Origin of the sequence: Metabacillus rhizosphaerae (assembly GCF_037201795.1) — a bacterium.
Classification (GTDB): domain Bacteria; phylum Bacillota; class Bacilli; order Bacillales; family Bacillaceae; genus Metabacillus; species Metabacillus rhizosphaerae.
The window spans coordinates 2,774,728-3,005,413 of the sequence record NZ_CP147403.1 but is presented as its reverse complement, the minus strand read 5'-3'; the positions used below and the strand labels follow the sequence as shown (position 1 = coordinate 3,005,413).

General features: G+C 34.3%; 235 protein-coding genes, 1 other RNA gene, 6 pseudogenes and 1 riboswitch (2 of these 243 running past the window's edge). Of the genes and pseudogenes, 64 read left to right on the top strand and 178 right to left on the bottom strand.

Features of this window, described 5'->3' with window-relative positions; genetic code table 11:
- The 5 genes from pucD to WCV66_RS14765 form a co-directional block, all read right to left on the bottom strand.
- Positions 1–27 carry the 5' end (the start) of a xanthine dehydrogenase subunit D gene (gene pucD / locus WCV66_RS14785; protein ID WP_338785876.1) on the bottom strand. 2,262 nt of this gene lie to the left of the window's left edge, so 27 of the gene's 2,289 nt are visible here — the first part of the coding sequence; it begins with the start codon at positions 25–27; its stop codon lies beyond the left edge, outside the window.
- Between the two features lie 5 nt (positions 28–32).
- Positions 33–929, bottom strand: coding sequence for an FAD binding domain-containing protein (locus WCV66_RS14780; protein WP_338785875.1), 897 nt, complete (start codon positions 927–929; stop codon positions 33–35).
- Positions 930–1,028: 99 nt separating this feature from the next.
- Positions 1,029–1,655 (bottom strand): nucleotidyltransferase family protein, encoded by a 627-nt coding sequence (locus WCV66_RS14775; RefSeq protein WP_338785874.1) that lies wholly within the window; start codon positions 1,653–1,655, stop codon positions 1,029–1,031.
- Positions 1,652–2,665 carry an XdhC family protein gene (locus tag WCV66_RS14770; RefSeq protein ID WP_338785873.1) on the bottom strand — a complete coding sequence of 338 codons (1,014 nt, stop codon included), beginning with the start codon at positions 2,663–2,665 and terminating at the stop codon, positions 1,652–1,654. The genes WCV66_RS14775 and WCV66_RS14770 overlap by 4 nt, the downstream gene beginning before the upstream one ends.
- Before the next feature lie 30 nt (positions 2,666–2,695).
- Complete coding sequence (locus WCV66_RS14765; RefSeq protein ID WP_338785872.1) at positions 2,696–4,042, bottom strand: 5'-deoxyadenosine deaminase; 1,347 nt, start codon at positions 4,040–4,042, stop codon at positions 2,696–2,698.
- Positions 4,043–4,565: 523 nt separating this feature from the next.
- Between WCV66_RS14765 and WCV66_RS14760 the strand changes: the two are divergent.
- Positions 4,566–4,793: pseudogene (locus WCV66_RS14760) on the top strand (LysR family transcriptional regulator); the annotation flags it as partial.
- A 187-nt stretch (positions 4,794–4,980) separates the two neighbouring features.
- On the top strand, positions 4,981–6,744 hold the full coding sequence (locus WCV66_RS14755; RefSeq protein WP_338785870.1) for a Rieske (2Fe-2S) protein: 1,764 nt from the start codon (positions 4,981–4,983) through the stop codon (positions 6,742–6,744).
- Between the two features lie 329 nt (positions 6,745–7,073).
- Here the strand turns inward: WCV66_RS14755 and WCV66_RS14750 are convergent, their stop codons facing one another.
- The 5 genes from WCV66_RS14750 to WCV66_RS14730 form a co-directional block, all read right to left on the bottom strand.
- Positions 7,074–7,760: a DUF4405 domain-containing protein gene (locus WCV66_RS14750; protein ID WP_338785869.1), complete on the bottom strand. Its 687-nt coding sequence runs from the start codon at positions 7,758–7,760 to the stop codon at positions 7,074–7,076.
- An 87-nt stretch (positions 7,761–7,847) separates the two neighbouring features.
- A complete protein-coding gene (locus WCV66_RS14745) occupies positions 7,848–8,591 on the bottom strand; it encodes a cytochrome P460 family protein (RefSeq protein ID WP_338785868.1) in 744 nt (247 codons plus the stop codon).
- A gap of 708 nt (positions 8,592–9,299) precedes the next feature.
- Positions 9,300–9,740, bottom strand: a complete 441-nt coding sequence (locus WCV66_RS14740) for a hypothetical protein (RefSeq protein ID WP_338785867.1) — start codon at positions 9,738–9,740, stop codon at positions 9,300–9,302.
- A gap of 82 nt (positions 9,741–9,822) precedes the next feature.
- Entirely contained in the window at positions 9,823–11,166 is a 1,344-nt protein-coding gene (locus WCV66_RS14735) for an ATP-binding protein (protein ID WP_338785866.1), read from the bottom strand.
- Between the two features lie 6 nt (positions 11,167–11,172).
- The gene (locus WCV66_RS14730) at positions 11,173–11,880 is read right to left on the bottom strand and encodes a response regulator transcription factor (RefSeq protein ID WP_338789457.1); all 708 of its coding nucleotides are present in this window, start codon (positions 11,878–11,880) and stop codon (positions 11,173–11,175) included.
- Positions 11,881–12,281: 401 nt separating this feature from the next.
- Here WCV66_RS14730 and WCV66_RS14725 point away from each other — a divergent pair, with 401 nt between their 5' ends.
- Positions 12,282–13,190, top strand: coding sequence for a LysR family transcriptional regulator (locus tag WCV66_RS14725; protein ID WP_338785865.1), 909 nt, complete (start codon positions 12,282–12,284; stop codon positions 13,188–13,190).
- Between the two features lie 402 nt (positions 13,191–13,592).
- On the opposite strand, the gene WCV66_RS14720 is transcribed toward WCV66_RS14725, so the two are convergent.
- From WCV66_RS14720 to WCV66_RS14710, 3 genes are all read right to left on the bottom strand, one after another.
- Positions 13,593–14,300, bottom strand: a complete 708-nt coding sequence (locus WCV66_RS14720) for an SDR family oxidoreductase (protein ID WP_338785864.1) — start codon at positions 14,298–14,300, stop codon at positions 13,593–13,595.
- A 63-nt stretch (positions 14,301–14,363) separates the two neighbouring features.
- Positions 14,364–15,533 carry an MFS transporter gene (locus WCV66_RS14715; protein WP_338785863.1) on the bottom strand — a complete coding sequence of 390 codons (1,170 nt, stop codon included), beginning with the start codon at positions 15,531–15,533 and terminating at the stop codon, positions 14,364–14,366.
- Positions 15,534–15,644: 111 nt separating this feature from the next.
- On the bottom strand, positions 15,645–16,490 hold the full coding sequence (locus tag WCV66_RS14710; RefSeq protein WP_338785862.1) for an SDR family NAD(P)-dependent oxidoreductase: 846 nt from the start codon (positions 16,488–16,490) through the stop codon (positions 15,645–15,647).
- A gap of 231 nt (positions 16,491–16,721) precedes the next feature.
- Between WCV66_RS14710 and WCV66_RS26830 the strand changes: the two are divergent.
- A pseudogene (locus tag WCV66_RS26830) lies at positions 16,722–16,811 on the top strand (LysR family transcriptional regulator); the annotation flags it as partial.
- Positions 16,812–16,887: 76 nt separating this feature from the next.
- On the opposite strand, the gene WCV66_RS14705 reads toward WCV66_RS26830, so the two are convergent.
- From WCV66_RS14705 to WCV66_RS14675, 7 genes and pseudogenes are all read right to left on the bottom strand, one after another.
- Positions 16,888–17,046, bottom strand: a complete 159-nt coding sequence (locus WCV66_RS14705) for a PTS transporter subunit EIIB (protein ID WP_338785861.1) — start codon at positions 17,044–17,046, stop codon at positions 16,888–16,890.
- A 400-nt stretch (positions 17,047–17,446) separates the two neighbouring features.
- Positions 17,447–17,981: pseudogene (locus WCV66_RS14700) on the bottom strand (NAD(P)H-dependent oxidoreductase).
- Between the two features lie 31 nt (positions 17,982–18,012).
- Complete coding sequence (locus WCV66_RS14695; RefSeq protein WP_338785860.1) at positions 18,013–18,585, bottom strand: cyclophilin-like fold protein; 573 nt, start codon at positions 18,583–18,585, stop codon at positions 18,013–18,015.
- Between the two features lie 885 nt (positions 18,586–19,470).
- The gene (locus tag WCV66_RS14690; RefSeq protein WP_338785859.1) at positions 19,471–20,571 is read right to left on the bottom strand and encodes an alpha/beta hydrolase; all 1,101 of its coding nucleotides are present in this window, start codon (positions 20,569–20,571) and stop codon (positions 19,471–19,473) included.
- Between the two features lie 488 nt (positions 20,572–21,059).
- Positions 21,060–22,121 carry a LacI family DNA-binding transcriptional regulator gene (locus tag WCV66_RS14685; protein ID WP_338785858.1) on the bottom strand — a complete coding sequence of 354 codons (1,062 nt, stop codon included), beginning with the start codon at positions 22,119–22,121 and terminating at the stop codon, positions 21,060–21,062.
- A gap of 216 nt (positions 22,122–22,337) precedes the next feature.
- Entirely contained in the window at positions 22,338–23,159 is an 822-nt protein-coding gene (locus tag WCV66_RS14680; RefSeq protein ID WP_338789456.1) for a Cof-type HAD-IIB family hydrolase, read from the bottom strand.
- 88 nt (positions 23,160–23,247) lie between these two features.
- A complete protein-coding gene (locus WCV66_RS14675; protein WP_338785857.1) occupies positions 23,248–23,973 on the bottom strand; it encodes a YqcI/YcgG family protein in 726 nt (241 codons plus the stop codon).
- A gap of 241 nt (positions 23,974–24,214) precedes the next feature.
- On the opposite strand from WCV66_RS14675, the gene WCV66_RS14670 reads away from it, so the two are divergent.
- Entirely contained in the window at positions 24,215–25,048 is an 834-nt protein-coding gene (locus WCV66_RS14670) for a manganese catalase family protein (protein WP_338785856.1), read from the top strand.
- A 143-nt stretch (positions 25,049–25,191) separates the two neighbouring features.
- On the opposite strand, the gene WCV66_RS14665 is transcribed toward WCV66_RS14670, so the two are convergent.
- The 6 genes from WCV66_RS14665 to WCV66_RS14640 all read right to left on the bottom strand — a co-directional run bounded on the left by WCV66_RS14665 (position 25,192) and on the right by WCV66_RS14640 (position 34,071).
- A complete protein-coding gene (locus tag WCV66_RS14665; protein WP_066327459.1) occupies positions 25,192–26,130 on the bottom strand; it encodes a VanW family protein in 939 nt (312 codons plus the stop codon).
- Between the two features lie 386 nt (positions 26,131–26,516).
- Positions 26,517–27,587, bottom strand: coding sequence for a branched-chain amino acid aminotransferase (locus tag WCV66_RS14660; protein WP_338785855.1), 1,071 nt, complete (start codon positions 27,585–27,587; stop codon positions 26,517–26,519).
- A 623-nt stretch (positions 27,588–28,210) separates the two neighbouring features.
- Positions 28,211–29,968, bottom strand: coding sequence for a methyl-accepting chemotaxis protein (locus tag WCV66_RS14655; protein ID WP_338785854.1), 1,758 nt, complete (start codon positions 29,966–29,968; stop codon positions 28,211–28,213).
- Positions 29,969–30,150: 182 nt separating this feature from the next.
- A complete protein-coding gene (locus tag WCV66_RS14650) occupies positions 30,151–30,432 on the bottom strand; it encodes a heavy-metal-associated domain-containing protein (RefSeq protein ID WP_083964469.1) in 282 nt (93 codons plus the stop codon).
- Between the two features lie 272 nt (positions 30,433–30,704).
- Positions 30,705–32,753: a choice-of-anchor I family protein gene (locus tag WCV66_RS14645; protein ID WP_338785853.1), complete on the bottom strand. Its 2,049-nt coding sequence runs from the start codon at positions 32,751–32,753 to the stop codon at positions 30,705–30,707.
- Between the two features lie 148 nt (positions 32,754–32,901).
- The gene (locus tag WCV66_RS14640; protein WP_338785852.1) at positions 32,902–34,071 is read right to left on the bottom strand and encodes an LL-diaminopimelate aminotransferase; all 1,170 of its coding nucleotides are present in this window, start codon (positions 34,069–34,071) and stop codon (positions 32,902–32,904) included.
- A 312-nt stretch (positions 34,072–34,383) separates the two neighbouring features.
- Between WCV66_RS14640 and WCV66_RS26825 the strand changes: the two are divergent.
- Positions 34,384–34,650 (top strand): annotated as a pseudogene (locus WCV66_RS26825) (DUF3900 domain-containing protein); the annotation flags it as partial.
- A 114-nt stretch (positions 34,651–34,764) separates the two neighbouring features.
- On the opposite strand, the gene gerQ reads toward WCV66_RS26825, so the two are convergent.
- The 13 genes from gerQ to WCV66_RS14575 all read right to left on the bottom strand — a co-directional run bounded on the left by gerQ (position 34,765) and on the right by WCV66_RS14575 (position 48,233).
- The gene (gene gerQ / locus WCV66_RS14635; RefSeq protein WP_338785851.1) at positions 34,765–35,229 is read right to left on the bottom strand and encodes a spore coat protein GerQ; all 465 of its coding nucleotides are present in this window, start codon (positions 35,227–35,229) and stop codon (positions 34,765–34,767) included.
- 23 nt (positions 35,230–35,252) lie between these two features.
- Positions 35,253–35,633 (bottom strand): cell wall hydrolase, encoded by a 381-nt coding sequence (locus WCV66_RS14630; protein WP_413789669.1) that lies wholly within the window; start codon positions 35,631–35,633, stop codon positions 35,253–35,255.
- A 223-nt stretch (positions 35,634–35,856) separates the two neighbouring features.
- The gene (locus WCV66_RS14625) at positions 35,857–36,954 is read right to left on the bottom strand and encodes a DnaD domain protein (RefSeq protein WP_338785849.1); all 1,098 of its coding nucleotides are present in this window, start codon (positions 36,952–36,954) and stop codon (positions 35,857–35,859) included.
- Positions 36,955–37,304: 350 nt separating this feature from the next.
- A complete protein-coding gene (locus WCV66_RS14620) occupies positions 37,305–37,511 on the bottom strand; it encodes an EamA family transporter (RefSeq protein WP_338785848.1) in 207 nt (68 codons plus the stop codon).
- 187 nt (positions 37,512–37,698) lie between these two features.
- The gene (locus WCV66_RS14615) at positions 37,699–39,423 is read right to left on the bottom strand and encodes a hypothetical protein (RefSeq protein WP_338785847.1); all 1,725 of its coding nucleotides are present in this window, start codon (positions 39,421–39,423) and stop codon (positions 37,699–37,701) included.
- Between the two features lie 450 nt (positions 39,424–39,873).
- On the bottom strand, positions 39,874–40,404 hold the full coding sequence (locus tag WCV66_RS14610; protein WP_338785846.1) for a GrpB family protein: 531 nt from the start codon (positions 40,402–40,404) through the stop codon (positions 39,874–39,876).
- A gap of 347 nt (positions 40,405–40,751) precedes the next feature.
- Positions 40,752–41,384: a cell wall hydrolase gene (locus WCV66_RS14605; RefSeq protein WP_338785845.1), complete on the bottom strand. Its 633-nt coding sequence runs from the start codon at positions 41,382–41,384 to the stop codon at positions 40,752–40,754.
- Positions 41,385–41,639: 255 nt separating this feature from the next.
- Positions 41,640–42,251, bottom strand: coding sequence for a lysozyme inhibitor LprI family protein (locus WCV66_RS14600; protein WP_338785844.1), 612 nt, complete (start codon positions 42,249–42,251; stop codon positions 41,640–41,642).
- 66 nt (positions 42,252–42,317) lie between these two features.
- A complete protein-coding gene (gene asnB / locus WCV66_RS14595) occupies positions 42,318–44,222 on the bottom strand; it encodes an asparagine synthase (glutamine-hydrolyzing) (RefSeq protein ID WP_338785843.1) in 1,905 nt (634 codons plus the stop codon).
- A 45-nt stretch (positions 44,223–44,267) separates the two neighbouring features.
- On the bottom strand, positions 44,268–45,647 hold the full coding sequence (locus WCV66_RS14590; RefSeq protein ID WP_338785842.1) for a sensor histidine kinase: 1,380 nt from the start codon (positions 45,645–45,647) through the stop codon (positions 44,268–44,270).
- Positions 45,648–45,650: 3 nt separating this feature from the next.
- Positions 45,651–46,343, bottom strand: coding sequence for a response regulator transcription factor (locus WCV66_RS14585; RefSeq protein ID WP_338785841.1), 693 nt, complete (start codon positions 46,341–46,343; stop codon positions 45,651–45,653).
- A gap of 13 nt (positions 46,344–46,356) precedes the next feature.
- Positions 46,357–47,616, bottom strand: coding sequence for a VCBS repeat-containing protein (locus WCV66_RS14580; RefSeq protein ID WP_338785840.1), 1,260 nt, complete (start codon positions 47,614–47,616; stop codon positions 46,357–46,359).
- A gap of 395 nt (positions 47,617–48,011) precedes the next feature.
- Complete coding sequence (locus tag WCV66_RS14575) at positions 48,012–48,233, bottom strand: YdbC family protein (RefSeq protein ID WP_338785839.1); 222 nt, start codon at positions 48,231–48,233, stop codon at positions 48,012–48,014.
- Positions 48,234–48,815: 582 nt separating this feature from the next.
- On the opposite strand from WCV66_RS14575, the gene yyaC reads away from it, so the two are divergent.
- Positions 48,816–49,418 (top strand): spore protease YyaC, encoded by a 603-nt coding sequence (gene yyaC / locus WCV66_RS14570; protein WP_232328976.1) that lies wholly within the window; start codon positions 48,816–48,818, stop codon positions 49,416–49,418.
- Positions 49,419–49,528: 110 nt separating this feature from the next.
- On the opposite strand, the gene WCV66_RS14565 is transcribed toward yyaC, so the two are convergent.
- The 5 genes from WCV66_RS14565 to WCV66_RS14545 all read right to left on the bottom strand — a co-directional run bounded on the left by WCV66_RS14565 (position 49,529) and on the right by WCV66_RS14545 (position 58,756).
- The gene (locus WCV66_RS14565) at positions 49,529–50,191 is read right to left on the bottom strand and encodes a hypothetical protein (protein WP_338785837.1); all 663 of its coding nucleotides are present in this window, start codon (positions 50,189–50,191) and stop codon (positions 49,529–49,531) included.
- Positions 50,192–50,411: 220 nt separating this feature from the next.
- The gene (locus tag WCV66_RS14560; RefSeq protein ID WP_338785835.1) at positions 50,412–51,008 is read right to left on the bottom strand and encodes an NAD(P)H-dependent oxidoreductase; all 597 of its coding nucleotides are present in this window, start codon (positions 51,006–51,008) and stop codon (positions 50,412–50,414) included.
- Positions 51,009–51,456: 448 nt separating this feature from the next.
- Positions 51,457–52,434, bottom strand: coding sequence for a ring-cleaving dioxygenase (locus WCV66_RS14555; RefSeq protein WP_338785834.1), 978 nt, complete (start codon positions 52,432–52,434; stop codon positions 51,457–51,459).
- A gap of 497 nt (positions 52,435–52,931) precedes the next feature.
- A complete protein-coding gene (locus tag WCV66_RS14550) occupies positions 52,932–53,387 on the bottom strand; it encodes an SRPBCC family protein (RefSeq protein ID WP_338785833.1) in 456 nt (151 codons plus the stop codon).
- A gap of 206 nt (positions 53,388–53,593) precedes the next feature.
- Complete coding sequence (locus WCV66_RS14545) at positions 53,594–58,756, bottom strand: ATP-binding sensor histidine kinase (protein ID WP_338785832.1); 5,163 nt, start codon at positions 58,754–58,756, stop codon at positions 53,594–53,596.
- A gap of 125 nt (positions 58,757–58,881) precedes the next feature.
- Here WCV66_RS14545 and WCV66_RS14540 point away from each other — a divergent pair, with 125 nt between their 5' ends.
- Complete coding sequence (locus WCV66_RS14540) at positions 58,882–59,043, top strand: anti-repressor SinI family protein (RefSeq protein ID WP_083964473.1); 162 nt, start codon at positions 58,882–58,884, stop codon at positions 59,041–59,043.
- On the opposite strand, the gene WCV66_RS14535 is transcribed toward WCV66_RS14540, so the two are convergent.
- The 17 genes from WCV66_RS14535 to gltB all read right to left on the bottom strand — a co-directional run bounded on the left by WCV66_RS14535 (position 59,021) and on the right by gltB (position 87,601).
- Entirely contained in the window at positions 59,021–59,743 is a 723-nt protein-coding gene (locus tag WCV66_RS14535; protein ID WP_338785830.1) for a response regulator transcription factor, read from the bottom strand. The two genes, WCV66_RS14540 and WCV66_RS14535, sit on opposite strands and share 23 nt — an antisense overlap.
- Positions 59,744–60,270: 527 nt before the next feature.
- A complete protein-coding gene (locus WCV66_RS14530) occupies positions 60,271–60,681 on the bottom strand; it encodes a hypothetical protein (protein WP_338785828.1) in 411 nt (136 codons plus the stop codon).
- Positions 60,682–60,878: 197 nt separating this feature from the next.
- Complete coding sequence (locus WCV66_RS14525; RefSeq protein WP_338785827.1) at positions 60,879–62,510, bottom strand: PAS domain S-box protein; 1,632 nt, start codon at positions 62,508–62,510, stop codon at positions 60,879–60,881.
- Positions 62,511–62,729: 219 nt separating this feature from the next.
- A complete protein-coding gene (locus WCV66_RS14520) occupies positions 62,730–63,854 on the bottom strand; it encodes a rhamnogalacturonan acetylesterase (RefSeq protein WP_338789454.1) in 1,125 nt (374 codons plus the stop codon).
- A 116-nt stretch (positions 63,855–63,970) separates the two neighbouring features.
- Positions 63,971–66,088: a rhamnogalacturonan lyase gene (locus WCV66_RS14515; RefSeq protein WP_338789453.1), complete on the bottom strand. Its 2,118-nt coding sequence runs from the start codon at positions 66,086–66,088 to the stop codon at positions 63,971–63,973.
- Between the two features lie 499 nt (positions 66,089–66,587).
- Entirely contained in the window at positions 66,588–67,223 is a 636-nt protein-coding gene (locus WCV66_RS14510; protein ID WP_338785826.1) for a YesL family protein, read from the bottom strand.
- Positions 67,224–67,322: 99 nt separating this feature from the next.
- Positions 67,323–68,123 carry a polysaccharide deacetylase family protein gene (locus WCV66_RS14505; RefSeq protein WP_338785825.1) on the bottom strand — a complete coding sequence of 267 codons (801 nt, stop codon included), beginning with the start codon at positions 68,121–68,123 and terminating at the stop codon, positions 67,323–67,325.
- A gap of 25 nt (positions 68,124–68,148) precedes the next feature.
- Positions 68,149–68,859 carry a DUF1961 family protein gene (locus WCV66_RS14500; RefSeq protein WP_338789452.1) on the bottom strand — a complete coding sequence of 237 codons (711 nt, stop codon included), beginning with the start codon at positions 68,857–68,859 and terminating at the stop codon, positions 68,149–68,151.
- Between the two features lie 82 nt (positions 68,860–68,941).
- Positions 68,942–71,305 (bottom strand): helix-turn-helix domain-containing protein, encoded by a 2,364-nt coding sequence (locus WCV66_RS14495; protein WP_338785824.1) that lies wholly within the window; start codon positions 71,303–71,305, stop codon positions 68,942–68,944.
- 135 nt (positions 71,306–71,440) lie between these two features.
- A complete protein-coding gene (locus tag WCV66_RS14490) occupies positions 71,441–72,325 on the bottom strand; it encodes a carbohydrate ABC transporter permease (protein WP_066327751.1) in 885 nt (294 codons plus the stop codon).
- A 36-nt stretch (positions 72,326–72,361) separates the two neighbouring features.
- Complete coding sequence (locus WCV66_RS14485; RefSeq protein WP_066327753.1) at positions 72,362–73,288, bottom strand: ABC transporter permease; 927 nt, start codon at positions 73,286–73,288, stop codon at positions 72,362–72,364.
- 158 nt (positions 73,289–73,446) lie between these two features.
- Positions 73,447–74,970, bottom strand: coding sequence for an extracellular solute-binding protein (locus WCV66_RS14480; RefSeq protein ID WP_338785823.1), 1,524 nt, complete (start codon positions 74,968–74,970; stop codon positions 73,447–73,449).
- Between the two features lie 259 nt (positions 74,971–75,229).
- On the bottom strand, positions 75,230–77,839 hold the full coding sequence (locus WCV66_RS14475; RefSeq protein ID WP_338789451.1) for a hypothetical protein: 2,610 nt from the start codon (positions 77,837–77,839) through the stop codon (positions 75,230–75,232).
- Positions 77,840–78,104: 265 nt separating this feature from the next.
- A complete protein-coding gene (locus WCV66_RS14470; protein WP_338785822.1) occupies positions 78,105–79,304 on the bottom strand; it encodes an oligogalacturonate lyase family protein in 1,200 nt (399 codons plus the stop codon).
- Between the two features lie 15 nt (positions 79,305–79,319).
- Positions 79,320–81,308, bottom strand: coding sequence for a beta-galactosidase (locus WCV66_RS14465; RefSeq protein ID WP_338785821.1), 1,989 nt, complete (start codon positions 81,306–81,308; stop codon positions 79,320–79,322).
- A 227-nt stretch (positions 81,309–81,535) separates the two neighbouring features.
- A complete protein-coding gene (gene gltD, locus WCV66_RS14460; RefSeq protein ID WP_338785820.1) occupies positions 81,536–83,020 on the bottom strand; it encodes a glutamate synthase small subunit in 1,485 nt (494 codons plus the stop codon).
- Between the two features lie 15 nt (positions 83,021–83,035).
- Positions 83,036–87,601 (bottom strand): glutamate synthase large subunit, encoded by a 4,566-nt coding sequence (gltB, locus tag WCV66_RS14455; RefSeq protein ID WP_338785819.1) that lies wholly within the window; start codon positions 87,599–87,601, stop codon positions 83,036–83,038.
- Positions 87,602–87,773: 172 nt separating this feature from the next.
- Between gltB and WCV66_RS14450 the strand changes: the two genes are divergently transcribed.
- Complete coding sequence (locus tag WCV66_RS14450; RefSeq protein WP_338785818.1) at positions 87,774–88,676, top strand: LysR family transcriptional regulator; 903 nt, start codon at positions 87,774–87,776, stop codon at positions 88,674–88,676.
- A gap of 290 nt (positions 88,677–88,966) precedes the next feature.
- Positions 88,967–89,149 carry a hypothetical protein gene (locus WCV66_RS14445; RefSeq protein WP_066327605.1) on the top strand — a complete coding sequence of 61 codons (183 nt, stop codon included), beginning with the start codon at positions 88,967–88,969 and terminating at the stop codon, positions 89,147–89,149.
- Positions 89,150–89,298: 149 nt separating this feature from the next.
- On the opposite strand, the gene WCV66_RS14440 is transcribed toward WCV66_RS14445, so the two are convergent.
- Positions 89,299–90,093 carry a glycerophosphodiester phosphodiesterase gene (locus WCV66_RS14440; protein ID WP_338785817.1) on the bottom strand — a complete coding sequence of 265 codons (795 nt, stop codon included), beginning with the start codon at positions 90,091–90,093 and terminating at the stop codon, positions 89,299–89,301.
- A gap of 214 nt (positions 90,094–90,307) precedes the next feature.
- Between WCV66_RS14440 and WCV66_RS14435 the strand changes: the two genes are divergently transcribed.
- Complete coding sequence (locus tag WCV66_RS14435; protein WP_338785816.1) at positions 90,308–91,069, top strand: NADPH-dependent oxidoreductase; 762 nt, start codon at positions 90,308–90,310, stop codon at positions 91,067–91,069.
- A gap of 151 nt (positions 91,070–91,220) precedes the next feature.
- Positions 91,221–91,379, top strand: coding sequence for an anti-repressor SinI family protein (locus WCV66_RS14430; RefSeq protein WP_157094413.1), 159 nt, complete (start codon positions 91,221–91,223; stop codon positions 91,377–91,379).
- 70 nt (positions 91,380–91,449) lie between these two features.
- Here the strand turns inward: WCV66_RS14430 and WCV66_RS14425 are convergent, their stop codons facing one another.
- Positions 91,450–91,728, bottom strand: coding sequence for a hypothetical protein (locus WCV66_RS14425; RefSeq protein ID WP_338785815.1), 279 nt, complete (start codon positions 91,726–91,728; stop codon positions 91,450–91,452).
- A gap of 21 nt (positions 91,729–91,749) precedes the next feature.
- The gene (gene helD, locus WCV66_RS14420) at positions 91,750–94,095 is read right to left on the bottom strand and encodes an RNA polymerase recycling motor HelD (RefSeq protein WP_338785814.1); all 2,346 of its coding nucleotides are present in this window, start codon (positions 94,093–94,095) and stop codon (positions 91,750–91,752) included.
- Positions 94,096–94,339: 244 nt separating this feature from the next.
- On the opposite strand from helD, the gene WCV66_RS14415 reads away from it, so the two are divergent.
- Positions 94,340–95,884: a bifunctional metallophosphatase/5'-nucleotidase gene (locus WCV66_RS14415; RefSeq protein ID WP_338785813.1), complete on the top strand. Its 1,545-nt coding sequence runs from the start codon at positions 94,340–94,342 to the stop codon at positions 95,882–95,884.
- Between the two features lie 87 nt (positions 95,885–95,971).
- Here WCV66_RS14415 and WCV66_RS14410 read toward each other — a convergent pair whose 3' ends face one another.
- Positions 95,972–96,604: a hypothetical protein gene (locus WCV66_RS14410; RefSeq protein ID WP_066334024.1), complete on the bottom strand. Its 633-nt coding sequence runs from the start codon at positions 96,602–96,604 to the stop codon at positions 95,972–95,974.
- Positions 96,605–96,757: 153 nt separating this feature from the next.
- Here WCV66_RS14410 and WCV66_RS14405 point away from each other — a divergent pair, with 153 nt between their 5' ends.
- A complete protein-coding gene (locus tag WCV66_RS14405) occupies positions 96,758–97,540 on the top strand; it encodes a hypothetical protein (protein WP_338785812.1) in 783 nt (260 codons plus the stop codon).
- 195 nt (positions 97,541–97,735) lie between these two features.
- Entirely contained in the window at positions 97,736–97,927 is a 192-nt protein-coding gene (locus WCV66_RS14400; RefSeq protein WP_338785811.1) for a hypothetical protein, read from the top strand.
- Positions 97,928–98,233: 306 nt separating this feature from the next.
- Here WCV66_RS14400 and WCV66_RS14395 read toward each other — a convergent pair whose 3' ends face one another.
- From WCV66_RS14395 to WCV66_RS14385, 3 genes are all read right to left on the bottom strand, one after another.
- On the bottom strand, positions 98,234–98,794 hold the full coding sequence (locus WCV66_RS14395) for an AAA family ATPase (protein WP_338785810.1): 561 nt from the start codon (positions 98,792–98,794) through the stop codon (positions 98,234–98,236).
- Positions 98,795–99,032: 238 nt separating this feature from the next.
- On the bottom strand, positions 99,033–100,082 hold the full coding sequence (locus WCV66_RS14390) for an aldose epimerase family protein (protein ID WP_338785809.1): 1,050 nt from the start codon (positions 100,080–100,082) through the stop codon (positions 99,033–99,035).
- 122 nt (positions 100,083–100,204) lie between these two features.
- The gene (locus WCV66_RS14385) at positions 100,205–100,993 is read right to left on the bottom strand and encodes an alpha/beta hydrolase (RefSeq protein WP_338785808.1); all 789 of its coding nucleotides are present in this window, start codon (positions 100,991–100,993) and stop codon (positions 100,205–100,207) included.
- A gap of 422 nt (positions 100,994–101,415) precedes the next feature.
- On the opposite strand from WCV66_RS14385, the gene WCV66_RS14380 reads away from it, so the two are divergent.
- Together WCV66_RS14380 and WCV66_RS14375 are read left to right on the top strand one after the other, a co-directional pair.
- Positions 101,416–101,622: an alpha/beta-type small acid-soluble spore protein gene (locus WCV66_RS14380; protein WP_066334046.1), complete on the top strand. Its 207-nt coding sequence runs from the start codon at positions 101,416–101,418 to the stop codon at positions 101,620–101,622.
- 139 nt (positions 101,623–101,761) lie between these two features.
- Positions 101,762–101,944, top strand: coding sequence for a hypothetical protein (locus tag WCV66_RS14375; RefSeq protein ID WP_338785807.1), 183 nt, complete (start codon positions 101,762–101,764; stop codon positions 101,942–101,944).
- 116 nt (positions 101,945–102,060) lie between these two features.
- Here WCV66_RS14375 and WCV66_RS14370 read toward each other — a convergent pair whose 3' ends face one another.
- From WCV66_RS14370 to WCV66_RS14325, 10 genes are all read right to left on the bottom strand, one after another.
- On the bottom strand, positions 102,061–102,684 hold the full coding sequence (locus WCV66_RS14370) for a CAP domain-containing protein (protein ID WP_338785806.1): 624 nt from the start codon (positions 102,682–102,684) through the stop codon (positions 102,061–102,063).
- A gap of 132 nt (positions 102,685–102,816) precedes the next feature.
- Positions 102,817–102,969, bottom strand: a complete 153-nt coding sequence (locus WCV66_RS14365; protein WP_338785805.1) for a hypothetical protein — start codon at positions 102,967–102,969, stop codon at positions 102,817–102,819.
- Between the two features lie 5 nt (positions 102,970–102,974).
- Complete coding sequence (locus WCV66_RS14360) at positions 102,975–103,148, bottom strand: hypothetical protein (protein ID WP_338785804.1); 174 nt, start codon at positions 103,146–103,148, stop codon at positions 102,975–102,977.
- A gap of 14 nt (positions 103,149–103,162) precedes the next feature.
- Positions 103,163–103,924 (bottom strand): 2-amino-3,7-dideoxy-D-threo-hept-6-ulosonate synthase, encoded by a 762-nt coding sequence (locus WCV66_RS14355; RefSeq protein WP_066334055.1) that lies wholly within the window; start codon positions 103,922–103,924, stop codon positions 103,163–103,165.
- Positions 103,925–103,942: 18 nt separating this feature from the next.
- Positions 103,943–105,049: a 3-dehydroquinate synthase II gene (locus tag WCV66_RS14350; RefSeq protein ID WP_338785803.1), complete on the bottom strand. Its 1,107-nt coding sequence runs from the start codon at positions 105,047–105,049 to the stop codon at positions 103,943–103,945.
- A gap of 21 nt (positions 105,050–105,070) precedes the next feature.
- On the bottom strand, positions 105,071–106,324 hold the full coding sequence (locus tag WCV66_RS14345) for a phenylacetate--CoA ligase family protein (RefSeq protein ID WP_338785802.1): 1,254 nt from the start codon (positions 106,322–106,324) through the stop codon (positions 105,071–105,073).
- A 16-nt stretch (positions 106,325–106,340) separates the two neighbouring features.
- Positions 106,341–107,093: an amidohydrolase family protein gene (locus tag WCV66_RS14340; RefSeq protein WP_338785801.1), complete on the bottom strand. Its 753-nt coding sequence runs from the start codon at positions 107,091–107,093 to the stop codon at positions 106,341–106,343.
- Between the two features lie 11 nt (positions 107,094–107,104).
- Positions 107,105–108,439, bottom strand: coding sequence for a phenylacetate--CoA ligase family protein (locus WCV66_RS14335; protein ID WP_338785800.1), 1,335 nt, complete (start codon positions 108,437–108,439; stop codon positions 107,105–107,107).
- The gene (locus WCV66_RS14330; RefSeq protein WP_338785799.1) at positions 108,436–110,586 is read right to left on the bottom strand and encodes a hypothetical protein; all 2,151 of its coding nucleotides are present in this window, start codon (positions 110,584–110,586) and stop codon (positions 108,436–108,438) included. The genes WCV66_RS14335 and WCV66_RS14330 overlap by 4 nt, the downstream gene beginning before the upstream one ends.
- A gap of 2 nt (positions 110,587–110,588) precedes the next feature.
- Positions 110,589–111,155: a hypothetical protein gene (locus WCV66_RS14325; RefSeq protein ID WP_338785798.1), complete on the bottom strand. Its 567-nt coding sequence runs from the start codon at positions 111,153–111,155 to the stop codon at positions 110,589–110,591.
- Between the two features lie 321 nt (positions 111,156–111,476).
- Here WCV66_RS14325 and WCV66_RS14320 point away from each other — a divergent pair, with 321 nt between their 5' ends.
- The 4 genes from WCV66_RS14320 (at position 111,477) to WCV66_RS14305 (ending at position 114,412) form a co-directional block, all read left to right on the top strand.
- Positions 111,477–112,649: a DUF418 domain-containing protein gene (locus WCV66_RS14320; protein ID WP_338785797.1), complete on the top strand. Its 1,173-nt coding sequence runs from the start codon at positions 111,477–111,479 to the stop codon at positions 112,647–112,649.
- Positions 112,650–112,763: 114 nt separating this feature from the next.
- The gene (locus tag WCV66_RS14315; protein WP_338785796.1) at positions 112,764–112,943 is read left to right on the top strand and encodes an H-type small acid-soluble spore protein; all 180 of its coding nucleotides are present in this window, start codon (positions 112,764–112,766) and stop codon (positions 112,941–112,943) included.
- Between the two features lie 244 nt (positions 112,944–113,187).
- On the top strand, positions 113,188–113,397 hold the full coding sequence (locus tag WCV66_RS14310) for a cold-inducible protein YdjO-related protein (RefSeq protein WP_066334089.1): 210 nt from the start codon (positions 113,188–113,190) through the stop codon (positions 113,395–113,397).
- Positions 113,398–113,743: 346 nt separating this feature from the next.
- Positions 113,744–114,412 (top strand): serine/threonine protein kinase, encoded by a 669-nt coding sequence (locus WCV66_RS14305; RefSeq protein WP_185653486.1) that lies wholly within the window; start codon positions 113,744–113,746, stop codon positions 114,410–114,412.
- A gap of 225 nt (positions 114,413–114,637) precedes the next feature.
- Here WCV66_RS14305 and proC read toward each other — a convergent pair whose 3' ends face one another.
- Positions 114,638–115,441 carry a pyrroline-5-carboxylate reductase gene (proC, locus tag WCV66_RS14300; RefSeq protein ID WP_066334101.1) on the bottom strand — a complete coding sequence of 268 codons (804 nt, stop codon included), beginning with the start codon at positions 115,439–115,441 and terminating at the stop codon, positions 114,638–114,640.
- A 330-nt stretch (positions 115,442–115,771) separates the two neighbouring features.
- Positions 115,772–116,149, bottom strand: a complete 378-nt coding sequence (locus WCV66_RS14295) for a KGG domain-containing protein (protein WP_185653488.1) — start codon at positions 116,147–116,149, stop codon at positions 115,772–115,774.
- 254 nt (positions 116,150–116,403) lie between these two features.
- On the opposite strand from WCV66_RS14295, the gene WCV66_RS14290 reads away from it, so the two are divergent.
- Together WCV66_RS14290 and WCV66_RS14285 are read left to right on the top strand one after the other, a co-directional pair.
- Positions 116,404–116,847, top strand: coding sequence for a cupredoxin domain-containing protein (locus WCV66_RS14290; RefSeq protein WP_338785795.1), 444 nt, complete (start codon positions 116,404–116,406; stop codon positions 116,845–116,847).
- Between the two features lie 95 nt (positions 116,848–116,942).
- A complete protein-coding gene (locus WCV66_RS14285) occupies positions 116,943–117,092 on the top strand; it encodes a hypothetical protein (protein ID WP_157094416.1) in 150 nt (49 codons plus the stop codon).
- A 180-nt stretch (positions 117,093–117,272) separates the two neighbouring features.
- Here the strand turns inward: WCV66_RS14285 and WCV66_RS14280 are convergent, their stop codons facing one another.
- The 4 genes from WCV66_RS14280 to WCV66_RS14265 all read right to left on the bottom strand — a co-directional run bounded on the left by WCV66_RS14280 (position 117,273) and on the right by WCV66_RS14265 (position 120,427).
- Positions 117,273–118,460, bottom strand: a complete 1,188-nt coding sequence (locus WCV66_RS14280) for a DHH family phosphoesterase (RefSeq protein WP_338785794.1) — start codon at positions 118,458–118,460, stop codon at positions 117,273–117,275.
- Positions 118,461–118,726: 266 nt separating this feature from the next.
- Positions 118,727–119,236: a GNAT family N-acetyltransferase gene (locus WCV66_RS14275; RefSeq protein WP_185653492.1), complete on the bottom strand. Its 510-nt coding sequence runs from the start codon at positions 119,234–119,236 to the stop codon at positions 118,727–118,729.
- Between the two features lie 247 nt (positions 119,237–119,483).
- Complete coding sequence (locus WCV66_RS14270) at positions 119,484–120,014, bottom strand: helix-turn-helix domain-containing protein (protein ID WP_338785793.1); 531 nt, start codon at positions 120,012–120,014, stop codon at positions 119,484–119,486.
- A gap of 206 nt (positions 120,015–120,220) precedes the next feature.
- Positions 120,221–120,427: a DUF6501 family protein gene (locus tag WCV66_RS14265; protein WP_185653493.1), complete on the bottom strand. Its 207-nt coding sequence runs from the start codon at positions 120,425–120,427 to the stop codon at positions 120,221–120,223.
- 113 nt (positions 120,428–120,540) lie between these two features.
- On the opposite strand from WCV66_RS14265, the gene shc reads away from it, so the two are divergent.
- Both shc and WCV66_RS14255 read left to right on the top strand, forming a co-directional pair.
- Positions 120,541–122,433 (top strand): squalene--hopene cyclase, encoded by a 1,893-nt coding sequence (gene shc, locus WCV66_RS14260; protein WP_338785792.1) that lies wholly within the window; start codon positions 120,541–120,543, stop codon positions 122,431–122,433.
- 64 nt (positions 122,434–122,497) lie between these two features.
- Entirely contained in the window at positions 122,498–123,409 is a 912-nt protein-coding gene (locus tag WCV66_RS14255; RefSeq protein ID WP_413789587.1) for a superoxide dismutase, read from the top strand.
- Positions 123,410–123,618: 209 nt separating this feature from the next.
- On the opposite strand, the gene WCV66_RS14250 is transcribed toward WCV66_RS14255, so the two are convergent.
- The 7 genes from WCV66_RS14250 to cdaS all read right to left on the bottom strand — a co-directional run bounded on the left by WCV66_RS14250 (position 123,619) and on the right by cdaS (position 135,180).
- Entirely contained in the window at positions 123,619–124,965 is a 1,347-nt protein-coding gene (locus WCV66_RS14250; RefSeq protein ID WP_338785791.1) for a sodium-dependent transporter, read from the bottom strand.
- A 289-nt stretch (positions 124,966–125,254) separates the two neighbouring features.
- On the bottom strand, positions 125,255–126,508 hold the full coding sequence (gene odhB / locus WCV66_RS14245; RefSeq protein WP_066334126.1) for a 2-oxoglutarate dehydrogenase complex dihydrolipoyllysine-residue succinyltransferase: 1,254 nt from the start codon (positions 126,506–126,508) through the stop codon (positions 125,255–125,257).
- A 93-nt stretch (positions 126,509–126,601) separates the two neighbouring features.
- Complete coding sequence (gene sucA / locus WCV66_RS14240; RefSeq protein ID WP_338785790.1) at positions 126,602–129,463, bottom strand: 2-oxoglutarate dehydrogenase E1 component; 2,862 nt, start codon at positions 129,461–129,463, stop codon at positions 126,602–126,604.
- A 445-nt stretch (positions 129,464–129,908) separates the two neighbouring features.
- Entirely contained in the window at positions 129,909–131,828 is a 1,920-nt protein-coding gene (locus WCV66_RS14235) for a cobaltochelatase CobT-related protein (protein WP_338785789.1), read from the bottom strand.
- A gap of 10 nt (positions 131,829–131,838) precedes the next feature.
- Positions 131,839–132,726, bottom strand: coding sequence for an AAA family ATPase (locus WCV66_RS14230; protein ID WP_185653497.1), 888 nt, complete (start codon positions 132,724–132,726; stop codon positions 131,839–131,841).
- A 446-nt stretch (positions 132,727–133,172) separates the two neighbouring features.
- Complete coding sequence (locus WCV66_RS14225; protein ID WP_338785788.1) at positions 133,173–134,207, bottom strand: LysM peptidoglycan-binding domain-containing protein; 1,035 nt, start codon at positions 134,205–134,207, stop codon at positions 133,173–133,175.
- 349 nt (positions 134,208–134,556) lie between these two features.
- Positions 134,557–135,180, bottom strand: a complete 624-nt coding sequence (cdaS, locus tag WCV66_RS14220; RefSeq protein ID WP_232329029.1) for a sporulation-specific diadenylate cyclase CdaS — start codon at positions 135,178–135,180, stop codon at positions 134,557–134,559.
- A 323-nt stretch (positions 135,181–135,503) separates the two neighbouring features.
- On the opposite strand from cdaS, the gene WCV66_RS14215 reads away from it, so the two are divergent.
- On the top strand, positions 135,504–136,868 hold the full coding sequence (locus tag WCV66_RS14215) for an MATE family efflux transporter (RefSeq protein ID WP_338785787.1): 1,365 nt from the start codon (positions 135,504–135,506) through the stop codon (positions 136,866–136,868).
- Between the two features lie 56 nt (positions 136,869–136,924).
- Here WCV66_RS14215 and bshB2 read toward each other — a convergent pair whose 3' ends face one another.
- The 4 genes from bshB2 to rarD are packed head-to-tail and all read right to left on the bottom strand — an operon-like array spanning position 136,925 to position 139,246.
- A complete protein-coding gene (gene bshB2, locus WCV66_RS14210) occupies positions 136,925–137,599 on the bottom strand; it encodes a bacillithiol biosynthesis deacetylase BshB2 (protein ID WP_066332796.1) in 675 nt (224 codons plus the stop codon).
- A 42-nt stretch (positions 137,600–137,641) separates the two neighbouring features.
- Entirely contained in the window at positions 137,642–137,992 is a 351-nt protein-coding gene (locus tag WCV66_RS14205) for a YojF family protein (protein ID WP_066332792.1), read from the bottom strand.
- 22 nt (positions 137,993–138,014) lie between these two features.
- Entirely contained in the window at positions 138,015–138,278 is a 264-nt protein-coding gene (locus tag WCV66_RS14200; protein WP_066332789.1) for a hypothetical protein, read from the bottom strand.
- Between the two features lie 26 nt (positions 138,279–138,304).
- Positions 138,305–139,246: an EamA family transporter RarD gene (rarD, locus tag WCV66_RS14195; RefSeq protein WP_338785785.1), complete on the bottom strand. Its 942-nt coding sequence runs from the start codon at positions 139,244–139,246 to the stop codon at positions 138,305–138,307.
- A 143-nt stretch (positions 139,247–139,389) separates the two neighbouring features.
- On the opposite strand from rarD, the gene WCV66_RS14190 reads away from it, so the two are divergent.
- The gene (locus WCV66_RS14190) at positions 139,390–139,851 is read left to right on the top strand and encodes an Hsp20/alpha crystallin family protein (RefSeq protein WP_338785784.1); all 462 of its coding nucleotides are present in this window, start codon (positions 139,390–139,392) and stop codon (positions 139,849–139,851) included.
- Between the two features lie 205 nt (positions 139,852–140,056).
- Here WCV66_RS14190 and WCV66_RS14185 read toward each other — a convergent pair whose 3' ends face one another.
- From WCV66_RS14185 to WCV66_RS14175, 3 genes are all read right to left on the bottom strand, one after another.
- Complete coding sequence (locus WCV66_RS14185; protein WP_338785783.1) at positions 140,057–140,290, bottom strand: hypothetical protein; 234 nt, start codon at positions 140,288–140,290, stop codon at positions 140,057–140,059.
- A gap of 128 nt (positions 140,291–140,418) precedes the next feature.
- Positions 140,419–141,159 (bottom strand): SDR family oxidoreductase, encoded by a 741-nt coding sequence (locus tag WCV66_RS14180; protein WP_066332775.1) that lies wholly within the window; start codon positions 141,157–141,159, stop codon positions 140,419–140,421.
- A gap of 4 nt (positions 141,160–141,163) precedes the next feature.
- Complete coding sequence (locus WCV66_RS14175; RefSeq protein WP_066332772.1) at positions 141,164–141,484, bottom strand: winged helix-turn-helix transcriptional regulator; 321 nt, start codon at positions 141,482–141,484, stop codon at positions 141,164–141,166.
- Between the two features lie 143 nt (positions 141,485–141,627).
- Between WCV66_RS14175 and WCV66_RS14170 the strand changes: the two genes are divergently transcribed.
- On the top strand, positions 141,628–142,254 hold the full coding sequence (locus tag WCV66_RS14170) for a nitroreductase family protein (RefSeq protein WP_338785782.1): 627 nt from the start codon (positions 141,628–141,630) through the stop codon (positions 142,252–142,254).
- Between the two features lie 271 nt (positions 142,255–142,525).
- On the opposite strand, the gene WCV66_RS14165 is transcribed toward WCV66_RS14170, so the two are convergent.
- Positions 142,526–143,914 (bottom strand): S41 family peptidase, encoded by a 1,389-nt coding sequence (locus WCV66_RS14165; protein ID WP_338785781.1) that lies wholly within the window; start codon positions 143,912–143,914, stop codon positions 142,526–142,528.
- 295 nt (positions 143,915–144,209) lie between these two features.
- Between WCV66_RS14165 and WCV66_RS14160 the strand changes: the two genes are divergently transcribed.
- From WCV66_RS14160 to WCV66_RS14150, 3 genes are all read left to right on the top strand, one after another.
- Positions 144,210–144,482, top strand: a complete 273-nt coding sequence (locus WCV66_RS14160; protein WP_338785780.1) for a hypothetical protein — start codon at positions 144,210–144,212, stop codon at positions 144,480–144,482.
- 58 nt (positions 144,483–144,540) lie between these two features.
- The gene (locus WCV66_RS14155) at positions 144,541–145,254 is read left to right on the top strand and encodes a class I SAM-dependent methyltransferase (RefSeq protein WP_338785779.1); all 714 of its coding nucleotides are present in this window, start codon (positions 144,541–144,543) and stop codon (positions 145,252–145,254) included.
- A 94-nt stretch (positions 145,255–145,348) separates the two neighbouring features.
- Positions 145,349–145,603 carry a hypothetical protein gene (locus WCV66_RS14150; RefSeq protein ID WP_066332751.1) on the top strand — a complete coding sequence of 85 codons (255 nt, stop codon included), beginning with the start codon at positions 145,349–145,351 and terminating at the stop codon, positions 145,601–145,603.
- 125 nt (positions 145,604–145,728) lie between these two features.
- Here WCV66_RS14150 and WCV66_RS14145 read toward each other — a convergent pair whose 3' ends face one another.
- From WCV66_RS14145 to deoD, 3 genes are all read right to left on the bottom strand, one after another.
- Complete coding sequence (locus tag WCV66_RS14145; RefSeq protein ID WP_066332747.1) at positions 145,729–146,235, bottom strand: mismatch-specific DNA-glycosylase; 507 nt, start codon at positions 146,233–146,235, stop codon at positions 145,729–145,731.
- Positions 146,236–146,248: 13 nt separating this feature from the next.
- The gene (locus WCV66_RS14140; protein ID WP_338785778.1) at positions 146,249–147,085 is read right to left on the bottom strand and encodes a M15 family metallopeptidase; all 837 of its coding nucleotides are present in this window, start codon (positions 147,083–147,085) and stop codon (positions 146,249–146,251) included.
- A gap of 198 nt (positions 147,086–147,283) precedes the next feature.
- Positions 147,284–147,991 (bottom strand): purine-nucleoside phosphorylase, encoded by a 708-nt coding sequence (gene deoD, locus WCV66_RS14135; protein ID WP_066332740.1) that lies wholly within the window; start codon positions 147,989–147,991, stop codon positions 147,284–147,286.
- A 212-nt stretch (positions 147,992–148,203) separates the two neighbouring features.
- Between deoD and WCV66_RS14130 the strand changes: the two genes are divergently transcribed.
- The gene (locus WCV66_RS14130; protein WP_185653503.1) at positions 148,204–148,344 is read left to right on the top strand and encodes a hypothetical protein; all 141 of its coding nucleotides are present in this window, start codon (positions 148,204–148,206) and stop codon (positions 148,342–148,344) included.
- 5 nt (positions 148,345–148,349) lie between these two features.
- The gene (locus WCV66_RS14125; RefSeq protein WP_185653504.1) at positions 148,350–148,499 is read left to right on the top strand and encodes a hypothetical protein; all 150 of its coding nucleotides are present in this window, start codon (positions 148,350–148,352) and stop codon (positions 148,497–148,499) included.
- 42 nt (positions 148,500–148,541) lie between these two features.
- Here WCV66_RS14125 and WCV66_RS14120 read toward each other — a convergent pair whose 3' ends face one another.
- From WCV66_RS14120 to WCV66_RS14090, 7 genes are all read right to left on the bottom strand, one after another.
- Positions 148,542–148,853, bottom strand: coding sequence for a YodL domain-containing protein (locus WCV66_RS14120; protein ID WP_066332735.1), 312 nt, complete (start codon positions 148,851–148,853; stop codon positions 148,542–148,544).
- A 70-nt stretch (positions 148,854–148,923) separates the two neighbouring features.
- Entirely contained in the window at positions 148,924–149,550 is a 627-nt protein-coding gene (locus WCV66_RS14115) for a phosphatase PAP2 family protein (RefSeq protein ID WP_198165148.1), read from the bottom strand.
- 84 nt (positions 149,551–149,634) lie between these two features.
- Positions 149,635–150,144 carry an AAA family ATPase gene (locus WCV66_RS14110; protein ID WP_338785777.1) on the bottom strand — a complete coding sequence of 170 codons (510 nt, stop codon included), beginning with the start codon at positions 150,142–150,144 and terminating at the stop codon, positions 149,635–149,637.
- A 546-nt stretch (positions 150,145–150,690) separates the two neighbouring features.
- Positions 150,691–151,305, bottom strand: a complete 615-nt coding sequence (locus WCV66_RS14105; protein WP_066332725.1) for a PH domain-containing protein — start codon at positions 151,303–151,305, stop codon at positions 150,691–150,693.
- Between the two features lie 51 nt (positions 151,306–151,356).
- Positions 151,357–152,127 carry a sporulation protein gene (locus WCV66_RS14100; RefSeq protein WP_338785776.1) on the bottom strand — a complete coding sequence of 257 codons (771 nt, stop codon included), beginning with the start codon at positions 152,125–152,127 and terminating at the stop codon, positions 151,357–151,359.
- Positions 152,128–152,144: 17 nt separating this feature from the next.
- On the bottom strand, positions 152,145–152,939 hold the full coding sequence (locus WCV66_RS14095) for a serine/threonine protein kinase (RefSeq protein WP_185653507.1): 795 nt from the start codon (positions 152,937–152,939) through the stop codon (positions 152,145–152,147).
- Positions 152,940–153,119 (bottom strand): hypothetical protein, encoded by a 180-nt coding sequence (locus WCV66_RS14090; RefSeq protein ID WP_157094392.1) that lies wholly within the window; start codon positions 153,117–153,119, stop codon positions 152,940–152,942.
- A gap of 160 nt (positions 153,120–153,279) precedes the next feature.
- Between WCV66_RS14090 and WCV66_RS14085 the strand changes: the two genes are divergently transcribed.
- Positions 153,280–154,389 carry a DUF2515 family protein gene (locus tag WCV66_RS14085; RefSeq protein WP_338785775.1) on the top strand — a complete coding sequence of 370 codons (1,110 nt, stop codon included), beginning with the start codon at positions 153,280–153,282 and terminating at the stop codon, positions 154,387–154,389.
- Between the two features lie 186 nt (positions 154,390–154,575).
- On the opposite strand, the gene WCV66_RS14080 is transcribed toward WCV66_RS14085, so the two are convergent.
- On the bottom strand, positions 154,576–154,758 hold the full coding sequence (locus WCV66_RS14080) for a YozD family protein (protein ID WP_066332712.1): 183 nt from the start codon (positions 154,756–154,758) through the stop codon (positions 154,576–154,578).
- Positions 154,759–155,235: 477 nt separating this feature from the next.
- Between WCV66_RS14080 and WCV66_RS14075 the strand changes: the two genes are divergently transcribed.
- A complete protein-coding gene (locus WCV66_RS14075; protein WP_066332711.1) occupies positions 155,236–155,424 on the top strand; it encodes a hypothetical protein in 189 nt (62 codons plus the stop codon).
- Here WCV66_RS14075 and WCV66_RS14070 read toward each other — a convergent pair.
- The 5 genes from WCV66_RS14070 to msrB form a co-directional block, all read right to left on the bottom strand.
- Entirely contained in the window at positions 155,421–156,101 is a 681-nt protein-coding gene (locus WCV66_RS14070) for a hypothetical protein (RefSeq protein WP_066332709.1), read from the bottom strand. The genes WCV66_RS14075 and WCV66_RS14070 overlap by 4 nt on opposite strands.
- Positions 156,102–156,355: 254 nt before the next feature.
- Positions 156,356–156,583 carry a YozE family protein gene (locus WCV66_RS14065; protein WP_066332704.1) on the bottom strand — a complete coding sequence of 76 codons (228 nt, stop codon included), beginning with the start codon at positions 156,581–156,583 and terminating at the stop codon, positions 156,356–156,358.
- A 131-nt stretch (positions 156,584–156,714) separates the two neighbouring features.
- Positions 156,715–156,840 (bottom strand): YjcZ family sporulation protein, encoded by a 126-nt coding sequence (locus WCV66_RS14060; protein ID WP_066332700.1) that lies wholly within the window; start codon positions 156,838–156,840, stop codon positions 156,715–156,717.
- A 136-nt stretch (positions 156,841–156,976) separates the two neighbouring features.
- Positions 156,977–157,354 carry a VOC family protein gene (locus WCV66_RS14055; protein ID WP_066332695.1) on the bottom strand — a complete coding sequence of 126 codons (378 nt, stop codon included), beginning with the start codon at positions 157,352–157,354 and terminating at the stop codon, positions 156,977–156,979.
- 118 nt (positions 157,355–157,472) lie between these two features.
- Positions 157,473–158,429: a peptide-methionine (R)-S-oxide reductase MsrB gene (gene msrB, locus WCV66_RS14050; RefSeq protein WP_066332693.1), complete on the bottom strand. Its 957-nt coding sequence runs from the start codon at positions 158,427–158,429 to the stop codon at positions 157,473–157,475.
- 171 nt (positions 158,430–158,600) lie between these two features.
- On the opposite strand from msrB, the gene WCV66_RS14045 reads away from it, so the two are divergent.
- Positions 158,601–159,023, top strand: coding sequence for a MarR family winged helix-turn-helix transcriptional regulator (locus tag WCV66_RS14045; RefSeq protein ID WP_066332690.1), 423 nt, complete (start codon positions 158,601–158,603; stop codon positions 159,021–159,023).
- A 150-nt stretch (positions 159,024–159,173) separates the two neighbouring features.
- Positions 159,174–159,419 carry a DNA alkylation repair protein gene (locus tag WCV66_RS14040; RefSeq protein WP_066332687.1) on the top strand — a complete coding sequence of 82 codons (246 nt, stop codon included), beginning with the start codon at positions 159,174–159,176 and terminating at the stop codon, positions 159,417–159,419.
- Positions 159,420–159,580: 161 nt separating this feature from the next.
- Here WCV66_RS14040 and WCV66_RS14035 read toward each other — a convergent pair whose 3' ends face one another.
- Positions 159,581–160,387 carry an alpha/beta hydrolase gene (locus WCV66_RS14035; protein ID WP_338785774.1) on the bottom strand — a complete coding sequence of 269 codons (807 nt, stop codon included), beginning with the start codon at positions 160,385–160,387 and terminating at the stop codon, positions 159,581–159,583.
- 283 nt (positions 160,388–160,670) lie between these two features.
- Positions 160,671–160,802, bottom strand: a complete 132-nt coding sequence (locus tag WCV66_RS14030) for a hypothetical protein (RefSeq protein WP_260445616.1) — start codon at positions 160,800–160,802, stop codon at positions 160,671–160,673.
- Between the two features lie 322 nt (positions 160,803–161,124).
- On the opposite strand from WCV66_RS14030, the gene WCV66_RS14025 reads away from it, so the two are divergent.
- Complete coding sequence (locus WCV66_RS14025) at positions 161,125–161,325, top strand: hypothetical protein (RefSeq protein ID WP_338785772.1); 201 nt, start codon at positions 161,125–161,127, stop codon at positions 161,323–161,325.
- A 205-nt stretch (positions 161,326–161,530) separates the two neighbouring features.
- Here WCV66_RS14025 and ypmT read toward each other — a convergent pair whose 3' ends face one another.
- The 10 genes from ypmT to ilvA all read right to left on the bottom strand — a co-directional run bounded on the left by ypmT (position 161,531) and on the right by ilvA (position 170,532).
- A complete protein-coding gene (ypmT, locus tag WCV66_RS14020; RefSeq protein ID WP_066332674.1) occupies positions 161,531–161,725 on the bottom strand; it encodes a protein YpmT in 195 nt (64 codons plus the stop codon).
- Between the two features lie 101 nt (positions 161,726–161,826).
- Positions 161,827–162,948 carry a S1C family serine protease gene (locus WCV66_RS14015; protein WP_338785771.1) on the bottom strand — a complete coding sequence of 374 codons (1,122 nt, stop codon included), beginning with the start codon at positions 162,946–162,948 and terminating at the stop codon, positions 161,827–161,829.
- A gap of 3 nt (positions 162,949–162,951) precedes the next feature.
- Positions 162,952–164,100, bottom strand: a complete 1,149-nt coding sequence (locus tag WCV66_RS14010) for an FxLYD domain-containing protein (protein ID WP_338785770.1) — start codon at positions 164,098–164,100, stop codon at positions 162,952–162,954.
- 295 nt (positions 164,101–164,395) lie between these two features.
- Positions 164,396–164,977: a YpmS family protein gene (locus WCV66_RS14005; RefSeq protein ID WP_066332665.1), complete on the bottom strand. Its 582-nt coding sequence runs from the start codon at positions 164,975–164,977 to the stop codon at positions 164,396–164,398.
- Positions 164,978–164,984: 7 nt separating this feature from the next.
- Entirely contained in the window at positions 164,985–165,791 is an 807-nt protein-coding gene (locus tag WCV66_RS14000) for an SGNH/GDSL hydrolase family protein (RefSeq protein WP_066332663.1), read from the bottom strand.
- A 214-nt stretch (positions 165,792–166,005) separates the two neighbouring features.
- Positions 166,006–166,599 carry an SCO family protein gene (locus WCV66_RS13995; protein WP_338785769.1) on the bottom strand — a complete coding sequence of 198 codons (594 nt, stop codon included), beginning with the start codon at positions 166,597–166,599 and terminating at the stop codon, positions 166,006–166,008.
- A 99-nt stretch (positions 166,600–166,698) separates the two neighbouring features.
- A complete protein-coding gene (locus tag WCV66_RS13990) occupies positions 166,699–167,673 on the bottom strand; it encodes a nucleoside hydrolase (protein WP_338785768.1) in 975 nt (324 codons plus the stop codon).
- Between the two features lie 128 nt (positions 167,674–167,801).
- Positions 167,802–168,644, bottom strand: coding sequence for a DegV family protein (locus WCV66_RS13985; RefSeq protein WP_185653509.1), 843 nt, complete (start codon positions 168,642–168,644; stop codon positions 167,802–167,804).
- Between the two features lie 274 nt (positions 168,645–168,918).
- Positions 168,919–169,170 carry a DUF2535 family protein gene (locus WCV66_RS13980; RefSeq protein ID WP_066332648.1) on the bottom strand — a complete coding sequence of 84 codons (252 nt, stop codon included), beginning with the start codon at positions 169,168–169,170 and terminating at the stop codon, positions 168,919–168,921.
- A 93-nt stretch (positions 169,171–169,263) separates the two neighbouring features.
- Complete coding sequence (gene ilvA, locus WCV66_RS13975) at positions 169,264–170,532, bottom strand: threonine ammonia-lyase IlvA (protein WP_338785767.1); 1,269 nt, start codon at positions 170,530–170,532, stop codon at positions 169,264–169,266.
- 205 nt (positions 170,533–170,737) lie between these two features.
- Between ilvA and WCV66_RS13970 the strand changes: the two genes are divergently transcribed.
- The 3 genes from WCV66_RS13970 (at position 170,738) to trhA (ending at position 172,654) form a co-directional block, all read left to right on the top strand.
- The gene (locus WCV66_RS13970) at positions 170,738–171,373 is read left to right on the top strand and encodes a sigma-54 factor interaction domain-containing protein (RefSeq protein ID WP_338785766.1); all 636 of its coding nucleotides are present in this window, start codon (positions 170,738–170,740) and stop codon (positions 171,371–171,373) included.
- Between the two features lie 77 nt (positions 171,374–171,450).
- Positions 171,451–171,825 carry a hypothetical protein gene (locus WCV66_RS13965; RefSeq protein ID WP_338785765.1) on the top strand — a complete coding sequence of 125 codons (375 nt, stop codon included), beginning with the start codon at positions 171,451–171,453 and terminating at the stop codon, positions 171,823–171,825.
- Positions 171,826–172,012: 187 nt separating this feature from the next.
- Complete coding sequence (gene trhA, locus WCV66_RS13960) at positions 172,013–172,654, top strand: PAQR family membrane homeostasis protein TrhA (protein WP_066332634.1); 642 nt, start codon at positions 172,013–172,015, stop codon at positions 172,652–172,654.
- Positions 172,655–172,786: 132 nt separating this feature from the next.
- Here trhA and WCV66_RS13955 read toward each other — a convergent pair whose 3' ends face one another.
- The 9 genes from WCV66_RS13955 to WCV66_RS13915 form a co-directional block, all read right to left on the bottom strand.
- Positions 172,787–173,275: a dihydrofolate reductase gene (locus WCV66_RS13955; protein ID WP_066332631.1), complete on the bottom strand. Its 489-nt coding sequence runs from the start codon at positions 173,273–173,275 to the stop codon at positions 172,787–172,789.
- The gene (locus tag WCV66_RS13950) at positions 173,272–174,066 is read right to left on the bottom strand and encodes a thymidylate synthase (protein ID WP_066332627.1); all 795 of its coding nucleotides are present in this window, start codon (positions 174,064–174,066) and stop codon (positions 173,272–173,274) included. The genes WCV66_RS13955 and WCV66_RS13950 overlap by 4 nt, the downstream gene beginning before the upstream one ends.
- Before the next feature lie 44 nt (positions 174,067–174,110).
- Entirely contained in the window at positions 174,111–174,848 is a 738-nt protein-coding gene (locus WCV66_RS13945; protein ID WP_338785764.1) for an anthrax toxin lethal factor-related metalloendopeptidase, read from the bottom strand.
- 316 nt (positions 174,849–175,164) lie between these two features.
- The gene (locus tag WCV66_RS13940) at positions 175,165–175,764 is read right to left on the bottom strand and encodes a YpjP family protein (protein ID WP_066332617.1); all 600 of its coding nucleotides are present in this window, start codon (positions 175,762–175,764) and stop codon (positions 175,165–175,167) included.
- A 311-nt stretch (positions 175,765–176,075) separates the two neighbouring features.
- The gene (locus WCV66_RS13935) at positions 176,076–176,207 is read right to left on the bottom strand and encodes a YuzL family protein (RefSeq protein ID WP_083964617.1); all 132 of its coding nucleotides are present in this window, start codon (positions 176,205–176,207) and stop codon (positions 176,076–176,078) included.
- A 31-nt stretch (positions 176,208–176,238) separates the two neighbouring features.
- Positions 176,239–177,018: a class I SAM-dependent methyltransferase gene (locus WCV66_RS13930; RefSeq protein WP_338789449.1), complete on the bottom strand. Its 780-nt coding sequence runs from the start codon at positions 177,016–177,018 to the stop codon at positions 176,239–176,241.
- 142 nt (positions 177,019–177,160) lie between these two features.
- A complete protein-coding gene (locus WCV66_RS13925; protein WP_338789373.1) occupies positions 177,161–177,595 on the bottom strand; it encodes a BrxA/BrxB family bacilliredoxin in 435 nt (144 codons plus the stop codon).
- A 127-nt stretch (positions 177,596–177,722) separates the two neighbouring features.
- Entirely contained in the window at positions 177,723–178,847 is a 1,125-nt protein-coding gene (locus WCV66_RS13920; RefSeq protein WP_338789372.1) for a conserved virulence factor C family protein, read from the bottom strand.
- A gap of 253 nt (positions 178,848–179,100) precedes the next feature.
- A complete protein-coding gene (locus WCV66_RS13915) occupies positions 179,101–179,712 on the bottom strand; it encodes an HD domain-containing protein (RefSeq protein ID WP_338789371.1) in 612 nt (203 codons plus the stop codon).
- A gap of 132 nt (positions 179,713–179,844) precedes the next feature.
- On the opposite strand from WCV66_RS13915, the gene WCV66_RS13910 reads away from it, so the two are divergent.
- Positions 179,845–180,090 (top strand): hypothetical protein, encoded by a 246-nt coding sequence (locus tag WCV66_RS13910; protein ID WP_066332594.1) that lies wholly within the window; start codon positions 179,845–179,847, stop codon positions 180,088–180,090.
- A gap of 64 nt (positions 180,091–180,154) precedes the next feature.
- On the opposite strand, the gene WCV66_RS13905 is transcribed toward WCV66_RS13910, so the two are convergent.
- From WCV66_RS13905 to WCV66_RS13895, 3 genes are all read right to left on the bottom strand, one after another.
- Positions 180,155–180,646 carry a glutathione peroxidase gene (locus WCV66_RS13905; protein WP_338789370.1) on the bottom strand — a complete coding sequence of 164 codons (492 nt, stop codon included), beginning with the start codon at positions 180,644–180,646 and terminating at the stop codon, positions 180,155–180,157.
- A 40-nt stretch (positions 180,647–180,686) separates the two neighbouring features.
- A complete protein-coding gene (locus WCV66_RS13900) occupies positions 180,687–181,199 on the bottom strand; it encodes a hypothetical protein (protein ID WP_338789369.1) in 513 nt (170 codons plus the stop codon).
- A 123-nt stretch (positions 181,200–181,322) separates the two neighbouring features.
- Entirely contained in the window at positions 181,323–183,014 is a 1,692-nt protein-coding gene (locus tag WCV66_RS13895; protein ID WP_338789368.1) for a formate--tetrahydrofolate ligase, read from the bottom strand.
- Positions 183,015–183,289: 275 nt separating this feature from the next.
- On the opposite strand from WCV66_RS13895, the gene metA reads away from it, so the two are divergent.
- From metA to WCV66_RS13875, 4 genes are all read left to right on the top strand, one after another.
- Positions 183,290–184,198 (top strand): homoserine O-acetyltransferase MetA, encoded by a 909-nt coding sequence (gene metA / locus WCV66_RS13890; protein ID WP_338789367.1) that lies wholly within the window; start codon positions 183,290–183,292, stop codon positions 184,196–184,198.
- 327 nt (positions 184,199–184,525) lie between these two features.
- Positions 184,526–185,683 (top strand): diglucosyl diacylglycerol synthase, encoded by a 1,158-nt coding sequence (locus tag WCV66_RS13885; RefSeq protein WP_338789366.1) that lies wholly within the window; start codon positions 184,526–184,528, stop codon positions 185,681–185,683.
- A 50-nt stretch (positions 185,684–185,733) separates the two neighbouring features.
- Positions 185,734–186,729, top strand: coding sequence for a metal-dependent hydrolase (locus WCV66_RS13880; protein ID WP_338789364.1), 996 nt, complete (start codon positions 185,734–185,736; stop codon positions 186,727–186,729).
- A gap of 452 nt (positions 186,730–187,181) precedes the next feature.
- Entirely contained in the window at positions 187,182–187,334 is a 153-nt protein-coding gene (locus tag WCV66_RS13875) for a hypothetical protein (RefSeq protein WP_185653511.1), read from the top strand.
- 51 nt (positions 187,335–187,385) lie between these two features.
- Here the strand turns inward: WCV66_RS13875 and WCV66_RS13870 are convergent, their stop codons facing one another.
- Positions 187,386–187,652: a phosphocarrier protein HPr gene (locus tag WCV66_RS13870; protein ID WP_066332577.1), complete on the bottom strand. Its 267-nt coding sequence runs from the start codon at positions 187,650–187,652 to the stop codon at positions 187,386–187,388.
- A 154-nt stretch (positions 187,653–187,806) separates the two neighbouring features.
- On the bottom strand, positions 187,807–188,061 hold the full coding sequence (locus tag WCV66_RS13865; RefSeq protein WP_338789363.1) for a hypothetical protein: 255 nt from the start codon (positions 188,059–188,061) through the stop codon (positions 187,807–187,809).
- A 271-nt stretch (positions 188,062–188,332) separates the two neighbouring features.
- On the opposite strand from WCV66_RS13865, the gene cspD reads away from it, so the two are divergent.
- A complete protein-coding gene (cspD, locus tag WCV66_RS13860) occupies positions 188,333–188,533 on the top strand; it encodes a cold-shock protein CspD (protein ID WP_046590248.1) in 201 nt (66 codons plus the stop codon).
- A 139-nt stretch (positions 188,534–188,672) separates the two neighbouring features.
- Here cspD and WCV66_RS13855 read toward each other — a convergent pair whose 3' ends face one another.
- Positions 188,673–188,861 carry a hypothetical protein gene (locus tag WCV66_RS13855; RefSeq protein WP_066332557.1) on the bottom strand — a complete coding sequence of 63 codons (189 nt, stop codon included), beginning with the start codon at positions 188,859–188,861 and terminating at the stop codon, positions 188,673–188,675.
- A gap of 234 nt (positions 188,862–189,095) precedes the next feature.
- On the opposite strand from WCV66_RS13855, the gene WCV66_RS13850 reads away from it, so the two are divergent.
- The gene (locus WCV66_RS13850; RefSeq protein WP_066332803.1) at positions 189,096–189,326 is read left to right on the top strand and encodes a DUF2564 family protein; all 231 of its coding nucleotides are present in this window, start codon (positions 189,096–189,098) and stop codon (positions 189,324–189,326) included.
- 66 nt (positions 189,327–189,392) lie between these two features.
- On the opposite strand, the gene WCV66_RS13845 is transcribed toward WCV66_RS13850, so the two are convergent.
- Together WCV66_RS13845 and WCV66_RS13840 are read right to left on the bottom strand one after the other, a co-directional pair.
- Positions 189,393–189,569, bottom strand: a complete 177-nt coding sequence (locus WCV66_RS13845; protein WP_066332555.1) for a zinc-finger domain-containing protein — start codon at positions 189,567–189,569, stop codon at positions 189,393–189,395.
- Entirely contained in the window at positions 189,562–190,248 is a 687-nt protein-coding gene (locus tag WCV66_RS13840; RefSeq protein ID WP_311774020.1) for a reverse transcriptase-like protein, read from the bottom strand. The genes WCV66_RS13845 and WCV66_RS13840 overlap by 8 nt, the downstream gene beginning before the upstream one ends.
- 315 nt (positions 190,249–190,563) lie before the next feature.
- Here WCV66_RS13840 and WCV66_RS13835 point away from each other — a divergent pair, with 315 nt between their 5' ends.
- Both WCV66_RS13835 and WCV66_RS13830 read left to right on the top strand, forming a co-directional pair.
- Positions 190,564–190,953, top strand: a complete 390-nt coding sequence (locus WCV66_RS13835) for a reverse transcriptase-like protein (protein ID WP_066332549.1) — start codon at positions 190,564–190,566, stop codon at positions 190,951–190,953.
- A gap of 28 nt (positions 190,954–190,981) precedes the next feature.
- Positions 190,982–191,878, top strand: coding sequence for a DMT family transporter (locus WCV66_RS13830; protein WP_338789361.1), 897 nt, complete (start codon positions 190,982–190,984; stop codon positions 191,876–191,878).
- A gap of 20 nt (positions 191,879–191,898) precedes the next feature.
- Here the strand turns inward: WCV66_RS13830 and WCV66_RS13825 are convergent, their stop codons facing one another.
- On the bottom strand, positions 191,899–192,174 hold the full coding sequence (locus tag WCV66_RS13825) for a DUF6123 family protein (protein ID WP_338789359.1): 276 nt from the start codon (positions 192,172–192,174) through the stop codon (positions 191,899–191,901).
- 209 nt (positions 192,175–192,383) lie between these two features.
- Between WCV66_RS13825 and sspL the strand changes: the two genes are divergently transcribed.
- Positions 192,384–192,524: a small, acid-soluble spore protein L gene (gene sspL / locus WCV66_RS13820; RefSeq protein WP_066332541.1), complete on the top strand. Its 141-nt coding sequence runs from the start codon at positions 192,384–192,386 to the stop codon at positions 192,522–192,524.
- Positions 192,525–192,698: 174 nt separating this feature from the next.
- On the opposite strand, the gene WCV66_RS13815 is transcribed toward sspL, so the two are convergent.
- The 13 genes and pseudogenes from WCV66_RS13815 to WCV66_RS13760 form a co-directional block, all read right to left on the bottom strand.
- Positions 192,699–193,595, bottom strand: a complete 897-nt coding sequence (locus WCV66_RS13815; protein WP_338789358.1) for a 5'-3' exonuclease — start codon at positions 193,593–193,595, stop codon at positions 192,699–192,701.
- A gap of 132 nt (positions 193,596–193,727) precedes the next feature.
- Entirely contained in the window at positions 193,728–193,862 is a 135-nt protein-coding gene (locus WCV66_RS13810) for a hypothetical protein (protein ID WP_260445621.1), read from the bottom strand.
- Positions 193,863–193,961: 99 nt separating this feature from the next.
- Entirely contained in the window at positions 193,962–194,228 is a 267-nt protein-coding gene (locus WCV66_RS13805; protein ID WP_066332537.1) for a DUF2533 family protein, read from the bottom strand.
- Positions 194,221–194,409, bottom strand: coding sequence for a hypothetical protein (locus WCV66_RS13800; protein ID WP_066332534.1), 189 nt, complete (start codon positions 194,407–194,409; stop codon positions 194,221–194,223). Before WCV66_RS13800 ends, WCV66_RS13805 begins: the two co-directional genes overlap by 8 nt.
- A 1,059-nt stretch (positions 194,410–195,468) precedes the next feature.
- A pseudogene (locus WCV66_RS26820) lies at positions 195,469–196,215 on the bottom strand (dynamin family protein); the annotation flags it as partial.
- Between the two features lie 1,314 nt (positions 196,216–197,529).
- A pseudogene (locus tag WCV66_RS26815) lies at positions 197,530–197,895 on the bottom strand (dynamin family protein); the annotation flags it as partial.
- A 577-nt stretch (positions 197,896–198,472) separates the two neighbouring features.
- A complete protein-coding gene (locus WCV66_RS13790) occupies positions 198,473–199,021 on the bottom strand; it encodes an isoprenylcysteine carboxyl methyltransferase family protein (protein WP_066332528.1) in 549 nt (182 codons plus the stop codon).
- A 4-nt stretch (positions 199,022–199,025) separates the two neighbouring features.
- Positions 199,026–200,123, bottom strand: coding sequence for a type III polyketide synthase (locus tag WCV66_RS13785; RefSeq protein WP_338789356.1), 1,098 nt, complete (start codon positions 200,121–200,123; stop codon positions 199,026–199,028).
- A gap of 343 nt (positions 200,124–200,466) precedes the next feature.
- The gene (locus tag WCV66_RS13780) at positions 200,467–201,009 is read right to left on the bottom strand and encodes a GNAT family protein (RefSeq protein WP_338789354.1); all 543 of its coding nucleotides are present in this window, start codon (positions 201,007–201,009) and stop codon (positions 200,467–200,469) included.
- A gap of 258 nt (positions 201,010–201,267) precedes the next feature.
- Positions 201,268–201,675 carry a VWA-like domain-containing protein gene (locus tag WCV66_RS13775; RefSeq protein ID WP_066332514.1) on the bottom strand — a complete coding sequence of 136 codons (408 nt, stop codon included), beginning with the start codon at positions 201,673–201,675 and terminating at the stop codon, positions 201,268–201,270.
- A 77-nt stretch (positions 201,676–201,752) separates the two neighbouring features.
- Positions 201,753–201,977: a hypothetical protein gene (locus tag WCV66_RS13770; RefSeq protein WP_066332510.1), complete on the bottom strand. Its 225-nt coding sequence runs from the start codon at positions 201,975–201,977 to the stop codon at positions 201,753–201,755.
- 180 nt (positions 201,978–202,157) lie between these two features.
- The gene (locus WCV66_RS13765) at positions 202,158–202,400 is read right to left on the bottom strand and encodes a hypothetical protein (RefSeq protein WP_066332502.1); all 243 of its coding nucleotides are present in this window, start codon (positions 202,398–202,400) and stop codon (positions 202,158–202,160) included.
- A 13-nt stretch (positions 202,401–202,413) separates the two neighbouring features.
- The gene (locus WCV66_RS13760; RefSeq protein ID WP_338789353.1) at positions 202,414–202,617 is read right to left on the bottom strand and encodes a hypothetical protein; all 204 of its coding nucleotides are present in this window, start codon (positions 202,615–202,617) and stop codon (positions 202,414–202,416) included.
- 215 nt (positions 202,618–202,832) lie between these two features.
- Between WCV66_RS13760 and WCV66_RS13755 the strand changes: the two genes are divergently transcribed.
- Positions 202,833–203,051, top strand: a complete 219-nt coding sequence (locus WCV66_RS13755) for a helix-turn-helix domain-containing protein (RefSeq protein ID WP_066332500.1) — start codon at positions 202,833–202,835, stop codon at positions 203,049–203,051.
- A 258-nt stretch (positions 203,052–203,309) separates the two neighbouring features.
- Positions 203,310–203,756: a hypothetical protein gene (locus WCV66_RS13750; RefSeq protein WP_185653513.1), complete on the top strand. Its 447-nt coding sequence runs from the start codon at positions 203,310–203,312 to the stop codon at positions 203,754–203,756.
- A gap of 110 nt (positions 203,757–203,866) precedes the next feature.
- Here the strand turns inward: WCV66_RS13750 and WCV66_RS13745 are convergent, their stop codons facing one another.
- The gene (locus tag WCV66_RS13745) at positions 203,867–204,103 is read right to left on the bottom strand and encodes an HPr family phosphocarrier protein (RefSeq protein ID WP_338789352.1); all 237 of its coding nucleotides are present in this window, start codon (positions 204,101–204,103) and stop codon (positions 203,867–203,869) included.
- A 406-nt stretch (positions 204,104–204,509) separates the two neighbouring features.
- Between WCV66_RS13745 and WCV66_RS13740 the strand changes: the two genes are divergently transcribed.
- From WCV66_RS13740 to WCV66_RS13730, 3 genes are all read left to right on the top strand, one after another.
- Entirely contained in the window at positions 204,510–205,787 is a 1,278-nt protein-coding gene (locus tag WCV66_RS13740) for an IS110 family transposase (RefSeq protein ID WP_338789351.1), read from the top strand.
- 662 nt (positions 205,788–206,449) lie between these two features.
- The gene (locus WCV66_RS13735; protein WP_066332484.1) at positions 206,450–206,635 is read left to right on the top strand and encodes a hypothetical protein; all 186 of its coding nucleotides are present in this window, start codon (positions 206,450–206,452) and stop codon (positions 206,633–206,635) included.
- A 355-nt stretch (positions 206,636–206,990) separates the two neighbouring features.
- Positions 206,991–207,134, top strand: coding sequence for a hypothetical protein (locus WCV66_RS13730; RefSeq protein WP_338789350.1), 144 nt, complete (start codon positions 206,991–206,993; stop codon positions 207,132–207,134).
- A gap of 393 nt (positions 207,135–207,527) precedes the next feature.
- Here WCV66_RS13730 and WCV66_RS13725 read toward each other — a convergent pair whose 3' ends face one another.
- The 14 genes from WCV66_RS13725 to WCV66_RS13655 form a co-directional block, all read right to left on the bottom strand.
- Entirely contained in the window at positions 207,528–208,841 is a 1,314-nt protein-coding gene (locus tag WCV66_RS13725; RefSeq protein WP_185653514.1) for a nucleobase:cation symporter-2 family protein, read from the bottom strand.
- Complete coding sequence (locus WCV66_RS13720) at positions 208,838–209,431, bottom strand: xanthine phosphoribosyltransferase (protein WP_066332477.1); 594 nt, start codon at positions 209,429–209,431, stop codon at positions 208,838–208,840. Before WCV66_RS13720 ends, WCV66_RS13725 begins: the two co-directional genes overlap by 4 nt.
- A 181-nt stretch (positions 209,432–209,612) precedes the next feature.
- Positions 209,613–209,714: riboswitch (purine riboswitch) on the bottom strand.
- 133 nt (positions 209,715–209,847) lie between these two features.
- Positions 209,848–211,311: a carboxypeptidase M32 gene (locus WCV66_RS13715; protein ID WP_413789668.1), complete on the bottom strand. Its 1,464-nt coding sequence runs from the start codon at positions 211,309–211,311 to the stop codon at positions 209,848–209,850.
- Positions 211,312–211,486: 175 nt separating this feature from the next.
- Positions 211,487–213,409 carry an ATP-dependent DNA helicase gene (locus WCV66_RS13710; RefSeq protein ID WP_338789347.1) on the bottom strand — a complete coding sequence of 641 codons (1,923 nt, stop codon included), beginning with the start codon at positions 213,407–213,409 and terminating at the stop codon, positions 211,487–211,489.
- Positions 213,410–213,588: 179 nt separating this feature from the next.
- Complete coding sequence (locus WCV66_RS13705; RefSeq protein WP_066331726.1) at positions 213,589–213,783, bottom strand: hypothetical protein; 195 nt, start codon at positions 213,781–213,783, stop codon at positions 213,589–213,591.
- Positions 213,784–214,107: 324 nt separating this feature from the next.
- Entirely contained in the window at positions 214,108–214,293 is a 186-nt protein-coding gene (locus tag WCV66_RS13700; protein WP_338789346.1) for a hypothetical protein, read from the bottom strand.
- A 262-nt stretch (positions 214,294–214,555) separates the two neighbouring features.
- On the bottom strand, positions 214,556–215,701 hold the full coding sequence (locus WCV66_RS13695) for a THUMP domain-containing class I SAM-dependent RNA methyltransferase (protein WP_066331744.1): 1,146 nt from the start codon (positions 215,699–215,701) through the stop codon (positions 214,556–214,558).
- A 224-nt stretch (positions 215,702–215,925) separates the two neighbouring features.
- Positions 215,926–216,321: RNase P RNA component class B (gene rnpB / locus WCV66_RS13690), an RNA gene on the bottom strand.
- Positions 216,322–216,391: 70 nt separating this feature from the next.
- A complete protein-coding gene (gene gpsB / locus WCV66_RS13685) occupies positions 216,392–216,691 on the bottom strand; it encodes a cell division regulator GpsB (RefSeq protein WP_066331745.1) in 300 nt (99 codons plus the stop codon).
- 104 nt (positions 216,692–216,795) lie between these two features.
- On the bottom strand, positions 216,796–217,356 hold the full coding sequence (locus WCV66_RS13680; protein ID WP_338789344.1) for a DUF1273 domain-containing protein: 561 nt from the start codon (positions 217,354–217,356) through the stop codon (positions 216,796–216,798).
- 137 nt (positions 217,357–217,493) lie between these two features.
- Positions 217,494–217,808, bottom strand: coding sequence for a CotD family spore coat protein (locus tag WCV66_RS13675; RefSeq protein ID WP_413789648.1), 315 nt, complete (start codon positions 217,806–217,808; stop codon positions 217,494–217,496).
- 302 nt (positions 217,809–218,110) lie between these two features.
- The gene (locus WCV66_RS13665; RefSeq protein ID WP_338789343.1) at positions 218,111–219,376 is read right to left on the bottom strand and encodes a ribonuclease H-like domain-containing protein; all 1,266 of its coding nucleotides are present in this window, start codon (positions 219,374–219,376) and stop codon (positions 218,111–218,113) included.
- A 75-nt stretch (positions 219,377–219,451) separates the two neighbouring features.
- On the bottom strand, positions 219,452–221,728 hold the full coding sequence (locus tag WCV66_RS13660) for a DEAD/DEAH box helicase (RefSeq protein WP_338789342.1): 2,277 nt from the start codon (positions 221,726–221,728) through the stop codon (positions 219,452–219,454).
- Positions 221,729–221,870: 142 nt separating this feature from the next.
- Complete coding sequence (locus WCV66_RS13655; protein WP_066331759.1) at positions 221,871–222,368, bottom strand: PTS glucose transporter subunit IIA; 498 nt, start codon at positions 222,366–222,368, stop codon at positions 221,871–221,873.
- Positions 222,369–222,532: 164 nt separating this feature from the next.
- Here WCV66_RS13655 and WCV66_RS13650 point away from each other — a divergent pair, with 164 nt between their 5' ends.
- Positions 222,533–223,009 (top strand): Hsp20/alpha crystallin family protein, encoded by a 477-nt coding sequence (locus WCV66_RS13650; protein WP_338789341.1) that lies wholly within the window; start codon positions 222,533–222,535, stop codon positions 223,007–223,009.
- 61 nt (positions 223,010–223,070) lie between these two features.
- On the opposite strand, the gene WCV66_RS13645 is transcribed toward WCV66_RS13650, so the two are convergent.
- Positions 223,071–223,196, bottom strand: a complete 126-nt coding sequence (locus WCV66_RS13645) for a hypothetical protein (protein WP_260445623.1) — start codon at positions 223,194–223,196, stop codon at positions 223,071–223,073.
- 122 nt (positions 223,197–223,318) lie between these two features.
- Here WCV66_RS13645 and WCV66_RS13640 point away from each other — a divergent pair, with 122 nt between their 5' ends.
- The 3 genes from WCV66_RS13640 to WCV66_RS13630 are packed head-to-tail and all read left to right on the top strand — an operon-like array spanning position 223,319 to position 224,079.
- Positions 223,319–223,504, top strand: a complete 186-nt coding sequence (locus WCV66_RS13640; RefSeq protein ID WP_066331767.1) for a hypothetical protein — start codon at positions 223,319–223,321, stop codon at positions 223,502–223,504.
- Positions 223,505–223,509: 5 nt separating this feature from the next.
- Entirely contained in the window at positions 223,510–223,758 is a 249-nt protein-coding gene (locus WCV66_RS13635) for a sigma-G-dependent sporulation-specific acid-soluble spore protein CsgA (RefSeq protein WP_066331769.1), read from the top strand.
- 60 nt (positions 223,759–223,818) lie between these two features.
- Positions 223,819–224,079, top strand: a complete 261-nt coding sequence (locus WCV66_RS13630; RefSeq protein ID WP_066331772.1) for a hypothetical protein — start codon at positions 223,819–223,821, stop codon at positions 224,077–224,079.
- Between the two features lie 148 nt (positions 224,080–224,227).
- Here the strand turns inward: WCV66_RS13630 and WCV66_RS13625 are convergent, their stop codons facing one another.
- A complete protein-coding gene (locus WCV66_RS13625) occupies positions 224,228–224,689 on the bottom strand; it encodes a YppG family protein (RefSeq protein WP_066331777.1) in 462 nt (153 codons plus the stop codon).
- Positions 224,690–224,830: 141 nt separating this feature from the next.
- Here WCV66_RS13625 and WCV66_RS13620 point away from each other — a divergent pair, with 141 nt between their 5' ends.
- The gene (locus WCV66_RS13620; protein WP_185653515.1) at positions 224,831–224,995 is read left to right on the top strand and encodes a hypothetical protein; all 165 of its coding nucleotides are present in this window, start codon (positions 224,831–224,833) and stop codon (positions 224,993–224,995) included.
- Between the two features lie 177 nt (positions 224,996–225,172).
- On the opposite strand, the gene WCV66_RS13615 is transcribed toward WCV66_RS13620, so the two are convergent.
- Positions 225,173–225,538 (bottom strand): DUF1798 family protein, encoded by a 366-nt coding sequence (locus WCV66_RS13615; protein ID WP_083964605.1) that lies wholly within the window; start codon positions 225,536–225,538, stop codon positions 225,173–225,175.
- 55 nt (positions 225,539–225,593) lie between these two features.
- Positions 225,594–225,854: a hypothetical protein gene (locus tag WCV66_RS13610; RefSeq protein WP_066331781.1), complete on the bottom strand. Its 261-nt coding sequence runs from the start codon at positions 225,852–225,854 to the stop codon at positions 225,594–225,596.
- 177 nt (positions 225,855–226,031) lie between these two features.
- On the opposite strand from WCV66_RS13610, the gene WCV66_RS13605 reads away from it, so the two are divergent.
- Positions 226,032–226,130: a spore protein gene (locus WCV66_RS13605; protein WP_066331786.1), complete on the top strand. Its 99-nt coding sequence runs from the start codon at positions 226,032–226,034 to the stop codon at positions 226,128–226,130.
- Between the two features lie 67 nt (positions 226,131–226,197).
- On the opposite strand, the gene WCV66_RS13600 is transcribed toward WCV66_RS13605, so the two are convergent.
- Positions 226,198–227,181, bottom strand: a complete 984-nt coding sequence (locus WCV66_RS13600; RefSeq protein WP_338789340.1) for a DUF2515 domain-containing protein — start codon at positions 227,179–227,181, stop codon at positions 226,198–226,200.
- A gap of 282 nt (positions 227,182–227,463) precedes the next feature.
- Between WCV66_RS13600 and recU the strand changes: the two genes are divergently transcribed.
- Entirely contained in the window at positions 227,464–228,054 is a 591-nt protein-coding gene (gene recU / locus WCV66_RS13595; RefSeq protein WP_066332085.1) for a Holliday junction resolvase RecU, read from the top strand.
- A gap of 74 nt (positions 228,055–228,128) precedes the next feature.
- A protein-coding gene (locus WCV66_RS13590; protein ID WP_338789339.1) for a PBP1A family penicillin-binding protein crosses the window boundary here: on the top strand, positions 228,129–230,686 show its 5' portion. The gene runs 151 nt beyond the window's last position; the window shows 2,558 of its 2,709 coding nt (coding positions 1–2,558); the start codon lies at positions 228,129–228,131; its stop codon lies beyond the right edge, outside the window.

Below are 230,686 nucleotides of genomic sequence, written 5' to 3'. Positions count from 1 at the left end.
TTGAAAATTATCTCTTATCAATTTCACATATCTCATCCTTCCTTATCACAAAAAATGTTCATTAATTCAGCAACAAGTAAATTTGCTGCTACCTGCTTGCGATATGTCTCCGTTATAAAAGGATCAGAGTAGGAATTGATTTCATCAACAATTTCTAGGTAAAGAGATCTTAGTAAATTATCATCAAAATCATTTGTTTCTAATATTTTTTCAACTACAATTAGTCGACAAGGATCATTGTTACCACCACCGACAGCGATTCGAATATACTCCAATCGCTTAGCACTTATTCGCCTCCATTGCGCACAAATTGTTACCAAAGCTGGTGTAAACGCTTCTCTTCTTCCCACTTTCTTAAAAAAGGCTTGTTCTCCCTTCTTTTGACACGGAATACGAATTAATAGCAATAGATAGTTAAGGTGTGGTGTATCCTTTAGTAAGCTAAGCAATCCCCATAATTTTATAACCTTTGTTTCGTTTTGAATTCTTATAGTCAATTCAGCATCTAAAACAAGCAGAGCAGGAATGGAATCACCGATACCACTCGCAATATTCCCACCAAGTGTTGCCCGATTTCGGACAGCAGGCGCTGCAATCTTTTTACATGCCTCAACAAGTAATTGTGCATGTTCATTGATAATTGGATTTTCTATACATTCAGAAATTGTCGTTAGTGCACCTATTTCTACGAATGAAGAATCCCCTCGCTCAATATACTCTATCCCTTTTAACTCTGTAATTGGTTCTAAGTTTATTAATGTCGTTGAAAGCGGTTGGCCAGCTTCCCAATTAAGCTGGATAAGTGTTCCTCCTGCGATAAAAACACCACCTAATTCTCTCAACCTCATCGCATCCTGAATGAGACGTGGATGTTCAACTAAAATATCTGATTTCGTTATATCAGCCATCTCATTTTTCACCGTGATCACCTATCCCTCCTGAAATGTCCTTAAGTGAATGACTAAAAAATCGACTAAAGCATAATTAGGGATAAGCACAAGTAAGGAGAACTTCTAGCTATGAGTAGCTTAAGAAATTTTATTAGAGTTTCTTAAATAGAAAGACCTTGCATATTCATAATCCTCTACTGTATCTATATCGAATAGCTGATCTGAATTTACCTCAATGCTCGTTCCTGTTAAAGTACCATTCTTCAACAAACTACGCGCTCCTTCATCACCACGAATTGTCATGATCTTAGCAAGTGCTTTAAGATTAAATATTATCGGTGGCTTCAATACCCCACCAACAGCAGATGCAACATAATCGTGTTCATTTCTCGCTTCATTGATTAATCGATTAATCAATCCAGATGTTACAAATGGTTGATCTGCAAGAAAGACAACAATAGACTCTGCACCTAATTGTAAAGCACGCCTTATACCCGCCTTAAGTGAAAAAGATTGACCTAAATGCGCTTGTAAACTTACGATATTTTCCCATTTATTTGGATAAGCGTGGAGATCATCTGCAGAATTAAGCCATACTGCATTAAAATCATTTGTCACAACTAAAAAATGATCAATATTTGATTGCATAATCTCTTTCAACGCAATTGTACCGAGAGGTTTTACTGATAATGGTAAAGATAATTTACATTTTCCCATTCGCTTACTACTACCTGCAGCAAGATAAATCCCAATGATGTTCTTCATAAAGCAACCGCCAACCTCCTTGCTTTATTTTGAATGAGCTCAGCCATAATACTTATCGCTATCTCTTGAGGCCCTTCTGCTCCGATTGCTAAACCAACAGGAAAATGAATCCACTCAGGAATCCTTATACCCTTTAAAAGTTTTTCCGCACGAACCTTTGAACCTAAAATTCCTAAATATGCAATTTTCTTTCCAAGCAATAATTGGATAAGTTGATGATCTTTTTCATAATTATGGGTCATCAAAACAATTGAATCAGAAGTAGAAAAGGAAATGGATTGAGCAAATTCAGAAGGTGAAGCAATGTACGTTTTATAAACAAATGGAAAATAAATTTCGTTACAAAAGGCGGGTCGCCAATCAACAACAATCACTTGAAAACCTGTAAGATGTGCTAGTTGCGCGAGAGGAATCACATCCACTCCAGCTCCATATATAAAAAGCCTTGGTCTTGCCATAATCTTCTGTATATAATACAAATTTTGATCTCTTTGCAGCAATTGAGTACTTTCATCCGGAGGAAAGGTTGGCCGTTGACCATGCCATTGACCAAAAAATCCCCCCTCTGCCGTAAAAAAAAGGTACTCCATTACTTTGCCCTGCATCGAGATTCTTTTTGCATATGTTACATCAACACCACGGTTAACAAGTTCCCTTACTTTCTTTAAATCTTCTTTAAGAAGCGATGTAACCGGCTCTACCAAAACCTTTATAATCCCATTACAGCCAGCACCCTGTCCCCATGACAAGTCATCTTCATCCGTGAGGTCATATGTAACAATTGTTGAGTTCGGATTCGGATCATATAAGAAATCATTTACTCGTGCAAATAGGTCTTGCTCAAGACACCCTCCACTTAAAAGCCCTACTTGCTTACCATTCTCTTGAAACAACATCAACGCTCCAGCCCTTTGATATGCTGAGCCTTGAACATCAATAATTGTTGCTAAAACACTTTTACAAGAAGAATCACAAACCGTATCGAGTATTTCATATATGTCCGTACGCATGTTTTACCCCCCTCTCATCATCTATTTCTATTATCTGATCGTAAAGTTCCCCTTAGGCAATCTGTTTAATAAACGTTTAATCGCTTTATTTGCTTCCTTTAAAACGACCGATTTATCAATCGTCTTTATGATTCGATTTTCCATAACCACTTTTCCATTAATTATCGTCGTTTCCACATCACCTCTTGTAGCTGAATAGACGATTCTTGAAATAGGATCGACATCTGTTGATGGGTATGTATGGAAATTATTTAAATCCAAAATAACAACATCTGCTTTTTTCCCAACCTCTAAGCTACCAATCTCTTTTTCTAATCCCATCGCTGCTGCTCCACCCATTGTCGCCATACGGAAAACCTTTTTAGCATCCATTGCTGTTGGACCATGAATTGGTTTTTGAATAAGAGCTGTTAATCGCATTTCATTAAACATATCCAAATTATTGTTACATGGAGCTCCATCTGCACCAAGACTTAAACATATTCCTTTATCGTGCATATCAGGTGTTTCAGCAATACCTGAGGCAAGCTTTAAGTTTGAACCAGGACAATGACTAACCTTCACACCTTTCTCGCGAATAATCCGTTTTTCATTGTCATCCAACCATATACAATGAGCTAAAATTAACCTAGGGCTCGCTAAGCCTAGATGATCTAAATAAACGACATTTCTCATCCCACGTTCATTTTCGACAATTTCAATTTCTTTTAAATTTTCTGAAGCATGAGTATGAACCATCACTTGATATTGATTAGATAAATCCCTCACCTCAGTTAACAAATCTTCAGTACATGAAATGACAAATCTAGGTGAAAAAGCGTATTGAATACGACCATTATCGTAATTGTTCCATTTTTCCAACAAGTCAACACTTTCTTGAATCGATTCATTTGTTTTTTCTAATAGATTAACAGGAACATTGTCCCCTTGATCCATCATTACTTTCCCTGCTAGAGCTCGGATTCCACTTTCTTCAATAGCTCTAAACGCAAAATCTGTATGGCGAACCGTTTCCATATCGATGATTGATGTTGTACCACTTTGAATAAGCTCTCCAATACCTAACATCGCAGAATAGTAGATAGATTCTTCATCATGTGCAGCTTCAAGTGGCCATATCCTCTTAGATAACCAGTCTAAAAGCTCTAAATCATCACCCTGACCTCTAAATAATGTTTGACAAAGATGAATATGACTTTGAATGAATCCAGGAATAATTGTCTTACCTGTTGCATCTATGATTCTATCAGGCAATATCCCTTCAATACATTTAGAGATCTGCGCAATTCTATCATCTTCTATCAAAAGATCACCATAAACAATATCTGTCTGTTCATTCATTGTAATAATTTCTGCATTTTTTATTAGTATTTGCATTACTCTTCCCCCTTTCGACTGAATCAACACTCTCCAATATCCCCTATGTTACTTTTAATCACAACGTTTGTTAGTTATATTTATCATAATAACAATTTTCTTATTTGTCATTGTGCATAAACGATAAATCCCTTCCTGAAATTTGGATATAATCCATAAAATCTCATCATATAAACTTATGGAAACGTTAGATTTTCTTACACATTCATCCAGATGGATAGCACCTTTACTAAGTTTATTAATTTCTATAAAAAAAAGACTAAACTCAAAATGAGTTAGCCTTATTAAATGATGGAATTTACAACGTTTGCGAAAACAGCCTAAATTTTATTATCTTCTAGGTTTTCATAAAAGAAATCCAATTACGTGCTCATTTAAGAGCCGAAAAGATTGCTGATAAGCCTGAAACAATTATTAATAATAGTGTCAATTTGTTAAACAATTCTTGCCCTACTTTATTACCTATTTTAATACCTATGATTGTTCCTAAAATTAAAGCAGGTGAAAACGATAAGCTATATGCGCAGAAGAAATCGTTGATATGGTCAATAAATTAGGTGTTGAATTTAGTTCTATGGTAGAAACAAGTGGTGATGTCTATATAGGTGGGGGAAACAGACGCCATGAGACAGTTTGCACGGGTAGTAAAAGATTTACAATTACCTTATCCAAATATACGGTATCAGCTGTACAGCGGAAACTCAGACGATGTGAATGAACGGCTTGATAAGGTTTGCTTGATTTTGGTATTTAACCCCCCTTTTTTTACCGGTTTTTCTTAACAAGTATCAGACTTTTGGGTGAGATAAGTCTCAACTTATGAAGGATTACTTCATCCCATCTTTAATATAAAATAGTAGATAACAGTTTTTGTAAGCCCTCAATTTATCCTTATTTAGAGGGTCTATTGAACTCTATTTTACGGGAGAGTGATACTTATGTCAGAATTAATTTATGCAGGTTCATTAAAGAAACTTGAAGATGTAGGTGCAAAGGTAATAAAAGGTGGAAGTCATGCAATTGCAATATTTGTTCACGAAAAACAAGTCTATGCGGTTGATAACCGTTGTCCTCATATGGGCTTCCCCCTCCATACAGGAAGCTTATGTGATGGGATTTTAACGTGTCACTGGCACCATGCTCGCTTTGATATAAAAAGCGGTGGAACCTTGGATCCATGGGCAGATGATGTCCCTACTTACCCTGTCGAGATTAAGGAAGATGAGGTTTGGGTACATCCTGTTCCTTATAATAAAGTAACAATCGAAAAATTAAGGCAGCGATTACGTGAAGGTCTTGAGCAAAATTTAAGTCTTGTCATCGCTAAATCGGTTGTCGGATTGATGGAAGCTGGTTTTCCAGCGACTGAGATTGCAAAGGTTGGTATCGACTTCGGAACGAAACATCATCAAAGCGGCTGGGGCTCTGGTTTGACAATTTTAACAGCGATGACAAATGTATTGCCTAAATTAGATAAAACTGGTCAGATTTTAGCATTGTTCCAAGGTCTCTTTCATGTTTCACGCGAAAGTTCTGGAATGGGAACACGCTTTTTACTCGGGTCCCTTCCTGTCACAGATGAAATGAATACCCAATCATTTGAACAATTAGCAGAATGGTATCGTCATTGTGTGGAAGTTCGTGATCCACAGGGAGCTGAACGAGTACTCTTGACGACGATTGAATTAGACTTCACAAACGAGCAGATTGCTGACATGATGATGACAGCAATCACGGATCATTTTTATGTAAATACAGGGCATACGCTCGATTTTCATAATAAAGCATTCGAGATTCTCGAGCAGATTGGTTTTGAGCACCGACCATATGTATTATCATCATTGTTACCTGGTCTCGGTAATGTATCCCGTAGTGAAGAATCTCATAGCTGGCAATCACCTGTTGACTTGGTCAAACCATTAATAGAAGCGTTTAAAAAATTACCTGATATTCTTGCTAATGCATCATCAATAGAGGAAACTGAAGTGGATGAAGCAGCATTGGTTGAACAAATTTTATCAGATGATGCTTTAATAACGGTAAATATGATGTTGGATGCACTTAGAAATGGAGTCTCCCCTGCCCGTTTGGCCCAGCTCGTAGCTTTGGCGGCCGCGGAACGGATTTCCCGTTTCCATGTACAAAATGATTTCAGAGATTGGATTACCGTACTTCATACTTTTACACACGCGCATGCATTACATGAATCGTTAAGGCGCTCAACCACACCTGAATTAACCCGAGCTGTTTTCCATGGAGCAATGAGTGTCTATCAAGATCGTTTTCTCAATTTACCATCTGCACGAAGACCGGAACCAAAGGATGTAGAAGCTGAACCGCAAAATCCTTCAGAATTATTGGAGATGATGAATAAACAACAGCAGGTTGCAGAATCAGCACGTTGGGTAGTGAATTACCTGGCACGCGGAGGTAATAAGAGTGAACTCTTCAATACACTCGGGCACGCTTTACTAAGAGAGGATGCAGAGTTTCATTCGTTTCAAATGTTTGAAGCGGTGATGGTCGAACATGAACATTGGGAAATTGAGGATTCCGAGCTTGCTAGTCATGCAAGGGAAACGTTGATCATTGCAGTAACACGTTATCTAGCAGGCCATGCCCCAACTGCTAGAGAAATGCCACATACAGCAAGGATTGCAATGCGCCTCCACCGCGGAGAAAAATTATTTGAAGATGAATGATTTATAGAAAAGTGAAAATGTATGTACAATCTCGCTTGATTCGTTTCAAGCGGGATTGTCTTTTTAATACCTACAACCGCTTATGTTTACCAACTAATGTAGCAGGGTCTTGAGATAAACTCCTTTAATATACATCACCAGCTGTTGCATAAATTAGCTTTATCTTTTTCACATAAATTCCTTTTCTTTTTAACTCTTCAATTATGGTCAATTGTTTTCATTAATATCTCCTTTAAGAACTAATATAATAATGCACTTTTTCATTCTGTCATTGGACTTACCTATTACTTCAAATAATACATTTATTATGCCTCACTATTAAATCTAATTCAGTTTTTTTGAACTGTTCTTTTTTCTTGCTTCTGAATAAATTTCAAAGCATAATGTGTTCCAACAACATAGATTCCCATGATAGATAGGTGGTCAATTAAAAACCTTATAGTGGAATCATCATTGAACCATCCAAATGGATTGTAAATGAATAGCTTAGAACCCATTTCTCCCTCGAAGGAAGAATGGACCCCGTAGGCAACAATTAGTACAGCTAAGATACGCAGCGCAATGGTGCGAATACGGCTAGTACCGGTGATTCCCGTCATCCTCCGTACTGAATTGATAATCATTCCCCATGATAATCCTATGTGTACTGCCATGATGATAAATCCCCAATAGGCTGACTGAACATGTATTTGCCGGAAGATCATGTCATTATTTACAGGTATAAAGGGAAATATATCACTGGATATTAATATTCCACATATCATCATCACAACCATTGCTACTAGAAAAAGCAGATTGAGTCCGATTTGCAGAATACGCCGAAAATTATGCTTTCCCTTTAAAATCGCTTTATACCAACGTCGATTAAAAAAATTATGGGCGATAAATAATACAAGTACCACAACTCCAACAACTTCATGGATCATATTTCCGGTAATATAGTAAGCCATTGCTATTAACATGAGAACTGTCATAACAAGGTCATTAACAAGCCTGAATAACATCGTACGATTCAACGTATTTTCCTCTTTCTATATTAATTTATCACTGCATTATGTTCCAATAGTGAACCAATAAACTATCTTTTTATGGGAACACACCCATTAGCTTTTAAATTGCTGTAAATACATATTCAAAAGAACATCCTCAATTATTTTCGTTTTTTCCTCCCCATCTATTAAACTACTTACTCCTTTGTTTGCATCCTTAGAATTAATCATATGGGCAGATATCTCACTTACCTTCCATTCCTCTGTATGGATAGCAGCAATTGGGGTTTCTGTACTGCTGTTTTGTGATTGTGAAATCTCTTCCAATTCAAACTCTTTCATTCGACCTAACGAATTTATATATTGATCCCTTTCCTGATTTGCGTGGCAGGTATAGCATCGTCCAATAGCTGGTCCACCAATACCATCTTCCATCACTTCTCTGTCAGGAGTAAATGCCTGGAATTCCCATTCCCCATTACGCTCCTCAGGCGAGTACTGAGAACCCCAGCCGGTACGTTTTTCCATCACTAAATAATGCTCAAGCTCTCCATCTCGAAAACCTTCGAGAGTGACAACGGTGCCGCTCGGAAGCTCCTCTCCGTTCTGCACTGCTTCAATTGCTTCCCTACTATTTACATAGATGTTTTCATGAATATCTCCTCGATCGTAAGTGGCAAACACAATTCCCTCTTCAAGGTCTTCAGGAAATTTAACAAGATGAGCCCCAGAACCAATCTCAGCAAATTCTTGATTTTGTTGGGAATTTTCCATAGTTTTTTCATTATTATTGTTGTTGCAAGCAGTAAGGGTGAGGGCTAGCAGTAATGCAAGAATTTTAATTAATCGTGACTTCATATCGTTTCTACCTCCAAGGCAATATATTTTCTACAGTTATGAATTCAATTAAATTTTTATAAAATATCGGGAAATTAAGATTAAGTTAATGGACTGACTAGATAGTCATTTATAATACCCTTGCCTCTTTAAACCTTGTTCTTTTTTATTTTTTCTTACTCCAGCTATCAACCTGCCAACTTCAAAAGGAACATTCATAATAAAATTGAATTGGCAATAACAAACTAATCGTATTTATTTTTGTTTTACAGAATCATTAAGAACTCATCCTTTTTAATATTTTCAAAGGCTGTTTTCGCAAACTTAGTTGCTATTTTCCAAGTGGTGCGGAGGTTGATTTCCGCTCCAGATGCTCGCTTTCCGCGGGGCGGGCAGTGAGCTTCCTCGGCGTAAACGCCTGTGGGGTCTTACCTGTCCCGATGCAACCGCAGGAGTCTCGCACTTCCGCTACAATCAACTTGAATCATTTTTGTTTAAAAGGAACAATCTCTTAGAAAAGAGCCTTTTCAAATATTAATCTTAAATTTATATATTGTAGATTTCTGTATTTCCTCCTTTGGATAACCCTTATTAAAGTTTAAGTATTTTAAATTAGAAAGAAATTAAAGAAAGATTAGAAAAGGATTAGAGTTTGTATGAAATCAAAAAAGGAAGAGCCCTATGATTCCGGAAGCTCTTCCTTTCACTGTTCAGATCTTGATCGTATATTCAAGTCTTCTTTGCTTTCATTCCTTTTACTGGACACTCTGAACTAATGCTAGCTAAGTAAGTGTTACTCTTGACTATTTTTCCATCTTCTTTTTCTACAGAAACTAAAGAGCCTATCTCTTCGTTTTCAATGTTTACAGAATTTACAGAAGCTACCTGTTCAATTTGGTTTAAATACAAGATCTCTCCCGAATAAGCATCTACTTTTAGCGAATATACTCTATTCTGACCATGCAAATCTATAACGTACATTTTATTTTCTGCTATTTTATTTAACTTTATATCTTTGATATCTCCTAGGTATTTTGTTTGAATGCTTTTTTTTATTTCTGCAGATGTTAACATCTTTTTGTCTCTATCTACAACTATTTGATGGACTTCAACAATAATGGACAAAACGATTAGAAATATGAAAAGGAAAACAATTTTTTTGGGATTCATACAGTTTCACCTTTTAAGAGATTTTTTTAGTAAAAATGCCATTTTTCCTTAAGCACAATAAAATGAATGAAAAACGATTTGGTTATATCGGTAAAATTACAGTAAACCTTGTTCCCTCTCCCTCTTTGCTAACAACACTTATGCTTCCTTCATGAGAATCCACAATCTGTTTTGCGATTGATAAACCTAGCCCAGTTCCCCCAGTTTCCCGATGTCTGGCTTTATCCACCCGGTAGAAGCGATCAAATATATGTGCGATATCTTCTTTTGGTATGCCAATGCCATAATCCTTTACAGTGAAAAAAACGTGATCTTTCTCATATCCAACATTAAGTTCAACTGGTAATGTGCTATATTTTAAGGCATTATCAAGCATGATAAACAATAGTTGCTTCATTTTTTGCATATCTGCATTTCCTATAACTCTATCGAATGGAGTACAAACAGAAATATGTCGGCCATAAGCATTTTTCATCAATTTGCTTGTCTCTTTACTGAGTGAAACAAAGTCTACTTTTTTTATATCTAAATTCCATTCTCCATCATGATTTGCAAGCATGAGCATTTGCTTTGTCATTTCTTGCATTCTGACGGCTTCTGAATAGATTGCATCTACAGATTCTTCTAATAGAGTCTGATCTTTCATCCCCCATCGTTTCAGCATGCTTGCATTGCTTTCAATAACAGTAAGCGGTGTTTTTAATTCATGGGAAGCATCAGAAACGAATTGCTGTTGTTTTTCAAAGTTTTTTGCTAAGATATCCATCATCTTATTAAACGTACTACCTAATTTGTATAATTCATCTTTTGATTGTGTTTTTAACTCAAGCTTTTTAAATATGCTCTTTCGTTGAATTTCCTCCATCGTTTCAATCATTGAATTGATTGGTTTTAAAATAATGTTGCTTAACATTCTGCCGGCTAAAAATGAAGGAATCAGAACAATAAGTGAAGCGACAGTTAATACAAGTTTCAAGATTTTTAAACTTTCATATGCAGATGCCAAACTTGCTGTAACTTCTATCATCATAATATTTCCGTTGTGCCATATGATTGGAAAATTCGAAACAGCATATTGAATTCCATTAATTGATTTCAACTCAACTGTTTGTGAGTTATTAAATGTTGGTTTAAATTTTGTTAATTTTTCATCCTCCGTAATAGTAATAATGGCATGTGACTCTTCATTCACCACCCGAATCATTCCATTCAATGGTAATCGAGAATTCAAAATTTCATGTATATACTTCTCGTTAGTAACAGGTTTCAATACAGCAGCAATATTCTCAGACTGTAACTGAACGTGATTTAATTTATCGTTCGTAGTTATTGAGTAAAATAAAAAATAAATGGATGTATTAATCGCAATGCTAATCAATAGCACTGAAACAGTTAAATACAAATGGATTTTCTTTCGGATATTCATAAAACATTACTCCTTTATGACATATCCAATTCCACGCACTGTATGGATAAGCGGAGAATGAAAGGAATCATCAACTTTCTTACGCAAGTACCTAATATATACATCTACGACGTTTGTCTCTCCATAGTAATCAAAGCCCCAAACACGCGTTAAAATCTGCTCTCGGTTTAGTACTTGGTTTTGATGCTGTATCAGATAAACAAGTAAATCAAATTCTCGAGGGGTTAATTCAATATTCTTGGAATTACGTGTTACTATTCGTGTTTTTATATCAACTTTTAAATCTGCCACTGTTACTATTTGTTCGTCTTCATTTTTCTCCATCATTTGGTTTATTCGAAAACAAGCACGAATTCTTGCCAACAATTCCTCAATTTGAAATGGTTTTGTAATGTAATCATTCGCTCCATGATCAAGCCCGATTACTTTATCATGAATAGAATCCTTTGCTGTTAATAAAATAATAGGTGTTATATCTCCTGAATCCCTAATTCTTCGAAGTACTTCCATTCCGTTTAACTTAGGCATCATAATATCCAGTAATAAAAGGTTCCATTGTTCATTACTAAATTTTTGTAGCCCTATTATTCCGTTTTCGGCTGTTTCAACCTTGTATCCTTCATGTTCAAGCTCTAATTTTATGATTCTCGCAATATTTGCTTCATCTTCAATAATTAATACTTTTTTAGGTGCAGGTTCAAAATCTACTATCATTTTCTTTGAGATAGTAAGATCTTTTAAATTTGACATGTAAGTTCCTCCTTTCTTTTATAATTTCTTAAGTTTAGCTATATTTTCTAACTTCAAAAAATAAGGTTAATAGGTTCATATTTTGAAATTCTTCTTAATAGGAACAAAATGCTCTTAAATACTTTTTACAAAAGGAGAATTGTACTACAAGAAAATGTTAATTAAAAATGATGGCCAGTTGGTGATCACAGAAGAAGATGCTCTGATTATTAAGAATATCCGTGTGAAGAACCATATTGCCTCCGTTGTTATTTATTCTATCGTGCTTTTCGCGTATAGCAAATGCTTATATCTTATATCAAGATATGCTTGATGGGTATTTCTGAAACGTATATACTGAAACATTATGAAGGAGGAGTGATGATATGGAATTTAGAGTTTTACGATATTTTCTTGCTGTTGCAAGAGAAGGAAGCTTGACGGGTGCCGCTAATTTATTACATGTGACACAGCCAACCTTGTCAAGACAATTAAAAGACCTTGAACAAGAGTTAAGAAAAAAACTATTTATTCGCAGTAGTCACAGTGTCATTCTTACAGATGAAGGAATGCTCCTGCGAAAGAGAGCAGAAGAAATCGTTGATATGATCGATAAATTAGAGGCAGAATTTAGTTCCATGGAAGAAACAATAAGTGGTGATGTCTATATTGGTGGTGGGGAAACAGACGCTATGAGACAGATTGCACGGGTAGTAAAAGAATTACAGTTAAGTTATCCAAATATCCGGTATCACCTCTACAGCGGAAACGAAGACGATGTGACGGAACGGCTTGACAAAGGATTGCTTGACTTTGGTATTTTAATTCAACCAGCTGATTTATCCAAATACAATTATATCGATATCCCAGCTAAAGATGTTTGGGGCGTTGTTATGAGGAAAGACAGTCCTCTTGCTTTCAAAGATACCATTCAAGTAGTGGATTTATTAAATGTTCCGGTAATCTGTTCACGGCAGGCTCTGAAACAGACATTTTCTAAAAATGAATTTGCGGATTGGTTTGGTGAAGATTTTAATAAAATAAATGTTGTGACTACATACAATCTTGCCTATAATGCTGCCATTATGGTTGATGAGGGTATTGGTTATGCAATAACCCTTGATAAAATAGTGAATACGTCTAGTGATAGTAACCTTTGTTTTCGACCACTAGAGCCAAGACTTGAATCTGGCTTAACTATTGTTTGGAAAAAGCATCATGTTTTTTCCGCTGCTGCTGATATGTTTTTAAAAGAAATTCAGGCGAAATTTTCAAATTCTTTATCAGATGTATAGGAAAATTTCAAAAAACATATTATGAATAATGTATTCCTCGAAGAAGCCACCATAAGTTACTTGGATTTTTGACCAGCACATCAATGCGTCCAAATCAGGGCACTGCCACCTTGACAGCAGCCTCTGCTTTGACATAGTAAGATAAACCAACATCTGCCTGAAAATTATAAATAGAACCAAGATGCGTTCAATAGTTAAATTAATCGAAATTGTGGAATATATTTAGGAAAAAGGAAAATATACCTAGTATAAAACACTAGGTATATTTTCCTTTTTCTATTTAATATAGAATTAACTTTTGAATCTTTTCACTTGAACTATCCTGTTTAAGTACAAGAGTCAAGGTGTCATCTATGGAGCTGTACCTATATCATACTGATGCACGTGAATAACTACTAATGTTTACCAAGGGATTTGTTTTCCATCTTTAAAGAACCCGCCAGAAGGTCCTTCAGGTCCTATCGTCGCTAACCAAAGGATAGACTCAGCAGCTTGCTTAGGGGTTCTTAGAGCCGATGGTCCACCCATATCTGAGCTTACCCATCCCGGATCGACGGCGTTTATTTTAATATCTTCCTTGATTTCTGCTGCTACCAATCGTGTCAATCCATTTAGGGCAAATTTAGACAACTTATAAGCGCCTACTCCTTGATATGACATTTCGCTCATCGCTCCATATTCTGAGGAAACATTAATAATCCTCCCAAAGCCTTGTTTTACCATGAGGGGAATAAAGGAACGGATCACATGGTAAACTCCAAAGAAATTAGTTGCCATTGTTTTTTCGAGAATGCAAGGGTCCATAGCCAATAACTTTTCATTCTCATCTAAATACACGCCTGCATTATTAATCAATACGTCTACTCTTCCATACTTCTCATTTATTGCAACCGCAGCTTGATGGATGCTTTCTTGACTGGCGACATCCATCTCTACACACGAAACATCCAAATCAAACTCCTTAAGTTTTTGCACAGCTTCATAACCCATTTCTGGATCCCGACTTGCCAAAATCACCTTAAAACCATTCAAAGCTAATTGTTTGGCCAGTTCATATCCAATTCCTCGATTCCCGCCAGTTACAAGCGCAACTTGTTTATCGTGTGACATTTTACTCCCCCATTTCTCGTTCTTTGATTGAGTGGCATTTAAAAATCATAAAAGGGATACTCCTTATGCTGAGAGTTGCTTTGTAGGACTATACATATAATTTCTTAGTAAAATAGTTACCAAACTTAGTATCAATGATAGGATTCCAACCAATACGACATATTGTGTACCCATTTCTGAGATAAATAACCCGCCTACAGCTGCACCAAATGTTGTTCCTAAGTTAGCGGCTGTTAGAAATAATCCATTAGCGAAATCAGGAGCTTCGGGAGCTGCAGACATAATCCAATATTGAGTAATATTAGCTCCTATACCACCCAAGATTCCCCAAATTAAAGTAATGATAGCCATAGGTACGGTAAACTGTCCTGTGAAAAATAATATGATGTAAACTGCTCCTAATGCGAATGGAAAAGTCACTACAGATATGATCGCATTTTTAGTAAGTAACTTCCCTGCGACAATGCTTCCAATAATATTGGCTCCGCCGTAGATGAATAACATTAAACTAATAGAATTCGAAGACATATTCGTAACAGTTTTCAGATAATCAGCAAGATAACTATATACTCCAAATACGGCTGAGTTTAATAAAATGACAGACACAATGGAAAGCCAAGTAATTGATTTTTTTAATACCGATAATTGAGCTCCGTAAGAAAGTCTTTCCTCAACCGGCATAGATGGTACAAATAGTAATGTAGCAATGAATGCTATAGCAGTTACAACAGCAAAAAATACCATCGCCATTTGTAAAGAAACAGTACTATCAATAAAGCTTGAGACTGGTACACCGATTACCATTCCGGCAGATACTCCAATGAATACTTTAGCAACAGCTTTTGGAGCTTCTTCTTTACTTACTGAGGCAGCAGCAACTGTAAATGCCAAAGAACAATAAATAGGATGAAAAAAAGCTGGAATAATACGAGCAATTAGTAGAATGGTAAAGTTAGATGTAAATATGGATATGATGTTCCCCAAAACGAAAACACCCAGTACAAGTAACATGACCTTCTTCCGATTGATCCCCGAAAACAATAACGGCATGGTTGGACCGGATACTGCAACAGCAAGGGCAAAAAGGCTAACCAGCCATCCTGCTTTTGATATACTGACATGAAAGTGATCAGCAATGGAGGGTAATATGCCAATAACCCCCATTTCAGTATTTAAGATACCGAATACTCCTATAGTTAATATGAAAATCAACAAATTATTTCGTTTAGCCAAAATAAACAGCTCCTTTCTCCTTTCTTCAATAAAATGCCACCCAAAATCTATGGGGGCATTTTATTTTAAAGGTTCTTCCCAAAGAACTCAGTTAACTTCCCGTCTGACACCTTATGCATCCACGTGTGCCATAGACGTCGAGATGTCTCGGTACGCAGTGATCTGCGCTTGGAGGTCAGCGATCTTTTGCTCTGCGATGCTAACGGCGTCAGTGCCGGCAATGAAGCGACGTGGAGGCCGTTCTTCATTTGAGATCTTGATCAATGCCTCGGCGAGCTTGGCCGAGTCACCGGCCTGCTTACCATTCTGTGCATTAAACGCATCTTGATTTATTTCTCTGCGGTCGGAGTAGTCCTCAATCGAAGGATCCGCGTAGGTCGCCGACTCCTTCGTGAGAAGCTCGGTGCGGAACATTCCTGGGTTGACAATTGTGGTATGGATGCCGAATGGCGACACCTCAGGCTGCAGCGACTCCATCCATCCCTCAAGACCGAACTTAGACGCAGCGTAAGCGGAATTAAACTCGAATCCGGAAATGCCAGCGCCTGAAGAGATCGAGATGATGTGACCGGAACGCCGCTTGCGCATTACAGGCAACACTGCCCGGGTAACATTCATTGGGCCGATTAGGGCAGTCCTCAGTTGCAACTCAATTTGATCTGGGGTCAACTCCTCAAAGTAACCCCCATAGAAGTTTGCGGCGTTATTGACCAGTACGTCGATCTTTCCGAACTTGTCAACCGCAGCATCGACAGCTGCCTCAGCATCAGCGAGACTGGTAATATCTAGTTTTACGACCAGCAAGTTGTCGTCATCGCCAAGGGCTTTTGCAACACTGTCAGTATTTCGACCTGTCGCAACGACTTGATTACCAGCAGCCAGGACCGCCTTCGTAATGTCAACACCCATGCCGCGCCCGGAACCCGTGATAAACCAAACTTGCTTATTTTCAGTCATATTTTTTTCCTCCTAGTTTCTTTTTTCAAATTTATTTTTTTTGGTAAAGATTCTTTTGTTCAAACTATTCATTATTCAACTTGTTTTAAAAAACCCTGTTGTTTTTACCCTTTGTTATTATTCTAAATATTCCTTTTGTATATAACAAATACTTATATCTTATATCAAGATATGCTTTATGGGTATTTCTAAAACGTATATACTAAAACATTATGAAGGAGAAGTGAATATATGGAATTTAGAGTTTTACGATATTTTCTTACTGTTGCAAGAGAAGGAAGAATGACTGGTGCCGCTAATTTTTCACATGTGACACAGCCAAAATATTTTTGCAATAACGCTTCCCTTTGATTTTTCTGATGATCTTTTGCCGTACTACCTACATTTGCAATCTTTATTACATCTTTATAAACCTCAGAGACATGGCTCCCAACGACAACTTGAAATTGCCCACTATTCTCTCCAACACTGAGAATTCCATCTGAATTTTCAAGATTTTTTTATCAGCATGACTATGATCTTTTAATGTTAAACGCAGACGTGTGGCACAATGCATCACACTAATTATGTTTTGTTCTCTACCGAGCCAATTGAACTATTTCCTTCGCAAAGTTTTGGTAACTCAATTTTCTCCACTCTTTTTTAGTATAATTTCCTGTTAAATTCTCAACTTCTTAACTGTTCGTATGGTAAAAAGACTTAATTAAAAAACCTAAATCAAACAATCATTTTTGAATGTTTGATTTAGGTTTTGCCCGTTAGGTTACAACCCTAAGATCGTCCGTTATTATGAAGGGCTAGGAACCCTGTTTCATCCTCAGGTATAATGACACCAAATTCTTGACCAAGTACTAATGTTTACTAAGTAATTTGTTTTCCATCTCTAAAGAACCCTCCAGAACGACCTTCAGTTCCTATCGTCGCTAACCAAAAGATAGACTCGAGGTTATGCAATGTTAGCTCCCAGGAATTGCTTTTATATCGGGGTTCAATGCATAAGCCTCGTAATCTCTTGCACTTCGTTCAAGGTTTTCTTCGGACATTTGCCCCACTCCGTACACTATAAATGGGGTCAAATAGCGGGTGCCGATCAAGTTGCTAGTCGCCTGAAGAGGGCGTAGTAGCTCCGGAACGGTATATTTATGCCTGCCGCTTGCTGTATAGTATTTTTCAGTTCCGGCTGTGGAAACAGCAATCAGCAACTCCTTGCCGTGCAGTTTATCCCCGTTGCTTCCATAAGCCCAACCGTAGGTAAGGTCTTCACCTTCCCATTTTTCAATAAGGAAGGGGTGCTGTACCAATAGAAAGGAAATTGCAAAACGACGCGGTCGCGCTGCTCCAATAACCTCTGCTCGGCCGCCACATCAATCTGTTCATTAGGGTAAACATGGTGAACGGTAACGTGGCTTGTTTTTCAATCTCTTTCGCCAAGCGGCGATTGATACGGGAAGTAGTTATGTCAGGGTGAAAAACAAGAATTAGAGTTTTCATTTCAAAACCTCTTCTTTAAGTGACAAATTCATTAGTTAATTTCTTCAATTTGAACGGTAAAATCACCACTCATACTTGCAAGCTTTTCTTTCCCAGATTCAATATTACCTAGTATAATAAGATCATTTGTGGCATCCCCAAAACCATTATAAAAAATTGCCAAATTTCCCCAAGGAGAAAAATAAGCAAAGTCTCCTTTTTTTGGTTGGTTTCCGGATTGCACATTATCAGTCGATAATCTTTTTTGTAAAATACTAATCTTCTCTTTACCTACGTAATCTTCTAATGTTATCGTTAACGGCAATTGAGCTAAAAAATCTCTACTTGCTGAATTATCATACATATTCACAATTACTTCCTCGTTGTTAAATGTCAATTTGACTTTAACATCTTCCATAATAACTAAACCTCCATTATCAATTGTTGAATCCTTAATATTCTGTTTTTCCTGCTCATCGATTTTATCTATTTGTTCACCACTTGAATTTTTATTTGAAGTAACATCATCATTGTTTTCCCTCCCATTATTACTACTTCCGCAAGCTGTAAGAAACGTTAAAATCCCTAATATAAACAAAAGTGTGAATATAAATCCTTTTCCCACCATTTCTCCTCCTCATTTATCCGTACAAATGCTTTGAAAATAACAAAAAGAATAACAAAAAATCTAGAAGTGATTATAAATGCACTTATTGAACCTATACCTGAAAAACCATTCCAAAAATTCAAATTTGATATCGTACTTTTATGGTAATTTTAGATTGTCTGTTCTGCTCTTGTTTCCTGCTTTTGAAAAAATTTCAAAGCATAATGTGTCCCACAAATATAGATTCCCATAATAAATAAATAATAGTCAATTAGAAATTCTATAGTTGAATTATCATTGGACCAACTACCAAATGGATTATAAATGATTAACTTTGAACCTATTTCTCAATTTAAAGAAGCATACACCCCTTGGAAGCTCCTCTCCGTTCTGCACGACTATTTACATAGATGTCTTCATGAATCTTTCCTCGATCGTAAGTGGCAAACACAATCCCCTTTTCAAGGTCTTCAGGGAATTTAACAAGATGTACCCTAGAGCCAATTTACGTATATTCCCCAGACTTGGACCCAGAGGAATTCTCATCTTGTTGTGAAATGTCCTTTGTACCAGTATCATTGTTGTTGCAAGCAGTCAGTAAGGGTGAGGGCTAGCAGCAAAGCAAATGATTCATCCAATTTTCCTTCTCCAAGTTTTTTTGTCTCGTAAATCCATCGTGACTTTCCTTCTATCTGACTATTAATCCAAGTTGAATATTATTGACTATAGATGGTAAGGGAATTACTTTCATACTGACTTCTCTCTATTCGTTACTACATAGCTTATGGAATTTCTATTCAGACAAAAAAGAGTGAATCCCGAAAAGATATGCGGGATTCACTCTGCGGTTTCACGCAAAGTACCATTGTCACACAAAGTTCTCTACGATCTTCAACACTAGCCTTATTTTTTCTTCAGATTTTCTTTGAAGAAGGACTCGAGCTTGTCAAAGGGGATTAAATTTACCCGGTCGTACAGATCCACATGCCCTGCGCCCGGAACAATGTAGAGTTCCTTCTGTTCGCCTGCAAGCTTGTAGGCGTCTTCGCTGAACTCTCTGGAATGAGCGTTCTCACCCGCGATGAAAAGCATCGGACGAGGAGAAATCGTCTCTATGTCTTCGAACGGGTAGAAATTCATGAACTTGACGTTACTGGTTAGCGTCGGGTGTGTCGTGAGTTCAGGTGACGAGCCCTTGGGAGTGAATTCCCCTCTTGGAGTACGGTAGAAGTCATAAAACTCACGCTCAATAGCGGTAGAGTTTTCATTTAGTTCATGTACTGTCCCGCTGGTGTATTTGGTTTCACCGCCCGTGAACTCCACATAGCGTTGCTCGGTTGCCTCTGCAATGATCTTTTTTCTTTGCTCAAGTGTCAGGGAATGTTTAAGCCCATTACGGTTGGCAACACCCATGTCGTACATACTGACTGTCGCAATGGCTTTCATGCGCGGGTCGATCTTGGCTGCGCTGATAGCAAAGCTCCCGCTGCCACAAATCCCGAGAACACCAATCCGATCCCTATCAACAAAATTCTGAGTGCCCAGGAAATCCACCGCAGCACTGAAATCCTCGGCATAGATATCCGGCGAAACAGCATTGCGAGGCTGACCCTCACTCTCTCCCCAGAAAGACAAATCCAAGGACAAAGTAACAAATCCCCGTTCAGCCATTTTCTGGGCATACAGATTCGAACTTTGTTCTTTTACTGCGCCCATAGGATGCCCGACAATAATCGCGGGATTTTTGGTGTGCTTCTTCAAACCTTTGGGAATATAAAGATTCCCTACAACATTCATGTTGTATTGATTTTTAAACTCAACCTTCTTCATCGTTACCTTGTTGCTCTTGTAAAAGTTGTCTGCTCCATTGGACATGTCCGGCGTGTATGTATCGCCAAGGCCGGTCTTGGATGCAGCACCAACACCTGTCGTTGATAAAACTATGCCCAGTCCCATCACTGTGAGAAACTGAAGGCCACGCTTAATAATAGATTTTTTTTTCACTTTAAATCCCTCCGATGTTTTTGCTGATGTTATTTCAATTCTGTTCGGTTCACGTTTGAAATTTGCACAAAATATATTTTGTTGGCATGGCCTTGCCTTATCCCCCTTTCTTTGTGAACATCACCTTTTATTTAGGCTTAATTTCCACCTTAAGCCATCTAAATTAAAAAAAAATGATAAAACGATTAGAAAATAATGAGAATTCTGTCATATAAAAAAGGGAAACCAAATGAATTTGGTTTCCCTCTTTTAAACAGGTAGTTTATGTACAATTCTTCACAATAAAAGATTCTTCTATGCGTTTGAGACATTGTGAAATCTACAATTTCTCTTCTATATAATCAACAACGACTTGCTTTCATCTAACCAATGAAAGCATCCTGATGATAAGGCAAAGTTCTATAAAAAGTATTTATTCCCTTATTAATTCTTTGTTTCTACTATTTTTTATGTAGGTTTCACACATCTAAATGGAACCAGATACTTTATTAGACACTATTTTCTTTTGGTTTCGCTGTCGATTCTCTAACGATCATTTCACAAGTAAGAAGGACTTTTTCATGCTGATCTTTGCCATTTTTAATTTTGTTAGATAAAGATTTGACTGCTCTTCTTCCAAGCTGCTCCTTTGGAACATGGATTGTTGTAAGGGTAGGCGATCTAAGATAGGAGTTTTCTAAATTATCAAATCCTGTAACAGATATATCTTCTGGGATATTGAAACTTAGTGCCTTTAATAAGTCGATAACATAAAGGGCGATCAAATCATTTGCACAAACGAATGCTGTAGGAAGTTCATTTCCATCCTCTAGTTCTTTTTCAATCCAAGCCTTAATATTTGCATACATGTCCTCAAACTCAAGTCCATTATGTAAGGTAACTTGTTCGTTAGATTGTTCTGTTATGTTATGAAGCTCTAATGCACTTCGAAAGCCAAGCCAGCGATCATAAAAGCTGCGTGAATAATGATAATTACCAATGAATTGCATTTTTTTATGACCTAGTCCTATTAAATAATTTGTTAATAGATAGCTACTATCATAATTATTTGCAAAAATTGTATCTGTCGTAAACAGCGGCTCTTCCGAATCAATTAATACAACTGGGATTTTCCACTTTTTAAATTCTAAAAGGATTGTTGTTGATAGTTTACCTACGCAGATAATACCGATAAAACCTTGAGGGTTAATGACAGTAGTAAAATTATCTGTTTCTGTCATAATAACCATGCCAAGTGAAAGATCATTCAATTCGAGAGAGATCCCATCTATGATTTTCCCCCAATAGACTGAATCTTGATAATAACTTCTTGGCAAAACCACAAGGACATTCTTTTGAGCAGATCTATCATGTTGAATATTATTTACCGTATTAGTCTCTGTTGGAAAGATGATATCTTCAGTTTTGTATCCTAACTGTTTTGCTGTATCTAGCACCTTTTCTCTTGTTTCTTCCTTAACACCACTTTTTCCAGCTAATGCTCTTGAAACAACATATTTAGAAACTCCAAGATAATCGGCAATTTGCTGAATAGTAACTTTCTTCCCCATCTTTACACCTCTATATTGTTAACCATTAAAAATGTTAGTTTTATTATTTTTTTATACTAACACTATATCATTTATCTAATCGTATATAAAAGCCGAATGCAGAAAGATGATAAAAGAGAGATTATCATTAAATAGAGTGAAGGCAATCTCTAGAAATGAAAATGAACACAAAAAACGAAGCCGACCTTATTGTTTAATAAGATCGACTTCTATTACTTAAACTGGGACTATTTTACTTAGAACAAACTCTTCTACAACTTTTGCCACGCCATCATTCATATTTGTATCTGTAACAAAATTAGCAATTTCTTTAATGTCGTCTGGAGCATTTCCCATTGCCACCCCAAGACCTGCGAATTCAATCATCGCCAAATCATTGTAGCTATCACCAATTGCAATCACTTCATCACGGTTTATACCTAAAACCTGGATTAATTGATTTAAGCTTGTTCCCTTCGTCACACCTTTTTCGGTAAATTCTAAAAAGAAAGGCTTTGAACGCATCACACTGAATTCTTCATCTAATTCAGCTTGAAGTTTTGATTCGACCACTTTTAACTTTTCAGGAGCATCCACCATCAATACTTTAACAACTGGCTCTGATACAGCATCTGTAAATTTTCCAACAACATTAATTGGTAAACCTGTCAGATCTGATTCTATTGTTGTATATGGATTTGCTTCTTCAGTAATGATTTCATCACCTACATAGGTATGGATATAAACACCTTCACGGCGACTAATTTCATAAAGGGTATGAACAGCTTTCGGAGTTAATGTGCTACTGAAAATTTCTTCAAACGTTTGACAGTTTAATATTTTCCCACCATTAAAAGATAGAATAAAACTACCGTATTTCGCTAAGGAAAGTTCTTCAGCAATATGCTTCATACCGAATGTAGGGCGTCCAGACGCCAGAACGACCTTCACACCCATCTCTTGTGCTGACATAAGAGCTTGTTTTGTACGTTCTGAGATCGAATGGTCATCACGTAATAGTGTATCATCTAAATCTAACACAATCATTTTGTAAGACATTTGCGCATTTCCCTTCTTTTTGAGCATTATCTCTTATCCTACTACAAATCAAAAGAAAATGGGACAAAACCTTATAAATTTACTAGATTTATTTATGGTGAAATGGGCACTTCCCCTCAATTGGCTTAACATCATCTCCAATGAAATATTGTTTCCATTCTCTATGTTCAGGATCCCCATAGTGGCTAATATTAGGATGCTTTGGTAGTTGATCCCACTTCTCAACACGTTCTCTTACCTTTTCTCTAGACATCAACCCACCTTTTGAAGTTCCTTCAAGTCCTTCAAAGATTCTTCTCGGTTGAAAACCCAGGACAAGACAGTTTCCTAAATCTCTCGTCTTTCTCTGCTTATATGCTGGTGCATTTCCAAACACAAAGAAAGGCTCATTAGCAAAAGAAAATGCCCATAAATGGTGATCAGGATCTTGAGGAATTTTCTCTGGCCATGGTTGATCATCTGTGTTATGTAGGTATTTTAATATATCCCAAAAATAATCACGATAATAATCTAATGTCCTCTCTTCTTTTTCAGGTTCAACAAACACAAATAAACCGTGTCGTGTAAGTTTTGGTGCATCAAATAGTTTAATAAACTCTTCTAATGCTCGAGGAAGATTTGACCAATCCTCATGATGAATAAACGAATAGCGTAATTCACCTTTTTTCTCAGCACTCATGCCAAAATAACAAGGAAATGTTTGATCAGTTACTGTGTTATGAAATGTGTTATATTCTTCTACAACCCAATTTGGAACTACATTTTGATTAACCATGTCCTCTTTTTCTAGTAAATATGTAGATGTTGTTTTCATGTCAATACACCCTCCATTATATTTAATAGAGATCCCTTACCCTATTTCATAAACAATTAAGCATTCAACTTTATTTTTTAAGCTTAACCAAAGCTTTATCTACAATTCGCAAACATATAGTCCCTATGTCTTATATTCTTTTAACTTGTTTTATATCAATTTAGTCGGGTAATAGAATACGGAAGTTCAAAAGCAGTAAAAATTGATATTTACTTAATCTACTAAAGGAGGATTCAATCATATGTTTCGTCACCAAAAAGAATTACAATATGAAGTAAAGGTAGAACGCCCAGATCCCATGCTCGCCCGTCGAGTTCAGGAAGTATTAGGTGGGCAGTTTGGTGAAATGACAGTCATGATTCAATATCTGTTTCAAGGATTCAATTGTCGCGGAGAAGAAAAATATAAGGACATGCTGATGGATATCGGCACAGAGGAAATTGGCCATGTAGAAATGCTTTGTTCGCTTATAAGTCAGTTGCTAGATGGTGCTTCGCCTGAGGATCAAGCAAAAGCCGCAAAAGACCCAGCTACAGCAGCAATAATGGGTGGTATTGATCCCCAGCATCTACTCGTGAGCGGTCTTGGCGGAATGCCTACCAACTCAAATGGCGTACCTTGGAATGGCTCGTATATTGTTGCTAGTGGGAATTTATTAGCTGATATGCGCGCTAATCTTCATGCAGAGTCTCAAGGAAGACTTCAAGTAGCAAGGTTATACCACATGACAAAGGATGAAGGCGTTCGGGCAACATTCCGCAAAATGTTAGCACGAGACCGGTACCATCAATACCAATGGATGGCTGCCATTGAGGAGCTAGAAGAGAAAAATGGAGTTGTAGTTCCTGCAACATTTCCTCGCGAAGCAGAAGAAGAAGCTCAGACAGAAGCATATGAATTCTGGAATTTATCGGAAGGAGAGGAATCTGGAGAAGGTCCTTGGGCAACCGGAAGTGCACCGGATGGAACTGGCGATTTTGTGTATGTGACAAAACCTGTCCCGAAAGGACAGATTCCTTGTCCAAAAATACCTAGTACTGTTCTACATCATGATCTAGATAAAAAAACAAAATAATAATTTAAAGTGAGTTTTATCTATAACCCATAGCTCTTCTACCAAGATCACATGTTGTCACACTGAGTACAAATTGACAAGTGCTTTAGAAGTAAATGAAAAGGCTGGCAACAAACCCTTTACGGTTTTTGCCAGCCTTTCTCTTAGATTTTTGCAGCAGCTTGCTTTGATGCTAATATTTGTACTTCAATAGATCCAGAGCTTTTGTTCACAATCGTTTTAATCATAACTGGGTAATCCTTGTTATTCATAAATTTAAAGTCTGGACCGCCCCAAGATACTGTTGCATCTCTACCAGCAGGAACATAGCCTACCGATAATGAGTGTGAGTGTAGTTCAAGAATTTCTAAACCAGCTTCTGCAACAGCATTATATAAAGTAGAAGATGTTTGGCATATCCCTCCACCAATACCTTCAACAAACTCTTTATTCACAATTTCCTTCGCTTTTTGATACCCACGTGCAGGTGTACGCTCTCCAACAACTAAATTGAAATAAAAACGATCTCCAGGGCCTAATACAATTTGATTGATTGTATTAGCTGATAAAGCAATGTTTTCAGTACGTCCCCACACATTTGCATTGAAAGTTGTCTTGTAGCTACCGATAACAACCTCATCAATCCCCTTTATGGTTTCTTGCGTAACATTCGGTAATTCTTCTTGAATTGGTAACGCAATTGTTTTATCAAGTGCACGGACATTTTTTAACGATTCTACAAGCTTTTCCTCATCAAGAACCACACGACTTTGCCCATTTGAAAGCTGACCATTACTTAATTTCGCAGGAATCATCGGTTGGTCTAATTTACCTGCTAACTCATCCGCAAGCTTATTCAATTCTTTCACATATTCTTCAGGTTTAGGATTTAACTTTGGTGTAAATGAATAAAGGATTTCCTGTGTTGTTGGGTGAATTAAGTCCACTGATAATTCAACCGCTTTTTCAACTAACTGAGAAGTATTAGTAGCCATACTTCTTACTGACAAGGGTTCCTCATTTTGATTACCACTTGTCATACTTGAACTACACCCTGTAACCAACAATAAAAGTACAATCGAAGAAACATATTTTTTATACATTCGCTCTCCCACTTTTCCCGCAAGATATTCTTTCTCTAAACTTAAAATAATTTAATCCCCATTAATCACTTTATTTCATAAGCACCCCTTACCTTGAAAACACCATTCGTTAAAAAGACAATTTAACAACCCTATAATATATATTGCTTATCAGATCAAATTATCCTTCTTATTGTTAAAAATTACCTTCAACATTTATGATTAATAAATACTATTTTACTACAAATTTGTGGTAAAAAACCTTAAATATGATAATAAATCCTTATGGTTTATTCACCATATTAGACGATATAAGTGTGCTATTTGTTTCATGAAAATTCCTTATTTTTGCATAAAAAAAGAAGACCACACCTATTGTGGTCTCCGAACCATTATGAAATTAAAACTTAGTTTACTTCAACAACCCAATTAAAGACATCCTCATGATTACCTGTTTGAATTCCAGTTAACGTATCATATAACTTCTTAGTAAGTTCTCCAGTTTCCCCATTGTTAAGCACGATATTTTCTTCATTATAGAATAATTCACCGATTGGAGAAATAACTGCTGCTGTACCAGTACCGAACGCTTCCTCTAAAAGACCTTCTTTATACGCTTTATAAACATCTTCCATTGATAGCTTACGTTCTGAAACAGGAACATCCCAATGCTTTAACAAATGAAGAATTGAATTTCTTGTTACACCTTCAAGTATACTTCCATTTAAAGATGGTGTTATGACTTCACCATTTATCTTGAAGAAAATATTCATACTTCCAACTTCTTCAATATATTTTTTCTCCACACCATCTAGCCAAAGAACTTGAGAGTAACCTCTTTTTTCTGCTTCTTCCTGAGCTTTTAAGCTAGATGCATAGTTTCCACCCGTTTTCGCTTTGCCTGTTCCGCCATCCACAGCACGAACATATTGATTTTCTACAAATATTTTAACTGGGTGAATTCCTTCTTTATAATAAGAACCTACTGGTGAAAGGATAATCATAAAACGATAATACTTAGATGGTGCAACTCCAAGGTAATATTCTGTTGGAATAATGAAAGGTCGAATATACAATGATGTTCCTTCGGCAGTTGGAATCCACTCTTTATCAATTGAAACTAATTCTTTTAAAGCTTCAATGACAAATTCTTCATCAATTTGTGGAATACAAAGTCGATCATTTGATAAGTTTAATCTATGCATGTTTTTATCAGGTCTAAACAAAAGTACTTTGTCTTCACTTGAGCGATATGCTTTCAAACCTTCAAATACAGTTTGACCATAGTGAAATACCATTGTAGAAGGACTTAAAGAAATTGGTTCATAAGGAACGATTCTCGGGTCATACCATCCTTTTGCTGCACTATAATCCATAATAAACATGTGATCAGTAAACGTACGTCCGAATTCTAATTGATCTGCGTTTGGTTTTTCCTTTTTGGTTGCACTTAATGTGATATTAATTTTATTAGTCATAGCTAACTCTCCCAGTTCAAAATAATTTAAAAGTAGCTATTATCGAAATAATAACTTTACATCCAATAAATAATTTATAAAATTCAATTAACTGTATTAACCTATTTTATACCTTTTATGAACTAGTTAACAACTGTTTTTCGACAAAAGATTCAAAATAATCTATAAAAATATTATTTTAAATTAATTTTGATGTTATATGTGTATAATATTGTATGTTTCTTGAATTTTTAGCAGTCCTTATTCATTAAGGTGTTTTCGCCAAACTTTGTTGCTATATATAAGTATAAGGGATGGTTGATTTCCGTTCGAGGATGCTCACTTTCCGCGGGGCGGGCGGTGAGCATCCTCTGCGCAAGCACCTGCATGAGTCTCACCTGTCCCGCTACTCCCGCAGGACTCTCGCACCTTCCTTTCCAATCAATCTAAAACTTTTTTGTCCAAGAAACTTAAAAAAAACATTTATTGAAAAAATTCTTCAATTAAAGTACACATGTAAAACATTCCATTTTATATTTCCCTCTAAAAAAAGACATCCTTTGAAGATGCCTTTTCTCAAGATAATCCACTAATTTTACATTTTACTATAGGAAAGATTCATCTGACTATTTTTTTAAATACAATTAAAATGTATATTTTTTAATAAGTTCATCTAATTGCTGATTAAGTTCTGTTAATTGTTCTGCGGAACTAGCTACATTGGAAACGGCTCTTATTTGTTCATCAATTGATGAAGTAATTTCTTCAACAGATGCTGCTGTTTGCTGCGAAACACTTGATGCGTTTCGAATAGCAATCGTGATGTTGTTATTTTCATCTGTTATTTGTGATAATTCATAATTTAACGATTCAACCGCTTTAATTGTTTGACTAATTGAAGAGGATATAAGATTGAATTCTTTTTCAGTTGCTTTAACAGCTTGATTTAACTGTTGAGAATGCACAGTTGTATCAGACATTGTTATAACAGTCTTTTCTGTTTCTTTTTCGATACCGTTTATCATGCCTTGAATTTGTTTTGTAGCAAGGTTTGATTGTTCCGCTAGTTTCCGAACTTCACTAGCAACAACCGCAAAACCTTTTCCATGCTCTCCAGCTCTAGCTGCTTCAATACTTGCATTTAGTGCTAAAAGATTTGTTTCAGATGCAATACTTTCAATTGTAGCTGTTATTCTAAAAATATCTTTTACTTTATTATACAAACTTGTAATTCCAACACTAATTTCATCGGAAGCCTTTAATGAGTCCTCGTTTGATTGAAGTAATTGTTGAACGATCGCTTTACCTTGTTGTGTAGCCTTTTCCGAATTCAAAGACATTTCCTTAATTGCACTACTCTGATGATTCATCGTTTTAATTGATTGATTTAAGTGCTCTACTCTTTGATTGGTATCTTCTAACTCGCTTGCTTGCGAAAGTGTACCATGGGATATCTCAGAAATTGCTCGACCAATTTCTTCACTACTTGCCGAAGTTTCTTCAGAAACAGCAGATAAATCAGATGCTGAGTCTAATAAATGACTACTTGTATTTTGCAGCTTTTGTAATAGATCTCTAAGTTGCCCTGTCATCCGATTATACGCATAGCCTAATTGTCCAATTTCATCCTTTGATTCAGGTAATGTCAAATTGTTAATTTGCCCATTTGAAATAGCAATAGAAGCTGACGTAGCATCAACAAGTAATCTAATTTTCTTTTTCGTTAATGCAAAGAAGACGAAAAGACTAAGAACAGTAATAATCGCTGTTATTATCATGATTATAAACTTTAATTCTATTAAGCCACCATAGAATTCATCTTCGTATACTGCAATACCAACATACAAGTCCCATGGCTCAAAATGAGTCATATATGCAATCTTATTTCTGATTTCACCTGTTTCATCATTTTTATCTTCATACGCTACATAACGATCAGATGGGGATGTTGCACCAGCTCCCTTTACCATCTTTTCACGATTTGTTGTATCAGATGGTATAGACCCTATAGGATTTGACGGATGAATTTGCGCTGAATAATCTGACCCGTAGCCAATGATATAACCATCTTCTTTATATAAGAAAGATGACTTTTTATAGTCATACCCCTCATCTCCAGAAAGTCTCGGTCCACTTAGTAGCTCTCTTGCTTTTTCTTTTGCATCTTCAATACTTATTTCATTATTTTCAACCTGATCATTTAATACAGATAAAGTTACTACAGAGCCTTCTACAATATATTTCAACTCTGATTTACCTTCTTCAATCAATGACTTTTTTGCTATAAAATAGCTAGTTCCCCCAATGACTGTAGCAGTAATAATAATAATTAAACTCATTAAAGCTAGTAATTTCGTTGATATACTGTCCCTTTTATTAATCGATAATTTTCTTTGATTCATTTTCTTCTCCTAAGTTGTTAAGATTTTATAAAAGTTTTCAAAAAGAAACATTTAGTTTGCTACTATTTATATCGGCTTTAAAATAAGGATATTTATAGGTACAATATCAATTCTGCTAAATATCTTTAGATTGAAATAATTTACATAAAAAAAAGACACCATTAGATGTCTAAAACGAGAAGTTATTCCTTGATTTCCTTTATTATAGAACCTTGACTTTCTATCGCTTGTTTTACTTGAGTGGTATCAGTAATTTCTTCATTAAATTCAACCTTAAGATCACCATCATTCAAATCGATTAACGCTCTTTCAATCCCGTCCATTTTTGCAAGAAGGATCTCAATTTCATTGTAGCTCTCTTGATTACCTTCTCCTATTGAAAATGTAACTGTTTTCATCCTACTATTCATTCCTCTCTTTTTTAAAATTTCTGCTGATAAAGCTACTCTCTTTGTAATTTTCACTTACATAATAAGTCTCTTCTTTTTATATTTCTTAAATCTTTTTAAAGCAACAATCATTGGAGTGATGATTTAATACACAATCTACCTTTATATTCCCCTGTTTACAAAAAACTAACAGTTTATTAGCATTTTAAAAAATCAAATTTAAAAGAGTGCGCACTGAAAAAGTCCAATTTAGATAAAAAAAGCTAACGACCTCAAACAAATAGGTTGTTAGCTTTTTCATTCTAAGCCGAAGTTTATCCAAAGAGATAAAATCTCTATTTCGTTTATTACTCCACTCTATTTTTACGTTTATATAAGAAATACCCAATAACAACTAAAACAGATCCTAATAGCAAGAATGTGCTATTCATCGTTGCAGTATTAGGTAACTTTTCACCTTGTACTATTGATGTATCATTTGTTTGATTAGCACTAATTTCTTCTGTAGAGTTTTGTGTTTCCTCGTTTTCGATTTTATCCTCGTCCTGGTTGTTCTCAACAGGAGTCACAACGTCATTTTCATTCTGATCGGGTAATTCCTCATCAGATAGATCTTCTTCCGGTTCTTCTACATCGGGGTTTGGTGTTTCATCAACTGGCTTTTTTGGATTTTCTTCCTCTTCAGTTGGATCTTCTTCTTCAACAGGAGCATCAACTTCAATACCAATTTGGTATGCTGCTATTGTACCTGAAATCTCATGAGCAGCTAGTAAGATATTTTGACCTGTTGGACTTTTATCAGCTGGAATAAATGTTAATCCTTCAGGTGCAACGTCTCCACTTGCAGCTATAACAGCTTCATCTTCGTTAAAAACACGACTTGAAAAATAATGATTGAACGTAGGAGAATTTGGATTACTGATATTATAAATCATAATCCCACCTGTTCTTTCCAAACCAATAAAGGCATAAGCTCCACCTTGAACCTGTCCTACTGTAACAGTTTCCGGTTCTGGACCTTTATCATCACTGCGCGAATCAAAACCATTCTCATCGTTATTTGTATTAAAATATTCTTCTTTATAGACTTCCTTCGTTATTTCTTCAAAATCAGCTCCACTATCATAAGCAAGCTCTAGTGTATTGGCATTCCAAATCGAAAAGGAACGTGCACCAAAGCCATATATGGCTTCATAGTTTCCTTCTTGATTCATCGGTGCTGATGTTGTCGAGTTTAATCTTCCTAGATTTTCATCATTAAATAAACCTTCTGCAATTAACTGATCAAGCTCCTCTTGTGAATAGCCGTCAAATAAATCAGCATTCAAATCATATGAATCAACTAAATCCGCCACTCTTGCTTCTTCAGAAAATCCATCATAATCTTGAGCATCTCCTTCATTTGCTGACAAAATATAAGATTGACCATTTACTGTGTATGAAGCCATCCCGTCAGGTTGATACATTGATAATACTGGCCAATTGGTAATATTAATTTCGTCATCATCGTTCGAGGCATCAAGCTTGTTTTTCCCTACTGAAAAGTCTTTATAACCTAGGCTTTTGACTGTAACAAATTTCTTATTTTCAAGATCAAGCTTAGCAATCGCATTATTTTCCTGTAATGCAACATACGCATACTGATTTTGTTCATCAACAACGATATATTCAGGCTCTAAATCTTGCGAATATGTACTGTCTGGATGAACCTTTCTAACTCCAGCTTCAATAATTTCATCCGTAAAAGGAACCTGACTCACAGCTTGGTCATTTATAGATGCTGCACCAGCCGAAACATCAATTATACTGACAGTTCCTTCTGGATTAACAGAATAATCTCCATTCGGTTCACCTTCATTTGCAACTAATACCTTTGTTCCATCAGACGTAAATGTCAACATATCTGGTAAGGATCCAACACTAACATGTGAGAGGTAATCACCATCGGTTGTCATAAATACAACATGTCCAACATCAACTTTGTTTTCAGCAGGAGCAGCAACAGCAATATACTCACCATCTGGGTGGATCGCAACACTTGTTACATCTGATGCAGAAACACCTAAGTCAGCTAAAGTAATTTGTTTTATTCGCGGTAATTCCTGTTCACCAATTTTTAAGACAGATAAATCAATAATATCAAGAGCCTTTGCAGCTCCATTAACAGAAAAGGCACGATGTGTCACTGAATCATAAGCGACAATCTCTGTTCCACCTTCTCCAATTTCGGCTCCACTTGTATAACGACCTAATAACTCAACATGAAGGGCTTGTCCAGTGTCTCTTTGATATTTTGTCATTGGCTCAGCTGCACTTGTATTAACAGGGGTAAGCAATAGAGCACATGTAGCAGCAGCCAACATAGATTTAGTAATCATTTTTTGAATTCTTAACATATTATCCTCCTTAAAACTATTTAAGAAATATTCAGATAATATGAGTTTACTGTAGCTACATAAAGCAAATTCAAGAAAATTGTTATGTTTTTGTAAAATTTATCAATATTCGTCGTATTTTGGTGTAAAATCTTATGACCACCTGAGTCTACTTTTTAAAAATATTAGCTTCTTTAATAGAAGAAATAACCTTCTTAAGTTGTTCAGTATCACTCACCAATGCGATTCTTACATATCCTTCACCATTTGGACCAAATGCATGACCTGGTGTAACAACTACATTTGACTTATCGATTAGAGCATAGGTAAATTCAAGTGATGTAAACCCTGGTGGAATTTCTGCCCATATAAACATACCAGCATCAGGTTTGGTGATTTCCCACCCAATTTCTTTGAGCCCACTCACCAATATATCTCTTCTTTCTTGGTAAACTTTCCGGCTAGATTCACAAAATTCTGCCCCTTCCTCTAAAGCACGAATGGCAGCCTTTTGAACAGGTAAAAAAACACCATAATCTAAATTACTCTTCAGCTGATTCATCGCTTGGACAATTTGCTTATTCCCCGCTAAGAAACCAATACGACTCCCCGCCATATTATAATTTTTAGAAAACGAGGACATTTCCACACCAACGTCTTTGGCACCGTCGATCGATAAAAAACTAACAGGCTTATTACCTTCATAATAGAGCTCTGAGTAGGCAAAGTCATGTAGCACAAGAATATGATGCTTCTTCGCAAAAGCAACAACTTCATTAAAATACTCCTTGCTAGCTAAGGCTGGAACAGGATTTCCAGGAAAATTTAATATCATGATCTTAGCTTGTTCAGCAATTTCAGTAGGGATCATCGAAAGATCAGGCAAAAATTGATTTTCTTTTTTAAGCGGCATAAAATAAGGCTTCGCACCTGCCATCGCAATTCCTGCAGCATATGCCGTATAACCAGGATCAGGCACTAAAATGATATCACCAGGATTGGCAAAAACCATCGGAAAATGGACTAACCCATCTTGAGACCCCATAAGCAATAATACCTCTTGATCTGTTAAAATCACTTGATAGTTTCTCTTATAGAACGCTGACACTGCATGATTAAATTCGCTCGTTCCTGTTAACGAATAGCCATATTGATCGCCTTTAAGTACCTCTTCCGCTAATATCTTTGTTATGAAAGAAGGAGGTGCTAGATCTGGACTTCCGATACTTAAATCAATTATTGGGGCACCTTCAGAAATTTTTTGCTTTTTATATTGTGATAATTCACTAAAAATTGATGGTTGAAAAGAATGCATTCTATTTGATAATGTTATATTCATCTGAATCCCCCACATATTTCCCGAGTACGGTATAGTTGTATAATTATATTTTTTCTGAAAATAGTGTATCACATTTAGCTATTATGCAGGTATGTGAATATTTATGAACCTCATTAAAATTGAAGTCTTTTTACTGTTTTTCTATAATGGACAGGTTGAACAAATGTGCATTTAGGTGATGGAGAAACGGAATTTAAAGTAGGTTTTTTGTCCTTTTTTGTCATGGTTGTTTTCGCAAATTTTGTTGCTATTTAGGTGTACTATGCGGTTGATTACAGCGAGAGATGCTGGCATTCCGCAGTGCGGCGATGAGCTCTTCCTTCTAAAAATATGAAGTCGATCCAATCCCCCTACATGCCTGATAAAGGAATGATTGAAAGTAATGAACTTAAAACCCACCAAGATTCACATGCCCGCTTTTTTAAGACTCCTTGAATGTGTCGAATATGGGAGTCAATGCCTAAAATAATGAAAACACAGGTTATAACAATGGTTCAGAAACAATGTCTATGAAAAGTATGAGGAAACAGCGAAGAACATCAACAATTCGAGCAGGAAATAGAAATCTGGAAAGCAAGTCCAATGTGTGAAAATAAAAGAAGCCGAATTTCAATTTTAAATGTAGTTAAAACTAAAAACCCGCTTATTTCATTTTCCCAAAATGAAATAAGCGGGTTTTAGCGTTCTACAAACTCACTCCGATGTCGTCATAGACGCCTGGACTTCCGGATTAATTTCTGCCTGAGGGTAGTTAATTTGTTCATCGAATTCTACCCAGTCGAGATTTGCCATCATCAGCAGGAAGCGTTTGCCGCTGGACGGGTCGCTGATGATAATGTGGTCACGACCAGCTGTTTCTACGCGCCCTCGGTAAACCATTGCATTCCATTTGTTGTTACCTTGGTAAGTAAAGTAGAATGTACCGACCTTACCTTTGTTGAAGCGTAGGATATTTTCGATAAATGATTCTTCCATCACGCCTGCCAGAAGTTGCTGCCCAGTCCCTATTGGGACCACTGGAGCGGCAAACGAGGGCCCCGATGGCATAGTCGCCGGGAAGCCGCCAGGTTGTTGTGGGCTACTTGCCCGCGTCATGGAAGTTGGATAAAAACCAGGATAATAATTCATTGGATAATAATTATAGTCTCCACAAGTCATGAGAAGATTAACTCCTTTTTAATTTATCTATAAAACTCTGGGCAGTAGCCCGGTACCGCGACATAGAAGCAATGATTCTTGTGCGCAAATTCGAACTTCGTCATAGGGGATCTTGGCATCGTGGCGGTACAAGCAGCTCGGTATTTTTTCCCCGGACTGGGGTTAAAAAACCACAAACTCATTCTGGACCGAGGTTCCCTATGACCATGCAACAAATTCCTAGCCCTCTGGAGGTCAGCTTCGTTGGGACGTTGTGTATACAATGTTCCATTTAAGACGGGTTCGAAGTGAGGAATTCCAGTTCCAGGTATAGTTTGATAAATCGCATGTCTGATATTGCGCAACCCTTTAAAGTCAGGAGCACAGTCAGCCTCGACCCGATTGGCCACAACCGTTCCCACCATGCTCATCCCTTGGGCTCCCTCACCGATTGCTTCCGCTGTCATGAGCCTCGCTAACTCCTCCACGTCACGTGAAGTATGTTTTATTCGTCTACCCACTTTCTCACTCCTTTCGGCTTATACAAGTAACTTATTGCTTGAAGCTGGATTTGGAAACTTGGCTATCAGCCCAAACTCTGGAAATTTGCATCCTCAACGATTTCCATCCCCTGCTCAAACTACAAAATTAACCGCTCCAAATACAGTCCTCCAATAAAATCTTACTGTCAGGTGAGACCACTTTAAATTGATCCCTGTAAACAGGATCTAATTGAATGTAGTTTGGAGCTCTTGGTACATGAATGAAAAATTTATCAATCTTTACCTCGTTATATTTATTCACCTTCGCAGACCGATTCAGTTGCCTATACTTTGGGTCAGGCTTATGGTTCTCTTGATAAGAGTCAATTTCATCAACGGTCAGTAAAGATTCATTTTCCCGGTTTTTTAAGATACCCACCATATAGTTCTGCTTCCGCTTGTTATTAGCACAGACAATTGTCATTGCTTTTAAGATCACATTTTTCGGCTGTAAAAAGCTAGAATCATTTAACCAAGATAACAGCTGCTTTTTAGCATTCACGCTTGAAAAACCAAATCCATCGTTGTCCCAAAACTCAACACTTTCTTTCACATCGTTTGTTTTTTGATTTTGTGTTTGATCCTCTATGTATGGATTATTCTCTATATTTGGGTTAAAAGCTTTTTGTTGTTGTTGTTGTTTTTCTTTTTCTTTTTCTTTTTCTTTTTGTCCCCGTATCGTATAACGAGACACAGACGTATCGTTAATATCTTCATCCTTATCTGCATATGTATCCTGTTCATTTCGATCTTTCATTTCCTTGTCAGAGGACAATCTTTCATGCTCATAAAAAGATTCATATAGACTACGAATCTCCTGTTTTTGAATGGATTCCAAAACATATGGAATAAGCGAGGTATCCTCAACCTCTTTTAATTCCGTAAAAATACAATCCATAACCGGTTTTCCCCCTTTACAGAGGTTATCTTTTCCCCAGTTTTTAATGGCTAGTTCTCTTGTTTCAGGATTGTAACGAATCAATTTGTGATGCCGGACAAATCGTTCCATTAGAGACTGAACACTCTCAATCGAATACCCCAAATCGAAAGCCATTTGTTTCTTCGTTATTTGATAGATTCCAATTTGAGTTGTATTAGGATTCGTTAGAAGATAAAGGTAAAAATACCTATCCTCCGGGGTCATCTCTTCTAAAACAACCGGATTCTTCCAAAAATCAGTACGCACAATTCGATATTTTGCCATCTCAACCACTACCCTTTCTTTTAAGAAATTCCTTTCACTATATATATATAGGAAGAAACGAAAAGAGAGTAGCGCTTATTTCACATAAAAATTGTAAATATTTTGTGACGGTAAAATTCTGTGTACATTACACACTATTATTAAGCTATTAAAAAATTTGTATGATTTACTCAATTGGTTCATCTCAAGATAAATCCTCAATCAAATATTTCAAAATAAAGTTTTTTCTGCCAAAGGGAATTGAAAAATAGTATATCGTATTAAAATAAAGAAGAAGCCCTCTCACTTAAAAGTACTTCTATTACTACTAACTTATAGCTGCTTATTGACAGCATTCACCATGCTACTTATTACAATACCACTTTGCCTTTTTCTTCCCTTAGCTCGTTTTTCTTCGACCGCAACAATTCTCCAAATGCTGCACCTCCTAAAATCAACAAAGCCCCGGCTATTTGCACAAGACTTAACTTTTCTCCTAAAATGCTAGCTGAAAAATCCAATGCCGAGAGTGGCTCAAAATATCCGAGGATTGACACTGTAATATAAGAGGCGATCATACGTTACTATCCAAATCAAACTTATCGTTTTCTATCGTATTCTTAAAAAACAAAAAAACTCACAAAGGCTGATATATCAACGATTGCGAGTGTTTTATCTTATTTTCTATTCACAAATAGATACCAGTGGTCGGGGTCAAGTAGATAGTTTTATTATCACCAAACACCATTAAGAAAATTTTACCTATTATTTAATCCAAACACGAAAGGTTTTGTCTATTGGAGACACAAGGTTAACTTTAACTGCCTGCACATTGTTTAACTCACCAGCTCCTCCTATATTCTCTATCCAATGTTCATGAGTCCCAGTGTTCATATGAATATAGTTTTCACCTGACTGAAAGGTGAGTTCATCCCTTTTCCAAAAATACGTTCTTTCATTAACTCTAGTAATTTCATCGCCTTTAAGAAGACCATCAGTATTAAAAAGGAATTCTATCTGCATAAATACGTCTTCTCGATCGTCTGACTTCACATAGAGTTTCCATTCACTGTCACTAGTCTTCACTATATCGATCTCAACTTCGAATGTTTGGCTATGAGTTAATCCCCTGTGTTGGTGCGGTAGTAAATACCAAATACTTGTATCCTCCATATTAGCTAACTGCTGCTTCGGTATCGGGCCTCGATACCCTTTTTCCATCTGCTTTTTTAGACGATAACCATCATCTATTTTTTCGATTGTGTCAAATTCAATGATCCCAGGTGAAAAACTACTAGTTACTCTTACACCAAGTAGTTTTGCATTGCCTTTACGAAGAGAAAAAAACGACGCGTTTTTACTCATAATGGTTGCACTTTCCTCACTCTGTCGAAAACGAACAATGGGTGCTCCAAAGGACTCATGCATACTACTATGTTCAATTTTGGAGCCATGTCCAACTAGATTCATTTTCTTTAAGTTGTCGATTCCTGGGAAATCACCATTTATCAAGACTTCATAATTAGTCGGCAACGCTGTTTTACCAACCTTTTGCTCTTTTATAAAAGGGAACATCAGGTATCCTATCATAATATGATTATTAACTGGACCCATTTCTGATAGATTTTCAGCAGCTAAGTCTGACATGGCAGCATAAACCGGGTTATTGTCGTGAAAAGCCATTAAACGGCAGATTAAGTGATAAGGAGATAAATCGAAAACATTTCCAAAGTCCTGACGACCTGAATAATCTGTGACGACCTCTCCATCTGGATGAACAAGGTATTGCATCATATCAAGATTTTTCCTTACATAATCTAGCAATTTCGGTTTATTTCCTATCCGTGCCGTGTGATAAAGAAAAATGTTACTGACAGAATTATAGATCCCATTGCTCCGTTCCGTCCATTCTCCGTCTTTGGTAATGTCGATTCCTTCTGCTAGCCATTCCTCTACGCGATCTAATAATTCATCATTTCCAAAGATCGTATAAAGGTGGCATAAGGCAGAAGTTAGGACCCAGCGATGATTCGGAGTATGACATCCACCAGTCAGCATTGCCGGAATCGTTCTTTCAAGAAAAGACTTAACCTTACTAGTTAAACTGTCAGCTTCTAGACCACTATCATTTTTCAATAAATGATAAATGTGGGCAAATCCAGTTACTATAAATCCCGTATCAGGTGGGGAATGGTAATTGGTCCATCCCGGGGAAATTGTTCCATCCTCATGCTGTTGATCTAGCATGTAATCCAATGCTTTATCAATTCTTCTCGCTAATAGGTCATAATGATAAAATCGAGAGTCTGGGTTCACATAGGAGCTCAGCCAACTACCAAGCACACTTCCAACTCCAGTATGACTTGGACTAGGGATACCTGTTTTAGCATCTACCACGCCTCCAAAGTAACGACTCTCCTCATCATCTATTTGCTTTTCAAAAAAAATTTCTGTTAAATTATCGTTTAGTTCCACCATATTTTTATACAAAGATAATCACCACTTTTCTACTAAGTATTGAGCCAATTTAAACATGATAAAGTGATTCTGTTATTGGACCATCGTGAGAGCTTGACCAAGTTTTACAATTGCCTCTATTATGTTTATTTCATAAAAACAGGAGCATCATTCGGTTTTTGCATTATTTGTATACCCTTTTAACTTTTGGAGTGTAGCGATCAAATACAATGTCATATTCATTGTTTGTGTAACAATCATTCATTTCGTATGTACTCTGTTTCACCAGTTATTAACTTTACCATTTTGCATTTCCCCATATTTACAATTATTCCTTATTCCGTGAAACTATTGCAATTCTGTTATTATATTCGATTACAAAAAGCTAATCTCCTTTTAATAAAGCGGTTGTTTGATGTTTTCGCAAACTCTTGAAAATGTTAGCAAACTAATAACTGGTTTAGTTAAAAACGAAATCAAAGATTACCTTTCATTTTCACGCTCCCATTCAATTGCTTTCCGTTCCAAGTTTTCCACAAAATCACTATTACTGTATGCTTCAATGTCTTTAGGAAATTCAAGAGCAAGGCTTTCCTTCAACTTTCCATACTCAATTACGTCTTTTTTGTGTGATCTAAGATAATCACGAACCGCCAAATGGCGTTCAATTTCAAAATGATTATCATATTGAAACATATGTATTTGATGTGTCCTGTTTTCTCCACCTTTTCGAAAATATCTTCTTCCGTTAATCCCAAACTCTCCAAGTGGCTCATAACCTTTTTCAATCATGCTTTCATTAAAATGATCAACGTTTGAAATATCTTTTACGATTGGCATTATATCCATGATTGGTTTAGCTTTCAAATCGGTCACTGCTGTACTGCCTATATGATGTATCTCTACAAGTTCATCTTTTAATATCTCACTAATTAATTTTGCTTCTTTTTTGAATAATTGAGTCCAGTTTTCATTATAGTCTGTAATAATAATATTCATTGCACGGTTCACCATTTTTAATTTACCTCCTTCTCACTTCGACTATACTTTTATATAATCCAATATTCTATCATGATCCCGTTGTTGTCCATTGTTTTCACCTGTATGCAATAATGCACGAATAAGTATTCAGTTGTGTAAAATGAAGGCTCTTTTCTAAGAGATTGTTGCTTTTAATACAAAACTTTCAGGGGGATTGGAACGGATTGCGAGACTCCTGCGGGAGCAGCGGGACAGGTGAGACACCGCAGGCGTTTACGAAAACAGTCAATGAAAAAGAAGAATAATAAAAAAAGCACCCAATAGGTAGACTTTACTGTGTCTACTTTATAGGGTACTTTTTTATATCCTGTACACGCCCTTTAAATCGCAAATGCGTGATCTCCAATTGTTTTAACAACTTCACGAGTTAAAATCCAATCACTTGTTGCAGTTTCAGGGTTATAGAAGTACAGTAACTCATCATTTTTTTCTTGTTCCGCTAAAGCTTCTTTAACAGCTTTATGTGCTTCTTTATCAGCAGTTTCATTTATAGAACCATTTTGGACAGGTTCAAATGCATTCTCTTCATAAATAACTTCCTTAACTGTATCAGGGAATTCTTTGTGTTCAACTCGATTCAACACAACTGTTGCAACTGCTACTTTACCTTCATATGGCTCACCTTTTGCTTCTGCATGGACAAGACGAGCAAGAAGTTTCTTTTCTTTGTTTGTGATTTCCAAAGAATTTTCTTTATTTGAGACTTTTATAGAATTATCTTTGTTTTCAATCAAGCTCTTTGAGATTTTTGCTTTTTCTTTCTCATTTATAAAACGTAAGTCAATGGAGTCACTATCAACTTTTTCGATATCATATTTTTCCCATAATAATTTCAACGTGTCACCAGTCTGAATCGAATCTTCTGCTTGAGCATTTATTTGAGTTGTAGGAAATACTATATAAGAACCAATTACTAATGTAATTGTGATCACTAATTTTAATAATTTTTTCATTTTGTAAACCTCCTGTTTGTTTTTTTAGGATAAAACAGGGCCATCTACAAGGCTAACAGGTTTACAAGTGGATCACATTAGTGAATTATTGGCAGAATTACCATTCGTGTTTTTTTACAGCTAAATGTTTTCATTCTGTTAAATACAAAAAGCTTAAGGGAATTGTCCTCAAGCTTTTAAAATACCCTAAATATATTGGCACCAATGGTTGATAAATGTGAAGACCTTTCTGCCTACCAAAAATTCACTACGCTATTACTCCATATAACCTTCCACTAAATCATAACATCTCTCTTCAGTAATTATTGCTTGTGTGCTTATATATTCTAATGTTTCCATTGTTCCACCTTCAAACTTTAATGCTGCCTCCTTTGCTGTTAGATCTCTGTATTTTATCCATTCTCGTTGCTCTTCTCTTAACTTATCCATATCACTAGTAGAAAGTTGATTTTCGAGAACACCATAGATTTCATTTAAAAGAGCATCCCATCTTGATAATATTTCCGCTTGGGCCTGTGTCATTTCTAGTTGTGTTCCATTTTTTAATACTTCTTTAAATTCAGCTAAACCTTTTTCAACCTCATTAAGTTTTTTCATATATTCTTCTCTTTTATTTTCTACAACTGCATTTTCTTTTTCAACTTCTAACTCTTCAGTTGTATTGATGTTTACTTCCTCAATTTCTTCAACTTGTGCTGTATTATTATCTCCTTCCGTTTCGCTCTCTGTTATAGATGTTTCTTTTTTATCCGTATCTGCCAATTCTTCTTCAGTATTGGTAACTGGTTCCATTGCACTTTTATTTGTTTCATTGTTACATCCAACTAATAGTAAAAAAATCACGAACATTCCAAATATTTTCTTCATATCAACATTTCTTCACTTTCTTTAATCAATTTTATATTGTTATTACTTTTCTTTATATCCCACTAACTATACGAACGATAATGCATTTTCTTGCTTCTCAATTGCTAGGTTTTTAAATTGGTGTGGCTCCTCAATATAAACCTGATGCCAAATCATAAAAATTAAAACTGTCCAGATCTTCCGGCTATGATCCCTAAATCCTCTTTGATGTTCAGATAGTAGAAATAAGAGGAAATTCTTTTCAAATAAGTGATTCGTTCGGCTTTCAATTATTAATTGATACGCCCAATCAAACAACTCATTTTGTAACCAATGTCTGATAGGTACAGGAAACCCGAGCTTTTTTCTATTTAGAACAGAATAAGGGATAATTCCTTCCATAGCTTTCCTAAAGATATATTTTGTTTGCTGATTTGTAACAGTCAGGGAAGATTTTAGTTGAGATGCTACTTTATACACTTCTTTGTCTAAAAATGGAACTCGTAGCTCTAAAGAATGAGCCATCGTCATTCTATCTGCTTTCACAAGGATATCACCACGTAACCAAGTATGTAGGTCAATAAACTGCATTTTTTGTACATCATGCAAATGGCGAATGCTTTGATAGTAATCTTTGGTCACAGTTTTAAAATCCCATTCATCATGGTAGTTTTTCAGTAGCTGTTCTTTTTCAGATTCATTAAATATTTTTGCGTTGCCAATATATCGACTTTCAAGGTTTGTTGTTCCTCTTTCAATATAACTCTTCCCTTTTGTTCCTTCTGGTAACATGCTAGCCATTACATTCCAACTTTTTCTCATACTCCTTGGAAAATAGTTAAAATATTTTAGCGCATGTGGCTCTTGATAGATGTTATAACCTCCGAACAATTCATCTGCTCCTTCTCCCGAAAGAACAACTTTAACATGCTTTCTAGCCTCGCGAGCAATAAAATATAAGGGAACTAAAGCTGGATCGGCAACTGGTTCATCTAGATGCCAGACAATTTTGGGAAGTTCTTTTATTAGCTCTTCTGGCTTTACAACATAATGAATATTTTCTACATCTAATTCATATGCTGTTTGTTGCGCTAATTCAATTTCACTGAATCCCTCTCTTTCAAAACCAACAGTAAATGTCTTAATTTTCGGATGAACTTTACTAGCCAAAGCTACAATACTCGATGAATCAATACCCCCAGATAAAAATGCCCCAACAGGCACATCACTTCGTAAATGCATATCGACAGAATCTCTCAAGACATCTTGAATCTTTTTCACTTCTTGCCCAAATGGTTTATCGATTGGACAAAAGGTTGGTTTAAAATAGGATTGGATCTTCATTGGACAACCCAACTTTTTTGTAAAAAAGCTTCCAGGCTCCAATCTACTAATTTCTATAGATAAAGTACTAGGTTCAGGCACATATTGATATGTTAAGTAATGATGTAAGGACTCCATATCTATGATACTCTCACCTTTTAATGCAAGGAGAATGCTTTTCTTTTCCGAACTACAGTAAAAGTCACTCTGAGTTTCATAATAAAAGAAAGGCTTGATTCCAAAATGATCTCTTGCACCGAATAATTCTTTTTTCTCTTTGTCCCAAATGATAAAGCTAAACATCCCTCGTAATTCGTTTACTACTCTTTCACCTATGTGGCTGTATAATGCCACAATTACCTCTGTGTCAGAATCTGTATTGAACGTGTAACCCTTCTTCATTAAACTTTGTTTTAGCTCTAGATAATTATAAATTTCTCCATTAAATGTAATCCAATATCTATCTTCATAAGATTGGGGCTGACTACCACTTTCCACATCAATAATACTTAACCTTCTAAATCCTAGATGAATATGATCATCAAAATAATAACCTACATCATCAGGACCACGATGTGTGATCATCGAAGTCATGTCCATTGTTGTCAGCTTCTTTTCATGAGGATTTTCATTAAAATTTGTACTCATAAATCCTATAAAACCACACATAAATATAATCCCTACCTTCTAATTTGGTCATCATTTTTGTCTTGTTCATTGTTCATTCCTATTTATTGGTAAACAAACAATTACAATTGTTCCTTTCCCATACTCACTTTTAACTTCGATTGTTCCCTCATGCTTATTGATAATATTGCGGGAAATAGCTAATCCAATCCCTGCACCAATTGATTTTGAATCAATTTTGTAAAAAGAATCCATTATATAATTTATTTTATCTTGGTGTATCCCAATTCCGTAATCTTGGATCTTTAGTATGACCATTTTTTCACTCACATCCTGGTAGATTTGAATTTCACTACCTTTTTCAGAAAACTTAATGGCATTATCCAACAAATTTAATAATACTTGTCTTATCTTGTCGCCATCAGCATGGATTAAAACAGGACTACATTCTAGCTTAATCTGTAGGTTTTTCTCGTTAGCTTTTTTTTGCAGCTGTAACACTACATCCTTAATGAGCGTATCAAATTCCAGCAAGGTTGGAACAAGTGTGACTCGATTTGACTCATATCTTGAGAAGTCTAATAGATCTTCCACTAATTTCATGAGGCGTTCAGATTCACTATTGATCATACGCAAGCCGAATTTTGCTTCTTCTTCCGTTAAACCATCAGGTGATTCCATGGTCTCTACCCACCCCTTTATCCCTGTCAAAGGCGTCCTAAGTTCATGTGAAATTGAAGAGATGAAATCAGTCTTTAACCGATCCATTTTGACAATCTCTTCAGCCATAAAATTAAGCGTTCTCGACATTTCGCCAAGTTCATGTGGATAGATATCTTTTATTCTTTTCTCAAACCGACCCTTTGACATTTCACGAGTAAGCTGAATAATTTCATTAAAAGGTCTCACAATTGAATCGGCAAGACGAAGACTAACAAGAAAGACAATTACTGCAACACCTAGACATATCATTAACCCATAACCAAGTAAACTATTAATTATCTCCTGTACATTAGTCAAAGATGAGGCATAACGAAGTACTCCCACTACTTGTCCTTCCGACATTAGAGGTGTGTAAACTGCTAAAACTTTCTCTCCTGACTTTTCAAGCTTTTCTTTCTTATATATAGTGCTATATGAAAAGACATTAGGATCTATGGAGTAGGTTTGTTTTTCGTAAAAGCCTGTTGATGATTGTAAAAGTTCGCCTTTATTATTTAATAATTGTAGTTCAGCTCCGTCGTATTGATAGCTTTTCATCACTAGATCACTGTATTCCTCAAGACTCCCACTCTTTTGTTCATTTTCCTCTGTCCAAATAGGATTGATTGCTTCGACATGGTTTTGAAAAGCATTGGCTATTCCTTGGTAGTAATACTTTGTCAACGCGACCCCAAATACAGTCATGACTAAACCTAAAGTCAAGATAATGATGATCATAAAATATAAAATGACTTTTCTTTTCATCGGCTAACCATTCCATATATATCCATGTCCCCATTCAGTACATAAATGAACGGGAGATGATGGATCGGTCTCTATTTTTTGACGAATTCGTCTTATATTTACGTCGACCACTTTTAAATCACCTACATAGTTTTTCCCCCATACTTCATCTAATAATTCATCTCTTGTATATACTCTGTTTTGATGACTCATTAATAAATGAAGGATCGAGTATTCAGTTGGTGTTAATTTGATATTTCTTCCCGAGGATAATAACTTTTTATTTTTCACATCTAACTGAAAGTGATCTGATTCAAGTATTTCACTGTTTTCCAATGAAACTCTGTAGTTTAGATTTATCCTACGCATAAGCGAGAAAATTCTTGCTTCTAGTTCCACCAAGCTGAATGGTTTAAACAAGTAATCATCGGCTCCCATTACAAGCCCCTCCACTTTATCTTTCTCTTGAGTTCTTGCCGTTAGCATTATAATGCCCACTGACTGATTTACCTTTCTAATTTCTTGACAAACTTCAAATCCATCTATTCCTGGAAGCATAAGGTCGAGCAAAACGATATCAAATGCTTCCCTTTGGAACAACCTCAATGCTTCTTCCCCTGTTTCTGCTTCGCTTACTTCATATCTCTTCTTTTTCAGATTTAAGCTGACAAAACTTCGTATAGATAACTCATCTTCAACAACAAGGATTCTATTCATTTTCTTCCCTCACTTAAAACTCATTTTCCAGCAGATGAAATTGATCAAAAGGAAACGTTTGATTTTCCTTCATATCTGAATAAAAAATGGTATCCTTTGTTTCCTTCAAAACTTTTTTTGAAGAATCCCATGATTTTTCGCTCGCCCATTTCACTTCAAACACAAGCTGTTCATTTGAAATAGATATTAATTGAATACCATTTTGAATCTCTTCTATAGTGACCTTTCCATGCCATGCAGAAGGAATCTTTATGTAAAACCTGCGTACTCGATCGGTAAACCGTTCCTCAACCTTTTTCGAGGCTCCATCTATTGAATACGTGGAATAAAATTCTATAAAGGGAATTTGTGAAAACTCAGTATCCTCCCAACCTTTAGGGATATACATCCCACCTACATCAGTTACGCCGTCTCCATTAATATCTTTGCTATAGAGAGGGTAATCTTTATATGTAATACCACCATTCTCGTCCCCAACATTCACAAGTTCACCATTATCAAATGCAATAATTTCAGTAAGCATTGAATGAACACCTATCGCACTATCTATAAATAATGCCTTATGACCATCGTTTAATTTTCCACTCACGATCTTCTCATGAAATGAAAAACTGTTTAAACTAATGACTGAGCGTGATCTAAGTTCACCTTTTTGATAATAAAACATTTCTGCAGTGAAAGATTCTCTCCTTTTCCCATTTATAAGAAGAACATCCTTTTTCTCATCTCCATCGTAGTCTGCAATGTCTATTTCATCAAAGCTTTGCTCAATTTCTTTCTTTAGCCCCTTTGTATCCCACTTATAAATAACTAGCTGTTTCTCAGTTTCAAAATCAGTTGCACCACCTAAACCAATGACCATTTCCATTACTCCATCACTATCCAAATCTTGTAGACTAAAATAATCAAGAGTGTGATAATTCGTTTCGATAGCTGATAACTCTGTCCAATCTTCCTTACTTTCTTGAAGTACGAGTAATTGAACTTGTTGGTTTCCCTTTAAACTTCTATATAAAATGAATGCTTCTTGTTTCCCATCACCGTTTATATCTCTCATAAAAATTGACTGATTTGTAGCACCTTGTTTTGCTGTCATAAACTCAATTTCAGATGGTAAAAGTTGATTTAACTTATGCTGCAATTTAATTTTTTTCACATCTTGTGGTTGAGGAGATTCAATTAGCTCACTTGGAGATTTGACCATACTACAACCTGATAACAAAATTCCAAGAGAGATATACAATAATAACTTCCATGTCCCTCTATTTTCCACCCAGCACACTCCTATCTACTTATTTACAGATCGGAACCGCACTAACGGTTGATCCATAATGGAATATCTTCATTATAAAAGTCTTAATTAATTAAAGAGTTACAAAAAAGTTACAATATTCATGGTAATATGCATTTAACGTGACCTAAGTATTACATTTGTAATGGATATTGTCACCAAATGACGCTTTATAGATTATTTTGCTTGCTCATCAATTCATATTAAAACAAGGCTTCTATCCATAAGAAATTTACAAACCATCTACAGTTGTTAGTTGTCTTATCAGATTATTATGAGCAGCAAGTATCAATGCCTTTGAGCGCAATAAATACTGTTTAACACAAAAAAACAGGAGCGGATTATCTATCGCCCCTGTCTAATTGTTTTGCTTATTATTATATGTCCATTCCATTCAATAGCTCTTTTAATTGAATTAACTCATCTTTAGATAATGTAATTCCTTTACCCATCTTTTCGTTATCTTGATCCCAATCACGCAAATCATATTTTGGGTCACGGTCATTCCAGCTCATTAGATTTAATTCCTTCTTCCACCCTTTTGCGCCTTCTGAAATTGTTCCAATCTTTTCTATTATTTCGAATTTTAAATTAGCCATATGTATCATCCCTTCCAACTGTTTAATATTATTTTCTCATAGTGGATTATCCTAACACAATATCTCCTTCTTTTTAAAAATTTTATATTATACTTCACTCTGTTAAACTTGATTGCTTTTTACCTCTACATGCGTCAACAATTCGCAAAAAAACAGTGAGCCTTAAACTAAATAAAAAACGAAAATTAAGGGTGCACTACATCTCAATTATTTAGCTTTTACTTCCTAACTTTCATATAAAAAAAGCTTACTTAAGCTCATTTATTAGCAGCATTAGCAAGCATTCTCGTACATTAATTATGTCACATTTTAATTTTTGCTTTTATATTCAATGAGCTAGTCACTTTACCAATAATAATCTTCATCAGAACAACAAATCATTCTAGGATCAAGCAAAACGTTTATTAGGTACTTATTCTATTAATCAAATTATAGAAGGAATTTTAATATGAATAAAGAATATTAAATTATAATGTAAAATAAAATAACGATCAAAAATTCTAAAAAATACAAGAATATGAAAGCGTTTTACACAGAGAGATCGGTGAACTACTGAAAATATTGGTGAGGGGAAATAACAACATGTATAAACAGAATGATATGGACACAAGAATTTCAATGCTTGAGGGAATTATCCCATATAGTCATAAGCTAGCACCGCTGTTTATTCGTAACACCTTGTATAATTTAATTCCAGAAGGGACGGAGCATATATATGTCGTAGGCATTGGTTCTAACCTAATTAATGGCGACAGCCTTGGTCCATTTGTTGGAACCTTACTTCAAGACATGTATCCAAATCACTTAACTGTATTGGGAAATCTAAAATCTCCCTTAGATGCCACAACCATTGTCCCAAGATTTTCGGGTATTGCCTTACCAAATAATAGCTTTGTTGTTGCAATTGATAGTGTACTTGGTTCAGAAGGGATCGTTAACACGATTGTTGTTCGTGAAGGCTCTTTGCGCCCTGGGAGTGGTCTTGGCCATAACCTTCCATCTATTGGAGATTGTAGCGTAATGGGAGTGGTCCTCGAAAATGATCCAGCTGTAGAATCTTCTCTATTTTATACGAATCTCCATCTTATATATACAATGGCTACAAATATTGCAAAAGGTATATCACTTGCGATTAGACAATATTTTAAATATCCATCTGATCACCCAATTTTGTTAATTAGTTAGCTATAGATATTATTGAAAAAAGTAAAATTTATATAACTAACCATATATCCTTCCTTGAAGTACAAATAGACGTAAACCATTTATGGATTATGCCTATTTGTGATGAAACACTAAGATTTAGTTGTAAAATTACCTACTGAAGAATTAGCTAGTTCCTTTTCTTTCATACCTGGAATACCTTGTTCATCAAGTAATAAAATCATTCGTTCAAGATAATCAGTATCTTTTACAACAATATAATTTTGAGGGAATAACTCTTTCTTTATTTTAAATGTCATTTTATAAGCGTTGTTCACACGATCATCAAGCCCGTAAAGCTCGTGCCACCGGACAATTTTTTCTATTTGATAATTCTTTATTTGATTTGAAGAATAGAACTTACTATTGAGAATGATTCCTTTTGATAAGATGAACAGATTTCCACGATGCTTAATCGAGTTAATGATCACAATAAACAAATAGACAACACTAAAGAAGGAGGATCCTAACCATTCTGTTGCAAGAACAATCCACAATAGAACCAATAACAATAAAAGGGCAATAAGGGTTCCCCATTTCACATATTGATAGGATTTCGTATTCTTTGCAAGAGGTTCCATTTTCTCCCATTCAATTGGAAGGAGAATACTATTAAACTCATCGTCTATTTTTGGATATAGTGCATCCTTAGATAAATCAGCTGCTTTCTTTATCCTTAATCGATAATTGATTAGATAATATACACCAAGTATGAACATAATTGTAAACAAGATATTAATTACCAATTTTTTCACACCTTCTTTCTTTAAAAAAAAATGGTACTAAAAGTAGATGGATGATCTGTTCTATATATATGTAGATGTGTTACTTTAACTCTATTTACCATATTATGCTAACATATTTTCCAATTAAATGCTCATTTTATAAAAATATCCTGAGGATTTTTATTCTAATCATAGAAAAAAAGAGAGGATTAACATCCTCCCTCCCATGTATAACGATTTGTCATTTATTTTATCTCAATGTTTTTAGTGCTCCACTCCATGCAATAACTTGGTCTAGCATACCATTAACATTATCAAGATGTAATTCAGCTGGCTTGAAAACACTTCCGTTTTCAAAATCTGTAAATAGTGACAATGTAGGATGTGTGCGAACGTCTGCAACTAGTAATTCACCTAAGATCCCACGAAGATGTTCTGCTGCACGAGCTCCACCTGTTGAACCGTAGCTCACAATACCTGCAGCTTTATTGTTCCACTCCACACGAGCTAGATCAAGTGCATTTTTCAAAGCTCCTGTGATACTGTGATTGTATTCTTGTGTAATAAATACGAATCCATCTAAACTAGCAAGTTTTTCTGACCAAGCTTTTATTCCTGGTTCTTGACCATCTGTTTCACCTAAAAATGGTAATTTGAATTCCGCAATATCTACGATTTCATAATTTGCATCTTCACGTTTGTCCGCAATTCCTTTCACCCATTCTCCTACTTGTGGACTTAATCGTCCTTGACGTGTACTTCCTAAGATAATTCCAATGTTTAATTTTGTCATTGTTTTTTCCTCCTTATGTTTAGATCCACCAAATAATTTCTCTATAATGCCCATCTTCTGCACCGCCTAAAATATTGTTTGTTCTCATTTGATATTTTTAAATTTTATCAACCCCTTTAATTTGGAGGTTTAAATTCTGCTGTTTAAAGTTTTCCTAAGATCACTTTTACCTTCATTTAAAGAATTTTTAATTTGAGATAAAAAATAAAAATTTTTATGCTTTGAAATTAAAATGACACAGAGTCCTATTTCTAAATCTTATCAACTTCATTAATAGCTTAAAATATATATATCCTAAATTTAAATATCTTGAATATGAGATAATTTTAATGGATTTTTCTTCTTTTGTCAACTTATTAGATCTGTAACATTATTAATATCATAAATTGTGAGGTTATTACTTTTTGTAACAATGCTTCCTAGAGATGAAACATCTATTAGGAAGCTCTTTAATATACATAATACTTAGCATAATAATTTATCTAAAATAGTAAATTATTCATTATTCTTTAATGAATTCTTTTGTGCTTCTTACAGTATCAATTGGGCGAACTAAACTTTCAATTTGTTCACGTTTTGGCTCTAAGAATGGAGGTAAAGATAATTTTTCTCCAAGTGTTTCATAAGGTTCATCTCCCATAAATCCTGGACCATCTGTTGCAAACTCAAATAGAATTTGTGGAGCAACTCTTGTGTACAATGACTCAAAAAAGTGACGATTAACATATCCTGAGGTTTGGAATCCGAAGCTTTCCATACGATTAATCCATTCTTCTAGAACTGCTCGGTCTTCAACACGGAATGCCGCATGGTGAACTGTACCAAAACCTTGTCTAGCTTGAGGTAGAATTGCATTATATTCTACTACTACTTGGGCACCATTTCCTCCTTCACCAACCTCAAATAAATGAAATGATCCTGACTGATCTATTTCTTTAAATAATAGAACTTTTTCCAACATTTCTTTAAAGTATTCGAAATTAGCGATACGGATAAAAATTGGCCCTAGACCAGTTATTGCAAACTTAAGAGGAATCGGTCCATTTTGCCATGGTGAACCAGATGCTACACCTTCATTATTCTCATCTGAAATCAATTGGTATTCTTGGTCATCAAAATCAACAAATGAAAGCGTCTGTTTACCAAATTGTTCTTTCACCCCTGTATGCTTTACCTCTAAACTATCTAAACGTTTTACCCAATAATCTAACGCAGCATCACTTGGTACCCGAAAAGATGTTTTATATATCTCATTTGTACCATGTACACCTTTGGGAATGCCAGGGAAGTCAAAGAAAGTCATATCTGTGCCTGCACTACCTTTGTCATCCGCGAAAAATAAGTGGTATGTTTGAATATCATCTTGGTTAACAGTTTTCTTTACTAAACGCATTCCTAAAACATAAGTGAAAAATTCATAGTTCTTTTCTGCACTACTTGTAATGGCTGTTACATGGTGTAATCCTTTTAATTCATTCACTTTAATTTCCTCCAATTAAGCTACAAACATAGCTCTATAGTGTCGAACTGTGTACTAGCCCTTTTCTGAGTTTTTTTACTTTAAAGGGACAGTGAATAATTGTTAATATATTTTTCGATGTTATTGAATTGACTATTCAAAATATAAAGAGATAATTACTTGTGGTATTATCTCAGATTCAGATATCCTTATTTCGAGATAAATATATCACAAATAAAATTCCGTTGTCAATAACAAAGCTTTTAATTAACTTTTAAGAACAAGCTTCGTTCAATTTAGAGATTGATGTTATAACACGAACCTGTGGAAGGTTGATTGGAGCGGAAATCAACCTCACCACACCACTTGGTACATAGCAACAAAGTTTAGCGAGTTAGCCTTTTAATTAATTCTATTACTAAGCTACATTCTTTTTCATAGTAAAAAAGACATCCTACCTACATAGGATGCCTAAATACGGACAGATTTTTCTATACTTGATTAATTCTTACTAACAACTATCTTATCGCATGTTCATCTTCTTTTATTTTAGCTATTATCGCTTCAGTCAATTCCTTCGTCAATTCATTTAAATTTTTCTTAAGCTTAGAATTAATTAATTTCGCCATTTTGCCTTCAGGTGTGATTTCTAGATACCCAGTCATCAGAGTGTTGTTCGTATCAATTATTTGTGCTTCGAAATAACCTTTTCCAGTCATTTTTTCATTGATACCAGTTAGATTAAAAATAACCTTTTTAGGTTTAATCCAATCTGTGATATCAACTTTTAATTCTACCTTCTTCTTAATAACCCCTAAATCGGTTTTGAACTTCCAAATTGACTCGCTATCATTTAAAATCTCATGCTCAATATATCCAGGTACAAGAGGTGCCCAATTGTCCATTACACTTACAAAGTCCCATATTGATTGGATCGGCATATTAACTTCAACTTTATATAACTCACTTGGCATTTGATGATCCCCACTTTCGTTTAGCAAATGATGTAAAATGATTCGACGTAGTCACGAAAGAATCTTCATTCTGAACTTATTCAAACCATACACTGGATATGCCAAACGATAGATTTAGATCAGATTTACCATTAAATGTAAGTCACGTTTTTTTTTATAAACACTTACATGTTTTGATACCAAGCACGTGTAAAAACAAATCCGACCTATGTTAATACTAATTCTTCCTCCACACGAACAACAGGAAGCTGTATATAAATCGTTGTACCTTTTCCAATCTCACTCTCTGCCCAAATTTCTCCGTTGTGATGTTTGATGATTTCTTTACAAATTGCCAGACCAAGACCATGCCCTTTTCTTGAAGGGTGATTCGCTTTTGTGAAGTTTCTTTCAAATATATAAGGCAAATCTTCATAAGCAATCCCTAAACCAGTATCACGGCAAGAGATTATTACATTTTGTTCCACTTTCTCTAATTTCAGATGAATCCCACCACTATTTGTATGTTTAACTGCATTTGTAATCAAATTAGCGAAAACTTGTCCTATCCTCTCAACATCAATCTCAATTAACGGAAAGAGTTCCATATCTTCATTTAACTCAAGCTGTAAATATAAATTTTTTCTTGTGACTTCGTAGAGAAATTTGCTTTTTATGTTTTCCAACAGTTTATCAGCTGGAACATAATCAAAGCTAAAAGAAAGATTGCCTGATTCCAATTGGGTTAAATCAAACAAATCGTTAATAAGGACATTTAATCCTTTTATACGTGAAATGCTATTTCGTATGTATTCATCTCGCTTTGCTTCCGTGTTCGCTAATCCATCTAGTATTGCTTCCATATACCCTTGTATACTTGCAATTGGTGCTCGCAAATCATGTGAAATATTGGATAGTAACTCTCTCCTTATTTCTTCTGATTGTGCTAAATACTTATTTGCCTCCTCAAGGGTTTGATTAACTTGTTGAAGCTCGGCTGTTCTTTCTTTAACTTTATCCTCAAGGTTTTTGTAGAGCTGAGCATTTTCAATCGATATCGCCGCCTGCGTTGATAGTAGCGTTAAGAAGCTAATCCGTTCCTTTGAAAACACATTTGTCACCTTTTCGTTTTCCAAATATAGAATCCCTTTTAACTTTTGATAATAGAAAATTGGTATACAAATAATAGATTTCGCCTTCGTTTTCAGGACGTATTCGTCTTCTTGAAAAATACCTATATTACTTGCATCATCTAATTGAACAATGTTACCAGTTCGATTTACATACTGAACAATATTAGGTGAAAAATCATTATCTCTATGTACGGATTCTTCAAGCCTATAATTTTCATGAGCAACAACAATTAATTCCTCACCTTGTTTAAATAAAATGGTCCCTTTCGTTGCACCTGCATTTTCCATCGTAATATGGATAACTTTTTCTAACAATTGCTCAATTTTCATTTCACTTGATATAATTTGTGCTGCTTTATATACTGCATTTAAATCATAATTCTCTGCTCGACCTTCATATAACGTTTTCTTGACTTCAACATTGTCTCGCATGTATGTTCGATATTTATCAGACAGATGTTGCGCTTTCTTAATGCCCCCCCATTTTAGGTAGCTGTTATAAGCTTCAGTAAAGTAAAGACCTGCAATTTTATTTTTCTTCTGCTCTGCGTAAAATCGACCAGCTGCTTCATTACATAAAGCGACCATTTGAAGAAACTGATTTTCTTCACTAGATTGGATCGCTATATCAAAATACGCCTCTGCAGTTTGCTTATTGTTTGTAATTGCAGCTAACTCCGCCATAACTAGCATTTTCTTAGACTCATAATTTTCAGGTGACAACTTAGCATATTTTTTTAGCTTTCGTATATTTCGTTTTATCTTTTTAAGCGATTCCCTTTTACTCAAAATAGTGGTCTTTCCTAGTCTAATAAACTTCAATAGCCATAATGCTTCGAAAAAATAAAATTCTGGTGCGATTACTAATGTTAAGCGACTATTCACTAAAGGTGCTAATTCCTTTAATACTTGATTAGCAAATTTATCCTTATTAAATAAGTAGGCCATATGTAGACGCATTGTATAATGAATAATTTTGGCAGAATCATCATCAATAATTTTAGTAAACTGCCATTCAATCCGTTTATCACTCGTAAGATAGTCAAGCCATTCCTGCATTTCTGCCATAAAGCCTGCCGAGATTGGATATTTAATATCTTCAATGAAGGTTTTCTGTAATTGAATAATATTCTTAAGCTCTTCTAAGAGTGTTCCTTTAATAAAATGAGAAATGACGAGAAATGAACTATTTGCTCCAGCGAGATGAATGTTCCCCGCCTGTAGACAATATTTTTGCGATTGTTCCAGATACTTAATATTATCCTTTATATGGTTTTTCCAATGGTTCACAAAGCTTGCGAAAACAAAGGATACCCTACCTTTTATACCTATATTGCCATTCTCTTCAGCATACAATAAAGCTAGCTTTCCAAATTCATAGCTTTGCTTAAAATCATGAAAACCTGCACTTAAAATGAGTGCATAATTATTAAAAACTAATGGACTAAATTCTGTTAGACCAAACTTAATCGTCATTCTCATCGCTTTTAGCATGAAAATAGTTGAAAGGTTTTGATCTACATGATAGGTCGGAGCATTTAATTGGATCAATGTCCGCAAAATTAAACGATTTTCTTCACTTTCCATTTCTGGCAATTTCAATAAGTCTTTCGGTTGTTTTCCTGCGAAAGCTAATTTAACAAAAAGTAATTCTTTGACAATATGTAGTTTATTCGGTTTAAAAGGAAATTTCTGATTCATTAATTGCAATCCTGCTAAGCCTGCTTCAACCGCTTCTTCTACACGGTGAACATGTGTATACAATGTGATTTTCAGATTATAAATCGATAGTTTTTCAACCTTTGTTTTTGCATGCTTGAGCAATGTATTAAACGTATGTTCAGATTGATCGAAGTTACTGTTTAAATACTGTGCTTCACCTAAGCCCTTAAGTAGGTTAAATGTTAAATCATAGTGATTCTTCCAATCCTCACCTAATAATTCGTATGCAACCTTGTAATATATTAATGCTGCTTGATAGGCTGCTGTATTTTTCGCGAATTCTCCAGCATTTACATTCATTTTGGCTAGCATGATCGTTTCCTTTTCAGGCAGTAAATGTCGAGCTAGATTAAGATGATAGACTACATTTACTAATTGTGATTCAGTCATTTCATCTTGAATAAGCTCTCTCCCAATTGCCAGATGGTTAGTTGACGTTTCTTTGTTTGACATTGTTGAATAGATTGCCTGTTGAACGCGGTCATGGATAAAACGATAGTTAGAAGTAGAAACATCACTTATATCTTGTTTACTCTCCCTTTTATCTACATTTTCGTGCGCTGGAAGAAGAAGCCCCATGTCAATTGCAGTATCGATTATTCTACTCGTACTTAATTGATCTTGTTTTGCTATTTTATAAACTGTATGTAAATCAAATTGATTACCTATGCACGCTGCAATTTGAATAAGCCTTAGTGTTGTTTCTGGTAACTTTTTCAAGCGATTGATTAAATAAAAAACAACGTTATCTTGAATGGAGGCTTGTGATAATTTTGTTTCATCAATCGACCAGTTTCCGCTCTTTTCATTAAAAAATAGAATGTTATTTTCATAAAAAGATAGTTGTAATTGTTTAATGAAGAATGGATTTCCCTGTGTAATTCGATAAATAGTTGTACTTAACACTCTAACATCTTCTTTTTGCTCTGATAGATATGACTGAATCCAATCGCTTACTATATCATAGGATAAAGCATCAAGAGTAATAGTTTGTACCTTTCTTTCATCTTTTAAGTGACTAATCGTTTGATATAAAAGATGTTCTGACGTTATCTCGTTTTCTCGATAGGCTCCTATCATTAAAAAATAATGTGTATCTTGATTTGAAATTAAATACTCTATCAATTCTAAAGAAGCACTATCTGCCCATTGCAAATCATCTAAAAATAAAATGAGCGAATGATTTTTTTGAGCAAATACACGTACAAGCTTTTGAAATAAATAATAAAAATGTGAGGACATATCTACTGCCGTCAATTCAATTTCTTCATTCTCTTTATTTACAAGCCATTTCAATTCAGGTAAAACACTTAATAAAATTGTTAGATTAGATCCTATTTCATCTTCAATCAAACGACCCCACTTGTTAATATTTGTTTCATCTTCTGTGAGAATTTGCTTAAAAAGCATTTTAAATGCATCAAGTATGGCACTATAAGGACTTTGCTTAAGGAGAAGGTCAAACTTTCCTCGAATTAAAAATGTCTGTTTCTTATTTAATTCCTGCAACACTTCATCCACTATCGCTGTTTTTCCTGTTCCTGATTCACCAGATATGAGCATAAGCTGTGTTTCACCGTTTTCAAGAGTACGATTACATATGGATATTAACTTATTTACTTCTTCTTCTCTTCCAAATAATCGATTATTTGTCTCTATATTCATAAATGTATCTTTTTTCCCTATTGCAAACGAGGTTAGTTGTCCATTTTCATAATGTTGGAGACAAGTGATTAAGTCCTCTCTTAAGCCATACGAACTCTTATAGCGATCAATTGGAGATTTACTTAGAAGTTTCATAATAATATTTGTTAGGATTTCAGGAACATCTTCATTTAGATCTGTTAAAGGAGGTGGCTGTTTTGTTAAGTGCGCATGGATCCAATCAAATGGTGATTCTACAACAAAAGGTGTTTGACCTGTTAGCATTTCATAAAAAACGACACCAAGTGTATAAAGGTCTGATTGAAAATCTACATTTCGATTGATTCTTCCAGTTTGCTCTGGAGATATATAGGCTAATTCGATGTCCATCTCTTTATCAATAGGTATTTGATTGTTACTTATTCGATTTTTTTGAGTATATTGGAGACCAGTAAGTTTAAGTTCATTTGAAGTATGATTAAGTAAAATCGTAGAAGGGTTAATGTTTTTATGTACAAGTTGATGGCGATTAAGATTAACTAATGCCGTTGCAAGCTTAATAGTCATTCTTAAAAACTCGTCTACTTTCAATTTTTCTTTTTTCTTGAGGTAGGTGTTCAACGTTTCACAAGGAAAATATTCATATACCACATAAGGTTGCCTACCATCAGTTTCCAAACTTATAGGTCGTAATATTTCTTCAATCTCAATTGATTGAACTAAATCATATTCATACTGTATGGAAGCGATTGTTTTTTTTGAAACGTGTTGCTCCTTTACTATCTTAAGAAGCACATTCTTTCTAGTATCAGTAGAAAATCCTTTATAAAGAGTATATAAGTGATTGCTTGATATTTCCTCTAATGATTGATACCTACTTAATGATTCCATTTGTCATCCACCTTTTGCTTATGGAATTTATTTGCATTCTTTAACTAATCTTTAAGAAACCTTATACAAGCTTTATAGTTTATAAAGTATGATAAGGTTATCAAATATCATGACGGAGGTTTCAAATGGAAAAGTTTAAGCATTTCACTTTATCTGATTCAAATAGAGATCTCGATTATGAATGGGTAAAGCTGATTCAAGAAGCATTTACTCTAGGAATTACAAAAGAAGAGATTAAAAATTTTTTACAGACTTATGGTGATATTAATCATCAAAAAAGCCATTAAATTTATACCCCATACCTCTTAAGGTTAAGACATAAATTGGCTCTGTAGGATGTGGTTCAATTTTTTTACGCAAATTACTGATGTGTACCATTACAGTTCTATAATCACCAAGACTTTCTTCACCCCAAACCCGTTCAAACATCTGCTCCACGGTAAAGACTCGATTTGGATTTTCTGCTAATAAGCATAATAGCTGATATTCTTTTGCTGATAGTGGTATCGCTTTTTTATTTACTTTTACAACACAGCTGTTTTTATCTATTGTTAGCCCTGGAAAAACCAATACATAGTCTTCAGTCCATTCATTCAGTTTATATACTTGATGTGAAATATTTTTATTTCTACGTAGATGAGCTTGTACTTTAGCAACAAGTACTGCAGGACTAAAGGGCTTTGTTATGTAATCATCTCCACCAATACGATGCGCTAAAATTTTATCAAAATCATCTTCTTTTGAGCTTAAAAATAAAATTGGTGCACTTGTTTTTTGACGCAATAATCGACAAACCTCATATCCATCCATATCAGGGAGTAACACATCTAAAATGATTAAATTGGGACGATGGAGATCGACTAATTTTATTGCAGTATTTCCAAATCCAGATACGGTAACAGAGTACCCCTCTTTTGACAAGTACAGTTGTAAAATCGATCTGATATCCTCATCATCATCTATTATTAAAATTGTTTCTCCTGCCATTTACTTTCCTCCAATTACAAAGAGTGTTTCTTACTAAATATTGATATTTTTACTTATTAAACGTTAAGGATTCACATTAACTTTGAACTATGAAAAAGGACTTACTCATGGAGGTTTTTAAATAAAATCTATAAATCTCTTATTAAACATCAGTTCTAATTAACTATAAATATTTAGTGGTATTTACCTAAACTTTAGGAATTAATATTGATTCACCTTTTATTAGTTTAGAAAATATTACTAATGTAATGTTTTCCATATCCTTATTATAAACGCTTTCGACAATTGTTCAAACAAAATGTAATTTGAAGGATTCATATGCGATTTTGATTTAATATTTGCAAATTTCAAGGAAAAGCCAAGATTTCCAGCAGAGGAGTGTTCTTTATAAATTAGTAATATTATGGGACAGAGGGGAGCTATTAAGGTTGGGTTAAACTTTAATGTAATGTGAACGCAGGATTAATAGGGGAATATACACGAAATTGGTAGCTCCATCTCGTTTCGCATAAATTTAGTTAATCAATTTACAGCCATCTAAGCCCAATTGTTAAGTGACAACAATCCGAACCACCAACTTTAGACGATAGCTTTAGGTTAATTCCATCAGGATTAAAAGTTGTCTCTACCTTTGACTTAATACCGGTCGACTTGATTAACTGATCAACTTCCTTCATATTTGATTGCTGTGCTGCATCCATAACCTTTTTAGCAAACGGTTTTGACTTTGCTAGCTCATTTAAAACCAAACTTGCTTCTTTCATTAAATGCTGCATTGATTTAGCCGATTGTTCAAATAATGTAGGATCGACATCAGGAAATTGCCTAACTTGCTGTTGATAGTAATAATTGTAGGGGATTGTAGTTACCTGTCTTACTGGGTATCCATTGGGATAATATACCGGATTATACATAGGTTGACAATAATAATGAGTCACTTCAAATCAGCTCCTTTAGGTGAGTTGCCACTTTATAATATACGACTATACCAACTATTTGTGATTGTCTATTTACAACAATATCCAGATATAATCTCAGAAGCTTTAAGTAATTATAATTTGAGCTTGAAACTCAACCATAAAAAATCCCTATGCATCATTTGCTATTAAGCAATTTGATACATAGGGATCTTTCTTTATTTATTAATTGGTAAGACAAGCCTTACAGTTGTTCCTTCATTTACTTTACTCTCGAACTGAATTTGACCTTTATGAAACTCGACAATTCTATAACTAACGGTTAACCCTAAGCCTGTCCCTTTCTCCTTCATTGAATAAAAGGGCTCTCCTAAATGCTTTAACCTCTCTTGGTCTATCCCACATCCGTCATCTTTAAACAGAATACAAATATGGTCGTGATCTGTTTTATTAATAGAAACTTGCACTTTTTTTGATGTAGCTTCTATAGAATTTTTGATTATGTTTATAAATAACTGTTTTAATTGATTAGACTCACAATCTACAAGTGGGAGCCTATCATTTGTTAAAATTTCTAACTCAACGCCATATAAATTTGCTTCAGACTCAAGCAATGATTTCACATTTGATAGCAACTCATTTATATTTCGTTTTTGAAAATGAATTTGTTGCGGCTTTGCTAAAACTAATAGCTCACTTGAGATAATATTTATTCGTTCAATTTCTTCAAGCATAATTTTATAATACATTTGATTTTCATCACTTGAGGATTGGAGCATTTGAAGAAATCCTTTTAATGATGTTAACGGATTCCTGATTTCATGTGCAACACTTGCAGCCAATTCCCCAACAACTGAAAGCTTCTCAGTTTTTCGAAGTAGTTGCATCGTTTCTTTTTCTTTTGTTATATCAACGGCATACCCAATCACTCCTACTGTCTCATTATTAATGATCATAGGAACTGCAGTACAACGTAAACTCTTCTTTAACTGATCCTTTTTAATAATCTCAATTTCTTCATTAATCCATGGTTTGTTTTCTTTAATCACCTTTATATAGGCTTCACTAACCCGTCGACGATCATTTTCAACGATAAGAGATAGTACTGACTTTTGTAAGAAATCTTCCTTGTTATAGCCAGTATATTTATAAAAATGATCATTTACGTTTGTAAGATTTCCTTGTAGATCAATCATATATACTAATTCTGGATTAAATTCAAACAATGATTTATATCTTTGTTCACTTTCTGCCAATTTCCTTTCAGCAGCAATCCTATCACTTACATCGCGTCCCAATACGACGAGCTCTTTTCTTGTTCCATTTTCATTAAATATTGGAACCTTTATCGTATTAAACGTTTTAACCGTTCCATCTCGCATAGGGATTTCTTCAATACACTGACTAACCTCACCTTTTAACCATGCTTCTTCATCTGATATTTCACAATATCTTAGCGCATCACCATAAAAATTGCTAAAGTCAGCTAGCTCAGAATCCTTTTTACCTCGGTAATCAACATTCTCAATTTGAAATAGCTTTAATGCAAACTCATTTGCCTCCGTCCATCTGCCATCACCATCTTTAAAATTAACAAAGTCGACCATTGAATTTATTAATATATTTAACTTATTTTTCTCTTGCCTTTCTTTTTCATATGCTTCCTTTTTCACTATTAAATAGTAGAAAAACACACTCGTTAGCACAACAAATATGCATCCTTTAATATTTTGAAAAATTAAATGAATGTCTTTTGGGATTCCGTTATAGACAATTAAGTTATCAGTAACAATAATCCAAACGAAGCTGAATATAATATATAATAATAGCCATTTTACTTTTTTCGCCATAATTCTCTCCTTGAATATTGCCGATTAATGACTATTTTACTATAATCAATCCTTGATTACATTATAATTATATAAATAGAAAATTTTTCATTTCTTTTTGAGGTCAATTTTTTTACACCATAAGAGGTAAATGCTTGAAAATACAAAAAAAAGGCTGTATAAAGGGCTAGCTTTTATACAGCCTTGTCTATTAAGTTACTATTTCATTTTCCATTAATATTATCGAGATATAAATCCTTCAAACCCTTGTCTATTCAAATCATCAGCTACAATTTGGGCAAGTTGTCTTGCACCCTCACGGTTAGGGTGTAAGCTATCTCCAGGCATATAAAGTTTACCTGTAGCTTCAGGACCTATTGATGTAAAATAAGTTGAACTTAGTACATTTAGATCTACTAATGGTACTTTTTCTTCCTTAGCTAAAGCTAAAATGGAATGTCTATACCATCTATTTTCTGAATTATGAACATGATCTGAATTAAAATCTGTTGCCCTTCCTTGAGGAGTTGATAGTATCACCATCGCTCCTTTATCTTTGACTTGTCTAACCATGTCTCTCATTATCTCTTTAAATTCTGCTTCGGTTGTCTTATTTTTTGGATTTGTGTCATTAATTCCTAACTGTAACAGAAAATAGTCATCTGGTTTAATATACTTCAAGATTGCTTCAAGCTGACCATCGTCTCTAAATCCCCTAGCAATTTGCCCCCCTGAAGCCATATTTCGTATTTGATATGTTTCCGTATCAACAAACTCTGGCAAAAGTTGTCCCCAACCTGCTTGTAAACTATTCGCTAATGGGTAATAGTTACAAACTGTAGAGTCTCCACCAATATAAATTGTCGGTTTCATTACAGCATGTTTAGATAATTTCTTGATCTCAATAGCACTAAGAGTAAAGTTTGTACCAACTTTCCCCTCTGTAACAAGTAGATTTAATTGATTGTCTGTAATGGGGATTTGAAATGTATCTGTTGCTGCGTTTCCAGTCATATTGATGAGTTGAAAAACTCCTTCAGCAGCAACGCTTGCTCTTGCAGTATCACCAAGTGTTACAGTTACTTCGTAAAGCCCATTAGGAAGATCAACATTGAATGTGTTTTCACTTTTCGTGCCAAAGGCTAAAAATTGAACAGCATCACTAGCAACCCCTGTTCCTGCAGCTGTAACATTCTTCATGTTTTCTGGGGTGTTAAATCCATAGCCCATTTTCTCATTATAACGAGTAGTTGCGCTAACTCCCGTAAACCCCTTTTCTACAGGACCTTCTCCAAAGTCAAATTGATATTTTTTCGGAGCTGCTTGTGATGCCTCTACTTGAGGGGTTACCGCCATACCTTGCATAAAAATTGATAACAGAAGAATAACACTTATTAAACCCAATAGTTTCCCTTGTCCCAAAATAGTCGCTCCTTTGTTTAAATGAATGTTATTGTTGAAAAGTAAACGGTTGCTAGTTATTAGCGATTAATAATTCTAAACATATCTTCACTTACAAAATAATTCCCATTCTCTAGTGAGCCTGTTATGGATACCTCAATTTCCCCATTCTCACCGTTTAGTGCACTAATGATGTCTTGTTGATTAAATTTGAGCGTGTTTCCTTTTGGAACTCCTATTATTGTTATGTCGTTGATTTTCATTTTTACAGATGTTATTTTTGATCCTAAAGCTGTTTTCACTTTAGCTGTAACGGAATTTTCACTACTGTTTTTATTTGTATTAAGCACGTTCGGTGACACATCCACATCAATTTGTGATACAACATACATTTTTGGTGCAGATGGATTTTTCATGCCATGACCTAGATAAAAGCTTGTATGTGGCGGCTGATTATAGGCAACATTTTGCCACGAAACCCCTAAACGATAAACGCGATCATGCATAAGAGTAAAAATGCGTTGATTCGTCATGTTTGTTGTTGTATAAATCCTTAGCTCACTACTATCTGCTGCTCTCCACATTACTTCTTCACGCCAGTCACCAAATAGATCGGCCTGCAAGCTTGGATTGCCCTTTGTCCAGTTATTAGATGCTGAACCTTCTGCTGTTAGTAGATTAACAGTTGTATTGTTTTCATAATCCCATTTATCAATTTTACCTGTTCCATAACCTATAGACTCATCCCAATTATGGTCTAGGAGCTCACGGGATAAGTCGCCATCCCACCAAATTCCAAAATTCGTTGATGATGGCATAGCTTCTGTTATTAATTCTCCAGTACTTGAGTATATGCCACCTCTTGCCCAAACCTCTTCACCTTCATAACGAGGATCAATATCAGCAGACATTCCTCTTCCAGTATCTCTTCCAGTAAAAATCCCCCAAAGAACTTCCCCTGAATCAGCATCTCTGTACTCCATTCCAAATGCAGAGTTTTTATCTTCATGCACTTGAAATACTTCCAAACCTGGATGATTTGGATCTAAATCACCTAAATGCATCGCATCTCCATGTCCCAATCCTGTTGTATATAAGGCTTTACCGTCATCATCAATTGCCATTGCACCATAGATGATTTCATCCATTCCATCGTCATCTACATCTGCCACACTTAGATTATGATTTCCTTGGCCAGCATATCCTTCATTTCCTGGTGTGTCACTATCAAACGTCCACTCCTTCGTCAATTTTCCATCGCGAAAATTATAGGCAACTAGCATTGTTTTTTCATAATAACCACGCGCCATAATGAGGCTTGGTCTTTCACCATCAAGGTAAGCAATCCCTGCTAAGAAGCGATCCACACGATTCCCATATCCATCGCCCCAATCCGTTACGTTTCCTCTAGCTGGTTCAAAATCAGTTGTCACAAGTTCCTGGCCAGTTTCTCCATTAAAAATCGATAAGAACTCAGGCCCTTCTAATACTCTACCTTCTGCATTTCTATAATCGGCAATTGGGTCACCAATAACCTTACCTGTCGAATCCGTTGTTCCATCAGCGGTTTTTAATGCTACCTCTGATTTACCATCTCCATCTAGGTCATAAACCATAAATTGCGTATAATGGGCACCAGCTCTAATATTTTTCCCAAGGCCAATCCTCCATAAATGGCTTCCATCCATTTCATACGCATCGACAAAGACCTCACCTGTCACACCGTTTCTTGAATTGTCTTGTGAGTTCGATGGATCCCATTTTAATACAATTTCATATTGACCATCCCCATCAAGATCACCAACACTTGCGTCATTTGCATGGTAGGTATAGGTTGATCCATCTGGATTAATTCCATCGGCTGGTTTTTCTAGCGGTACTGAAAGGTAGTTTTTCCCCCATACACCAATCTCTTTTGATTTCGATTGTAATTTACCATCCAATACTGCACGTACAGTATAAGTAGAATCCGCATTCCCTTTCCTATCCAAAAAGTTTGTGTTCGATTTAATTGGTGAGGAATTTACCTTTTTCCCATCACGATATAGGTTGAAAGAAATATCTTCAGGTTCATTCCCTAACAATCTCCAGCTTATAAAAACACCATTTTCTACATTTACAGCTACTAGGCCTCGATCTAAGAATTCCATTTGATAATTTTTGTAAGAAGGATCTTGTTCAGGTGTGCTGTTTGCCATTGTTACTTGGGGAACAAACAGTGAAGCAGTTAATATTGAGCTAATTATAAATTTATTTGTTTTTCTAAATCGATTTCCTGTTTTATTAAACATAAAAAACCTCCAGATTAGATTAAAGCGAAGCGCTTTCAATAAATACTAAGTAAAATGTGAAAAAGTCTTCCATCCTAGTTTTTTTGCTTAGCTGTGAAAAAAAACAAACTATTTTGGTTATTGTAAAAACTAGTACTTTTCGCTAAAATAAAAATAGGCTATAGTGCCTAATCTCTACATACTCTAGATTAGGATATTTTTGCCACTTTCCTCCTTTCCTTCATTTTGAAAACCTTTAATGAAAGACTCCTTTTTAACCTATCTGAATCTTTTTTTACAAACAACCACACTTTTTTGTTTCACCATTTTTATTACCTCTTTGCACATTTTTGAAATTTGAGATTTTTTTGTTGTAGAATTTACCCCTGCCTATCTAAAAAAATCAGGATATTAGGCAGGGATCATTCTATTTTTGGAGAGGGATCGCTTCTTGCTTTTTCTCAATTTTTGAAAAGGCGAGAAGTGCAGACCACATAATGACAAATGCGGGGATGCTTCCGCAAAAAATTGGAATTAATCCAGGAATGGTTATCATTAAGAAATAAATTGCTACTATCCCAATTACCATCATGATCGTTGATAATGGGTGTAAAATCATAATAATAAATGAGTTTTTTATTGCCTGAAAAATCTTCGTTTCATAATGGACAATGACGGGGAAAAAATAAAAAGATGTTAAGACATACCCAAAAAAGATCATTAACAATGGAAAATAAATTAGCCTTATCAATCCATTTGCTTCCCTAACAATAGAAAGGTCAAAATACAAAATATATCCAACAACAAACATTATGATTCCTATTACATTGCTTATCTTGAACTCTTTCTTATATGAGGTTAGAAAAGTTTTAAAAACAGGGATATCTGTTTCCCCCATAATTAACTTTCGAATCACTGCAAGCATAGCTGTGGTTGCTGGAAAAAAACCGAAAACGATTAATCCAACAAGTGTAAATAAAATCCATAATAAGTTTACATATGCTAGTTTCATAATCCATTCTGATATTTTATAAAAGCCACCTACTAATCCATTCATTTGCATTTATATCTTCTCCTATCAACTTGTCTCATTACAAAAGACGTTATAAAAAACGAAATATCAAATTTTTAAAGTTTGTAGTCTATTTAAATTCAAATGTTTTTATATTAAAGCCACTTGACTTCCACCAGGTACATTCACTATGTTGCCATCAATACTAAGCCAAACAGACAAAACTGATGGATTATAGACAAATTGACTATCTGCAGAAAATTTTAGGTTTTGAAACGCCTTCATATAGTCAACAATTTCAATATTTGTTGCATACCAAATATCATTTCGATTGCCGACAAATTGACAAAAACTTTCGATTAGTTCCCAGTTTTGGTCATTGTCAAACTCATAGCTATGTCCCCATACATACATCATGTATAGGTATTGTTTTTTCTGAAGGTTTATAAAATCTTCTGCGAGTTTCATTAAATTCTTATTGTGATGGCAGGTTGGATTCCATTCAAAAAAATCATCAGGCATTGAAAAATCGCCTGTTGAATGTACTGTCCTACCATACTCTATACCGAGATATGGCAAAACCTCTTTAATAAGACGATTGAAAGAACCATTCGGATAGGACAACCCTCTAACTGGATACTCGACTATTCTCTCTAAACCTTTACGATCGTCGACTATTTCCTCAACTAATTGTTCTTTTGGTGATCTTGCAATTGTTGGATGTGTAACGGTATGGGCAGAAACCTCGTGCCCATCGTACAACTCTATTATTTCCTCCTGTGAGATGCGATCTCCAACCCCTAATAACCCTGAATTAATATGGAATGTTCCCTTTATCCCATATTGATTTAAGATGTCTACTAATTTCCTATCAGCTGCTCTTCCATCATCATAGCTTAAAGTTAATACTTTATGTTTTCCTTCAGGAAATGCTAACATTACTTTTGGCATTCTATTTTTCTCTCCTTTTGTGCATTCATTTCAACTTATTTAGTTTAGACAAAATTGCCTCATGCACTTGAAAATTACGGTAAGCTGCCTTCATCGGAGCCATTTGTCGAAACCCAATTTTCCCTCCAGATAATATGCTTCCATATTCGGTTTCATCATCTACCCATTCTAATACCGGTAATTGATTGATCGTAAATTGAACGATTCCTTCATATTTAATTAGCTTCATTTTATATGGTGGTATTGCATCCTCAACAGGGGGCAAGGGATCAGCTCCAATAGCTGCTAAATGAAAGCCATAGCTTTTTCGTAAATTACAAGTTCGAAATGCTCTTTCATCAGCATGTTTATGTCGAAAATAGGATAAATGCAAAGTATTAATTGCTCCTGAATGATATTCAGGGTACCTACCGTTTCTTTTAGGAAGCTTAGGACTGAACAAATCTTCACCATTACGTCCTGTTGCAGCAAAAAATAGCATACAAAGACCAGGTTCCCTTATCGGATAAAATTCCCATTCGATTATCACTTTATCTGGAAAGTTAATTGGGCACCAAAATACCCAATGAGAATTATCTCCATGTACTGATGGATCTAATTTATTTTCTAATTGGAGACGATTTTCTTCAAAACTAACTTTTGCTTCACCTTCTATTAACCAATCAGCAATATCATTCGTTGATGACAATGAATTTAAATATAGTCTTTTTCCTCTCTCAAATAAATAGCTGTGCATCATCAAACAGTTTCCTCCAATCCTACTCATTTTAAGTGGTCACAAACCTAGTAATCTATCAAAAATATAGACTACAAACAACCTAACTGTCCTTTTCTATTTCCAGCAACTCTTTTTCTTGATGCAATTTTCGATATTGGCTTGGAGGTATACCCATCTGCTTTTTAAATATTCGATTAAAATAGCTATGACGATAACCAACCGTTTCAGCAATATCATTTATTTTCATCGTGGAATGTAACAGTAATTCCTTTGCTTTTTGAATCCTTATATCTGTTAAATAATCAATGAAATTAATCCCGACAATTAATTTGAAAGCCTTACTTAGTGAGTAAGGGCTTGTACCAGCTTCCTCTGCACAACTATCTAAAGAAATATCATTCATATAATTTTCTTGGATCAATAAAACAACTTTTTCTACGATTCTTTTTAATTCCATATTCATTCTGCCTTCAAGTCTCTGATTAAAAGGCAGGATGATCGATTCTATAAACCACTTTGTGAAGCTTTCAATTGTATGGACCTGTGTAAGCTCCTCAAACATATCTTTACCATTATATAAATCATGCGGATGGATGCCTGCATGTAAAATTTCATGCTGGATACTGCTATACAATTGCCTTACTCCCTGTTGAATATTAATCTCATTTCTGCCATTCTCAGCAAGTTCTTCCAAAAACTGATGAATTAATTTTTCAATTCCTTCGATATGCCCCATTCTAATCGCTTGAATTATTTCTTTTTCAACTGCAAAGGGATAGCGAAAACTATTTATATCCTTTAAAGAACCCATTTCCTTAAGATCGATGATTTGATTTTTATTTTCAAAGATTCGAAGACGTTTCCACTTTTCCATTTCTTCAAAAAGATAATGGACTTTTTTGATGCTATTTGTAGATTCACTAATTGACACAATTACTTGCAAGTTAATAATTTCATTCACTGCATCCATTACCTTATTAGCAAAGCGTTGAATATCTTCATTAATCATCGTTCCAGATGGATAAACCACTAATAAACCAACTGAAAGATCAGGGAATTTGATCACATTATATTGTTCAAAAATCTCATTAGCTAACTCTTCCATTATATTTGCAGTTAAAAAGGTGACAAGACTTTCATCATTATTTGAAAAACGATCTTTTGATTCAAACAATCCTGTTAGTTTAACATCTAGAGCAATATATTGATGATTTTCAACTACCCATCCATAACTTTTCATTCGCTTTACTAAATCTTCTTCTTTATAATGAGAAAAATATCCTTGAACAAGCTGCACAACAAAGCTATTCTTTATTTCTGTCACCTGTTCTGATAAACGATTTTGTAATAAATGACTCCTTTGTGATAGTTCTTCCCATTGTTGTTCAATTAATAGAAATTCATCTTTTCCAGTATGATTCCATTTCCCAGTAGTTTCGTTCATTAATTTACTCATTAAATTTCTAATTGGTGTATAAATCCGGTAAGATGCAAACCAAGACATAATAATAGCTAAAATAAGAGCGGATGCACTAATAATTAATATAATTCTCGAAACAATAATGAGTGGTGCAGTAATTGATGACATTGGTGCGGCTGATACATATTTCCAATCTGAATCAACTCGAGATAAATGACCTAAAGAAACCGAATAGATTTGCTTATTAAAAGTAAATTGAAACGATTCTTTATCTATATCATGATTTGTTAACTCTTTTTTTAAAGCGCTTACAAACAGTTGATCATTTGTGTTATCTGCTGAAAGTATCACCTGATTATCACGATTCAAAATAAATGTAGCGCCTTTTCCATAGGGTGTTAGTGTTTTTAATAAATCAAGTGCTTTCTCTCTATTAATTGTAATTATAATAGAACCAAAAGGATGTTTACTAGCTGCAGGGATCGTATGAATTAAAGCTAAACTTGATTCATTTTGATCTTTTCCAGGATAATGACCCCAATAGATGTTTCCATTCTCTAAAGTCTGGTGAAATTTGCTGATTTCCTTTTCCTTTAAAAGTTGATATTCAGAATTAAAGAGGATCTTTTTTTCTCCTTCTAAATAAAGGTCAACATCTTTAATAAGAGGATGTGTTCCTTGTAAACGCACTAATGTTTTTGAAATATCATATGATTCTGTAAATTGTTTAACAAGATCTATGCTTCTTAATGATTCTCCAAATCGAGGTTCGATCGCCCAACGCGATGCGGAATACTCCAAATTCCTAAATTGTTCATCAATATTTTTTGCTCTTTGTACAATTTGATCTCCATGAAGTTTACGAAGCTCGTCCTCCACTGCACCAACAGCAAGCCAATAAATAAGAACTCCGGTAATTAATCCTGGAATACTGGCAATAAGCAAAATAAGGATAAAATTTTTCTGATAATGACTAACGGTCCAATTGATTTTTTTTAGATGGTTGCCTACACTCCTTACCCCAATAAAATCCCCCCTAATCAAACATAAAACAACATTTATTTAGTCTATTATGTCACATTTCAATCATAAAAAGAAAGCGGTTTATTAAAAATGATCCAATCTTATCACTACATATGAAAGGACAATTTACTAACCATAAATTGTCCTTTCTTTCAATTATCCTTTTACAGATCCTAATAACATTCCTTTTGCAAAATGCTTCTGAAGGAATGGGTATATGATCAAGATCGGTAATGTTGCCACGACAACGACAGCAAGTTTCAATGATTGCTCTGGGGGTTCAACATATTCAGCACCCATTGAGGTCGGATCGTTTAACATCGTTTGTGAAAGGAGAATAATTTGTTGAAGCAATACTTGAACAGGCCATTTCGTATTGTCATTGATGTATAATAATGCACTAAAGAAATCATTCCAAATAGCTACGGCATAAAAGAGCGCAAAGGTTGCAAGCACTGGTTTTGATAATGGAAGCATAATTCTCCAGAAGATCCCAAATTCAGTACAACCATCAATTTTAGCTGACTCTTCTAATTCTAATGGAATATTTTGAAAAAATGTTTTGACAATAATTAAATTAAACGGATTGATCGCTAAAGGCAATATCAATGCCCAATAGGAATCCAATAATCCCAATGATTTTACCACTAAATAGGTAGGGATCATGCCTCCGCCAAATAACATTGAAAATATAATGAGATTCATAATTGTACTACGTCCCATTAAATGTTTTCTTGAAAGTGGATAAGCCATCGTAAAAGTAAAAAAGAGACATACAAGTGTTCCTACCAATGTTACACCAATCGATACTAAAATACTGCGTGTAAATGTACCTGTGGAAAATATATATTTATAGGATTCTAGTGAAAATGTTTCAGGAATGATAAAAAAGCTTCTTCTTGTTAATTCAGCCTCTGTAGCAAATGATCCCGCAATAATATATAAGAATGGACAAACCATCAACAATGCGATTATTCCTAAAAAAATAAAGTTAAATACATCAAATACTCTTCCTGCTGGAGTATTGTGCATTTTTGGCATCGCCATTTGTAAGCACCTCCTCTAAGTTTAAACCTACTAAAAGATCCCTTCTTGTCCCAATTTCTTCGCAAGCTTGTTTGCACCTAAAACAAGAATGATGCCGACGACTGATTTAAACAAGCCTACTGCTGTACTATAACTATATGCACCTTGTGTAATCCCCACAAAGTAGACATACGTATCAAATACATCAGCAACACTTCGATTTAATGAATTCGACATTAAGAAAATTTGTTGAAACCCTGTATCAAGGAAGTTTCCAAGTCGCAATATAAGTAAAACTACAATTGTACTTCTAACAGCTGGAAGGGTGACATGCCACAATCTTCGAAACCGTCCTGCTCCGTCTACAATCGCTGCTTCGTACTGTTCTTGGTCAACTGAAGCTAAGGCTGCTAAGAAAATTACAGTGCCCCAACCTGTTTCTTTCCAAATGATTTGTCCCATAATTAATGGACGAAACCACTCAGGGGAAGATAAGAAATTAATTTCCTTTCCATAGAAATAAGATACGATTTCATTCATTACCCCACCACTTGTAGTAAAAAAGATATACGTAATACTTGCAATAATGACCCATGACATAAAATGGGGTACATATATAAATGTTTGTACAGTTCTTTTATACGAATTAATCCTTAATTCATTTAATAAAAGTGATAAGATTATTGGAGCTGGAAAGAAGAATACTAAATCTAATACGGCTAGAATAAAGGTATTTCTTAATAATCTAAAAAAATCTGGGTTTTGAAAAAAGTCTATAAAATTTTCAAATCCAACCCACTCGCTACCAAAAACGCCTTTAAAAGGAGAATAATCTTGAAAGGCGATGACAATACCCCACATTGGTGCATATTTAAAAATAAGGAAATATAGAATCCCAGGAACTAATAATAGATACAACCATCTATCCCTTTTCAAGCGTTGTAGTTTTGTAATTGTTGTTGTTTGTTTTTCACTCAATAAAGGCGTTGAGTGACTGAAATCCTGTTTAACATTTTGAGTTTTTAAAAAAGCCACTTTCGCTCCCTTCCCTTCTTTGAAGTACGATTATTTTTTGATTAAAGTCTATCTCAAAAGGGGCTGACCCTTTGATTTTGAGACAGACTTTTTTGGAATTGTCAGTTTACCTCTTTATATAATTGATTTATTTCATCAATATAATCGTCTCCGCCAGTACTACGCCATAATTCAATTGCGTCTTTAAATCCTGCTTCATCAATTTGACCAACGATAAATTTAATTTTTGCATCATTGATAATATTGTCTAATTGCTGACCCTTTTGAGCGTAAACCTCGGAAACGAGTGCTTCAGCAGGGTTTGGTACAACAATTTCTTCATTTTCCGTCTTAACGATTTCTTCTTTTTCTAACAAAGGAGTTTGTTCTGCCTGAATAAATCGATTCTCAGGTATTCCCGTCTGAAATTGATTCAAATCTGTGAACTCGTTAATAAGAGCTTCATCATTTTCCGTAAGTTCAACTAAATTACCATCTTTTAACTCGTAATGACGTCCCTCTAAGCCGTTGTAGGCTAATGTTTGAGCTTCTGCTTCACTTAGCTTATCTATAAAAGCTAAAACTTTCTTCAGCTCTTCCTCTGTTTTTACGCTGGATTTAGGAATGGCAAGCATACCTGAATATCCAGATGTAGGTAAATTGTGTAGACCTGTTGGACCTTCAACAGCACCTATAACATCAATTGGCTCTTTTAAGTTCGGATTTGCTGCCATCATATCCTCTTCTGCACGATGGGCACGGTCCACGACATCGACGATCACACCTGCTTGTCCATTCAGAAGCGGGTCACCCCATTTTAGCGGATCCATTACCGCAAAATCCTCATTGATTAATCCTTCATCATAGAGCTTTTTAAAGAACTTTAACGCGTTTAAATATTCCTCCGTCATAAAATCAGGCTGCAGGTTACCATCTGCGTCTTCGCCCCACTTATTTGGAGCTCCAAACCAAGTTTGCATGATATCCCATGGACCTGTGTATTTTGAAACAACCATACCGTAAGTATCATCTTTTCCATTTCCATCTGGATCATTCTCTGTGAACGCTTTCAATACATTGTAAAAATCATCGATTGTTTTCGGGGTTTTTAAACCAACATTTTCCAACCAGTCTTTTCTAAATGTAATACCGTTTCTTCCTAATGGTCGACTACGATAGATACCGTAAATCTTTCCACCTATGGAGCTATTGTTTAATGTAATTTCATTTGCTTGACTTAAATTAGGATAATCCTTAAGATATTGCCCAAGTTCCCAAAAAGCCCCATCCTCAACTGCACTTATGAAACTAGGTATCTTTGACGGAATCATCATAATATCCGGTAGCTCTCCAGATGCTAATGTAATATTTAATTTGTCAGAATACGAGCTATTAAGAACCCAATTTACTTTTATATCTGTTTCCATAAATTTTTCAAGTTCTTTAAATACTGGACTATCTTCACCTGGTGGTTCTGGCGAATATGCCGTTGTCATAATTGATATAGTATTATTTGATTCGCTTTTTCCGGATTCTTTACTAGTTTTTTCTGAATTACTACATGCTACTAATGATGAAGAAAGAAGCATTGTTGAAAGTAATGGAAGGACAATTTTTTTACTTAATTCTTTTTTACTTTTACCCATTTAAAATCCAGCCCCCTGTATTATAATGATTTTTTATTTAGATACAATCCATCACTGTTGTGATCGGTTTGACCTCTACCTTTACATTAATTCGATTCTTTTTTTCTAACAATTATCATTTTTTGTTTTCTTTAAAACCCTTGTAAATACTGGATTTATCCTGTGGTTTTCTACTTTTTTGTCTAGGTAATACTTTCTTGTAAGATGAATTTTTGGTTAGTTTAAGGTCAGTTACTATGTCATTATTTATCCAATACATTTATTTCATTTCATTTAGAAGTTTGATATTCTCATTATTACTTAGAACCTGATCTGAGGATAAATACTCACCAATCAATTCCAAGGCAATGATCGTATTTAAGCACCATTGGGACGTTGTATTGGTCGTAATTGTTGAAACCTCTGTCAAATGCCTCCATGCATTAACTTCTTTTTCTTCAATTGGTAACTTCATCTCACTAATTTCTTCGTCTAATAATAACTTCCAAGCTTTTTTTGCTAGAGAAGGGTCCTTTTTCTTTGCTGCTGCAAAGGCAACCATACCTGCCGCTAACATTGGAAGACTAAACAATTTATCATGCAAAATCCCATTGCTTCTTTTCAATTTTTCTTCTTGACTTAAAACGTAAAATTCACCAAATTCCACCAACATGTCATCCCATTCATCATCATCTAATAATTGGGATAGCTCCATCCATGCTTGAGGGCCACCAAAAGCTATAATCATATGATAAGCACCAGAATTTCCATCTCCCATGTGAAGCAGTTCGTTTGTCACTGGGTTATAACCAAAGTTTGGACCTGAAAGCAAACGTAATGGTAATTGTTTTAACTCTTCTATTCCAGTTGAAATTTTATCACGATAGGCTGTATTTTCTGTTCTCTCCCATTCGGAAAGCCAATTTGAACAAAACGCTGCCCAATCCGGACCTACGCGAGCATGTGTCTTATATTGATGATCTGGATAGAATTCTCTCATTGGATCTAAATTTGCAAGCGCCTGATCTGCGTCCCTAACTTCGATTAATAAATCTCTTGTTCGTTCATCCGTTGTCAAAAAGTAATAATATTTATGAAGGCCAGCCATGCTTATTCTTGCTTCCTTACAGCCACATCCCCAATGGACTACATTATGTCTAGATCCCAGACCGGCGTATTCTCCATAGTGATACACATCTACTTCACTTGTATGCCGGGTCATCGCTTCAGCCATCATGAAGATATCTTCACGACCAGAACGTAAAAAAGCATACCATAGCCAAATATTTGGCACCAGCTCTGTATTTTGCCATGCAAATCCACCTAAATCATATCTCCATTGATGGCGGACGGAATCGTATGTATGCATCACATCTCCATAGTTCCAGAATCCATACCATCTACGTTGATCAATTTCACATTTGTAAAAGCTTATCGCCTTATCAAGTTCTAATTCTAATTGAGCTTTTATTGGATGGCTTGTATCTGGTAAACTCCAGACACCTAATGCTTTTGTTTCATAATAATAGGTTGGCTCACAGACTAATAGAGGCGGTGATTGCCATTCTTCAGCTTTTTCTACTAACTCTTCATGTGATGGTACAACAGTATAGCACTGTAAAAAAACTTCACTAGTGTTTGCTATTCCATATGGTGTTGCTCGCATTTCGTCAAATCCCTCATAGGCACTTACCACATGAGTTTCATTACTATAATGTCTTAAATCCATTGCCTCAAAGTCGGGAGACCAAAACCAGATCTTTAATTTTGTATCTGCTCTATTTAAACCGATTACTTCTAAAGTTGAAGGGAACTTCTGCCAAAAGTTTTTAACACCAATTCCTATTCCGCCACTTTCACCACCCGCATAAATTAATCCCTTGGCTCTAGTACCATGAGTTGATTCAACCCATGAATATCCATTATTTGTACGCTTCATTATTCGATAATGATCTGCTGAATCTTGTGTTAATTTAAAATCATTCCAGATTGCATTTTGTTGAACATGTTCAAGCAAAGGCTGATGTTGTTTATCAAATAAATTCACTATTTCTCCGCTAATTTGCTTTTCATATAGTCCATTGGCATTTCGATGTCTTCTCGTTAACATTAGCTGAGCAGGTTCTGAATAGATTCCTACATCACCAGCAAATCGTATATGACGATTCCATGCTTCACCACTTAGAGGAATCGAAAATTCCATCCCAAGCCCTTTAATGAAATCTGTTTGAGGATTTCCATCATAGAAAAATGTATGAACCATTTTTATCGATGAGGTTCCAGCATAAAAATAGATACGTAATTGAAAAGGCAGCCATGTTTGCTTGTGGTTACTAGAAATCGTTTCATGTTCACCATCTATTTTGATTACACATTTTACTGAACCGTTCTGTTCAACTATTGCATCTTTTATGTTGCTTTCAAGTGGGATTTCCTGAATTGTCTTTTTCCCAGAGGTCTCATCCCGCACTTCTTGGATTGAGATTAATTTCCCCTTATTCCCAATCACTTTTGAATCGCTTACAATTTCCTCAATGAAATTTGTACCTTGTTTGTTTATGATACATTGTATTTCTCCCGTATCAACTATAATTTGATTCTCTGAATCTATTACTTGTAACGGGCTTTCCGGAATTTGAGTTTCACCAACTGTTAATTCATATGACTGTTCGTTTTCTAGAAAAACTGCACTGTGTCCTGTCCATTTCACAGTTCCATCCGGCCAATAGGCCATCGGCCAGCTTTGAATAGGTGTTTTCTTACCATTATCGTCCATTAGACATAAAGTTTCTTCTCTATTTAGAATTCCCCGCTCCCACGGAACACCCCATGAGACACCTGATCGACCTTTCGGCTTATGTTTTAGCCATTTCAATTTCAAAACCAACACAACCTTTCCTGCATTATCTGAATACTTAAGACTACCTTCATTATTTTTCAGATTATTCTTTCCTTCAACCAGACTATTTTGATTCTTTTTGATCAGTACGCATTTGCAGATGGTTTTGTTAATTATCACTTTTTTGTCATTCAACATATTTTTGCAAAAGGCAATGAATTACATAAAGTTCTGAGCTTATCAATTGAAAGCTCAGGACTTTGCAGGAGTTTTTCTATAATTTGCTTCTAAATAAACAATCATTGACACTAATAAACTACTTTGAACTTTTTAGTCTATCATCATCTAGTGTTGGCAGAGCTTCGAATTCTGGAACATCTACTAAATAAACGTTTCCATATCCGCTCATATCACTTGTATACAATATTTTTGTGCTATCTGGACTAAAGCAAGGATGAACGTGAACTTGTTGGATATGAAAACTCCCGCGATGCATACAGAGTACTCTTGGTCCCTCCATTTTATCCTTTGTTTTCTTCCATAAAAACAAACAGTCTTGATAATATTCACCATGGTAGGCAGTCGTTTGCTGGCCATCACCGACGATTAATTGAGTATCTTTTGAATGTATATGCATATTTTGGTACGGAAAATTGAAATGCTCATATTCTGTATTATCAAATTTTACTGAACCTAAAAACTTCCCATCCTTTCGATCTAATGAATCTGTATAGCCATGGTAGCCAATACGCAAACCATCTGCATGCCAATATTCATGTCCTGCATATTGATTATGCTTTTCCTCAGCTACCTTCCATTTACGCCCTGTGTCTATATCAAGCACCCAAATTCTATGATCTACTTTCTCCCAAGGTCCCTCATGACAAAACGTTATCAAATTAGGCTGGGTTGGAGAAGTATTAACATGCCCAATCCACCGCTTTTCTTCATGAATGGTTTTTATCTCACCTGTTTCTATTGTTAGTAAACAAATCTGGCAATGTGGTCTTGCAGCTTCCGTTTCCTCAAAACCTATATACCCGCCGGATAGATTGCTTTTTATCGAATTTGATAAATCTTCTGTTAGTCCGAAACAAAGATGTTTACCGTCAGAAGTACAACTTAAATTACTAAATTGATAGCCTTTTGGGAGTTCAAAAAGTGTTGACTCATGATAGGTTTTCAGATTGATTGCCACAATGCTCCTATCTATTGTAAAATAAGCTTCCATTTTATGTGGGTTAATAAAAGTACCCTGAATTCCTTTTTTCTGATTTCGTTTTAGGTCTGTTAATTGCGTCAGATCTCCACTTAGTAAGTCTATACTATATAAATTTGTACTGTTTCCTCTGTCTGAACCAATTAATAATTTTGTGTTCTCATCATACCATGCGTTATTAGTGAAATATAAATGGTAACTATGTGAGTAATAATCAGTTAATTGTGTTATTACTACGCCAGTTAACGGGTCATGGAAACTTTTTCGTTCAGATGACCATTTCTTCCCCTTTGTCATTCAATGTTTCCTCCTTTATTTTTGAAATTCAACCATTTTGCATTCAAATGGTCCAATTTCTAATTTCCCGGATTCTATCTCTATTTTGTTTTTTATATCATATCCCTTAAAAGGTATTGTCACAGAACCGCCATTACCATCCATGTTGATCATTAACCATATTATAGATTGGTCATTTTCTCTAGGTGCTACAATTGTTCCAGGAGTAACATCTGTTCTTTGATTTACATCAGCTAAAATAGAATAATGGTCGATCATCCTTTTTAAGAGAACATCTCCTTCACGCCCTATTGGCATTGCTCCAAGCATAACGATCTTCCCTTTTCCAAGCGAATGCTCTGTTAAGAATGATTTTCCTGCAGATAATCCTTCCGTAATGGTGCCAACTGAATGCTCCTCGCTATACTCAAAAACTGTACTCCATAATCCCAAAGGTGCTGTACAGCCAAATGCAGAACCGATTGTTCCACTCTGATCCATAGGATAAGTAAAAAGTACTTCAACACCTGCTAGCTTTTCAAGTTCTCCTAATGCACGATCTGTGTGGATAGTATGTTCTTCAGTACGGCCTCCAGTTAAAGGACCTACAATCCAAATCCCGCCATTTTCAACAAAATGTTTAGCACGTATCAAATAATCATCAGATAAAAAATGAATGAATGGCGTAAGGACAACTTTATATCCTTCAAAACTAGCTCCTTCAGGTATTACATCACGATGAATTCCCATTGATAATATACGCTCATAATAATTTGTTACTAAACCGCGATGATTTAACCCTTTGTGCGGCTCTGTTGCTAAAAAAACTTTTGCTCGATCAGAATAGGTGATCGCTAAATCAGCCTGTACAGGTTTTGTAGACAGAATGATTGGCTCAAATTCTTTCCGCATATGTTCAACTTCTATGACATTTTTGTATCCTACTGTTGGCTTTCCCCAAGCACTTATGACGGAGCTATGGGGCTGTTCACATCCCGTTCGTTGCTGTCTCCAAAGCCAGTAGCAAAAACCTTCGGCACCTAAGGCATAGGCAGCAGCGGCTTCAGCCTTTAAATATCCGTTTGGATGTGGTGATGCATAGCTCTCTAATGAAGCCGCAAAGGATGTACTAGTTTCCATTATCCAGAAATCTTTGCCCTTTTTAAAATTTCTCCATAAATCACAATTAATTAAATAAGCAGGAAAATTTTCAATCGATGCATAGGTGTCAAAGGAGGCAAAATCAAGATTTTTAAAAAGCCGCTCATTATCAACACTGAAAGCAATGCTGCTATTATGAGTTATTGGTGCACTTGAATAGGTTCTAATCACTTCAGCCTGCTGGTCAGAAAACTCTGCAATTTTTTCCATTGAAAAAATCTTATACATAGTATTTAAAGAAGAGTTATGGAGAAATGGTGCAGGACCTGGCTGGGGCACTTGTTCAAAATGATGATAGTATTCACTCCAAATATGTGTACCCCAAGCTTCATTTAAATTTTCAATCGTCTTATAACGGTTCTTCAGCCATTCATGCCATAATGATTTACATGTTTCACACATACATTCACTTACATGACACTTAAACTCATTATCGATCTGCCAACCTATTATTCCCGGGTGGTTCCCAAGTGTTTGGGCAATATGCTCAGTAATAATTGCTGCTCTTTCTCTAAAATAATGATTATTCGTACAAGCATGCTGTCTAGAGCCGTGTCCCATTGTTCGTCCATCTCGATCAACATACATTCGTTCAGGATGCTTATATGTAAACCAGATTGGCGGAGTTGGTGTAGGTGTGCAAAATATAGTCTCTATTCCGTGTTCATAAAGCTTATTCACAATATCCTTAAAAAAACTCAGATTAATTTGGTCTTCAATTGGTTCCATTGTTGACCAAGCAAATTCTCCAATTCTAACAACATTGATTCCCGTTTCCAGCATTAGCTTAATATCCTGTTCAATGACATCCTCAGTCCATAATTCAGGATAATAAGCTGCTCCATGATAAAGTTTTTTACTCAAAATTAGCTCTTCCTTTCAAATTTTGTCGTTAACCTAAAAACCTTTCTTTTATCATAAGCAAAGGAATCATAATAAGACTATCGTACATTTTTGATAGGTATATATTTTTAAATAAATACATTTTTGCAAGAATAGTATTTTATTGTTTTATCAATTAAGGAATACAAAAAAATGGCATGAAGTGTTTTTGCAAACACTTCATGCCATTATCTTTTATATATGATAAATTATGCTAAAACTGTACTACCCATTAAATAAAGATCAACTTCGCGTGCTGCTTCACGGCCTTCGTTAATCGCCCATACGATTAAGCTTTGACCACGTCTTGCATCCCCAGCAGCAAAGACGCCCTCAACGTTTGTTTTAAAGTCGCCATATTTTGCTGCAACAACATTTCTAGCAGTTGTCTCAACGTTAAATTGCTTTAATACTGGTTGTTCTGCACCTTCAAATCCAATAGCGATGAAAACTAATTGAGCAGGCCAAACTTTTTCACTACCTGGAATTTCTTTGAAGTAGTATAAGCCATTTTCATCCTTAAGTTTTTCCATTTGAATTGTATGCAGCTCTTTTAGATTTCCATTTTCATCTGAAACAAGCTTTTTCGTTTGAATAGAATATTCGCGAGGGTCATTACCGAATTTCGCTTCGGCTTCCTCATAAGCATATTCCATCGTGAATACATGTGGAGCTTCAGGCCACATATTTTCATGTGTACGAGACATTGGAAGTTTTGGATGTTTACCAAATTGAACAACGCTTTTGCAATTTTGACGAATAGCTGTAGCTACACAGTCAGCACCTGTATCTCCACCACCAATTACGATTACATCTTTACCTTCAGCATTTACAAAATTGCCATCTTCAAAATTAGAATCAAGATAGCTTTTTGTTGAAGTTGTTAAGTAATCCATTGCAAAATGAACACCATTTGCCTCGCGACCTTCAATAACTAAGTCACGTTGCTTTTGTGCCCCAACACAAAGGATGACTGCATCGTATTGTTCACGTAGTTCTTCAGAGGTAATATCTTTACCAATTTCAGTATTAGTAATAAAGGTAATTCCTTCTTGGCTTAGTAAATTGATACGTCGTTCCACAATCCCTTTATCAAGCTTCATGTTTGGAATACCATAAGTTAATAATCCACCCGGACGGTCTGCTCGTTCATAAACAGTAACAAGGTGGCCAGCTTGGTTTAGTTGGTCAGCACTTGCTAAACCAGCAGGTCCAGAACCAACAATTGCGATTTTTTTACCTGTACGTTTTTCTGGAATACGTGGTGTAATCCATCCATTTGCAAAGCCTTTGTCAATAATTGCTTTTTCAATGTTTTTAATCGTAACAGCTGGGTCTGAAATCGCAACGTTACATGATCCTTCACATGGTGCAGGGCATACTCTTCCTGTAAATTCAGGAAAATTATTTGTTTTTAATAAACGGTCTAATGCTTCTTTCCATCTTCCACGATAGACTAAGTCATTCCACTCAGGAATTAAGTTATGAATTGGACATCCTGAAGTGAAACCATTAATCTCAGTACCAATGTGACAGAAAGGAGTAGCGCAGTCCATACAGCGCGCTCCTTGTCTGCTTAACTTATCCTCAGAGAAAGGAGCTGAATACTCTTTCCAGTCATTTAAACGTGTAAGAGGCTCACGTTCGGCCGCCTCTTCACGTTTAAATTCTAAAAATCCTGTTGCTTTCCCCATCTTCCTCTCCCCTTTCTACTGTACTACTGCTTTGGAACGCGCTGTTTTAGACGCAGGTCCCTTTTTTTCAGATTTTGCATTTGCTTCAAACGCACTCATGATAGCTTCGTCATTTGTTAATCCCGCTTGCATTTGTTCAGCAATTTTTTCCATCATACGTTTGTAATCCTTTGGAATTACTTTCACAAATTTCGGTAAAGTTTCATTCCATTGCTCTAATACAAACTCAGCCTTCGCGCTATTTGTATAACGGAAATGAGCTTGAATCATATCCTCGACCAATCTGATTTCTTCGTCATCAACTAAGCTTTCGAATTCAATCATTTCAGAGTTACATAGAGCTTTAAATTCTTCTTTATTATCAGCAAGTACGTAAGCAATTCCACCTGACATACCTGCACCAAAGTTCTTACCTACTTCTCCTAGGATTACAACACGGCCACCAGTCATATATTCACAGCCGTGATCACCGACACCTTCAACAACCACATTTGCACCAGAGTTACGAACACCAAAACGCTCACCAGCACGTCCATTGATGTATGCTTCACCACTAGTTGCCCCATAGAACGGAACGTTACCAATGATGACATTGTCAGCTGACACAATGCTTGATTCTTCAGGTGGAGCAACAATAATCTTACCACCAGATAATCCTTTACCAACATAGTCATTGGAATCACCAGTTAAATGCATTGTTACACCTTTAGGAATGAATGCTCCAAAGCTTTGACCAGCTGATCCTGTAAAGCGTAGTGTAATTGTATCTTCAGGTAATCCTTCTTCACCATAACGTTTAGAAATTTCACTGCCGACAATTGTTCCTGCAACACGGTTAATATTTTTGATCGTAAATGATGCATCAACCGAAGTTCCAGTTTCAATTCCTTTCGCCACTGCAGGTAAAATTTCAACCATGTCAAGTGATTGTTCAATTTTATGGTTTTGCTTAAATTTAGCAGTACGTACACCCTCAGGCTGATATAAAAGTGTAGTTAAATCTAAGTGTTTTGCTTTCCAGTGTGCTTTTGCACGATCGCTTACTTGTAATACATCTGTGCTACCAACCATCTCTTCCATGTTTCTGAAGCCTAGCTCAGCCATGATCTCGCGAACCTCTTGTGCAACAAAACGCATGTAGTTAACAATATGATCAGGATCACCAGTAAATTTATCACGAAGCTCTGGATTTTGTGTTGCGACACCAACTGGACAAGTATCCAAATGACAAACACGCATCATAATACAACCCATAACAACTAAAGGAGCAGTTGCAAAGCCATATTCTTCTGCACCTAATAGGGCTGCCATAACAACATCGCGACCTGTCATTAATTTCCCATCTGTTTCTAATACAACTCGATCACGTAGACCGTTTAACATCAATGTTTGATGTGCTTCAGCTAATCCAAGCTCCCAAGGTAAACCGGTATGCTTAATACTCGTTTTCGGAGATGCACCTGTACCACCATCATAACCACTAATGACAATAACATCTGCAGCACCTTTTGCAACACCAGCTGCAATTGTACCTACTCCAGATTTAGAAACTAGCTTAACACTAATACGCGCATCGCGATTTGAGTTTTTCAAATCATGAATAAGCTGTGCTAAATCTTCAATTGAGTAAATATCATGATGTGGAGGAGGTGAAATCAATCCCACACCAGGTGTAGAACCACGAACATCTGCAACCCAAGGGTATACTTTATTACCAGGTAATTGACCACCCTCACCAGGCTTAGCTCCTTGAGCCATTTTGATTTGAAGTTCATCAGCATTGACTAGATAATGACTTTTCACACCAAAACGTCCTGAAGCAATTTGTTTAATCGCACTGCGGCGGAAATCACCGTTTTCATCAGCGATGTAACGTTTTGAATCTTCTCCACCCTCACCACTGTTGCTTTTTCCGCCTAAACGGTTCATAGCAATAGCCAATGTTTCGTGAGCTTCCTTACTTAAAGATCCAAATGACATTGCACCTGTTTTAAATCGTTTAACAATAGAATCTACTGATTCAACTTCATCAATTGAAATCGCTTGTCTCTCATTATTAAATGCAAATAAGTTACGTAAGAAGCCGATTCTCTCTTCATTTGCAGAAGTTGAGAATTTTTTAAATAGGTCATAATCATTTTTACGACAAGCCCATTGCAAAGTATGGATTGTTGTCGGATTAAACGCGTGAAATTCCCCTGTTTTTCTCCACTGGAAGTCACTACCTGAATCTAATGTCTTATCTACTTTGTCTGAATAAGCATCTTTATGACGTAATGTTGCTTCAGTAGCAATTGTTTCTAAATCAATTCCACCGAGCTGTGATGCTGTTCCAGTAAAGAAACGATCGATTACATCTGAACATATACCTACAGCTTCAAAAATTTGTGCGCCACGGTAGCTTTGTACAGTTGAAATCCCCATTTTAGACATTACTTTTACGACACCTTCTGTAACACCCTTGATGTATTTCGCAACTGTTTCCTCATAGCTCACAGTTAAACTTCCGTCTAACACAGCTTCTTTATAAGTTGCAAAAGTTAGGTAAGGATTAATCGCATCAACACCATATCCAATTAAAGCCGCAAAATGATGAACCTCTCTAACCTCTCCTGATTCGATCACTATGCTTGCCTTTGTACGTGTTCCTTGACGAATTAGATGCTGATGTAAAGCACTGACTGCTAATAATGCAGGAATCGCCACTTTCTCTGAATTCATCGCACGATCAGATAAGATAATGATATTAACATCTTCAGCAATTGCTTTTTCTGCTTCAGCAAAAATCTCTTGTAAAGAAGACTCTAAATTTTCTGTAAATAAAGTGTCGATTGTTATGCTTTTAAACCCAGGATAAAGGTTCAAACGTAATTGTGATAATTGATCGTTAGAAAGAACTGGAGAATCCAGTTGAATTCTACGCGCATTACCTTTATTTGGATGAAGGATGTTACCTTCTGTACCTAACAATGTCATAGTTGAAGTTACAATCTGCTCTCTAATTGCATCAATTGGCGGGTTTGTAACTTGGGCAAATAGTTGTTTAAAGTAATTGAATAATGATTGTGGACGATCTGACAGCACAGCAAGTGGTGTGTCATTCCCCATTGATCCAAGTGGATCCTTACCTTCTGTAATAATTGGAAGTAAATATTTTTGAATATCTTCATACGTATACCCAAATGCACGTTGACGCTCTGAAAGGTCTGAAATCACTTCTTCAACAAGCATCTCTGTATCATTAAGTTTAATTAGTTGGTCATTTAACCATTCTTGATAAGGCTCTTCATTTGCCATTTCATCTTTAATTTCATCATCAGAAATAATACGGCCTTCTTCTAAGTCAATTAGCAGCATTTTACCAGGACTTAAACGATCTTTATAAAGTACATTCTCTTCTTCTACTTCAATAACTCCTACCTCAGATGAGAAGATGATATAATCATCCTTCGTTACATAGTAACGTGCTGGACGTAAACCATTTCTATCTAAAATAGCACCAATTTGCTTTCCATTTGTAAATGAAATGGCGGTCGGACCATCCCATGGCTCCATTAAGCAACTATGGTATTCATAAAATGCTCTCTTCTCAGGACTCATATGAGGATTCTCAGTCCAAGGCTCAGGAATCATCATCATCGCAGCATGTGCTGGTTTACGTCCTGCTAATACGAAGAATTCAAATGCATTATCTAATATTGAAGAGTCACTTCCATCTGCATCTAAGATTGGTAGAACTTTTTCAAGATCATCACCAAATGCTTCAGATACAAACTGTTGCTCTCTCGCTTTCATCCAATTCATGTTTCCACGAAGTGTATTAATTTCACCATTATGAATTAAATAACGATTTGGATGTGCTCTTTCCCAGCTTGGGAATGTGTTCGTACTAAAGCGTGAGTGAACTAAAGAAAATGCTGATACAAAGTCTTGATCTTGCAGGTCTAGATAGAAAGCATCAACCTGTTCAGGAGTTAAAAGACCTTTGTAAACGATAGTACTGCTTGAAAGACTAGTAAAGTAGAAACGTAGTTCACGGTCTCTAGCCCAATTTTCAGCTTGTTTACGAATCACATATAATTTACGTTCAAAGGTAATATTATCTTCAATGCTATCATTTGCTCCAATAAAAACTTGGCGAACAACTGGGCAGCTCATTTTCGCAACAGGTCCAATATCATCAGCATTGACAGGAACGTTTCTCCAGCCTAATATCTGCTGACCTTCTGCTTCAATAAAATTGTTAAGTTGTTCCTCAATTTGTAATCGTTCTGCGTCGTCATTAGAAAAGAACATCATCCCTACACCATAACGACCACTTTCAGGAAGATTCATCTCCTGGCAAGTTTTTTTGAAGAATGCATCAGGAATTTGCACCATTAAACCAGCGCCATCTCCTGTAAGTGGGTCACTGCCTTGTCCGCCCCTGTGGTCTAATTGACAAAGCATGTTTAGTCCTTTTTTTACAATATCATGTGTAGCGTGGCCTTTAATATGAGCGTATAAACCAATACCGCATGCGTCATGTTCAAATTCAGGACGGTAGAGACCTTGTGCTTTTGGAATTTGATTGTAAGTCATGTATATCTCCCCCCGTTAGATAATCTTACACCCGATAATTTTCAGATAATTACATTATATCTTTGCAAATTGATGTTAACAATATATAATTTAGATAGATTCAATCTAATTTTGATATATATAGGTTTTGTTCTAATTAATCTAATTTTGATATATATGATCGGAGGACACGATGGAATTACGTCAATTATATTATTTTATGGAAGTAGCTGAGCGAGAACATGTATCAGAAGCTGCTCAGTTTTTACATGTTGCTCAATCTGCTATCAGCAGACAGATTGCAAATTTAGAGGCAGAGCTAGGTGTTACATTATTCGAAAGAGAAGGACGAAATGTAAAACTTACTCCGATAGGTAAGATATTTCTTGAGCATACGAAAACAGCAATAAAAGCAATCGACTATGCAAAGAAACAAATTGATGAACATCTTGATCCTGAAAGAGGATCGATTAAGATCGGGTTCCCTACAAGCCTTGCTAGTCATTTATTGCCAACAGTTATCACAGCTTTTAAAGAAAAATACCCGAATGTTGCATTTCATTTAAGGCAAGGTTCCTACAAGTTTTTAATTGACTCTGTCATCAATCGTGAAATTGATTTAGCATTTATCGGGCCTGTCCCACAAAATATTCCTGAGATTTCAGGTACGATTTTATTTTCAGAAAATATTTCAGCATTAATTCACGTTTCACACCCATTAGCTTCTAAAAGAAGCATTCTCCTTAATGAATTAAGGAATGATGATTTTGTCTTATTTCCAAGAGGTTATATCCTCCAAGAAATTGCGATCAATGCTTGTAAACAAGCTGGCTTTATTCCTAGCATTTCCTCAGAAGGTGAAGATTTAGATGCAATTAAAGGATTAGTCTCAGCAGGAATGGGTGTCACTTTATTACCTGACAGTACATTCCACGAGGCGATTCCACGGTTTACTGTAAAAATACCGATTGAGCTTCCAATCGTGAGAAGAACCGTCGGGATCATTATTTCGAGTAAAAGAGAACTGGCTCCTTCTGAAAAAGTCTTTTTTGAATATGTTAAGGAATTCTTTTCAATACTAGAGCAATATCAATAGTCATCATTACATAAGGCTAGCTTTACTATCTGGGTTAGCCTTACGTAATACATCATAACAAATAAACATCAGCTTCTCTTTAGGGAATAATTGGGAACTACCTCTTAAGTCAGGACGAGTTTCTTCTATTATATAAGCGTTTTCAATACTTTGTTTTTCATTACTGAGTCTTCTAATTATAAAACTTTATACACCTGTTCATTGGACAAAGGAATGAGAGATCTTACTTTAGCTAAAACTATAATAAATGAAATGGGGTTAAATAAAGACTCAAGGGGGCTTTGTAGATTATGAAAAAAGAAACCTATTTGACAAACGCACCAAAAAAAGAACAAATAACATTGCAAACAGATGGCACATTTCCAAATCTAAAAAATATTGATGGCGATTCTGTAAATGAGCATAAACACCAAGAGGTTGCTAACTCCTTAATCGCTGAGAAAGAAATTGGCCAACAGCAAGAAAATTCATGAATGAACAAAAGCACAAGCGCCTTGATCAGACTAAGGCAGGCATAAGACGCTGGAGCTGGATGTCAAAGCGCTATCAAAAGTTCAAGAATATTATAAATTCTTGAACGATTAAAGAGGCTGACACCATTGGTATCAGCCTTTAATGATATTCACTCCTTGAAATAATCCGGATAATCCGTAACAATTCCATCTACTTTTGCATCCAACAATCCCTTAATTGACTTCAAATCTCTTACTGTGTAAGGCATAACCTTTAATTTATAAGACTGTATTCTTTTAACTAATTTTTTTGTGACGAGTGCTTTATTTGGATTTATATATTGAACAAGTGTAGACCATTCTTTAAGTTGTACATTCGAAATACCATGTACACGATATTTAACAAGCAGACCTAATGGTACATTTGGAACAAATTTATTAAACCGTTGTAATAACTCAAAGTCAAAAGATTGGACAATCACTTCATTGTTATCTAGGTTATGCAAGTTGTTCTTCTTTAGTTCATCTGCAAGTACCTCAGCAATGTTTGGATATAAATTTGGATTTTTTATCTCGATTAACAATCCAACCTTCCCATGAAATTCCGAAATCACCTCTTGAAGACTAGGTATCCTTTGTCCTGAGAATTTCATATGAAACCATCTTCCTGCATCAAGTTTTTTTAATTCTTGAAAGGTAAAATCCCTTACCTCACCTTCACTGTTTGTTGTTCGTGATACATTCGTATCATGTATGACAACTAGCTTGCCATCCTTTGTCATCTGTACATCTAACTCAATATAATCAGCTTTTAACTCTAGCGCTTTTTTAAACGCAGCCATCGTGTTCTCAGGTGAATAGCCAGAAGCACCGCGATGGGCAATTACTAGAAAATTGTTAGGAGTAATTTTCGATTTAGTTAATCGTAGAATGTTTTTCAAAAAGGAGTTTATTAACAATTTCACCCCACCCATCCTTTTGTTTTTTGTTTACTTACAAACTATCTCATAATTGTCATTTGTGATTAGCTTTCGTCATCAACTTACTCGCAGATCGCCTTTTGAAAAGCCTGATGAATAGCACTACTTTGTTACTTAGTTTATCATTTAAATCGAATTATTTGAAAATAATACCAAAGTAAAGTACAGTTACTGCATTAGTGATTGAGGAGGATTAAGCATGAATGAAGTTATTAAAACATTAACAAGTCATCGTTCATTTCGAAAATTTGAAGAAAAACAGATTGAAAATGAACATCTTAATGCGATACTCTCGGCTGCACAAGCAGCTCCTACATGGATTCATGGTCAGCAAGTTTCTGTAATTGTTGTGCAAAATAAGGAGCGGAAACAAAAGCTCGCAACATTTTGCGGGAATCAAGAACACATTAAGCAAGCACCAACATTTTTAGTCTTTTGTGCTGATTTTAATCGAGCAAAAATGGCAAGTGACATCGAAAATGTACCATTCGAAGCTATTCATGATGCAGATATCCTTTTAGTTGGAGCAACAGACGTTGGCATTGCGCTAAGCAATGCCATAGCAGCTTCAGAATCTTTAGGTTTAGGTGTTGTACCGATAGGTGGTATACGCAGACAGCCCCTTGAAGTAATTGAACTTTTACAGTTACCACAGTATGTTATTCCAATTGCTGGTTTATGTATTGGTTATGGAAGCGACGATCCAGGATTAAATCCGCGTTTAGCTAAAGAGACTTTTGTTCATAAAGAAGAATACAACAACAACCAAGAGAAGTACATAAAGTCATATAATGAGGTTTTTAAAGAACAACAATTGATAAAATCAAATGGGCAAAATAACTCAACATGGACAAATAGAATTTCAAGTTTTTATAAAGAAAGCCATTATAACAACAATTATAAAGATGTACCTCAAATGCTAAAACAACAAGGATTTAATTGCAAAGATTTACTTGAGTAAACATAGCTTATATTTTGAATATCTTTTAATCTAGTGTCCTGACAGGTCAATGACCTGTCAGGTTTTTATTTTCACTTAAAAAACTTATTTTTAGGTTTTGTTTCTTAAAATAAAGGGTATTATCTCTAAAAACATCTTAAGGGGGAAAGGTATGAACGCTAACAATAATGTTTTTCTTGCTGGGGATGCTGTTAATGTTAATCAAGAGATAATGTACTTGGTAAAAGAAGCGATGAGATCTGGAATAGGCAAAGAAGATTTTAAACGTTTTATTGAAATGAAAAAGTTTGAAATCAATCGTAATACATAAATATTACACCTAATTGAGGGACTATTTTGTCAACATATTGGTTGATAATAATAGTCCCTTTCTAATGAAATTACTTAATACTTTTAAATTTCTCGATAAAAGGCTTTGGACTTGTTTTTACTGCATAAGCATGCATCCCTTTTGTCGTGTGCAAATAGAGAAAACCCATGTCTTTTGAAAAAAAGCGGTATGAAATATCTAATACTTCATCCAATAAAAAAGAATCAAAAGATGTACAAACCTGCTGAGAAGACAATGTAATCTCGTGCTCCTCTTCCCTTTGGAACTGAATATTATTTTCAATCGATCTCGTAACTATAATATATGGTAGATTTGCAAGGATTTCCACACTGTCCCTCCCTCTTACATACTAAAACTCTTCATTATATAGGTGCTGAGGTATTTCACTGATAAATGGTGTTATTTCTCCTTTATAATATACAAATAATTCATGCATTGCCCGTGTACATGCAGTATAGAAAAGTTTTCTAACATCTTCAGATCCATATTGCTCCTTAGACCCATTAAATATGAAAACTGCATCAAATTCAATGCCTTTTGCTAAATAAGCCGGAATAATGACGACTCCTAAACCAAATTCATTAGTTCTTTTATCAACTAAATGAACTTCCGTTTTCTCTTTTAGTAATTTATATACATTTTCGCTTTCCTGCGCTGTTTTACAAATAATTGCAATTGACTTGTACGAATCTAGTGTTTTAACTCTTTGAGCAATCCCGTTTATTAACGCTTCTGTAGAGTCTTTTTCAACCATAACCGGCTTACTGCCTTGTCGATTAAAGGGATCTATTTCGTTTCCGTTTTCCAGTAGTGCACGTGTAAATTCAATAATTTGTTTAGTTGAACGATAACTCCTTTTTAGCTCAATCCTTTCCGTTCGTTCAGAATCAAATAAAAACTTAAGCGCTTCAATCCCTGAATAAGAATGATGTGCATAAATCGCTTGATTCAAATCACCAAGCACAGTAAATCTCGCATTTGGAAATATATGCTTTATAAAAGCAAATTGAAATGCAGAATAATCTTGGGCTTCATCGATAAACACATATTTAACACTAGTATTTACTTTAAAACCCTCTATTTTCTCCTTAACATATAAAAATGGTGTTGCATCCTCATAGGTGAGCCTTTCATGGTTAATCTCATTAATTGAAAATGAGCAAATATCTGCCCAATCTGAGTCTGAAATTTCATCACCTACGTTTTTTTCAAAGGTTTCTCCTGGCAATTTAAACAATTGCTGATAAATTGCTGGTATATCAATAAAGTCATGGTTAGCAATTTGCTTTTTAATTGAATTGAAATGACGTTTCACAACATATTTACTTAAGTTTTCTTGCTCACGATTAAAATCATCAAACGTATCCTGGGAAAACCTTTTTTGCTTACTCAGCTTTTGATAATAAAATTGATATTCCTCTTTACTTAAAAACTGAATCTCTTCTTCTACCCATTCCTTATTTCGCTCTTTTTTCTCAAGTTTCTTTAGTTCACTTACCAACCAATCTGAAACGAGTTTTACTCGATTAGTAATCGAAATCGTTGGGCTAAGCGAGTAGAAATAGGAATAAATTGCGTCCGAGCTAAAAAGCACATTACCTCTAAATGTGATATCTCGAAAAACCATCCCTTGCTTACCTAAATAAGTAAGATAACTTTCTATTTTATCCATATATTGAAAAGAGGATTTATACTTTGCCGCTTTATGTCTTATTTCATAAAAATCTTCTTTTTGTGCAGTTAACATATACTCCATCTGAGAAAACGGATCCTCAATCTCAAAATATTCTCCAAGAGAATGTTGTAAATATTGTTGAAACGTTGTTTGTTGCATATTTTCTTCACCAAGCTCTGGTAAAACATTTCTAATATAGCTATTAAACATCGGATTTGGTGAAAATAAAAGAATTTCCTCAGCTTCTAATGTTTCTCGATATTTATACAAGAGGAATGCTACTCGTTGGAGAGCGGCAGAAGTCTTACCACTTCCAGCTGCACCTTGAACAATAAGGAGCTTTCCTTTTTCGTTTCGAATCACTTTGTTTTGTTCCTGCTGAATTGTAGCAACTATATTCTTCATTTGTGTATCTGACTGTTTCCCAAGTACTTCTTTAAGAAGCTCATCTCCGATTGTAATTCCGGAATCAAACATACCTTCAATAATTGCATCCTTAATAATAAATTGCCTTTTAAGCTTTAACTCACCACGAACAGTTCCACCAGGTGCAGTAAATTCTGCAGGTCCAAGCGAGTAATCATAATACAAACTTGAAATTGGCGCTCGCCAATCATAGACTAAAAACTCATCTGAGTTACGGTCAAGATAGGAAGCAATTCCTAAATAAATGCTTTCTAATACTCTTTCCCCATCATCTAAAAAATCTATACGCGCAAAATAAGGGGTATCAATAAGTCTTTTTAAATTTTTCAAATCACGATCAAGGTGTTTATGACGATGCTCACGTTCGGATAAAAATTCTGCTTGCTGCTTAATACTTGTTGCTGTTTCCCCTGCTTCAACTGCATCATCCATATTGACAGTGACGTCATCCCAAAAGTTTTTACGAATGTTGACGATATCCGTTTTCACCGAGGATGTTTGTTTTTGTAAAAAAGCAACATCTTCGATCATTTTATTCCTAACAAAATTTATTCTCGATTGCTCTTCCTTTAGATCGTTCTTAAACTGATCCATGTAACCCCGCCTTTTCCTACCACTTTTGTAAAAGCCTTTTACAAAAAGATTACATATTATAAGTCAAAATCATCTTAAAAGTCTTTGTACCCTTATACTTTCGTGGTTTCCTGTTGAAAACCCTACATATAAATTTAGCTTATGTACAAATTTATAAATTCATTAAAACTTTACGCACACTTAAGTTGAAATTAATTTATGAGTGCTAAGCTTATTTTAGAAAATGAATAAGGAGGGATATAACTTGACTAGGCAAAGAAAGATTATCCTGTTTAGCTGTATTAGCCTTCTCCTCTTAACTACATCTGTTTACTCTGCAGCAAATCATTCAACAAGCGGTGATATGGTAAAAGTACAATTACTTGGAATGAATGATTTTCATGGACAATTAAATACATACCAAGAAATTTTCGGGCAAAAAGTTGGAGGTGCAGAGTATGTAGCAGCCTATATTAATAAATTAAAACTTCAACAAAAACATACTATACTTGTTCATGCTGGTGATATGGTCGGTGCTAGTCCACCTATTTCTGCTCTATACCAAGATGAACCAACGATCGAATTTCTAAACCTATTAAAGGTGGATATAGGGACTCTTGGAAATCATGAATTTGATAATGGTGTTCCAGAAATGCAAAGACTATTAAGCGGGGATCAAGAAAATAGCTATAATGGGTCCACTACTTCCTATATTGCCGCAAATGTAATTGAAAAAAAGACAAATTCTCCACTTTTCCCAGCTTTTACAATAAAAGAAATAAACGGAGTTAAAATCGGCTTTATTGGTGTTGTCACAACAGAAACGAATGATTTTGTCGTCTACAAGAATCGAGAGCAAGTAGATATAATTGACGAAGTCACTGCGATTAATCAAGCCACAAGACAATTACTGAATACAGGAGTTAAAGCAATTGTTGTATTAGCTCATGTTTCTGCTACATCAAATCTAACCGGTGATAAACCAGAGCAAGCTATGGTCAAAATGGCACCACTGATACATGATGAAGTAGATGTAATTTTTGCAGGGCATAATCACGCATTTGCGAATACTTTAGTAGATGATAAATTAATTGTTCAAGGATATTCCTATGGTAAAGCGATATCACAAGTACAACTTGAGTTAGATTCTAGGTCAGGTGAAATTATTAAGAAAAATGCAAAAACTCATCTAACTTTGCATCAATTTATTGAACCAGACAAGGCAACAATTAAGCTAATTAATAAATATAAATCGAAGTTAAATTATAAAATGAATGAAGTAATCATGACGGCTAACAACTCAATTTCTAGAAAAAAGGATAAGCAAGGAGAATCCCTTCTCGCAAAATTAATAAGCAAATCAATGATGGAAGAGATGAATACTGATATTGCTTTTATTCATCACGGAGGTATTAGACTAAACTTAAATAAAGGTGATATTACGGTTGAAGATATTTACCGCTCAATACCTTTTAATCACAAGGTGGTAAAAATCAAATTAACAGGAAAGCAAATCAAAGCTGTGTTAGAACAACAGTTGCACAAAAAGAATTTATTACAAACTGTTGGGGTTTCATATCACATTGAAGAAAATACAAAAGCTGGGGGAAAAATCAAAGATTTACGAGACAATAAAGGGAAGGAAATAATACCTTCCCAAGTATATACTGTTGCCATCAGTGACTATTTAGCACTAGGTGGAGATGGTTTTACAGCTTTTAAAGCTGGAAAAATCATCTCAACAGGTGCAATGATCAAAGATGTTTTTATTAAATACATTAAGAATAAAGAGGTCAATGAAAAAAGTTAACATGTGAACTCTTACCTCAATTAGAATTTTGATTCATATTCTCCCCCTTTTTAAGGGGGGAATTTTTTCGCATTTAATAAAGATCATTTATTGCAAATCAAACTCAGATAATGAATCCATATGACTTGCAATCATAGCAATAATCGTACTAGCCTCTTCTTTACTAAAAATAAAATTAGTTTCATCTTTAATTAAATCATCATCGTCAGTCCGTATCCGATTGATGCGTCGAAGAACACCATCACCAGTTTCTTGTACGACACCAAATTGATACGTTACTTCTACTTCATCCTCATATGTAAAAGCTGTAACCTCAGGTGTCTCCCATTCAACATCAATTTCTTCAAATATATCCGAATCTATATCATCCGAATCCACTTCAAAAGACTCCTCATCCTCGTCATAATCGTCATTCATAAAAATATGAAAGCTTTCATGTACAGCATCAATAATGTCTTCTATATCTGAAAGAAGCGTTCTAGAGGTTTGCTCGTATTCAAAATCAAATGTTTCAATATAGAAGTCTTCATTATGAGGATCGAAAAACAATGTGCAAAAATAATCGCGATCATCATCTTCTGTCTCTACAAAAAATTCAATTCTTGGATGTTTTGCACCACGATCAATTGACATATGACCTACTTGATCATATTTTTCACAAATTGATTCAAGATGCTCCTGTAATTCACCACTTACACGGTCAAACCACTCTATACTCATCTCTCAACCACCTTTCTATTTTATCCTCACTAGTATGTCCTACCTGTTAAGAAATCCTACATTTTTATCTTTAGAAAAAATAGTGATCAAAACATTGGGTTAGCACATAAGCTATTAACATCATTTCCGTTTTTAATGAGAGGAGTGAAAATAATGGTCTATATAAAAAATCAAGAAAACCGTACATTATATAAACAAAGTTCAGAAATAAAAATAACTTCCAATCAAGATTCTTTTCGAAAAAATTATCTGCAGGAATTTATTAAGCAGCAGAGTAATATAAATTCCTCATTAAAAAATGCCTCAAATGAGGTAAATAATCTAGTAAACGAAACGAGAAATGAACAAGAACAATATTTTAACCATGTTTTAAAACAAATTGAACATCAGGAAAAACGGACAACACCACTAATTGAAAATATTACAAGACAAGAGCAAGCTTACAAAACATTGTTAGAGCGATTTGAAGCTATCGATGAATTTAATCATGAATTAATAAAAAAATATGATAATGAAGGATTAATAAATCAAGCGATTGTTGATCAGCTAACCATTCAGGATACAGCCATTCAACAACTTTCGAAAAAAATCGAACAATTCGGTGGTCTTCATCATAGTCTTAGCGATCAATTAGAGGAACAAAATACTATAAACGCTGATATACTAAAAACTCTTGAATTACAGGAATCTTTCCATAAAACGATTCTTGAACGACTAGAGCATCAAGAAGCATTAAACCAAAAGATGTCAAGAGATATAGACAATCTAAAAGCAACATTGTTTGAAAGATTTAATTATGTAGTCGAAAAAATCGAAGATAATTATAAACAAATAACAGGATTCGTTACACAACTTTTTACAAAGTCAGGCTTCTTCCACCATAGAATAACGGTTGAAAAAGACAAAAAAGAAAAGGAAACAATAACCTCGAAATAGACTAATTAAAAAGCTGATTCATATTGTCCTCTCTAAAGACATATGCTATCAGCTTTTTAAATTGCCATTGAGTAAATTATCGTTAATTATCTCCCTATTCCCATTATGTTTTGAAAAAACACTCATTTAACAAGATTTAAACTCCCATATAAGGTAAACCTAAAGAGGATTATATATAGAAATGGAGTGATAAGGTTGCCTAAAAAGTATCCTAACTTTGTAAACAGTGAATATTTTGTTGATGAGCCTGGTAACTGGCACTTAAAAGAGGGTGCACCTAAAGAGATTCAGAAGGAATTTGCAAATTATATGCAATCTCTAAATGTTATTCAAGATGAACCAGGGACAATTGATAGTATTCACGTGTCTTATCCATATGGGGATTAAGTTATATTTTAAAATTCTAAAGTAGGCTCTGTTACTTAGTTGGTGATAACCGCTTCAGCCTTTTCACACAACAAAGTGCAATAATCAACAGTGAGCTTTATATAATAAAAAACGCTATTATTAAAAATCAAGATATTTTGTTTAATCCCTTAATAACATATATTTTAATTTAATCTCAGACATTTTTTGGGGGTAAATTAGTAAGGATAGATGAGCAGAATAAAATATGCTCTATTTATCCTTTTTTTGGAGATAAACCAAATAACACCTGCAAGCAGGAGTATCCATTCCATCTATTTAGTCCTACTATAATTGAAATTTTTCTTTAATCATTTTTGCAACGTCTTCTGCACTTAAATTAGTATTGTTTATTTTAATGTAGTTTTCCTTTGTTATTTCCCCATCTTTTGAATTTAATCTATGTTTTTCCAAACTGGTTTTTAATTCGTTTTCTGACCACTTTATATTTCTTTTTGTCGGCTTATGTTCAAGTCTTTGGGGACTTTTGTTACGATCTATTCTTTCTTCAATATCTGCTTCAAGTTCTACAAAGTGAACACTTCCACCTTTAGATTCAAAAATATTACAGATTTTATCAACATAATCCCAATCAGCTTGCTGGTCAAATGCCCATACATAAGTAAAAATCAAACCATATAAATTACTTTTAGAAACTTCTTCAAATATTTCTTGGCGAAATAAGTTAACCAATCTTTTTCCTACTTCAGATCCATAACTAAAAAAAGGAGTAACGAACTCAATTGTCATATGATTATGAAAAAGTTTCAGTTCAGTTATTTTTTCTAATTCATGTCCAACGGTCATTTTACCAACTGCCTGTGGTCCAAATATTAAAATAAATTTCATATATCCTCCTTAAAAAATAAACATTTATTATAAAATAATTCTTTTTCAAACATACAAATTCCTTCTTCAACAAAACTGCACTACTTGAATAAGAAATAAATAAAAAAGTACACCACTATATAGAAGTGATGTACTTAATTTTTTTATGTGTGACATTAAAGATAAACACTTACTCTATTTATAAAAAGGTACATTCACCTATCCTTCATTTTACAGAGTATTAGAGCAGTTTTTTGTTTTAATCAGCTGTAGTAAATGTATACTTTGTTGTTGTTTTATACTTCTCTCCGACATCTAATATACACGGAGAAAATTCAGCATGATGAATTGAGTCTGGTAGCCCTTGAGTTTCTAAACATATTCCTAAATACTTTTTAGATTGGACATCTCGAATTTGAAAACTGTCATCCATCATATTTGACGTGTATATAACTACACTTGGTTCATCTGTTTCAACGATTAATTTTCTACCACTTTGTTCATCAAGCAATATAATCTCTTGATTATGATTTTCTTCTAGTACGAATGGATGGTCAATACCTTGACCTACTAATTTAACTTGATCATGGTCTGCTGTGATGCCTTCTTGAATTGTTTTACCTTTTCTAAAGTCAAAAGGTGTATTTTCAGTATCAAGAAAAGCACCAGTTGGAATTAATTGCTCACTTAGTTCAAGGAATTGTTTGCTTTTTAATTTTAATTTATGGGATAAGATATCTGTTTTTACATCACCACTTAAATTAAAATATGTATGATTAGTCAAATTAACCAATGTTTTCTTATCAGTTGTAGCAGCGTATGAAATTAACAATTCATTTTGATTATTTAATAGATACGTTACCTTAACAGATAAATTACCTGGATAACCAGCTTCCCCATCCTTGCTTAAATATGAAAATTCCACACCTACCTCATTTTCATGTTCCACAATTTCGGCTTTCCAAAGCTTTCGATCGAAGCCTTCTGGTCCACCGTGTAAATGATTGTCGCTTTCATTTTTGGGCAAGGTATAGGTTTTTCCATCTAAATCAAAACTTCCACTACTAATTCTTCCTGCAACACGCCCAACGACTGCGCCAAAATATGGAGAATTTTCTATATAATTATTTACATCATCAAAGCCAAGAACGACATTTTCAAATTCTCCTGCTTTATTAGGTGTTAGCACCTCTGTAATAATACAACCAAGGGAAATACAAGTTACTTTCATACCTTGATTATTTTGAAACGTAAATGAATATACTGGTTCTCCCTTATATTCTCCAAATTGTTTCCTTAAAATTTCCATGCTTCTCTCCTCCAGCTATAACGATTAGAATGTCTATATTTTTTTATTCCTCGGACTAGGAGCAAATAAAAAACTGCAATCTATATAATATTATTCATTTTTCTTTTATTTCCTGCTAAAATTCAAAGATTTTCTTTCATTGTGTCTAAGTTAAGAATATATTGGACAATTTCTTCATTTACTTGTTTCCATTTCTTTGTTGGTACTTGGTGATTGACATGTTTAAATAGGACAATGCGATAATCAGATGTTCTTTTTTTAAAGTAAGTATTGTATCGATTTATTGCATCTGACCTCGTTCCATCCATCCATAACAATGGTACGTTAATTTTACAAATATCTTCAATGATATTCATATGAAGGACCTCTTCATAATATCTATACCAAACACCTTGCTGTGATTTATTCATATGAGTAATAAGTAATTTTTTTAATTTATCATTTTTAGTATGACTCATTGCTAAAATATGTGTTAAAAGGTTTTTATGGTGATTAACCATATACATACCAAGCTTATGCTCCAATCTAAGAGAAGAATTTAATACAGCTGGATATCCTCCAAATAATATTAAGCCACCCACACGGTCTTGAAAATGAGAGCTAATATATTGTGCAATTGCACCACCTGCAGAATATCCACATAAAACTACTTTCTTTAATTTCAACTCATTAATAAGAGCAATTATTTCTTTGCTATAATATTCTATTGTTACTTCTTCACTAGTTATCTTCGAGCTATCTCCATGACCGGACAAATCTGGGAATATTACTCTCATGTCCCTGCTAAGATTTCGTTGATAATAGAAAACATGTCTTCCCATACCAGGTGGATGAATAAAGATAACAGGTATTCCTTCACCAATATCATCGTATGTTATATGCTTGCTTTTCTCGATAGTAACGCTTGCCACGATGTCAACTCCTAATAAATCATAATATTGATGCTATTATTCCACAACATTTTTCAGGTTAGCCAATAGATCCAAGAAAATGTCGTTCTTTCGTCTATCTTAAAATTGACTATATTTACCAGGTTAGCGGAAGAATAATTCAATTTAAACGTGAGATATTATTATCAACAACATCACAAAGATTATTAGCTTATGAAAAGGCACTTGTTTAAACTTGGTTATTGACTTCCGCTGCAGATGTCCAAACAAAGTGCCAAAATCATCAGTGAACTTCAGAACCTTAGAAAAAGAAAATAGTATAAAAATTAATCATTGAATCATAATAGTCCTAACTAATCACGGGTTAGCCTAGAAGGTTAAAAGCTTGGTGCAAATCCAACTTAACCCACCAAACAATTATTCATAAAGGAGATGGATTCAACATGGCAAGCAATGGTAATAACTCAAATCAACTAGTGGTACCTGGTGCTGCTCAGGCGATCGACCAAATGAAATATGAAATCGCTTCAGAATTTGGTGTAAACCTTGGTGGAGAAACAACATCTCGTGCAAATGGATCAGTTGGTGGAGAAATCACAAAACGTTTAGTTTCTTTTGCTCAATCACAAATGAGTGGCGGAGCAAGATAACAACTTCAATTTCATATAATTGGCAAAAAGGTACCTTAACTGGTACCTTTTTCATTTAAATTAAGGTCATGAAAAATAGGAAAAAGGTTATGATAGGGAAGAAACATAAACATAAAAGTTATCGGAGATGAAAGATGATATGGTAAACCAAAATTTTGATCAATTTATCAAGACTGAAGCAAAACATAAATCAGCTTATCTTGGTTCTGACCAACAACATTCACATGATAAAGCTAGACGTGAAGATGATATTAATACAAGGTCAGAAACAAATGTGTCTGTCGGAGCAGTTGGTAGGGATGTTTTTAAAAGAAACGATTAAATCTAGTTTTAATAATCAGAAACATAGGGGTGAATAACACCACCCCTTGTTTTTCTAATTTAGATTAATGCTCTAGCATTCAGTACAACAAGCCAACACTACTACTGTTTTTATGATTATCTCGCCTTAATAAACATCTGAACCCATGCACCATGATAAAACCCAACACCAATTGTATCAAATTCTGGCTTTAATATGTTTGCTCTATGACCTGATGAGTTCATCCATGCATTCATCACTTCTTGTGGAGTTTTTTGGCCTTTTGCAATGTTTTCTCCAGCATAGGAATAGCTTATTCCAAATGTTTTTAACATATCAAATGGTGAACCATAGTTTGGACTTGTATGAGAAAAATAATTTGAATTAATCATATCTTCAGCTTTTTTCTGGGCAACATTTTTCACATCAGCGCGATGTGTAAGAGGTCTTAATCCAGCTTTTGCTCTTTGTTGATTAACTAATTGTACAACCTGTTCTTCAAATCCACTTGGACTTGATGCAGTTGCTTTTAAGCGAATAACTTCTCCTACGTGCATATTTCTTGGTTCAACTGTTGGATTTAATTCCATAAGTTTTCTATAATCTAGTCCGTAACGCTGTGCTATGTACCAAAAAGTATCTCCTGGTGACACTTTATAAAATTCAAATGGTGGTTCTTTAAAGGTCTTGATTTGACCATGAGAAACAGTAGGTAGTGCTGTCATCAAAATGGTTGTAGCCAAGATTAGTTTTTTTAGCATTGTATTTCCTCCACTATTAATTGTATTTTTTACCACCATCCTATTTTGGCTTATTTTACAATTTGAATGCATACTTTCTAAAATAAATTAAATAAAAAGAGGCTGAACAAATAAATGTTCAACCTCCATACCTTATGGTCTTTGAATATTTAACGTATTTAACATTTCATTAACAGCTGCTTGAATGTCTTTAGACTGATTATTGCCGTCTAACGCAGTATTTATTTGATCCTTAAACGTTTTGACAGCTTTCTTAACAATTTGTTTATTTTCTTTATTTGCCATCGTTTTTATTCATCCCTTTCAGTTGCTCTGATTTTTTTATCGATTGGAATGTTTAAACCTAGATCTTTAAACATGTCAAAAACAGCAACTTGAATCTCTTCACCATTTGCTCCTTGTTGTTTTAATTTCTTTATTTTTTTAGCTAAATTTCCAATTCCTTGATTCATTTTATTATCCATATTCCACCTCGTGTTTATTGGTCTAAAATTGAACGAATGCTTTCACAAAGTTTTGTCGGGTTTTCAGCTTGAAAAATATTACGGCCTATTGAGATCCCGTTAGCACCAGCAGATACGGCATCGTCAATCATTGTTAACAAATCAGCATTTGAATTTAGTCGTTCACCACCAGCAATTAATACTGGAATTTTCACTCCAGTAACCACATCTTTAAATGACTCAGCTGATCCACTATAATTTACTTTTACAATATCTGCACCTAGCTCTTCTGCGACACGGGCTGCATGCCGAATACGATTTGGATCAAACTCATGTTCCTTCGAACCATCACGCACATACATCATCGCAAGTAATGGTAAACCCCATTTGTCACATTCTTCAGCAATTAAACCAACATCCCTTAACTGTTCTGCTTCAAACGGTGAACCTAAATTAACATGAGTCGAAATAGCTGTTGCCCCTAAACGAATCGAATGCTCAACAGAAGAAACGACTTCCTTACGATTTGCCTGTGCTTCAGGTGCTAGTGAAGTAGACGCAGATAAATGAATAATTAATTCACCTTTATTTGAACCAAGTGTATCCTTTAAATAACGAACAAGACCTTTATGAACGACTACTGCATCTGCACCACCTGCAAATACGGCTTTAACGGTTTCATTTATCTCAGCTAATCCTGTAACAGGACCAATTGTAATACCATGATCCAATGGGACAATTAATAACTTCTCAGAATGGTGGTATAGTTTCTTTAGACGTATTTCTTTTCCTGACATTAAGATTTCACCCTCCCTCTATTTTTCAATAATTGTTTCACTTACTTTAACCCCTACATGCCTTCCTGGTTCACATACATAGGCAAGTAACTCATCACCAGGTTGAATCGTTGACGCATTTCGAGGTTTTCCATCAGCACTCATAATCCGGATGTGCCAGTCATCTTGAACAATGACATTTAATTCGCGATCTCCAACATTTCCTTTTATCAATAACATTGGGCGTACCTCTGTTTTAATCCGACCAACTGTTAAAACTCGAGTTTCCCCCTTTGTATTAACACAAAGAACTTTATCTCCAGCTTTCAAATCACTTAAATACTCAGCAGCGTCTTCTGGCTGCCAAACGTATGAGTGAACAGCACCAGCATTTACACGGAAAGGTCTTAAGTTCATATAAGGGAGATAATGTGTCTCAGAGCAAACAAATACTCCTCCACCAGATGTAGAACCAATGATCATCCCTTCATCTTGAGTCATGATTCCTGTTGTATCAATACATGCTCGAACTCCCATACCTGCATGCATTACTTCAGTGACGACCATTGGATGCAATTCTAAATTAGGCAAAGATTGCTTCGACATAAATGTAGTTAGTCGTTTAACCTCATCAATATCAGATGTAGTAAACAGAACACCATCACTACCCTTTTCTAGCGTTCCATAAGCAATCTCGGTATCAATCGCCGTGTTTACAGCACGTAATAAAATTGTGTTGCTTTCTTCTAATCTAGCAATAATTAATTCAAGTGGAATGTTTGTCGGTAGGTCAAAATCTACTGCAGCAAAGTCATAATTACTTGCTTCTCTTGAACATCGTTCTAGCATTTCTCGATTATCTACTGAATAAAAAATACATGTTTTATAGCCTGATTTTTTAGCATTTGTTAAAATTTCTTGATCATCAGAAAACACAACATCACCTGTTGGCACCTGTTCAAGCTCTTCGTTCTCTGTTACTTCTGTAATAAAGGATATTTTTTGAGGAAAGTATCCATCCTGACGCTGTTTTAATGAAACCAATACTTTATCAATAGGAGAATGATTAATTAACTCCCATACATCCATATTTTCAACTGAAACTCCTCTACCGTCATACCAAACTTGTCTTGCTTTTTGTTGCATACAATAATTGCTCCTTCCAATTTAAAAAATTTTTATTTGTGTTAATAGGCTTTGTGTTTCTTTTTGAGTTAAATAATAGCGAGGCTTCGCCTTCATACCAAAGGATAAAGGATCCTTCCGATCATAAAGGGTTCCTTTTTCTAAAAGGAAGATTGAGAGGTCTATACCGTAGGCAGTTTTAAGTGAGTCAATATATTCCTTTGGCACCATATTATGCTCAGATTCTTGTTCGACAAATAGATAGAGGTGATTTTTCCAATTACCAACCGACCAAAATCGTCTTGCAGGTAATTTGGATATGATTTTTTCGACTTCATACAAATCAAATTGGACGGAATTTATTGTGATCATGTCATCTTTTCTTCCTCGAATAACAAATGAACAGCTAGCTCCACATAAACATTTGCTATGTTTAACCTGAGCAATATCTCCTGTAGCATAGCGTATCATCGGGGTGGCTCGTTTTCGTAATGTAGTAACAACTAAGTTACCACATTCACCATCGTTTACTTCTGTTTGAAAGTCATCTTGTAAAACCTCAATGTGAAAGCAATCATCGAACAAATGCATCTGTTGGGAAGGACAATCAATCATTGCTGTTCCAATCTCTGTCATTCCATAATTATCAAATACTGGGACACCCCAAATGCCTTCTATTAAAGATCTTCTGTACGGTGTTAATGGTTCACCAGCTGTACAAATGGCCCTTAGGAATGGAAAGTCCGTTTTTGGGTTTAACCCCTGCATTTCCGCTACTTCTGCTAGCATAATTGCTTGTAAGGAAATACACGCAAGCACGGTTACATTTAAATTCCTTAATAAATTGATCACTTTTGGCATAGGTGTTACCGTTGTGCGACTATCTGCAGGTATGACACATCCTCTTTGTTTTTGCACAGTTCGATGCATAAAGTGTGAGATCGTTGAGAGAGCATATGGAAAACGGATGAGGACAATGTCTTCCTGGTTAAAATTAACACCACATGTCGCGATCCGGCTCGTAATTTCATCTAAATCTTTATCGCTATACCATACAGAAACGGGTTGGCCAGTTGTTCCAGATGATTCATGATACTGAGATAAAGATTCTGCCTGACTTGGCAAAAGTCCATAAGGTGATTGTGAGCGCAAATCATTTTTGGTTGTAAAAGGAATGTGGGCTAAATCAGCAAGTGACTTTATTGGTAGCTGTGGAATACGATTTGAATAATAATTGGACGTTTTGGCGTATGCAAGCACTTCGTTTAATGCTGCCATCTTCTTATGTGTGTCCATGTAAACACACCCTTTATTACATCTGTAGAAGATGTTTAATATTTTTACTTAAAACTTGTTCACGTTCATTGTCGGTTATTTGCAATCTTAAAATTTTTTCTAACTCAATTGCAGGGTGTGAAAGAGGGTATTCTGAGCCGAAAATCACCTTTGAAGCGCCAAGCTTCTTTACAGTTTCCTGAATATGAAGATAGTTACCTGTGGATGTTTCCAAATAGAAGTTAGGAAGTGTTCTTGCAGCCTCAACAGCTTCTTGATCAGCTGGACCAAAACCCATATGACCTATGATAAAATTGGTTTTTGGAAATTGCTTTGCTAGCTGAACAAATTTAGCTGTTGACGCACCAGGGCTGTATACGACATGAGAATAAACAGGGAAACCGTACTCACCACAAAGGGAGGCTAAGGAAGTAACACCTTTTGATGCAAATGAAAATTGATGAGATAAAGGAGAGAGCTTAAGTCCTTTAAATCCAAGCTTGAGACCATTTTCTAATTGTTCACTCACATCTTTATCATGTGGGTTAATACAAATAAACCCTTGGATGTTTTTATTCGTTTTAATTGCATTTTCAACGTAATGATTATCAGGGACTGGATTATCTGGTTTGGATTTACCTGTAATATAATCCGTCATTTTTCGAACATCTAGCATAGCTCCTGGAACCGCTACACCTTGATCAATCCCTGCTTCTTTTATTAGCTTTATATACGTTTCTGTGTTTCCATACTCTGTGTCTGATAAATGCGTATGTGCATCAATAATCAATATCTTCACCTCTATTCATAAACAACTCTGACTGTCTTTCCTTGTGGACGTGGTAGCTTTTCAACAAATTCAAAAGCAAATGGAATGCCTGATGCGAATTCCATTCTACTAGCTAAGGAATCTGCTAAATGCTCTGAGGGCTCAACAGTTTCTGCAAGCTCACAACGTACGTTAATAACGTCATTGTCTCCTTCTTTTTTCAAAACAAATTCAAACCAGTTTCCGATTTCAGGCTCACGCATTAAAAATTCTTCAAGGTAAAAAGGTGATAAAGATGTGCCATTGTAGCTAATTTGGTCAACAACTCTTCCTCGCAAATAAAACTTCGGCATAGTTACTCCACATGAACAAGATTCCGATTCAATATATCCTAGATCACCAGTACGGAAACGTAAAATCGGTGTATCGTAGCGAAGCGCACTTGTTACAACAATTTCTCCAATTTCACCCTCATCTAGTGATTCTCCAGTTTTGGGATCAACAATTTCAACAATTGCATGTGCTTGTGCTAAATGGTATCCATCATGTGCATCACATTCAATACCTAATACACCAGATTCAAGACTTCCATAAAAGAAGTTAGCGGTCACCCCCCATAATTCTTCAAGGCGTTGACGAAAAGAAGGAGAACAGCCTTCACCAGTAATCCATAATTTCTTTAACTGTAGCGTTTTTAAATCGAAGTTTTGTTCACTCGCTTCCTCTGCCAAAAGCATTGCCCATGATGGAGTGGTAATCACAATGTTTGGTGTTAAATCGCGAATCATTTTTAATGTTTTCTTAGGGGTTGAATACGCTCCACCCTTCCCTGCTGGGATGACAGTTGCTTCACAGCCTTCCATAAATGTTTTATGAAATGCTAAACCCGCTGCACTCATTTCATATGGAAGTGCATTTAAACAAACATCGCCAGGATCTACTGGAAATAATTCAGGATATCTCGGGGCTAGATCATGCAAGTAGTAGTCATTCCACGTATACATCATATAAATTTCTTCTCCACCTGTGGTGCCAGTTGATACTTGAACAAGTGCAATTTCCTGTTTGTCACATGTTAAAAGAATATATGGTTTGCCTCGAAGCTCATCTTTAGTTAAGAAAGGTAATTTACTTAAGTCACTTATTTGTTGAATATCAGTCGGTTTCACATTAACCTCATCAAGCTTTTCCCGATAAAAACCATTTTTTTCATATGCCTTTAGAACAATTTGTTTAAGTGATTCAAGATGATATTGTTCTATCTGTTCTGCTGACATTTTATCTGGATGGAGGGTCCCATCAAAGAATTTGGTAATGGTTAAAGGCATACTCACTTTTTTTAGTTTTTTTTCAAACAACGAACTCATTCTTTATTAACCCCCTGACTTACTAGTCGTTGCGCATATTTAGATTCAGGAGCCACTTTTAAGAGTGTTATAAATGTTTTTTCAGCTTTATCTAGGAAACTCGTTTTTTTATATAATTGTCCTAAATCAAATAAAAGCTTTACATATTGTTCATGTGAAATTGGAGGTTTTTCACGATTACTTTCATATGCAGATTTTACAGCGTTAAGGTCTTTTATTGCTTTATCACTTGAATGGAAGAAGCCCTCTGGTAAGGCATGATAGATTGAACCTCTTAAATATAATAATTCAGGATTATCTGTCTTAATTGATGTTTTTAAGATCTTTAATGCTTTAATCGTTTCTCCGAACATTTCTTGGGGGTCACTTGCATGCTTGCCCATTAAAGCAGCTGATGCCGCGTAATACGTGTTCGCAACTTCACAATTTGGATATGCTTTCAGCGCATTTTCCCAAGCTTCTAAGCTTTGCTTTGCAGCTTTTTTGCTCCCTTTTGCACCTAGATAATGAAGTTCTTTCGCCATGTTATAAAATTGATCTTTATTTGATGTTGAATATTTAGAAAGATTTATCTCTTGAAAAGCATACACTTCTCTCTTGTCATACACTTTTTGCTGCATTACCTCACTTAAACTAGTTTTAGTTTTTAATAACCTGTTCCATGTTTCATTTGCTTCCGCTATCATCTCAAGCCTTTCATAGGCACAACCTAGGTCAAATAAAAGCTGGTGATAGGTTTCCTCTGTTAAATAGGTAGGATCATTCTCATATTCTTTTAAGAGGTACTCAATATCACTTACAGCTGTAGCTGCACGTCTAAAAAAGTTTTCTGGTAAACGTAAACTGTGATTTGCACGGACAAGTCGGAGATCACGATTAGAAGGGTATTCATTTACAAGACTATCCATAGCTTTCAATGATTTTATCGCACTGCCAAACATATCATACGTGTTTATCGAATCTCTTCCTAGCATTGACTGCACATCTAAGTAAGCCATTTCAACCTCAGGTGCAGAATTCGTTAATACAAAGTTTTCAAAGAATTCGATTGCCTCTTGCACTTCAAGTGAACTACCATTTAATGCTCTTTCATAGATATTAATGGCTTCATCAGTTAGTCCTTTACCCTTGCTGTTTTTTTTTGCCTTTGTTGAAGATTTAGATGAAGATTGTTTACTAGATGTTGAGTTTCCTTTTACCTTACCTTCACCATTTACAGTTTTCAATTTATTTTGAAACATGCTTGCTTTTTCAAGTTGATTCGATCGTTTGCATGCCTCAATTACATTTTTTAATACTTCGTTATATTCACTTTCAGTAAGAATGGAAGAGTCTTTTTCATAAGCCTGGACTAAAAATGAAAAATCTTCAATTGCAGTACTAGTTCGTTGAAAATACATTTCAGGTAATCGAAAAGAAACATTTCCTCTTAACAGTCTAGCAATTACTAGATTTGGAGCTGATTCAACTACTGCATCTAACAGCTTCAAGCCTTCTAATGCATACTTCATTTTATCTGTTACACTATTTGCATCTCTTCCAAGTAAAGTAGTAGCACTGCCTAAATAAGCTTGGATTTCTAAATTATTTTTATCTTGCTTTGCTAAATCTTTTAATGAGTTATATGCACTATTAACTGCTTGCTTGTTTCCCATTATCCCCTCATTGTGTAATTCAATAGCTGCATTTAATGGCTCATTTTGTGAAATTGAAACTTTACTTGACACTTGTGATTGCTGATTGTTTACGTTCTTTTCTCTTGTTTGATTAGAATAAGACCCATTGACCTTAGATTTGTTGCTTTTATTTGAGTTCTCTGTTTTGATGGAATTGTTTTGATTACTGAAAGATTGCTCTTGATCTTGAACTAATATATCTACAAGTTCATCTACTAATGCTTCTAATGATAACTGAATTTGTGCTGGTATTGACTCTGGGCTAGGAATTTGAACAGGTTCATCCACTACTTCATCTACTAGTTGTTGTACCCGTTCATGTACTAGTTCTTTTACAGGCTCTAGTACTGCTGCTACTTCTTGTTTTGGTTCTATTTCTCTTAAAACATTTTCTGGTCTAATATACGGGTTTGATTTTATTAAAGTTGAAATTAAATTTTGTCGGTACTGTGTTCTAACCTTTTTTCCCACATTTATTCACCCCCTGTTTTCTTTGCTTCTGCAACAAGCTTTTTATATTTGCTATTATTTAAACTTAATAGTTTATTCCAAGTTTCTTCAGCACGTATGGAGTCGCCTACTGTCTGATAAGCCTTACCTAGTTTTAGTAAAATTTCATGATATTGATCTTTCGTGATATCTCGATTATTATTTTCAAAAGCTTTGATTAAATAATTAAAATCTTCTATGGCAGTTTTTGTACGTTTAAAGTAGACTTCAGGTAATCGTAATGCTACGTTTCCTCGTAATAGACGAATTTCTACATTATCTTCATCTAATTTAATTGCTTGATCAAGAGCTTTTATTCCTCTTTTACCATAGTTTGATTTTTCATTTATATCGGAATGGTCCCTTGCGATTAAAGCTGATGAGCTTCCGAAGTAAGCTTCTACTAATGGATGATTATTTACCTGGAGCTTAATGTTTTTCAAGCTTTCATATGCCTTTTGTGCTGCTTGCTTATCACCATTAATACCTTTTTTGTGAAGAGTAATGGCTTTTTCAAAATCTTTCTTCCAGTCATTATTTCCATTTGCCAAATTCTTGCACCTCCTTTGTTAATTTCACAATTAAAAGTCGTGCACTACAAGTTTTTTTTACACTTTGTAGTTTTTAAATACATTTACACTTTATGTTGTAGGAATGGTATGGTGATAGACTATAATGGAAAAGTATAATTTTGATGATAGAATCCAATTAGGAAGCGCTTTCAAAATATTGATAGTCATTGTCTAAATGACTTTGTGTAGTCTATTAACCCTTTTATTATAAACTTAAGTAAAATGTGTGACCTAGTTGAAAGACTAATAGACTTAGTGAGAAATGAGCAATTTAAAGTTTGAGGAAGGTGGTTTATCTATATGACTGATAAAAGTAGTAGGATTTTGTTATTGGATATTATACGAGGTGTTGCCCTTCTAGGTATATTACTTGTCAATATGCGAACCTTTCATTCACCAGATTTTTTGAAGACTTATTATGGAATCACTACCACCTATCATGGTGCTGACCATTTTCTATCACTATTTTACCAGTTGTTTATTCAAATGAAATTTTATCCAATATTCGCTTTTCTTTTTGGATTAGGCTTCTATTTATTCATCATGAAAACAAATGGTCTATCCCTATTCATTAAAAGAATGATCTTTTTACTTATGATAGGTCTTATTCATCTTATTTTTCTTTGGTACGGAGATATTTTGCACCTTTATGCGGTAACGGGCCTTTTACTTTTATTTTTTCATAAGCTTTCAAGCAAAAAAATCCTTTACTGGGCCTTTGCTTTCCTAACTTTTTATCATGTATTACTTGGTGCAAGTGTATTCTTACCTACTGATTCTGGTTTCGATCAACATCTTATTATAAAAAAGATAGATACATACTCAATAATTTATGAGGACGCTACTTATAAAGAATGGCTTTTTTATAGAATTAAGATAGAGGTATTACCAATTCTCACACAGCTACCAATAGCAATGGTCCCAATTTTAGGTATGTTTTTATTAGGGTTGTATGCGGGAAAGCAGAAGTTATTTGTTTATAATGATTCAAATCGATTGCAAATTAAGACATTGTGTAAATGGAGTTTTCTTATGAGTTTACCGATTATTTTTGCTAATGGATTGATTTTGTCGGATTTAAATATAAGTCCTGTTTGGGAAGCACTTACCCATTTCCTTACAAGTCTCAGCGGGATAACACTTTGCATTTTTTATATGAGTTCGCTCTATTTGCTTATAGAACATACAACTTTCAAGAAACGTTTTATACCCTTTAGCTATGTAGGACGTATGGCTTTAACAAATTATTTACTTCAAACAATTGTTTCGCTTTGTTTTTTCCGCGTTTTTCATCTATATGAAAAAATCAACTTAGTTGAGGGAACATTTTTCAGTTTTTTGTTATTTTCTTCTCAAGTACTGTTTAGCTACTTCTGGCTTACATATTTTCAAATTGGACCCGTTGAGTGGCTTTGGCGTTCATTTACTTATGGAAAATTCGTCCCTTTTAAAAAGGCTAAACAAAGATCATAATTATAGTAATATCCACTTAATTAACAAAATGTAGTTAATTGAATGCCTGTTTGTAGGATAAAAAACCTATTTTATGTAAAAAATAAAATGATAATTTAATTAGGAGGTTTTTTAATGGATATGAATCGGGTTAGACAAATTCTCTCTTCTTCAGCTGATATTAAAGTAATGTACAATGGTAGTTCGATATGGATTGATGAATTGCACGAAGATCAAGAAATGGTTACATGCCATTTAAGAGGACCACTTGAGGAAAGAACACAAGTAGCAGTATCAGAGTTGATTGAGGAGTAATACGGAATATATAGCTTAAACAAAAGGGTTTGACTCTTTTGTTTTTTTCATTAAACAGTACTTTTCACTTATTCCAACAATATTCATGAAATTCATATTCAAAACTCCTTTTTTAAATGAATAGAGATATTGTATATTGAATAATGGAAAATTGGAAAGAATTTGTTACGTATAATACATATTGTTAAGAAAAATGTGTATAATGTATGTAGTACTAAATCTCCTTACTAAAGGATGTGTTTAAATGAGATTTCAACAGCAAGTTGAAAAACCACCAGAGGTAACATTAAAGATATGGACTTGTGCCTCAGAAGACTGTAATGGTTGGATGAGAGACAATTTTAAATCTGACGAAAAGCCAAATTGTCCACTTTGTGGACACACTATGGTTGAAGATGAACGTACATTACCTGTTTTAGAAAATTTTTCTGCAGTTAGCTTAAAAAAAGAATAATCAGATAAACATCAAAGAACAAAAGCGTAAGCTCCTCGTTCAGCCTAGAGCAAATAAAACGATATAGAATAGAAGGTGCTCTTTGCCTTCATTCTAAATTGGCTAGGCGCTGGATGTCGAAGCGCTTATCCAAAGTTCAAGAATTTTATTATTTCCTAAACAAAAATAAAATCCCATGTTTAAACATGGGATTTTATTTTGCTTTCTTCTTTGGAACCAATTTGTTTTATGACAATTTATTGGTATAATTTCTGAATGAATTATTCTTAATCTTATTATGATTATATACAAACTTCAATAACTAGTGAGAGACATTTCACATAAGTTATGTAACTCGAGGTGTAAAATGTCTTGGATAAAATTTGAATTGGTAAATAACATTCAAATTATTAGCATAGATCCGTACGATCCTGTAATCGTAACGAACATCCCTAAAGGATGGAATCTGCTTGGAAAAGGAAATTTTGCTGCCGTTTTTACTCATGCATCACTTGATGGAAAAGTTGTTAAGGTCTATGCGGAAAATCGTGACGGAATAAAAGAAGAAATACAAGTTTACAAAAAACTAGGTGATCATCATTCATATTCAAAGCTTGATGAATATGGTGAACGTTATCTCGTGCTTAAAAAGTTAGACGGTATAACATTGTTTCAGGCATTTAGGGATGGTGTTTATGTACCTAAGACTGTAATTGAGGATATTGACAATGCTATAGAGCACGCTAAACAAAGAGGGTTAAACCCTACCGATATACACGGGAAAAATATTATTATGAATGATGGGAAAGGGTATATCGTTGATGTGTCAGATTTCCTAAAATCATACACCTGCCCGAAATGGAAGCATTTCAAAAAAATGTACTTCCTTTTTTATATTCCTTTATTTAAAAAAATGCATTTCGCTCTACCATTTTGGTTATTAGAAAGAATAAGAAAAGCCTATCAGTATTATTTACTTTTAAGCGGATTTAGAAGAAAACAAGAATCAGCTGATGAAAATGATTTTAGTCATTAATGATAAATTCCAGAAAAAATGCTGACTCATTATTACAATGAGTCAGCATTTTTGATCGTTTTGGAAATTATATAATTCTTGAACTGTGGATAAGCTCACGACATCCAGCTCCAGCGCCTAGCCCCTCTAGGGTCTAGCTAATTTAGAATTGAAGACAAAGAACGCCTTCTATTCTAAATCATCTTATTTGCCTGAGGCTGATCAAGGCGCTTGCGCTTTTGTTCTTCAATTGTTACCCTTTGCTTTTTTGTTAGTAGCAACAATTGCCTCTTGGATAAGGTGTTGAAAGCCACCATTACTAAGTATCTTAAGGCCTTCTGCAGTTGCACCACCTGGAGTTGTTACTTGCTCCCTAAGGTCCTCAGGTGATTTTCCAGCTTTCAACATTTCTGCAGAACCAATTACCATTTCAGTAACTAATTTCTGTGAAGTCTCTTTCGTGACTCCTAATTTTTCCGTCATATCAATAAGTGATTCAACAAAGAGGTACAAAAATGCTGGTGCACTACCTGTAACAGCTGTTAAATTGTGAATGTCCTGTTCTGTACAAAGTTGTGCTTTTCCAACGGAATTTACGAGTAGTGACATTTGTGTTTTATGTCTTTCTGTAACAGCCTTACCATATGTATAGAGTGAAATCGAATGCCCTACCTCAGCTGCTGTATTCGGCATAATCCACCCAACTGCACTATTAGAAGGCAGTCTCGCTTCTAAAAAAGACGGACCAATTCCTGCAGCAATAGTTACGATAAATTGATTATCAACATAATTTTTCAACTGTTCTAAAATGGTTTCATGCTGTTCAGGTGGCATAGCGAGTACTATAACATCTACATCTTGGATTGCTTCACTCCAGTGTTGTACTGTGATAACACCAAATTTCGCAGCAAGGATTTGTAACCTTTTTGGATTCGACCGATTTGATACATATACTTTTTCTATTTGATCGCGACTCGTTTTATGTAACCCTGCAATTATAGCTTCAGCCATTCTTCCTGCTCCAATAAATAATATAGAAGGATTTTTCATAACAGCCTCTTTTCTAAGAAAAATATTGTCTACCCTATTAACATTCCAGCAAAATAAAAAAAGACGTCTAAAAGACGTCTTTTTTGCGTATTGAGGCGATAGACTGCACGCCACATCGTGCATTTAGCCAGTTGGCATGTCTATCGACTTACACAATTCAGCTCATCGCTTTATTACTATAACATGGTTTTCTCCATATTACAATAGCATAAAACCCAAGATGGCCTCATTATATGAATTCATCTTGGGTTTTAATTAATAAATTATATTATTTTACAATTTTACGATATTGATAAACATCATGTTATTCTAGTCAAAGAAAACTCACTCTTATCTATTCGACCGAGAGCTATTTCCACCTTTTTCTCCAATTTCTTGATAGAATTCTTTACCATGCTCTTTTGAGGTTTTTTCTCCACCCTTTTTACCAATCTCTTGGTAAAATTCTTTATCATGTTCCTCAGCTGTTTTTTCTCCACCTTTTCGACCGATCTCTTGGTAGAATTCTTTGTCATGTTCCTCAGCTGTTTTTTCTCCACCTTTTCGGCCAATCTCTTGGTAAAATTCTTTATCATGTTCCTCTGCCGTTTTTTCTCCACCTTTTTGGCCGATTTCTTGATAGAATTCCTTGTCATGCTCTCTTGCTGTTTTGTTACCACCTTTACGGCCGGCTTCTTCTCTACTCATTTTGTTGTTTTCGTTATTCATTTTGAAATCCTCCTTTAGGTTTTGATGTTGTACAGTTGTTCATATACCACTTCATATCTACCTCAAACCTATTTGTCCAAATATAGTAAATAATGACTAATTAAATAAAATTCTAGAGTAATAAAGGCAAGTTTGTCGAAAAACCCATTTTACTATTTTCAAAGAAAAAAATTATCATATCCCTGAATCTTTTAGACAAGTTCTCCTTCTATTTACATATAGATAATATAGACATGCATTAGGGAGGGGAATTTATGAAGTTTATCATTATCAAAAGAAAGTGGTTGTTGCTAGTTGTTGCAGCTATTGTAGTCGGTGGCTTGTATTATTTTACGAATGATGCCATTCCTACATTCAATAACAGTGAGGAAAAGAGCAATGAACTTGTCATAAACATGGTAACAGGCGAATTTACTTCAACGACAGCTGATGGAAAGAAAATTGAAGCTTATCGCTGGGATCCAGGGACAATTGTGATTCCAAAGAATGAAGAGGTAACATTAAGTATAATTGGAGTAAATGGTGATGAACATCCATTTTATATTGAAGGAACTGATATAAAGGGAACAGTCAAAAAAGGTGAAGAAACCCTTGTACCTCTGCATTTTAAAGAAGAAGGCACATACCGATTAATTTGTGACACACATTCGCATGAAGGTCATGGTGTTCCGATGATTGCCAATATCGTTGTAGATTAATTAAAAAATATTAAAAATTCTTAAAAAACTAGTTTAACTACTAAAAATAAGGGTAATGTATTATATCAAATATGAAATATAAAGGTGGTTTAATTTTGGAGGTTGTCATTTATAATGAGGAATTGTATGAAGTATTTTATACATACTCCAGTGGTTACTGCGAACTAAGAAAAGTTGAATCAGTGATTCATGATATAATTTTAGTCCACCGTTCAGAAATTTCATCCGTTGAAACAAGTGCTTAATTAAGAAATTCACATTTTACCTTATACAATTTTTACATATAATACTTTTTCAATAAACTTAAAAGGGTCGTACCCATCCAGACTAAATTTATATAGTTCAAACTCATTTTTTGACTATATATCGAGAAGGAAGGTCTGACCCTTTGACTTTATGTTTTTTATTCTTTACTGTCTAAACAATTATTTATTTTGTTCATAAGATTTGATTAAATAACTCATCAGCTTTTCATCCTTAGAAAGACCAGCAGAATAGGATCTTTTTAAAAATCGCTCTGCTAATTCAAAGGAAGGGTATGCTTCAGGAAGTAAAACATGATTTTTTTCGATAACAAACTGCTCTTTCTTTCCATTATAAATTAAAAACTGTTCATCCTCTTTGTTTTCATAGTGGGCACAGCGATCCTTGTTATTGTATCGATTGTGTCGTGCATCTTCTTTTAATGGTTTGATAGAAAACGGTTTTTGAACGAATTCTTTATACGCTTCTTTTGTTATCTGGCAGCCTGCTGCTTTCGCATGACCTCCACCACCGTATTTTGAGGCTAGCTCAGATACATCCACACAGTCGTGAATGGTACGGAAACTAATTTTTTTATTCCCCATATTCAATATTGAAATACAGTCTAGATGAGGATAATCTTTTCCGAGTGCATTTCCAAGTTCTGAATGATAGGACTCCGCATGTACAATCCCAACACAAAGATCACCGATAAACGTTTGAACTAACTCTTTTCTTTTCCGTCGAATATAGCGTTCTGTTTTTTTCTCTTCAATATCTAATATTTTTTCTTCAAATTCATCAAATGTGAAATGATCATTTTGTTCAAGCCTATCAAGCATCTGCTCTTCAAATTCTTCAATTGATTGCATATATAAAAGATCATTTAATCTTTTTGCACTTATATTTTCATTTTTCTCCCATTCCCATGTATCATACTGACGAACTAGTTCAACGTATTCGTCTAAAGCAATCGTAGGCTTTATTATATTTTTCTCCACTAAATACTTATAAAATAAAGAAGTGGCAGAAGCTAACTTTCCATGCGATTCTTCAACCTGTACTAGTCCCCAATTATATTCATTAAAATGAAGGGCAGTCTTATGGTGATCAATTAACTGAATTTCCCCTCCATTTGAAACGTACTCATTTAATCTTATTTCATTTTCTTTGTTTACAGATAAATCTGTTATGTAAAGTTTATGTTTTGTCTTCTTCTCGCTAGCTTCATTTAGAAACCTTTCAACATGATAATCAAGACTGTTTACCGAATGATAATATACATCAATCTTGTCATTAAATGCATACTTTGCAAGAATTCCACAGCTTACACCATCTAAATCATTATGAGTACATAATTGATCTTGCATAGATTCACCTTCTAGTTTTACTTTTTTATGTAATAGACATATTCATTCTTAATAAGTATTTGTTTTATGTGAACGAATCTATTCAAGCAATTCATATCCAAAACGAATATGATGAATTCTCGGTACTCAATAAATGAAGGAAAATAGAGCATTCCTTGACTCCCCTCTACAAAGAGCGAGCTGAATAGGTTTTAAATTCGTTGGTTTATCTTATCACAGGTAGGATACAACGCATAAAGAAGATTCATTTGTATCCTAACTAATTATTATTGAGTAATTCGTTTCCCAAGGATTAGCAAATCTCTTTCAACACCTGCCATATCAGCAATTTTAGGTAAGTGAGCCCACTTTTCAAAATTGTACTTTTCAAATAACCGAATACTTGGATCATTATGCCCAAATACAAATGCAAGTAATGTTTTTATTTCTAATTTAGGACATTGTGAAATAGCTTTTTCAATTAAGACTCGAGCATAGCCTCTTCCATGAACAGATGGGTCTAAATATATACTTACTTCTGCAGTTGCATGATAGGCTGGTCTTCCATAAAACGATTGAAAGCTTAACCAACCAACAATTTCGTCATCTTCCTCTAACATCCATAAAGGTCGATATTGTGAGTTGTGATCATGAAACCATGCTACTCTGCTCTCTACAGTTATTTCTTCTAAATCAGCGGTTGCTAGTTTTCCAGGAATTGACGAATTGTATATTTCAACAATTTTCGCAAGATCCTCAAGCTGTGCATCTCTTATATGCAGTTTTTTCTCACCCATGTACGTTTTTCCTTTCTTGTTAAACCTTTGTAATAATTCTAAATCGTATTTATAAATTTCTATTTTTCAATAATAAATTTTATTTCACTATGTATTGTTTATACTAAAAATAGGACCTAATTACAAGTTAAATTAATATACTATTCTATTAATAAATGAAACAAATGATGAACAAGATTATGTATTATGTTATGTTCTTTCCTTTTAATTGCTTGCATTTTAGTTATTTCCTCCCACTTTATTATGTTTATTTTTTTTGCTCAGGAATAAAAATACTTGCAATATGCCTTGCCTGTCTATCACTCGAAGGTTCATTTTCAATCACTCTTTGCATTAGTTTTGATAACTCTAATGCAAAATCTTTAAATTCTTCATCAGATAAATAAACAATTGCCTCACGAAAACTCACTCCATCCGCAAATAAATTAATTTGTTCCTGATTTAGATAGCTCTCATACTTACCTAGCAAATGAGTCATAAATGTTAGAAACAAGTTTAAATGTTCATCACGACTTAATTTTTCCAGGTCCTCTTTTCCTCCTATTTCGTGTTCACTTAATGCAAAGATTTTTTCAACCGTACCACGAATTTGATTTTCTCTTACGACCCGAATAACCTCAGCTTCTAATAGCTTGTTTAAATGACGATAAAGTGTAGCCTGTGGTACATCTGTTAATTTCTGAGCTATATCCTGTACATTTAATTCCCTTCCACCTATTAATGTTTGAACAATTTTCATTCTTACTGGGTGTAATATTAATTTTGCTTTTGAATCCATTATGACACTACTCCTTTATTCAATAGTTGAAATTGTTTTTGATATTATTTTCATATTTGATAATAATGATGTAAAAAAAAACAAATTACGATTGGAAAGTTTTCATTTATATTATCGTTTTTAATAATAATATTATTTTTAATAATGTCAATCTTTTTTTGAGTATTAAAAAAAGGATGATACTGTTCATCCTTTTTCTAAATACATTATGATTGCACTTCGAAATAATCTTTATAATAGCCGCCAACTTTTCCAGTATTATCAATGACAAAATAAAATTCTTCTGTTTCATTTTGTACTTCATACTGTTTGCCTGCGGTTAAAGCGCGGTTAACCATATATTTTTCAGCGTTTGTATGTATACAGGTTACTTTTTTAATAGGTGCTGATGTTTGCCATGTTTTATGTATCATATCAATTCAATCCTTTCTTCTTTCTTTTATTTTATATGAATTAAAGGAAATTGCCAAATAAACATAACAAAAAACCCTTTTGCATACTCATATGTTGAGGTGAATAATTTCTTATGATAACAAATGAGATAATAAGTGATGAAATCTCAAGAAGAGTTGATGAAATAATAAAGCTCCAACAAGAAGATGGCTCTTGGAAATTTTGTTTTGAAGGTGGTCTTATGACCGACGCCTTTATGATCATGACAATACGCTCATTAGAAATTGAGGATGAAGAGATTCTTATAGAAAAATTAACAAAACGAATTATTACTTTACAATCAAATATTGGCATTTGGAAAGCATACCCTGATGAAAAGGATGGGAATCTTTCCACAACAGTCCAAGCTTATACTGCTCTGCTTTATTCTGGACTTTATTCTCGAGAACACCCTATACTACAAGAAGCAGAACGATTTATTCGAAAGAACGGCGGTTTATCAAATACTCATTTTATGACAAAATGGATACTTGCAGTAAATGGCTTATATCGTTGGCCGAAGTTATTTTATATCCCTATGACCTTCCTACTTATCCCTCCTTCCTACCCATTAAATTTTTATCAATTTAGCACTTACGCAAGAATACACTTTGTCCCTATGCTAATTGCTGCGAATAAAAAATATTCAATTCAATCAAAATTCAAACCAAATCTTGATCACCTTTTCGATCGTAACCTCACTGATCAATTAGATCAATGGGACTTATCACATCATACTCGTACACAAAATCCATTCATAACTGAAATGAAAAATCTATTACAGCTACCTATCTATCTCCATCGTTTAGGTTATGATCGCGCAGAAAGGTATATGCTTCAAAGAATCGAAGGGGATGGGACACTATTTAGCTATGCTAGTGCAACATTCTTTATGATCTATGCCCTACTTGCATTAGGCTATAAAAAAAAAGCACCGATTATCAAGCGGTCAGTAGATGCTCTTAAACAGCTTATCACATCAAAATGTAATGGCATACACTTAGAAAACTCAACCTCTACTATTTGGGATACAGCATTAATTAGCTATGCCTTACAGGAAGCAAATGTTAGTCTTTATACAAAGGCTATTAAAAACTCTACCACTTATATCCTCTCTAAACAACATTCAAAAAAGGGAGATTGGAATATTCACAACCAAAATATTGTACCTGGTGGATGGGGCTTTTCACATAATAATACGATAAACCCTGATAACGATGACACATCAGCAGCTTTAAGAGCCATAACGAGAAGTGCACTAACGAATAATAGAATTCATTTTGCATGGAATAAAGGTGTTACATTCCTATTATCGATGCAAAATTCAAATGGCGGGTGGGCAGCATTTGAAAAAAATACTGATTTTGAATTACTTACCTATCTTCCGCTAGAAAATGCTAAAGATGCTGCAATTGATCCATCAACTGCGGATTTAACAGGTCGATCATTAGAGTTCTTAGGTAATTATGCTGGATTAACATTAAACCATCCAAGCATAAAAGCAGGAGTCAACTGGTTATTGAACAATCAAGAATCTAATGGCTCGTGGTATGGTCGTTGGGGTGTTTGTTATATTTATGGAACTTGGGCTGCAGTAACAGGTCTTGTTGCTGTTGGGGTCTCACCTACATTCCCTGCCATACAAAAAGCGCTAAAATGGTTAGAATCTATCCAGCTTGGTGACGGTGGTTGGGGAGAATCCTGTTCAAGCAGTGAGAAAAAACAATTTATTCCGCTTCACTTTAGTACACCTTCGCAAACATCATGGGCACTTGATACCCTTATTCAAGCTAATGATATAAATAGTGAATCAGTACAAAAAGGAGTTGCCTTTTTATTAAATGAAACCAATAGCAAAGAATCGTCATCATACCCTACTGGTGTCGGTTTACCCGGTCAATTTTACATTAATTATCATAGCTACAATTATATTTTCCCTTTGTTAACTCTTTCACACTATTTAAAGGTGCACTTACAAAATCCCTAAAAACAATCAACCTTTTACTCTTCATGCATATATTGACTACGACTAAATAAGGGGAGGGATTCGATTGTCAAAAGAATACATTGTTTCAATGAGACAATGGTGTGATGAGATTTTAGCTAGCTACCATGAAATATTTAAAAAGCTACAAGAACGAGATATTTCAAATAAATTGGACGATTGGAAACAGCAATTGACACAATTTCAAAATGAGCTTACCGAAGAAAGCACAATGGAAGAAATGGAAATTTATGAGCGTGCAAATCAATTATACTTACAATTTGATGGTTATTTTGAAGTTAGGGATGCTAAAGAATTAGATGAAAAATCACGGGTTCAAACTCACTCGGGTACAGTACCAATTGGAGAGCATACCCTTCCTCCGTTACCATATAATTATGATGCGTTAGAGCCTTACATTCACCAAGAAATAATGAGATTACATCATGATAAACACCATAAAAGCTATGTTGATGGATTAAATAAAGCCGAAAAAGAGATGCAAAAAGCGCGTACATCTAATAACTTCGATCTTATTAAACATTGGGAGAGAGAAGCTGCTTTTCACGGAGCGGGACATTATCTTCATACCATTTTCTGGACGATCATGAGTCCAAATGGAGGCGGTAAACCCTCGGGCATGTTAATGAGAGAAATCAATCAATCCTTTGGAAGCTTCGAAAAATTTAAAGCTCATTTCACTGAAGCTGCAAACAATGTTGAAGGTGTTGGTTGGGCTATTTTAGTTTGGTCACCACGCTCACGACGGCTAGAAATTTTGCAAGCTGAAAAACATCAAAATCTAAGCCAATGGGATGTTGTCCCAATACTTGTATTAGATGTGTGGGAGCATGCTTATTACCTTCAATATAAGAACGAAAGAAAAAAATATGTAGACAATTGGTGGAATATTGTAAACTGGCGAGAAGTAGAAAGACGTTTTCATGAAGCACAACAATTAAAGTGGAAGCCGTTTTAACATAAAACAAAAGCTCTGGGCGCCTTGAACAGCCTCAGGCAAATAAGAAGATTTAGAATAGAAGGCGTTCTTTGCCTTCAATTCTAAATTTTCTAGACCCTAGAGGGGCTAGGCGCTGGAGCTGGATGTCGTGCGCTTATCCAAAGTACAGAATTTTATAATTTACTAAACGATAAAAAGGCGGATAATTATGAATATCCGCCTTACATTTAAATGATACCTAAAACATCTAAAAATACTAAAATAATGACAATTGGTGCAACGAATTTTAATAGCATATACCACAGGACAAATAGCTTCTTGCTCAGTGATGATCCCTGTAAAAGCTCTTGATAGAGTGTTTCCTTCGAAAGTTTAAAAGGAACAAATATTGCAATTAACAATGCACCAAGAGGCATTAATATATTACTTACTAAAAAGTCTGCTGCATCAAAAATCGATTTTTCAAAAAGTGTAATATGACTCAAGACTCCGAATGAAAGTGCGGACGGAATTCCAACAATGAAAATACATATCCCAAGTATCCAAGAAAACCTTTTTCGTTTTGATTCAACACCTTTTGCAAGAGGGGCAACAATTATTTCAAGCATTGAAAAGGCTGAAGTTAATGTTGCAAATAAAAATAAGAGTAAAAATGCAATTAAAAAGAAAACACCAAATGGCATTTGGTTAAATACAGTCGGTAAAACATTAAATAATAAGACTGGACCAGCGTCGGGTTCCAACCCAAATGAGAATACAGCTGGAAAGATTGCTAAACCAGCAAGAAATGCTACCAATAGATTTAATATAACAATCGAAATAGCAGATTGTGGAAGATTTTCATTTTTTGATAAGTATGAACTATAAGTAACCATTACTGATACCCCAACACTTAATGCGAAAAATGATTGACCCATTGCATATAAAATCGTTTCAGATGTAACATTTGTAAAATCCGGTTTAAGGAAGAACATAATTCCTTCCATTGCTCCATCTAATGTGATGGAACGAATAATTAATATAAAAAAGATGATAAATAGTGCAGGCATCATAAAACGGCTTGCTTTTTCAATCCCATTTGAAACACCTTTAGAAACAACAAATACCGTGATCAGTAAAAATGCAAATTGAGCAAAGATTGTTAAACCTGGGTTTGTAATGCTTTGACCAAATAATTCACCATACTCTTGTTCTGTAAGACCGCTTAATCCACCTGTTAATCCTTTAAAAATATAAATTAAAATCCAACCGCCAACTACACTATAGAAGGATAATAAAATAAAGCATGTTACAATCCCGAGTCGGCCAATGAAATGCCATGATGAATTTGGTGCGATTTGTTTATATGACTGTATCGCATCCTTTTGAGTGCTTCTTCCAATAATAAACTCACCTATTAATAATGGTAAGCCGACCAATAAGGTAAATAGAATAAATATTAGAAAAAACACTCCGCCTCCACTAGTACCTGCCACATATGGGAACTTCCAAATTGCTCCCAATCCAATCGCTGAACCTGCAGCAGCTAATATAAATGCAAGCTTCGAAGACCATTGTTCAACATTGTTACCCACAAAATCACCTCTACGTTTTCTCTTGTTAGCTAGTTTGATTAGAAATGACTTTGAATTAATAACCAACACTATACAAACATCATATAAGTTATCATTTTAACATTTTACTACGATAATTTAAAATGCAAATTTTAAAAAAATTGCTCCAAACATTTATTTGTTTTCATAATAAAAAAATGAATTTCAACTAAAACGTTAAACATTCATTAATCTAGTTGGTATGAATAATCGTTCCTATCAAACTTCAAAAAAAACAGAATGATGAAATTCACCATTCTGTTTAACCTGGTTATCCTTCTAATAATAAAGATTCTGGATCTTCAAGAAGTGCTTTAACAGTAGCTAAGAAACTTACTGCTTCTTTACCATCAACAATACGATGATCGTAAGATAGTGCAATATACATCATCGGACGATTTTCCATTTTTTCAGCGTCAATCGCAACTGGTCTAAGCTGAATTTTATGCATACCGAGAATACCAACCTGTGGTCCATTTAGAATTGGTGTTGATAATAATGAACCAAAGACCCCACCATTTGTAATGGTAAATGTTCCACCTTGTAAATCACTCAGACCTAATTTATTGTCACGAGCTTTTGTAGCAAGGTTTAATATCTCACCTTCAATACCAGCAAAATTTAAACGATCAGCATCACGGACTACTGGTACAACTAAACCTTCTGGTGCTGAAACAGCAATACCGATATCATAAAACTTTTTCATTACAATCTCATTACCTTGAATCTCAGCATTTAATAATGGGTATTGTTTTAATGCAGCCACAACTGCTTTTGTAAAGAAAGACATAAATCCTAAACGGACATCATGCTGTTCGAAAAATTTGTCTTTACGACGTTTTCTAACTTCCATTACATTTGTCATGTCAACTTCATTAAACGTTGTCAGCATTGCAGCTGTTTGTTGGACTTCTACTAAACGATTAGCTATCGTCTGTCTACGTCTTGACATTTTGATACGTTCAATAGGTTTACCTGGTTGCTCTTGCTGTACAGCCACAGTTGATTTTGCCGGTGGTTTTACTTGTTCTGCTTGAACCTGTTTCACAGGAGCTTGAACAGAATGTGCTTCAACATCTTGTTTACGAACACGTCCTAGTGGATCAGTTACTTGAACCTGTTGTAAATCAATGCCACGCTCACGTGCTAGTTTTCTTGCAGCAGGTGAAGCAATCGTACGTTGTTTATTATCTCCTTCTGCACCATCATTTTGCCCTCTCACTGGCTCTTCAGCTTTAGGTTCTACTTTTTCAGCTGTTGTTTGCTCTGGTGTTGACGCTGAAGCTTGTCCTTTTTCATCAATGACACCAATAGTCTCTCCAACCTGTACAGTATCACCGGACTCTTTATGTGTCTCTTTTAAAACACCTGAAAATTCTGCTGTTAATTCAACATTAACTTTATCAGTTTCTACCTCTAAAAGGTATTCACCTTTTTCAACTGAATCACCTGGTTGCTTTAGCCATTGTGCAATTGTTCCTTCAGTAATAGATTCTGCTAATTCTGGTACCTTAATCTCAGCCATGTTGGTTCCCCCTTGAGCACTTGCAACACTTTTAAGCTATCCATCCAAGCTGCTATAAAAATGAAAAGCTGATAATTTGCAAGTGATTCCTATTTATTTAGAATTTACAAATGATTGGTCTAATACTTTTTGAGTCAATGCTTCAGTTACAATTCTTTCTTGATCCTTTTTGTGAATATTTGGATCTCCTTCAGCAGGACTTTGTCTTCTTCTTCTACCAATATATCGTACTGGAACTCCCTCAGGTGCGATATCACGTAATCTAGGATCAATAAACAACCAAGCACCCATATTTTGTGGTTCTTCTTGAACCCAGATTATTTCTTCAAGAGATGTCATGCTCTCAATAATCGATGAAATAATCTTTTTAGGGAATGGATAAAGTTCTTCTACTCTTAAGATGTGTACCCAATCAGTATTGTCTTCAATAGTTTTTAGCTTATCTGCTAGATCAATTGAAACTTTTCCGCTACATAATACAAGTCTTTTCACTTTTTCTGGAGTATGTCCTAGTCCTGGTTGTTCGACTACAGGCTTAAACTCCCCTTCACTTAACTCATTTATATCAGAAACTGATTGTTGTTTACGTAATAAGCTTTTTGGAGTCATAATGACTAATGGACGAACTTCCTCACGTTTCAACAAATCTGCTTGACGACGTAAAATATGGAAATATTGAGCTGCACTTGTTAAATTTGCAACTGTCCAGCTATCTTCTGCTGCCAATTGTAAGTAGCGCTCTAAACGAGCACTTGAATGTTCAGGACCTTGCCCTTCAAATCCATGAGGTAAAAGCATGACTAAACCAGACTTTTGACCCCATTTCGCTCGACCTGCTGCTATGAACTGATCAAAAAATACTTGGGCAGCATTTGCGAAATCACCAAATTGTGCTTCCCATAAAACTAATGTTTCTGGTGCGAACACATTATATCCATATTCAAATCCCAGTACAGAACCCTCAGATAATGGACTATTGTGAACAGCAAATGATGCTTTTGCATCTGTTAAACGGTGAAGCGGTGAATAAGTTTCTCCATTTTCAATGTCGTGAATAACAATATGTCGATGGGCAAATGTACCACGTTGTGAGTCCTGTCCTGTTAAACGGATTGGAGTACCATCTTCTAAAATTGACGCAAAGGCTAACGCTTCTCCTAAAGACCAATCTACTTTTCCATTTTCAGAAAGTTCTTTTGCTCTTTTCTCTAAAATTCTTTGCAGCTTAGGAAATACTTTAAAGTTTTCAGGCCAGTTCACAATCTCTTCATTTAATTTTAGTAAATTAGCTTTATCTACTGCAGTTTTTAAATCCGGCAAACCACTATTCACAAATTCAGGAAGTTTTATTTCGTGAGCCTGTGCTACATTTTTATCAGGTACTTTTTGAAAAGCCTTCTCAAGAGTTGTTTCAACTTCCTCGATAATATTTTTAATATCTTCAGACTTTAAAACGCCTTCATTTTCTAATTTATTACCATATAATTCACGAACTGTTGGATGTTTACGAACCTTTTCATACAACTTAGGCTGAGTCATTGATGGTTCATCCATTTCGTTATGTCCAAATCTTCTATAGCCGATTAAATCGATTAAGAAGTCACTTTTAAATTTATTTCTATATTCCATTGCGATCAATACAGCAGCTAAACATGCTTCTGGATCATCTGCATTTACGTGGACAATTGGAATTTCATAACCTTTTGCTAAATCACTAGCATATTTTGTTGAACGAGAATCACGGCTTTCTGTTGTAAATCCGATCATATTATTGGCAATGATATGTATCGTCCCACCAGTTTGGTAACCTGTTAACTTATTTAAGTTAAGCGTTTCAGCAACGATTCCTTCACCCGGGAATGCAGCATCCCCATGAATTAAGATGGCCATAGCATCACTAACATTTAGCTTAGGATAGCCCTTTTCGGAACGATCCTCTTGAGCTGAACGAGTGTAACCTTCAACAATTGGATCAATAAATTCTAAGTGACTTGGATTGTTTGCTAATGTTACTTTCGCTCGAACTGTGTTTTCATCTTTAATCTGTTTATTAGCACCTAAATGATACTTAACATCACCGCTCCAACCATAATTAATGCCTATTGAACCCTCAGAAGGTACTAATTCTTTATTCGGTGCATGTTGAAATTCAGAAAAAATAATTTCATATGGCTTGCCAAGTACATGTGCTAATACATTTAAGCGACCACGATGGGCCATTCCAATATTTATTGTATCTGTACCAACTTGTACAGCACTAGAAATCAATTCATCTAGAATTGGTACTAGCATGTCCAACCCTTCAATTGAAAAACGCTTTTGTCCAACAAAAGTGCGATGGAGGTATTGTTCAAAACCTTCAACCTCTGTTAATCGTTTTAAAATAGAAGTACGTTTTTCCTTAGATAAATCCTTAAAAATACTACCGGATTCAACCATCTTTACTAGCCAAGTTTTTTCTTCATAATTGTGTACATGGCTGAATTCAAATGCAATTGAACTTTTATATACCTCTTTTAAGTATTTATACGCTTCTAGCCCATTTGTTACATGTGCTGGAGCATCCTTACATAATAGATGAGCAGGTATATCCTTTAAATCCTCTTCTGTCAAATCATATTCTTCTAAAAGAAGAAATTCATTTTTTTCACTACAATCCTCAAACGGATAAATAGCTGCATTTAAGTGTCCATGTCTGCGAATATTTGTTACTAGATTAACTGCTTCTGCAATTTTGGTCATTTTATCAGCACTAAGATGTTCGTTATCAGCTGATATTGTCATTTGATTAGTCTGTATAGAAGGAGAGCCCCAGTTATCAAAGATTTCCTTTAATTCTATATCAATAGAGTTTGGATCAACTTTATATTGATCATATTGCTCCATGACATAGCCGAGGTTTGGACCATGGAAGTCTTCCCAAGGGAATTTTCTCTTCAGTGTACCTTCTGACATCTAACATTACCCCCAACTATTCGTAAATGATCAGAAAAAATTTCTGATACGTAGGAAAGTTAAATATTATCCTACAATATTATTTAGTGATACAAGTATAGTAGTATGATATTGAAACGCTTCCAAACCCTATTTTACCATTGCTATCTCAACATTCCAAGCGAAGTTAATGAAAAATTTCAAAAAAATTTCATATTTTTTTATTTATAGTTAAAAAGCAGACAGTAATTGATCGAAAGGTTTAAAACCCCCTACTGATAACTTGTTTTCCATGATACTATCATACAACAAATTCTGGGTTAAAAAGGTTAATTTTTATTTTTTTAGAGTATTTTTATCAACTTTTTTTTAAAACTAATAGATCAAGTAAATTTAATTAAATAAGGATTGTTCAAGCATTAATAAAAGACCTCTAGTTTCTTAAATAAGAGCTAGAGGTCTACCGTTAAATGGTCTTTAAAAGTAATCTTTTCAATAACGGGAATAGTTGCTCTGGAAGCTCTTCTATTTTATCAACAAAGATACTATATTTTCCATATATATTCTGAATTGTCTTCTTTGTGGGTTCGTCAATTTCTCCTCGTGATAAAAAAACGTTCATTACTTCTATTCCCAGTTTTCTCGCCTCTAAAACTGCTTCATGTGTGTCGATAATACCATTTCTCTCATATCCCATCGCTGCAGGTTCACCATCTGAAAAAACGAGAAGAAATTTTTGTTTTTCATTTCTCATCGTTAATTGCTTTGTCATATGTCTTATAGCATATCCATCACGGTTATCCTCTTCAGGTGAAAGCTGCATGATCTCAGGACCGGATTGTTGCTTTAGCGAATCTTCAAATGTTATTACTGTGTGGAAATGATTTGGTTGACGTGTTTTTGAGGCCTCATTCGTATCTTCCCAGAATCCAACGATTTGATGTGGTACTCTCACTGATTTTAACGTTTCATGGAAAAGTGTGATTCCTAATTTCGTTTGTTCCATTTTATCAAACATGGATGCCGAACAATCAACTAAGAGCGTAAAAACAGCATCTATTTGCTGCGATTTTTCTTGTTTTTTATAAAAAAGCTTCGGATTTTCATCTGTAAGAAGTCTTAAAAGCTTTTTATTTAACCTTCCGATATGAAGATCTGTTCTAGGTAGCGTTCTTTTATGCTCCAATGTTTTCTGAATCATAAGCTTTAGCTTATTCTGAAATAAGAGAATGTCATTGCGATCTTTTTTGTATTGTTCTAGTTCGTTTGGTAAAGGTTGTTTAGCTTCAACAAATACAGGAACTGCAAATTTATTTTCTTTACCATATACAAGGTCACCTGCCATAGAACGATCTTCACTTTTATTTTCCAATGCTTCTAATTTTGAATAATCGTTCTTTTTCGCTTTCTTTGACGTACCTTGTACCATCGCAAGTGCTTGATCACCATCATCACCTTCACGGACAATGCCATCCCCATTTATTGTCGTGTTTGTCCCTTGCTCTAAATCAAATTGCAAAAAGCTTTTCGTAGGTTTGCTTGTTTCACTATGCCATGTTGGTAACTTATCTCCATGTACATCTTCATCACCTTTTTTAGCTTCTTCCAAAGAGTCTTTATTTTTCAATTTTGATTTTCGTTTTAACTCATCAAAAAGACTATTTGTTTCATAGGATCCATATGGTAAATCCGCTAAATAGAAATAGGTATTTAACATATCTTTTTCAAGCATTTCTTCTAAAACATCCATAATGTCTAAGACAATTTGAATGACCGCTTTTGTTGTATTTACTTCATACACTTGAAAGATTTTAGATTCAATAAATGGAAGAGCACGATCCACACTATCTGATAATATTGGCATTTGTTCTAATGGAGATTGTGCTGTTAAACGTAAATAAAGAGTATTAAAGAGAGCATCTGTCAATATACTACGCTCTTGATGAATGGTTAGCTGACTATGAAAATATTTTCGATATAAATTTCTTCTTACCTCAAATGCTCGTTTTGTACCTTGGCGTTCTTTTTTACAAATTTCCTCGAGGCGTAAATCTTCTAATAACATACATAATTGTTTCGCAAAGCCATTCAGCTTTAATAGCTTCGTTTTTTCGATAAATAATCCAATTTCTTGAAAGTTTGTATGATAAAAATTACCGATACATCTTAGATAAATATCACTTTTCAATGCAGGAACGGTTTCGTTTTTTTCACGATGATCCCAAAAATGGCTAACATATATTTTGCGCTGTACGGGGTCTATATAAGATTGCACACTATAGTCAACCTCAATATCACTCAGTTTCGTAAGTGCCTTTGCAAGGTCAGACAATTCCATAAATAAAAAGGAATCAACTTGTTGATCGTTAAACTTAATAAATCTCAATGTAATAACCTCACTCGAATAAAGTCTCTGCTAGATTGCGAATGGCCGCTTTTTCCCTTTCATCCTCTAACTTATCAACAATTCCTCTTTCAATGGCGCGAAGTGGTGGTAAAAATCCTGCTAAATCACAGGTGTCTATTAATGCACGAATTGAAGCTGCTTCCTCAGATACTTGCCCATTATGTACAAGTGCAAGCAAATCTGCTGAAAGCTTCGTAAAGGTATTTAATAATTTTTTATCAGTAAGTCTTGATTGGCTTTGTAAGACATTATTTAATTCTTGACCTTGAATATAAGGTACATCGATGACGACAAAACGATTTTTAAGCGCCTCATTTAATGGCACTGTCCCAACATATCCTTCATTGATAGCTGCAACCACACCAAAATATCTATCTGCTTTAATAACTTCACCAGTAAATGGATTTGTGATCATTCTTCGATAATCAAGCACTCCATTTAAAATAGGCAATGTTTCAGGTTTCGCCATATTTATTTCATCAATATATAATAAATGTCCACTTTTCATCGATTTTACAACAGGACCATTCACAAATTTAATCGTTGTGGATCCATTTTGATTTTCAATCGTTTTAAATCCTAAAAGTGCTTCCGCATCCATATCAATTGAACAGTTTATACTGTGCATTGGTTGTTGAAATAAATTAGACAATGTTTCTGCAAGCTTTGTCTTTCCAGATCCTGTTGGGCCTTTCAATAAGACATTTTTCCCTAATGCCAGTGCAATCATTGCATCTATTAAAATCGAATCATCTGATGGCGTAAATCCACCTTTTCCTACTAATAAAGCTTCTTCTTCATTAATTGGGCTTTGTGAACGATTTTGTATAAGTGTTTTTATTTCATCAGGTAAATTAAAAGATTGTAAATTATCCATTTAAATAGTCCTTCTTTCTAACTTATCTATCTCTTTTTATTAACATAACCAAAGATGAGTATACTAGAAACGAGTGGTGGTTACAAAGGAAACGAATAGAGAATGTTGTTAACTAAGGCTGTTTTCGCAAACTTTGTTGCTTTTAAAATAGTTTTAGGTTGGTTGATTGGCACTCCAGGATGCTCGCTTTCCATGGGGCGGGCGATGAGCCTCCTCAGCGCGAAGAGCCTGCGGGGTCTCATCTGTCCCACTACTCCCACAGGAGTCTCGCATATCCGTTCTAATCAACCTAATCAGTATTGTTCAAATACAACAATCTTTTAGAAAAGAGCTTTAACTAAATAATGAAGAATGCTGGTAGTAGCTTGTATTTTCTGAAATTTTAACCAACAAAAAAAGAACCTATCAATTTAGGCTCTTATTTTGCTGGATAGTTAATTAATTTTTTAGAAACGTTTAGCACCTAAATAACGTTGCTTCCAATAGGAATTATCTAAGTTGGAGATTGTAACACCAGAACTACTAGCATGAATAAATTCATTATTTCCTAAATAAATTCCCATATGTGAGGGACCTGCTTTATAGGTTGTAAAATAGACAAAATCACCTTTAGAAGGTGTGCTAATTGACTTCATCGTATCCCAATACCCTGCTGTGCTTAAACGAGAAACAGATGTAACTTTATTTAGGACATAGTAAATGAATCCACTGCAATCAAAACCAGAAGGTGTATTCCCAGCCCATCTATACGGAGTACCCATTAAGGCTTTAGCTTCACTAATCATTTTATCAACTTTACTTGAATTGGTTGTGGTTTCCGGTGTAACTGTTTTATCCTCAGAAGATGTATTTACTTCCCCAGTCAGCTTTAAAACTTGCCCGATTCTTAGCATGTCTGATGTTAGATTATTAGCAACCTTAATCTCTGCGATAGTTAGGTTATACTTATTGGCGATTTTCCATAGAGAATCACCAGATTTCACTTTGTATGAACCAGTTGTACCTGTTTGAGTCGGCTGCTTAACAGGTTCTTCTGTTTGACTATTACCTGTTGATTCTGTAGTCGATTTATTTACGATCAGATTTTGCCCTACATAAATCATATCACTTTTTAGACCATTGAGCTTTTTCAATTCAGTTACTGATGTACCATACGCCCTAGCTAAATCCCATAAAGAATCTCCAGATTTCACCTTATGTGCTTTAGTAGAAGTTTTTTGTGTTGTTTCAGATTTAACTGGTGTTCCAGAAGACGGATTATTAGTTGTACCTGGAATTTCCAGAACTTGTCCTACTCTTAAGAAATCCGACTTTAATCCATTCAGACTCATTAATGTATTAACGGACGTGTTATATTTATGAGATAACTCCCAAAGAGTATCCCCACTTTCCACCTTCACATTGTCTGCTGCTGCTATTGAAGTAAATAGGGACGATCCTACTACAGCTGTTGCTGTCAATCCAATCAGTTTTTGTTTCATTACAAATAGTACCTCCTACGCTTGTATACAAATTTAGTTTAATAGATTAGTAGACGAAAAACTACAAAATTATTAGAAATATGGTATAAATAGATAAAAATAGGTAAAATGAAACAAATTTCTTCATTTTTATCATACATAAACAAGTAGTTGCTGACAATGAAATCTTTACTAAAATCCTTTGATATTAAAAAAATAAATGTAAAAAGGAGGCTGATTTAATAATTGTCAGCCTCCTTTTTGATATGAAAGTGTATTACATGATCTTTAATCGTTAATATTTACAAAGGTTTTGAATTTCTCTTTATAGCAATACAATTCCAAAGTTTAGAACTTAATGTAGATTTAACTAGTGAATACTATCTTTTGCCGTACTAATTGGATATAGTGTACCGTCCAAGGCAAATGACATTCTGCCTGTTTCCTCTGAAACCACTAATACAAGGGCATCTATCAATTCTGAAAGTCCAATTGCAGCTCGATGCCTTGTACCAACTTTTTCATTTCCAAAGTTTTGCGTAGTTAATGGTAAGACATTCGCAGCTGATACGATATAGTCCCCTTTTATATGAAGTGCGCCATCATGTAAAGGATTTCCCGGAAAGAATATACTTTCAATCAATCTGTTCGATAGATTTGCATTTAATTGAATACCCCCTTGTAGGAGGCTGTCAACTGGATTATTACGTTCAACAATTATTAGTGCTCCATGGCGTCGCTCAGATAAATTTTGAATAGCCTTTGCGATGTCAATGTAATTTTGTGTAAAGTCTGCTATATAGGTTTTTAAGTAAAAAAAGGAAGCAGAAGTTTGAATTTCATTAAACTGTTCTTTAATATGTGCAAGTTCACATAATAAGCAATAGTCCTTGTCCTCTATCGAAGATCTCATCGTTTCTGCTTCTTCAATAATTTGTTCTAAATGAAAAGCTATATGATTCTTAATGTTTGTAACTGTATTGTAGCCTTCCAAAATATCCGCCCCTTCCTTTGTTTTAGTTTTATTATTTTGCAAGATAATTATGAAAGATATTTTTATTCTAAAAAAGTCATTTTATTTTCAAATGTATCTTTTCCAATTATTTCAACATACTAGTAATGGGAGGTTTTGCCAATGCTAACACATAAAATACTACAATATACCTTTAGTATCCTTGGAGTACTTTCATTAGGCTTCTTTTATTATCAAATGTTTAAAGGTGAATCGAGAAAATCAGACAATCAACCAAAATAAGGTTTCTTTGTTTTTTTCATGTTATAATTCTCTAGTCAACAAGAAGAAACGAGGATATTTATATGAAGAAAACAGTTACAAAACGCGAAAAAATCATTCAATTATCGAGTATTTTATTCCCGATACTCATTACACAATTAGGATTGTATTCGATGAACTTTTTCGATACAACAATGTCAGGAAAAGTTCATCCTACTGACTTAGCAGGGGTTGCGATTGGTTCAAGTCTATGGGTGCCAGTTTATACCGGATTAAGTGGAATCTTGCTCTCCATAACACCAATTATTGCTCATTTAGTTGGTGCTAACAAAAATAAAGAAGTACCAAATATAATTATCCAAGGTTTATATTTAAGTGTAATACTTTCAATAATTATTATCATTGTTGGTTATTTTTCTTTAGATCCAATCTTAACTAACATGGGCCTAGAACAAGAAGTCCGCCATATTGCAAAGGGTTATTTAATTGCCTTATCTTTTGGAATTTTACCTTTGTTTATCTACGCTGTTTTAAGATGTTTTATCGATGCACTAGGTTTTACTAGAGTGACAATGTTTATTACTTTAACCTCACTACCAATTAATTTTGTGTTTAATTATTTATTTATTTTTGGAAAATTCGGGTTTCCTAAACTTGGGGGAATCGGTGCAGGTGTTGCCTCTGCTATTACGTATTGGTGTATTACTGTCATTGCGTTAGTCATTATTATGAAGCAGTCTCCTTTTAAAGAGTATTACGTATTTAAAACATTTTATAAGGCTTCTTTTAAGGCATGGAATGAGATATTAAAAATAGGCATTCCTATTGGATTATCTATTTTTTTTGAAACAAGTATTTTTGCCGCTGTTACCCTATTAATGAGCCAATACAATACGATAACGATCGCTTCCCATCAAGCTGCGATAAACTTCGCCTCCTTTCTTTATATGCTTCCATTAAGTATTTCAATGGCCTTAACAATCATTGTTGGCCATGAAGTTGGTGCAAAACGGTTAAAGGATGCAAAGCAATATAGTTATATAGGAATTGGATTGGCTATCTTTCTCTCAGCTTTATCTGCAGCTTGTATCTATTTCTTCCGTCCTGAGGTTGCATCTATTTATACGTCAGATGCAGCTGTATTAAAACTAACTCAGGACTTTTTAATCTATGCAATATTTTTTCAACTTTCAGATGCAATCGCTGCTCCTATTCAAGGAGTTTTAAGAGGATATAAGGATGTCAATATTACTTTTATAATGGCTCTTGTCTCATATTGGGTTATCGGATTACCTGTCGGCTATATGTTAGCAACCTATACAACATTAGATGCATTTGGATTTTGGATCGGGTTAATTTCTGGGCTCGCAGCGGGTGCTATTGGACTGTCAATTCGACTTCATATTATTCAGAGGAAAAATGAGATTGCCCTAATACAAAAAAGCTAATTCAGTGAATTAGCTTTTTTGTATGTATTAAATATGATTTTATTATTGAGTAAACCCTATTTTTCCCTGTCTTCCCATTTGTAAGTATAGTACGTTTCTTGCTCAAACCAATGCTTAGCTTCTGGATCATTATTTAATAGCTTTTCTTCCATCTGCTTTAACATCCCTTCAGTTTGTGAACGGTGAGCCTTAAGTGCTTGTAATTTTATATCCGCTACATCTGTAATATTAATCGTAATATCTGGGTCACCAATTTTTTCAAAGCGATTATTTGAAAAAGCCAGACAATAGGTTACAGGTCGTTTTTCAATCGGTCGACGTTTTAATGCACGAATAACTGCAGCACCGCATGCATCGTGATCCGGGTGGACTGCAAACCCTGGATAAAACGTAACAATAAGTGTGGGCTCAACATTATCAATTATTTCCTCCATCATATCAGCTAACTCTTCATCATCTTCAAATTCGATTGTTTTATCACGGAGTCCAAGCATCCTTAAGTCTTGTACGTCCATTGCCCTACAAGCGTCCTCTAACTCTTTCTTCCTGATAATTGGTAAAGATTCACGATTAGCAAAAAGTGGATTTCCCATATTTCTTCCCATTTCACCTAAGGTACCACAAGCATATGTAACCGGAATACCAGCTTTTCTTTTTTGTGCAATTAGTCCTGCAACACCAAATGACTCATCATCAGGGTGCGGTAAAATTACTAAAACATGTTCTTTCATTTTCAATCTCCTCTTTAGTTATTAATTTTAACGCATTAAATTTTAATACTGGAACGGTTTTTCACTTATTTGTAAAGCAATAGCTAATTGTCCTTCTGAGTTGTGACCAGCCATTAATAGTTGATTTTCATCATTATAGACCCAGTCCGTTAAACCCTCTGCATAAATCCATCCTTCATTCATTTTTAATCCGACACGATAAGGACCATTTCCAGTAATTTTTGCTTGATGATACGTTACTTTTGTATTTCGAATAAATGCAACTACAGTCATGTTTGATTCGTTTTTATGAGCAGAGTATGCTCCTGTTGTCGTTTCTAAATGTATATAAACTGTTTTGTTTAAAAATTGTTCTAAGTATGCTTGTACAGCTTGTTTTGTTATTGGCTTCATTTTTATAACTCCCTTATTAAATTTATTTCGTGAGCGTTTCAAGTACGTTAATATGTGAATCAATCAATTTTATTTTGTAGTCATCATTTAATGTAGAAGAGACAATTCTTTTGACAGATATGTGAAACTTCTCATAAGGACTTTTCCGAAGTCGTGGATGTGTCATTTCATCCTTTAGTTCCTTTTCAATTGCAGCTCTCAAAGTCTCAGTCTCATCAATTTCAATAGGTAGTTCTCGGTTTATCCATAGTTGTCGATATGCATCTAATAATTCTTTTGCACCCATCATAATCCCTCAATTTCTTCTCTTCTTTACATACCAATTGTATTTTTTCTTGATCGTTTTACTTCAACTTTTTTAAAGTAATTTGAATTAGATAATGTAAAAAGGATTAATGCACTCCAAATAAACGTAAATGTAACCATTTCAATCGTCGTAAACGGTTCTTTATATACGACAATTCCGATAACTAACGTTATGGTTGGTGCTATATATTGGAGCACTCCAACCATAAATAATGGGATGCGTTGTGCACCACTTGCAAAAAGTAATAATGGTAAAGCTGTTGCGACGCCTGCTCCTACCAATAATAAATTTGTTGATACATCAAAAGCTAAAAATTCAGATTTGCCTTGACTAGCTATCACCCATAAATAGTATACTGCTATCGGAGTTACAACCATCGTCTCAAACGTTAAGCCAATTGTTGAACTGAATTTTGTCAGCTTTTTCGTCAACCCGTACAATCCAAAGCTTAATGCTAAAGTTAAAGCTACCCATGGAATTTCCCCATAATGAATTGTCATGATCATAACACCAATTGCCGCAACACCGAAGGACATCTTTTGCCAAAAATTTAACTTCTCTTTAAAGAAGATCATTCCTAAAAGGACACTTATTAAAGGATTTATATAATATCCTAAGCTTGCCTCAATCATATGTTCATTATTAACAGACCATATGTATACAAACCAATTTATGCTTATTAGTAAAGATGAGAAAACTAATGAAAGAAATAATAGCGGTTGTTTTATCATCCTCTTACTTGCGACTATTATATTTTTCCATTCTTTATTTAAAGAAAGTAAAATGAGCATAAATAAAAATGACCAAAATATTCTGTGTGCTAGTATCTCTTCTGCTGATACATTTTCAATCATTTTCCAATATAAAGGTAATATCCCCCAAAGTAAATATGATCCCGCTGTATAAATAAGTCCTTGTTTGTATGTATTTCCTGCTGATGTATTCACTTCTATAACCTCACTTCTTATGCACTTAACGTTCATTATAAACTTGAAAGTTCATGTCCTACAAGATATAAGCATTGCTAACCGTTTTCTTTTACATTGCATATCATGTTAATAACTATCTTCATCATTAAGGATGTGAAAAAATGTTTCCTTGGAATAAACAATTTCCATTCGATCAAAAGGGATTTACTCAACACATTAATAAAATGAATCCAAAGGAAGTTGAAAACTATATACAATCAGTAATGAAAAATGTTTTTGGAGAAGATTTCACTCAAAGCTTTCCATTTCAAGGAGAACTTACTCAAAATGAAAAAAGAGGAAACACTGCCAAAAAATCGTCGCCAGAAATTTTTGAAACAAACGATTTTGTATATGTAAAACTACCTGTTTCTAAAGACGATGTTGGAAAGATTAAAATACAGCATACAAACCATCAATTAATTGTTCACAACTACCCAAATCAATTAGATCAAAATAAATATTTGCTTCCATCTCCAGTAAAAAGGAAAGGAGCAAAAGCTAGGTTTATTGAAGGCTGCCTTGAAATACAATTTATTAGGTTACATGACCATAGTATTTCAGAAGTAGATATTTCCTATTAATATAGAAATTAACCCACTAATAATACAAAACCACACTCGCTTTAAAGCAACAGAAAAGAGCCAAAATCAAAAGAAACTACCTACAGATAGGTAGTTTCTTTTGATTTTAAGGAACTTATTTAACCCCTAATGGAAGGAGTGCTCTTAGTGAAATTCAAAATTCCGTTCATTTTTGATGGTGCGAGTCATTTGAGATAAAAGATTGTTAATATGGGTACCCCCCGCCATATGGATAGCCATAGCTACTACCATACCCATAACCATATGGATTTCCACCATAAGGATAAGGTGGATAAGGTGGATAAAATGGTGGTCTCGGTCTAAAAATCGCACTTCCGACTAAACCACCAAGCAAACCGCCCACAAACGGACCACCAAAAAAGAATCTTCCACCAGGGTATGGTCTATGAATATTATTTCGCATCATATAAGGTGACATTATATTTCCTCCTCTAATATTTACCTACACTAAAAAGTATTCATAAAAGTAAATATTGAGTGGGCTAATATCTATGTTTTAGGTAATTAGTTTAAATTCTTTGAGAATCATAAACGAAATGCCTGAAATCATTCCTCATAAATCATCTTTTTAGTCATTCCACCGTCTATAACAAGATTTGTACCTGTTACAAAATCATTTTCATCCATCGTTAAATATAAACATGCCCTTGCAACATCAATTGGTTTACCAACTCTTTTCGAAAAATGCTGTGTATGATCAATTTCCCTTAATAATTGATAATCACCCGTTTCAATCCACCCAGGAGAAATCGCATTGACTTGAATGTTATCTTCTCCAAGTGAGGCTGCCAGAGCATGTGTTATTGCAATTATTCCACCCTTTGTAGCAGCATAAGACTCCGAGTTTTTCTCAGACATAATAGCTCTTGTTGAAGCAATATTTATGATCTTTCCACCGTATTGATTTTTTTTCATATATTTAGCAGCTTCTCTAGATGCAAACATCACACTTTTTAAATTTGTTGAGATAACTGAATCCCACTCTTCAACCGTTATGTCATATGGTGAAACCCATTTTGAAATACCAGCATTATTAATAAGTATATCAATTGTATTATATCGTAAGATTGTTTCTCGCATCAAAGTTTCAATGTCTGATACTTGTGATACATCTGCTTTTATATAGCTGACGAGTAAGGATTGCGCTTGGTATTCCTTTTCTAATTCTTTACCTGTGTCTTCATCAATATCAGCTATAATGACTTTATATCCTTTCACAGCATATTGAGAAACAATTTCTTTCCCTATTCCTTTTGATCCTCCAGTCACGATAACTGTTTTAGACATACAATCAGTCCTCCTCAGGAGTACAATATGTGTTAGCCCAGATTCCAACTTCGTTCATAACACCTTCTAAGTGTTTACCCTTTTTAGTTAATTGATAAATTACTTTCACAGGTGTTTCATCATAAACAATCCTTTCCAAAAGACCTTCATTTTCCAACTCTTTTAGCCTTTCAGATAACATCTTTTGACTAATACTAGGGATAATCTCTGTCAGATCCTTAAATCTTTTAGGACCATCTAATAAAACATGAATGATGATACCAATCCATCGTTTACCTAAAAGACGAAAGGCAGATTCCATTTTCGGACAAAGATTGATCTTCATAATTATCGCCCCTTGTTTTAATTTCTTGACTCATTTTATCACATCAACTATTATATGTTATGTGAAAGAACTTACAAAAAGTAAGTATATAACTTTTAGTATAAAAGAAATATACAGCAAATTCAACCAAGGAGGCTTTTCACATGAGTACAACAACATACGCAGAAGATCTATTTACAGTTCTTAATAATCGAGCATCTGTACGTCACTACGATCCTAAAGTTAAAATATCAGAAGCAGAATTATCTGAGATTTTAACCTATTCAACTAAGGCACCATCAGCATGGAACTTGCAGCATTGGCATTTTACTGTTTTTAAGAGCGAAGAGTCAAAGCAAAAGTTACTTCCTGTCGCTTATAATCAAAGTCAAATCGTTGAGTCATCTGCAGTTATCGCGATTTTAGGTGACCTTGAAGCCAATAACAATACTGATTTAGTATATGATCCATTAGTAGAAGCTGGCTATATTACACCTGAAATTAAAGAAACATTAGCAGGTCAAATAAGTCGTGCCTATACTGATAAAGCATTTGCTAGAGATGCAGCATTTTTAAATGCTTCCTTAGCAGCCATGCAAGTAATGCTAGCAGCTAAAGCAAAAGGATATGATACTTGTTCCATAGGTGGCTTTAATAAAGAACAATTTATAAAAGAATTTAACATCTCAGAAAGATTCGTACCGATAATGTTGATTACCATTGGAAAAGCAGTTAAACCAGCACATCAAAGCAACCGCTTGGAACTTGAACAAGTATCTACTTGGCTATAATCTTTTAATAAAAGGCTCTGTTAAGCTTGGTTGTTGATTTCCGCTGCAGGCGTTCGCTTTCCGCGGGCGGCCCAGGAGCCTCCTCGGTGCTCTGCACCTGTGGGGTCTCCCTTGGATTCGCACTCCCGCAGGAGTCTTCACATATCCGCTCCAATCAACAAGGTGCCAAATCAACAGTGATCTTTAACAGAGACTAATTAAAAAAGACAGATCCCTTTCCTTGCACGAATTTATGCAAGGAAAGCATACTGTCTTTAATTCATAAGTTTGGTTACATCTTTTCTTTCAGTACAGATATCGCCTTTTCAAGCTGTGTATCATTTTCTTGTAATTTACTTTGAATCAGTTCCATGATTTTCATTGTGGTTTCACCAGTTATTTTTCCATCCATTGTAAGTTTATGTTGCTTTTGAAAATCTTTAACTGCTTTTTCAGTACTATCATCAAAGTAGCCTTCTACACTAACTTCTTCATAACCTAATGCTTTTAACATTTGTTGAGCTGCATTTACTTCAGTTTTAGAATCACCTTTTTTAAGAACAATTTCTGGATTAATAAAAGGTAAGTTTGCATAGTCAGGAAGTTCTGCCTTTATTTGTGGCTCTATCCCTTTTTCATGAATCCAAGTACCATCAGGAGTTAGCCATTTTGCAGTTGTATATTTTACTGATGATGTATCTTTAAATGATTCAGCTGATTGGACTGTTCCTTTTCCAAAGGTTTTTTCACCAACTAAAGGAATTCCTGCTGACTGATGTAATGCTGCAGCCATGATTTCGCCAGCACTTGCAGTTCCACCATCAATCAAAACGGTTATTGGTAAGTCAATTGCTGCCTCATTCTCTGATTTATACACTTCTTTAGAACCATTATTATATTCTACTTGAAGGATATTTTCCCCCTTCGCTACAAATAGTTCTGACATAGCTAAGGCTTGATCCATTAATCCACCTGGGTTTTGGCGCAGGTCTATAATTAACCCTTCTACTTTTTTCTCTTGTAAATCTGTTAACGATTTTGCTAATTCTTCACCTGTAGTTTCGGAAAATTTGGTAATTTGAATTTTACCTATATTATCCTCAACAACCTCCGAATAAACTGTTTCTAATGGGATTGTGTCACGGGTAATTGTAAAATTCAACTCGCCTACCCCTTCACGTCTGACAACAAGATTGACTTTTGTACCCTTTTCACCTCTAATTTTCATTACTGCTTCATTGACCGAAAGGCCTTCAATTGACTCTTTATCAACTTTTAGAATGACATCTTTTGGCTTTAATCCAACTTCTTCAGCAGGTGACCCTTTTATAGGAGAAACAATCAAAATAGTACCATTACTTTCTTGAATTTCAGCACCAATTCCTTCAAATGAAGATGAGATATTTTCACTAAAACTCTTCGCTTGTTCAACATCCATATAAACAGAGTATGGGTCTTCTAGGGATTCAACCATCCCTTTAATTGCCCCTTCCACAAGCTTGTCTGTATCAATATCTTTGTAATAACCCTTTTGTAAAATATCATACGTTGATCTTAACTTTTGGAAAGGGTCTCCATTACCAGCAATACTTACCTCTTTAGGTTTAACAATACTGTATGTAATACCCGCAGTAACAATTGCTGTAACAATAATCCAAATGAACAATCTACTCTTTTTCACTGTAACAATTACACCACCTTTATGTATGTACCTATTATGTCTAAGGTAAATTAAAACGTCAACAATTATGAGGAAAAGGTTCGTTTTTATAATTAAATCATATAAGAAATTATGTAGTCTATTGGGTTTAGTACTATGCAAAAATAAATCCATCGTTTTATCTAGAACGGTTTTTTTTAGTGTTGAATAGTTATAACAGTAATTTATTTTTTCATTTCGACAAATTGCCCGATACTTTTTCATTAATTAATTGTAAAGTTTATTACACGAATGTAAATTCAGGAGGTAATGTACCATGCAACTAGCAGAATACATTGGAAAAACTGATTTAGCAATGATTAATTTTTCATTTTTATTAATAGAAGATATTGATAATAAAATTAAATCGAAAGCATTTTTTTATAAAAATCAAATTTCAAGTTATATAAATGATTGTGTCGATCATTTTTTAAATACTTTACATGTAAAATATTCGCTTCAAACGATATACAAAGCTGAAATTCATCAAATGATTACTCCAAAATTAAATAAAATTTTTGAGAAACATTGCATTTTTAGCTGTATCTAAGCACCTGTCCTTTTGTTCCCGCATAATTTAAGTTTAGGGAACTGAATGGAGGTATTCAATGAATTATTTAAATCTGTTATCTTTATTAGGTATCGGTGGTGCACATCCCGGTGGAATAATGCTAACAAAAAAAATTTTTGAAAGTGAACAATTCCCGTTAGATAGTACAATACTTGACGCTGGTTGTGGAACAGGACAAACGACAAGCTATTTGCACCAATTAGGTTATCAAATAACTGGGTTGGACATTAACACACAAATGATTGAACATGCAAAAAATAGAAACCTCAACTTAAATTTTGATATACCTTATATGAATGAAGATCTTTCACATACGACTGTTCCTAACGATACGTATGATCTTATTTTATGTGAATCTGTATTGAATTTCACCTCGCTTCCAAACACTTTACCGGAACTTTCACGCATATTAAAGCCAGGAGGTATTGTGGTCGCGATTGAGATGATTCGAAATGCCTCGCTTACAACAGAGGAAGAATTAGAACTTACAGCATTTTACGGATGTGAACATATATATTCCATAAGAGAATGGAATAATCTATTTACTGAATATGAGCTACCAATTTATAAGCATTTATCACAGGTAGATCTTACTTTTGATGATAATGAACCTACCACAGAATTTAGCCCAATTAAATCAATTCCCGATCACGCTTTCATGCTTCTTTCTGAACATGAAAGACTAACAATAAAATACGCTAATAAACTTTCTTATTGTGTATTTTTTGCTCGTAAAAAGCGTAACAATTAAGCTTACTCAATTTATTATAGCTAGGTTTAGCGTACAATCTCTTACTGTTCATTTCACATAAGATATGTTAAATGAGCGTAAGGGAGGGAAAGTCATGTCACAACACTATTATAATTTATGTTGTCGCTATAACGGCAAGGTTGTTAGGATTAATGATAGAAATGGTCGTGTACATGTAGGGAGAATTTGTAGAGTTTCGAATAATAAAGTCTTTATCGAGCCTATGGTACAAAGAGGTGGATATGGTCTTGGTTTCTATGGTGGTTACGGGTACGGTTATGGATACCCATATGGGATTGGTTTAGGATTTATTACTGGGATCGCTTTAGCTGGTTTATTTTTCTGGTAAATAGACGCTAACGCTTTTTTCATTTGCAGTTTACCTTTAGACTTCAAGAGTATTAAGATATTAAGAACTAGCTAATTGAAAAACTATACTTCAAAAAGGGAAGGCTTACAGCCTTCCCTTTACTACTAACATTGGCAGTATTTAGTTACGTCTTTATAAATGGAAATAATGTCATCGATTCTCATCCTAACTAATCCACTTGAGGATGGTGCAACAAAATCAATGACTCCTTCTACAATACTGTGCTCTTGTTTTCCCCAGTCTGCCTTTTTTCTTTGACTATATTGAAGATAAACACCTTTCCCTACAAAAAAGGCTATTTTAGGTTTATATTCATCTATTTTTTGCCGTAGAATAATTCTTCCTACTTTATATTCTTCAGAAGTGATTTCTTCGGCAGCTCTTGATGGCCGTGAGACAATATTTGTAAATCCAATCCCGTTGTTTAGCAACGTAAAATCTTCTTCTGGTTTATACTGTCGAACAGTTATACCTGCTTCATATAATATTTTCCAAAAACGATTATGCTTATTTGCATAATGATGTCCCACTTCTCCAGATACAAGACTAGGATTAAATCCAATGAAAAGGATCCTCAAATCCTGTTTTATATGGTCCATTTTATCTAACATAAACTAATCTCCGCTATATTTTTTTCACCTTTTGAAAATACTCTTCTAAAGTGAGCCCGTTCTTGTAGATTATCGCTGCCTTTTCTTTTCCAACATAACGTAAATGCCAAGGCTCATATTGATATCCTGTAATGGATTCTTTTCCTTTTGGGTATCGGATAATAAAACCTGCTTTATGTGCATTCTCTTTGACCCATTTACCCTCTATTGACTCACCAAAATCCTCAGTTATTTCAAGATTTACACTTCTACTCGTAACATCCATTGCTAAACCTGTTTGATGTTCACTTTGACCTGGAAGAGCAACTGCATGTAGAGCCTGTTCTTCACCTTTATCTTCTTTTTCAACATTAAATATCCCTTGTTGTCTTGAATATGATCGAAACCCAGATACAGCAAGTAATTCAATACCATTATTTTTAGCTATGGAAAATAATTCCTCTAAAGCTTGTGCTGCCTCTTGTCTTAAATATCGTTTCGGTATATCCTCTTCACCAAATGAAAATTCAACGTTTGGAGCAACCAAGTCTGTTGGCTCATATTCCTCTGGTAAAGTATATTCTTTATTTACCATTGAGAGAATATTTGTCGGATTTTCAATTATTTTATCTCCGTCTACTTGTTTTACAACATTAAAAAAGTTTGACTCTAATAGAAAATCTTCATCAATTTGCTTTTCCTCTGATACAACTAAATTATTTTCTATTTCACTTCTTTGACCCGACTGTTTTATATCCTGCCCCTCATGATTTCCGCTAAACGGCATCCCATTTGGAAGTGAGAAGCTTGTGCAAGCTGTAAGTGTTACAGCAAGAGACAAAATCATACTTATTTTTACATAATGCGACATATTACCACCCTACCCTAAAATCAATAACATTACTTATTTTATCATTAAATTACATTCGAAATAAATGATTATTAGCTCCTACTCACATCTTTACCTTTATACCTAAATATTTAAACTCATTACTTGCCAAATATTATCGACAATTTCTGCATTACAAGAGTAGTTTATAGCACAAAAAAACGTGTGCTGGTGCACACGTTAATCTTTCTTTATAGCTGCATCAAGTGCAACGACGATCATATCATTAAATGTAGTTTGTCTCTCTTCTGAAGTTGTTTCTTCACCTGTTAATATATGGTCACTTACTGTTAAAACAGAAAGAGCTTTACGATCATATTTTGCAGCTAGTGTATAGAGGGCTGCTGATTCCATTTCGATTGCTAGGATACCATATTGTGCCCATTTTTCTAATTCAGCATTATCATTGTAAAACATGTCTGCTGTAAATACATTACCTACTTTAAGATTTAATCCTTTTTCAAGTCCTGTATCATAGGCCTTTTTAAGAAGATCAAAGTTAGCTGTAGGTGCATAATCAACCCCACCAAATGTTAAGCGATTCATTTGCGAATCAGTTGAAGCACTCATTGCCAATATGACATCTCGCACTTTTACATCCTTTTGAATCGCACCACATGTTCCCACACGGATTAACTGTTGTACACCATAGCTCTGCATAAGCTCATTTATGTATATAGAGATTGACGGAACTCCCATACCCGTTCCTTGCACAGAAATTCTGTTTCCTTTATATGTCCCAGTAAAGCCAAGCATTCCTCTTACTTCATTGTAACAAGTCACATCATTTAAAAACGTTTCTGCAATATATTTTGCACGTAATGGATCACCGGGTAGTAATACCGTTTCAGCAATTTCATTCTCTTTTGCACCAATATGTACACTCATTTTACTTTTCCCTCCTATTTAAATGTAACTAAAGAGTCAATTTACTATACCATAAGAAATATTCCAAATAAAAGTTTACCCGAGAGAAAATAGGGATATTGTAACACCTTTTCAAATACATAATTAATTTTATGCTAATCATTTTTTTACAGCTTTATCTTAAGCTAGGAGGGAAATGATATAAATGTAAATCTATTTAGGAGGGGAAAAATTTGAAAAAGAAACTAGAACAAGCTGTACAGCATGCAAATGAAACAAATCCAGGTTCTCGAAACAGATCACACCCTCAAGCATCAAAAAAATCAAAAAAACAAAAAACTCACAATAATAACAACACAAATGAAATGGGGTAAATTAAATGGGTAAAAAGCATCGTAATCGAATTACACCTAAAAAGAATAATCATATTCCACCAGAAGTAACTGGCGCTGAGGAAATTGCTCATGGTAAGGAAGAATCTTCAGCAAAGCGAAAAAATGGTCCTGGACATAATCAAGAATCTCATTAATATAGGATTAGAAAAGCTGACAGTTTTAATAAACTGTCAGCCTTACCTTACGTGAATACGATTTATTTGTTTCCATCCTTCTGGATGAAGCTTATAGTAAAATTGTCCTTTTTTCCCCTCATCAATTAATAATATATCACCTGTACATACATATCGTGCCTGATAATCTGGGGGCATTCGGTCTGCTACATTAAAGGTTTGAAAAGCCTTTTCTAATACATCATTATGTCTATTCCCTTCTAGAAAACACCGATAGACAGCTTCATACCCTTTCTTGTCTCCAAACTTAGGAGTTTGAAAAATCGTAATATCATATGTATTTAATCGTTTCTTAACCAATAAAGAATAAACCATATATCTCCCTCCAAGTAAGTCAGCATTATATACTACTTAAATTGGCTATTCATGGAGAAAATCCCTTTATCTAAAACAATCTTTTTTTGTCGAACAACTGATTTATTTTAGCTAATATTGTTGTTAAAACAATAAACCACACAAAACCTGCACTAAATCCTGCAACTACATCAGTAAGGTAATGAACACCCAAATATATTCTACTTAATCCAATTAAAAAAATTAAGGTTATCGTACTGATTAATAAAGTCTTATTTTGTTTATTTGTATTACTCAAATAACGAATTAATAGATAACAAATAAAGCTATAAACTGCCATGGAATTCATTGAATGACCGCTTGGAAAGCTATAATGTGCCGCTTCATATACTGCATTAAAAGAAGGGCGTTCTCTTAAAAATTGCTCTTTAAGCTGATAATTTAGCTGCCTTACACTATAAAGCATAACAAATAAAAAAACGACATCTATAACCTTCCGTCTAATAAGTAAAATAACCGCAATAACAAAACAAATTGGCAACATGTATTTAATCGATCCGATATCCGATATGAATAAAAACACATCATTCAATAACGGTGAGCGAACCTTTTCGAAAAAAAGTGTTACATTATTATCTAAAGAACCTATTACCTCATAGGGATAAATAATAGCGCAGAGTAGAAATATGAATAGTGATACAATAAACCACTTTATCAAAAGCATTCCTCTCCTTTACTCAAAGAACTGGTTTGTTGTTGAGATATAGCTAAAAACCCTGACAAAAAAATGTAAGTTAGATCTCTACCTTGCATATTTTTCAACCCAATCCTTTACCTTTAGTGAAACCTTATTAACACTCGTATTTGATGTATCGATCATAACCATTGGTGGTTCATATTCTTTATCTGCATTCTCTATTAACCATTTCGCAAATTGGTTATGCTCCTTTATAAGTTCATTTGACCAGCCTCTTTCAAGCAAACGTTTTTCACGAACTCTATCGTCACAATGGAGGTTTAGGAATAAAATTTGACTAAATTCTTTATAATCCTCACACTTTTTAATTTCCCAAGGCATTTGAGTTCCACACAAAATAGTCATTCTATTACTTTTTGCAATATGACTAGCAATTCTCATCCAAATATTTTTTACTATTTGCCAATCCCCAACGGCATTAGTGAGTAATTCTTCATCTATATCAAAAACATCAAATTCAGGTAAAAGTTCTCGAAGATGTGGCACTATTGTCGTTTTACCACTCCCACTAGCACCTGTAATAATAAATAAAGGTAGCTTAGCATAATCTTTCATCTATTATCATCTCCTTTCAACGTGAAGATTACCTTAAATTGATTTTAATATAATCTTCTCTTACCTACGAGCATATTACACCACATAATTTCCCATTCTAATATTGCCTATCTTAACAATCCTTCAACTATAAATCCTGCATTATTGCTTTATCTAAGGATTCTTTAGAAGCAAAGTTTAGAGGTTCGCAATAGACTTCAATACAATCCCTTATTCAGATATAAAGTGAGGGTTACCACAATTATGGTAACCACAGCAACCTATGATTTTGTTACCATCTTTTCTAGCAAACCTCAACCTTAAACCTTTTTTCCTCAAAACCTAGTTTCCATAACTTGATCAAATTTCATGAGCAAAATATTGATGTACATCATAATAGAGAAATAACTATATATATCGTTCAAACGAAACATGCATTTTAGCAAGAATAATTATTCATTAAACAAGTTGTTGCTTTACTTACATTTCTGGAATTAACTATATCAAAAAGACTGACTAAAAATCATGTCAGCCTTCGTACAACGTTTTATTATGAAAGTGCAACTATTAGTTATTAATGTACTTCTCAAATACTTCACCAAAGTCTCTCTCATGGTATTGTTCACGAGCGGAAGATAGCCAATTAAAACCGAATTCAGTAAGCCCTTTGTATGTATCTGAAAGATTATTATCATCTGTTCGAGCATTTTGTAGAACTGCTACGGCCTTATCTAAACTTTGTGTTGCCATATTTAACATAATCTCATTTTCGAAGGTTATTTCAGAAATACGAATAAGCGCTTTGTATAGATCTTTTAATTGTTCAATTTGATCTTTTCTTACATCAATATCAAATGTTTCACTACCAATTGAAAATTTTATTTCTACATCCATATCGATCTTTCCAGCTGTTTCAAGCGCAACTCCTGAAATTTTACGTTGAGAATATGGATATCGATTCAATGTTCTTTTAGATGATGCCGCACTAGCTCCATCTACGTGTATAACAGCAAGGTTCGTGAAGCAATATTCATCAGCTTTTGTTTTTATTAAAAAGTAGATTTTTTCATTATCTTCATGCATAACATAGTCATCAGCATCCGTTTTATCATAATCTGAAGGCTGAATAATTGTTCCAATATCAGATAATCCTAATGCATCAGCAGCTAATTTTTTAAACATTTAATCATCTCCATTTTTAATAATAGTTGTTATTTTCCACTCTATAATTGTTTAACTATGCTTCTTTAGTACATCATTGAAGGTAGCTTTAATTGTAGGAAGTTCATAATCTTGTATGGTAAATTGAATCAATGATTCATCCATATCTAATGCTTCTGAGAACAAACCTGCTAGTCCCCTTGCGCGACGATCCACTTCCATAATTACTTCTAGTTTAGTTTCATCAATTTGAAAGAAGATCAACTCAATCTCATCGAATTTACCATAATAAGGACCTGAAGTTGGAACAAACTCGAATTCTTGAATAAACGGTAACCTTTTACGAATTTTATAGGGAGCTGCTTCATTTTTAACCTTTCTTAATTTAAAACCGAGTTGTGAAAATACGCTCATTGCTTCCTCGACCATATCACTTGGCAAAATGTCAATCATATCGCGGTCTGTTGGATCAACTGAGCCTTTTATATCTACTCCAGTTTGAATCCACACTTTTGAGGAACCGGTACTTATTGGAGTATCCATCGGGATTTTAATTTTAAAAGGAATGGTTTTTAATTCTTCTGGCATTATAACAAAGGGCTCATTTAGCTTAATTGTTGAAATAACAGCTTGTTTATGAATGATTTTATCATCAGATTCTTTTTCATATGTAGTATTGATAGTTAAGTAGATTTCATCAATATTTTGTTCGATGCTACCACCTTTAATCTCAACAATTCCTTCTGCTTCCTCTCCTACTTTAATTGAAGATTGGGAAAGCTTTGTATCTACCTTAGCTGATCCAATTCCAATACTAGCCAAAACCTTGTTAAAAAATGACATATAACTTTCTCCTCCGTTTAAATGCATTCTTTTACATCATTTATTAATAATTGGACCTCTGCATACGGTTCATCCAGTTGAAGCATTTTTCTTAATACTTTTTTTGCGATGGGTGTAAGTTGTAATTCTTCTTCCCAGCTTCTTTTTTTCTTAGAAATTGGTTCAAAAGACGAATAAAGTAAAAACAATAAAAAATGTCCTAAAGCGTAAAAATCACTTTTAAAGGCAATTTCCCGGTACAATTGCTTTTCGAGATGATTGACTTTTTTCTCAATTAGACTTGTTTGATCTTCTAGCTTTCTTGCAAGTCCAAAATCAATAATAAAGTATTCTTTATCATTTTTTAGTATGTTCGGAATTCTTAAATCCCGATGTATAAACCCGAGTTCATGAATATATTTTACCAAATGTAAGATATGGTAAAGCTCATTGAAAGCTGAAGATTCAGTATATGAAATGTTTTCACGGAAGATTATTTCTTCAAATGTACTTCCCTTTTTATGCTCCATTACAATAAATTGTTTGTTATTCTCTTCAAAATGTTCATAAAAGGTCGGAAATGCTGAACAATTTAAAGTTTTTAATATATTTGCCTCACGTTTAAATGAATTCCGACCTGATTCTTCAAGCATTTTGTACTTCCGTAATTGTTTCAATACAAGAAGATTTCCTTGTTGATCATTCACTAAATACGTGTAACCATAGCTTCCTTTTCCGAGCAAATTTACAACAATATATTTCCCACCAATAAGTTCTGCAGTCTTTAAAGGTTTTTCACTAACTTCTATTAGCTTTGAGTAAATCCTCTTCATTTAGCTACTATAGGAACTAAAGAAACCACTTGATTTATGCTTTTTCTTATAATATTGATGGCCATATTTAGATGGATGATTATAGCCTGATTTTCGTTTTTTAAAATCACTTGAGCTATAACGATTATGGGAATGGGAAGTTTTACTTGATATGAGTGATTTAAGTATTTTGCGTAACATGTTTTATCCCTCTTTTCTGCTTTATGTTTATATATACGAATTAAAAGAACAAAGGTTTCACTTTTACATACAATAATACATCAATTATATCGTGAATTTTTAGCAACAGTCATTTTTTAACATTACAATAAAAGTATAAATACAAAGGATGGCTTACATGTTGGGACTATTAAAAACATTTGCTCCGAATCCAAAGGAATACCCTACTGTACAAGAATCTGAACGGATAAAGCTTTACGAAGAGATAAATCAATCATTAAATAATCTAACTCCTGTCTTCACAACACAAACTGAGCGTAATTTAATTAGAGAAATTTACAAGGAAACAGAACAACATAATGTTAATAATTTAACTAGAACAGAAGCATATCTCCGTTTTTTTTCCAAACATAAAGAAATTCATTGGTCATTTCTTGCTCATATGGTGTCTCGTAATGGTGGATACAGTATGACCGACTTAAAAAGCTCGTTGGTCAGCCATTTTTTTGACAATGAGAAAAGGCAGATAATGTTCGACTTTTTAGAGAGAGCAAATGCGCTAATTTTTTATGATGCATATCTCCAATTACTTTTATACGAAAAAAGCAAGAATGAAAACAGATCATACTTTCACTTACTACCCGCTTTTCATATTTCAAAATTTATGATTCCTATCTGGAACTACTTTCTTTCGTCCTCAAATTCTAGCTTATTAACCTTAGCTCTCATTACAAATGAACAAAATTATGTAGAAAAACACTTAATGTCTTCGCAAACAACGAAAAATAAAATCTTTCATACATTACCATATGTTTTGCAGGAAAAAATGGGTCTTACACATGTAATATTCCCTTATAAACGATATCCATTTTTAAGGTATTATAAACTTTCAGGAATTGAAGTTCATGAATTTTCCTCAGTGTCTGAACGAATTCAAATTGGAAAGCAGCTGTATTCAATTCTGTTTTCTAAGCATCAATATAATTCAATATATAGCTTTGCCAATTACTTTGGCCATAGTGGTTCAAGAAGTGACTATTGGCCACATTTATATACAAAGGATAATCATCATGTTCATAAGATCTATAGTCCTTCATTGCCACATGCATGGAACGATGTATTACATTCATTTCCTACAAAACAAGATTGGTTTACAGATATAGCTCAAATAAAATCTTTCGAAATTGGCATAATGATGAATGAAACAGACATAACAAAGGATGTCAAACGTGATTTAAACATTTTATTGGCGCTTGGTAAATTAAAGTTAACTAAACACAAGATTGGCTAGTATCGTCTAGAAAAAATAATTCAAGATTATATTTAGATCGATAGAAACGTAATTTGAACACACAAATGAGACTGACTTAGTATCAGTCCTTTTTCACACATTCAGTATTATGGGGTTTCAACCAAAATACATAGTGATTAGAATTCAGACGTTCCACTATTCAGTCAGCCTCAATGTTATTAACTATTAATCTTCATTCTCAAAATCTAAATCTTCATCAATAATGCATTTGTTTAGAAGGTAATCAAACGTAATATCCGCTAGTTCTTCTAGCTCACTTTCACCAGGAACATACCCTCTTTTTGTGAGCTCATTGTAAAAGAACTCCGCAATCTCCTCTGTATCAATAATCACTTCAATTTCCTTCACAATATCGCCCCCCTTTTATTGTTTATGTCCTTGTAAAAGGACATATGTCACCTGAAAACATTTAATTTTTCATTAAAGGCTAATCTTAATTAAAACAAGACTTAACAGATCTTTATGGACAGTTACCAACATCCTATTTTCTTAGCATCTCCTGAATCATAAAGTCGGAGTTTTAAGCCTGTTAAACCTTAAAAAATGGCTCTGTTAAAGTTCACTGTTGATTTTGGCACCTTGTTGATTGGAGCGGATATGTGAGACTCCTGCGGGAGTGCGAGTCCAAGGGAGACCCCACAGGTGCAAAGCACCGAGGAGGCTCCCGGACCGCCCGCGGAAAGCGAACGCCTGCAGCGGAAATCAACAACCAAGTTTAACAGAGCCTAAAAAATAAATAATATATATAGAAACTGGAATAAAGAAGGTTTTCTCTCATATAGATAGATTTAAGTGGACAAGCATTCTTAATTAGGAGTGGATAGTATGTTAAAAGCGGATTATCAGAATGGAATAATTGAAAAAGAAAGAAGATCAAATCACAATATTCTTCAGTTTATTGATGGACCAGGATTTGACAAGCTATTACAATTTTTAATTAGAGGATTATTTCTCGGGATGATTGTTTTTTGCATACCATACTTTTGCTTTCTCTTAATTACCTGTTTTTTTTAATTATTACTATCCGTTTCTCGATATCTTCGAAGACTTTTTAAAATTAAATCCATCATTTCTTTATATTCAGGCTCTCCAAACATTTGATAAAGTGCCTTATAATCATTGTAGATATCAAGTAATTCATCAATCATTTTATTCTGCTCCTGTAGCCCATTTCCTACTTCATCGGTATCTGAACTAATATGATTGCTAATCATTGCCTTAAAATATCGACCTGTATCTGTTTTCGTGTTATTAAGATGAAGTTGTTGCATAAATGTTTCAGCGTCTTGATTACTTATCATTAGGCTCATCTCATCTTCGGTAGCTTCCAGCCATTCACCATCAGACATCCTTGTCAATTCATATGTTAGTTCTTCCCATCCATCATCAGCATATCGCCAAACCTCTGTTCTAATGCCCACGATTCGGAATAATGAACTACCATATCCTTTAACCAGGACTATATCTCCAATTTGATAAAGAACATCAATGCTAATCTGTTCCGTTTCGATTACTGAACCATCATAATCGGAATATAATTGAAGAGCGCTTTCAAAGTATAAAATTTCACTATGATTTACTTCGTACACAAAGTGTTGGTCAACTTGATGTAGCTTCGTAATTGTCCCAACTGTTCCATACATAATAATCACGACAATGTCCCCTATTTTATATTTTGGTCTATTTTTCATCGCCCATCTCTCCTTTGTCGTGATTATGAAGGATAGGATAGTATATGCTGTATTTCTTATTTCGTCATGGGCACTTTTTGGATAAGAAGATGAAATTGATAGTTCGTCCATTCAAAAAGGCGGTAGTTTATATAAACTGCCTTCTATTTTTACGAAAGCATAAAAAATTAGTTTTCAAAAACGGAAATTTTTTTTTGAAAGTAAAAAGACATAAAGTGTCTTGTCAAAGATGGCCTTATGTCTTTTATTGATATTTATATTTGTTTTAGGATTTCATTTTGATAACGATCCCATGCATCATCAAATACTGACATACTTTTTAAGTAATGCCCATTCATCTCTAAATATGAGCTTAACTCATCATAGCGATCAGAATTTCTAGGAAAACCATGATCAAGATATGCATCATTTGCAAATTTTGCAATATCATCCTTTGGCTTAGGATGACGATATTTCATTAAATAATGATAAAAGGACTTCAAGTCTCATTCCCCCATAGACAAGATTTTTTTATTATAGCTTTTTAATGGGTAGATTGAAACCCTTAGCCTAATTCTAAATAAATCCATCGAAAAAAAGAGCCCCTATATGGAGCTCTAAGCCATTAGTTTGTTTATCGTACGTAAGCCGCACCTACGATAATTAACAAGATGAAAAGGACAACAATTAAAACGAAGCTATTACCAGTACCGTACCCAACGTTTCCACAAGGATATCCGTGATCATAGTAGCAATGCATATTTATCCACTCCTATTATCCTAATATTAGATTTCTCTTTACTTTATGTCATGGGTGGGTTGTATTGCATGTGCATTCGCCTATTTTAAACGAAAAAAAGTTACACAACAATGTGTAACTCAAAGTAAAACGATTTTTACTTTTCAAAGAACTCGATCCATTCCTGATCAGGACCTCTAAAGAAAATGTATTTTGCGCCATTTGGAAGGACTGTAATATCTTTGCTAATCCATTCAACACCTGCTTCATCAAGTCTCTTTTGTTCCTTCTCAATATTTTCAACTTTGAATGCAACATGATGAACCTTCCCTTCAGCAGGAAGATCGGCATTATACCCCTCAATAAATTCAACAATAATTTCCTCATTTACACCTAAAAAAGCAAGCTTTTTATCCCCATCAGTATGTAAAAATTGATCAATTAACGTTAATCCAACAACTTCTTGATAAAATGTAATTGATCTTTCAATATTTGCTACTTGTATTCCTACATGTTCAAAGCCAAGAACAGTCATCTCCAGCAACTCCCTCTGTATTTTTAATCAAATGTCTATATTATATTACACATAATCAATTATCTTACAATTTATCATAAGACAATTTTGTAGTCACCTCATTTACGTTAATAACCAATTATTCAAATAAACGAGTATACTGCCCGTATCCTTCTCTTTCAAGATCTTCTTTTGGAATAAACCTTAGGGCAGCTGAATTAATGCAATAACGAAGTCCATTTGGTCCTGGACCATCGTTAAAAACGTGACCAAGATGAGAATCAGCAGTCTTGCTTCTTACCTCTGTCCGAAGCATGCCATGTGTTGTATCCATTTTCTCAATCACTTCTAATTCCACGATCGGTTTTGTGAAGCTTGGCCACCCACAACCTGCATCATATTTATCTGTCGAGCTAAATAATGGTTTTCCAGAAACAATATCAACATAAATGCCATCTTCCTCATGATTCCAAAACTCATTTCGGAAAGGTGGCTCAGTTCCGTTATTTTGTGTTACTTCAAATTGAATTGGGCTTAATACTTCTTTTAATGCATGTTGATCTTTGCCTTTCCAATACTGTTCAATGAATTTATCTCTACCTGAACCAGTCCGATATTGCTTATATCTAGCAGTACTTTTTTTATAAAAATCCTGATGATAACCCTCTGCTGGATAAAATGGCTTTGCTTCTACTATCATTGTAACGATTGGTTTTGAAAATCTTCCACTTTCCTCTAGTAATTGCTTTGATTTTTCAGCTAACTGTTTCTGTTCCTCTGAATGATAGAAAATCGCAGTTTTATAAGATTCCCCACGATCGTGAAATTGACCGCCTGCATCTGTAGGGTCAATTTGCTGCCAAAACAATTCTAATAGGCTTTCATATGGAAAAATTTCAGGCTGAAATGTAATTTGAACTGCTTCGAGATGTCCTGTAGTATTAGAACAAACTTCTTCATAGGTAGGATTTTCTTTTTCTCCACCGGTATAGCCAGATATCACACTTACAATCCCTGGAAGTTCATCGAATGGTTGTACCATACACCAGAAACATCCCCCAGCAAATGTCGCTAATTCTAATTTGTCCTTACTCATTATGTAACGCCCCCTTTATAGTGGTTGTCTATATTATATATCAAGAGATAAAACGGATGAAAGTAAACTGATTTTCAATTGGAAAGCCCCTGAATTGTAAATAACTTGACACAATCATAAAGATTCCTTAGTCTTAAAAAAGAATATATTGTAGGTTCGGAGGAAATTAGCTTGAAAAGTCGGCAAGATAAAATGTATGAAATGGAAGCACTCATGCGACATGTTTATAAGAAATTACGACAAGAAATGAACCAGGTTTACGATAAAGAAATGTCAAGAAATGAGTTTTTCATTCTCAAAACACTCTATGAACAAGGTTCAAGAAAGTCATCAGACTTATCAAAAATGCTAAATGTATCAGCATCCCACATTACTGCAGTAACAGATTCTCTAATTGAAAAGAGCTGGATACAGCGTGTTCGATCTGTTCAAGACCGTAGAATTGTTGACCTTCATTTAACTGAAGAGGGTAAAAATACATTAGAATTATTTGAAAAAAAGAAGACTGACTTCTTATTACAAAAATTCAATGATTTTAGTGACCAAGATATGGAAAATTTCATCACCTTATTTAATAAACTATTAAACGCTTAAGAATTCAATTAAATATATGAGAAAAAGGCTATAAAACCAAACTATGCAAGGTTCTAACATCGCTTGAATAGTGACTTATTATAGCTTTTTTACATATTTCCCACAAAATCGCACAAGCTAGTATTTAATATACTAGGAGGTGTAATCCGTATGTCAACCCCTTATTTATGTCCAAACTGCAAAACAAATCGTTCACGGTTTAATATTATTGAACAACATGTTAAATCGGTTAAATTAAATCCTCAAACTGGAGACCTTATTGAGGAATTAGAACAAGCATCTTTAGACCCCTTCCATGTAGCTTATAATGGACCTCAATATAAGGTGCAATGTGGCGTATGCGGTCTTATTGAGGAAGAACTAACATTTATTAAAAGAGCTCAGCTAAAACAATAAACTATGTTATAAAGAACTTAATTGTCACCAAGACCTAATGTTTGAAACTTTTATTATTCTTATACACTTAAACTAAACTACCTTAAGAATATAAATTCTAAATTATTACAAAAATGCCCCTCAATCAATGTAAACAATGTTTAGAGAGGGGCTACAGTTTATTATCTTTTACTATCAGTAATTGTTTGTAAATAATGTAGTAAAACATCAACTAATTGGTCAGGTTGTTCAAGCATGGACATATGTCCACAGTCTTCAATCACAACATGATTTATAGTTGGTTTTTCAACAGAAAAGGCACGGTCTAATGGAATAAGTTGATCTTCTCTACCTGCAACTAAAAGAACTGGCACTTCGAGACTTCTTAACACATCATTTCGATCAGGTCTATTTTTCATCGCATCAAGTGCACATATTGCACCATAATCAGATGTTTTATAACCAATGCTTTTCACATAATCTATTTCATTCTTTCGTTCATTTGCATTCTTGACTGAAAAAAGCTTTGGTATTAAATCATTAACAAAAGGAACGATCCCCTCAGCTGTAATTTTTTGAATCCCCCTGTCTCTGTTTACTTTTCCTATTTCTGTATCAGGAAACGCAGTTGAATGCACTAGAGCCAAGCCAGAAAGTTTTTCAGGATGTTTTTCTGCAAAGGCAAGACCTATATATCCTCCTAATGAATGACCTACTAATGTTGCTCGATCAATTTGTAAAGAATTTAAAAGGATCGAAATATCTTCTGCCATCTCTGCTATTTCATAACTATCCCTCGGGGTACTCGATTCCCCATGACCCCTTAAATCAATTGTAAGAACTCTGTTTTTTTTCACTAAATGTGGAACGATATACTTCCAATAATTGTGATTACCACAAAACCCATGAATTAATACTACACAATGACCTATACCTTGGTCCATGTAAGAAATCATATTATCCCCTACATTATGAGTAAATCGCTCCATCATTCACCCTCCGAGTTCAAATGTAAACTTTTATCAGTTCAACGGTAATCGTAACAAACATTTTGTTTGAACTCAAATATTTTTGCATGATAAAGCAAAATACATCTAAAACCTTTAACTACAGCTGAGGGATTTGAAAACTATTTAAAAGATTAATTACATACGTAATAACACCTATGAAGGAATTCAGAGTGTTATTACGCAATTCACAAAATACTTTTAAATTTGATAATTGGCAGGAGGTTGAACTTCTATCATTTAAGGAATCTCCTGATCCTACTATTCATTCACTATTCTGAGTTGAATTAAAAAAGATTTCTTTTTCATCTTGTTGTTTTTTCTTGTGTTTCTTCTCCTTTTGTTTCCCCATCTTTCCATCTGATTCATAACTTAATTTTTTCGACTTACCTTTCATATTTATCCTCCTAAAAAGAATGTTAATCATTATTCTCTCCCTTACAGGAAGAAATATGTTGAATGCCCTTAAATAGTATATCTTCTAAGAATCATAAAGCAAGACTACCGACTGATCAAAAAACTTAGAATCTATCTTTCTACCTGACTTTACAATAATTTACTGTAAATTTTGTTAACATATTTTATCTGTATTTTAATTTTCTAAAGAAAATGTACAGTTTTTGTAAAAAGAGTATACATGCCCGCATTTTCAATTATTATTAGATTGAGCCAGCTGGTTCAAAAAAAATCACTCATTCGTTACATGGGAGGAATAATCAATGAATAAGAGCTTGTTATTGAAAGTTGGAGCATCATTACTTGCTGTATTTTTAATGGCTGCATGTAACAACGCAGAGGATACTGAAACAGAAGACACAAACACTGAAGAAACAGAAACTGAGGAAGGTACCGAAACTGAAGAAGAAACTACTGAAGAAGGTACTGAAACTGAAGAAGAAACTACTGAAGAAGCTGAATAAATTCTTAAAACCAAACAAGTTATTAGGTACTTAAGCTAAGCAACCATCCAACATGAAGGAAATACTATGTATTGCTTAAAACCCTGCTTCAAGCAGGGTTTTGCTCTAAATATAGAGTACAGGATCGCTGTGCAGAATAAATTAGCGAAATTTCCGACATCATTTCCTTCAAAGGAAAAATGAGAGGTTCTGACCTCCCATTTTTTCAACTATTGTTCTTTTGCTTTTCGTCTTTCATATGCCACAAATAAACGGCTATACTTAAAAATAATGTACTGTATCCAATATTCAAATATACTTCATCCATGTTTTCTGCAACAAGTTGCTGATAAGCAACTCCACCAAAAATTAGTGAGATTAATATCGCTACGATTCCAAATAAAACAAATTTGTTTTTCATATAAATGATCCCCCGCATCTTCATTTTCATTCACCAGAAATTCACTATCGTGGTATAGTATAAACACCAAATAAAACCTTAAATGTCGCCAATGAACTGGATCAGTCCAATTTTTTCTCTATTATGATTTTAGCTTGGTCATTTTCGTAAGCAACTTCGTAGTTTACTTTATAGGTTTTCGAAACCTGTTCCTCTCCATTTCGTTCTAAAGAGGTTAATATAGCTTCGACAAAAACCTTATTTTCTTTGTTCTCTTTCTTTAATTCATCAATGCTTATTGAAATAATATTCAAATATTGACTTCGAAATGTATCATAATCCACATTTGATTGCCATTGACTACCTAAAAGCGAATATGCGGTAACAAAATCGCGGAAATTTATACTTTCAATAAAATAGCTAACTAGATAATCAGATGTCTCTAGCATTTTATTTTCGTCTATTTCAGCTAAATCGTCAATAGCTGATGTTACAGGAAGGTTTTTCATAGGTGTTTCAGACCAAGAATTAACTAGTGGAAACACAGAGTTTATAGGGATACTAAAGCCAATGTTTCCTTGTTCTATACGAGCCGAGTTTATTCCAACCACCTTACCAGTTTTACGATCAATTAGTGGCCCACCACTATTCCCAGGTGCGATTGGTGCCGAGATTTGATATACATTCTCATAAGTATACGATTCAACATCTAATTCTCTGTCCGTTCCACTGATAATTCCTGTTGTTACAGTATTTTGATAACCTAATGGACTACCTAAAGCTAAAATTTCATCACCTATTTCTAATTTACTATTAGATGATAATATCAAAGGTTCAATATCCTTTAATCCATCAACTCTTACAACAGCAACGTCAGTTTCTGTACTAATCCCAATAACCTTACCTTCATAGCCTTTTGCATCAGTTGTCCTAATTTTTACGATTTCCGAGCCATTTACTACATGTGCATTCGTAATGATATCACCTTTATTATTATATAAAAACCCTGATCCAATCGATCCATCATCTAGCTCAACCATAACAACCTTCTTCTGAGCCTCTCGAATAATTTCCTTTAAATCAGGAACTACTTGTTCCTTGCTCGTATTATTATCTTTTTTTAGAATTAATGATTCAGAAAACACATTTTCAGCTGTTTTATCTTTTATATATATATAACCAATACCACCACATATCCAAATAAGAACGGATACTATGATACTACGAATCAATTTTTTATTCATAAATTATCCTTTCTTCTCTTCAAGTAGCCAGGATATATTATTAATGTTTACTTTCGCATTTTCTTTCGCTGAATATGTAACATGCTCAAATTCCCCTGTTTGACCAGGCACTAGTTTGTTTGGAAATACATTCGTTTTTCCTTCTTCTAGTTTTTTCCCGCTCTTATCTACTACAGTAAATTCAATAATAATTGAATGAACAGTCTCTGTACCGCTATTTTTTACAATACCATCAATATATGCATCTCCATATTTGTCAACCTTTAAATTAATGCTCGTAACTTGAACGGCTTTTGTGAGGTTACGTTCTTCTTCTTTTTTAGCAGCTAATATAGCCTTCTCTATCCGTTCTTGCTCTGCCTTTTCAAAGGAAGACTTTTCCTCTGTTATTCTATCTTTTAAGGATAAAAGCTTTTCATTGTTCACAACATATTGAAGTGCTTCATCTATTACATTAAAGGCTTGATTAAAATGCTTATTCTCAAGATTTTGTTCTGCATTGGTAGCACTAATCATCACCATCTTTGTGTAGATTTGTTGCTTTAACTCTGAGGCTTCTTGTAGTTCTAAAGAATATAAGGTTGAAAGCTTATCTGCAAGTTCATCAATTGTCGTGAGTTTATTAATTTCTTCTTTTATTTCGCCAACTTTTACACTTGTTTCTACCTGCTCTATTTGATTTGTAAGATTGATAAATAATGGAGAGCTATTTATATTAACTTGTCTCCTTAAAAGGTTAATCTCTTTTTGCGCGTCATCAAAGTCCTCATTCATAATTTTCTTTTCTACACCAATTAACTCTTCATTTAGCTCTTTAATTGATATAATCATTTCTTTTTCTTTCTTTAATATATCGTAATCATTACGATATGATAGGCCTTGTTCGATATATTCTAATGCTTTATCATATTCTCCTGCTAACGCTTTTCTTTCGGCATTTTCTTGAAAAACTAAAACCTTTTCGTTAATTTTTGATTCATAGAATTCCACAGAAAATAACAATATAATAACAATTATCAAGCTAATAATAGGTATGAGATAGTATACCTTTTTATTATTTATTCCTACATGCTGATTGAGCTGTTTACCACAATTTGAGCAGTAGTTAGCGTTATTTTCTAAATGATTGGCTCCACAGTTTATACAAAACATTAAGAAATCCTCCTCTTTTCTGTGGTAAAGGGGACGGAGCACCACAATCTAGTGTTTTTTAGTATCTATATCCCTAAATACAATCAATCTATTTTTCATTTAAGATAAACATGTTTTTAATGCACCAAACTATTCGACATATATATTGTTTAGTATACATGTTTCGTCTTCTTCATACTAGGTTATGAATACAGGGTAATTCGTACCATTTTCTAAATAAGAGAGTGTGAATATCTATAACTAAAAATCAAAAAGAGAACTAACATAGAAGGTGTTAGTCCCTTTTGTATCTATCTTATGGTAAAGGCACAAACAATGTAAACGTAATATCATCTTTTTTTAGATTGAAGCTTTCTGCACGAGCACTTAAACCACTTTTTAACGTAAGTTCATCAAGGTTGATATCAATTTCTTTTTTACTGGAGTCAATTACTACATAATTTGGAAGATCATAATTGGTACTCATATATTTCAAAACATATGATATCGGTAATTTTAACCTGCCTATTGATAATTCCTTTACAAATAATTGCATATTTCCATCGGATTTAACTTTAGGTTCGAGAATTAACGTCATATCGATATCTTTATTAAATGCTTTTATAACTCCATATACATTTACATTTTCCTCTAACTCGACTCGATATTGTAAGTTTTTTTGATCTGTTTCTTCTTCTAGGTAATGATTAATTAAGTCTGTTAACGACTTTTTTTCTGTACTTATAAGAAATGGTATTAATACATCTTCACTATTTTTGTCCGTTTTCACTTCTTCAATCGGCTTTTCACTAGGTATTAGCAACGAAGTCGTAACAAAAATGATGAATAATACATTTATGATAATTAGTACAAGAAAGGATAGTTTCCATTTATTCATGAAGCACTCACTCATTTCTCACTGTTGAATCTTGATAAATCTCATTTTCCTTTAATGCATCATAAACTTTGTCTGCAATTAAAGAATACCCACTTTGATTAGGATGAAACTCATCTTTATAAAGAAGTCTTTCATCACTCTCCGTGGAAAACAATTGATCCACCGATACATAGACGGCCCTTTCATCTTGTTTTATCATTTGTTGAGTTGCTAAATTCCATTCGTTTATAATCATATCTATTTCAGTTAATTTAGGTAGCATATATTTAAACGGATTATACAAGCCCACATAGACAATGTGTGCAGATGAATTAAGCTCTCGCACTGTAGTCAGGATAGTTTGAAATCTATTTTCATAGTTTTTCTGTTCTTTACGAAACGGTTCAAAATCAAGAGATAAAATGTTATTGCGAACAACACTCATGATATCATTACCGCCAATCGTCATAACAATTATATCCGCATCTTTTATACTAGCTATTACTTCTTCTTCCTTCAGCTTTTTTTGAAGATTACTAGTTTTATGTCCTCTTACTCCATAGTTATCCACTACTACTTCTCTAATATTTTCTTGTTGTTCTAACTTCTCCCTAACCATACCAATGTATCCACCTTGATTCGATTCATCTCCTACTCCTTTTGTCAATGAATCACCAATCCCAACTAGTTTTATTGATGAGGGAACGAACTCTTCAGATGGTTCAGCTTTTTTTGTCAATGTAACAGGTTTTGATTCAAGGTTTGAGCTTTGTTCAGACATACAACCTGTTATCAATAGACACATACTACTAACTATTAACATTTTTCTAATCATAAAATCACCCTGCTATTTGGTCTAGGGACAAAGTATATCATTATATTAAGTGCATATTTTAGTAAAAAAGATTCCCAATGGAATCTTTTTTGCGTAATCTAACTATATTTATCCTTTTTAAACGGGTACAAAAACCTATATTAGGAGGTGCCGATATTCTCCGAGGAAGGACATAAGGCTGGGATTAGCAAACCAAAAGACATTGCACCTTAAGTTATTTTGTTAAAGCTTTAATATCAGTTATTATTTGATCATAAGGTGGCTGATCAACACCATTATAATCTTTCATAACAACTCCATTTTGATCGATTAAGTAAAAGCTAGTTCCATGAACAACTTGATCAGAATTACTTGGTTTTTGAACAATTGTTTTAAAGCTTTCCATAGCGAATTCCTGAATTTCCTTTTGTGTGTATCCTGTTAAAAAGCTCCAATTTTCAAAAGAAATTGAATAAGGCTCAGCAAACTCCTTTAATTTTTCAGGTGTATCAATTTCCGGATCAACGCTGAAAGAAATAATCTTCGCATCTAATCCCTCTGCTTTTATCCTCTTTTGTATCTCAGTCATATGCGCGGTCATAGGTGGACACACTGTTTCACAGCTTGTAAAAATAAAATTAGCAATCCAAACATCACCTTTTAAATCCTTTAAAGAAACATTTTGACCGTCTTGATTTTTGTATTGAAAGGACTGTACCTCATAATTAAGCGGATCTGCTATTGGAGATGAATTACCACATGCTGAAATAAACAGAAGTACAAGCGCAAATATAGAAAATAATAATACATGTTTAAATTTCTTCTTCATTAATCTTCACCCTTCGTTTTTCATCGACAAATAAAAGTGTATCAAATTACCTGGTGTAATTAAAGGCAAAGCTTGTGAAGAATTCATGACAACATGACATTAAAAATCCAGTTCGCTTTTAAAGGTTCTAATAACATCTGAAATAAAGTAATCATAATCAAAACGAATCGCTATAGAATGTATTGGGAATTTTGCTAACTCTTTATAAGGTCTAAAATCACCTATACTCAATCCTCTAGCATCACCATTACTCGTATCAATTTTTACTGGCTTTTCTATAAATTGAAATGCATCATGATTAACAGTTGCCCATAGAGCTAAAAGGTCATGCATTGGTCCACCTGTTATAGATGGATCTCTTTTTTTATACCAATTTGAATAGTAATCAATCATCGGCTTTAACATTTGACCAATCTTGTCGTCAGTTTCCTTCGTAAATACATCCAACTCATTTAACTTACTTTCGGGAATAATCGCATAATTTGTAATATTTAAGGGAAAGATCTTTACATTTTCAGCATACGTAAGAACAAGGTTTGCTGCATAATGATCACTATAAAAATTAGCCTCAGCTACTGGTGATGCATTACCTGGATATAAGAATGCTCCACCCATAATATATATTTCTTTAACTTTTGACATTAGATTAGGATAGAGGACAATTGCAGTGGCTAATGATGTTAATCTCCCGGCATTTACAATGGTAAGCTCATGTTCGTATTCGGTAATAACTGAAGAAATCTGATGGAAATTTTCAAATTCAGATGGGGGTTCCGCTTTTATTTTTGGGTAAATGGGACCCATTCCATATTCACCATGGATTTCAGGAAAATAAGTCGGATCCTCGCCTGTTAATGGTCGAACTGCACCACCAATTATCGGAATATTTGTTTTGTCTGTTATTTCTTGAATAAATGTTGCAGTTCTCGTTGCATTCTCTTTTGAGATATTTCCATAATCGACAACAACACCAACAATATCAACTTTTTCACTATAATAAGCAAAAAGTAACGCGACAATATCATCAATTCCAAAGTCTCCAATAAAAAGAACTTTTTTCTTAATAATATACACCACCTCCAACATGCTTGTGTTTAATTAAATTATATGTCATTAAAACCCAGTTATTGCAAAACTCATTTTCTTTCAACATTTTTTCTGGGCCTAAAAAAGGGACTAGCATAATTTGCTAATCCCTTTTATTACTCAGCAAAGAACATAAAACCTATTGCACCAGGTCCTGTGTGTGTTGAAATAACTGGAGTGGTAAACGAAATATCAACAGGACAATTTGGGTTAATATCCGCAATCGCTTGTTTTAGCTTTGAGGCTAAGTCAAATGCATCTGCATGGGCTATCCCTACAGCTTTTACTGTTTTACCTTTTACATCATCAGCAAATTGCTTTACGAGATATTTAATTGCTTGTGACTGACTCCGTACCTTGCCAATTGGTGTATATACGCCATCCTGGAGGCTAGCTATTGGCTTAATATTCAATAATGATCCTATTAAAGCTTTCCCCCTACCAATTCTCCCACCCTTAACAAGATTATCTAGGGTGTCTACCGTAATATAAAGTGTTGTATTTTTGCGAATTTCCTCTACTCTTTGCAAGATTTGTTCTTTTGTATATCCTTTCTTAGCCATTTTTGCTGCTTCTATAACCTGAAAGCCCAAAGCTTTAGAAATAAACATCGAATCCACTACTGTAACGTCTGCAGCTGACATCTGTGCCGCTCCCTGAGCTGATTGCATTGTTCCGCTCATACCTCTCGTCATATGGATCGAAATAATTGCGCTACCATCTTTGCTTAAATTGTCATATACCTCTAAAAATTTCCCAGTAGGCGGCTGCGAGCTTTTGGGAAGCTCCTCTGATTGTTTCATCATTTTAATAAACTCACTAGGTGTAAGATCTACGCCGTCTGTATATGTATTGTTATCAATTGTAATTGATAATGGTACAACCGTAATTTCATATTCATCAAGAATTTCTTTACTTACATCAATTGTGGAGTCTGTTACGATTCTAACATTGCTCATTTCATCACATCCCTAAAAATACTATCTCTTATTATACATTCTATCTATTATGATTCAATGTATATAATGGCTGATTCCATATAGGATAGTGAAACTTTTATGATATTTTTCCACATATGTTATCATCACATTCACAACTACGAATTGTAATAAAAAGATAATTAAAAGTACAAAAACTCTCAAGCTGATGGATGTGTCCGTACCATAGAACATAAGAAATTATCAATTAATGCACAAAAAAAACCAGATTTCTCTGGTTCAGTTGAAGGTTTCACTATGCATTGTTTTTTAATATATAGGTTCCAAAAATCGCCTCATAATCAGGCCATTTTATCACCTTTTTCAAATAATCTTTAAATGAATAACTACTTTTTGGTTGTTTTTGGGCATAAATAATTGTTAAAAATTTTTGTAAACGGATTTGAAGCATGAAACGGTATTTGTTATCTTCCTCCAATACTGGGATATCAGTAATTTTTACCTTCTGTCCACTCATCAGCTTGAACTCTAGGCTTTTTAATAACAAGTTATCAATCCTCTTTTTTACCCGTTTCCTATATTATAACCCAATATTTAAATGAAGTCTGTCTAAAATTGTCACATAAAAAGATTTTTTTCACTAAATAAGCAAATGAAATAAATTGCTATCTTTATTTACATCAGTAAAATATAATCCTTTTTTCTTCATTCTTTGAAGTAATGGATCATAATCCTCTTTTTGTTTTAATTCAATACCTACTAATGCAGGTCCATTATCTTTGTTATTCTTTTTAGTATATTCAAAGCGGTTAATATCATCATTTGGTCCAAGAACTTCATCTAAGAATTCTCTAAGTGCACCTGCACGTTGTGGGAAGTTTACAATAAAATAATGCTGTAAGCCTTCATAGATCATTGAACGCTCTTTAATTTCTTGCATCCTACCAATATCATTATTACCACCGCTAACGACACAGACAACATTTTTGCCTTTTATCTGATCTCTTAGAAAATCAAGTGCAGCAATTGGCATCGCTCCAGCTGGTTCAGCAACAATCGCATTTTCATTATATAACTCTAAAATAGTTGTACATACTTTTCCCTCTGGACATAGTACAACCTCGTTAACAACATCTTTACAGATCTCAAAGGTTTTATCACCAATTCTTTTTACTGCTGCTCCATCAACAAACTTATCGATTTTATCGAGAGAAACCACTTTATCTTCTAATCTAGAATTAAATAAAGAAGCTGCACCTTCTGGCTCTACCCCAATCATTTTTGTAGAAGGAGAAATACTATTAAAATAAGTACCTAAACCTGAAATTAATCCCCCGCCTCCAACACTTGCGAAAACGTAATCAATATCAACATCCGTATCATTTAAAATTTCAACTGCGACTGTGCCTTGACCAGCAATCACATCAACATCATCAAAAGGATGGATGAACGTACGATTTTCTTCCTCACAACAGATTACAGCTTTTTGGTATGCATCATCAAATGTATCTCCAGTTAAAATAATTTCAACATATTCTTTACCAAATAACTCAACCTGTGTGACCTTTTGTCGTGGAGTTGTTGATGGCATGAAAATTTTACCGTGAATTTTTAATTGTCTACATGAATATGCAACACCTTGAGCATGATTCCCAGCACTCGCACATACAATGCCATTTACTGTTTGCAGTTCATCAAGTTGTTTAATTTTATTAAAAGCTCCGCGAATCTTAAACGATCGAACTACTTGTAAATCCTCACGTTTTAAATAAACATTGCATTGAAATTTTTCAGAAAGCTGTTCATTTTTTTGAAGAGGTGTGTGAGTCACAACATCCTTCAACAAATGATGTGCCTTTAAAATATCTTCCACGTATACCTTTTGTAATTCATTGATAGTTTGCTTCATCTTCACGACCCTTTCAACTGCTTGTTAATAGAAAATTATATCATGAATATTCAAAATTTAAAGGAAATAATAGAAAGTTTCACATATTTTTTAAATGTAAGTACTTATCATTGATTTAAAAATTGAAGATGAATTTCATCAATTGGGTGTATTTAGTTTTAATTGGGTGTTATAATGATTTTACACCACGTTCGGAGGTTACGATTTGAATTCAAACAAAAGTTTTTTTACATGTGAGCAAGTTCGGAATTTTTCACACAATTCACTATCTAGCTTTTCAGATATTATTTCAAAACATCCCTCTCTATTGGAGAATGTTCATATTGCAAAAAAAATAGCCTTAACTGACTTTCCAATCCTTATACATGGAGCAACAGGAACAGGCAAGGATTTATTCGCTCAAGCAATACACACACATTCACCTCGTAAAAATTGCGCATTTGTGACAGTTGATTGTAAAGAACATAATGCTGAATTATTAGAAGAGGAACTGTTTGGCTACGAAGACAATTCTAATGATTCTTCTAGTTTGTTTGACTTGGCAACTGGCGGAACAATATTTTTTAATAATATTGGTGATTTATCTCCAAAAATACAAACAAAGATTTTAAGTGTTATTGAAAATAAGGGATGGAGACGTTTAAATGGCTCCAGGCTCATCCCCTTAAATGTTCGATTCATTTCCGCTACAAATAAACATTTAGCGCTTGAAAATGACTTTAGAGATGATTTATTGTACCGACTAAATGTACTATCGATCTCGTTACCTGAAGTTAAGGAGATAAAACAAGATATACAAGTTTTCATCGAAATTTCCTTGCTAAATCAGGGAGTCGATTAGAATAGACCAGGCCTGATGCTTTAAATCATTATGACTGGCCAGGTAATATTCGAGAAATAAAAAACACGGTCGATTATATGCTAACCGTCTCTGATGGAAGATCGATTCAGCTACATGACCTACCTCATGGTCTCATTCGCGTCGATAAACAGAAAACGAAGAAGCCTCAAGAAAAAAATACTATTCAATTAACAATGATGGACAAATTGGAATATGCATTTATTCTCGAAGAAATTAAAATGCAAAACGAAAAAGGTGAACCAGCTAGCAGACGAGTTATTTCTGAGAATAGTAAATCCTTATCAAATCCTCTAACAACCCAACAAGTCAGACATCGTTTGGATTTCTTAGAAAAGCATCATTATGTCACTAAGGGTAGGGGCCGAGCTGGAACAAAAATCACCCTAGAGGGAGTAGACTTTTTACTTTCACTCAAGGAAATTATTAAATAAAGCACTATTCTATGAAATTGTTATTTTCTAAACGAAAACTATTTAAGGTTGATTGGAGCGGAAATTAACCACACCGCATTACTTGTAATAGCAACAAAGTTTTAGAAAACAGCCTAAATAAAAACACATCCTTATTAATAATCGCAGACTTATGAAACAAATTGATTTACTAAGAAAGGAGATTCACATGGCAAACACACACACATTCTCAAAAGGCGAAGAGATTGCTAATTCGATTACACATGGAATTGGTGGATTACTCAGTATTGCAGGGCTCGTTATTTTAATCGTTTTCTCTTCTTTATATGGAACTCCATGGCACATCGTAAGCTTTACTTTATTTGGGGTGACAATGGTGCTGTTATACACCGCTTCTACCCTTGTCCATAGCTTTCCAGCTGGAAAAGCGAAGGACATATTTGAAATACTAGATCATTCAGCTATTTACTTTTTTATCGCTGGAACCTATACTCCCTTCTTATTTATTGCAGTTAAAGGGTGGGTTGGATGGACTTTATTCGGAGTTGTTTGGGGACTCGCGATTGCTGGAACAGTATTTAAATCATTTTTTGTGAAAAAGTATTTATTTTTTTCAACGATTATGTATGTTGTAATGGGCTGGTTAATTGTTTTTGCTTGGAACCATATTACTGAAAATGTTGCTTTTAATGGTGTAGTTTTATTAGTTATCGGAGGAGTACTTTACACAATTGGTGCCGTCTTTTATATGTGGAGAGGATTTAAATACCACCATGCAGTTTGGCATATCTTTGTGTTAGCAGGTACAATTCTACATTTCTTTTCTATCTTGTTTTATCTTTTACCATAAGCAAAAGCAGCCTCTATACGTTGTTCATACTAGTACATTTAACAAGTGTGAACAATTTAGAGGCTGCTTTTTTTATAAGGCTATTTTTTTAATCTTGCATTTCTTTAAGATTTTAACAAATTAATATAAAACCTAGTTTTTTCTTTCGTATATGACAAAATCAAAATCATAAGGATTTTTTTCATTTTTTATCCCGGGCTCATTTGAGATTGTTTCCCATTCGGTATCATTTGTTTCTGGAAAGAAAGTGTCTCCTTCAAATTCGTGATGAATATGTGTTATATATAAACGATCACTAAAAGGAAGCAATTCTTTAAATATCTCCGCACCACCGATGACAAAAATTTCTTCGTCCACTTTTCTTGCCATTTCTAAAAATTCGTCAATTGAATGCAACACCTTACATCCATCATGCGAAAATTGTTGATCTCTTGTTATAATTATATTTTCCCGACCTGGTAATGGCCTACCAATAGATTCAAATGTTTTGCGTCCCATCACAATTTTATGGTCCATTGTGATGCGTTTAAAATATGCCAAATCCTGAGGTAAATGCCAAGGGAGCTGATTATTACTACCGATAAGTCTGTTTTTATCCATTGCATATAGTAAAGAAATCATACGCTAACAGCTCCTTTAATATGTGGATGTGGATCATAGCCTTCTATTGAAAAATCCTCAAATGTAAAGTCAAAAATAGATGTAACATCTTCATTTATATTTAAAGTTGGTAATGGTCGCAACTCTCTTTGTATTTGCTCTTTCACTTGCTCGATGTGGTTTGAGTAAATATGAACATCACCAAATGTGTGTACAAATTCACCAACCTCAAGGTTTGTCGCTTGTGCCATCATATGGACTAATAATGCATAAGAAGCGATATTAAATGGAACACCTAAAAATACATCTGCTGAACGCTGATACAGCTGACAAGATAATTTCCCTTCAGCTACATAAAACTGAAAAAAGCAGTGACAAGGTGGTAGTGCCATATGATCAACATCCGCAACATTCCAGGCGGAAACAATTAACCGTCTAGAATCGGGATTATTTTTTATTTGATTAACGACATTTGATATTTGATCAATTGTAGAACCGTCTTTTGCTGGCCAAGATCTCCATTGGTGACCATAAACTGGTCCTAACTCCCCATTTTCATCCGCCCACTCATTCCAAATCTTTACTCCATTGTCTTGAAGGTATTTTACGTTCGTATCACCCTTTAAAAACCAAAGCAACTCGTGGATAATTGATTTTGTATGAAGTTTTTTAGTCGTGATTAATGGAAATCCTTCTTGAAGATTGAATCTCATTTGATAACCAAATGTACTAATTGTACCTGTACCAGTACGATCTTCCTTTTTGACCCCATTTTCAAGAACATGCTTACATAATTCTAAGTATTGCTTCATTTCGACACTTCCCTTACTAAGAATACTACATGTATTTTACCATTTTATCTTACATTCACATAGGATTTCTGTGTTTGGATAGCTGCTTGATTTTCTAATGATTGAATAAATGAAAATGTAAGCGGTGCCTTTTCTTCAAGTGTAAATCTGGTATCATTGTTGTAATAGTACATTGCAAAAGCTTCTGCAAAATACTCTTCAGGAAAATTGATAAAATAGTTTCGATTAGGAAACAATTGTTCAACCTCTTGCTTCCAAATCGCAAGAAATGTAGGATCTTCACGAACATAATGGAATACATATCGATCAATTGCATGTGCTACTTCATGCAATTCTAGTGAAACAGATCCATGACCTTTCCCATATTCACTATGCCCAATCTTCGCATAAACAACTCGATCATTACTCATACCAGGAACTTGATTCCAGTTAGGAGATGAATCAGCATAGCCTCTAGGTTTTTTATCTTTCAAACTAGTTAATCCCTTTTGATCAGTTAAAGACCCATTAAATAGCTTAATTTGGATATTTTGCTCTGCGGCAATCATTAAAATATTTTGATCTATTTTTTGTAAATTTTTTATCATAATTAAAGCTTCATCTTCAGCAAATGAGCCATCTGGCAAGAAAACCATTTCTCCAATTATTGGTTTAGATAGCGTCAATTCAAGCGACTTAAAGGAATATGTAGAAAGCGGGATACCTTCAGGAACTGCCCTAGCCAAATGATAAAAAGGAATACAAATAAAAGATATGATTAGGATGAAAATACCCTTTTTCATGTTGTACATCCTCTCGATGATTAAATGAACCTTCTAGTGGATTTTTTCAGATGATGGAAACTTTGAGGTGATATCAAAGTGCTTTAAATTGATTTAGAAAGTTGTTGATAAGAAAACTAATCCAATCAACAAAACTTAAATATTTTGAATCTTCTATTACAATCATAACATATTTTAATAGATTAAACTATATTACTAAAATGATTTCTCGTAGAAATAAGTTTACTAGTATGCAGAATTACACAGAGAAAAAGCACGCAAATACTTTTGCGCACTTGAAGAAAGGTTAATTATACAGCGTTTACATATCTTTTTATTAATGATAGCTCATCCAATTTGGAGGCGTATTTTTATCCCAGTAAATACTCCCCAAATCCTTGTGAGATTGAAATGAATCATGGTAAGTATGATAATGGAAATTAAACCAATATCCTTCTAAAGGCCGATTTTCTCTTCGGACATGGAAGCGTAAAACGTCTTCACCAGTAATTGTATTGTAAATATGAAAGATTTTTTCACCAGTTCCACCTGAAGGCTTTGATACCTCAAGTTGTTGGAAAAGTTCGTCGTCCTCAACATTCAAATAATATGTAATGATTTCTTCCATTTTAGGGAAAATCATTTCTTTAAATTCATCTTCAATGACGCCACCAATTTTATCGCCGAATTTTATAAAAGACTTTTGCTCTGCCTCTGATAGTAAATTGATTAGAACTTGATCCTTTGATAATGGAAGTTCTTCAATCTCTACCTTCGGTGGTAAAATTTGCTCTATACTGTCATCATTAATAGAAGATTTAGACACTGAATCTTCTGATGGTTTATCTTGAACTGCAAGAGATGCCGGTGGTGTTACAAGCCCGAAGGTTGCAATCGAGAATAGAATGACAAGTGATTTTCTAAACCATTTATTCATAGCGGGACTTCCTTCCGATAATACTAATATATAAATATCTTATCATATACCCAATTGTATTAATATAACAAATATATTACAAAACAATTAAAATATAAAAGGCGATTTTTCTTTAAATAAAAAGAAAAAACGTTTAAAATAAAGAATACATACGCATATTAAGGATATCACTTTGGGAGGTTTGAACGATGGGGTATGATACAATTTTTTTCATTGGTTGCTTCGTTACGCTTGCATATTTTATTTTTGTAGAAATTACAGATTGAGTACATACTAACGAGGCTGCCTAATGATAGGTCAGCCTCGTTTTTCTACGTTCTTTTCGTTTTCTTTCTAGCCGAATCAAGTTGCTTGCCTTTTGCTTCACTCATTGTTGTTCCTTGCCCCTCGACGTTCGGTGAGCTTAGCCCAGCCCTTGAAGGGTCTACTTTTCTTTTTGGCATATTCATAACACCTCCACACTATTATCTTTCGCTAATCCGATATTTCTATTACGCCATAATGAAATTTTGCAGATTTTCGGATGTTTACAATAAATCCATTTTCCTCAAAACGAGTACTACGCCAATGATCTTTTAAAACAATTCTTCTTTTAGCAACACGTTTCGCCTCATTTATTGCCTCTTTCTTTAATGGTGTAAAATTAGCTATACTTTTTAAAGGTAATATCCCGATTGATTCTTCAATTGTTTCTTCGAACATCGGATCAAAATAAATAACATCATAAGAATTATTAGGACAGCCTCTTAAGAACGTTAAATGGTCATTTGATGAAACATCAATGCGTTTCATTGCATTATCTAATACTTCTAGGCCTGTTTCCCATTGTTGCAATCCTGTTTTTACGATATAAGCTAGACTACTGCTTTCTTCAATCCCCTTTACAATGCCTTCTTTTCCCACAATATAGCTAGCAACAATACTATCTGATGCTAATCCAAGTGTACAATCTAAAAAAGAATCGCCAACTTGTAAATTGCAAGCTTCAGAAAAAGGATCTTTTTCACCTTTTAGCAGCCTCTTAATTCTAAACATGGCTGAGTTTGGATGAAAAAACAATGGATTATTTTGATCTAAGAAATGCAGTTCTAAGCGACTTTTCCCTACAACGAGTGTATTATCTCGATAATTCTTTTTAAGGTACTCTACAGCTTGTTTACTCCGTTTCACATATGAACCATTTAGCTCGAAGGCAATTTCCATAGCAGTTTGTATCAATTGATCATCTGGTCTACTTGAGGTTGTTACAATCATCTTATTTCTCCATTCTAAGTAATAAGCCAAAGAATTAAGCATGGCATATGTCTTCCTATGATAAGTAAATCGCTAGATCATCATGCCATGCTCTATTCTAATGACTGATTGAAAATAAAAAGGATGCGCAATCGCATCCTTTTTAACAGTATTTCTCAAACGTACTTTCTAAATTTTGCATAATTACGTCAATTGAATTTCCTTCAATTTCATGACGAGGTATAAAGTGAACGACTTCATTATCTTTTAATAGCGCCATTGATGGTGATGAAGGCTCATATCCTTTAAAATACTCACGCATCTTACTTGTGGCTTCTTTATCCTGCCCTGCAAAAACAGTAACAAGTTTATTTGGTTTTTTCTCTGCATTTAAAGCAGCTTGAGTAGCAGCTGGTCTTGCAAGTCCTGCCGCACAGCCACATACAGAGTTTACAACTACAAGCGTTGTACCTTTTACCTCGATCATAAACTCTTCAACTTCTTTGTCTGTCGTTAATTCTTCAAATCCAGCATTTGTAAGCTCAGCTCTCATAGGCTTAACAATTTGCTTCATATATTCTTCATATGCCATTGACATTTGCATCACTCCATTATTTCAATCTATAGTTCAAGAATACAATAGGGATTTTACCATTGCAATATTGTTAATTCATTTTAACTACTTCTATTTCTTCCATAAAAAACAGTACCTGAGGTCAAAAATCTTAGCCTTTCCTGCTCTCGGTCATTTGCTTCCAAACAGATCCTTTAGCTTCTTCTCCACCCTCAATACGTTCTATTGCCATCTTAACCTGCATACTAACCTCAAATTCCGGATCTTCTTCTGCTTGCTTTAAAGCTGTCAATGCGGTTTGATCTCCAACCTCGAATAAGAACATTGCTGCTCTCCATCTAACGAGTTTGTTTTTATCAGTTAATGCGTTCATCATTGGCACCATTGCTGATGGATCACCTATATCTGACAAACAATCACCTGCAGTACGTCTCACTGTAACCGTTTTATCGTTTAAAGCTTTATATAACAATGGCAATATAACTGGTTTTTCAATCATCCCTAAATAAACAGTTGCTAGTCTTCTTATTGAAGGTTTTTCATCATTTAGAGCCTTTTCTAATACCGGTAGATCGTCTTCTGTTGGATCCATTTGATCCAAATGTGCAAATCTAACAGACCAATCCTCATCATTTAACATATCTAGTGTTACTTTATAAGATTTTTTTACCGGTGTATTTGTTTTATGGCCTGCTTCAGAGGCAGATTTCACCAGCCTTTGTAATCGATCATCCGCATAGGCTGCACTTAATTCATCAACGACATCCTTTCCAATATCCGCAAGATCGCCATATCTTACACCATGTTCTTTCCACTGGCGATCTAATACTACATTTTCATTTGATTGCTGTGCCGCTAATACAGCTTCTTTAAAACGTGCTGGTAAGCCATAGCGCTCTTCAGTCAATCCGTCTGTAAGTTTAACCTGCATCGGAATATTATTAAACATTTGAACAAAAACCTTAACTTCACCGAATGCTTCTTCTTGCTGTCTAGCGTTAAAATTCCCTTCCTCTACATCTTCTCCAAACGCTTGACGAACTTGTGCTAAAATATCTTTCCAATCATATTTAGCATTTCTTTCGACAGCGAGAAAATCAGCAACATGATAAACACCTTTTACTCCTTCGATATGTAAGATCTCTCCAATAATACTTGGTGCTTCTTTAGCCTGTTCCTTTTTATAATTATTACTTTTTCCAGATGGAAGTTCTTCTGTCAAAAGCACCTTCATCGTATTAGGACTAGGAGTAGGTTCAATCGATTTTATTTTCACTATGAGCACCCCTTTTTATTAGTAAATTTATTGTAACATAGCCTCTTTAATAATCGCTATTCATAGAGGTTGAGCTTTTCTTTACAGTATCAGAATTTATAACTTTTCTTACTAAGTTTTGGTGTCTAGCTCCAGCGCCTAGACCCTCTTAGGTCTACAGCCACTCAGGAATTGAAGACAAAGAACGTCTTCTATTCCTGAGCGTCTTATGCCTGCCTTAGTCTGATCAAGGCGCTTGCGCTTTTCTTTGTTGTTATTTTACTTCGTTACACTCTCTATAGAATTGATCTAAAAATACTTGGAGGAATTGGTGTCTTTCTTCAGCGAGTAGCTTCCCAGTTTTTGTATTCATCAAGTCTTTCAATTTAAGTAATTTATCATAAAAATGACTGATTGCGTCAGTACCTTCTTTGTTATTTGGATGATAGATAAGATTTCCTTTAGAACCTGCATATGTAAACGTCCTAGCTATACCAATAGCACCAATGGCATCAAGACGATCTGCATCTTGAACAACTTTGGCTTCAAGCGATAAATGATGCACTGGCGTTTTTTTACGAAAACTAATAATTTGAATAATGTCCACAACATCTGCAACAACTTTTCTATCAATCTCCATCTTCATTAATAATCTTTCAACATCATTGATCTGAAGCTTCACATCTTCAGAAAGCTTGTCATCAATTAGATCATGTAGTAATGCAGCTAATTCAACAATAAAAATATTCGCATTCTCTGTTGCTCCAATTCGGAGTGCATTCTTTCGTACACGGTCAATATGCCACCAGTCGTGACCACTTGCCTCATCATAAAGTTGCTTTTTAACAAATTCTTCTACCTTGCTAACAAAATAATTTTCTTCCATTAATTTATACCCCTCTAAGTTAATAAGCTACTTAGCTAAATTTTTTCGATGTTGATTTATTATGAAACATAAAGAACAAAGTACTTGATATTACACATATAGTATCATATCAAATTGTAAGGGTGTGTCATGATGAGAACTGTTAATTACCTGCAACCAACAATCGGTCAAGCTTGGACTGGAAGACATATCGTTTTACTTCATTGTTCTGAAAACAACATTGTAAATGAGTTATACAAAAGTTACCACGCACCAATAGAACCGCCCCGTTCCAATTGTGCAGAGACTTTATCTCAATTACTAAGTATTGGTTATCGTGTACAAAAAATTACCCCTTTACCTAATCAGCAAATTCAATATTTTTTAGTTATGTATTAATTTATTATAATGAGGATTGATCCATTTTGGCCTGCTTCATTCCCAAGACACTAAAAAAGAAGCCTTAAACTCTGACTTCTTTTAACAGATCTTTAATATCTGGTTTTATTTCTGATGGATTTGTATTTGGAGAAAATCTCTTTATTACTACTCCTTTATTATTAACCAAGAATTTTGTAAAATTCCATTTAATCGCTTTGCTACCTAATAAGCCTGGGGCATTTGATGCTAGGTAAACGAAAAGAGGATGAGCATTTTCTCCATTTACATCTATTTTAGAAAAAATAGGAAAGCTTACCCCGTAATTCATCTCACAAAAGTTTTCAATATCACTATTACTACCTGGCTCCTGCCCCATAAACTGATTACATGGAAAACCTAGCACTGTAAACCCTTGGTCACCGTATTCCTCATATAAAGCTTGTAGCTCTTTGTATTGGGGTGTAAATCCACAATTACTAGCTGTATTAACGATCAATAAAACCTTATTTTCGTACTGTTTTAAAGTTTTCTTATCACCTTTTATTGTTTCAACTTCAAAATCATAAATGCTCATAAAAAACCTCTTTTCTACCTTATAAAGATTTAAGTATTTCTCAACTTTTAAGCTTTTTAGACATCATGTCTAGTAATGAGATGGAATGCTCGACAATATGTAACAAATCCTCAATATCATCTTCTCCATAGCATATCTGAAAATCCACTTGATAGCGGTGATGATATACCTTTAAGTTCGAGGTAATCTCTTTTGTAAGGAAAAGCTTAATCGAGTGACCTTCCCAGATTTTTTTAAGTTTCTTTAAAAGGAATTCGTCGTAATCTTGAGTTTGCAATTGCGCTTCTAGTGCCACGTTTATATGGCATCCTGGGTTTTCAATCGAATGCAGTAATTCGCCAACAAGCTGCTGTTGCCTCATCTCCATTCCAATTGTTGCAGTCGGATTTTTCTTATACTTATTTGCGAATGTAATTGTATATAATCTTGACATCGTGGCTAAATCAATATTATCACTTCTATCGGTAACCGAAATCTCATTTTCAAGATCCAAATCATAAATATACCCTTCTACGATTACCTTTAAGTTATCAAAAACAGTAGGATCAAACATTACTACCTCCTATAAAAAAGATAAAGAAACTTATATATTCCGAAAAAAAGTATCACCTTTTTTGAAAATGTTCTATCCCATCAATTTGTTTATTTCAAACCAATAGAGTTTAAAAAATTCTACTTAAAATAACCCTGTTGCAAGACCTTCATCATTTACATCCATTGAAAGCGCAGCTGGTTTCTTGGGCAACCCAGGCATTGTCATAATATTACCCGTTATCGCGACAATAAATCCCGCACCAAGTGATATTTTAAATTCACGGATCGTGATTGTGAAATTTTCTGGTCTTCCTAAAACATGAGCTTCATCGGTTAAAGAATACTGTGTTTTCGCCATACAAATTGGCAATTGACTCCACCCAAATTGATCAAAATCATTCATTTGTTTTTCTGCCTTACTTGTATATTGCACACCTGTTGCACCATAAACGATGTTTGCAATGTTAAATATTTTTTGCTTAATAGAAGAAGCAGTATCATATAAGTGTTTAAATTGATTTTGTTCCTCATCAATCGTTTTAAGAAGTTTTTTCGCTAAATCTATTCCACCTTTTCCGCCATGTTCCCATACTTCACAAAGCGCAGCTGGATGGGAATTATCATGACACCAATCCAAAATTGTTTTGATTTCTTTATCAGTGTCAGTTATAAATTTATTGATCGCTACTACATAAGGTAACCCAAAACTTTTTATTGTTTCGATATGTTTTTTCAGGTTTGAAAAACCTAAAATTAGAGCTGCTGTGTTTTCTTGTTGTAAATCATTCTTTTTCAATCCACCATGCATTTTCAAAGCCCTTATTGTCGCAACAATAACAACTCCTGAAGGGTGAATCTTACCTATTCTTGCCTTAATATTAAGAAATTTCTCAGCACCAAGATCTGCACCAAAGCCTGCTTCTGTAACAACATAATCACCAAGTTTTGCAGCCATCTTTGTTGCTAAAAGACTGTTACAGCCATGGGCAATATTTGCAAATGGACCACCATGAATTATCGCTGGGGTGTGTTCGAGCGTTTGAACTAAATTAGGCTTGATCGCTTCTTTTAATATTAATGTGAGTGCCCCTTCATACCCTATATCAGCAACTGTTACAGGTTTGTTAGAATATGTGTAGCCTATAACAACTTCGGCGAGCCTAGACCGTAAATCAGCCAAGCTATCAGCTAAACATAATATTGCCATAATCTCTGAAGCAACGGTTATATCAAAATGATCCTCACGTGGTACCCCGTGTGTGGGACCTCCGAGGCCAATTGTAATATACCGGAGTGCACGATCATTTAAGTCTAACACTCTTTTCCAGATAATTCTCCTCGGATCTATTCCAACCTCATTCCCTTGGTGAATATGATTATCTATAAATGCGGCTAAAGCATTGTTTGCAGTTGTTATCGCGTGAAGATCTCCTGTAAAATGAAGATTTATTTCATCCATAGGTAATACCTGTGAATATCCTCCACCAGTTGCACCTCCCTTCATACCCAATGTTGGTCCTAGTGAGGGTTCTCTTAGAGCAACAATTGCTCGTTTATTTAGCTGATTAAGCGCTTGAGCTAAGCCTACAGTTACAGTTGATTTCCCTTCCCCTGCAGGCGTTGGATTTATTGAGGTAACAAGAACGATTTTTCCAGAGGGTTTATTTTTTAAACGTTCAAGAATCTGCAGAGAAAGTTTTGCTTTATACTTACCAAACAATTCAAATTCATCATCATTGAGCTCCAAATAATTTTCTGCAAGTTGTTTTATAGGAAAAAGTGATACCTGTTGAGCAATATCAATATCAGATTTATATTTTTTATTTCTATTCACAATATTTTCCTCACTTTGCTAGATTTATTGTTCAGAATATCTTACCATGTATAATGGAATTAATTTTCAGGAATCAAAGACCTCTCTTTGTTTCTTATTCACTTGAATTTAAATGTATGAATCATGAGAAAATATAGATATAAGAAATTAAAAATATCAATTAATTTTTTTATTGAATAAAAATGCAAAATTATGAAAGTTCGAATTGAATTATTTTTCTAAACTTTCTATAATAAAGAATCAACCATAGAAAGAAATTTACGGAGGTGCTTTTATTGCCGATTAACATACCTAGTCATTTACCAGCTAAAGAAATACTAGAGCGAGAAAATATTTTTATTATGGACGAAAAAAGAGCGTATTCACAAGATATACGACCTTTAAATATCGTTATCTTAAATATTATGCCTGAAAAGGAAAAAACAGAAACTCAATTATTACGATTATTGGGGAATTCTCCACTCCAATTGAACATAACATTTTTAAGGCCTGACACACACACATCAAAGACTACTGCGATTGAGCATTTAAAGGAATTTTATACAACCTTTAAGCATATACAACATAAGAAATTTGATGGAATGATCATTACTGGAGCACCAATTGAGCATTTAGAATTTTCAGAGGTTTCATATTGGGATGAGCTAAAAACAATCATGGATTGGACGAAAACAAATGTTACCTCAACTTTACATATTTGTTGGGGAGCACAAGCAGGACTTTTCCATCACTACGGCGTAAATAAATATCAACTGGAAAAAAAATGCTTTGGTGTTTTTAAGCATGAAATTGTAAATCCCACTGTAAAATTATTAAGAGGGTTCGATGACATGTATTACGTCCCACATTCAAGACATACAGATGTACTGAAAGAAGAAATCGATTCTGTTTCAGAGCTTCAACTCCTTTCTTATTCAGAAGAAGCCGGTGTTTGTCTAGTAATGTCTGAGGATGGAAAGCAAATATTTTTAACTGGTCATCCTGAATATGAACGAACATCTCTAAAGGATGAGTATGAACGAGACATAGCAAAAGGATTACAAATTGAAGTTCCAGTTAACTATTTTGCTGATAATGATCCAAATAAAGAACCAATTCACTGTTGGAGATCACATGGGAACCTCCTATTTGTCAACTGGTTAAACTATTATGTTTACCAAGAAACACCTTATATTTGGGATTGAAAGGGTAAGAATAAAGTTTTATTGCAAGTAAAGTAGATTAGTTGTTTCTAATGAATGTAGAAAGGAAAGAGAATATGTTCCTCTACCTTATTTGATCATGTAATTAAATGTAAAGTTGAGAACAATTAAGAAGTTAATTTTTTTTGATTCAATATTTTTACAACGATTTTACATCTTAAGAAATACTTAATAATTGCTTTATAAAAAAGTAACATTTATATGGTAATCTTTAAGACAAATTCAGTTCGATTTCTTCATATAATTTTTATTAATGGAGAACTGAATTTGTTGTTTCGATTCGTTTCTGATTAGATTGAGGTGAAAATATTGAAAAGTAATTCAAAAGTGTTAATTTTGACCGCGAAATATGGTAATGGACATGTTCAAGTTGCAAAAACATTAGAAAATAAATGTAAAGAGCTTGGTTTCGAAAAAGTTGTAGTATGTAATCTATATTCAGAATCATTTCCTGTTTTTTCAGAGATTACTCAATATTTGTATTTAAAAAGCTTTTCAATTGGAAAACAGTTTTATCGCATATTTTATTACGGTGTAGATAAAATTTATAACAAAAGAATGATGAATCTTTATTTTAAAATGGGGCATAAACGTTTACATCAAATCGTTACTAGTGAACAGCCTGATATGATTATTAATACGTTCCCAATGATTGTTGTTCCTGAATATCGCAGGAAAACTGGAACTGTTATTCCAACCTTTAATGTCTTAACTGATTTTTGTTTACACAGAATATGGGTTCACGAAAATATCGATAAGTATTATGTCGCATCAAACCATGTTAAAGAAAAGCTAATACAGGTGGGAATTCATCCTGGCACTGTGAATGTGACCGGAATTCCGATAAGATCTCAATTTGAGGATGAAGTATGCAAAAAAGAAATATATGCAAAGTACAATTTGGATTCTAGTAAGAAAACCCTTTTAATAATGGCAGGTGCACATGGTGTTTTAAAAAACGTAAAAGAATTATGCCAATCTTTTATTTCTAAAAGTGACAACATCCAGACTGTCGTGGTTTGTGGAAATAATGCACTTTTAAAAGAAAGTCTTGACCCCCTAACACATAGCAATCCCGAACAAATAAAGGTGCTAAGTTATGTTGAGAGAGTTGATGAGCTTTATAGAATCGCATCATGCATGATTACTAAACCTGGTGGAATCACACTAACAGAAGCTACTGCACTAGGCGTTCCTGTTATTCTATTCAAGCCAGTTCCAGGTCAAGAAAAAGAAAACGCACATTTTTTTGAGGATAATAACGCCGCAATCATTGTCAATCAAATAGAGGATATTTCTGAAGAGGTATATAAATTACTTGAAGATGAACATAGATTAGAGCAAATGAAAATGAACATCAAAAAGCTGCATGTTCCAGGATCAGCAGACTTAATTGTAGAAGATATGATTAAGGAAGCTGCTTATATTAAAGATAAACATATGATGGCTGGCTCCGTAAACTACTAAAACATCTTTCAGGGATGAAAAGGGTAAATTCACATTACCTGGAGGTCCTAATGGATACAAGTACTCATATCACAATTGGAATTGGTTTAGCAGGCCTTGCACATATAGATCCTGTTATATCTTCTAATCCAGAACTTGCTCAAGCTGTTTTGTTAGGCACTATTATAGGTTCTAATGCTCCTGATTTTGATTATGTTATAAAACTTCTTAAAGGAACTGGCATGTATACTGAACACCATCGAGGTGCATCTCATTCAATCCCTGCATTGTTTATATGGACTTTCTTTGTTTCAGGAGTAATATTCTTGTTTGGTTGGAATGTATCATTAATGCACCTTCTTCTTTGGACGTTTATAGCTGTTGTTTTGCATGTTGGCTTCGACATTATGAACGCTTACGGAACGCAGGCTGGAAGGCCTATAACTAAAAAATGGCTATCATTAAATTTTATTCCGTTATTTGATCCGATTATTATTATTGTTCACTTGATTGGATTTACCTTGTGGTTAACAGGGTTGCCACCCGGTATTGTCTTTTTCTTTGGATACATCTTTCTAGCAATCTATCTCATAAATAGGTATTTTTTATCGATTCAAAATAGGAAATTCTTTTTGAACAAAACAAAAAAGTACGGGATTTTCACCATAATTCCTACAATATGGTTGAAAAAGTGGCATTTTGTGTTTGAAACTGAGTCTTCTTACCAGGTCGGTTCAATAATTGGTAAGAATATTAAATGGATTCATCATTTTGAAAAACATAATCCTAATTGTGAAATAATAAAAGCATCTTTAACTGATAAAAATGTACAACATTTTTTAGCTAACTCAAAACATGTTCACGCTCTCTATTTTCCAACATCATCAGGTTCTGAGGTCCGATGGATTGATTTACGGTTCCGTCATAAGGATCATTATCCGTATATGGCTGTCGTCAAACTTGATCAAGCTAAAAGTATTTTAGCTTCCTATACTGGCTGGGTACACCATTCAAGAAAGCTAAATGAAAAGCTCCTCCCATCGGAAAAGCGAGCTATGCAATTATAATAAAAAAAGACTTTTTTCAAAAAGATTGTTGCTTATAAAACGAAAACTGTTGAGGTTGATTGGAGCGGATTGCGATACTCCAGCGGGACAGGTGCGACCCCGCTCACATTTACGTCGAAAAGGCTCAAAGACCGCCCACGGAAAGCGAGCAACTGGAGTGGAAATCAACCACACCGCACTTCTTGGAAATAGCAACAAAGTTTGAGAAAACAACCTAAAAAAATGTCTGATACTACTTTAACGTGGTGATCAGACATTTTTTTCGTTTATGAAATTATATAATTCTTTTACTGTGGTTAAATAATTTTTATGTAATTATACAAATAAGAGTTGATTTTAATGGTCATATTAATGGAGTAAATACCTTAAAAGTAAGATGTTCATTATCCATTCGGAGTAGCTTTTAATCTCGAGTGACAACCTTACTTATTACCAACACTCAGGAGGACTTTATGACGAAAAAAAATAACAAAGGTAGTAAAAATCAAAACTCCCCTCAAAATGGTCAATATCAAATGGAATTGGCACAAGATCACATTCCAGGTGATAATAGTAAAGGGAACAAACGTAATAAAGATCAAAAGGATAAATCAAGGATCGAATAAAACACAAACAGCCACTGAATGTACCAGTGGCTGTTTGTGTTTTGCGCTAGATTATTCTCCTAGACCTTCAGTTGTAATAGCACGTTCAACCGCTTCAAGTGCAGCTGCTTCATCACTACCATTTGCAGTTATTTTAATTACTGCTCCCTTGGAGATACCCAAAGACATTACACCCATAATTGATTTTAGATTCACAGTTCTACCATTCGCTTCAAGATTTACTTCAGAAGTAAAAGAATTAACAGCATTTACTAATGCAGTTGCTGGTCTAGCATGTAACCCTGCTTCACTTGTAATTGTAAAAGTTTTTTCTACCATTTGTACATTCTCCTTCCATTTTTGCCAATGTAGCTTTTCTACTCTATTTAGATTGATGAATTTGTATGTAATTCTTCATCTCATGCAGCTGTAAAAAGCTACTTTAGTTATTAACATTATTATAAACTTTTTTTAAAAAAAGGGAACTAGTTTATTAATTAATTTGATAGACATTCTTACTATTTATTTCATATTGAACATGTAGAGTAAAAGTATCTGTATTCATACGCTCAATAACGATCGAATTTAGCTCATGATCCTGAAGAATAATGATAGAAGATTTCCTCATCTCTAGGATCGCTTTATCACACTTAGCAATAAATTCACATGCTCTAGCAAAACCAGCTTCGTCAATCCTACGGCTACTTGTTATTAAAATATCTTCCCCATTAATGTGAACTTTAAGCATTAAGATCCTCTCCAAGCTTTTTAACTATTATATGCTTGTATTTTGTGTGTATTTATAATATTTTTTCTCCACGGGAAGATTCTGAAAGTTTTGTAAAATTATCCTTGTTAAGCTTGACGGTTTTTATAAAATTAGTGTATAGTTAAAACATCATTAAGTTGAGTATTTATGATAACGTTTTTATAACGATTAATTATACATATAATATTCTGTTAATGATAAAATCTTTTTTAGCACCACCTGTGCTACAGTATTAGGAGGATTAAGTACTATGCAAAACGGTAAAGTAAAATGGTTTAACAATGAAAAAGGTTTTGGATTTATCGAAGTTGAAGGCGGAGATGATGTATTCGTACACTTCACTGCTATCCAAGGTGACGGATACAAATCATTAGAAGAAGGTCAAGAAGTTTCTTTCGAAATCGTTGAAGGTAACCGCGGACCACAAGCTGCTAACGTAACAAAGTTATAATCACAAGCACTTCAAATAACTTGTGATTCAACCATAAACAACTTGAATTAACAGAGGCTGAGTTTTCTCCGCCTCTTTTTTATTTGTTCAAAACGCTTAGAATTGTTTATTCGATAAATGAACCTATATTACCAATTTGCTAACGTTTTTGACTTACTAGTAGATATTCCACCGCTTTTACATTTTGCTTAATACTTTTCTCAATTCTACTTACTTCATGTTGATTAAAAATATTTGCGTTGTTCGCTATAAAGACTAATTTATCAAGATCTCGGTAAATTTCTGAGAATGCTTCTTTAATTGATGTATCTAATGGTTCATTCCCCATGTCATTTCCACTCCTTTCAATCAGAAAATTGACGAATAACTAGTCTAAATGTTTCATAAATGTGTTATATTTTTACATAGTATACTCCTTTCCTCATTTTAACACGACATTACTGATTTCGATATATGTATACAATTGTTTTTTTTAACGAATATTTTCTTCTAATAATTCAAATCCTATAAACTGGAGGTGTTATCATTGGATCAAATTAAACATAGTGGATTAATTAGTGGAATGAATGAATTAAGTCAAATTGAGATGTCAGTAAAGGCTGCGCAAAAAATGGTCGGTTCAGCAACAATGCAGTTAGATCCTGAAGCAATCCATCATGCAGAAAATGCGATAAGTGATGCAAAGGATCTAATGAATCGATCACCTAAAACAGGTGTTGATCAAGAGTTTTTAACAAAGCAGCAACAATTATTAGATCAATGTGAGCATCAATTATCTGAGGCAAAGCAATAAAAAAAATCCGCGATATGCGGATTTTTTTATTGCTAGAACATTCAAGATCTATTTAGGATTTAGCATTTATAATAACTTTTCTCCAACTTCTTTTATCTTTTGACCTACAGTACATTGATTAATACAAAAAGAGTGAGCATGACGCTTACCAAATTCTTCACGGAAATGCTTCTTTAGTAGACAATTAACACAATAAGTATCTAATATTTCACTAAGTTCCTGCAATGTTTGTTTTTTACTCATTTTCGTCAACTTCCTCGTCCAATATCAATTTACTTCTAATTTCAATTCCACTCATCGCTTGTGTTGCTAGTTTATCTGCTTCATTATTCTCTTTCCTAGATATAGCCTCATACTCAGGTATGATATGAAGACTTTTTATTTTATTCTCTATACGATCTAACCAAATTGTAAATTCTTCCTCATAGCATGGCCATTCACCAGATAGCTGGTTTAGTACTACTTGGGAATCACCTTTAAATACTATCTTTTGTTTTGTTATTCCATACTCCTCCAGTATATTTACCAAATAATAAAAAGCTGCATATTCTGCTTCATTATTTGATGTTAACTCCATAACCTTCTCGTTCATTCTGATCCGATAACGATTACCACTCTGTGTGTAGTAGACTACAGCCCCAAAGCCTGCTAATTTAGTGTTTTTCTGATATCCACCATCAAAATATGCAATAACATCATGTGGTTCATCCTTAACAATATCTTTAAGACGTTTTAATTCCTTTAGCGTCCAGGTTTGCCCGTCTTCTGATGAAAAATAAAGTTGTTTTACTCTTCCAGTTTGCATAAAATCTTCAGCTAAAAGTATCGTCTCATTTAATGATAAATATTCTGTCGAAATAAGTGCTTGAAACTTTTTTTTCGTTTGATATGTCCATTCGATTCTATACTTCAAAGGGTTCACTCCTGATTAAGTTCTATGGATTTCACACTCGAGTTAGTATATATAGATGTAAAAAAAAAAATGTTAATGCATTGAGATTAATTCATAAGGGTATAACCCTCCTGAATAAAATCACTTTATATTTACTAATGTTATCAATGTGCTATAATTTATTCGATTTACCTTTATTTTGATTCCATTAACCATAAGTTAATCATTTTTGTTTATTTCTAACTAACTATTTTCTATGAGTTTAAAAAAGTGCCAATGAAACCTATTTTATCACCGTTTTTGTTTTTGTTAAACAATTTAACATCGTTAGGAGGTTATGAGTTAATGATTGAGGTATATGTAGATGGTGCTAGTGCTGGCGATCCTGGATTGTCAGGTGCTGGAGTTTTTATTAAAGGGCATGGAAAAGCAGAACAGTACTCACTCCCTCTTGGGATAATGACAAATCATGAAGCAGAATACCATGCATTAATAAAAGGCTTGGAAATTTGTTTAGAAAATGGTTATCAAATTGTATCGTTTCGCACAGACTCACAGCTTGTCGAACGTGCCATCGAAAAACAATTTGTTAAAAACCCCTCGTATGCACCACTACTTGAACGTGTTTTAGAGTTATCAAAAGAATTTGATCTTTTCTTTATTAAGTGGATTCCTAGTAAAGAAAATAAAGTAGCTGATCAACTTGCGAGAAATGCTATTTTAAACAATAAGTAAAACGATAGAGAAGAAAGATGTGAAGAGTATGAAAAAAACAGCATTAGCTGATATAAGTTTATTATTTGTAGCATTTATATGGGGTTCAACATTTGTGATTGTTCAAAAGGCGATACAATTCCTACCCCCTCATTTTTTTAATGGTACGAGATTTTTATTAGCAGCTTTATTATTATTTATCTTTATGAAAAAAAAATCGAAGTTTTCAATCAACTTATTAGGAGCTGGTATGTTTTTAGGTGTGTTTTTATTTCTCGGCTACGCTTTTCAAACGATCGGTTTACTTTATACAACTTCTTCAAAAGCAGGCTTTATTACGGGGCTTAGCGTTATGATTGTACCACTTTTTGCAATATGGATATTAAAGGATAAACCTAGATCAATCGTTTTTCTTAGTGCTTTTATTGGAGCACTTGGACTCTACTTCCTTACTGTAGGAGATATGATGAGTATGAATATAGGTGATCTCCTTGTTTTCTTCTGTGCTATTGCATTTGCACTTCATATTATTTTTACTAGTAAATTTTCGAGCAAGCATGAGGCGATACCATTAACAATTGTTCAATTAACTACTGTGTCTCTACTAAGCTTTATTAGTTCGACTATGTTTGAAAAAACATCTTTTAGTTATGATGCCTTATTTAATCGAGATGTTATTATTGCATTAGTGATTACATCTATTTTTGCAACTGCGATTGCGTTCCTTATCCAGACAAAATTTCAACAATTTACTACTGCAGCAAGAGTAGCACTTATTTTTGCAATGGAGCCCGTTTTTGCTGCACTTACTGCTTTTATTGTCATCAATGAACGTCTAAGTGGAAATGGATTAATTGGTTGTTTACTTATCTTTATTGCAATGATCGTGACCGAATTACCAGATATTAAAGAAATTAAAGGGATAAAACAAAAGCATGGTATGTAAGCTCGGTTATTCGGGCTTACTTACAATAAATTCAATGATTCAACATGTCTAATTGCCTGTTTCCTGTTTATAATTGCTTCTTTATCTAACATCTCTAACAAGGATATGAAAAAAGCACCATCAAATTCCTTTTGGATTTTTAATGTAAGCTCAATTGCTATAATGACGATTTCATCCTGTGAATTTGTATAATGTTTGCCAAACTGAATAAAGCCGTACGCGTCCTCACCTAAAGTAAAGCCCTTTCCTGTTAAATATTCTACGTAATCTGTAACTGTTTGCACCGTTTTTGCCAATTTGAATTCCATCCTTACATAATCAGTATATAGACAATGATAGCGAATCCTGTCGATTAATTCTATTGTTTTTTAGTAGAAATATAAAAGTTTATTATGTAAAGTTTATCTAATAATGAAGACTTTTGACTTAGGGATAACTTAACCAAAAGTTTTTTTAATTAATTTTATGAGAAAATGGTCATAATACATGTGGAGGTGACATGATAATGAGTAGTGAAAAAAGAGGTAACAATCGTGGTCAAAAAGCACCAAGTGTCAATCCACAAGGATATGGAGAAGATGTTGAGTTTTCAACAGAACCAAAGAGCAAGCTAGAAAATGCTGCTAAGAAGAAAAATACGAAGTAAGAAAAGCTCAGGGCGCCTTGATCAGACTAAGGCAGGTATAAGACGCAAAGGAATAGGAGAGTTCTTTGTCTTCAATTCCTTAGTGGCTGTAGACCTAAGATGGTCTAGGCGCTGGAGCTAGGTACCAAAATTAAGTAAGAAAAAATATAAATTTTGAAACTATAAGAGAGGTATTTATATAGCCTCTCCTACAACTGTAATATTTTTCAAAAGTGTGTGAACACCTCTTAATTCGAGATCTTTTATCATTGAAAACGCTCTGTCCTCATTAACCAGAAAAAGTGTATCATCAATTAAACATTGTAAAGGTGCTTGACAGTTAATTTCAGCAAGCTTTCTTGAGAGATGGAGCATTTCCAAGTCATTTTCAATTTTCGTTTTCTGCCCCTTTGTTAAATCTTTCAGACTTTCAAGAAGGACATCAATTGATTTGTATTGACTAATAAGTTTATAAGCGGTCTTTTCTCCGATTCCTTTAACTCCAGGATAATTATCACTTGAATCTCCCATTAATGCTTTTACATCAATTAGCATATATGGTTCAATTTCAAACTCATCCATAAATGTTTGTTTTGTATAATGTTTGTAGTTTCCAATTCCCTTTTGAAAAATTAGGACATCAACATTGTCATTTAGTAATTGCAAAATATCCTTATCACCAGTTAATATGGATATTTTCATTTCAGTCTCATACGTTTTAGCTAACGTTCCAATACAATCGTCTGCCTCAAATCCTTCAATACCTAAATTAGGAATATCTAAAGCTTCTACTACCTCTCTTGCTAGATCAAATTGCGGAACTAACTCGACTGGGGCCTCAGGTCTATTTGCTTTATAACCGTCAAAGAGTTCATTACGATATGTTTTGCTTCCCATATCCCAACAACAAACAACATGAGTAGGTTTCACATAATCAATTGCTGCTATAAGATGTTTTAAAAGACCTGTAACTGCATTTGTAGGAATTCCCTTACTATTTATCATAAACTGTCCATAAACAGATGTAGCATAAAATGAACGAAATAATAATGCCATACCGTCAACGATTAATAAATGATTTTCTTTCTTCATTTAATTCCCTCCTGCCTAAATACTACTAGTATCATAACATATAATGCCCATTAGTGGATTGGAACTTCAACCCAGGCATATGCTGTTTGAATAATAGTATTAACACATAACAAAAAAACTAAGCCAACTGGCTTAGTCTTTATTTTTACTACTCATTTTGTGAGCTTCATTTTGTGCATATGATGCAAATTCTGTGTTAAAATCATTCTTTTTCTTTTTATTATTGTTGCGTTGTGCATTTGCGTTTCCAAGTTTTGTACGACCCATAACATTCACCCTTTCAAGTTTAATCGAGATTAGCTTTCCACCTCAACCACAATTTAAATCTTTGAAAGGTAAAAATGAATGATGGAAATATTCGGTGTTTTATTTACCGTATTTTTTTCGGACAAATTCTTGAACCATTTCCTTCGTCACCGTTTTACGTGTTGGAACAATTCCTTCAGATGCTAGACGATTCATTTCTCCTGTAACTTGATTAATGTTATCAACCTCATACGGAAGGGAGCTAACACATAATTGGATGGCCTCTTCAATTAATGATTCACGTTTTGCCTCAAGCTTTAAAAATGATTGAATGTGATTATGCTGTTTTTTACTATGCTGTGATATTGCTTCATGAACATTACTCATTTATGCTTCCTCTTTTCTCCATTAGCCTTTTAACATGTTCTTTAGGTTCCCAGCACTGAAACGCATATGATGGCTTTGTTTCATATTTTAGACGGCTGCACAAATAAGTCATTTTTTTATCTATACGTACAGCTTGAAAATGAATACAGGTAGCACATACCTGATACGCTTTAGAATTCATGGTAATCCTCCCAAAGACACATGTTAATTCGTGTTTATATCCTATGATTTTATCACAAGTTAACGATAATGATCATCCATTAAGAAGATTTATTGTTGATTCTAAAGTAACTTGTAACTGTTTTAATTGTTCAGTATCTTCTGCCTGTATATCAAGTAAAGCATCAAAGCCTTCTTCAGTTTGTATTCGTGTCGCTTGAACAAGACTTGAATGAATATTCTTGATCACCTCTTTATAATAATTAGAAAATTCATTTAAGTAATGTTCTAATGTAACAGATACTGGCACATCTATACGTTTAAGTAAATCTTCACTCATAGTCTTTTTCTCATTCTTTTCAAAAAATGCCTTCGTATTTTTAAATAATTTCAATGAAAGGTTTAAATTAGTGACCATAGCTGAAGAAAATTCAACCGTAATGAGAGGTGTTTGAATATCTTTCATTTCAGGCATAGTCAAGGTTACTGATTGGGATTGTTTTTTGATCAGTTGTGTTATTCTTATGAATTCATCAGCTAACACCTTTTGAATGAAACGCTCTACTCTCAGAGTTGTTGCTTGTAGCTCTTGTACTAATTCAAATTCAATTGTTCTAATTAATTCCATTAAACAAGATTGAAGCGCTAGTTGAGTATTTTTATTTTGATTAAATACCCCTGGATGAAAGGATTCTTTGAAGAAATCATTGAAACGCAATAGCAATCTTTGTTTCACATAAAAGATAAGTTCCTCAATTTCCTGATTAACAGTATTCATAATATGCGTATTAGTCAACGCAGTTATTTCTTGCTCTACGTTCTTTTTTTCTTCAATCAGTTTTAACTTAATACTCTCTTTTTCCGCTTCATCTTTTTCAGCAGCCTGGATAAGCGACACTAATCTTTCATTTGTACGTTTCAAGCCTTCATTTATTGAAATAATTGTTGTATTAGTCAATTCTTGTTTAATAAAATACTCAAATTGTTCTTTAAACAGCATATAGTCTTTTTCTATATCCAACTTGTTAGAAATGATATTTAAGCTTGATACACCATAGAGTCGAATATTCCTGATTTCCTGCTGTAAGAGTTGATCGCGTATATAGTTTTTTACAAGTTCGACTTCCTCTTCATCCTTAGCTAAATCAATTGCATTGATTATAAAAAACATCTTATCTAACGTAAATGAGTCCTTTACACGTCCCAATTGACGAAGAAATTCTCTGTCTCCTTTGGAAAATGGATGGTTATAATACGTTACATAAAGAATTGCATCTGCCTTTTTAATATATTGAAAGGCGACATCAGTATGTCGTTTATGAAGGGAATCAGCTCCAGGTGTGTCGACTAATGTTATTCCAGCTTTTGTAATTGCACAATCATAATAAAGGATGACTTCTTCTACCAAACAAGCTTTTTCTTCTTTTGCTACAAAATCTTTAAACGTTTCTTTTGTTGATGTTATAAGCAAGCCGCTGCTTGTAAGTTTTTGATAGTCAATTAGTGCTATGGTGTACTTTTTTATACTGTCCTTTTCAGATTGATCTTTTCCTTCAACATTTTTGAGTTTTACAATCAATTCCTCTAAGGTCAATTGTTTGTTGGTTAATGATGGAATACTTTCTACAACTTCCTTTATTATTGCTTCTTCTGCTTTTAATTTCACTTCTACTAATCCATGTTTCTTTTCCTCTGTAGTAGGAGCAATTTTATTAATCGTTGCAGTTGTAGGCGTTGGAGAAGATGGTAATACTCGCTCACCAATTAATGCATTCGCAAATGATGATTTCCCAGCACTAAATGCCCCAAATAATGCAACAGTAAATGATCGATTATTGTAATTATTTACTTTACTCTCTAATGAATCAGTAAATTGTTTAAATCCACGGATACCTCTAAGTCGTTTAATCATTTCTTGTGTTTCGGTTATAAATTGGTCTTTGTTATCCAGTTGACTTGCAACATGCTTTTCCTCTGAACGTTTTTCCTCTGATTCAATTTTGACTACTTCTTTCAAATTTAATGAATCTTGCACGCGATGATGATAAACTTGGTTAATTAAGAGCCACTGTTTACTATCTTGGCTGTCAATAATTGGTCCATTAAATAGATTATTAATTGCTGCTTCATAGGTAAAATACTGCTCAAATTTCAACAATATTCCTTCATAATAACTAATCTCATTGTCATATTTCTTAAGATCATAATGTGCACTGTCGATACCTTCCTGTTGTTCTAATCTAATTAGATTCATCATTTGATCAAAAATCTTCATAGCTATATTTTTACTTTGCTTCTTAATTAAATCACTGACATCTGAAGAATAGGTCAAAATATATTGGTTATTAAATGATGCTCCAGGTTTCAATGCATCCACAACAATTTGTTCTGATAGTGCAATTGAAAACGTCTGAACCTGTTGAAGAATTGTTACATCATGGATTTCATATTTCTGAATATATTCTTTAAATAATGGTGTAAAATGCCAAGTGATTTGTGTTTCGACGTTTTTCTTCAAATCTTCAAATAGTGCCTTTTTCCTTTGTTCACGTTCTTGCTCTGTTTTAGATTTTGAAAATAAAAAGCCTACTTTAAAAGCAGGATCTACCGCTTCGATGAATGATGCAGCTTTTTCCCTTGTTTCATACGGAATTATATTTGCACTTTTTAATAAAGAGGAAACTCTTTCATTTATTTCAGTGGATAAATCTTTTAATTTTCTTTCTTCCTCATCAATTAGGTCTAGTACCATATTCTTCTTATTCACAAAATCAGCTAATACAGTATTAATGTGTTCCTTATCAACATCTGTTAAATCTAATTGTTCTTTATATTTTTCCAAATGCTCTTTAGCTAACTGTGTAACTGATGCCAACACATTCTTTTCCATGTATTCATCTTTATTGTTAACAACCACACGAATAATATCTCTTATCTCATTTAATTGATTATACTCATGGTCATCATTCATTAATGTCGTGAAAAATACATCCTGATGATGAAGACCAATTTCTGAAAATGATGTTTCGATTTGATTTTTAAAATCGGTAAAAGGTACTTCACTTTCTTTATGCTTATCGATTTGATTTACGATGAGAAAAATAATTTTATCCTTATTTTTCATTTCTTTTACAAATGATAGGTTTTCTTCAGATTGAACATGGTTATAATCTGTTACATAAAAAATAACATCTGCAATATGAAGCATTGATTCTGTTGATAGTTTATGTGCAGCATCTGTTGAATCAATTCCCGGTGTATCCATAATGACAACATTATTATCAAGATTTCGATAAGGTTTTTTAATATACACCCTTTCAATCTCATCGCCTTGTTTACAATATTCCTTGATTTGCTCGATCGAATAGTTACCAGCAAGCTCAATACTTTCTTTCTCTTTTGAATATAAGGTTACCCGTTCTTGACCATTCTCCAATAAAACTAAGTTTGCACTTGTAGGTATTGGACTAGTCGGTAACACTTGTTCATTTAGAAGTTTATTAATCATAGATGATTTCCCTGCAGAAAAATGTCCAGCAAACGCGACATAAAGCTTATCATTATAAAGTTTATTAACTAATTCTACAAGCTTATCAGCATTTTCATTATCATCTGTCTTGACCATTTGATGGAGCTTTATTAACATTTGCATTAATTGATCTGTTTTTACAGCAGCTGTCATTGTAATCCCCTTTTTCTTCTGCTTAGTTTTCATTAAGTTTCATTTTACAGAATCTTTTTGATTTTTGCTATGCAAAAAAGAAGCTAATTTAATTGAGTTAGCTCCTTTTTTATTATATTTATGCCTGATTTTCTTTGTGTCGTTTATTTACTAAACATTTAACGCAAAATAAAAGCTCACCTGAGGTGAGCAGAAAAAGTTATGCCTTTCGTACATTTATATTCTTTAATATGTAGCCAATCAATACACTATATGCAACAACGGTACAACCTACAAATAACATCGTCATATTCGCAGTAGACCTCCAAGTTTTAAAATGAGAATGATTTTCATTACAAAAATATTGTACCATTAATGATAATCATTTTCAATATTACTTTCTCATTTTTCTGAAAAAAGTTCATTATCTTTTCGGTACAAATCTTGATCTCAAGTTAAATACTTCTTGGTAATTAGTATGCAACTGAAGTGCCTTTTCCTCTGCTGGTATCCTTATTGTCATCATGACGATGTTCAATAATGAAAATAATACTGCGGTAAAGTACGCTTGATATAATAATGGAATGAATAAGAACTCAACTGCTACCACTACATAGTTAGGATGCCGCATATATTGATACGGTCCTTTCAAAACTACAAGATCATTTGGAACAATAATAATTTTCGTATTCCAATAGCTACCCAACGACACCACAGCCCAATAGCGAATTAGTTGTGTAAAAGCCAGTATTGGAACGAGTATGTACCATAATACCGTTACTTCTTTGTGGAGGATATTAACCTCAAATAAGAGAGATAGTAAAAACATTACATGAAGTGCAACAATGTAAGGATAATGCTCACTTCCATGTTCAATTCCTCCCCTATTTAACAGCCATTTTTCATTTCGCTTAGCAATAAACATCTCGGTTACTCTTTGAACAATTAGAAGCAACAATAAGCCATAGAACATTTGTTTATACACTCTCCCAATGAACAAGTAGCATTTCTGAGCTAAACCCCGGCCCTAGTGCACCGATTAATCCATATTCATTCTCCTGACCAATTTCCCTCTCAAGATATTCTTGAAGTACATACATAACTGTTACAGATGACATGTTTCCATGATTAATTAGTACTTCTTTAGAAATATGTAAATGCTGTTCTTTAAAGCCCAATCCATCCATATAGGCATCAAGAACTTTTTTTCCCCCTGGATGTGCAATAAAATGAGCAATTTCTTCTATACTTAAACCTTTCTCTTGTAAAAAACCTTTTACTTGAGGGCGAAGCCATTTATTAATAATTGAAGGAATATCACGGGAGAACACGACATAAAATCCATTATTTTTAATCTCCCAACCCATAACATCCTCCGAATCTCTTAAGAACGTTGATCTAGTTCCTTTAATAAAGGGGAGAGCATTTAGTTTTGAATGTTTCAGCCTGTTAGAAGATTCACCAGCAAGACATGTACAAGCTACACCATCAGCAAACAGTGATGTACCGATTAAATTACTCTTTGTAAGATCATCGTGTTGAAAGGTTAAACTACATAGCTCTACTGAAATCACAAGAACGAGTGATTTCGGATATGCCTTGCAATATTCATATGCACGGGAAAGACCAGAAGCTCCGCCTGCACATCCTAATCCCCAAATTGGAATTCGTTTTATTGTTTCTTTAAAAGGCAATTGATTGATAATCTTTGCATCAATACTCGGTGTCGAAATCCCGGTACTACTAATAAAAAAAATCGCATCAATTTCTTTATAGTCGATTGATTGATCTAAAAGTTTAGAGTTGGTCAAACAGTTTTTAACCGCTTCACTACCTAATTTGACTGCCTTATCAACATACATTTGGTTTTTCTCTTCAAATGTATGCTGTTTTTTGTACCAATCTAGATTTTCAACAAAATCTCTTTTTTGAATCTCACCATTTTTAAAAACGGTTAGTAAACGTTCGATATCCTTAAAAGAATCTTGGAAAATTTCCTTAGCAAATTCAACAGTTGTATCCTGACTCATTTCGTTTTCTGGGATTGCCTTACCTACAGATAATATATAGGCCAATGGTAAATTCACCTCAATTTCATTAAGGATACTATTACCAAATAAATGTAAAATTATCCGTTTTTGAGGGTTTTAAATAAAATAAAACAGATATTGAAGGGATTGTGAAGTAAAGTTAGTTTAAAAGTTCTTTAGGGGCATTATCAGCTTATGGCAATAATCTTGGGCTAGAGATTAGGGATTGATGTAGTTCGGTGGTTCCACAGATCAACATTTTAATTCGCAAACGATAAAAAAAGCCTTTCCCATCTGGGGAAAAGCTAGACGTATTAAAGGAGTTGTTGTTGTGCACTATTATTATATCGCAATTTACACCCATTATCATTATTAAATTTTGGTAATCTTAAGCTCTGAAAAAATATGCCATAAATATTTCATCATCGTAACGTCCATCTACTTTTACTTGCTCTTTCTGTGTACCTTCCTGGATGAAACCATATCTTTCATATAGTTTAACAGCTAAATCATTTGATGCGAATACTGTTAAACATAATTTATGTAACTCATGTGTTCTACACCAATCAAGTGTATAATCCATGATTTGACTCCCTATTCCATTTCCTTGTGCTGATTTTATAAGCCATGTTCTAAAAAGACCTGTGTGCCTTTTCATTTCAAGCTCCCCTCTGATTACCCTAGCTATTCCAACAATTTTATTTTCTATTTCTACTGTTACATACATATTATCAAGTTTCTTCATTTCATTTATAAATTCTTTTTCTTCATTTACCGTACGTGCACTTTCTTTTTGAATATAAGAACCAATTTTCAATATATTTTCTACTGCTTTAACGATTTGTGCTGCATCATCCGTTCTAGCAGGACGTAGCACAACTGCATCCCCATTTTTTGCGATAAATTCTTTTATCTGTTGATTTTCTGTCATGCTCATCAACCCCTTAATAGAAAACAAGCCAATAATTTAAAGGCTGACATTAGCTGTCAGCCTTTCCTTTCTAGGAAAAAGATAATTCGGACGGAAACTCGCAAATTTATGAGCAAATAACCTATTAGATTTGTTTGTTTTAATGAAAAATTAAAATGGCTAGTTTCTCTATCCCCCTGACATATTTGAGTAATTCTAATGAGAATACTCAGTCTTTCCTTGATTTTATAATATCGTTTAACAACATATTAAATTTTGTTAAGCAACACGAATCGCTTTTCCAAAAGGTACTTTAGGGACAAACTCATCTGGAACTAACCAGAATACCTCTTTTTTAAATGTTAATTCTTCATAAAAATATCCTGTTACATCAGTAATATAAAAAAGTGTGTCTATTTCTTCTTTTTCTGTCCATTCTAACACTTCTGTATAAGACGATTTACCATGTGTATAATATTTTATTTGATCGTCTTTTATCGAAGTAATACTTCTTATTTTAAAGTCTGCTTGTACTAATAAGCTCTTTGGACACACTTCACCAAACAATTTAACAATATTTTGGATTAGTATTGTTTTTGTTTGATTTGTAGATGTGTCTATTGCGAGGGCAATTTTTTTACCTTCTCTTTCTTGTAACTTAGAAAGTAACAGTCTTTGCCATTTCATATTAATAACTCCCCCTCACAATTTTTTCTGAAGCATATCTATTTTGTGCAAACTTAAAATGATTTATAAGAAAAATCTTATGTTAAGTTATTATCAGACACGTTCCAATCAGAAAATTGGCCACTTCCATTACATCCAGGACAGTCAAAAATCGCATCAAACGTAGGTGTATAAACGCTCGTTAATGTTGATATAAAGCCTTTTCCTCTGCAATCCGGGCATCGTCCTAAAGATTCCATCTCTGAACGTACCTTTTCATTTCTTGCTTGCTTCCAATCAGAAAAAGTATTCAAGAAATTCATATCATCACCTCTTTTTCCTTAATATGTATCATGAGATGATATTTTAAACCTTACTTCAAATTGGAGAAGTTCAAAAAAAAAGAACATAGATTATATTCTTTTAATAAATTTCATGAAATGAAAAATCATATCAACATCAGAAAGTCCAATTTTTATGAATATTATTTTATTTATCCCTACCTACAACTGCGAAGAATTTGATGGACTCGCACCTTCATTTTGATCAACCAGATCTGGATCTATATACGTGTTGTAATGCATTGAATTTGTTATTGATCCATCACCAATTCCAAAACTTAATCCAACAATTTTACCTGTGATACCATTACCAGATATATTTGATGAACCCGGATTTATCGATGCATTTCCAGAAATATTTACAATTTTAATACCCTGGAGGTTAAAAAAATTGGAAGAGGACAAATTAATTCTCCTTTCATATTGGGTTAAAGGTTTCCGATTCTGAAGGATCTTTTGCTTTAGGTTGTTCATTATCTTCCTCATCAAAGTCGGATATTTTCATAATTGATTGAGATTCAGAGTGATCACCTATAGAGGAGTTTAATCCCTTAATATTATTTGTAGAAGAAAACTCTTTGTTACTTATTTCACCAATGTTAAATGATGAGTTTCCTGACATATTCAATATCTTTATGTTATTAAAAATTAAATACGCTTTGAACAGGCTTCAATTGTAACCACTCTCTTCAAACACTTATATTACTATATGTTAAAAAACATAAGATGCTAATGATTATATAAATTATTATGATCTAAATACGACAATGATAAATGATCTACTTTCTTTTAATCAGTCACTATGGTATCCTTACAATAGAAGAGAGGTGTAAAATATTGGCTACATATAAAGCTAAAAAAAGTAATTTCAAGCAACTTTTATTAAAAAACAACACCGATCTTGACACCCTTGCTCTTAATACTAATATTCCAAAGGACCAACTTACTAATTATTTAGATACTAAGGTCATGAATTTAAATAATGCCATGACAATTTCAAAAGAACTAAATTGTTCAATTGAAGAGTTGTATTCCTGGAAAGTTTCAGATAAGTGATTAGATCTCTATAAAATTAATTTATTCTGATCGAAAAAATAAAAATGCCTTCTTTCACTCAATTTTGAGTAAGAGAAGGCATTTTTTACCTGCTTTAGTCCGTATTCAAAATAAAAGTAGGAACTGCGAAAAATATTACAAATATTAAATTTACCATAATACTCTACCAAATTAGCTTTTTTTAATCAATGAACCTTAACTTTTGAATGAATTTTATGTAAAATATAATTAACTTGTTTATTAGAAAAGGAGCTTACGATGGCTGAGTTAGCATTTAAAGAATATATCTTCAAAAAAGGAAGTAAAACAACAATATACATGTATCAGAGTAGTATTGAAATTATTCATCACGGATTTTTAGGTAAATTTAACAGAGTCAAACTTATTCAATTCAAAAATATTACTAATGTTACACTTAAGAATCCTAGTTTAGCGTCTAATGGTAATATTGTATTAGATTGTGGAGAAAATAAAAATAAAAATGAAAAGCATGAAAATACGATTGAATTTTCCAAAAACGAAAAGGAACTTGCATTAGATTTGAAGGAAACGATTGATAATAAAATAGAAGAAATAAAAGGACAACGTGCAGATTCCGCAATTGATAACTTTGAAAAGCTTAAAAAGTTAAAAGAATTAGCAGACTTGGAGATTTTATCAGAAGACGAGTATGAAGAACAAAAGGAAAGAATCTTAGAGAGTTAAATCATGTATGAACGAGTTAGATTAAGGGCTGACATAAGTCAGCCTTTTCATTGTATAAAGATCTAATCCTTCTTTGAAAAGCTAAAGAACTAGAAATTGCCTTACTCCGACTATATCAACAATTTCATAAACTCTTTGATCGCTTCTTCTTCATCTTCTCCTTTTGTAAGGATTGTTACTTCTTCATTCCTTATTGTTGCCAATAAGCCCATTAAGCTTTTAGCATCCACTTTATAATGCTTCCCAACAATGTGAATTTCTGATTCGAACTTATTTGCAACTTCGGTTAATTCAATTAATTTAGTTACTGATAGATTTTGAGTTATTTTTATATCCTTTACTCTCATTTGCTTTTCTCCTATAGTAAGAATAGTTAAATTCTATTTTATATATAGGTATGTCATGACAAGAATTTTTGATTCATTTGCAGATAATAATTCCTTCATTTATTCAATGAGTAAATGGTACCAATATTGAATCCTCACAACTAATCAATTTACCTGCTTACCTCTTTTTGATTGGCTCTTTTCTAAAAGATTGTTGTTTTTAGACAAAAATGATTAGGTTGATTGGTGCGGAAGGTGCGAGACTCCTGTGGGAGTAGCGGGACAGATGAGACCCCGCAGGCGCTTCGCGCTGAGGAGCATTCCTGTTTAATATCCTTAAGGCTTCTTGCAAAACAAAAAGTCCTCTTGTATGATGCTTGAGTATCAACGACTAAATTGACTCATCACCATACAGGAGGACCATATGATGAATAGTAATATGAATACCAAAATTAATCAAGTATCTGAAAAAACACTTGTTATTGGAATAGACATTGCGAAGAAAAAACATTACGCATGCGCTATCGATGATCGTGGACGAATTTTGCAAAAACCGTTTCCGTTCATACAATCCCTTGATGGGTTTGAGCAACTACACAATATGATTCATTCTCTACTAGAATCACATGAAAAGACAGATGTCTTAGTCGGCTTTGAGCCCACAGGGCATTATTGGATGAACTTAGCTGCTTATTTAGTCGAAAATAATATTCAATTTGTCATGGTTAACCCTATGCATGTGAATAGAACGAAGGAATTAGATGATAACCTTCAAACTAAGAATGATCAAAAGGACGCTCGCGTTATCGCTTCTTTAATCCGCGATGGCCGGTTCAACTATACACGAATTTTAGAAGGGACAGAAGCCGAACTTCGTAATGGGGCGAGTTTTCGGACTAAAATGCAGGAAGACCTCGCATCACTTAAGAATCGAATGATTCGGTGGACAGATCTTTATTTCCCTGAGTTCCATCATGTATTCAAAAGCTTCGGTAAAAACGCATGCGCTGTTCTCGAGGTGACACCTTTGCCAATCGATTTTGATGGGAAAAATGATGAAGAACTTATCGCACTTTACAAAAGGGTTGAAGGAATAAAGTGTCTTTCCGTTTCTAAAATACAAAAGCTAAAATCAATAGCCGGTCAGTCCATTGGTTTAACTGAGGGGCTAGAAATGGCCCGATTTGAAATGGATACATTACTTTCTCAGTACAAAGCTATTTCAAACCAACTGGAGGTCTTATCATCAAGGTTAAATGACCTCGCTCAACAATTGACAGACTATGAGTATATTTTATCTATTCCTGGTTTAGGCGAAAATACTGTTGTTGAACTACTCTCTGAGATAGGTTCTCTTAGGCAATATCAGCACCCACGCCAATTAATTAAATTAGCGGGGCTCACGCTTAGAGAAAACTCTTCTGGCCAACACAAAGGTCAAAAGAAAATTTCCAAAAGAGGTAGGAGGAAGTTACGGGCTATATTATTTAGAGTCATCCTCCCTATAATTCAACACAACATAGCGTTTAAATCTTTGTACCATTACTACACGACTCGTACTGTCAATCCATTAAAGAAGAAAGAAGCCATGGTTGTTTTATGCGGGAAATTACTAAAAATTCTACACGCTTTGTGTACAAAACGAGTGCACTTTAATGTAAATCATATGTTAACAGATCTCCATTGCCTCAAAGAGGCAGCCTAAGCAACTTCCTAGTTTGTAATCTAGACAATAGGATGACACGGAGAAGTTGGCACGAAATGAGCCATTAGACTAAGAGTCCCTTGAGGAGCATAGCCAGCCTCTGCCTTATGAATAGACCGAACGAAGGAATGTACGCGTTAGACGCCAAGAGACATGGGAGGGTACGTCATCATAAGATTCGCAGAGATCCGAAGTGCATCATATAAGCACTTAGAGTTAATCATTTCCAATTAACTCTAGCGAAGCGTAACCTCAGAATAACAATATTTTGAACTTTTGGAAATTGATGATAATCTGTAGTGAAAATCAGTAAGTGAAAATTTTTTTTCTATCTATTAAAACAGTTTTAAGCGTTGATATACCAACATTTCTAGAGGGAGGCTCATCGCCCGCCCCACGGAAAGCGAGCATCCTGAAGCGCCAATCAACCAACCCAATACTATTTTAAAAGCAACAAAGTTTGCGAAAACAGCCTTTTGATTTAATAAACTACCCATTGTTTTTGTAAAAACTCATATCGTTCATTCATTTTCCTATTTTCACATCACCTTTCTAAATTTTAACAAAATTAAAAAGCATCCTTACGATACTTTTACAAACCTGTCATATTTGTAACATTTAGGTCATATAATTTAACAACCCTATAGGAAGGAGTGAAAATAATGGATAATCGGATTTTCTTATTCCTTGCAACGATCCTATCTGGTTTTGCACTTATTAAGGTTAATCTAGAGGAAACATTCTTATCTGCTTTAGCACCTTATTTTAATATACTTGGCATATTAACTGTATTAGTCTTCTCACTCGTTTTAATTTATAAAGGCGTTAGAAGTTTGTTTAGTAAATAGAATTCGGAAGGCACTCTTTATAGGGTGCTTTTCTTCTTTTTCGTAATATTAAATTGGATTAGGAGTTAAATTACATTTGAAATTACATAGCAGAGAAGCCACAACTCACTTAGCAACTGTCTATGTTGTCTGATTAAATATGAACATTAAGTGAACATTTTGTTACGCATTTATGTGTTTTCGACAATATAACAAAGGAAGAAAACCTCACAATTAATTAGCATTAATAACATTCCTAACATATCATTAATACATAGATTAGGTACAAGGAATGTAACACTACCCACTCCCCTGTGGTGCTTTGATACATGCCTTGCCTATTCTGAAAAAAACTTTCAAAGAGGCGGTGTATTCAATGAAACGATTTATCTTTTCTATTGATTCTGAAGAAATTGAAATTAGTGCAAATTCTATTCTGGAAGCTGTTTCCATAGTAAAGGAAGTAATGAAAAATAGTAAGGAAGAACGGAATCTAAAATTTGTAGGAGTTAAGTATTGACTTTCTTAGTGTAAAAAAACAAATAAAATTTTTCGCATAATTCCCCTTACTATTGGTATCTAATAACACTCATATCCAAATCATTTACTCGTAATATAAATCCGTAATGTTCATTATAAGAACCAAACCAATAGTGCTATCACGTTAACCTTCTGACTTTTCCGCTGAAATGAAACATTCTTAACCCTTTTTGAAATGTAAAATTAAAACGTTTATCCTCACATTTTCTTTTACAGAATTTACTCTGGCGGTCATTCTTTTTCTTTTTATATATAAAAAAACGTCACCTCCAAATTCATGTTATACACACGAAAATGTAGGTAACGTTTTAACGTTTTTTCACTTATAGAATGTTGGATTAAGCGTGCTGATTTTCACTTTACTCTTATTTCTTTAAGATGCTTGCCCTTGAACAACAGCATCACGATTGCTTCCAGCTTTTTTACCAGATGGAATGACATTAAAAACGATATTTAGTACGATCGCCGTGATACTTCCAGCAACAATACCGCTATTCGTTAAAATTTTAACTGATTCAGGAAGACCTGCGAAAATCTCTGGGACAACTGTTACGCCAAGCCCTAACCCAACGGAACAAGCGACGATTAATAGATTTTCCTGTGAAGCAAACTCAACCTGGCCAAGCATTTTGATCCCATAAGCAACAACCATTCCAAACATAGCAACCATCGCGCCACCTAAAACAGATGAAGGAATAACTGTTGCTAAAGCAGCAATTTTTGGTACTAAGCCTAATCCAATTAACATGATTGCTGTTGTGTATATAACACGATTTGTTTTAATGCCAGACATTTGAATAAGACCTACATTTTGCGAAAATGTTGTATATGGAAATGCGTTGAAAATTGCACCTAGCATATAAGCGAGACCTTCTGCACGATACCCTCTAGCTAAATCTTTATCGTCAAGTTTTTTGTTGCAAATATCACTTAACGCAAAATACACACCTGTAGATTCAACCATACTTACAACTGCAACAATCGTCATTGTAATAATTGGTGCTAATTCAAAGGTAGGCGTACCAAAGTAAAAAGGCTTTCCGATATTAAACCATGAAGCATCATTAACAGCCTGTAGGTCTACCATCCCCATAAAACCAGCCACAACAGTTCCTGCGATAATACCAATTAAAATTGAAATAGCTCTAATAAATCCTGTAAAAAAGCGATTAAGAAGTATGATTAAGAATAGAACTCCAAACGCGAGAATAAGGTTTTCTTTTGAACCGAAAGTTGGACTTCCTTGACCTCCTGCCATGTTATTCATTGCAACAGGAATTAATGTAATTCCAATGATCGTTACAACAGAACCTGTTACAACAGGTGGGAAAAACTTAACTAACTTTCCAAAGACAGATGAAATAAGAATAACGATGAGTCCAGAAACAAGAATAGCTCCATAGATCGAGGATACGCCATATTCATTACCGATGGCAATCATCGGCCCAACTGCAGTAAACGTACATCCTAATACAACTGGTAAGCCAAGTCCGAAAAAACGATTTTTCCAAACTTGTAAAAACGTAGCGATACCACACATAAAAATATCAATCGCAACTAAGTAAGTTAATTGTGCTCCAGATAAACCAATTGCACTTCCTACAATTAAAGGAACTACAACAGCACCAGCATACATAGCAAGAACATGTTGGATACCTAACGAAACGTTTTGTAATGATTGCTTCATGCTTTAACCTCCTCAAATTCTTCAACAAAGCTTACCTTGCCATCTCTTAACGATTGAATTCTCGCTAAAGATTCGACTCTGTAGCCTGAATTCTTTAATTCACTTGCACCCTTTTGAAACGATTTCTCGATCACAATCCCGATACCTTGAATGGAAGCACCTGATTTTTTCACAATATCGATTAATCCTTTTGCTGCCTCTCCATTTGCCAAAAAGTCGTCAATTATAAGTACTCGGTCTGATTTGTTTAGAAATTGGGAAGATACAGCAATTGTATTTTCTTCTTGTTTTGTAAATGAATAGACAGAAGATACGAGTAAGTTATCTGTTAATGTTAAAGATTTTCTCTTTCTTGCAAAGATAACCTTCACACCAAGCTCAAGACCAGCCATAACAGCAGGAGATATACCTGAGGATTCGATTGTCACGATTTTTGTAATACCTTCTTTTTTAAAAAGTCTAGCAAACTCTAAGCCTATCTCTTTCATAAGCTCTGGATCGATTTGATGATTTAAGAATGAGTCAACTTTTAACACACCGTCAGAAAGAACTATACCCTCATCTTGTATTTTTTCTCTAAGCAGTTTCATTTTCTTCCTCCCTAACGATTAATTAAATTAATTTAAAAGAATAGTTACAAAAAGAGAGGCTTATTTTTTATGCTTTCTTCTGTAATTTAAATTTTAATAGTACAAAAAGCGGCATTGCTTCACTATAAGTGAAGCAATGCCGCTTTTATAAAAAATAGGAAAATACCCATTTTTATATAGCGAAACATTTAACCTCACTCATAGTCAAATAATTTACGGTTATTTGGTAGAAACTTGTGGGCCATATTCCCACGATTATATGAGCGTTATTTGCAATTAAATGAATTATAACAATAAATGAATGATTTGCAAATGTTTTTTTGCGAAAAACACGAACTTTAATCATTAAACTAATTAAGAATATTCGTACAATTAAAAAAGAAGCAACTGAGCTGCTTCCTCTTTAATAAATGTATTTAAATATGATAGATGTAACGATACTTTTCTTCAAGATATTCAATTAAATACTTAGCATTTAATCCTTCACCTGTTACATCCTTCAATATCTCTAAAGGTTGTTTTGTTTTCCCATATTGGTGAATATGCTCTGTTAACCAATTTCTAATTTTTTCAAATTGGCCTGTTTCAATTAATTCATTAAAATCAGGTAAATCTTTCAGCATTGCATGTTTAAATTGTGCTGCATACATATACCCCAATGCATATGACGGAAAATATCCAAAGCTTCCTCCTGCCCAATGAACATCCTGCAATACACCCTTTGCATCATTTGGAGGTGTGACACCTAAGTATTCTTCATATTTTTCATTCCAAATACGAGGAAGCTCTTCTACAGTTATTTCATCGTTAAATAAAGCTTTTTCGATTTCATAACGAACCATAACATGAAGAGAATAGGTTAGCTCATCTGCCTCAATACGAATAAGGGAAGGCTTTGACTCATTTATGGCTTCATAAAAGTCTTGTAAACTAACACCATCAAATTGCTCTGGAGAAAAATCCTTTAGGTTATTATAGTAACGCTGCCAGAAACCTTTATTTCTTCCGACAAAATTTTCATAGAATAGTGATTGCGATTCGTGTATCCCCATTGAAGTACCACTGCATAAAAAAGTCCCTTCAAGCTTTTCTGATATGTTTTGCTCATATATTGCGTGTCCACATTCATGAATTGTACCAAAGATCGCTGTCCGGAAATCTTTCTCATCATACTTTGTCGTTACCCTGACATCACCACGGTTAAGCGTAATTTCAAAGGGATGAACCGTTTCATCTAATCGACCTGCTTCAAAATCATAGCCTAATTCATTTAACAGGAACTCACTAAGCTTACGTTGATTTAATTTAGGAAAATGATGATATAAAAAATCCGTTTTAGGCTGATGGGATGACTCGGCAATTTTTTTTACAAGTGGCACAATTTTTTCCCGCACTTGCGCAAATACTTGATCCAATACTTCAACAGTGACGCCTGGTTCATATTCATTTAACAATGTATTATATTTATTTCCTTCATAACCCCAATATGTAATAAGTTTTTTATTATAATCTACAAGCTTTTGCAAATAAGGTGCAAAGGATTGAAAATCAGACTTTTCCTTCGCATCTTCCCAAACTGATTCAGCTTTTGAACAAAGGACAACATATTCTTGATATTCCTTCGGAGGAATTACTTTATTTTTTTTGTATTCTTTTTTGAGAAGCTCAACAGCCTTTTGTGTCACTGGATTAAGTCCGCTGTATACTTCATCTTTTGATAGAGCTACCAAATATTCATTCATTTGATCTGATACAAGCATTTGGAAAGCTTCGGTTGATAGCATACCAACAACTTCTGAACGCTGTTCAAGTCCCTTTTTAGGTGCTCCTGTGCGCATATCCCAATACATGACATTGATAGCTTCTTCATACGCTTGCATTTTTTTTATATAATCCAAAAAATCCTTTTCAATTTGAGTCAATTAAATCACTCCCTTTGTCTAGTTATTTAAAGCGTAAATACCCTGATCATTATTGTCAATCAAATTTCTTCATCATTTTATGCAACGGATTTGTAACGTAAAAAAAGGATAGACACAGAGCAAAAGCTCCAGCCTATCCAACAATTGGCTCTACAGGTAATACAGCAGTTATTTGATCCATAACAAACTGATCATTATCTCCAAGAAAAATTGTGATAGATCCGCTGTCTTCACTAGTTCTAATCAATCTGCCCATTCCTTGTCTAAGCCTTAAGAGCATATATGGTAAATCAACTTCCATGAAGGGATCCTTCTTATCTGACCTTTTCGCTTCGAACACAGGGTCTTCAGGAGGATATGGTAAAGTCCATATAATCACATTAGAAAGTGATGGGCCTGGTATATCTAGGCCTTCCCATAAATGAACTGCACATAGAACTGATTCCTCATGTTGCTGGAATTCCTTCACAAGTGAGCTTATTTCTTTATCACCTTCAAAGAGAATTGGAAACTCATAGCTATTTGAAGCAATAGAAGCTTTGAACCACTTTAATTCTTGTTGAGAAGAAAATAAGATAAGTCCTCTTCCCCCAGAGCGAGTTAATTCTTCTAGCGTTCTAGAAAATTTCATTGCTCGATCTACTTCATTAACGAGCTGTAATTTCATTTGCTCATCGTAGTCAAACGGTGATTCAACAGAAAGTGATAAATAATCGTTTATCCCTAAACTGTTTGCAATAAAATCAAAAGATTTACTTTCTGAAAGAGTAGCTGAAGAGAAAATAAAAGGCAAGTTCTTTGAAAATACTCTTTCTTTTAAAACTTCCTCAACTTTTCTTGGCATGATAACAAGGCTATAATCGTTGTCTTTTTCTTCAACCCAGCTCACCGCATTATTTTTTTGATTAAACAATGAAAGTGAATACTCCATTTGATCAATAAACTCTTCAACAATTTTCAATTCATAATCATCAATTGTAAAAAGCTCGCCTTCAAATACAAGTGCTTCACTAATTTCAGCTAATTTTTTTTGTAGATTGTTTGCTGTAGTTTGAAGCTTAGTCTTGCGATTAATTTTCAGACGATTTGATCCTTCAACACTAGTGGTACATTGTTGTAAATCATCAAAAAATTCATCGTTAATAGCTAGACCATCCTCAACTAGATATGCAAGCTCTTCACGAATCTCATTTTGTAGTAATCGTTCTAAAAAGATTTGTAATGAGCTTTGCTTAACACGGTGTGTTAGTGCCTTTTGAGCAGCAAACTCCAATAAGTGCCCCTCATCAAATACAACGCTACTATACTCAGGCAAAAGCGGCATTTGACCTTCACGTTTTCTTGATTCATATGTCCACACATGCTCCATAAAGTAGTCATGTGAACATACAATGATATCAGTAGCTTTACGATAGTGATCTCGTGACAATGTTAGACCACAGCGATGTCTTTGTGAACAAGTAAAACAATCTTGAAAGGAGTCCCATCCAATCTTGTCCCATTCTTCATCAGAAAGATGCCCGAATTCCTTACGATCACCATACGCTGAAAATTGTTGCATACCAGCTTTTTCATGAACGAAGTCTGGAAGTGATTGATAGACATCTAAATATTTTTCATCCCCATTTTTTTGGATAACGTCATCTAGTTTATTTAAACATAAATATTGACTATGGGTTTTACTAAGACGGACATCCATTTGTAAATCAAGAAATTCAGACAACTTTGCAATGTCGCCCTCTTGCTTAACTAGCTGTTCTATTAACGTTTCATCTGCACAAGCAATGATTGCTGGTTTACCTGTATATCTCGCATATGATAAAGCATATAGCAAGTACACGATAGTTTTCCCTGTACCAACCCCTGCTTCAGCAAACATAACTTTTTTCTCTTGATATGCCCTCTCCAATTGAAAGGCCATGAAAATTTGTTCGTCTCTTAACTCAAACCCTTTCTCAGGAAGGATATCGTAAAAAACATCTCCTATCCAATTGTTTAAGGCTTGGTAAAAGCTCTCATCCTTTGATATAGCAAAAGGCAAACGGGACGTCACCATGTGTACGTTTCCTCCAATAATTTCAATTTCCAAATAATCCACAAAATATAATTATCTTATTTAATAAAGAAGATGTCAATTCATATGTATACATCTAAAAAGGAGTTAGCCAAAATTAGCCACTCCTTTTTGAGAATTTATATTATTAGTATGATCGTAAACCAAGCTTTTCTAAATTTTTATTTATCAAATAAAGTTTCAATTATTAATTGATGATCAATCGATGTTGCATGTGATAAAGCTTTAATCATATCTTCTCTAGCATTTCCTATTTGAAGCACTGCAGGAGACTCTAATCCTATTTGTTCCTCTAACGATTTTTGAGTGGAACTTAGTGCCTTTGAAATAAGTTGAAATTGCTGATCTTCATACATAAAATAAAACCACCCTTCATTATTACTTTCAATATCAAATCAACCGTATTAAAGTAAGAACCTATTATGAATCTAGCATGAAAAGTTTTCGCTAATTATTAATCATATGATTTCGGTCTTATTCTTTATTACTAATATTTACTTGTTGATTTTCACATTGAAACGATTCATTTTTAGGAATGGTCTTATATTTAACAAAACAAGCTTATTTTATTCGAAAAAGGCTTTGTAAAGTGATCTATGTTAGCTAGAAGAAACTTGCAGAATTAAATTATGAGAAAAAGGTTATTATTATTATTATGGAATTAGAAAAACGAAGAGAAATTACTCTTCGCCTTCTACTTTTTTATATCCCAATTCTAGTAACTCCTCTGTTAACACATCAGGTGTAACAATATAGTATGTATTTCCTTCATCATTCGTTATAATTACTTCGGTCGGACTTGCATCCACACGCGCTGCATCTAAAGCAAAATATTTTGGTCCAAGTTGATTAAGTATTGAAGACAATTATTCCACCTCCTTTTATCCTATATTATAACAAGGATAGTCTAATTAGCGTAGAGTAATTCTTTTTTAACGCTGTTCTCGCAAACTTTGTTGCTATTTACCATGTAGTGCGGGGTGGTTGTTTTCCGCTACAGATGCTCGCTCCAATCAACCTTAAACAGTTTTCGTTTTAAAAGGAACAATCTCTTAGAAAAGAGCCTTTGTTAAAGACAATAGAAGCAGACTCTAAATTTCACTAAAACTATAAAGTCTGCCACCTAATTTAATCCTTGTTTCTTGGTGGGCGTACATTTGACCAATATTGATAGAAATCAGTTTTTATAAAACCGTTAAACAGCTTGCGTTTTTTTGTAGCTGGCTTTCCATAAAAGTCTTCAAAGCCCTCATGAGAAGTAAGCATATAGATACTCCATGTATCTAACGGAGCAAATGCTTGTCCCATTTCCTTGTACATTTGCTCTACAGCTCTTTTTTCACCGAGTCGCTCTCCATAAGGAGGATTGCCGACTATCACACCAAATTCCTTTGTTGTAGTAAAATCCTTAACTTGCATTTGTTTAAAGTTTATAAGCTCACGAAGACCTGCTTCCTCAGCATTAGCCTCAGCAATACGGATCATACGATGGTCAATGTCTGCAGCTTGAATATCAAGGGGTTGATCATACTTTGCCTTTTCTTCAACTTCCTGTCTTGCAAGATCCCACTTTTCCTTGCCAATCCAATGCCACTTTTCCGAAGCAAATTCACGATTAAAACCTGGTGCTATATTTTGACCGATAAGTGCAGCCTCCATTGGGATTGTACCTGAACCGCAAAAAGGATCGACAAACGGACGATCTGGTGTCCATCTTGATAGTAAGACTAGAGCTGCTGCAAGTGTTTCCTTAATTGGTGCTCCCCCTTGATCAATTCGGAACCCACGCTTATGGAGACCTGAACCACTTGCATCAATTGTAATTGTTGCAACATCTTTTAAAAGTGCTACCTCAATTCGATAAAGGGGTCCATCTTCATTAAACCAACCGGTTGTTTTATAATGAGATTTTAATTTTTCAACTACTGCCTTTTTAACAATTCCCTGACAATCAGGTACACTTGCCAAAGTAGATTTCACAGATTTCCCTATTACAGGAAATTCTGCGTTTACTGGTAAGTAATCACCCCAGTTTAACGCTTTAGTTTTTTCAAAAAGCTCATCAAAGGTCTTTGCTTGAAATTCTCCAACCTTAATCTTAATACGATCAGCTGTTCGTAACCATAAATTTGATCGACAAATAGCAAGTTCATCAGCTTCATAAGTTACTTTGCCATTCTCTACCTTGCACTCATACCCTAAATCCTTAACTTCTTTCCCAACAATAGCTTCTAAACCCATTGCTGATGTTGCAATAAGTGTTAACTTATTCATTTTTCACCCTACCTTTACCCCTATTACCTATAATAGTCAAATTTTATCTATAATAGGCATATAATATGTATGTTAATTAGCGACCAATTCCCTTATTACAGGACAAGACTTTTCACTATAACATCATCGTCTATTTTGACATAATATAACCAGAAAATATGTAAATGAAAAGGGGCTGAATTGATCAGCCCCTTGTGCATATGTTTTCATACTGATTAATAACGTTCGATAAGCCATGTTTTGTTCCATCGTACTACAAGCGGCAATGCCTCGTACTCAGGTGGTAATCATCTATCTACAGATGCTTGTAAAAGCTTCTGTCCTTCTCTTCGTTTGGTTCCTCCAAGAAGGTGCCCCTACCATAATTTGGGTTTCTCGCTCGTGGGGTTTACCTCGTTCCACTCTTACAATTTCTTGTAAGACTTCGTCACTGTGGCACTTTCAAGGTAGTCAAGCCATATCCGAAGACTTAGGCTTTTTCCCTGCCGTCAGCCGAGCTAAAAGCTCATTGCTGCCCTAGCTTATGAATTCGCTAGGCACGAACACTACGGGCATCTCAGCACCGTGCGAGCATGGACTTTCCTCTACAATCCTAAAGACTGCAGCGATTACCTGAACGTTATTAATGAAACAGCAAAATTAAGTATACCTAAATATCTCTAATAAAACAAGTGTAAAAAAATGGATTATTTAATCATATAGCTTACTGCCGAATACATGTTTCTCAAGATTAGATAATCGTTTTAAAATATCAAAGTTTGTTGTGTTCGTTTGAACTGGTGGTTGTTTTTTATATGTATCATCTAATTGCTTCTTCAAACGAAGATTTTCCTGTTGTAGATCTTCAATTTCTTGATGGAATGTTTCATAGTCTTTTATAACAAGATCTAAAAACTTGTCAACTTCCTCTTGTTTATAGCCTCTTACTCCTGATTTAAATTCTCGTTCTAAAATTTCTTTTGCCGTTAATTTTACTTTATCTGAAAGCATATCTTTCACCTCTTATAACGAAGTCATCAACCTATATTTTTTCAGAAATCTCGCTAATTGTCAATTTCGTTCAATCGCTATTTTCCGTTATTAACTTACACGAATCACCAAAAATCAGCATTTTTCATATTTTCTTCCTCCACAACTAGTTGAAGGTCGGAAAAAGTAATGAATCCAATGAAATAACTAGTTAATTCTTGCTTTTTTCTGGCAGTTTCCAATAAATACTTTGGAGAGCCCTCTTTTTCTTCATCAAATAAAAGAAGCAGACCATCACTTTTACTTACAAGAAATTCATTCTTTTGACGGAATTGTACTGGACTTTCATACTCTCGTTTTGTAATACTATCAACAAAATCAGCCTGAGACAAGATAAATTCATAATATTCTTTGTTTATTTCATTCCACTTACTTTCTTGATTAAGAAAAGGCGTTAGAATAGCTAGCTTTAAATCAGAGTATTCCATTTGCAAGTTAAATACAACCTCAGCTGCCCATAATTCTACACCCATTTGCCCACTAATGATTACCCATTCGAGCCCTTCTTCCAAGAAACCAAGTAACGATTTTTCAATTGCTTTTTTAATGTATTGTACAGCTTGATCATCATTTTTAAAAATTCCTAATTCAAACGATTTATAGCCAGAGATTGTTAAAACCTTCACATTAATCACCTTATCAATATACGAAATAATACCACACATTATAACGATAAATAATGAGTACGTAAAAAAAGCATCTAACTTTGGGAACTTTTTATAATAAGAATAGGAGCTGAAAATTCAGCTCCTAATCCGTTTACTTATCGACCATATGGGCCAGGTCCAAATCCTGGACGAGGTCTTGGGCCTCCGAAACCAGGGCCTCCGAAACCAGGACCTCCGAAACCAAAACCTGGAGCTGGAGCTTGACCGTAAACGTTAAAGTGTTGATGTGTTACCTCATTCTCAACTGATTGAGTTTGCGGGAAATAGTGTTGATGCTTATAAAAATCATGATTCACAGTTGTTGTGTGTTGTGGATGGATGTGTGGTACGATCGTTTCAGAATAATTATTTTGTACACAACATTTAGTTGGGTGTACGATAGGTGCCATTACTTTCGGTCTACAATGCATATATCATTCTCCTTTCAATCATTTGTCTTACACTTCTAGCCTATGATGAAAGGGATGTACATGTACTAATGCAAGTACCTAATTTTATAGAAAAGCATAAAAGCTTTCTTTAAAGTTTGTGAAAATAAAAATTGTTAAAACGATAACGATGAAAAACAAGTATAATATATTTTTGTACACAATATTCTTCTCCCTTTTAAAAGTTCGTACAGTCACTTATTTTACATCGTTCAACAGAGATCTACAATTGGTTTATTGCTTGATCTATATAAATTCATAATTTCGTCATTTTTTTGACGAATTTACTCACTTTTTGCGCTTACCCGGGCAATATTTTCTGAATATTTCCGCTTCAGTCTATTTATTCTTTTTTCAACATCACGTATATCTAATTTCATTAAAACTTGCTCGCTTTCATTTACCACATTATACACAAGTTCACTATAGTGGATTGCATCCTCATAGTTTTTTTCCTTATGTTCATAGTATTTAGCCAATTCAATTGATGCTTTACAGGTAATAGTTTTATTATTTGATGAGTGGATTATTTCCATCCATGCTTCTATCGCTTTATTCCATTCTTTTTGTTTCTTATAATGCAGTGAGAGATTGTAATTTGCTTCATCCTTATTATTTGGTTCTTTTTCCATTAAGGATTGATAAGCTGAAAATGCAGATGATTTTTCCCCTATATAATCTAACCATCTGGCAATTTCATAGTGCTCTGATGCATTTGCTTCATTATCTGTTTCTAGAAGTTTTATAGATAAATGGATATATAGAGTGATAAGCGATAATACGTCAATTTCATTATGTTTGAGGACTCCCATTATGATATCTGGTTGTTGTTGTTTAACAAATTGAAAATAGAGCATTGGTGCTAGAAACCCAGGAATATCATTTTCTCGGGTAATATTAAGGATTTCAGTTTCTACATTAACAAGTCTTACGGATTCAAGCTCATTTTTCCAAAGCCTCCTTGCAGCATGAAACAGATCAAAATGACCAAAAGCCGGAAGACTTGGGACAGAATCTCGTATTAACGTGTGCCTAGTTTTTACTTGTGGCCAATCAAATGCTTTGCCATTGTAAGTAACAAGAGTTTTACTATTAATTCCTTGTAAAAAACTTTGATATAAGGCAACTTCATTGCCGGGTTTAGGTAATAAATGCTGCTTAATGACAACACGATCAGCAAAAACCTGAGCTTGACCTAATAAAAAGATCGTGTTCCCCGCTCCCCCGCCAAGTCCTGTTGTTTCAGTATCAAAGAAAAATAATTCACTTGCATCATGACCTTTACAAGATAACGGATGGGTTTGATCACTCTCATTCCACATCGAAACAATCTTATGGAACTCACCAAGCTGATAATGTCCGTGTTTATAATCTAAAGGATAGGTCACTTCCCTTATTAGACAGACTTGCTCATCATATGAAAAAACAGAAGTTTGATGCTCTTTCCACAAGTGATCAACTGGATCATGTTCTACCTGTTGATCACTTGAATCTTTTTCTTCTCTAATCACATGCTTTTTCAACCTATTTAATTTATTTTTTAACGACATTTGCCTCATCCTTTATTTTAGTATGGAGGAATAGGACAGAGCTACGATGATTTTCCTTCAATTTAGTTGGTGCTGTTATTCCTTAATAGCAAGTTTTGTAAGAAGCAGATACGTATCTTTTTTGATTGAATTTGAGATGCTTTCAGTCCCAATGCAAGAAGGACAGCCATTGTGACATGGGCAATTTGACAGTAAATTGAGCGCTTCTAATAGGACAGAATTCATTGTTTCGTAAATTTTCTTTGCTAATCCCACGCCTCCTGGGTATCGATCATATAAAAAAATAGTTGGTTTATTATTGTGGACCGCTTTGATTTGAGCAACAACGTGCAGGTCAGACGGATCGCACATTACTTTTAATGGTGCTACATGCTGAAGTACATGTGCTACTCCAATCAATGATTCTTCTAGACGTTTTTCTGACATATCTTCTTTATTAAATGAATGTAGACTTATCCACGCTGCATTTGTATGGAGTTCTTCTTCTGGAAGATGGATAGGACCCGAACCGATATTTTCATGAGTATCAAATTTTATTTTTTTAAAAATCGTTGCCATCGCTTGAACGGTTACATCGCCAAATCCATACCCAGCACTTTCTTTCTCTATGAGCATGTCTTCTTCTAAAACCTTAAGTTGTACAGCCAAATTTGCATCTGTAAAATAGTCAACATCCACTTCCCTTACAAATGCTTTTTTCTCCTCCCAATCAAGCTTTTCCACTTGAAATTGCACCCCTTGATGTAAATAAATCGCTTCATCGTGTAAAAGAGTCATCGCACTAAATCGATCCATTTCCCCAATCACCTTTACACTCGCAATATCAGATTGATCGATAATTATGACATTTTCCTGAGAAGCTGAACGAAGGCTAATGTTATGCGCTGGGAAGGAATCATTCATCCAATGGTATGTGTTGTCGTTATAATATAGGACCCGTTCCTCTGCTAAAAATTGTAATATATCTTCTAATTCAAGCCCGTCAAATGTATCACCATTTTTAAAAGGAAGCTCAAAAGCTGCACATTTCAAATGGTCTACAAGGACGACGAGATTGTCTGGATTTATGATAGCTGTTTCAGGATTTTGTTCAAAGAAATAATTAGGATTTTGAATAATATATTGATCTAGCGGACTAGAGCTCGCAACCATTATTATCACTGCTTCCCCTTGTCTTCTTCCTGCTCTACCTGCTTGCTGCCATGCACTAGCAATTGTTCCAGGATAACCAGTCATGATACAAACTTGCAACCTACCGATATCAACCCCTAGTTCAAGTGCGTTTGTACTAACAACGCCTAACACGTCTCCGTTTCTCAGACCTTGTTCAATCTCTCTTCTTTGTTTTGGTAAATATCCTCCACGATATCCACGAATTGACTTTTGTTTTAGTTCGTTTTTTATAAGTTCTTGCAAATACGTTAATATGATCTCCACTCGTACTCGACTTCGAGCAAAAACGATCGTCTGGATTTTATTTTTCAAAAAATGCCCTGCAAGCCTTCTCACCTCAAGCGTTGCACTTTTTCTTATATTTAACGGCTTGTTCACAATTGGTGGATTATAAAAAATAAAATGCTTTTTACTTGATGGGGCCCCATTTTTAGAAATGAGCTCCATCTCCTTACCTGTCAGTGTCTCAGCTAATTCCTTAGGATTTGCTATTGTTGCAGATGTACATATAAATTGCGGGTTACTTCCATAAAATTGACAAATTCGTTTAAGGCGTCTTATAACATTGGCAACATGGCTGCCAAATATTCCACGATAAATATGAAGCTCATCAATTACGATATATTTTAGGTTTTCAAAAAGAGATACCCATTTCGTATGATGTGGTAAAATCGCTGAATGCAGCATATCTGGATTCGTAATAACGATATGTCCTGCCTTTCTAACCTTCTGTCGAATTGCGGGTGACGTGTCACCATCATATGTATAGGAATTCAACCCGACACCCATTTCAGTTATAATCTCATTTAATTCCGATTTTTGATCCTGTGCAAGTGCCTTTGTCGGAAAAAGATATAATGCTCTACTTGATTCATCATTTAAAATTTTTTGCAAGACAGGAAGATTATAACACAACGTTTTTCCTGATGCTGTAGGTGTGACAGCAACAAAGTTTGAGCCTTTATTCGCAAATTGATAGGCCTCATGTTGATGTGTATACAATTCTGAAATTCCTCTGTTTTGCAAGGCTGTTTTTAAGCGTATATCTATATCATCAGGCAAATCAACCGCTTCCGCCTCTTTAGATGGGATCGTATGCCAGTGAACAATTTGTTCACAAAATTCTTTTTCTTGTTTTAAAGCATGAAGAAGACTTGTTAACGATTTTCTAAATTCCATTTTATTTCCACCTCTATCTTCATCCTACACAAATGTGGATGTTCAGTTCCTATTTTACCGAATAAACGTTCGCAAATAAATAAAAAGCAGAAATATTTTCTGCTTTGAATAAAAACTATTTTATTTAATGTGTAAATATGAATTACTTAACTTTTACATCTAGTATATTTGAAGTTCCTTTTATTACCTTTCCTGATGAAACTTTTGTGATGTTTTCTAGAATATCTGAGTTCGTGATAACGATTGGCGTAATTGTGCTTGCGGCTTTCTCCCTTATCAAGGAAAGATCAGCGGTAATTAATGGATCACCCACTTTTACCTTTTGACCTTCTTTAACATGAACATCAAAGCCATCTCCATTCATACTAACTGTTTCAAGCCCAATATGTATTAGTAGCTCTAATCCTGTTTGCGAACGCAGTCCAATAGCATGTTTTGTGTGAAAGACTTGAATAACTTGTCCATCAATAGGCGCTACAATAACGCCTTCTGTTGGCTCAATCGCCATCCCTTCCCCCATCAATTTTTGAGAAAATACAGGATCCGGTACCTCTTCTATATCTAACAATTTTCCAGTTAAAGGGGCAAAAATTGATTCTTTAGTCACTTTTTCTTTTTTTCCAAATAATGATTTTAACATAAAAATCCTCCTCTTTGCTTTTTATTTACTTCCAGTATATTCAAAACGTTATGAACAACGGAATGATTTACCTAAACAAAATATCCTATATCTAAATACCATAAACCTTTTTTCAAACTCTTCATATAATAATTTGTAATTTATATTATGTAGGGTGGGTTAAAATGAGAAAAAAGGATAATTTGGTTAATAAAAATAAGGTGCAACCAATAGAACAGATAGACTTTTTCCAAATTGTTGATCAGTTTTTTCGCACAGAGCCTTTAAAGCAATTTATGAATGAATTTGATACAATGCTTACTGATTCATTTCCCTATCACCATATTCATGTTAACACATATGAAACAGATAAAAATTGTATAGTAGAATTAAAAATTCCTCCCGTTAAAAAAGAACAAGTTAGACTTGAGCTATTTGACCAATATTTAACGATTTCTATCACGAATCGCGAAGAAATTAAAGAATTTAATGAAAAGTCATCTACATTTAGAAATTATACATCACTTGATAGCTTATCAAGAACAATTCTACTACCTTATCCTGTTAAAGAAAATGATATTAAAACAACTTTTAAAAAAGGTTCCCTAATTGTTACAATACCCAAAAAATCAGAACACTTTTATATAGAAGATGATTTATAAAAATTTTACTATAACATAATGTTAATACAGTGAAAAGGTCAGACACTCCCTGAGTCTGACCTTAACTGTTTTTATGTGATTTACCACCATACTTAGGGTTTTCTTCTGGTGTTGGATCGTTCGCTAAATCTTTTGCAGAAGCTGTTACCTCGTTTTTTCTTGATTGTTTACGTTTTATTCTCACCATTTTTATCACCTCTTAACTTTACTATTACACATTAAGAAAAATCTATGACGATAAAAAAATCCAAATTTTGACGTGAGAGAAATACTCTTTACTTCAAACACTAAAGCATGGAGGTGTAAAAAATGGACAAAAAGAAATCAGATCTGCCTGACTTCGATGAGTTAAACGATCGTGTTATCGCAGAACCAACTTCATCCCCAACTCTCGTAATCAAAACAAATTTAGATAGCAAAAATATTAGTAAAGATAATCCTTATTCAAAAACGTCTGAAACTTCAACAGAATTCAAAAACTTTTTTAAGGACTGATTACCATGGATTTTACATTAGGATATTTAACAGAAGCAATTTCAAATTATGATAGTAGCTCAGTAGCTAAAAGAATTAGCTTAAAATTAGAAAAAGGACAATTTAAAACGGAAAGAGACTTAGTGTTAACACTGGATGAAGATGAGATTCAATTTCTAAACAATGTTTTACCTGATGAAATTAAATATGCTTTTAATGAACAAGATTTTATTAGGGGCAACCAATTAAATGAGGTTTATGAATTGTTGATTTAAGTTGTTTTCATATAGCATAAATTTAATTGTTGAAAATGTACCCGAGGGAGAGAAATTCAAATGAATAGAAACAGTAATCACTACATTAATATCAAATTCCAAACTGGTGCTATTGATAAGGAAGGCGTCAATGGGTGTCAAGTTGAAGACGTAATAAGTGTACTTGTCGAAAAACTAAAATCACACCAAAATGGTGATTTTGCCTGTCCAGAAAATTCTTTGGCAATCTCAAATTTACAAAGTGCTAACTTTGCACTACGTGTAAGGAAAGAACGATTGGAAGAGAAAAATCAAGGGAATGAATATGTTGAAACTTTTTAGCACAAAAAAATACTCGAATACTAATGTGGATGAAGTTAAACGTTTAAACGCTCAATCAGGATTATCTTATAATGAAGTGAAACAACTACTTGCTACACATTTAAAGAAAGAGCAAAAATGAGGTCTCCCTCGTATTTGCTCTTTTCTTTTATTTAAACATTGAGGTAACCCCTTTAAATAGCCCTCCCATCTGATTTACAGCACTCATCATTTGTCCTGCTGTATCCATCATTTTGTTAATATCTAATTGACCATCAGATTTTTTAAATTGTGAAATAACAGTCTGGAAACCTGTTGGCTGTTGCTTAAAGTTTGGTACTGGCTTAGGATATGGTGTTGGATATTGCGAGTTCATATACTGTCCATTTAACATACTATTGTTCCCATTTCCATAAAATGGTTGATAAGGATTTTGAAACTGTGGTTGGTATTGTTGCTGATAGGGTTGATAATACGGGTTTTGATATTGTTGCTGATACGTTGAAGTATTCATATTTTGGCCATTTTGAAAATCAGATGTCTGTTGCTCCAAAAAAGGAAAAGTCTGAACTGGTGGATAGTATGGACTTTCTCTTCTTCTCCTTCTTTGAAAAGCATGTTGTTGATTCATCTAAAATTCCTCCTCCCATTGATCGAATCCTAGTTGTTCTTACTATATGAATAAAATGCCTATTGGGTGAAACAAAATTCAATACATGAATATTGCTTGATTTGCTCATATTAGAAGGGAACACATTAAGGGGGGATTATCTTGGCAAGAGGGAAACATTTTAACCATAAAGAAAGAGGACATGATCCTACAATTCCAAAACATGGACAAGAAGTTTCTGCTAAGGAAACTGAACATTTAGCATATGCTATTGAACCAGTCGCAAGTGAAGATCAAGATCCAGTTAGTATTAAGACAGAAAAGTAATGTACAGAAGCGCAAACACCTGTTTAGCTACGTATAACTAAGAGAGACAGCGATTCAAAGTTGACTTAGCGTAAAAGGATTATGAAGTTCACTAGTCGTTGGGCGCTTGAGCTGGATGTTAAGTGTTATCAACAGTACAGAAATTTTATTTTATATGAACGTAAATAAGGGACTGCTCTAGTCAGTCCCTACTTCAATCTCTGTCAGAATACTATCAATGATATATTCCACAGAATTATGGAGATTATGAAATCTTTGATTATTTACATCCTTATAAAATGACTGTAGGACAATCTGCTCAATATTATCAATAGTTGATTCAATTTGTGAAAGATGGATATATTTAGGTTTATGTTCCTTTACCCAAGCCTCTGCTAACGGCTTCCACATAGTTGCTTGTTTCATAACCATCTCAAATGCTGGCTTTACCTCATTATAAAAAAGCGATTCAGTTTTTTCTGGTTTTTGCTTTATTTTTTCAAATCTAACCTTACAATCATTTAAAAGCTGCAGAAGCTCTTTTGAAAACATGATTAATTCCATTTAAAGCTCACCTCTGCACTTATCATACCAAATCAGTTAAAATAACGCACATTACTTAAATATTTGTTGCTACAAAAGGAAAGCAGGAAGCATGAGACTGATAACTATCATTCTTTAGTTGTGTTTCTTTTTCAATGCTTAAACAAGAAATTAGTTCAGTTAGCTGCAGATCAATACGACTAGCATCCTCCCGTAATTTAATCTCCATTTTATTAGTTGAAACCTTAGCTATAAATACTTCCTCAAGTGCCATAAGCTCTTGTTCTAATTCTGCTAATTTTCCTTCAATTACACTCTTATCAATGATATTTTTCAACGTTCTCCCTCCTCTTCCTGTTAATTAATTCGCTGAATATTTATGACTACCTTCATGCTTGACAAAACTAGTTTCTATTCGTCAAAGAAAATGAAAATGTACATCCTTCGACATCTATGTTCGACCTGCATGGAAACAAATACGTTAGTAAAGACTACTTAATAGGAGGTGCTAACTATGGCTAAAAAACCAAAAGGTAAACAACAATCTGTAGAAGAAAAAGCACGTAATACAGGAGATAAAAAGCTGGATGGCCCTAACCGACCTTCAACGTAAAGGGTATAGGGTATTTAAAACTATTTCACCAATGAAACGAAAGCAAGGACTACCGTCCTTGCTTTCTTTATCCATTTCTCCAATACTCTTGAAGTAATGTTAGTAAATGTAATTGATCTTGCTTATGTCTAAACCAATTAGTTAGTTCATAGTTTTTCGGGATTTTGGACTCTTTAAACCACTTTTTTGAATTTTGACCATGAAACCAATCTTGTTTTTTTTCGTCTATACTATGTGAAACCATTGGATATGCTGTTCGTAATAAGGGTGTTTCCCTTTTAATTTTTTCGGGAAAGGTTTGTTCATAATCATATCTTGAACCAGTGTGTGGAACAGACCTGGAAAAAGTCAAAAATTGTTCATATAAACCAGCGGAGAATAGTAACCAAGCCAATCGCTTACCAAGTTCAATCCTATTTGTCAGATTATTAAAGTTATAAACAGAAAAACCAAAAAGTTCTCCACTTAAGGTTGGGAAAATAACTGTACTAAAGTGCAACATATCTTGAATTTTATAAGGATTCTTTTTAAAAACTAAGCTCTTATACTGTTTATTATTTATTACAGGAACTTGAATTACATTTTGCTCATTAATAATAAGTGCAGTTAATAATCGATTTGTTTGTTTATTACACCAAAAATAATTCCATTCTTTTAACATAAATTGAGATACCTGAAAAAAATCGAATAAATAAAAAAGTGGCTTATTTAACTTTTTTGACCACTCATAAAGTAAGAGTTGAGGGTATGCATCTTGAAAAATTGTCCAATTTGCTCGTTCATATATCATAAAAAGCAAAGATCTCTGGTCCATACCTAATGCTTTACGGAACCATTCCCCCTGCAGGTCTGTCATGCTCCAGCCTGCATTTCTAGAAACCATACTCGCAAGGTATGACCATTTAATTTCTGGATGAAGTTCATAAAAGTCTTGATATGCTTTTGTTCTAGATATATTGTCGTAATTTTTTTTTCTTGTCGTATTAACTATAGATGTGATGATTTCTTGATCACTAATGCTATTTTTCGCTAATGGTTTACTGTTAATCATTGTCCCACCTCTAATAAAACAAATTAAAAATATGCCAAGCCATGTTCAATTAAGAAGAAATAGCTTATTCTATACTCTGTGCCTGAGATCAGTTATATTATTTAACAGCTTAAAGAAATTTTCACGAAATAGTAAGCGGATATTTCTCCCTTACCGTTATACAAATTATCGTCTCCTAAACGTTTAGAATGTACACATTAACAAAATTGAAACTTTTTTAACAAACATTTCTTGATATTTTTGGTATGATAGGTAGTAGTTTCGATGAGGAGGTCAAGTATGATTTTTCGTTACCCTAACGGAAAGCCTTATGAACCAAAGGAACAATTCGTACATAAAAAACAGCAAACGATCACTTATAGCAATCGCGGGATGACACTTGAGGAAGATTTAAATGAAACAAACAAATACTATCTTGAAAGCAAACTAGCTGTTATACATAAAAAGCCAACACCTGTCCAAATCGTTAATGTTGACTACCCTAGAAGAAGTGCAGCAGTGATCAAAGAGGCTTATTTTAAACAGAGCTCAACAACAGATTATAATGGGATTTATCGTGGTAAGTACGTTGATTTCGAAGCAAAGGAAACAAAAAATAAAACATCATTTCCTTTACAAAATTTCCATGCTCACCAAATTGATCATATGAGAAATATTGTTGAACAAGGTGGGATATGCTTTGTTATTTTGTCAGCATTTAATGAATTTTATTATTTAGAGGCACAAAACCTGTTAACCTTTTGGAACCGTCAAGAAACTGGAGGAAGAAAGTCAATTACACATGATGAATTAAATGAACATGGGCATAAAATCCCTTTAGGATATCAAGCAAGGATTGACTATCTAAAAATTATAGATAAACTATATTTTTAAGATAAATTCAAATATGAATCGTTACTTATAATAACGCTTTTAATGAAAGCCTATTATGAAAGGTTGGTAGTAAAATGTCAGAACAATATAGAAGTCGTGAAGAGCGGAAACGACAACAGGCGCAAAACTCGCCAAAGCAAAAAAAACAACGAAAACAAAAAAATAAGAAATCATCTCCATTGTGGAAAAAGATTTTATTAACATTATTAACAATTGGTATCGTGGGAATGGTTGCAGGTGGAATTACATTTGCAGCAATTGTAGCTGGGGCACCTCCTTTAGATGATAAAAAATTAAAAGATTCTTTCTCCTCAGTCATCTACGATATAAATGGCGAGGAAATTACTGAATTCGGTCAAGTTAAACGGACATATGTCCCTTATGATGACATTCCTAAAGTTCTTGAAGAAGCAGTTCTTGCAACAGAGGATGCACGTTTTTATGAACATAACGGGGTGGACATTATCCGTCTAGGTGGTGCACTTTTAGCAAACGTAAAAGAAGGCTTTGGTGCCGAAGGTGGTAGTACAATAACACAGCAGGTTATTAAAAACTCCCTTTTAACAACTGAAAAAACGATTACACGTAAAGTTCAAGAGGTATGGCTAGCATTTCAATTAGAACAAAAATATTCAAAACAAGAAATTATTGAAATGTATTTAAATAAAATTTACTTTCCTGGAAATGTGTATGGTGTAGCACAAGCTGCAGAATCGTTTTATGGTAAGGACTTAAGTGAGCTAGAGCTTCATGAGGCAGCAATGATCGCTGGTATTCCTCAAAGTCCAAATAACTATAATCCAAGAACAAATCCTGAGAGTGCAGAGAAACGACGTAATATCGTGTTAACATTAATGGCTAAGCATGGTTTTATTACAGAAGCTGAAGCCGATGAGGCAAAGAATATTCCTGTACAATCTACTGTCATCGAACCGACTGAAAAAGCAAACCCTTATCATGCATTCGTTGAAGAAGTTATTGAAGAGGTAAAAGAAAAAACTGATATTGATGCAGGATCTGCTGGATTAGAAATCTATACTACTTTAGATCCGAAAGCTCAAGATACAGTCGAAAATGTGCTAAATGGTGATACACTTAATTATCCTGATGATAAGTTACAAGCTGGTATCGCCTTAATTGATACTCAGACAGGTGAAATTCGTGCAATAGGTGGCGGACGTAATCAACCTGTTGGTGGTTACAATTACGCTACAGACACTAGACGACAACCAGGATCAACGATTAAACCTATTCTTGATTATGGTCCAGCTATTGAACATTTAGAATATGATTCAACATATGCTCAAGAGATTGATGAGCCATACACATATAGTGATGGAAAAACACCAATAAATAACTGGGATAGAAGTTATAAGGGCCAAATGTCTATTCGACAAGCATTAGCTGATTCAAGAAATATTCCAGCATTAAAAGCATTACAAAAGGTTGGATTAGAAAAAGCTCAAGATTTTGCTCAAGGTCTTGGTATCCCACTACCTGAAATTCATGAGTCATATGCAATCGGTGGTTTTAAACATGGTGTTTCCCCTCTTCAAATGGCAGGAGCATTTAGTGCTTTTGGAAATAATGGGATTTTTATCGAACCACATGCTGTTAAAAAAATTGTTTTAAGTGATGGGACTGAAATAAGTCTTGCTCCAGAACCAGAGCCAGCAATGAGCGATTACACTGCTTTCATGATTACCGACATGATGAAATCTGTTGTAGAATATGGAACTGGTAAATCAGTTGCCATTCCAGGAGTAAATATTGCAGGGAAAACAGGTACTACAAACTTTACTGATGATGATAGAGCAAAATACAATATCCCTTCTGGAGCTGCAAAGGATGCCTGGTTTGTTGGCTATAATCCTAACTATACCGCAGCTGTTTGGACTGGATATAACATTTCAGAGGATAGTGAAAAGGTCTACCTGGATTCGTCAGATCAAAAGCTTGCAAGAGCTATGTTTAAAGAGGTCTTCTCTGAAATTGCAGGTGACGATACAGCAGACTTTGAACAACCAGATAGTGTAGTGAAAAAAGCAGTTGAAAAAGGTTCTATGGAGGCTGTATTAGCAAGTGAATATACACCTTCAAGCAGGATTTCATATGAATATTTTGTTAAAGGTTCTGAGCCTTCAAAGGTTTCAAAAAAATACGTGAACCAAAAACCTAATAAACCATCAAATCTAAATATAAATTATGATCAAGTAACAAATTCTATTAGTCTTAGTTGGAGTTTCGATGAGAAAGCTTTAGATAATGTATCCTTTGAGGTAAGGCAGTCTGTTGATGAAGGCCAATACCAAGTCGTAAATACATCCAAAAATATGGGTTATGAAATAGCAGATGTTATCCCAGGCGCGATCTATTCCTTCCAGGTTGTAGCTGTTAGTGATGATGATAATAGCAATCGAAGTAATGCAGCTGCAACGAAGATTCAAGTACCAGAGCCAGAAGTGGATGTTCCAGAGCTTCCTGGAGATGCTGAAGGAACCGAAGAAGAAAATGTGGAAGATGACAAAAATAACAACGGCAATGGGAACGGCAATGGGAACGAGAATGGGAATGGCAATAAAGAAGAAAATGGGAATGACAATCAAGGCGAAGGCGAAAATGGGAATGGCAA

Bases quoted from the DNA above. Each gene is read 5' to 3' on its own strand.
- WCV66_RS14775 (WP_338785874.1), bottom strand. From the start codon at position 1,655: ATGAAGAACATCATTGGGATTTATCTTGCTGCAGGTAGTAGTAAGCGA.
- WCV66_RS14770 (WP_338785873.1), bottom strand. From the start codon at position 2,665: ATGCGTACGGACATATATGAAATACTCGATACGGTTTGTGATTCTTCT.
- WCV66_RS14765 (WP_338785872.1), bottom strand. From the start codon at position 4,042: ATGCAAATACTAATAAAAAATGCAGAAATTATTACAATGAATGAACAG.
- WCV66_RS14755 (WP_338785870.1), top strand. From the start codon at position 4,981: ATGTCAGAATTAATTTATGCAGGTTCATTAAAGAAACTTGAAGATGTA.
- WCV66_RS14745 (WP_338785868.1), bottom strand. From the start codon at position 8,591: ATGAAGTCACGATTAATTAAAATTCTTGCATTACTGCTAGCCCTCACC.
- WCV66_RS14740 (WP_338785867.1), bottom strand. From the start codon at position 9,740: ATGAATCCCAAAAAAATTGTTTTCCTTTTCATATTTCTAATCGTTTTG.
- WCV66_RS14735 (WP_338785866.1), bottom strand. From the start codon at position 11,166: ATGAATATCCGAAAGAAAATCCATTTGTATTTAACTGTTTCAGTGCTA.
- WCV66_RS14730 (WP_338789457.1), bottom strand. From the start codon at position 11,880: ATGATAGTAGATTTTGAACCTGCACCTAAAAAAGTATTAATTATTGAA.
- WCV66_RS14725 (WP_338785865.1), top strand. From the start codon at position 12,282: ATGGAATTTAGAGTTTTACGATATTTTCTTGCTGTTGCAAGAGAAGGA.
- WCV66_RS14720 (WP_338785864.1), bottom strand. From the start codon at position 14,300: ATGTCACACGATAAACAAGTTGCGCTTGTAACTGGCGGGAATCGAGGA.
- WCV66_RS14710 (WP_338785862.1), bottom strand. From the start codon at position 16,490: ATGACTGAAAATAAGCAAGTTTGGTTTATCACGGGTTCCGGGCGCGGC.
- WCV66_RS14705 (WP_338785861.1), bottom strand. From the start codon at position 17,046: ATGCATTGTGCCACACGTCTGCGTTTAACATTAAAAGATCATAGTCAT.
- WCV66_RS14685 (WP_338785858.1), bottom strand. From the start codon at position 22,121: ATGGGGAAGAAAGTTACTATTCAGCAAATTGCCGATTATCTTGGAGTT.
- WCV66_RS14680 (WP_338789456.1), bottom strand. From the start codon at position 23,159: ATGTCTTACAAAATGATTGTGTTAGATTTAGATGATACACTATTACGT.
- WCV66_RS14675 (WP_338785857.1), bottom strand. From the start codon at position 23,973: ATGAAAACAACATCTACATATTTACTAGAAAAAGAGGACATGGTTAAT.
- WCV66_RS14670 (WP_338785856.1), top strand. From the start codon at position 24,215: ATGTTTCGTCACCAAAAAGAATTACAATATGAAGTAAAGGTAGAACGC.
- WCV66_RS14665 (WP_066327459.1), bottom strand. From the start codon at position 26,130: ATGTATAAAAAATATGTTTCTTCGATTGTACTTTTATTGTTGGTTACA.
- WCV66_RS14660 (WP_338785855.1), bottom strand. From the start codon at position 27,587: ATGACTAATAAAATTAATATCACATTAAGTGCAACCAAAAAGGAAAAA.
- WCV66_RS14655 (WP_338785854.1), bottom strand. From the start codon at position 29,968: ATGAATCAAAGAAAATTATCGATTAATAAAAGGGACAGTATATCAACG.
- WCV66_RS14645 (WP_338785853.1), bottom strand. From the start codon at position 32,753: ATGTTAAGAATTCAAAAAATGATTACTAAATCTATGTTGGCTGCTGCT.
- WCV66_RS14640 (WP_338785852.1), bottom strand. From the start codon at position 34,071: ATGAATATAACATTATCAAATAGAATGCATTCTTTTCAACCATCAATT.
- gerQ (WP_338785851.1), bottom strand. From the start codon at position 35,229: ATGACTTGTGGAGACTATAATTATTATCCAATGAATTATTATCCTGGT.
- WCV66_RS14630 (WP_413789669.1), bottom strand. From the start codon at position 35,633: ATGGTGGGAACGGTTGTGGCCAATCGGGTCGAGGCTGACTGTGCTCCT.
- WCV66_RS14625 (WP_338785849.1), bottom strand. From the start codon at position 36,954: ATGGCAAAATATCGAATTGTGCGTACTGATTTTTGGAAGAATCCGGTT.
- WCV66_RS14620 (WP_338785848.1), bottom strand. From the start codon at position 37,511: ATGATCGCCTCTTATATTACAGTGTCAATCCTCGGATATTTTGAGCCA.
- WCV66_RS14610 (WP_338785846.1), bottom strand. From the start codon at position 40,404: ATGGTGAACCGTGCAATGAATATTATTATTACAGACTATAATGAAAAC.
- WCV66_RS14605 (WP_338785845.1), bottom strand. From the start codon at position 41,384: ATGAAAAAATTATTAAAATTAGTGATCACAATTACATTAGTAATTGGT.
- WCV66_RS14600 (WP_338785844.1), bottom strand. From the start codon at position 42,251: ATGAAGAAAATATTTGGAATGTTCGTGATTTTTTTACTATTAGTTGGA.
- asnB (WP_338785843.1), bottom strand. From the start codon at position 44,222: ATGTGTGGTTTTATAGGATTTATGAGTACAAATTTTAATGAAAATCCT.
- WCV66_RS14590 (WP_338785842.1), bottom strand. From the start codon at position 45,647: ATGAAAAGAAAAGTCATTTTATATTTTATGATCATCATTATCTTGACT.
- WCV66_RS14585 (WP_338785841.1), bottom strand. From the start codon at position 46,343: ATGAATAGAATCCTTGTTGTTGAAGATGAGTTATCTATACGAAGTTTT.
- WCV66_RS14575 (WP_338785839.1), bottom strand. From the start codon at position 48,233: ATGGCTAATTTAAAATTCGAAATAATAGAAAAGATTGGAACAATTTCA.
- yyaC (WP_232328976.1), top strand. From the start codon at position 48,816: ATGTATAAACAGAATGATATGGACACAAGAATTTCAATGCTTGAGGGA.
- WCV66_RS14560 (WP_338785835.1), bottom strand. From the start codon at position 51,008: ATGGGCATTATAGAGAAATTATTTGGTGGATCTAAACATAAGGAGGAA.
- WCV66_RS14550 (WP_338785833.1), bottom strand. From the start codon at position 53,387: ATGCCAAGTGAGTTATATAAAGTTGAAGTTAATATGCCGATCCAATCA.
- WCV66_RS14545 (WP_338785832.1), bottom strand. From the start codon at position 58,756: ATGGAATCATTAAGTAGGTATCAATCATTAGAGGAAATATCAAGCAAT.
- WCV66_RS14540 (WP_083964473.1), top strand. From the start codon at position 58,882: ATGGAAAAGTTTAAGCATTTCACTTTATCTGATTCAAATAGAGATCTC.
- WCV66_RS14535 (WP_338785830.1), bottom strand. From the start codon at position 59,743: ATGGCAGGAGAAACAATTTTAATAATAGATGATGATGAGGATATCAGA.
- WCV66_RS14525 (WP_338785827.1), bottom strand. From the start codon at position 62,510: ATGGCGAAAAAAGTAAAATGGCTATTATTATATATTATATTCAGCTTC.
- WCV66_RS14520 (WP_338789454.1), bottom strand. From the start codon at position 63,854: ATGCAAGGTATGGCGGTAACCCCTCAAGTAGAGGCATCACAAGCAGCT.
- WCV66_RS14515 (WP_338789453.1), bottom strand. From the start codon at position 66,088: ATGGCAAACAGCACACCTGAACAAGATCCTTCTTACAAAAATTATCAA.
- WCV66_RS14510 (WP_338785826.1), bottom strand. From the start codon at position 67,223: ATGCAAATGAATGGATTAGTAGGTGGCTTTTATAAAATATCAGAATGG.
- WCV66_RS14505 (WP_338785825.1), bottom strand. From the start codon at position 68,123: ATGCCAAAAGTAATGTTAGCATTTCCTGAAGGAAAACATAAAGTATTA.
- WCV66_RS14500 (WP_338789452.1), bottom strand. From the start codon at position 68,859: ATGCACAGCTATTTATTTGAGAGAGGAAAAAGACTATATTTAAATTCA.
- WCV66_RS14490 (WP_066327751.1), bottom strand. From the start codon at position 72,325: ATGCCAAAAATGCACAATACTCCAGCAGGAAGAGTATTTGATGTATTT.
- WCV66_RS14480 (WP_338785823.1), bottom strand. From the start codon at position 74,970: ATGGGTAAAAGTAAAAAAGAATTAAGTAAAAAAATTGTCCTTCCATTA.
- WCV66_RS14470 (WP_338785822.1), bottom strand. From the start codon at position 79,304: ATGACAAAGGGGAAGAAATGGTCATCTGAACGAAAAAGTTTCCATGAC.
- gltD (WP_338785820.1), bottom strand. From the start codon at position 83,020: ATGGGGAAAGCAACAGGATTTTTAGAATTTAAACGTGAAGAGGCGGCC.
- gltB (WP_338785819.1), bottom strand. From the start codon at position 87,601: ATGACTTACAATCAAATTCCAAAAGCACAAGGTCTCTACCGTCCTGAA.
- WCV66_RS14450 (WP_338785818.1), top strand. From the start codon at position 87,774: ATGGAATTACGTCAATTATATTATTTTATGGAAGTAGCTGAGCGAGAA.
- WCV66_RS14445 (WP_066327605.1), top strand. From the start codon at position 88,967: ATGAAAAAAGAAACCTATTTGACAAACGCACCAAAAAAAGAACAAATA.
- WCV66_RS14435 (WP_338785816.1), top strand. From the start codon at position 90,308: ATGAATGAAGTTATTAAAACATTAACAAGTCATCGTTCATTTCGAAAA.
- WCV66_RS14430 (WP_157094413.1), top strand. From the start codon at position 91,221: ATGAACGCTAACAATAATGTTTTTCTTGCTGGGGATGCTGTTAATGTT.
- helD (WP_338785814.1), bottom strand. From the start codon at position 94,095: ATGGATCAGTTTAAGAACGATCTAAAGGAAGAGCAATCGAGAATAAAT.
- WCV66_RS14410 (WP_066334024.1), bottom strand. From the start codon at position 96,604: ATGAGTATAGAGTGGTTTGACCGTGTAAGTGGTGAATTACAGGAGCAT.
- WCV66_RS14405 (WP_338785812.1), top strand. From the start codon at position 96,758: ATGGTCTATATAAAAAATCAAGAAAACCGTACATTATATAAACAAAGT.
- WCV66_RS14395 (WP_338785810.1), bottom strand. From the start codon at position 98,794: ATGAAATTTATTTTAATATTTGGACCACAGGCAGTTGGTAAAATGACC.
- WCV66_RS14390 (WP_338785809.1), bottom strand. From the start codon at position 100,082: ATGGAAATTTTAAGGAAACAATTTGGAGAATATAAGGGAGAACCAGTA.
- WCV66_RS14380 (WP_066334046.1), top strand. From the start codon at position 101,416: ATGGCAAGCAATGGTAATAACTCAAATCAACTAGTGGTACCTGGTGCT.
- WCV66_RS14375 (WP_338785807.1), top strand. From the start codon at position 101,762: ATGGTAAACCAAAATTTTGATCAATTTATCAAGACTGAAGCAAAACAT.
- WCV66_RS14370 (WP_338785806.1), bottom strand. From the start codon at position 102,684: ATGCTAAAAAAACTAATCTTGGCTACAACCATTTTGATGACAGCACTA.
- WCV66_RS14365 (WP_338785805.1), bottom strand. From the start codon at position 102,969: ATGGCAAATAAAGAAAATAAACAAATTGTTAAGAAAGCTGTCAAAACG.
- WCV66_RS14360 (WP_338785804.1), bottom strand. From the start codon at position 103,148: ATGGATAATAAAATGAATCAAGGAATTGGAAATTTAGCTAAAAAAATA.
- WCV66_RS14355 (WP_066334055.1), bottom strand. From the start codon at position 103,924: ATGTCAGGAAAAGAAATACGTCTAAAGAAACTATACCACCATTCTGAG.
- WCV66_RS14350 (WP_338785803.1), bottom strand. From the start codon at position 105,049: ATGCAACAAAAAGCAAGACAAGTTTGGTATGACGGTAGAGGAGTTTCA.
- WCV66_RS14345 (WP_338785802.1), bottom strand. From the start codon at position 106,324: ATGGACACACATAAGAAGATGGCAGCATTAAACGAAGTGCTTGCATAC.
- WCV66_RS14335 (WP_338785800.1), bottom strand. From the start codon at position 108,439: ATGAGTTCGTTGTTTGAAAAAAAACTAAAAAAAGTGAGTATGCCTTTA.
- WCV66_RS14320 (WP_338785797.1), top strand. From the start codon at position 111,477: ATGACTGATAAAAGTAGTAGGATTTTGTTATTGGATATTATACGAGGT.
- WCV66_RS14315 (WP_338785796.1), top strand. From the start codon at position 112,764: ATGGATATGAATCGGGTTAGACAAATTCTCTCTTCTTCAGCTGATATT.
- WCV66_RS14310 (WP_066334089.1), top strand. From the start codon at position 113,188: ATGAGATTTCAACAGCAAGTTGAAAAACCACCAGAGGTAACATTAAAG.
- WCV66_RS14305 (WP_185653486.1), top strand. From the start codon at position 113,744: ATGTCTTGGATAAAATTTGAATTGGTAAATAACATTCAAATTATTAGC.
- proC (WP_066334101.1), bottom strand. From the start codon at position 115,441: ATGAAAAATCCTTCTATATTATTTATTGGAGCAGGAAGAATGGCTGAA.
- WCV66_RS14295 (WP_185653488.1), bottom strand. From the start codon at position 116,149: ATGAATAACGAAAACAACAAAATGAGTAGAGAAGAAGCCGGCCGTAAA.
- WCV66_RS14290 (WP_338785795.1), top strand. From the start codon at position 116,404: ATGAAGTTTATCATTATCAAAAGAAAGTGGTTGTTGCTAGTTGTTGCA.
- WCV66_RS14280 (WP_338785794.1), bottom strand. From the start codon at position 118,460: ATGCAAGATCAATTATGTACTCATAATGATTTAGATGGTGTAAGCTGT.
- WCV66_RS14275 (WP_185653492.1), bottom strand. From the start codon at position 119,236: ATGGGTGAGAAAAAACTGCATATAAGAGATGCACAGCTTGAGGATCTT.
- WCV66_RS14270 (WP_338785793.1), bottom strand. From the start codon at position 120,014: ATGGATTCAAAAGCAAAATTAATATTACACCCAGTAAGAATGAAAATT.
- WCV66_RS14265 (WP_185653493.1), bottom strand. From the start codon at position 120,427: ATGATACATAAAACATGGCAAACATCAGCACCTATTAAAAAAGTAACC.
- shc (WP_338785792.1), top strand. From the start codon at position 120,541: ATGATAACAAATGAGATAATAAGTGATGAAATCTCAAGAAGAGTTGAT.
- odhB (WP_066334126.1), bottom strand. From the start codon at position 126,508: ATGGCTGAGATTAAGGTACCAGAATTAGCAGAATCTATTACTGAAGGA.
- sucA (WP_338785790.1), bottom strand. From the start codon at position 129,463: ATGTCAGAAGGTACACTGAAGAGAAAATTCCCTTGGGAAGACTTCCAT.
- WCV66_RS14230 (WP_185653497.1), bottom strand. From the start codon at position 132,726: ATGGATAATTTACAATCTTTTAATTTACCTGATGAAATAAAAACACTT.
- WCV66_RS14225 (WP_338785788.1), bottom strand. From the start codon at position 134,207: ATGAAACAAAAACTGATTGGATTGACAGCAACAGCTGTAGTAGGATCG.
- WCV66_RS14215 (WP_338785787.1), top strand. From the start codon at position 135,504: ATGAAGAAAACAGTTACAAAACGCGAAAAAATCATTCAATTATCGAGT.
- bshB2 (WP_066332796.1), bottom strand. From the start codon at position 137,599: ATGAAAGAACATGTTTTAGTAATTTTACCGCACCCTGATGATGAGTCA.
- WCV66_RS14205 (WP_066332792.1), bottom strand. From the start codon at position 137,992: ATGAAGCCAATAACAAAACAAGCTGTACAAGCATACTTAGAACAATTT.
- WCV66_RS14200 (WP_066332789.1), bottom strand. From the start codon at position 138,278: ATGGGTGCAAAAGAATTATTAGATGCATATCGACAACTATGGATAAAC.
- WCV66_RS14190 (WP_338785784.1), top strand. From the start codon at position 139,390: ATGTTTCCTTGGAATAAACAATTTCCATTCGATCAAAAGGGATTTACT.
- WCV66_RS14185 (WP_338785783.1), bottom strand. From the start codon at position 140,290: ATGTCACCTTATATGATGCGAAATAATATTCATAGACCATACCCTGGT.
- WCV66_RS14180 (WP_066332775.1), bottom strand. From the start codon at position 141,159: ATGTCTAAAACAGTTATCGTGACTGGAGGATCAAAAGGAATAGGGAAA.
- WCV66_RS14175 (WP_066332772.1), bottom strand. From the start codon at position 141,484: ATGAAGATCAATCTTTGTCCGAAAATGGAATCTGCCTTTCGTCTTTTA.
- WCV66_RS14170 (WP_338785782.1), top strand. From the start codon at position 141,628: ATGAGTACAACAACATACGCAGAAGATCTATTTACAGTTCTTAATAAT.
- WCV66_RS14160 (WP_338785780.1), top strand. From the start codon at position 144,210: ATGCAACTAGCAGAATACATTGGAAAAACTGATTTAGCAATGATTAAT.
- WCV66_RS14155 (WP_338785779.1), top strand. From the start codon at position 144,541: ATGAATTATTTAAATCTGTTATCTTTATTAGGTATCGGTGGTGCACAT.
- WCV66_RS14150 (WP_066332751.1), top strand. From the start codon at position 145,349: ATGTCACAACACTATTATAATTTATGTTGTCGCTATAACGGCAAGGTT.
- WCV66_RS14145 (WP_066332747.1), bottom strand. From the start codon at position 146,235: ATGTTAGATAAAATGGACCATATAAAACAGGATTTGAGGATCCTTTTC.
- WCV66_RS14140 (WP_338785778.1), bottom strand. From the start codon at position 147,085: ATGTCGCATTATGTAAAAATAAGTATGATTTTGTCTCTTGCTGTAACA.
- deoD (WP_066332740.1), bottom strand. From the start codon at position 147,991: ATGAGTGTACATATTGGTGCAAAAGAGAATGAAATTGCTGAAACGGTA.
- WCV66_RS14125 (WP_185653504.1), top strand. From the start codon at position 148,350: ATGGGTAAAAAGCATCGTAATCGAATTACACCTAAAAAGAATAATCAT.
- WCV66_RS14120 (WP_066332735.1), bottom strand. From the start codon at position 148,853: ATGGTTTATTCTTTATTGGTTAAGAAACGATTAAATACATATGATATT.
- WCV66_RS14110 (WP_338785777.1), bottom strand. From the start codon at position 150,144: ATGAAAGATTATGCTAAGCTACCTTTATTTATTATTACAGGTGCTAGT.
- WCV66_RS14105 (WP_066332725.1), bottom strand. From the start codon at position 151,305: ATGTTTAAAAAATTAGCTGCTGATGCATTAGGATTATCTGATATTGGA.
- WCV66_RS14100 (WP_338785776.1), bottom strand. From the start codon at position 152,127: ATGTCATTTTTTAACAAGGTTTTGGCTAGTATTGGAATTGGATCAGCT.
- WCV66_RS14095 (WP_185653507.1), bottom strand. From the start codon at position 152,939: ATGAAGAGGATTTACTCAAAGCTAATAGAAGTTAGTGAAAAACCTTTA.
- WCV66_RS14090 (WP_157094392.1), bottom strand. From the start codon at position 153,119: ATGTTACGCAAAATACTTAAATCACTCATATCAAGTAAAACTTCCCAT.
- WCV66_RS14075 (WP_066332711.1), top strand. From the start codon at position 155,236: ATGTTAAAAGCGGATTATCAGAATGGAATAATTGAAAAAGAAAGAAGA.
- WCV66_RS14070 (WP_066332709.1), bottom strand. From the start codon at position 156,101: ATGAAAAATAGACCAAAATATAAAATAGGGGACATTGTCGTGATTATT.
- WCV66_RS14060 (WP_066332700.1), bottom strand. From the start codon at position 156,840: ATGCATTGCTACTATGATCACGGATATCCTTGTGGAAACGTTGGGTAC.
- WCV66_RS14055 (WP_066332695.1), bottom strand. From the start codon at position 157,354: ATGACTGTTCTTGGCTTTGAACATGTAGGAATACAAGTAGCAAATATT.
- msrB (WP_066332693.1), bottom strand. From the start codon at position 158,429: ATGAGTAAGGACAAATTAGAATTAGCGACATTTGCTGGGGGATGTTTC.
- WCV66_RS14040 (WP_066332687.1), top strand. From the start codon at position 159,174: ATGTCAACCCCTTATTTATGTCCAAACTGCAAAACAAATCGTTCACGG.
- WCV66_RS14035 (WP_338785774.1), bottom strand. From the start codon at position 160,387: ATGGAGCGATTTACTCATAATGTAGGGGATAATATGATTTCTTACATG.
- WCV66_RS14030 (WP_260445616.1), bottom strand. From the start codon at position 160,802: ATGAAAGGTAAGTCGAAAAAATTAAGTTATGAATCAGATGGAAAGATG.
- WCV66_RS14025 (WP_338785772.1), top strand. From the start codon at position 161,125: ATGAATAAGAGCTTGTTATTGAAAGTTGGAGCATCATTACTTGCTGTA.
- ypmT (WP_066332674.1), bottom strand. From the start codon at position 161,725: ATGAAAAACAAATTTGTTTTATTTGGAATCGTAGCGATATTAATCTCA.
- WCV66_RS14015 (WP_338785771.1), bottom strand. From the start codon at position 162,948: ATGAATAAAAAATTGATTCGTAGTATCATAGTATCCGTTCTTATTTGG.
- WCV66_RS14010 (WP_338785770.1), bottom strand. From the start codon at position 164,100: ATGTTTTGTATAAACTGTGGAGCCAATCATTTAGAAAATAACGCTAAC.
- WCV66_RS14005 (WP_066332665.1), bottom strand. From the start codon at position 164,977: ATGAATAAATGGAAACTATCCTTTCTTGTACTAATTATCATAAATGTA.
- WCV66_RS14000 (WP_066332663.1), bottom strand. From the start codon at position 165,791: ATGATTAGAAAAATGTTAATAGTTAGTAGTATGTGTCTATTGATAACA.
- WCV66_RS13995 (WP_338785769.1), bottom strand. From the start codon at position 166,599: ATGAAGAAGAAATTTAAACATGTATTATTATTTTCTATATTTGCGCTT.
- WCV66_RS13985 (WP_185653509.1), bottom strand. From the start codon at position 168,644: ATGAGCAATGTTAGAATCGTAACAGACTCCACAATTGATGTAAGTAAA.
- ilvA (WP_338785767.1), bottom strand. From the start codon at position 170,532: ATGAAGCAAACTATCAATGAATTACAAAAGGTATACGTGGAAGATATT.
- WCV66_RS13965 (WP_338785765.1), top strand. From the start codon at position 171,451: ATGCTAACCGTCTCTGATGGAAGATCGATTCAGCTACATGACCTACCT.
- trhA (WP_066332634.1), top strand. From the start codon at position 172,013: ATGGCAAACACACACACATTCTCAAAAGGCGAAGAGATTGCTAATTCG.
- WCV66_RS13955 (WP_066332631.1), bottom strand. From the start codon at position 173,275: ATGATTTCTTTACTATATGCAATGGATAAAAACAGACTTATCGGTAGT.
- WCV66_RS13950 (WP_066332627.1), bottom strand. From the start codon at position 174,066: ATGAAGCAATACTTAGAATTATGTAAGCATGTTCTTGAAAATGGGGTC.
- WCV66_RS13945 (WP_338785764.1), bottom strand. From the start codon at position 174,848: ATGAAAAAGGGTATTTTCATCCTAATCATATCTTTTATTTGTATTCCT.
- WCV66_RS13940 (WP_066332617.1), bottom strand. From the start codon at position 175,764: ATGAATAAATGGTTTAGAAAATCACTTGTCATTCTATTCTCGATTGCA.
- WCV66_RS13935 (WP_083964617.1), bottom strand. From the start codon at position 176,207: ATGCCAAAAAGAAAAGTAGACCCTTCAAGGGCTGGGCTAAGCTCACCG.
- WCV66_RS13930 (WP_338789449.1), bottom strand. From the start codon at position 177,018: ATGATTGTAACAACCTCAAGTAGACCAGATGATCAATTGATACAAACT.
- WCV66_RS13925 (WP_338789373.1), bottom strand. From the start codon at position 177,595: ATGTCAATGGCATATGAAGAATATATGAAGCAAATTGTTAAGCCTATG.
- WCV66_RS13915 (WP_338789371.1), bottom strand. From the start codon at position 179,712: ATGGAAGAAAATTATTTTGTTAGCAAGGTAGAAGAATTTGTTAAAAAG.
- WCV66_RS13910 (WP_066332594.1), top strand. From the start codon at position 179,845: ATGAGAACTGTTAATTACCTGCAACCAACAATCGGTCAAGCTTGGACT.
- WCV66_RS13905 (WP_338789370.1), bottom strand. From the start codon at position 180,646: ATGAGCATTTATGATTTTGAAGTTGAAACAATAAAAGGTGATAAGAAA.
- WCV66_RS13900 (WP_338789369.1), bottom strand. From the start codon at position 181,199: ATGTTTGATCCTACTGTTTTTGATAACTTAAAGGTAATCGTAGAAGGG.
- WCV66_RS13880 (WP_338789364.1), top strand. From the start codon at position 185,734: ATGGATACAAGTACTCATATCACAATTGGAATTGGTTTAGCAGGCCTT.
- WCV66_RS13875 (WP_185653511.1), top strand. From the start codon at position 187,182: ATGACGAAAAAAAATAACAAAGGTAGTAAAAATCAAAACTCCCCTCAA.
- WCV66_RS13870 (WP_066332577.1), bottom strand. From the start codon at position 187,652: ATGGTAGAAAAAACTTTTACAATTACAAGTGAAGCAGGGTTACATGCT.
- WCV66_RS13865 (WP_338789363.1), bottom strand. From the start codon at position 188,061: ATGCTTAAAGTTCACATTAATGGGGAAGATATTTTAATAACAAGTAGC.
- cspD (WP_046590248.1), top strand. From the start codon at position 188,333: ATGCAAAACGGTAAAGTAAAATGGTTTAACAATGAAAAAGGTTTTGGA.
- WCV66_RS13855 (WP_066332557.1), bottom strand. From the start codon at position 188,861: ATGGGGAATGAACCATTAGATACATCAATTAAAGAAGCATTCTCAGAA.
- WCV66_RS13850 (WP_066332803.1), top strand. From the start codon at position 189,096: ATGAATGAATTAAGTCAAATTGAGATGTCAGTAAAGGCTGCGCAAAAA.
- WCV66_RS13845 (WP_066332555.1), bottom strand. From the start codon at position 189,569: ATGAGTAAAAAACAAACATTGCAGGAACTTAGTGAAATATTAGATACT.
- WCV66_RS13835 (WP_066332549.1), top strand. From the start codon at position 190,564: ATGATTGAGGTATATGTAGATGGTGCTAGTGCTGGCGATCCTGGATTG.
- WCV66_RS13830 (WP_338789361.1), top strand. From the start codon at position 190,982: ATGAAAAAAACAGCATTAGCTGATATAAGTTTATTATTTGTAGCATTT.
- sspL (WP_066332541.1), top strand. From the start codon at position 192,384: ATGAGTAGTGAAAAAAGAGGTAACAATCGTGGTCAAAAAGCACCAAGT.
- WCV66_RS13815 (WP_338789358.1), bottom strand. From the start codon at position 193,595: ATGAAGAAAGAAAATCATTTATTAATCGTTGACGGTATGGCATTATTA.
- WCV66_RS13810 (WP_260445621.1), bottom strand. From the start codon at position 193,862: ATGGGTCGTACAAAACTTGGAAACGCAAATGCACAACGCAACAATAAT.
- WCV66_RS13805 (WP_066332537.1), bottom strand. From the start codon at position 194,228: ATGAGTAATGTTCATGAAGCAATATCACAGCATAGTAAAAAACAGCAT.
- WCV66_RS13800 (WP_066332534.1), bottom strand. From the start codon at position 194,409: ATGAATTCTAAAGCGTATCAGGTATGTGCTACCTGTATTCATTTTCAA.
- WCV66_RS13790 (WP_066332528.1), bottom strand. From the start codon at position 199,021: ATGTTCTATGGCTTATTGTTGCTTCTAATTGTTCAAAGAGTAACCGAG.
- WCV66_RS13780 (WP_338789354.1), bottom strand. From the start codon at position 201,009: ATGACAGAAAATCAACAGATAAAAGAATTTATCGCAAAAAATGGGGAT.
- WCV66_RS13775 (WP_066332514.1), bottom strand. From the start codon at position 201,675: ATGAAATGGCAAAGACTGTTACTTTCTAAGTTACAAGAAAGAGAAGGT.
- WCV66_RS13770 (WP_066332510.1), bottom strand. From the start codon at position 201,977: ATGAATTTCTTGAATACTTTTTCTGATTGGAAGCAAGCAAGAAATGAA.
- WCV66_RS13760 (WP_338789353.1), bottom strand. From the start codon at position 202,617: ATGTCAGGAAACTCATCATTTAACATTGGTGAAATAAGTAACAAAGAG.
- WCV66_RS13750 (WP_185653513.1), top strand. From the start codon at position 203,310: ATGGCTGAGTTAGCATTTAAAGAATATATCTTCAAAAAAGGAAGTAAA.
- WCV66_RS13745 (WP_338789352.1), bottom strand. From the start codon at position 204,103: ATGAGAGTAAAGGATATAAAAATAACTCAAAATCTATCAGTAACTAAA.
- WCV66_RS13740 (WP_338789351.1), top strand. From the start codon at position 204,510: ATGAATAGTAATATGAATACCAAAATTAATCAAGTATCTGAAAAAACA.
- WCV66_RS13735 (WP_066332484.1), top strand. From the start codon at position 206,450: ATGGATAATCGGATTTTCTTATTCCTTGCAACGATCCTATCTGGTTTT.
- WCV66_RS13730 (WP_338789350.1), top strand. From the start codon at position 206,991: ATGAAACGATTTATCTTTTCTATTGATTCTGAAGAAATTGAAATTAGT.
- WCV66_RS13725 (WP_185653514.1), bottom strand. From the start codon at position 208,841: ATGAAGCAATCATTACAAAACGTTTCGTTAGGTATCCAACATGTTCTT.
- WCV66_RS13720 (WP_066332477.1), bottom strand. From the start codon at position 209,431: ATGAAACTGCTTAGAGAAAAAATACAAGATGAGGGTATAGTTCTTTCT.
- WCV66_RS13715 (WP_413789668.1), bottom strand. From the start codon at position 211,311: ATGCAAGCGTATGAAGAAGCTATCAATGTCATGTATTGGGATATGCGC.
- WCV66_RS13710 (WP_338789347.1), bottom strand. From the start codon at position 213,409: ATGGTGACGTCCCGTTTGCCTTTTGCTATATCAAAGGATGAGAGCTTT.
- WCV66_RS13705 (WP_066331726.1), bottom strand. From the start codon at position 213,783: ATGTATGAAGATCAGCAATTTCAACTTATTTCAAAGGCACTAAGTTCC.
- WCV66_RS13695 (WP_066331744.1), bottom strand. From the start codon at position 215,701: ATGAATAAGTTAACACTTATTGCAACATCAGCAATGGGTTTAGAAGCT.
- gpsB (WP_066331745.1), bottom strand. From the start codon at position 216,691: ATGCTTTCAGATAAAGTAAAATTAACGGCAAAAGAAATTTTAGAACGA.
- WCV66_RS13675 (WP_413789648.1), bottom strand. From the start codon at position 217,808: ATGCATTGTAGACCGAAAGTAATGGCACCTATCGTACACCCAACTAAA.
- WCV66_RS13665 (WP_338789343.1), bottom strand. From the start codon at position 219,376: ATGTCGTTAAAAAATAAATTAAATAGGTTGAAAAAGCATGTGATTAGA.
- WCV66_RS13660 (WP_338789342.1), bottom strand. From the start codon at position 221,728: ATGGAATTTAGAAAATCGTTAACAAGTCTTCTTCATGCTTTAAAACAA.
- WCV66_RS13655 (WP_066331759.1), bottom strand. From the start codon at position 222,368: ATGTTAAAATCATTATTTGGAAAAAAAGAAAAAGTGACTAAAGAATCA.
- WCV66_RS13650 (WP_338789341.1), top strand. From the start codon at position 222,533: ATGAGAAAAAAGGATAATTTGGTTAATAAAAATAAGGTGCAACCAATA.
- WCV66_RS13645 (WP_260445623.1), bottom strand. From the start codon at position 223,196: ATGGTGAGAATAAAACGTAAACAATCAAGAAAAAACGAGGTAACAGCT.
- WCV66_RS13640 (WP_066331767.1), top strand. From the start codon at position 223,319: ATGGACAAAAAGAAATCAGATCTGCCTGACTTCGATGAGTTAAACGAT.
- WCV66_RS13635 (WP_066331769.1), top strand. From the start codon at position 223,510: ATGGATTTTACATTAGGATATTTAACAGAAGCAATTTCAAATTATGAT.
- WCV66_RS13630 (WP_066331772.1), top strand. From the start codon at position 223,819: ATGAATAGAAACAGTAATCACTACATTAATATCAAATTCCAAACTGGT.
- WCV66_RS13625 (WP_066331777.1), bottom strand. From the start codon at position 224,689: ATGAATCAACAACATGCTTTTCAAAGAAGGAGAAGAAGAGAAAGTCCA.
- WCV66_RS13615 (WP_083964605.1), bottom strand. From the start codon at position 225,538: ATGGAATTAATCATGTTTTCAAAAGAGCTTCTGCAGCTTTTAAATGAT.
- WCV66_RS13605 (WP_066331786.1), top strand. From the start codon at position 226,032: ATGGCTAAAAAACCAAAAGGTAAACAACAATCTGTAGAAGAAAAAGCA.
- WCV66_RS13600 (WP_338789340.1), bottom strand. From the start codon at position 227,181: ATGATTAACAGTAAACCATTAGCGAAAAATAGCATTAGTGATCAAGAA.